Source organism: Candidatus Tumulicola sp. (genome assembly GCA_035601835.1).
In the GTDB taxonomy this organism is placed as follows: domain Bacteria; phylum Vulcanimicrobiota; class Vulcanimicrobiia; order Eremiobacterales; family Eremiobacteraceae; genus DATNNM01.
This window is the reverse complement of the sequence record DATNNM010000012.1, coordinates 1-197,500: the sequence shown is the minus strand read 5'-3', so window position 1 is coordinate 197,500 and position 197,500 is coordinate 1. Positions and strand designations below refer to the sequence as shown.

The following is a 197,500-nucleotide window of genomic DNA, read 5'->3' as shown; positions in this document are numbered from 1 at the left end:
GAAGAAATGGCGCTTGTCGAGGCGCGCGAATCTCACCGGTTGAGCGGCGCGCACGATCTCGACCACCGAGCCGGGCGGCACTTCGGTTTCGAGCTTGCCGTCCGCGAACAGATTCGCGCCGCGCGAGTCGGCGGGCAGGCTGATGCGGATCGTCTCCTGCGCCGACACCACGAGCGGACGTGAGAACAACGTGTGCGGGGAGATCGGGGCGATGCCGAAGGCGTCAAGTCCAGGCGCCATGATCGGGCCGCCGGCTGACAAGAAATATGCAGTCGAGCCGGTCGGGCTCGCGACGACGATGCCGTCCGCGGGGATGTCCGCAACCTGCTCGCCGCCGATGTTGATGCTGAACGTGACGATGTTGCCACGCTGCCTGCGATCGAGGTAGATATCGTTGACCGCGAAGTAGCACTCCTTTTTGCCCACCAGACTGGCTTCAAGCGCAGTGCGATTTTCGGTGTCGACGCCGTCCTTGAGCAGTCCACGGATCACGCCGTCGAAGTTCTCGCGCCCGACTTCGGTCAGAAAACCTACGCGTCCGAAGTCCACGCCGACCACGGGGATGCCAAGCGGCGCGGCCAGATGCGCGGCGCGAAGGAGCGTGCCGTCGCCGCCCATGGAGACGAGCAAGTCGCCGGGTGAGGGGAACGTCTTTGCGCCCGCGCCGTTGAGGTTGAGCTTGGCGGCCTGCTCCTCGCCGAGCACCAGCTTCACGCCGGCTTCGCGCACGATAGTAGCGACGCTCTTCGCGGCTGCGATGGCGTCTTGACGCTCCGTGTCGACATACAGCGCGAGGTTCGAGATGGTGATCTTGCCGCCGTCGCTCATATGCTAGAGCGCTTCGTTAGCCTTTTTCACGGCACCCGCCACGTCGAGCTTTGGGACCTCCGAGCTCGCTTCGCTCGCTCGGAACACTACATCCGATTTGAGCGCGGCGTTCGGTTTGAAGCGCGCTCCAAGGAGGAACTCAATGTTGCCGGCGGGGCCTTTTATCGGCGAGTGGGTGAGCTTCTCAGCCAGAATGCCGGCTTCCGCGAAGGCGCTGATGACGGACTCGATCGCCTCGCGTCGCCCCTCGTCGTCGCGCACGACGCCGCCGCGCTTCACCCATTGCCTGCCAGCCTCGAACTGCGGCTTGACGAGCACGATGAGCCGGCCTTCGTCAGCGAGCACGCCGGCGAAAGCCGGCGCGAGTTTGGCTAGCGAGATGAACGAAACATCCGCGCACACGAACGCGAAGGGCGCCCCGAGCTCGACCGGGTCTGCGTTGCGAAAATTGCAGCGCTCGATGACTCTCACGCTCGGGTCGTTGCGCAGCGACCACGCCAACTGGCCGTATCCGACGTCGACCGCCGTGACCGACGCGGCGCCGCGTTGGAGCAGGCAGTCGGTGAAACCGCCGGTCGAAGCGCCGACGTCAAGACAACGCAGGCCCGCGGGGGACCAGTCGAACTCGTCGAGCGCCCGCTCCAATTTCAGGCCGCCGCGACCGACGTATTTCGCATCCTCGATTACTTCAATGAGCGCCTTTTCCGCCACCAGCGCGCCGGCCTTCGATGCCGGGGTGCCGTCCACGCGCACGCGTCCTTCAATGATGAGGGCCTGCGCGTGGGAGCGCGATGCGCCGAGCTGTTCGGCAACAGCCACATCCAGTCGGCGGGCGTTGGGAGTCAATCGTGCGTTTCTTCTTCTTCGTCTTCGTCGATTTCGGCGGCGGCGGCTTCGGCGTCGTCGCTGCCGCTCAAGACTTCTTTGACGTGCACTTCTGCCTCGGCGAGCAACGCGCGACAACGTTTTGCGAGCGCCGTGCCTTCCTTGAAGAGCGCGATCGATTGAGCGAGCGGCAAATCGCCCTCGTCGAGCTTTTCTACGATCTGCTCGAGCCGGGCTAACGCGGTCTCGAAGGAGGGCCCTTCGCCTCGCGCAGGCGCTCGAGACCCTACATCATGAGAGGTCGTCTTGGTCATGCTTTTCCTTTTTCGCCGTTACGGTCGCGTCCAACTTTCCGCGTTTCAACATGATCGCAAGCGGGTCGCCGACCTTCGTTCGAGCGGCATCGGTGACGACGCCGTGCTGCTTGTCGAACACGATCGCGTATCCACGCTGCAGCGCGCTGCTCGGAGAAAGCGCCTCAAGCGTCGAGGCGCAAGCTTCGACGCTCGCGCGGCCCTCCCGCAAGCGCGCCTCGATCGCGCGACGCAGGCGGCGCTGCGCTTCCAAAGCCCGCCGGCTCATTTCGGCGAGGCGTCGTCGCGGGTCGCCGCGCTGCAGTGCGCGCACGAGACCGTCGAGGGCCTGCGCGGAATCCATCGAGCGGCGCACGAGCAGCCGCCGAAGACTTCGTGCTAGCTCGGCGAGCCGCGTCAACAGCGCGTTGCGCTCTGCGGCGACGAGGACGGCGGCGGCGGTGGGCGTCGCCGCGCGCACGTCCGCGACGAGGTCAGCGATGGTGATGTCGCTTTCGTGTCCGACGGCGCTGATCACCGGCCGGGCGCAGGCCGCTATCGCCCGCGCGACGACCTCCGTGTTGAACGCCCACAGATCTTCCAGCGAGCCGCCGCCGCGCGTCACCACCACTGCATCGACGTTTAGGCGGCCGGCACGGCGCACGGCGCGCGCGATCTCGGGCGCGGCCAGTTCGCCCTGCACCGGCGCATGGACGAGCAAAATCGAAACGTGAGCCCCGCGCGCGCGGGCCGTCTCGATGAAGTCCTGCAGCGCGTCAGCGTTGCGGCTGGTCACCACCGCCACCCGCTGTATAAATGAAGGAAGCCGTCGCTTGCGGGTCTCGTCGAACAGGCCTTCATCGCGCAGCTTGACCTTGAGCTGCTCCAGGCGGCGGTACAGTGCGCCCAGCCCGACTGGAAGGATGGACCCCACGACCACCTGATACTCGCTGCGTTTGGGATACGTGCGGACCTCGCCGAAGATCTCGACCGCAGCGCCTTCGTTCAACAAAGAGCGCACGTCGAGCTGCTCGGCGGTCTCGCGCCACACCAAACACTCGATGACGGCGTTGGCATCTTTCAACCGGAAATAGACATGCCCGCTCTCGCTGAACGAGATGCGCGAGGCTTCACCGACGACCCGCACCGCAAACGGAAAACGATCGCGCAGCGCATTCGCGATCGCCCGCGAAAGCTCGCTGACCGTTAGCGCCGGCGCGTCAGGGCGAAGGTGAAGGCTGAGCAACAGGCTGATCCGTAGCGGACTGATCCGTAGCGGGCGTCAATCCCGGCGAGGCCGAGGGCGAAGGTTTCGGCGCCGTGCAATAGGCGAGCGGCTCGGTGCCGGGCAAGAACCACTCGGTTCTGCCGCCGGCGCCGGCTGGCGCGCGGAAATTGCCGCCACCGCAGACGCGGACTTTTGCGACGTCGGGCGGCACCTCGAAGTCTTGCGGCTTCACACCGGCGAGCGCGGCTTTCATGAAACGCGCCCAGGTGCGCGCGGGAACATTACCGCCATACGACTCGTACATGCGCGTGTAGTCGTCATTCCCCACCCAAACGGCCGCCGTCAACTGGGGCACGAACCCGATGAACCACGCGTCGCGAAAGCTCGACGTCGTCCCGGTCTTGCCGGCCGCCGGACGCCCGATGATCGCGTTGGGGTAGCCCGTGCCCTCCTCGATCACGCTTTGCATGAGCGTCGTCATGATGTATGCCGCGCCCGAGGACAAAGCGACGTGGCGTTGCGGGAAACGATTGTCCAGGACGGTGGAGCCGAAGCGGTCGGTGACGTAGCGGATGGCGACCGGCGGCGTGTAGACGCCGCCGTTGGCGATCGTGGAGAAACCAGAGGCCATGTCGAGCGGCGAGACCACGGCGGTGCCCAGCGCCAGCGACAGATCGGCTTCTAGGTCCTCCGTGATTCCCATGCGGTGCGCGTAGTCCACAACATTGGAGATGCCGATGTCGTTGGCGAGCTTCACCGCCACGATGTTGCGCGACAACGCGAATGCTGTGCGCAGATTGATGGACCCGAGGTAGCGATGATCGTCATCCAGCGGACTGTAGTCTGAGCCGTCGCCGGCCGCATAGGTGACCGGCGCGTCTTGGTAGATCGTGGAGACGGGTGTGCCGCGGTCAACGGCGGTCGAGTAGACGTAGCCTTTAAAGGAAGAGCCGGGTTGGCGGCGCGCCTGCCACGCGCGATTGAACTGATTTTTCTGCGAGAACCCGATGCCGCCGATCATGGCCAGGATCTCGCCGCTGCGCGGATCCTCCGCCACCAGCGCCCCCTCATGCATGCCGTAGCCTTCGCTGCGGCCCTGCTCGACCAGTTGGGTCACCGCATCTTGACCGATCTTCTGCAGCTTCGGATTGAGCGTGGTATACACGGTGAGCCCGCCGCGCAGCACTTGATCGGTGCCGAACTGCTTGTAGAGTTGGTCCACGACGTACGTCGTGAAGTACGGATAGCGATACGCATCGACGCCGGTCGGCGCCGACCCGATGAAGCGCAGTTTTTGCGCGGCCGCTTCGTCGGCTTGCGCCTGCGTGATCTCGCCGAGCGATACCATGCGATCCAGCACGCGCTGCTGACGCTCCTTGGCGGCTGTGAGATTCTCGTATGGCGAGTAAAGCGACGGCGCCGCGACGATGCCGGAGAGCATCGCGGCTTCGGGCAGCGTGAGTTTGGAAGCGTCCTTGCCGAAGTAGGCATGACTCGCGGCTTGCACGCCGTAGGCGCCCGCGCCGAAGTAGATCAGATTGAGATAGCGCTCGAGGATTTCATCCTTGGTGTAATAGCGCTCGAGCTCGATGGCGAGCAGCGCTTCCTGGGCCTTGCGCGCGATCGTCTGGCGCTGATTCAAGAACAGCGTGCGCGCGAGCTGCTGCGTGATGGTGCTGGCGCCCTGCGTCAACTGTTCGTGCCGGAAATCCGCAACGGCCGCCCGGATGACGCCGCGCATGTCGACGCCACGGTGCTCGTAGAAGCGCTCGTCTTCGCTGGCGACCATCGCTTGTTTCATGACCGGCGCGATCTCCGTGATCGGCACGTAGACGCGATTCTTATCGTAGAGCCGGGCCAGCAGCGTGCCGTCGCGCGCGAGGATGCGTGTGGTGGTGGTGGAGGGTGCGACGTCTGCTAAGCGGTCGATGTTGGGCAGGTTCTGACCGTATGCCGAGACCAGCCCGACCACTGTGCCGACGCCGGCGAGAATGCCGACTAAGAGCACGAGCGTCAGGACCAGAAGGATGGTGCGCAGTCGCGCTTGGTTTCTGCGCTTCATGATTTAGGCGTCTTCGCGAGCGCGTCGAGCACGCCGTTCACGAACTCGCCGCTGCGCTCGGTGGACAGACGGTGTGCGAGCTCGACCGCGTGGTTGATGATGGCCGTCGTCTGCATGTCGGCGCGGTAGCACAGCTCGTATGCGGCAAGCAGCATGATGAGCTTGTCCACGCCTGACACTCGCTCAAGCGTCCAGCGCTTCAGCAACGGTTCGATGCGCGCCTCGAGCTCGCTTCGGTGCTCGAGCGTGCCGCGGACCAGCGATTCCACGAGATCCCAGTCGGTGGGCTTCGGCGCGTCGACGCGTTGGTCGACGGCCGGGTATACCGGTTCGTAGGGATCTTCGCGCGCGGCCTCATCGCCCCGCCCAAAGACACCGACCCCGCTGCGCGCCTGCTCGAGCGCTTCCTCGAGCGGCGCCTTGCCGATGACCGCGGCGTACAGTATCTCAAGCGCGATGCGATGTTCGCGACGTTCGAGCGCCATGAGAGGCCTACACGCCGACGGGCGCGGGTTGCAGCAGTTCCTCGCGCAGCCAGGTCACGTAGGTCTTGCCCGCGATGAACGTCGGCGCGGCGAGGATGCGCTGATGCAGCCCGACGGTGGTCGCCACGCCGTTGATCTCCGTTTCGGTCAGCGCGCGCCGCATGCGCGCCAGCGCGCCCTCTCGATCGCGATCGAATGCGATGATCTTCGCCAGCAACGAGTCGTAGAACGGCGGCACCTCAGCGCCTGAGTACAGGTCTGTGTCCACGCGGATGCCCGGTCCGCCGGGCATCTCGACCAGACCGAGCTTGCCGGAAGCGGGCCGGAATTTGTTGTCCACGTCTTCTGCGTTGATGCGGCACTCGATCGCGTGAGCGCGCGGCACGAGATCCTCTTGCCGCAGCGTGAGCCGCTCGCCCGAGGCGATACGGATCTGCCATTGCACCAGGTCGATGCCATAGACCACCTCGGTGATCGGATGCTCGACCTGGATGCGCGTGTTCATCTCCATGAAGTAGAAGCCGCCGTCTTCCGCGACGAGGAACTCGAGCGTGCCGGCGTTGGCGTAATCCGCGGCGCGCGATGCCTTGACCGCAGCGGCGCACAGCTCAGCGCGCACGCTGGGATCGAGATTGGGCGCGAGCGCTTCTTCGAGCAGTTTTTGATGGCCGGGTTTTTGCATGGAGCAATCGCGCTCGCCGACGTGCACGACGTGCCCGAATTCATCGGCCAGTACTTGCACTTCGATGTGGCGTGGGCGCAGCAGGAGCTTTTCGATGTACACGCGGCCATCGCCGAACGCGGCTTGCGCCTCGCCGCTCGCTGCGGCGACGCCGGCCGACAGATCGGCCTCACGCCCGACGATGCGCATGCCCTTGCCGCCACCGCCTGCGGTCGCCTTGATGAGCACGGGGTAGCCCGCCTCTGCGCAAAAGCGCGTTGCGTCTTTATCGGAATCGATGATGCCGGAGCCGGGAATGACGGGTACCCCCGCCTCGTGCATGCGGCGCTTCGCCGATGCCTTGTCGCCCATGAGCGCGATCGCGGATGCGGCCGGTCCGATGAACTTGAAGCCGTGCGACGTGCAGATCTCCGCGAAGTTCGCGTTCTCGGCGAGGAAGCCGTAGCCGGGATGGATCGCATCGGCGCCGGCCACCTCGGCCGCGCTGATGATGTTCGGGATGTTGAGGTAGGAGCGCGACGCCTGGGCCGGACCGATGCAGTACGCCTCGTCAGCCAGACGGGTGTGCAGCGAGTCGCGATCCGCTTCCGAAAAGACGGCGACGGTCTTGCAGCCGAGTTCCTTGCACGCGCGAATGACGCGCAGTGCGATCTCTCCTCGGTTGGCGATCAGGACTTTGTCGAACACCATGGCTCCGTTACGGAAACCGGGGTATGAGCCCCCGGCACTACAAACGCGGCGGCTCGAGGAGTTCCGGTGGCTCTTCCGCGCGCGCCGGCTCGGGCGCCTTCGGTGCTTGCTTCTCGGCGCGATCGACGACGAATAGCGCCTCGCCGAAGTCCACCGCTTGGCCCTCTTCCGCGACTTGCGCTATGAACGTGCATGGTCCGCCGCTGCGTACCGGATGCTTCAGCTTGAGCGCCTCGACGCTGCCGAGAACGCGATCGCCTTCAAGGCGCTCGCCTTCGGCCGGAAGATCCGTCGCTGACGAGAAGATGCCGACGACCTCGGCGCTGATGACGTCGTACGGGCGGCCGGATTCGTCGCTCGTTAAGTGGAGCTTTGGCGCACGATGCGGCATTTTGACGGTTGGGCTGTGCGGACGCGCGGCCGTCACACCATCTGCGCTCTTGACCAAACGGATAGTGCCTTCGGGCGTGCTGACCCGAAGCTCCATCAGCGGCGTGGCGGCGAAGGCGCGCGAGATCGGGGCCACCCGCTCGCTGATGAAACGCGGGAGCGAAGCGGCCATGGAGCCGTTGCCGTCTTTGGGAGTCTCTGACACTCTTCTCTATTTCGCCGCAGCGGTTCAAGCGCCCTTGATGGTCAACGGCTGCGGGTCAGTTCGACTTCGGGCGTGGCCCCGTCCAGCAGGCGCGGCTTGCGCACGCGAATCGTCGCCTCGCTGATGCGCTCGTCTGCGAGAATCTCGCTCAGGCACGCCGCAGCAAGCGCCTCGAGCAATGTGAACGAGCGCTGCGTGACGATCGCCTCGCAGTGGTGAAAAATGCGGTCGTAATCCACCGTGTCATTGAGGTCATCCGATTTTGCCGCCGGTTCGCAATCGATGTGGAGCTCGACATCGACGTCGATGGGCTGCTGGCGCTCTCGTTCGCCCGGAGCTGCGCCGTGCTTGCCCCAAAAGCGCATCCCGCTGATGCGAATGCGATCCCGGGCGTGTGTCATACGCGCGCCGCGCGCAGCGAACCGCGGCAAATCGCGTCAGCGACGTCGACGACGCCGCGCATCGCGGCAACGTCGTGGACGCGTACGATATCGGCGCCGCTTGCGATGGCCAGCGCGACGGAGGCCGCCGTTCCGAAGACGCGTTGATCGACGGGCAAGCCGGTGATCTTGCCGATGAACGATTTGCGCGAGGTGCCGACGAGCAGCGGGTGATGCAGCCGCGCTACGAACTCGAGTAGGCGGCCTAGTATCTCGATATTGTGCTCCGCCGTCTTGCCGAAACCGATGCCCGGGTCGACGATGATCCGCTCCGCCTTGCATCCGGCGGCGATAGCATCTCCTGCGTCGCGTTCGAGTGACTCGATCACCTCGGCGACGACGTCGCCCTCGTACTCCGCCTTCGCGCGGTTGTGCATGATGATGAGCGGTGCAGCCGTCGCAGCGGCGATGCCGATGATCCCCGGCATCGCGCCCCACACGCAATTAAGCATGTCCGCGCCGGCCTCGAGCGCGGCGCCAGCCACGCTCGGTTTGAAAGTGTCGATCGAGATCGGCAGGTCCGTCGTCGCGCGCACGCCCTTGATGACCGGAATCACGCGTGCCCGTTCGATCGATTCCGAAACCGGTGAGTACCCCGGTCGCGTGGATTCGCCGCCGATGTCGATGATGTCGCAGCCCGCTTGCGCGAAGGCGCGCGCCTGCTCCACGGCACGATCCACGTCGTCGCCGGTGCCGTCTCCCGAGAATGAGTCGGGCGTCGCGTTGATGACGCCCATGATATACGTGCGCGAGCCCCACGCGAAGGTGCTCCCGCGCACGTCCAGCGGCGCGAGTGGAGCGTCTCGTTTAAACGCGGGCACGATCGTGCGCTCCGGAATTATCGAGAAACCACTCGCGCAACCGGGCGACGAGGAACGTCGACCCGGTGACGACGACCAGGTCGTGGGTGGTTGCCATGCGTCGCGCCAGCGCCAGCGCCTCGATCGGGTCCTCTACGGCACGCGCGACTTGTCCGCGCTGCTCTGCCATGTTGACGAGGGTGCGCGGCGGAAGCGGCTGACGGTGCGAAACATCGAACGCCGTGAAGATGAAGTGGGCCGGGAGTTCGGACCACGCATCGAGCATGTGCGCCGCGTCTTTGCCCTCGGCGATCGCGACCACGAAGACGAGGCGTCGGCCTGAGAAATGGCGGCGCAGCCCGTCGCGCAGTGCGGCGGCCTTCTCGGCGTTGTGCGCGACGTCGAAAAGCAGCGAGGGGCTGGACGGATAGAATTCCATCCGGCCGGGCAGCGCCAATTCCGCGAGACCGCGTTCCACGGCCGCGGCCTCGAATGGGAATCGGCTCTCGATTTGTTCACATGCGAGAATGGCCGTCGCGGTGTTGGTCAACTGGAACTCGCCCATGACCGGCAACGCGATGTCGTACTCTCGGCGCGCTGTGCGGACCGCGAACGCCTCCGAGTACGCCGCGCCTGTGCGCGGTTCGATGCGCGCCGCTTCCCGCACCAGCAAGAGCGGCGCTGCGCGCTCAACGGCGACGGCGCGAATCACGCGCAAAGCGTCCGGATGGTCGGCCGCGGTGATGACAGGCGTGGCGCTCTTGATAATGCCGGCCTTGTCGGTGGCGATCGCCTCGATCGTGTCTCCCAGCACGTCCGCGTGATCCATCCCCACGTTGGTCAAGACCGAGACGAGCGGCGAGATCACGTTGGTACCATCCAGGGTGCCGCCGAGGCCGACTTCGATCACGGCGATGTCGACCCGCTCCTCGGCGAAATACTTGAATGCGAGCGCGACGAGCACTTCGAAATACGACGGGCGGCCGAACTCGGTGAGCTCCATGTGCTCGATGGCGGGCAGCATGCTCTCCAGGATTTGCGCGAATCGATCTTCGCTGATAGCGATGCCGTCGATACGCGCGCGCTCGGTTTCGGAGCGAAGGTGCGGCTTGGTGTGCAAGCCGACTTTGTAGCCGGCGGCGGTGAGGATGGCCGCGCACATGGATGCGGTCGAGCCTTTGCCCGCGGTGCCGCCGACGTGAATCGATGGCCCCCACCGCTCGGGGTTGCCGATGAGGCCGAGGAACGCGCGCATGCGATCGAGCCGGCCTGGGTGGCGGCGCGACACACTTTCGTTCGCAGAGGTCTGCAGTATCCGTTGTGCGATGGCGAAGTTCACGGTGCCGTCACCTAACTTGGCGCGTGTTCGGTTAGTTCGCCGCGGAGCAGCGCGAGCGCGTGCGGTATCACGTCCACAATCACGGCTAGCGTTTCGCGAGTGCCCTTTGGACTTCCCGGCAAGTTGACGATGAGGGTAGCGCGCCGTACAGCTGCGACCGCGCGTGACAACATCGCGGTGCGCACGTGCCCAAGACTCGCCGCGCGCATCGCTTCGGCCAAACCGGGGACTTCGTAATCCGCGACGGCAAGCGTTGCTTGTGGCGTGTTGTCGCGCGGACCTAGGCCGGTGCCGCCGCTCGTGAGCACGCAATCGACATCGGACTTATCGCAGAGATCGATCAAAAGCGCTTCGATGCCCGGGCGATCGTCGGCGAGGATGCGTTCAGCGACGACGTCGCTGCCCGCGGGAAGGCCCGCTCGCATGATCGCCAGACAATCGTCTTGACGCTCGCCGCGCGCCGCTTTATCTGAGAGCACGACCAACGCGAAACGCCAAGGCCGGCCGGCCGCGCGCGCGTTCACGAGCGCTTGTACCGTCCGCTGCGTCCGCCGCTCTTCTCGAGCAGGCGCACGTTTTCAATCGTGATGCTTCGATCTATCGCCTTGCACATGTCGTACAGCGTCAGCGCTGCGACAGCCGCACCGGTGAGCGCCTCCATTTCGACGCCGGTCGGGCCGTTGCACGTCGCCGTGCATCTCACGCTGACCGAATCGTCGCGGTTCATCGTGCACGCGACATCGACGTGGGTGAGGGCGAGTGGATGGCAAAGCGGGATCAGGTCAGCCGTCTTTTTCGCCGCGGCGATGCCGGCGATCTGAGCAGTCGTGAGCGCGTCACCCTTTTTCGACGTACCGCGACGCAACGCGCGCATCGCTCCCGGTGTCATGCGCACGACCGCCTCGGCGACCGCCGTGCGCGCGGTCGCCGGCTTAGCGCCGACGTCCACCATGCGCACCGAGCCGTCGGGGCGGACGTGGCTCAAACGCCGGCGCGATTTCATCGAAGACTAGTTCGCGCGTGCCGAACTAAAGTCCGGCATACCACATCGCGTGCTAGTGTTGCACGACCAAACCGACGTCGTCGTCCTGTGCCGCACGAGCGGCATCGAGCACCTTCAAGATCAGGTTGTAGTCCGTTTTCGAATCGCCCAGCAGCGCGATGTGACGACAATAGCCTTGTCGCTTGTGATCATCGTGGAACCGAACCGTTGAAGCGATCTCCGGGTACAGCGCGGCAAGCGCGATCCGGCGCCCTTCGATCCAGACGCTCCCGTTCGCGTGGACAGAGATGTCGATCTGATGCCGGCAAAGTGGCGGCGGACCGTGACCAGCGGGGCTCGTCATTTGTTTCTGGAATCCCGGCGGCGTCGCAAGCGCCGCCAGGATCATGAAGATGACGAGCAAGACCAGCAGTACGTCGGTGAACGGCGTGATGTTGATCTCGGCGAGGATGGGCAGTTCAGCTGATGTCAGCGGCTTCATCGCATCAATCCCCCATTTGGAAAGTATAGACGATGCGATACGTCTGCGTAGCCGGCTTGCCGTTGACCATCGGCGCTGTGTAGGTGCTCTTGCGAGCCGCTTCCAGTGCCGCTTGATCCAACGCGCCGCAGCCCGCCGGCTGCTCGACGCGCGCATCGAGCACGCGACCATCGGGACCAAGCGTCACGAGCACGATCACGACGCCTTGGATACCGCTTTCCTTGCAGAAATCGGGGTACGCCGGTGAGACTTTGTTGAGGAACATCGCGTCCTTGTACGTGCCGTCGTCCGCCGAACTTCCCGGCGTCGCCGGCGCCGGCGCCGGCGTTCCAATCGATGGGCCGGGTGACGCATCGGTCGGGGTCGCCGGCGCAGGCGTACCCGTGTCGTCCTGCCGTTTAGGCGGGATCACGGGAGTCGTCACAACAGGCCGGGGCTGTTGTCGCTGATGTTGCGGCTGCTGCCGCTGCGGTGGTGGGGTCGGCGTTAGTACGGGGCTGGGTGTAGGCGCCGGAGTCGGCGTTGCCGGACGCGGTTCGATGATAATCGTTTGCATCGGCTCTGGAGTCGGGGTGGGAAAACGAATTCCAGCCCCTAAGCCGCCCAGCGCGAAATGGGTGAGCGCGGAAACGCCTATGAAGGCCACAGAAAACAGCGCGATCGTCTTACGTTCGCGCTTGATGAAACTCGAATTGGACTCGGATCGCCCTGGTGCATGCGGAGCCTGGGCCATGACGGCCTCCTGACTCCCGCCCGACCTTCATTATAAGCGAGCAAGCTGGGAATCGCAAGAGGCGCCAGCTCAGGCCCCGTGGTGGGCGCGGAGCAGGAACACCCCGATCATGGCCAGGCCGAAAACCCAGCAATAGACCGCAAACGGTGTCAGGCGATGCTGGTCCACGAAGCGCATGAAGAAGCGGATGGCGATCAGCCCCGACACGAAGGCGACGATGAAACCGATGGCGATGCTCTGCGTCGGTTCAGCGGCGGCCGCGCCGGGCGTGTGATGCACGATCTTGCGCAGCTCGAAAATCGTCGCGCCGAGAATGGCCGGGCCTGCCAGCAGGAACGAAAAACGAGCCGCTTGTTCGCGGGTCAGACCCGCGAGCATGCCCGCGGCGATCGAAAAACCGGAGCGCGAGCCGCCCGGCACTAAGCCTGCGACCTGGCTGACCCCCACCCAAAACGCGCGCCAAAACGGCAGGCGCTCGGCCACGCCCGATCCTTGGGGCAAGCGCTCTACCGCGAACAACACCAGTCCGGTCACCAGCAGGCATACCGCCGCGAAGAGCGGTTTGCCGAACAGCGGCTCCAGGCGCTTTTCCAAGAGCCAGCCGAGAATCGCAAGCGGGATGCTGCCCGTGACGATGAGCAGCGCCAGGCGTTGGTACGGGTGCGCGAATCGCTGCACGAATCCGGTGAAGAATCCGACCACGAGTTGCCAGAAATCGCGCGCGAAATAGACCAAGACCGCCAAGAACGTTCCGAAGTGCAGCATCACGACGAATGGCAAACTCGGCGGCGTCCAGCCGAGCAGCGCGGAGATCAACAGCGTATGCGCGGCACTGCTGATCGGGAACAGCTCCGCGACGCCTTGGATAAGCCCTAGCGCGATCGCCTGAACGATCGACATCGGTTCCCCCGCTTCCGAGCTTCGCTCGGAACGCTACATTTTAGTCGCCGAGAGTGAACCGGTACTCGATGAGATAGTCGCGCGTCTCCGAGGGCGGTTTGTACGAGCTGTCGCGAGCCGCCCTCATCGCCGCGTTGTCCAGCAGCGCGTTCCCCGAGCTTTGATGGATCTTCACCGAGAGAACCCCTCCGCTCGGCGAAATCGTGACCTCGACGATTGCCGTGCCTTGGATGCCCTGCTCCTTCGCGATCTCCGGATAATCCGGAATCACGCGGTGAAGCAGCTCTGCATCCGTGATGTTGGTGGGTCCCTTCGGCGCAGACGTCGGCGCGAATGTCGGCGCGGTGGTGGCGACGCCTAGCGGGATACCGTTCTCGCTGCCCTTCGGCGGCGGCGTGTACGAGATCTCAGCTGGTCCGGTGCCACCCTGGCTCTTCGTCTTGACGACGTTGAGCTTGAGTTTCGGCGGCGGCGGCGTGTTTTTCAACGGCGGCGGCGTCGGGGTCGGTGGCGGGGTCGGCGTGGCTTTCGGCGTCGGCGTCGGCGACGGCGGCGGCTTGATCAGCGTCTGCACCACGACTTTTTGCGGCGGTGGCGTCGCCTCTTCTTTGAACTTCGGGAAAAAGCGCTCGCTCACCGCTCCAAAGAAGAAGTGCATGACGGCTGACAAGATGATGAAACCAATCGTGAGATAGACCAGTGAGTACCATTCGCGCTTCGTGAAGAGCGCGGGCGTAGTGCGTCCCGGACGCGGAACTATAGGTGTCGTGGACACTTACAAACGTCCTTTCTGCCCGCCACGACTATGGAGAAGAACCTGATGTGTCGCTAGAGCCCGCCTGCCCCGGGAATCTGTTCGCAAGACCGAACTGGTTGAAGCCGGCATTCTTGGCGGCATCCATCACGGTGAGCACCGTTCCGTAATGCGCCGTCGGAGCGGCTTTGATGATGATGTCGGTCTGCGTCTGGTTGAACTGGATGAAGTAGTCCTTGAATTTTTGGTATATGTCCGCCGGTTGGATGTAGTCGGCGCCCACTTGGATCGTGTCCTTGTTGTCCTTCGGATCGTGGCCGATGATCACGACGATCGGCGAGTTGGTGACCTTGAGCTTGTTATTGACCAACGGCACCGGCGGCGGTTTCAACAGGGACGTCAAGATCATGAAAATGATGAGCAGGACCAGCAGCACGTCGCAGAACGGCGTGATGTTGATGGTCGACATCACATCTTCTTCGGGGTTCGATCCCACCATTGACATAGTGCTATTCTCTCCAGTTACTGCGTGACGAAACCGACGTCGTCGTCGCCCGCCTGGCGTGCAGCGTCGAGAATCTTGATAATGGTGTTATAGCTAGCCGCCGCATCGGCGATCAGCGAGATATGGGTCAGGAAGCCTTGCGCTGCGTGCGCCTTGTGAAAAGCCACCGCATCGGACATCGCGGGGTAGAGGTTGGAGATCGGGACCACCTTCCCATCGATGAAGATTCGGTTGGTCGCGTTGACCTCCACGGTGATCTGATGCTTCAACTGGCTTTGCTGGATCTTCTGCGGCTGGTCGTTCTTCTTCGGCAGCTCTTTTTGGAAACCGGGTGGTGCTGCGAGCGCCGCGAGAATCATGAAGATGATGAGCAAGACCAGCAGCACGTCGCAAAACGGCGTGATGTTGATCTCCGCCATCACCTCAGTTTCTTGCGCTGCTTGTGTCAGACCCATGATGTTCTCGCCTCTTCCTCGCGTAGGTTACGACTTGGCGCACCCGAGCTTCCCTCGGAGCGTCGTCTCCGGGGGTATGAGGCCCCGGCGCTACAGACGGACGTTTACGATCCTGTCGGAGGTCCCGATGGCCTTGGCGCCGGTGACGGTGCGCCCCCGCGCCCCGCGGATCGCGGCGTGTACAGCTCGGTCGGAATGGGCGACCCTGTGTTGTGGAAGTGCAGCATTTCGGCAAGCTTGTTCGCTGCGACGATCATCTCCTGATTGTACGACTTGATGCGCGACTTGAAGTAGTTGAAGAAGATCACGGCGATGACCGCGACCGCCAGGCCCGCGGCGGTCGTCAGCAAGGCCAAGGAAACACCCGCCGCCACGACGGCTGGCGTCGAGTTGCCTTTGAGCGCGATGTCGTTGAACGCCCGGATGATGCCGAGCACGGTTCCGAACAGGCCGACGAAGGGCGCGATGACCGCCACCGTGCCGATGATCGACAGATTAGCCTCCAGTGCGTTCAACTGCTCGAGCAACCCGATCGATAGGGCGTCGGAGATATCTGCGCGGCTCTTCTCGTGCCGATACAACCCGAATTGCAAAATCTTGGGCAACATGCCGCGGTGTCGATCGCACACGGAGATGGCGCCATTCATGTCGTCACGCGCGACTCGCTCACCGATCTCCCTGAGCAAAGACGTCGGATCCGAATGCTGCCTTGAGAAAAAGAACAGCCGCTCGAACACGATGCCCAACGAGACGATGGACAGGAGCAGCAGCACGTACATCGTGACGCCGCCGGTGTTGAGGAAGTCGAAGAAGGCCTGAAATAACTGCATGGTGTGGGATACCCCTTATGGCCAATTATTCTGGGATTGTACCCTCGGTGCGCTGCGGGAACGCATAAAACGCAGAAGGCGGGCGCAGGACGCCCGGCCGTCGTCGCCGTGTTCGATTACACGGCTTCGGCGGCCGTTCCTACCGATGAAATGGGGGGTCCGTCGGCCCTGCAAACAAGCGGTCGAACGAGTGTGTGCTCAGACACATCTACATGTTTTGACCGCCGGCTTGATTAGTTCTCTCGCTGCGGCCGGGGTCGTAACCTGAAATGTTCTGACCATTAAGTTCCTTAAATCGATCATTCACGGCGCGCATGCCGTCTTGGTTGTTCTGCGCCTTGAAAAGATCGAAGGCTTTATGAAAAGCCAGGTTCGCCTGGTCCTTTTTGTTCTGCCGGGCGAGCGCGACGCCTTGATCGTACCATCCGTTCGCGAAGTTTTGGTCGGCGTTCACCGCCGCGGTCGCGTATTTCAGCGCTGGGGAGACGTAGTCGAGCCGGCTGGCCGGCTGATTCAGCAGCACGGTGGCAATCGTCGCGTTAAAAGCGGCCGTGCTCTTGGGATCGGCGGCGATGGCTTGCTGCAGCGACGCGTCGGCCCCCGCGAAGTCGCCCTGCGCGGCGGCGATTTGGGCGGAGCCGAGCAGTGCGGTGGCGTTCCTTGGGTCTATTGCGAGGGCTTTGGCGTAGGCCGCTTTGGCAAGGTCGAGCTGCCGCTTCGCCACGTAGATATCGCCGAGATCGGCTTGGATATTCGCATTCTTGGGCTGCAGTTGCGCCAACTGCGACAGCGGGGTTATGGCCGCGTCCAACTTGCCCTTGCGGATGTAGTATGAGGCTAGGGCCTGATAGGGGTCAGGGCTGGCGGGTGCGACTCGTTCGGCCTCGTTGATCGCGGCGATGCCGTCGCTTTCTTGCCCGAGGTCGAGTTCCGTCAAGCCGATGTCGGTGAGGATGCGCGCGGTGATGTTGGCGACTTTCTTGTCGTCCATGGCTTGCGCGGTCTTGAATGTCGCCAGTGCTGTTTTGCTGTCGCCGGAACCCTGCTGTGCTTCACCCAGCTCTATCTTGTATTGGATCTCTTTAGGATCTAGGCTGCTCGCCTTTTGCGCGTAAGGCGTGGCGCCTTTGAAGTCGCGGACTTGAAGCAGCGTGTAGGCGTACCGCCCGTAGGCTGCGGGCGCGGTGTTGGCGGACTCGACCTTGGGATCGAGCGCGAGCGCCTTATCGAAGGCTTCGGCCGAGGGCTTGAACTTGGCGTCGGCCTTGTTGGTAACGCCGTCGTTGTAGTAGGCGACAGCCAAGCGGCTCCACATCTTCGCGTTGTTCGGCGATAGCTGGACGCCCTTATTGAACACATCCTCGGCTTCCGCGAACTTCTTGGTGTTGATGAGGATCGTGCCGTAGGCGAGCCGCGTCGCGGTGTCGCCGGGGTTCGCCGCGAGTTTCTTGCCCAGGTCGCCCGTGCTGCCTTCGTTGAGCGCGACGCCTTGCAGCGTGAACTTGTAGGTGAGATCGTAGAACGCTACGATCGCCCTGCCGTTGCTCTTCGCGGGAACGTACGTCGATTTCTTGAGAGCGGCGACGACGGCATCGTCTAGATCTTTGTGTCCGGACGATTTGAAGACGGCCACGGTCTTCGGCTTGCCATCCAGGGTTACGAGCACCTTGGCGCGTACTTCGCCGATCTCGTTCGCGGTGCGCGCCTGATCCGGGTATTCCGGCAGGACCTGATTCTTGAATTTGGGAGCGACGTACGAGTCGGCGCGCGCGGGGGCACTGCCGGCGTACGTCACGATGCTTGCGGCGACTGCGACGAGCGCGGCCGCGATGCTCCGATGCAGGTATTGCATGGGTCTCCTTCGCGTTACTTGTGGATGATTAATAGCGATGGGTGGCGGCCGTTTTTCTCCGGGCAGGTTGCAGAATCCGCCGTCTTGCACCGGCTCCAGCCGCAAAAAGTTGGGCGAGTTGGCGCTCGTGCCTGCCGTTCAGAGCCTTGGCGAGCATATCCACCCGGCGCTTCAGCGCCAGCAATGCCCTCCGCACGTTTCCGCGGTTGCCGAGGAGACTGGCCTTCCATACTAAGAACGGCGAATCGGCGAGCCGCGTTGCGCCTCGGAGGCCCGGCCCGGCGAGTTTTCCCGCCGCCGGTCCGCCGGCATCGCGCCATGCGAGCGCAAGAGCGGTCGAGGCGAGCTGAGGCAGGGCGCTGGTGACGGATACGATGCGATCGTGCTCCGCCGGCGGAACCCACACGGGCTTGGCGCCGAGACGGCGCACAAAGCGCTCGGCTGCCCTTCGTGCGCTTGCGCGCTCCGGCTGAGCTGGAGCGTACAACGCAAAAGGCATGCCTTGAAAAAGATCGGCACGCGCCGCGCCCGGACCGCTGCGCTCGTTGCCTGCGAGGGGGTGGCCGGCGACGAAGTATGCGTTGCGCGCGCGAGCTGTGGTATGCCGGACTTTAGTCCGGCTTTGTCGGCGCAGCGCTCGCTCCGCTTCGCGCACGACCGGCACTTTGAGCCCGCCGACGTCGATGACCAGCGCGCTGGAGCGCGCCATCCTGAGAACGCGCGGCAGCATTTTCAGGATTTCGGGAAGGGGCGCGGCGAGCACGACTACGGCAGCATCGCGCACTGCGTCTTCAAGACTGGCGGCGATGCGTGTGATCGCTCCTCGCCGTTTTGCCTCGCGTGCGTTTGCACGTTTCCGGTCCCATCCGACGATAGCGCTTGATTTTCGGCGCAACGCAAGGCCGAGAGAAGCCCCGATCAGTCCGGTGCCGATGATGGCAATGCTTTGCCGGTTCACGCGAGGGCGGCTGCGTCCGATGCCAGCGGCCGGCCCACGGCGCGCGCGATCGGCCTGAGTCCCTCCATCAGCGCAGCGAAGTTGTCAAACGTCAGCGACTCGAATCCATCCTTGAGCGCCTCGGATGGGTTGGGATGGACTTCGATGATCAATCCGTCAGCCCCGGCGGCCAGCCCGGCGCGTGCCATCGGCGCGACGAGATCCCATTTGCCGGTGGCGTGGCTCGGGTCCACGATGATGGGCAAGTGCGTGAGCTGCTTCACCAGCGGCACGGCGCTCAGGTCAAGCGTATTGCGCGTCGCCGTTTCAAAGGTGCGGATGCCGCGTTCGCACAGGATCACGTCGTGATTGCCGCCGGCATAGATATACTCCGCGGCGAGCAGCCACTCTTCGATGGTCGCCGACAGACCGCGCTTGAGCATGATCGGCTTGCGCGCTTTGGCGACTTCCTTCAATAGATTGAAGTTCTGCATGTTGCGCGCGCCGATCTGGAGGATATCCGCGTATTCCTCCACCTGTGGCACGTCGCGTGGATCCATGACCTCGGTGATCACGGGTAGTCCGGTCCGCTCGCGCGCTGCCGCGAGGATCTCTAGACCCTCCTTGCCCATGCCTTGGAATGAATACGGCGACGTGCTGGGCTTGTAGGCGCCACCGCGCAACAGCGTCGCGCCGCACTTCTTCACCCACGCCGCGGTTTCGAGCATCATATCGCGACCTTCAACGGTGCACGGCCCGGCCATCACATGCACGGCTGTGCCGCCGATCTCGACACCGCCCTTGAGCCGGATGATCGTGTCGCCGGGCGCGCCTTCTCGGCTGACCAGTTTGAAGGACTTGCTGACCGGCATGACCCGCTCGACCTGCGGCAGGCTGGCCAGTTGCGCGGCGAGCATGTCCTTGTTCTCGCGCACGCCGAGCACGCCGATGATGAGCCGCTCCGCGCCCTTGGAGACGTTGACGCCGTATCCCATCGCGGTGACTTTGTCGACGACCGCCTGGGTCTGCTCTGGGGTGGCTCCCTGCTTGATGACGATGATCAAATAATTATCCCTTTAGAACGTCGTGCCGGCGGTCTGCGGATCGTCCTCGCCTGAAAGATCGGGCCGCAATACGGTAGCACCGTCAAGATAGACGTGTTTGATGTCGGCTTGGCTTGCCTCTGTGTTGAGCAGGATCAAAACCCGGATGCAGGCTCTTAGTCTTCCCGGCACGTCCACTTCTCGGCCGCATAACAGCGGCACTTTGGTCCAGCCGAGCTGTCGCGCAGCGGCCGCGGGAAACTCGTGATGGAGATCGGCAGTGGTGGTGAAGAACACCGCGGCGATGTCCGCGGGTTCAACGCGGTTGGCACCGACCATGGCCACGAGCAGCTTTTCAGTAGCCGAAACGATGTCTTTGGGCGTGCTGTCGGGCGCGGTGATCGCGCCGCGGATGCCTCGGACGGTCATCAGCCCCGGTTCCGGTGCGCCGTGAGCAGCGCCTGCAGGGCCTGAATTTCTGCTGAATCAAGCGCGCGATGATCGCCTGCGCGAAGCCGGCCAAGACGCACCGGCCCGTAGCGCGTGCGCTTCAACGCGGTGACGCGCAGGCCGGCTTGCGCGCACGCTCGACGGATCTCGCGATTCTTGCCGCTGCGCAACGTCATGGAAAAACAAAACGTGCCGTTCGGATTGCCGCGCACTTTGCGCGCACCGAGTTTCTCGACCGCGGCGGCACCGGGTTCGCCGCCCACTTCCACTTCATACTCGCGCTCGACCGCGAACTTCGGATGCATCAAGACGCGCGCGAGTTCGCCGTCGGACGTGCACAGCAGCAAGCCCGTGGTCGCTGCATCGAGGCGTCCGATCGGGAAGAGACGCCGCCCCGGCGGCATGAGTGAGGCGACCGACGGGCGTCCCCGTTCGTCGCGCATCGTGGTGACGACGCCGGCGGGTTTGTGCAGCGCGATCGTGACGTGCGTCTCCGCGGTGGCGACGACGCGTTTGCCGTGCAGCCTGATGTCGTCGGCGGCGGGGTCCACGTCTGCTCCAAGCGACGCGCGCTTGCCGTTCACCGACACGGCACCGGCTCTTATAAAAACGTCGGCGCCGCGCCGAGACGCGACGCCGACATCGGCCAGGTATTTGTTGAGTCGCAAGTCCTACGTGTTTTTAGCGGTCGCTGTCTCCGGCGATGGACATGGCTTCCTTGGTGACCGACTTCAGGAACTCTTCGTTGCTGTCGGTGCGCCGGAAGCGCTCGAGGATCAACTCGGTCATCTCCTGCGTGCCGAGCACGGCCGTGGCGCGGCGCAGCATCACGATCTTGCGCAGCTCGATCTCGCTGAGCAGCAGTTCTTCGTGACGCGTGCCGGAACGCTTGATGTCGACCGCCGGGAATATGCGGCTGTCGGCAAGCTTGCGCACCAGGTTGATCTCCATGTTGCCGGTGCCTTTGAACTCTTCGAAAATGACGTCGTCCATCTTCGAGCCCGTCTCGATCAGCGCCGTGGCGATGATCGTCAGACTGCCGCCGTTCTCGATATTGCGCGCTGCGCCGAAGAAGCGCTTGGGTTTGTGCAGCGCGCTCGTGTCGAGGCCGCCCGAGAGCGTTCGCCCGGTCGTCGGCATGACTTGGTTCCAGGCGCGCGCGAGGCGCGTGATGGAGTCGAGCAAGATGACGACGTCGTGACCGAGTTCCACGAGTCGCTTGCAGCGCTCAAGGGTGAGCTCGGCGACCGCCGTGTGGTTGTCCGGGTGCTCGTCAAAGGTCGACGAGACGACTTCGCCCTCGATCGAGCGGCGCATATCGGTGACTTCTTCGGGGCGCTCGTCGACGAGCAGCGCGAAGAGATCCACTTCCGGATGATTGGCTGCGATGGCGTTGGCGATCTTCTTCAACATCGTGGTCTTGCCGGCTTTGGGCGGCGACACGATGAGACCGCGCTGGCCCTTGCCGATCGGACAAAGCAGATCGAAAACGCGGCCGCTCATCTCGAGCGACGAGGTCTCCATTTTTAGGCGCTGGTCGGGATAGACCGGGACGAGTTTGTCGAATACCGCGCGGCCGCGGATCGCCTCCGGGTCTTGGCCGTTGACCGCTTCTACTTTGAGGATGCCGTGATACTTCTCGTTGTCTTTGGGATCGCGGATCAGCCCCGCGATTTGATCGCCGGTGCGCAGTTCGAAGCGCCGGACCTGCGATTGCGAGATGTAGACATCGTGCGGGCCGGGCCGCATGTTCTCACGCCGCAGAAAACCATAACCCTCGGGCAATATCTCGAGCACACCGGTCGCAAAGTTCAGACCGGCGGCTTTTGCTTGCGCTTCGAGGATCGGGAAAACAAGATCTTGTTTCTTGATGCGTTGCAGGTCGGGGATTTCAAGCGTTTTTGCGAGCTCGATGAGTTCGGTGCGCGTTTTTTCTTCCAGCTCTTTGATGTTCAGGATGTTCATGACCGTGCCGTCTTTGGTCTCGTACGTCTTCGGCTGCGGCGGTTCGATGCGTTCTTGATACGGGCGCATCTGATACACGCGTTGCCCGGCGCGATCCGGCCGCCCGCGATCGTATCTTCCGCCGCGCTCGGACCGCTCGGGGCGGTCGTAGCGTTCGGACCGTTCGCCTCGATCCGGGCGTTCTGGGCGCTCACCGCGCTCCATACGTTCGCCGCGTTCCGGGCGATCCGCGCGCTCTATGCTGCGGTCCACGCGATCCGGGCGCTCCGCGCGTTCTCCCCGATCCGCTCGGTCTACGCGCTCGGGGCGCTCCGCGCGCTCGGGCCGCTCGACGCGAGCCGGACGCTCCACATCGACGTCGATTTCCATCGGTCGAGGGACGCGGTTGCGGGTTCGGTATGTGGGAGGTCTGGGCGGAGCTTCCGAGGATTCTTCTAAAGGTGATTGAGGATCGTTTTCTTCTTCCACGCTGATCTTACCGCCTCAACAGGACAGAATTGAAGTGAGGTCGCGGCGCAGAGTTGCGCGGCGACGCGTTTTTACGAACTACCATTGCTTGGTATCATGACGAAATACAGTAACGTCTTTTCGACGGTGCGGGTGTTACGTTGAGTGGGATGTATGGAACGCGATAAGCCGCGCCTACTTCAGTTTCGCACGGCGCTCACGTTTACAAACTATAGCATAGGCGCTTGCGAACGTCAATGATGAAGGGGTTACGGAGCGGGTGTTTTGGATACGCTACGGCTGCCTGCATCGTAGAAGCGCAGCGGCCAGTCCTGTGCGACCGATAGACCAACGCGCTTGGCCGCTTTGACGATTGGGCGTTGCTTCGATGCAGCGATGATACGCATCTCTCCGGAGCGCAGGTCCTTGCCGTCGCAGCGCCGATCGATGGAAAAAGCGCGGCACAGATTGCCGGGGCCGCTTGCAAGTCTATGGTCTGGCACGCCCGCGAGGCGGCGGCGGCGCATTGCCGCAACGCCGGCAATCGGTTCTACCGCGCGGATGAGGACCGCGGCGCCGGTGCCCGGGCGTTCCGTGGTCACGTTGAGGCAATAGTGGCTACCATATATGAAGTAGACATAGGCGCGGCCCGGATCGCCGAACATGACCGCGTTGCGTTTGGTGCGACCGCGGTAGGCGTGGCATGAGGGGTCGACCAGCGGCAGATACGCTTCGGTCTCCACGATTCGACCGCGCACCAGGGTGCCCGCATCGGGCTCGCCGCGCGGAATGCGGCGCTCGAGCGTCGCTCCGATGAGTCGCCGCGCTACATCTATAGTGTGGCCTTTGAAAAGAGCTGCGGTCGTCTTCCGGGCACGTTTGTTTGGGGCTTGACCGGGTGCCATCGTTGCGTGATGATGGGAGAACATGCGCTGGTTGTCCTCTCGCGGCTACACGCTGGTCGAAGTCCTCGTCGCGATGATGGTTTTGCTCGTCCTTATCTTCGCCGTGGGCGACGCGATCGCGCATGCCGTCCGCATGGAGTCGGTAGACGCCGGTCGTGCTGCCGGTGTGCGTTCGTTTTCCGAGTTGACCGCGCGCTTATCGGAAGAAGCGCGCAGTTCGACGGCCGTATTCCTACCGAGTGTGGACGTGCTCGGCGGATCGAACGACGCCGAGAGTGGTGGGGCGCACGAAATCGATTTCTACCGCCGGCTCTCCGCGGGCGGTGACGCCTACGTCGCCTACTGTTTCGACAGCCACGCCGGAACGGTAACGCGTTACGAGTATTCGCGCGCCGCGGGCGTGCCGGCCATCGTTCACGCCGACGTCGTGGCCTCAGGCATTGCCGCTCTTGCCGCTCAGCGCACTACGACCAGCGGTCTCGCGGACGTGGTCGGCGGCGGGAGCGTTTCACGGGTTTCTGTCATGTACGGCGCGCAGGATGTGATCGGGGGCAACGACATCGTGTCGGTGTCGCTGCGAAGCCAAGCTATCGGCGGTGCACCCGGTCGCAGTATCACGCTGCACCTTGCGCCGCGCATCGCGCCGACGTCGTTGGCGGTACTCGTACCCGCTCAGCCGCTGCCGCCGCCGCCGGTCGGCGTGCGGACCATCCCGTTCGTCATCAACATAATACACGGATCGCTTATTCATCCGCCGCATGGGCCCTGGCATTTCGCCGATCCGGGAGTTCAGCTTCCGGATGGGGGCGCAAGTACTATTCATTTTGGCTCAGTGGCGGGTGTAGCGCAATGGATAGGACCTGGCGAAGAGTTGGATTGGCTTGCCCTCGCAAGCGATTTCGCAACGCTTTCAAGCGGAACGTACACATACGCAAACGGCTCCGGCGGGCAGGTCACCGTTGCCATCTCCTGTGGGCAAACTGAATGTCCCAGATTCGTCCCTCTGCCCGTTTCCGGCTCATCACCGCCCCCTTTGGGAAGCATCGCTTTTGACGATGCTCCCTGACCCCACCCCCATCGTGCCCTCGCAGGAATGACCCTCCCCTAAAAGAACCCTCATCCTGTCGAACTCCAGCACTGGGGCGCATTACCTCGGTCTGCGCTCGCTGTTTTCGGTCTGAAGTTTCGACTCGCGCGCTGAGCGCCCGGGCGCCAACACCAATAAGAACCGGGTGCAGGAGGATTATCGCATGCCCAAGTCGCTCATCAGGGCGCTTTCGGTGGCAGCTTTTGTGTTCGCCTTCGTTTTTGGTCAGGCAACAGGGACTCTGGCCAGCACAAACCTCGGCGGTCTCTCAGGCACGGTCACCAATACCAGCGGTCAGCCAGTCGCAGATGTCAGCGTCACCGCGGTGTCGCCGTCGTCCACGGCCAAAGCAACGACCGGGTCCAACGGCTTCTACGCGATGGCGGGTTTGGCACCGGATACGTATGTGCTGACGTTCTCCAAATCCGGATACGTCACGCAGCCGATCCCCGGCGTCACGGTCACGCAAGATCAGACGGTCACGGTCAACGCCAGACTCCAAACCCAATTGACCACGATCGGCAAGGTCACGGTCCGCGGCCAAACCTCTCTTGTGCAGCCGTCGGACACCGCGGACAAATACACGGTCACGCCGCAGAACATCATGAACATCACCGGTACTCCGCAGAACATCTCGGAAACGGCGGTGCTCAACTCCCTTCCCGGCATCACCACCGACAACGCCGGGTACCCGATTATCCGCGGCGGCGCCGAGAATGATGAGGGCTATCAGCTCGAGGGCATCGACGCCACCGAGCCGGTAACCGGCCAGTTCATCAACAGCCTGTCGCTGGCGGGCGTATCGCGCCTTGTCGTGTCGACCGGCGGTTACGACGTGAGCGCGGGCAACACCAACTCCGGTGTGGTGAACGAAGTGATCCGGCGCGGCGCGTACCCCGGCTCGGGCTTGACCACGGCGCTTGTCAACGCGCCGAACTTCGATCACCGCTTTGCGTTTGAATACGGCAACGGGTCTGCCGATCAGCGCTTCAGCTACTACTACGCTTTCAGCGGCCTGCGCCAATACCGCGTGGCGGGCGATACCCGCACGTTTTTGCCGCGTACGGTCGGCGGCGTGGGCGATGCGGCTGGCAACGAAAACGTCCTCAACCTCTTCTATCGTTGGGGCAAAGACAACCGCAACGAGATCCAATACCTCGGTGAGAACGGTGCCAATCTGTTCGACGAGAACTACAACGAACTGCAATACGGCGGCACGGCGACCGCGATTTGCCAGTCACCGCTTGTGCCGTGGTACACCCCTGGACCGCTGGCGGGCGGCACCCGGCCGGCTTGTCTCCCGTATGCATCTAACAATACGGCAGTCCAAATCAACCTGGACTTCCTGATCAGCGCGGGCGTCCTCGGCGTGAACGCGCCGCTCGGCAGCGGGGCTTTCTTGCCGAACTTCCCGGGCCAAACGTCAGTGGTCCAGCCCACTGGTGGTGTCGGGGGAGGGTTCCAGAACATTGAGAACATCGGCTGGCCTGACAACGAGAACAACCAGCATTTCATCCAGAAGATCGCCTACAAGCGGCAGTTCAACTCGTCGAGCTTCGGTCAACTGCGCTTGTTCCGGACCAACATCTACGACCACTTCTTGCTGCCGTGGGACGGCGGCGCGTTCGGCGACTTCGTCCAGCAGGTCGAGGCCAACAACCTCGGCATCGGCGCCGACTTCCAGACGCAACTGTCGAGCCACCACGAATTGGCGCTCGGCGCCGAGACGATATACTCGACGACGCATTCGGTGTTCGGCAACATCTCGTTCGCGCCGGTAGTCGAGCCGCTTCTGGTGAGGGGCTGCGTCTTGTCGGCCCTCTTCGGAGTACCGCAGGGAACGACGGCGATAGCCCTCGCGCCCGGACTTCTGACTGGGCAATGCTACATCGGTCCTTTCAATGCCGCCCTAAATAACTTGGTCGGCGCTGGTTTGCCGACCGGCGGCCCCAATGCCCCGCTCTCGGTGTTCCCGACGACGGTAGCAATGGTCAACGACCCGGTGCATCGCAGCGACCTCTACCTCCGCGACCGCTGGACCCCGAGCGACAAGTTCACGATCGTCGCGGGCGTGCGCTGGGATCAAGAGATTCTGGAGATCCCGAAGGACGCGGCTGCGCAGTCGACGGGCTACGTGGTCGATAACTCCGGTAACGTGGTCGAGATTCCGGGCTTGCCCATCGGCAACGACGTCACGCGGCCGTCGCAGGTCAGTCCGCGGCTCGCGATTACGTACCAACTGAACGCCAGAAACGTGTTCCGCGCTTCTGCCGGCACGAACATCGAATTCACGCCGGAAGCCAACATCGAGAACAAGTACCAGATCGATCCGGCTGCGTTCGCGTGCACGATAGCGAGCGGCTGCTACCTGCCGCTGCCCGGCTTCGGCACGACCAACAGCATCGGCAACCTCGGCCGTCAGATCATCGTCGATCTCAACGCCAACAACTTCGCCCAATACACACCGGTGAAACCACAGCGTGCGTTCAACGCCGATTTCTCGGTTGAGCACGATTTCGGCGGAGGCCTGGAAATGAGAATCACGCCGTACTACCGTCGTGGAACCGACTATGTGGTCGCGAACACGCCGGTCGTCGGCACGCTGCTCGACGGCACGCCGATCTTCGGCGCGCCGCGCGAAGAGAACGCCGGTGAGAACCGCAACTTCGGCGTGGAGTTCTCGCTCATCAAGAACGTGCCGTACGGTTTCTCGGGCTTCCTCAACGCCACGTACGACAACACGCTCGCCAACTACAACAGCGACTTCTTCCCGTCGGTGAACAATGCGGCGCTCGCGCTGCATCACTTCTTCCACGTCTCGTATCTGGCGCCGATCACGGCGACCGGCGGCCTTACGTACTACGATCGCCGGGGCATGTACGCGACGCTGGAACTCCCGTATGAGTCGGGCTATCGCTACGGCGTGGGCAAGAAGACGTTCGTCTTCGCGAACTGCAGCGACGTAGCCGGGTGCACCGGCGTTCCGACGTCGCTCGTTCCCGTCGAGGTGCTGAACACGGATCTCGCGTCCACGTCGCTTGGTCAAAACTCCAACACCAGCGCCTACTACTTCACCGACCCGGCGAACCCGGGCACCATCTTGCACCCGAACATCACCGGCAGTCGTGGCACGCCTGACGGAGACGATCCCGGCACGCTGCGCGGACCGCAGCGCCTGTTCGTCAACCTGACGCTTGCTCACGAAGTCGGCAATGGGCCCAACAAGATGACGGTCGGCGTGCGTGGCTCCAACCTCCTCGGCAACTACACCAATGGCGTGGTGGCGGGCAACTCGCGCTATCGCAACAATGGTCTTGGCGGCTTCAGCGGCACCTCCGGCACCAACGCCGTGAACCCGCTACAGCAACCGCTACAATTCCCGCGCAGCCCGCTTCCGTTCGAGAACGAAGCAACCGGGCCGGCGCGCCTGTTTACGTTCTTCGTCAGCAGCAAGTTCTAAAGAAGACGTAGACGAGCCATGACTGGGGCGGCGGCCGGTCAAACCAGCCGCCGCCCCGGGATTGTCGGCCCAGATCAAGAGCTAAGAAAGGATAATCTCGAAATGCACAGACTCAAGGCAGGACTCGTTGGACTGCTTTGCCTGGTAGGCGTCGCGGGTTGCACGACAAATAACAGCATCGCTCCCACCATATTCAGCACCAACGCGACTCTCCAACTCTCCGTGGGGACGGTGGCCGATTACGGCAATCCCGCGATTCTTGCGAGCCGGATAAACCATTTAAGCACAGCGGGTCCTCTCGCGTTCGTCAACGCAGTTTCAACCTTTAGGAATCAATTCGGAAACTCGGCGTATTTGGTGCCGGGGACGGCCACTCTAACGCTGCCTAGTACGGCAGTCTCAACCGTTGGTAGCCTTTTCGAATACGGCCAGGCGGCGGGGAACAATGGCATCTACGGAGTTGCGCCGGCGTTCAATCCGATCGGAGGCTGTCCTGCCGCCCCCAACTCGTGCGTGCCCACGGGGTACATCTACCAGTCAAGTCCGCGGGCGACGTTCGGTGCAATCCCGATCGCCGGAGGGACGTATACCCTAGCCACCAGCGTGTCGGTGAACGGTGGCACGATCCCGTACAGCGCCAGCGCCACCTTACCGGCGCTTGCTGGCATCCTCGCGAATCCATGCACGGGCCTGGCTTTTGTCAGCGACGGTTTGGGGGGCGGCACGTTCACGCTGACGCCTGCCGCACCGCCGGCCGGCGTTACGGAACGGGTTGTGATCGTGACGGTCGGCACGTCGAATCAAACGACCGTGAGGGCTGTGGTATTGGCCAGCGGCAGCACAGGCGTTGTTCCAGACGTCAGCAGCTCGTGGGGGGCAAACACGATTGCCGCAGGCACGAACCACGCGTTTTGCATGGGCGCGGATTTTCCGTGGATCGAGGACGGGCAGCCCAACAATACAGCGGCAGCGCCGACCCTCACCAACGGCATCAACGGCACCAGCAACTTCTCCGTGAGCGCATATTTCACGATCGTAGAATAACCCGCCCTATGGACCAACATGCACGGGCGGCAGCGATGCCGCCCTTCTTTTTTGCTCGGATGCCGGACCAAGGTCCGGCATACCACATTGGGCGAACCGGCCCCGTCTATGTTCGAACCCAACGACCGGCTGACGCGCGCACTGCGGTTCGTTCTGCTCGTCCTGGCCATCATCGCGCTCGCAGCGGTCGTATGGATGGTCGTCAGCAAGATCCTGCTCGTCGCGATAGTGCTGATCGGGGCGGGCTTCTTCGCCTACCTCATCTATCCGGTCATCGCTTGGCTTGAGCGGCGGCGTTGGCCGCGCTGGCTCGCCATCACGACGGTCTACCTTCTGCTCGCGCTGCTGTTGACGGGCGTCGGCGCCTTCGCCGGCCCGAGGGTCACCGTGCAAGGGCGCACGTTCATTCACGACTTTCCTACCCTCGTCAGCCAACTGCGTGACGGCATCGTGAGCGCCAACAATAGTCTGCTCTCTGCCGCGCCTGAAGAGACGCGCCAGACCATTGCCAACCTATTCGATCAACTCGTGTCGGACTTGCAAGCCTATGCCGGCACCGCGGCGGGACAAGCGCTGCGCATCGCGCTCAACGTCGTGTCGGTCATCACCGGCCTGATCATCGTGCCCATTCTGGCGTTCTACATCTTGTTGGATCTCGATCGGCTGCGGGATGGCACGATCGCGCTATTTCCGGCACGCTATCGCGAGCATATCCTGGGCGTGCTGCATGACATCGATGCAGTGCTCGGGGGTTTCATTCGAGGCCAAGTCATCGTGGCGGCCGTCGTGGCAACGCTCGCGACCGTCATCTTGCTCGCCTTCCATATCAAGTACGCCTTGCTCATCGGCGTGTTCGTCGGCGTCATGGACGTCATTCCGTACGTGGGCGCCATCGCGGGAGCGATTCCCGCTGTGATACTAGCCATCTTCGAGCACGGTGCCGTTTGGGGCGTGCTCGTCGCGCTCGCGTTTTTCGCGATGTACGAACTCGAGGGCCACTTCATCGCGCCGTTCATCGTTGGGCAACGGGTCGGCCTGCCGCCGCTGATGGTGATCGTCGCGATCCTCATCGGCGCCGAAGTCGGCGGCATCCTCGGGATGTTCGTGTCAGTGCCGCTGGCCGGCATCATCCGCGTGTTGTGGAATCGCTTCGCGCACCCGCAGGTCGTGGTGGAGACGAGCGGATTGATCGCGGCGCCGCTCAAGGAACCCGAGCCGCTCGTGGTCGTGGAAGACTAAGAAAAAACCGGGGCTAAAGCCCCGGCACTACAAATCCGAGCTTCGCTCGGAACGCTACATCTAATAAGGTTTACATCGCGAGGGGGGCGGCGAGGCTGTCCGTCTTGGCGCGCAGCGCCGCGAGCCGTTCCGGTCTTTCCAGCACGACCTTTGCGCTTGCGAACTCGTTGAGTTTGCAGCCGAGCAGGATGTACGCTAGCGTGAGCTCACGGTGCGGCTGCGTTTTTTGTTCGAGTTCCGCGACCAGTTGCGCGTCGTCGACGTGAACCGCTAACCGGCGGATGCCAAGACTTCGCAGCCGATCCAGCGCAGCGATCAAACCAGCGTAGATGTAGTCTCTTCCTTGTTGCGACGGCTGCTCTCTCACGGAGAAGGGGATGAAGTGCTCTCCCGTGCCGTCCCCCGCGCGGTCGAGCAGCGCCACCGCGGCTATGCCGCGGCCCGCTCCGCAACGGACCACGGCGATGTAGGCTTGGCAGTCGCTGCGCGCGCCGGCGGGGGCCGATCTGCGGCCCGTTTGGGGGGTCATTTGGGGGAGGAGCGTTGGGGCCATCATCGTGGTTCAATTTTAATCGAACGAGTGTTCGATTGTCAAACCCAAAGCCGGACGTAAAGTCCGGCATACCACATTACATCTCGGCTGGTTTGTCTTTCGGGACGGCGGCGTCTATGGGGTCGAAAAGGGCCTCGAAGTCGGCCATTTCGGCCGTTCCCGCTTTGTTCGCCATGACCGCCTCGTACACGGCGACCACTCGCCCGGCGTTTGCTTTAGCATCGAATGCGGCAGCAGCGGTCAGCGCGTGGGCGGAGGCCACGGCCCTTTTCTCCGGATCCGTCAGCAGGCCGAGCAGCCCGTTGGCCATCGCCTCGGGATCTTCGACCAACTCTCCAGCGATATTCGCCCCAAAGACATCGCGCGTTTGCGGCGTGTCCACGGCGATCACGGGCACGCCGGCTGCAAAGGCTTCGGCGAGGACCAGCCCCTGGGTCTCGGTGATCGAGGGGAACGCAAACGCGTCGGCTGCAGCGTAGAATCCAGGCAGCTCCGCGTTGGGTACGCTGCCCGCGAAAATGACCGATCCCGCAAGTCCGTCCGTGCGCGTTTGGGCCTTCAGGGCTTCCGCCAACGGGCCTGAGCCAACGAGCAGCAGGCGCGCCTCTGGGAGCGCCTGCCGCAAGCGCGCGAAGGCCGACAGCGCGAAGGGGATGTTCTTCTCCTGGGCCATGCGCGAGACCAACAGCACCAGCGGCGCGTCCACCGGGATGCCGAAGCGCTGCCGAACGGACTTTGCCTCGACCGCTCCCGCACCGCGGAACAACTCGATGTTGATCCCCGTGGGAATCACGGAAATCGGGGCCACTACGCCTCGTTCCCGGAGTTGGGCCGCCACCGCCCGGGTGGGCACGATGACGGCATCGGCGGCGTTAGCATAAGTCCGGGTCAGCTCTCGGGTTAGTTGCGCGGTGAGCCGCCGCCCGAGCGGCGAGTAGTGCGCGTAGCTTTCCAACAATGTGTGATACGTGAAAACCAGCGGCACGCGAAAGCGACGTCGCGCATAATACGAGGCCATCCATCCCGTGATGAAAAGCGAATGACTGTGAATGACATCGCACTGGCTCAGAAAACGGATCTTGTTGCGCCGCGCGACCAGCGGTAACGTCAATCGATATTCCGTGCGCGCGGGCAGCGGCAACGACGGCATGAAAAAGACGCGGCCTGTCGTCTCCGCGCCATTCGGAATGCGCGGCGCGAAAGTATAGGCCTCGTGACCGAGCGCACGCAGCTCTTCGCCGAGCGATTCGACGGAGGTGACCACGCCGTTGACGATCGGGCGGTACACTTCGGTGAAGATGCCGATTTTCATGATTAGCTTGAGCTTCTCGTACTCCGGAACGATGCGGGCGCTCGCGTTCCTGTGACTGAACCACGAATCCTTCAGCGGGACCGTTGGGTCCGCACAGCGGGAATCCCTTGTGACACGGGCATTTGCCGTGATATAATTCGCGTGTTGCAAGGGCAGTTTGTCGCCCCCGCCATTTTGGCGCGATACAAGCCTTCACTCCGGCATCTCGAACATCGCTCGTCGCTGAAGGCCCTACTTCAACCACCGGCTTCGGACGTATACGATCTGACCGTTGGCCCCATATGAGGACCTTCTATTGACGCGCTACCCTGAAATTCGAATCGCGTTTGTCACTTTACTCATCGTCGCCTATTCAGCGACGAGCTCCGCAGCTTCTGTTCCGCTTCACTCGCACTGGATGTCGCCACGCAACGACGGCGCATTGGCATATTCGGTCACGATGACGTTAACCGATCAACCGATCGAAGCGGAAGCACGGCTGCGCGCCTCCGTTGCGACCGCGCAAGACCTGCTCACCAAACCCAAATTCGATGATCTGCACGGCACCACCACGATGGTCAGACCGGTGCGCATCTTGAGCCAGTTCCGCACGCATCGCGAAAAGTTCAACCTTGCCTCCGAGGTCCGCTTTAGCCCTAACCTAGCTCCCGGCCAGCGGAAACTCGTGCGCAGGGGCGTGCCGGGGCTCAAAGTGGTCACCGAACGGGTGACCACCTGGGATCGGGTCGTCGTCGACCGCCAGGTCGCTCACGCCACCTTGCTTCGTAAGGCCAAAGCCGGGCTGGTCATCGAGGGCGCCCCGCAGACCTACGAGCAACTGGCCGCCTCCTCCAAGTTCCGGAGGCTGCTAGGCGTTTTCACGATGGTCGCCACGGCGTATACGCCCTGGACTGCTACCGCGTACCCGACGGGCCGCACCGCGACCGGCATCGCCGCGGGTTACGGGATTGTCGCGGTGGATCCGCGCGTCATCCCGCTCGGATCGCACGTGTTCGTGCCGGGCTACGGCCTGGCGATCGCGGCTGATACGGGCGGTGCGATCATCGGCAACCGGATCGACCTCTGCATGGAGTCGGTCAGGGATGCGATCGTGTTCGGACGCCGCGCCGTGAAGGTCTACCTCGTAGAGCAGTAGGCCAGGCGCTTCCGGCGAAGGGCGACGGTATATGACCGGCGACCCTTCTTTTTTTTCGCCAAAACGTCTGCTCGCCGAACGAGGCTTGAGCCCGCGCAAACGGCTCGGGCAGAACTTCCTTATCGATCAGCGCTTTGCCGGGCGTATCGCGGGCGTGCTGCCGGCAGGCTCGTACGTCGTCGAGATCGGCGGCGGCACGGGCGCATTGACCGCCGCGCTCCTTGCCGGCGCGCGCGGTGTGGACGTCTTGGAGGTCGATCGAGGCTTGGCGGCGATCTTGCGAGAGCGCTTCGCCGATGCGCCGAAGGTGCGCGTCTTCGAAGAGGACGCGTTGGAGTTCGACCTTGCCGGCGCCCTGTCGCGCGAAGCAGCGCCGCGCGCGGTGTGCGGCAATCTGCCCTATTACATCACCACGCCGCTGCTCGAGCGCATCGTCGGCTGCTCGGACGTGTGGGAGACGGCCGTGGTGATGGTGCAGCGCGAATATGGCCGCCGCTTGAGCGCCGCGCCGGGCACATCGGACTACAGCAGCCTAACCGTCTTCGTGAACTACCACTGCCGGGTCGAGCACCTCTTCGACGCCGGAGCGGGTGGTTTTTATCCGCCGCCCGCCGTGGCGTCGTCGGTCGTGCGGCTCACGCCCAAGCGCGATCGCGATGCAGGCGTGCGAGATCCTGCGCTCGTGCTTTGGCTTTCGCGCGCCGCGTTTGCGCAGCGTCGAAAGACCCTCGTCAACAGCGTGCTGTCGAGCTTGGCAGCTCAAAAGGTCGACCCGAACGCTCCGCTCGGACGAGGCGACCTCGAAAACGCGGTGCGCTCGATCGGAAAAGATGCGAACATCCGCGGCGAGCGTTTCGCGCTCGACGACTTCATCAAGCTTGCCAACGCGTTGCATGCGCAGGGCTTTCGCGTCCCGCGCCAAATCTAGGACCTCTTGGAAAACGTAACCCTTAGCGAAGAGCCGATCATCATTCCCCCGGCCGGCGAACCGCCGGCCTTCACTGCGCACTGGGGCGGCTGGCGGGTGTTCGGCATCTTCGTCTTGTGCGCGGTCGTGTTCGTCATCGGGCAATTCGTCGTCGCGCTGCTCGTCATCAAGAACAGCCCGTACCTCACGAAGATGCTTTTCCACGTTCGCCTGGGGAGCCCGGCCGAGCAGCTCGCGTTCTACAAGGCGCTGCTCACGGCTCCCGTGATCTTCTGGACCGAGTTCGTCAGCGACGCGGGACTCGTCGGCTGTCTATTGCTGGTCGGCAAGTTCGCATTAGATATCACGCCGCGGGCGCTCGGCTTGCGGGTGCCGCAGCTCGGCGCCGTGGGCATCGGAGTCCTTGGCGGGCTGGCATGCCTGGTGCTGGGTGAGGCGATGGGCCTGATACAAAGCAGGCTCTTGGGCGAGCATCCGCAGGTGACCGCGGTCATCCTCGCCTCCCACCGTGGTGCGATGTCGTTTGCGCTCGACCTGCTCGCAGTCTCCGTCATCGCCCCGATCGCGGAAGAGATCTTCTTTCGAGGCTTCCTGTTCACGGCGTTCCTGCAGCGTCTGCCGCTGTCGCTCTCGGCGATCTTGAGCGGCGTCATCTTCGGCTTAGGCCACGGCGATCTGTGGAATGCGTTGCCGCTCGCCGCCATCGGCGTGGTGCTCGCGTATGTCTATCGCAGAACCGGGAACCTATGGTCCAACGTCATCGCGCACTCGATGAACAACGGCATCACGTTGGCGCTCGCCTTCGCGTTTCCGGAGCTTGTGAAGCACTAGGATCGGATCAGCCTAAGGTCCGGCGTGCCAAATCCCGTTGGTCCTGCCCAGCATGAACGCGATGTAGGCGACGTACAAGATGCCGCAGAGCGCGAACGGCGGCGCCTCCAAGCGTCTGCGCACCAGCGTCCATACGAGCACGAGCACGACCGCCGCCCCCGCCCCAGCTGCCGCAGCGTAGGCGCCGAACTCGAGCCGCCACGGGCTTGCGAGCATGGCGATCGCCGATGCGGTCGATGTCTGGAACATCATCGCGCCGATGACATTGCCCACCGCCAAGTCGTCCTTGCGCAGGCGCATCCAGATAGCGACGTTGAGGACCTCGGGAAGCTCGGTGGCGATCGGGCTCAAGAACAGCGAAACCAGCAGCGGCGAAAACTGCAGGTCTGCGGCGGCCGCGGCGACCGATGTGACAAACCAGCGCGAGGCGAGCGCGGTGAGGGTCAGCGCGACGAGCAGTTGCAGCGCGACGAGGATCAGCGGCGGCCTTGCAGCGCGCGGTGCGAAGCGCAAACGCGGCGGCTGCTCGTCGCTTTCTTGCCCGCGCACGCGCATGTGATACGCGATGTAGATCGCGTAGGCCGCCAACGCCGCGATCGACGCCGACACGCGCACCGCGAAAGTGGGTGCAAAGGAAGCGCCGATGACGAGCGCAAAAGTCAGACCGAATAGCAGCAGTCCGAAGGTCGTCACGTTGAGCCTGACGTGGAGCGCGCCGCGCTGGCGGCTCCGCGCGATGGCGATGACGCCGATGAGGCAGAACACGAACGTCGCCAGCATGAAGGGGGCGCCGATAACTGCGCCGATGCCGATCGCTTGGCTCGCGGGGTCGCGCAGCACGATGAGAGCTACGAATGCCACCATGGTCTCGGGCAGAGACGAGCCGATGGCCGCGACGATCGCACCGGCGGCGCTGCGCGTGAGACCGAAGATCTTTCCGATCCATTCGACCGCGTTGGTGAACGCGTCGCTTGCAAGGGCGACCAGCACCAACGCGCCGAGAACGCTCAGGGCGATCTGCACGGCGAGTCCGTTTGTCCTCTGCATGGGCGGCGACCTTTAGATGCCGTACCGCATCCTTCACATCGCCGACGTCCACCTCGATATGGCGTTCGCCGGGCTTGACGCGGGTCTCGCGAATCGGCGCCGCGCGCAATTGCAGGACGCGTTCGAACGAACGCTTGCCCTGGCGCGCGAGCGCAAAGTCGACGCGCTGTGCATCGCCGGCGATCTTTACGAGGACGGCCGCTCGGGCTTGGACCGCGCCGCGTATTTGCGCCGCTCCTTTCTGGACCTCGCGCCCCTCAGAGTCTTCGTCAGCCCGGGCAACCACGATCCCTTCACCCCGGCCTCGCTCTACCGCTACATGGACGTGCCGGACAACGTCACGATTTTCGCCGAGCGGCGCATGCGCGCCGTCGAACTCGCAGACGGTCTGACGTTGTGGGGCTGCGGCCACGAATACGCGCTCGATCGCGAGCCCATCCTCAAGGGCTTCGCGTGCGAAGGCGACGGCATGCACCTGCTGCTCTTCCACGGCTCCGACAGCGCGCACATGCCGCCCGACAAGGAGTGCATCGCGCCCTTCACCGACGCCGACCTGCAGCGCTCCGGCGCAGCCCACGCCATGGTCGGGCACTTCCATTCGCAATTGAGCCGCGGGCGTTACGCGTATCCGGGTTCGCCGGAGCCGCACACGTTCGCTCAGGCAGGCCGTCACACCGCGTCGTTGGTGACGATCGAAAATCGCAGGGTGGGCGTCGATTTTATCGACGTCAATCGGACCCGCTATGTCACGCTGGATTTCGATCTCACGGGCATGAGCGATCGCGCGGCGGTCTCAACCGTCCTGCGCTCGGAGATCGCCGCCGCGGTGGACAAACCCGGCGAGGTGTTCTGCCGCGTGCGCTTGGTCGGCGCCGCGGCACCGACGCTTGAGGCCTCCTCGGCGGAACTCGCCGAGGAGCTGTCGCCCGCGTTTCCGGGACTGGAGATCGTCGAAGCGTTCGCCTCGTTCGACCTCGCCGCGATCCAGAGCGAGGGTCACACCGTCCGCGCTGAGTTCGTGCGCGCGCTGCTCAAACGGCGCGAAGCGGCGAGCGATGCGGAGCGCCTGCAGCTCGACCGCGCGCTGCATTACGGGTTGCTCGCGTTCGCCGAGAAACCGCTCCAAATATGAGGCTCGTCGAGCTGCAAGTCAAGGCATTCGGTAGACTGGCGGGGCTCAACGTCCTCTTCGGGCGCGGCCTGACCGTGATCGCGGGGCCGAACGAATCCGGGAAGACGACGCTGGTCGAATGTATCGTGCGCTTGTTGTTCGGGTACCCGTCGGCGCGCTACAACGACGACCGCAAACGCTTCGCGCCGTGGAAGGGGGGACCGCACGAAGCGACGTTGATTTACGCGCTGGACGACGGCCGCATGTTGGAGACGTGGCGCGACTTCGCGAAGAGCGAAGTCCCCACCAATACCTGCGATCATCAGACCAAACGGCCGTTGCGCGAATACTCCGGCACGCGCGAGACCTCGCCGGGATCTTCGCTCTTCAAGCTGTCGCTCGCCGCCTTCGAATCGGCGGCCGTGATCCGGGCGGCCGAGTTCGCCGAGAAGACCGACGACGATGCGCGCAAAGCGCATAAGCTGCTCGCCGAGCGCATCGCCGCGCTCGTCGGCGCGGCCGGAGACTCGAGCGCCGCGGCGACGATCGAGGCGCTCAAGCAATTCCTCACCTCGATAGGCGGCGCGCCCAACGCGACCAAGTCGCTCCTGACCGGTGCCCGCGCACGCTTGCAAACGGCGCGCGCGGCCCTCGACGAGTACCAGGCGGCGTCCGAAGTCGCGCGAGCGAATATCGAACGCCGTTCCAAACTCCAAGCCGATCTTGTCACGCTATCCGAGCGGCGCGCCGCGTTGGCGCGCGCCAAGAATGTGGCGGAGCTCGCCGGCGTACGCGCGCAGCTCCGAAGCGTCGATGCGGCGCAGCAAGACTTGACGCGAGTGGAGGCAGGCCGGGCGTCCAGCGGCGCGCCGGCGCCCGTCCTTCTCGCCCGCGCGCGCGATGTCGACGACGCCATCGCCGGATGGCGCTCGGCGCGGGAGAGCGAGGAACTCGCTGTCAAAGCCGCCGGTGAAAAGGAGAGCGAGCGGGAAGCGGCGCGCCAGGCCCTTGATGCCTGCGAGGCCGCGATCAAGGATGCGGATAGCCGGGCCGCGCAGTTGACCGCCGCGGTGACCCGGCTGGCTCCGCGCGCGGGATCGGCAGAAATCGACGCGGACACGCTCGATCGCCTCGAGCGGCAATTCGAGGACGTCGATCGCCTGGAAAGCGAAGCGCGGCGCAAAGAGACCGCCTACGCCATCTCGCGCCACCGCCCGAGCCAGGGGCCGCTGGCGGCGCTGATCGTGACCATCATTTCGATGTTCGGACTGATCCTTGGGCTGCTCATGCGCGTACCGATGGTCGCCTATGGCGCCGGCTTCGGGCTCGTCGCCGGCATCGCGCTCTTCGCGGTGTGGGCCGTCGCTGCGCGCCGCGGAGCCGGGAGTGCCGAACTGCTCGAGCGCGCCTCAGAGGATGCGCGCGCAGTGGCCGACCAGTGGGCCAAGGCTCACGCCGCCGAGTGTCGCGCGGTAGGCAGCGACGACATCACCGCCGTGCGCGCCGCGCGCATGGCGCAGCTCGAACGCGAACGCATCCGCGCGCAACTCGCCGCGGCGCAGAACCAAGCGGAGCAGGCTCGCGCTCGTGCAGAAACGCTGAACAAGCGCTTTGCTGATTTCTCGCACTTCGACCAGCAAGCGGTCACCGCGCGCCAAGTGCGCGAGGAGCGCGAGCGCGCCTTGGCGGGCATGCTTGACGCCGTCGGGGTTTCCGGGGCCACCTTGGAGGATCGGGTTCAAGCATTCCGAGACCTGCGGCAAAAAGGCGATGGCGCGGTGCAGGTCGCCCAAGATATGGGGGGCGCGCAAGTCAAATTGGTGACCGCCTTGGCTGGATCCACGCCCGATGCTTTGCGCCGCCGAGAGGCAGAGCTGCAGGCAGCGCTCGATGGCGCGGCGGGAGCCGATGGCAGCGCGCCTGATCTCGCGGCATCAAGTCTTGCGGCGCTTTCGACCGAACTCCAAAAACTGGAAGAGCAGTCTCACGAAGCCGACAAGGAGCTCGAGGGAGTCAACGGCGAGTTGCGCGATTTCGAGCGGCGTTACCCCGGCGGCGGCGCGGCGCTGGAAGAGCATGTCGCCCTGAGCCAGGCCCGCGAGACCTATTTGGAAGCGGCGAAGTCCGCGGCGACCACGGCGCGTGATGGGATAGAAGCCGCCAAGGTCGCCGTGCACAGCGATTTTGCGCCGGTGCTCGGCGCCGCAGTCGGCGCTGCCGCGACGGCGATCACGGGCGGACGATATTCGGAGGCGGGCGTAGATCCCGATGACTTCACGGTGCGCGTGCGCCCGCCGGAAGGCAGCTCGTGGGTGGAAGCAAGCCTGCTGTCGAGCGGAACGCGCGAGCAGCTGTACTTGGCGCTGCGCGCCGCGATCGCGCAGGCCTTGGGCTCGGGCGAACGAGTGCCGCTGCTGCTCGACGACGCCCTCGCGCACGCCGACGAGACGAGGCAGCGTAGCGCTATACGCCACCTTGCAGCCCTTGCGGCTCAGGGTCAACAGATCATCGTCTTGACGCAACGCGAAGGGCTTGTCGAAGCGGCGCGCGATCTTTCGGGCGTCACGGTCGTCACGCTTGACGGTCCGCCGGCCTGAGCAAACCACTGCGGCTCGGCGTCGACGCGCTCAACGTTCTGCACGATCGACGCGGCATCGGCCGCTACGCGCGGGCCCTGCTGCGGGATTGGCTGACGCGGCGGCGCGAGAGCGTTGACATCGTGCTTCTGGTTCCGCATCTTTTCCCCGGTTTGTTGCGCACGCGCCTGACCGAGGAGGTCGGCGCCGAGGGTTTTTCGGTGGCGCGACGCGCGAGCGCCGCGCGACTCGGTCTGGACCTTGTGTGGTATCCGTGGAACGGCATGACGTGGATCGCGCCGGGCCGCCGCGTCGCGACCGTGCACGACGTTTGGCCTTTCGCGTCGCCTTCGGCCGACCCGCGCATTCGCCGCAACGAGCAGGCGCCGTTTTTGCAGACGGCTGCCAACGCCGACCGCATCGTCGCCGATTCGGCATTCACCAAATCTGAGATCATCAGGTTGTTGTCAGTCGATGCCGGCAAGATCGATGTGGTCCACTTGGGAGTCGACGTCGACTTGGCGAGCGCGGTGGCACCGGCCAGCCCGCCTCCTGGACTCAAGCGCTACGCGCTGTTCGTCGGCGAAGCTGAGCCGCGCAAAGACCTTGCGACGCTGCTCTCAGCGATGGCGCAGTTGCCGGATGATGTGCGGCACGCGACCGGGCTCGTCGTCGCCGGCAGGGCGACGCCTGACGCTCAGGCGCGCAGTTTCAGCGTGACGTACGAGGGCGAAGTCGGCGATGAGCGGCTTGGGGCTTTGTATGCGGGCGCCGCCGCATTCGTTTTTCCATCGACGTACGAGGGCTTCGGCTTGCCGGTGCTCGAGGCCATGGCGTTCGGCGCTCCGGTGATCGCTTCGAACGCGGCAAGCGTGCCCGAAGCGGGCGGCGACGCGGCTCTCTATTTCCGGGCCGGCGATTCGTCGGCACTGGCGCGTGCCATCGCGGAAGTGCTCAGCGACGAGCGCCTAGCCGCAACCTTGCGCGCAGCGGGCAAACAGCGCGCCGCGCATATGACGTCGCGCCGCACGGCCGATCAAACGTTGGAGATTTTTCAGAAGATGATTTCCCGGGGCTAAAGCCCCGGCGCTACACTTCGTCTTCGGGAACAACCGCGGCGGGTTGGAAGAGCGACGCCCGAGCCGGTGTGAGGACCTGCGCGACGAGCGCGCCGCCGAGCAGACCGCCCACGTGCGCCTGCCACGATATGTACGGATTGATGAAACCATTGGCCAGCGTCAGGAGAATAGGAAAGCCGGCCGCGCGCAAGAGCGGGCCGCGCATGGCCGGCAGCTTGAAACCGAGCACCACCATCGCACCGAAAACACCCATGATCGCCCCCGACGCGCCGATGGCCGGCGCCGGGCTGAGGACCGTCACGGCGAGGTTGCCCGCGATCAATCCGGCGACATAGATGAGCGCGTAACGCGGGCTGCCGTACGCGAACTCGACGAACGTTCCTGCTTGGAACAGCGCGAGCATATTGAACAAGATGTGCGGCACGCTTGCGTGCAAGAACCCGCCGGTGATCAGCAGCCACCACTCGCCGCCTTTGACGAGAGCCGGCGTGACCGCCCCGGCGTTCGTGAGCGCGCCGCCCTGCAGGTAATCGATGGCGAACACGATCACGCAGATGGCGATGACCGCCATCGTGACGGGAACGTTTTGCGGTCTCACGCGAGCGCGCTGCGCAATGCCGCGACGAACAGCGGGATCATGATCTCGTGATGGCCGGTGAACATATAGCCGCGCCCCGAGCCGCCGAGATGCGGCCGCGTCACGACGTTGGTACGCGTCCGGTAATGCCGGATGAAGTCGAAGTCGGCCGTCACGAAATCACCGCGCGCGCCGAGGTTGCGCGCGATGGACAAAGCCTTCAGGAACACCTCGGGCATCATCACCGCCGAACCGAGGTTGAGGTACGCGCCGCCGTCGGCGACGGCCGCGACCACCTCGGTGAAAAGACGAAAATCCAACAGCGAGGCAGCGCCTAACGCGGCGCCGTCGGCCTTCGGGTGCATGTGGATGATGTCGGTGCCGATCGCGACGTGGACGGTGACCGGCACATCGAGCGCCGCGCCTTGCGCCAAGATAGAGTCGCGCGCGTAGGGCGCATTCGCTTTGAGCAGCGCGTCGCCGAGCGCGCGGCCGAGACCGACCTTCGGGCCTGTGTCCGCGATCGCTCTCAAAATGAAGTCGGCGGTCTCGCCCGACATCCCAAACGAACCGTCGCGCAGCGATGCGTCCACATCTTCTGACGTCTTGCCGGCGATCGCCAGCTCGACGTCATGGATGCATACCGAGCCATTGCAGCCGACTGCGCTCGCGATGCCGGAGCGCATGAGGTCCACCAGCACCGGACCCAGGCCGGTCTTGACGACGTGCCCGCCGATGCCCAGCGCGATCGTCTTTCCCGCACGGTGCGCTTTCGCCACGTACGCCACCAGCTCGCGCAGCTCGCTGACCGCGAGCACGTCGGGCAGGCCGCGCCAAAAGTCGTCGAAGCTCATGCCGGCGCGCGGCGGCACCGCGAGCGACTCCAGCGACACCTTCGATGGGCGCCTGGCGAGGTCGGTCAAGCGGAGTTTGTTGAGATCGAGCCGCGGGAAACGTTTGGTCAACTATAGATACCCTTCGATGAGCTCCCGCAAGCGTTCGCGGAAACGTTGCGGCGAATACGCTTGGGCGTGCGCGACGAGGCGCCTGCGATCAAAAGCATTCGGATCAAACGATCGCAGCTTTTCAGCGAGAGCTTCCGCCGTCGCTTCGTGGAAAAACGATCCGGTCTCGCCTTCCACGATTGTTTCGAGCGACCCTCCGGCTGCGAACGCGATCGCGGGGCGGCCGGACGCCGCCGCTTCCAACGCGACGAGACCGAAATCTTCGACGCCGGGCACGAGCACCGCCCGGGCGCGGGCGTACAGCGCTCGCCGCTGCGCGTCGTCGACGCGCCCCGCAAAGCGCACGGTCGGGCCTGCTAGGCGGCGCAGGCGCGACTCGTCAGGTCCGCTGCCGACGACGACGAGGCGCACGCCGATCGCGTTGCACGCTTCGATCGCGAGCGCGACGCGCTTGTACGGCAAAAGGCGCGCCACCACGAGATAGTAGTCGTCGATCTCATCGGACGGCGCGAAGCCGTCGACGTCCACCGGACACGGCACGATATCGCAGTCGCGATTGTAGCACGCTCGGATCCGCGCCGCCACGTTTGCGGAGTTCGCGATCATGCGCGTAGGACGTTGGGCAGCGAGGTAATCCCAACGCCGCAAGCCCGGCAGCACGGCGTGCAGCAGGGGCCGCAGCGGCGCGGGCGTGAGCTCGTTCGCATATTCCTCCGGATACCACAAGAAGCGCGTCGGCGTGTTGACGTATGACACGTGCAGGGCATCGCTGCGGGTCAGAACGCCTTTTGCGAATGACGTCGTCGAAGAAACGACAAGATCGTACGCATGAAGGTCGAGTGACTCGAATGCCCGTGGATACAGCGGCAACAGCGCGCGAAACGCTCGGGAGCCTCCGGGTATGCGTTGCAGCCAAGTCGTGCGGATGTCGATGCCGTCAAAGGCGGAGCCGACGGCCTTGCGATCCCACAAGGACGTGTAGATCGGCGCATCGGGATAGAGCGGGTGCATTTCGGCAAGCACGCGTTCGGCGCCGCCGAGCTGTGTCAGATAATCGTGGACGAACGCGGTGCGCACCGCCGTTTTAGTCGCGCTAGCGGTTTTCGGCCACCGGCAGGACCACGGCGACGGTTTCCCGCGCGAGATACTGCTTCGCGACCCGCTTGACGTCCGCTGCGCTCACCGCCGCGATGCGCGCGGGCAATTCGGACTCGAAGGAGAGGCCGTCGGGCGACATCGCCGAGCGTCCGAGCAGCCAGGTCGCATCGGACAAGGTCGAGTCAGACATGAGATAGTCGCCGATCGCCAAGCGCTTGGCGCGCAAGAGCAGATCTGCGGGAAGGTTCGCGCCGCGCAACCGCGCGACGCCGGCCTCCATCTCGCTCATCGCTTGCGTGATGGTAGCGCTGTCGCCGTTCAGGAAGATCACGAATGTGCCCGGACGCGCTTCGTATTGATAGAATGTGCCGACGAAAGCGTCCATCGCGGCGCCCGCAGACCCGAATGACAACGCGTGGATGTCACCGCCGCGCCCGAGCAGCGCTTCGATGACCAGCATCGCCGGAAAATCTTTCGAGAACTGCGAGGGCGCGCCGTAGCCGAGCGCCAGCCACGTCGACTCGACGTTACGATGCGAGATCACCTGGGATTGGCGCGTCACGGCTGCGGGCTGGGGAGCCGGCGCGCCGGCGCCTGCCGGCCAGGCGGAGAACGCCGAACCGATGGCGGCGACGTTATTGTCGGAAACGGCTCCGAGGATCGCGACCACCGTTCCGTTGCCGTGCCGATACCTCTCGGCGAAACGCTGCACGTCTGCGGCGGCCATGCGCGAAAGGGTGGAAGCGCGACCGCCGTCCGGAAACGCGAAGCCCGTTCCGAGGTAGCGCACTTGTCGAACCATGCCATAAGCCACTTGCACAGGGCTCTTCGCGGTCTCGGAAACCTGATCCACCAACTCGGCGCGCGCCATCGGGATTTGAGCCGGGTCCGGATTGGCGATAGCGCTCGCGAGATCGCGCACGAGGCGGGGCAGATCGGCCGCGCGGCTTTCGATATAGAATCGCGTGGACTCGGGATCGACGGTGTAGGTCGCCGATCCACCCGCGTTCGCTGCGAGATCGGTCAGCGACGCGCCCCTCTCGACGGGCGTTCGCAGCACGACCGACGCGGTCAACGCGGCGATGCCGGCCAGACCCGCGGGCTGCTGCATGAGGCCCGCCGGCACGAAGACCTGCGCCCCCGCGATCGGCGAGTCCGCAAGCGGCGCCGAAACGATCACGACGCCGTTCGGCAACGCGTTACGCGCGGCGGCAGGGAACGACGCGTTTGTATCCGGCTGCGGAGCAGCGCCGACCAGCAGTAACGCAGCGAAAAGGATCGAGCAGTGGCGCAGCTTCATCGAATGCTGCCTCCGCGCGTCAGCACGCGTTGCGGCGGCATGTCGCCGGTAGTCGTCTGACTTGTCGGCCGAGGCGCGACGGTCACGGTCGCAGGCGCGCCGGCGAGATAGGTCTTGGCGGTTCGAAAGATAAGGTCGGGCGTGAGCGCGGCGGCGCGTTTGAAATAATCGCCCGAAAGCGCGGGGTCGATGGCGCTCGGCGTGTACGCCGGCGCACCTTGCGCGAAATACCAGCCATAGTTGTCCGCCAACTCTTGCGGCGTTTGCGCGTCGCGAAGCGTGTGCGTGCGGAACGCATCGAGCGCGCGCGCGAACTCCGCTCCCGGCAAGGGGCCGTCGAGGAGCGGCTTCATCGCCGCTCGCATCGCGTCAGCCGTGAGCTGCACCGGCAGCTTGTCCGCGGAGGCGCTCATGTAGAACACGCCGGCTCCCCGGAGCGTGATGAATTGGCCGGAGAATTCGATGGCTGGATTCGAGGTGTGCAGCGCCTTGGCCACGAGCCCGTAGCTCGGCCGAGTCAGGTAGTCCGAAATGAAATCCATTGCGGTCGATGCGCGCTCGTCGTCGACCGCCGGCCCTACCCAGCCGAGCGCCACACCGGCCGTATCGGCGAAGCCGTTCATCGTCGGCTGGGCCGGTGGCGAGGTCTGCGCCGAGGCTGGGAATGCGGGTACCGATCCCGCCGGTGGAGCCGCCGAAGCGATCCTGCGCAGGAATGCCTGCTCGTCGACGCTGCCGACCGCGACCACGATGGCATTCCCCGGCTGATAGGCTTGGCCCGCAAAGGTCTGCACGTCGGCCCCCGTCATCGCCTTCAGGCTCGAAGACGTGCCGAAAGGCGATGCGTGAAACGGCCCGTTCACGAAAAGCGTGTTGAACACCGCATCGCGCAGCAGCAACGCCGGATTGCCAGACGCCAGCAATTGTTGCTCTGCCATGCGCAGCTTTGCATCGCGGAAGCCGGCCGCGTCAACGGTCGGATGGAAGACGCGGGCGACGAGCGCATCGGCGAGGCGATCGGCCGCGTAGGCCGGCGCGACGATCGCGATCTCCGTCGAGCCGGGAAAAATCGAGACGCTGATCTGCCCGCCCTCGAGCCGCACGAGGTCGCGCAGAGATGCTCCGGCGACTTTGGTGCTTGCGATGCTCAGACCGGTGAGCCGCGCTATGCCCGGCTTCGCGCCGTCGTAGCCGTTGGACGGACAGATGATCCACGCTTCGAGCGCCACGGTGGGAGAAGCGGTCGCATGACGAGCGGCGACGGTGAGGCCGTCGCTAAGCTGCGTCTCGTTCGGGGCGAGCGGCAACGCGAGTGCCGAGGATGACAACGTCGCCGCGAGCAGCGCGGCGACAGGGGCAAGCAAAAGGGATTTTAACATAGGCGGACTGACTGATTTCGCCCGAGATGTAGCAGCGGACCTTGTAGAAGGCCCGTTGCTCACGTTAATCTCAGAATCAGGCGGGTTCTGGTGGAGGGAAGGGCAGCGCACCCGGCTTGACGCGGGTCTTTTCTTCCTTCGGCGCCTGCGAGGCCGCCGCGGCGGCTTCGGGCGCGACCGGTTCGGGCGTCTTGCGCGCGACCAGCTGCGGCGCATCGGACAGCAGACGGTCGACGTCTTCGCCTTCAACCGTCTCGCGTTCGAGCAACGCCTCTGCGAGGCGGTGCAGCTTATCGATGTTCGTCTCGAGCAAGTGGTACGAATTCGCGTAGCACGTGTCGATGATCAGGCGCACCTCGATATCGATCTGGCTCGCCACTTCTTCGGAGTAGTTGCGCTCCTCCATGATGTCGCGGCCCAAGAAGACCTGCTCGTGCTTCTTGCCGAGCGCCATGGGACCGAGCTTGTCGCTCATCCCCCACTCCATCACCATCTTGCGCGCCAAGGTGGTAGCCCGCTGGAGATCGTCGTATGCGCCGGTCGTCGACTCGTGGAAGATGAGTTCTTCCGCCGCGCGCGCACCCAACATCACCATGATGCGATCGATGATCTCGGCCTTGATCATCAAGTAGCGGTCTTCGGTGGGCAACTGCATCGTGATGCCAAGCGACATGCCGCGCGGAATGATTGTGACTTTGTGCAGCGGATCGGCGTGGGGCAGCAACTTGGCCACCAGCGCATGGCCGCTCTCGTGATACGCGACCATCTCTTTTTCGCGCGAGCTCATGATCCGGCTCTTGCGCTCCGGTCCGGCCACGACGCGATCGATCGCCTCTTCGCAATCTTTCATATCGATCTGCGTCTTGTTCTGGCGCGCTGCCAACAGCGCGGCTTCGTTCAGCAGATTCTCGAGATCCGCGCCGGAGAATCCGGGCGTACGGCGGGCAAGCGTTTCCAACTTGACATCGGGCGCGAGCGGCTTGTTGCGCGAGTGCACGCCGAGGATCTGAGCCCGTCCGACCACATCCGCACGATCCACGACGACCTGGCGGTCGAAACGGCCGGGCCGCAGCAGCGCCGGATCGAGCACGTCCGGCCGGTTCGTGGCAGCGATGAGAATGACGCCGGTGTTGACATCGAATCCGTCCATCTCCACCAGCAACTGATTGAGCGTCTGCTCGCGCTCGTCGTGGCCGCCGCCAAGGCCTGCGCCGCGCTGCCGGCCGACGGCATCGATCTCGTCGATGAACACGATGCACGGCGCGCTCTTCTTGGCCTGATCGAACAGGTCGCGAACGCGCGACGCGCCCACGCCCACGAACATCTCGACGAAGTCCGAACCGGAGATCGAGAAGAACGGCACGCCGGCTTCGCCTGCGATCGCGCGCGCGAGCAGCGTCTTGCCGCTGCCCGGCGGGCCGAGCAGGAGCAGGCCTTTCGGGATGCGCGCGCCGAGGTTCTGGAACTTCTTCGGATACTTGAGGAACTCGACGACTTCTGCGAGTTCTTGCTTGGCCTCGTCAACGCCGGCGACGTCGGCGAACGTGACCTTGGGGCGGTTCTCGGTGAGCAGCTTGGCGCGGCTGCGTCCGAACGACAGCGCCTGGCTGCCGCCTGACTGCGCTTGGCGCATGAGCACCATGAAGATGATGATGACGAAGATGACGGGCAAGATATTGAGCAGGATCATCCAGGTCGGCCACGCGTTGGCCTGGCTGCCGTCGCCGCTCACCTTGATGTTCTTCTTGAGCAGCAGATCGGTGAGCTCCGTGGCCGAACCGGCCGGAAGCTGCACGGTCTCCACCGCATCACCGGTCATCTTGACGCGCGCCTCGTTGTTCGCGCCGATGACGACGTCGTGGATCGACTCAGGCGAGCGCTGGATCTGCTGGATGAAGGTCGTGTAGTCGACCGCCTTGGGGCTTTGGTTGGGCTTGAAGTAGGCAATGGCGAGGGCGACCAGCACCGCCAGTCCTACCCAGATGAGCACGTTTCGGATGAATTTGGCCATTTGCTTACTTATACGCTTCTACGAGGTCGAAAGTTTACATATATATGGAAGATTGCGATAGCGTTCTTGGTAGTCCAAACCGTACCCTACCAGGAAGGCGTCGGGTGCGACCAATCCCACATAATCGACGCGGACGTCGACCTTGCGGTGAAAGGGCTTGTTCACGAGCGCACAGGCGCGCAGGCTGCGGACGTCGCGGCTCTTGAGGTTGCCGAGCAGGTATTCAAGCGTCAAGCCTTCGTCCACGATGTCCTCGACGATGATCACGTTCTGATCGGCGGGGTTGCGATCGAGGTCCTTGAGCAGGCGCACGTCGCCTGCTCCCTCGCGTCCGGTGCCATACGAACTGACCACCATGAAATCGACCGATACCGGGTAGTCGGCGAGCGCCCGCATGAGGTCGGCGCTGAAGAGCACGGCGCCTTTGAGGATGCCCACGAGGAGAATCGGTTCGCCCTTGTAGTCGGTGCGGATCTGTTCGGCCATGCGCGCGATGGCGCGCTGGATATCGTCGGCGGTGAAGACGACTTGGCCTAGTTCTCCGTCACGCGTCAGGGCTTGTTTCATTCCTTACTATTATCGGCGTTCAACGCGACCGAGAGGACCTTTCCCCCTGCGCGCGCCGTGTAGGGCTCCATGGGGCGCATCCCCAGCACCGCGACGATCGTGTCCCCTTTACAGAGCAACGGTACGGCGCCGCGCCGCGGATTGGGAACGCCGGCCTTGGCCAAGAAGCGCGCGAGCGGCACGGGCCGGCTGCGCCCGGCGGGAACGACTTTGTCGCCTACGCGAGGTAGCCTGACGTGCAGCTTGGTGCCCGGCGGAAACTGCTTGGCGTCCAGCGCCAGCGCACCCTTGCGCGCCGGACCGTGGGTTAGGCTCAACGTTCCCCACGGCGTTTTGTTCGTACTTCGCGCGCTTGGCACGAGCAGTTCGTGCGCTGCCGGCCTTGCGACATGCGCGCTGGAGTCGACCATCATTCGGCCGGCGGAGAGCACGATGCTCGTCGCGCCTGCGTGGAACCTGCCGCCGCGCCGTTCGAGGATCGCGCGCGCGACGGCGTCGCAGTGACTGAAATGAAAATCGCGAGCGTTGCCTTGGACTTCGCGGACGGCGTGGCGGATCACGCGGCGCAGCATCGCTCTCGGAAGCGCGCGCAGTTTGGCGACCGACAGTTCAGACCCGCCGTTCGCGCGGCAGACGTGCCATGCTTGCGCGGTGAGATCTTGGAGCAGCACCTGATCTTCGCGCAGCAGCGCGGCGCCGCGGGCGATGGCGCCCGACGTGCCGGGCGCGACCATTTCGAGTTCGCGCAGCAGGGCGCGCACGCTGTTGCGTCGCAGGCGAAGATCGGCGTTGGTGGCGTCCAAAGCGTGCGGAATGTTCCGACTCGCAAGCACCGCTTCGAGCTGCTCCTTCGACGCCCACAGCAGGGGCCGGACCAGATCCACTCCGCGGCCAAGCCGCCGGCGCGGACGCATGGCGGCAACGCCGTCGATCCCAGCGCCGCGCGTCAACGCCAGTAATGTCGATTCGACCAGGTCGTCGCGCTGGTGCCCGGTGATCACGAAACGCGCGCCGACCTCACGCGCCACGCGCAGGAGCGTCTCGTAGCGGAATTCGCGCGCGCGCGCTTCCACCGACGTGCTCGACGCGGCGTGCCGAGGAGAGTTCGGACCCGCACCGGGCTGGAGCCGCTCTACAAGAACTCGGGCATCGCTGGCGCGGGCTTGCGCGCGCACCGCTGCGATGTCGCGTTTGATGTCGGCGGGCGGCCGCAGCCCATGATCCAGGTAGCAGGCGAAGAGCTGCGCGTTGGCCCGAGCGTGCCGGATCAGCAGCAGCGTCGCGCCGCTGTCCGAGCCTCCGGAGCACGCTACGAGGAGGCGGGGTTCGTCTTCAGGCACGCCCAGCAGATCGCAGGCTTGCGCGGCGCGCGCGGCCACGGCCACGAGCGCGTCACGATCCGCGACGCGCGAAGCGCGCGACTTCGCGCTCCGCTTCTCGCTGTTTGATCGTCTCGCGCTTGTCATATTGTCGTTTGCCACGTCCCAGTCCAAGTTCGACCTTGGCGCGCCCGCGCTTGAAGTAGGCGCGCAGCGGCACGAGCGTCAGGCCCTTTTCCTGCAACGTGCCCACCAGCCGCTGGATCTCGCGGCCGTGCAACAGGAGCTTCCGATCGCGCCGCGGCTCGTGCTGCGAAAAGAACGTTCCCTGTCCGTAGGCCGGAATCTGCACGTTGACGAGCCAAGCCTCGCGCCCCCGAACCCGAACGAAGCCATCCGTCAACGAGCAGCCGTTGACGCGCAGGCTCTTGACTTCGGTGCCGGTCAGCACGAGCCCGGCCTCGAGCTTGTCGGTGATGTGGTAGTCGTGGAAGGCTTTCCGGTTGCTGCTGATCTGCTTGACGCCGTCCCCCGCCGCGCCGGACGCTCGCTTCATTGCGAGATGAAGCGCGAGCTGCCTTCGGCGTACAGCGTGCCGTCTTCTCCGGACAGCCTGGCAACGGCATCGAGCATCTTCCCGCGCCGGCCAACGATCTTCCCTTCGAGCACGAGCGGCGCGCCGATCGGGACCGCTTTGCGAAAGCGCACTTCAAGCCGCGCGGTCACCGCGCGCACGCCCGCTGCGATCGCCGCGTGCGCCATCGCTTCGTCCAAGAGTGTGGCCACCACGCCGCCGTGGAGCATGTCGGACCAGCCGGAGAAATTCGGATTTGGCACCACGCGGCAGCGCGCGACGTCCGGCTCGTAGTCGAAATGCATCTGCAGCCCCGTTTGGTTGTCCGGACCGCACGCGAAGCAGCGCCGATCATCTTGCAGCGTGTCCGCTGCGGTCATTTGATGTCGCCGCGTTTGATCTTGTCCAGCTGCGCCTTCGAGTAATCCGGCGCTTCGCCGTAGACGATCGCTTCGGCGAAGGCCTGTTTGGCGTCGGCGATCTTGTGGATCTTGAGATATACCTGACCGAGCAGCGGCAGCCCGAATTGCCCGGCTTCACCGACGTGGCCCTTGTCGAGATCGATCGCGGTCTTCAGATACTTAATGGCCGCGTCGTACTGACCGAGATCGTCCATGATCGAGCCGAGGTGATAGAAGGCATCGGGATAGTTCGGCATCAGGTTCGGCACATCGATCAGATACGCGAGCGCGCGATTGGGGTTTTTGAGGTCCACTTGATAGATGCTCGAAAGATATTCGCGCGCGAGCAGATCTTTAGGCGCGCGATCGAGCGCCGCGAGGAATTCGGCTTTGGCGCGGTTGGTCGAGTTCTCCCCGAGCCGGTAGATGCCGAGTCCGACGTGCGCTGCGGCGAGGTTGGGATCGCTCGCGATCGCAGCGGCCAGCGCGTCGCGGGCGTCGGGTCCGCGCGCGGTGATGAACTGGCTCATGAACAAATAGGTATAGCCCAGGCGCGTCTGTGCCAGCGCGTCCTTGGGATGTTTGGCGGCGTCTTCTTCTTCTTGGTTGGCCAGCTGCGTCAAGGCGTCTGCGCCGATGTTCCGCACCGCGGCGTTCATGAACGACAGCGCGAATGAGTCCGCCGGCGCGATGGCAAGCGCCGCGTTGAACTCGATCTGAGCTTTGACAAAGCTCTTGGTGTAAAACGCGCTGAGGCCGTCATTGACGTGCGTCAAAAACGAGCGATCGGTGTAGGGATCGGACGTCGCAGCTTGGGCGCGCCCGGCGGCCGGCCCACACAGCAGGGCGAGCGCGGCGAGAACAAAGGCAACACGATACGCTCTCATTAGATCCTTTCGGGTTCGTTCGGTCTTGGAGCCGAGTGCGGCTAAGCGCCCAGTGCGAGCCGTTCGCCAAGCTGTCTCGGCAAACGGGCGCGCAGGATGCGCTCCTGGACGCCCTTGATGTCGTATTGGACACGACGGATCTCAACTGCGCGCGCGCCGTCGTCATAAAAGGCGAACGACGCTTGCGGGTTGCGATCGCGGGGCTGGCCGACGCTGCCCACGTTGATGATATAACGGTATTCGGGAAGCACTTCGATTCGCCCGCCGTGCGCCAATTTTTGTTGGAACGTCCCGCCTGCCGCGTCCTGGTAGTACACTTCCGCCACGTGGCTGTGACCCACGAAGGTCAATGGCCTCGACACCGACTCGAAGGCCAGCTTAGCGTCGCGCACGTCCATGATGTAGTCGAAGGCCTGAGCCGGCGATCCGTGGACGATGTCAAACCCGTCGAACTGGCGCTCTCTTGGAAGCTGGGACAGGTAGTGCCGGTTCTCCGCCGTCAGCTCGCCCTGGGTCCAGACCAGCGCCTCTCTGGCGACGCTGTTGAAGAAATTCGCGCCGGAACCCGACACCGCCGCCTCATCGTGATTTCCGGAAATGGCCAGGCACTCGCGCGCGCGCAAGAGATCGCAGCACTCGTTGGGATTGGGCCCATAGCCGACGATGTCGCCGAGGCACAGCAGCCTATCGATGCCGATTTCGTCGAGCTCCTGGATCACCGCCTTGAGCGCTTCGTGATTCGAGTGCACATCGGAGACGATGCCGTAGCGCATGCCCGTCAGACCCTGCTGATCCCGCCGCTGCGGGAGAACGGCATGGCGTCGACCCACGCGCCGCTTTCGATTCGACCCTCGCCCTGCGCCACCGCGACAAGCGCATCGGCCATGCCCAGGATGTGCATCTGCGCCGACGTGCCGAACAGCGGCGTGGCCAGCAGACCGTCGGCTGCCTGCGTCAAGCTCACCGGAACGCGTCGCTCGACTTTCGGGTCGCGAGCGATCGGCTCGGCAAGGCGCGCGCGGACGGGCAATGTGCTGTCGTGTTTGTCGAACATGCGCAACAAAACCGGTTTGCCCAAGGTCTCGAGCATGACGAGCGCGGACACCGGGTTGCCCGGCAGCCCGATGACGGGCTTCTCGCCGATCAGCGCCAGCAGCGTCGGGCGGCCGGGCTTGGCCCGAACTCCGTGTACGATGACGCCGGGCTCGCCTGCTTCGCCCACGACCTCCGGCGTGTAATCCCGGTCGCCGACGCTCGAACCACCCGAGATGACGACCGCGTCGGACGTCGCGAGCGCGTCGACCAAGCCTCGCGCGAGCGCCTCGCGTGCGTCGGCTACTCGCGGGTGCAAGCGCACCTCGAAGCCCATCGCTTGCAGCGCAGCGCTCAAGCAATGGCTGTTGATGTCGCGGATCTCTCCCGGGGCTAGTGCGAAGTCGCCGGGCGGAACGAGCTCGTCGCCGCTGACCAGAAGCGAGACAACCGGTTTCGCGTAGACGCTGACGTGCGCGATGCCGGCGCCTGCGAGCATGCCGACCGCGGCCGGGCTTATCGCCGTAGCGCGTCCCAACAAGATCTGCCCGCGCTTGACGTCGCTGCCGCGCGCGACGATTTGCGCAGCGGCGTCGCTGCCGTCGAGGATCTCGACATAGCTCCCGCTCTCACGCGTGTCCTCGAGCATGACGATGCCGGTCGCGCCGTCCGGCAATGCGCCGCCGGTCGGCACGCGCAGCGCCTGACCGGGGCGCAGCGCTTGCGACGGGGCTTTGCCCATGAGCACTTCACCCGCGATCGCGAGTTTCACCGGGCTCTGTGCGGTCGCAGATGCCACCTCTGAGGCGATCACGGCGAAGCCGTCGAGCGGGGAGCGGTCAAAAGGCGGCACATCTTCCGCCGCGGCGACGTCTTCCGCGAGAATCCTGCCTTCGGCGAGCGCGAGAGCCACCGATTCGGCCTGGGCGACGCGGATCGGGTATCGATCCATGGCCGCAAGCGCCTCCGCAACGGAGACGCGCCGCAACGTGGGATGAGAGACTCTCGTGGGTGACCTCCTTGCAGAACGGGGCGTTTGGGGCCGATAACCCATATATTCAGGGAATTGAGCCGCCGCGACCTTTTCGTCGCTGCGTGCGGGAGAACGTGACGAATGCCGTTTCCGACCATCGAAGAGCTACTCACGCAATTGTCGGCCCAAGAGGCGTCCGACTTGCACTTAGTGTCGGGCAGCCCGCCGACGATCCGCATACACGGCATCTTGCACAAGATGGGCACGGATATCCTCAAACCCCCGGATACCGAGGCGCTCATCCGCCCGATCCTGAACGACGATCAGTTCAAGGTCTTGCAACAGCGTCGCGAACTTGACTTCGCGCTCGCGATCAAAGGCTTCTCGCGATTCCGCGTCAACGCGTGTTACCAGCGCGATTCGCTCAGCGCGACGTTCCGCGCCATTCCGTCGCGCCCGCCGCGGCTCGAAGAGATGGGCTTTCCGAAAATCGTCGCCGATATCACCCTCAAGCCGCGCGGCCTCGTGCTCGTGACCGGGCCGACCGGTTCGGGCAAGACGACGACGCTGGCGTCCATGATCGACTACATCAATCGCAATCGGGCGGTCCGCATCGTCACCATCGAGGATCCGATCGAGTACCTGCATCACAACGACCAGGCCGTGATCAGCCAGCGCGAGGTGGGCCGCGATACGTTGGCCATCAGCACCGCGTTGCGCTCCACGCTGAGGCAAGACCCCGACGTGATCCTCGTCGGCGAGATGCGCGATTTGGAGACCATTCAGCTCGCGATTTCCGCCGCCGAAACCGGCCATTTGGTGTTCGCAACCCTGCATGTCACGTCGGCCGCGGAGTGCGTCAACCGCATCATCGACGTATTTCCGACGGACCAACAGGAGCAAGTGCGCGTGCAGCTCTCGGCGACGATCGAGGCCGTCTTCACGCAATGTCTCATTACGCGTGCCGACGGGCCCGGCCGCGCGTGTGCGATGGAAGTCTTGCTCGGCACGCCGGCCGTGCGCAACATGATCCGCGAGAACAAACCTTCGCAGATGGCCACCGCCATTCAGACCGGAACGGCTCTGGGTATGCAATCGCTCGAGAAGAACCTCGCACAGCTTATCGCCGCCGGAACGGTCACGTACGACGCCGCCGTTGAACACACGTCGCATCCGGGCGAGTTGCAGCGCATCGTCGGCGAGGCGGGCAGCGGCAAACCGAAATTCGCGACGGCCTAGAATAACAGGACCTTTCGGTCCTGACCCGCAAACTCGCGGCGTGCTCGACAAGAACCTCATCCGCGAGCAGCCGGACCGCGTGCGGCGCTCGCTCGCGCGTCGCCAGCTTCCCACAGACGTCGTCGACGAATCCCTCGCTTTCGACGCGCAATGGCGCGCCGTGGTCACGGCGATCGACACGGCCAAAGCCGAGCGCAACCAGCTCTCCGCGCAGTTCGCGAAAGCTAAGGACCAAGGCGGCGACGTCCTTGCGAAGCTGCGCGAGCGATCCAACGCGCTCGGCGAACGCATCAAGCGCCAGGAACAAGAAGCGGCGGCTACTGAAGGGCGGCTCGACGCGCTGCTCGCGCAGATCCCCAATCTTCTCGCCGACGACGTGCCTGACGGCGCAGACGCAGGCGCGAACGTCGAGATCAGGCGCGGCGGCACGATCCCGACGTTCGACTTCGAACCCAAGCCGCACTGGGAGATCGGCGAGCGCCTGGGCATCATCGATTTCGAGCGCGGCGTGCGGATCGCGCGAAGCCGTTTTGTGGTGCTCAAGGGTGCGGGCGCGAGGCTGAGCCGAGCGCTCGCCAACTTCTTCCTCGAGCGCAACGTCGCCGCGGGCTTCGTCGAGATCAATCCGCCGCTGCTCGTCAACCGGGAAACGGTCGAAGCGACCGGCCACTTGAGCAAGTTCTCCGACGCGATGTTCTCGCTCGAGGACGGCTCGTTGTTCTTGTCGCCTACTTCCGAGGTGCAACTCGTCAACCTGCACCGCGGGGAGATCCTCGAGGCAAGCGATCTTCCGTTGCGCTACACCGCGTACACCCCATGTTTCCGGCAAGAAGCCGGTGCCGCGGGCAAGGACACGCGCGGCCTGATCCGCATGCATCAGTTCGAAAAGGTGGAGTTGGTCAGCCTCTGCGCTCCCGAGGACAGCCCGGCGCGGCACGAACAAATCGTGCGCCAAGCCGAAAGCCTGCTGCAAGCGCTGGAACTGCCGTATCGGATCGTCGTGCTGTGCTCCGGCGACACGGGATTCGCGTCGAACAAGACCTACGATCTGGAAGTCTGGCTGCCCGGACACGACGCATATCGCGAGATATGTTCGTGCTCCAATTGCGGAGATTTTCAGGCGCGCCGTGCCGGCATTCGTTTTCGTCCGCAGCCTCGCGCCAAACCCGAGTTCGTGCACACCCTCAACGGCACGTCGCTGGCGTTGGGACGGACGCTGGTCGCGATCCTCGAAAACAATCAGGAAGCCGACGGCGCCGTGCGCGTGCCGACCGTGCTCCGGCCGTATCTGGACGGCATGGAACGAATCGCCGCGGCGGGCTAAAAGGAAACTTTTTCGAAGCAGGCAAATTTATCGCGCCTCGCCGGCATTTTTTCGTTGTCGGCGGCTTTATGATGGGGGGGCAAACTCGTGAAGTCTTCGACAGGAATGTTCGTCGCGTGCGTTGCGGGCGCACTGGTCATCGCAACCGCAGCGTTCACGACCGGTTACAGCACGGCCGCGCAGGCCGCGAAGGCGTACCCGAACGTAGGCTGGACTATCCATATCGACGCGCAGCGTCATTTCCCGGGAAACAAACAGGTCTATGCGCATCATTTTTGCCGTGGGGTCCGGGGCGGCTGGACTGAGTGCCAACTGTACGAGAGCGACGATGCCAACGCGCGCATGGTCGGCGCTGAATTCATCGTCAGCCCGGCGATCTACAAGACGTTCTCCAAAGCCGAGCAAGCCAGCTGGCACTGGCACAAGGTCGAACTTCCGAAGGTCAACGGCAAGATGCCGGATATGACGAAAGCGGAGGCGGCCAAGGTGGTCAAGCAGATCACCGACACCTACGGGAAGGTGATCCTCTTCTACGATCCGACCAAGCAAGACGTGCCGACCGGAAGCCCGCTGATCTCGATCGTCAACTAGTTGCCGAAAAGCGCGCTCTCGCGAGCGCGCTTTTTCTTTTTTGTAGCAACGGATCTTTAGATCCGTTCTCATGCCCGCGCCGGCTCTGCCTCTTTCATGCCGCTCTTGAGCATCGCGCGAAGCTCGGGGGTGTCTTTGTGACCATGGGTCGACACCGCGTGCTCGGTGGCGGCTCTGAGCACTTCGGCTTCAGTGCCTTCTATCTTCAGACTGCAATTGGACTCGCTCGGATGTTCGCGACAATCGATGACCTTACGTCCCATGACTTGCCTCCTTCAAGGGAAACGGAACGACACGCATTATGGAAGCGTTCGCCCGTCCCCTGTCGTAGCTAGCGCTCGTGAGAGTGGCGATGCTGGCGCCGATCTCGTGGCGCGTACCGCCCCGGGAATACGGCCCATGGGAGCTCGTGGTCTGGCTGCTCACCGAAGGCTTGGTGGATCGCGGCGTGGACGTGACGCTGTTCGCGACCGGCGATTCCGACACGCGCGCGAAGCTCGAGGCGGTGGTTCCGCGCGGCTATTCGGAAGATCCGTCGCTCGTGCCCAAGGTGTGGGAATGTCTGCACATCGCCAACCTGTTCGAGCGCGCGCACGAGTTCGACCTGATCCACAACCACTTCGACTACTTGCCGCTCTCGTACAGCAGGCTCGTGCGCACGCCGGTGCTGACCACGATCCATGGATTCTCGTCGCCGCGCATCCTGCCGGTCTACGAGCGCTACAACGGGCATGCGTTCTACGTCGCGATCAGCGACGCGGATCGCAGCGAGCGCCTGGACTACGTCGCCACGATCCATCATGGCATCGCGCTCGAACAATTCACGCTGCGCCGCGAGCGCGGCAGCTATCTGCTCTTCTTCGGGCGCATCCATCCGGACAAGGGGGCTGCGGAAGCGATCGAAGTCGCCCGTCGTTTCGGGATGCCGCTTCTCATGGCGGGCATCGTGCACGATCGGGACTATTACGAGCGCGAGGTCACGCCGCACGTGGATGGCGTGCGGGTGCGCTTTCTCGGGCCCGCCGACGCGCAGCGGCGTGACGAACTGCTCGGCGGAGCGTATGCGCTGCTGCACCTCGTCAACTTCGACGAACCGTTCGGCCTGTCGATGATCGAAGCGATGGCGTGCGGCACGCCGGTCATCGCGCGCGGACGCGGTTCCGTGCCCGAGATCGTGCGCCACGGCGAGACCGGTTTCATCGTGGACGACGTGGAAGGCGCGCTCGCAGCGCTTCCGCTGATCGAGCGTCTCGACCGCGCGGCGCTGCGGCGCTACGTCGAGGAACGGTTCAGCCGCGAGCAGATGGTGGACAAATATTTGGCGGCATATGCCGAGGTTCTGCGCCGGCACGCGCTCGCCGGCGGCCGCCGACCTTGAAATTTCGGCTCGGCGTCAATTACTGGCCCGCGAGCAGCGCCATGTACTGGTGGCGGCGCTTCGATCGCGCCGAAGTCGTGCGGGATTTCGCGCGCATCCGCGCGGCGGGCTTCGATAACGTCCGCATCTTCTTGCTGTGGGAAGACTTTCAGCCGCAGGCGGGGCTCGCTTCGCCCGCAGCTTTGGAATCGCTCTTGACGGTAGCCGACGCCGCATCGGCCGAAGGCCTATCGCTGGTTCCGACGCTGTTCACCGGTCACATGAGCGGGGCCAATTGGCTGCCGGCGTGGGCGATCGAGCCGGGCAGCCCGGCCGGACGCTTTCGCATCGTGTCAGGCGGGCGCGTCGTGGACGGAAAGCCCAGAAGCTGGTTCGACGATGCCGGCGTCGTCGAAGCGCAAGTGCTTCTTGCGCGCGAGGTCGCCGCCTCGTTGCGCGCGCATCCCGCGCTATGGGCGTACGATCTCGGCAACGAGAACTCAAACTGCTCGATCCCCGCGACGCGCGAATCAGGCATCGCGTGGCTCGAGGCGGTCTCGGGAGCGATCCGTGCGGCGGACCCCGTTCATCCGATCACCATCGGCTTGCACATGGAGGATCTCGAGGAAAATCGCCGGCTAGGGCCTGCCGAGGCTGCCCAAGCATGCGATTTCCTGTGCATGCACGGCTATCCCATCTATGCGAGCTGGGCAAGCGGAGCGACCGATGCGCTGTTGCTGCCGTTCCTGACGCTCATCACGGGCTGGCTCGGGCGCCAGGAAGTGCTTTTCGAAGAGTTCGGCGCACCGACCGAGGGCCCAGGCACACCACATGCTGCGGTACCGCTGTTGAGCGAGCGGGCGGCCGCGCGCTACACCCGCGAGGCGCTCAAACAACTCCGCCGCTTCGGATCGACCGGCGCCGTGGTGTGGTGTTACGCCGACTACGATCGCAGTCTGTGGACCGTGCCTCCGCTCGACGAAGTCGCGCACGAGCGTTCCTTCGGGCTGTGGCGCAGCGACGGCTCCGAAAAGCCCGCGCTGCGTTCGATCGGCGACGCGCGCGATTGGACGCGCGTGCAGACCACCATCGATCTCTCGTGGATCGACATCCCACGCGAGGAGTTCTACGACGCCCCGCTCGCCAATCTCAAGCGGCTCTACGGCCGCTTTCGCGAGCGCTATCGCCGGATGTAGATCTCGCCGCCGCTCTCCCGGAACTCCGTGGCTTTGTCTTTCATGCCTTGTTCGATTTCGAGCTGCGCCGCATAGTCGCGGACGTCCTGGGTGATGCGCATCGAGCAGAAATGCGGCCCGCACATCGAGCAGAAGTGCGCCACCTTCGCGCCCTCTGCCGGCAGCGTTTCATCATGGAACTCGCGCGCCGTCGGCGGATCGAGCGAGAGCGCGAACTGATCTTCCCAACGGAACTCGAAGCGCGCCTTTGAAAGCGCGTCATCCCAAGCGCGGGCGCCGGCGTGTCCTTTGGCCATGTCGGCCGCGTGCGCCGCGATCTTGTACGCGATGACGCCGTCCTTGACGTCTTTCTTGTTGGGCAGCCCGAGATGTTCTTTGGGCGTCACGTAGCACAGCAAGGCGGTGCCGTACCATCCGATCATCGCGGCGCCGATCGCGCTCGTGATGTGATCGTAGCCGGGCGCGATGTCGGTCACAAGCGGCCCGAGGGTATAGAACGGCGCCTCGCGACACGCGGCGAGCTGGCGGTCCACGTTCTCCTTGATCATGTGCATCGGGATGTGGCCGGGCCCTTCGATCATCACCTGGACGTCGTGCTTCCATGCGAGGTCGGTGAGCTCGCCTAACGCTTCAAGCTCGGCGAATTGCGCTTCGTCATTGGCGTCTGCGGTGCAACCGGGTCGCAACCCGTCGCCGAGCGAGAATGCGACGTCATACGCCTTCATGATCTCGCAGATCTCTTCGAAATGCGTGTACAAGAAGTTCTCTTGATGGTGCCTCAGACACCACTGCGCCAGAATCGCTCCGCCGCGCGACACGATGCCGGTCACGCGCTTGGCGGTGAGCGGTACGTAGCGCAACAGCACGCCCGCGTGGATCGTGAAATAGTCCACGCCCTGCTCGGCCTGTTCGATCAACGTGTCGCGATAGATCTCCCACGTGAGATCCTCGACCTTGCCGCGCACCTTCTCGACGGCCTGATAGATCGGTACCGTGCCGATCGGCACCGGCGAATTGCGCAAGATCCACTCGCGCGTCTCGTGGATGTTCTTGCCGGTGGAAAGGTCCATCACCGTGTCGGCGCCCCAGCGCGTCGCCCAGGTCATCTTCTCGACTTCTTCCTCGATCGACGAACCGATCGCCGAATTGCCGATGTTCGCGTTGATCTTCACGAGGAAGTTCCGCCCGACGATCATCGGCTCCGACTCAGGATGGTTGATGTTCGAGGGGATGATGGCGCGCCCGAGCGCCACTTCGTCGCGCACGAATGCTGCCGGTACGCCCTCGCGCACGGCGACGAATTCCATCTCGCGCGTGATCTCGCCACGACGCGCGTAGTGCATCTGGGTGACGTTGTGGCCCGCCTTGGCGCGCAGCGGACGGCGCGAGTGTCCAAAGCGGATGGCGTCCAGGGAAGGCTCGGCCTCGCGCGCCTGCCGGTAGGCTGACGTGGAGCGCTCGAGTTCCTCCACGTCGCCCCGCGCGCGGATCCACGCCTCCCGGGTGCGCGGCAAACCCGCTCTGACGTCGACGTCCATCCCCGGGTCGCTGTGCAACCCACTCGTATCGTACACGCGGAAGTCGTCACCGTCGGTGAGATGGATTTGCCGGAACGGCACGCGGATGCCGCCCGGACCGTCCACGTAGATCTTGTGGCTGTTCGCTTGGGCGTGCGGTTTGAAGGTCGTGCTCATCTGCTTCCTCCCTGCGCTGGCATGATCCAGATCAGGTTCGAACGGTCGGCGGGGTCTTGCGACGTACCCGCCCTCTCAGTCCGCTTGCGCGGACTCCCGTGACGGTGGTAACTTTCGCCGCGCCCGGCGTGATGCCTGGCCCTCTTTTGGGTACATTAATGGTGGAATAAAAGCCATGAAAAAATCGGCATTTGTGCTCACGCTCGTTCTCATGGGTCTCGGAATCACCGGCGCCTTGGCGGCTCCAGTTCGCGACGGCTCGGCCTCGCGCGCGCACCTCGGCAACGCCTCCGTCAGCGGGCGCATCGCCGTCCAGTATGTCGCGGTGCCGCAATGGCTGCCGTCGGCTTCTTCGCCCGCCCCGCTGCGCTGCAACGATATCATCGTTTCCGCGAGCCTCTCGAGCGGCCGTTCATTTTCGACCCACGCGGTCGGCGACATCAGCTCGGGCAGTTGCGAGTATCGCGTGGGCGTCAACGTTCCGGCCGGCTCCGCTGAACGCGCGTTGATGGATTGGGCCGTGCCCGTGGACAAGGGCAAGGCGATCAAGTCGTCGCCCATCGTGCTCGACGTCCTTGCTGGTCAGACGCAGCGCATCGATTTCGGCGCGCTCGTCGGCCTGTGCGCCCACCCCAACCGCATGTAACCGAAGGCTCGCGCCTTATCTACGCGCCGCCGCAGCTATGCTGCGTCGCGGGCAGATAGTACGCCGCGTGCAGCCGGTAGTCGTAGACGCGATAGACTTTGCCGCGATCGTCGCCGGGCGGGCAATTCTTAGGAACGCTGTAGAGGCAGGTCTGCACCTTGTCGCCTTCGCGTTCGCGCATCGCGACCGGATTGCCGGGCTGATAATCGACCGCGCTCACGCCGTTGGCAAAGCGCAAGGCCACGCCGCTGTCGTACTGCGGTTGGCCGCCCGACTCGAGGCGCGTCGTCGCCAGCGTGACGGTCGTGTTCTGACAGTGCGGCTTGCTCGAGGGCCACGGCTTGGCGGGAGCCTCAAACGCGGGCGGGTCGGCCATGGCCAGGGCCGGTAGGAGCGCGGCAAGGCCAAAAGCGAGGGCTTGCATCTTCATGGCGGCTTGAGAGTTGCGCGAGCGAAGGGCGCGACCCTACCGCGCCGAAGCAAAACGAACAAGCATGCGCATCCCTTCACCCATGCCCCCCAAAGACACGCGCGGCCGCGGGCTGCGCGACCTTCGCATTTCCGTCACCGACCGCTGCAATTTCCGGTGCACCTATTGCATGCCGAAAGAGGTCTTCGGACGCGAGTTCCACTTCCTGCCCCTGCAGCAGCTGCTCTCGTTTGAGGAGATCACTCGCCTGGCGCGGATATTCATCTCGCTGGGCGTGGAAAAGATCCGGCTCACGGGAGGCGAGCCGTTGCTGCGCCGCGAGATCGAAAAACTCGTCGCCATGCTCGCGCCGCTTCCCGGACTGCGCGATCTCACCCTCACCACCAACGGCTCGCTGCTCGCGTCCAAAGCGCGCGCGCTCAAGGATGCAGGACTTCATCGGGTCACGGTCAGCCTGGACTCGCTCGATGATTCCGTCTTTCGCGCGATGAACGACGTTGATTTTCCGGTCGACCGCGTGCTCGGGGGGATACAAGCCGCGATCGACGTCGGCCTGGCGCCCATCAAGATCAATGTCGTCATCAAGCGCGGCGTCAACGAACACGGCGTGCGCGATATGGCGCGTCACTTCCGCGGCACGCCGTGCGTTTTGCGTTTCATCGAATACATGGATGTCGGAACGACGAACGGCTGGCGTTTGGATGACGTGGTTCCGGCGACCGAGATCGTCCGGACGATCGACAAAGAGTTCCCGCTCGAGCCGCTGCCAGCGAACTACCGCGGCGAGGTCGCCAACCGTTTCCGCTACCGCGACGGGCAAGGCGAGATCGGCGTCATCGCCTCCGTGACGCAGCCTTTTTGCGGAGATTGTACGCGCGCGCGGCTCTCCTCAGAAGGGCTGCTCTACACCTGTCTGTTCGCTTCGCTCGGACACGACCTGCGCGCGCCGCTGCGCGCGGGTAAGTCCGACGACGAGATCGCCGCGCAGCTCGGCGCCATCTGGGGCGCCCGCGATGACCGCTACTCGGAGATGAGAACGACGCAGACCTCGGACCTGCCGAAGGTCGAGATGTCGCACATCGGCGGGTAGCGGACGACGAAATAGCTGTGTCATGAGCACACTCGCCGATAAGACCTGCATCCCGTGCAAAGGCGGCGTGCCGCCGCTCGACGCCGGCGCCGTGGCCTTCCTCATGGATCAGTTGGGCGGCGGCTGGGAAGCGGTCGGCGACCGCAAACTGCGAAATGAATACGCCTTCAAGAACTTTGCGGACGCGCTCGCGTTTGTGGTGCGGGTCGGGGCAATGGCGGAAGAGCAAGGCCATCACCCGGACATCTACCTCGCGTGGGGCAAAGTCCGCATCGAGGTGTGGACCCACAAGATCGACGGACTGACCGAGAGCGATTTCGTGTTCGCGGCGAAGTGCGACGCGCTTTTCCGGAGCTAAAGCTCCGGCACTACTTCACGGACTTGACGTCGGCCACGCTCACCGGTTTCGCGCCGTTGAGCGAGCGGATGTAGGTGACGACCGCCGCCACCTCCGCCGGCGTGAGGCTGCCCTTCCAAGCCGGCATCGCGCCGTTGTACGTCTGTCCATTCACCACGATCTTGCCGTTCATGCCGTCGAGCACGGTGTGGATGACCGCCTTCGGGGAGCCGGCAACGTATTTGTTGCCCTTGAGCGGCGGGAACGCTCCGGGCAGACCTGCGCCGCCGGCCGCGTGACAGCTCGCGCACTTGGCGTCGTAAATCGCCTTGCCGTCGGGCACATTCGCTGCCACGGTAGCGCCGCCGCTCGGCGCCGGCGTCGGGGGCGGTGCGCCAAGGCCGGCGACCGGGGTGAGGCCCGCGGGACTTGCTTTGCGCTCCGCATTGATCGCGTTCGCTGCGAATGCGCTTAGGCCGACGATCGCGACGATCGTGAGCGCGGTGACGCCCATCATGAAGGGACGCTTGGCGATCGCCCGGCTTGGATTGCGGTCGATCCACGGCAACAAGAAGAGTACGAGCGAGAACACGCCGGGCAGGACCACGGTGGCGACCAGCGTGAGCACTCCCGCCGGCGCAATGCGCAAGATGCCGTAGAGCGAGTAGAAATACCACGCCGGCGCCGGAATGAAGCCGCCGTAGTTCGGATCGGCTTTGGGAAGCAGCGGCGTCGGCATATAGACGGCGAGCGCCACGACAACGAGGAACGCGATAAATGCGACGAGGGTGTCCATGAAGATCTGTTCGGGGTAGAAACGCCCGACCGTCTTCGGCTTCTCGTCCGCCGCCGGCCCAGCCGGACCGTTATGACGGAAGATGAACAGGTGAAGTCCGACGAGCCCGATGAGCAGCGCGGGCGTCAACCAGACGTGGATGCCGAAGAACCGGCTGACCGTGAGCGTGCCGAGCGTGGAGCCATCGTTGAGAAAACTCGCGATTTGCGGGCCGATGATGGGCACGGTGGCGGCGATGTTGATACCGACTTGGGTGGCGTAGTAAGCGTTGAGGTCCCACGGCAACAAATAGCCCGTGAAACCAAGGACGAGCGTGAAGAAGAACAGGGTCACTCCGACCGCCCATTGGATCTCGCGCGGACGTTTGTACGCGCCGAAGACCAGCGCTTGCAGCAGGTGCACCGTGACCAAGATGATCATCGCCGAGGCGCCCCAATCGTGCAGGCTGATCATGAACTGGCCGAACGTGACGTGCTCGTAGATGAATTTGGTCGACTCCCACGCGGTGAGGGCGGACGGCGAATAGTAAAACGTGAGGAAGATGCCGCTCACGATCTGCATGGTGAGCAAGATGAGCGTCACGCTACCGAAGACGTACCAGTAGCTGGCCCCGCCCGGGATGTCTTCGGTCAGGAACTCCTTGAGCGCCGAGACGATGCCGGTGCGTTGTTCAATCCATGAAATCATGTTTCGGCGTCCCCTTATGAGTACGAGACGATCATTCGATACGGCACGTTGGCGAAATACTTCACCCACTCGACCTCGGCGATGCCGCTCTGTTCGCGAAACGGCACCGGGTCGAGCCCGCGCGGCGCCGGGCCGATGAACGAACCGTCGGGCTTCTTCATGTGCACGCCGAATTTGCTGAATTGCGAGCCGTGGCATGGACACAAGAAGGCCTTGAGGCCGTCATCCCAATCGAACTTGCACTGGAGGTGAGGACAGACGGAACTGAACATCACGAAGCCCATCGTGCCGACGGGAAACGTCACGTCGCCGAGCGACTTCGGATCGAAGAGATCCGGCCGCTGCTCGCGGAATTGGCTTTCCTCGGCGGCGTTCATGTGGACGCCCCAGACGTAGTAGCTGTTGTCGCTCACCAAGTATCCGTCGATGACGTTCTTTTTGGTGAACGTGATCTTGACCGGTTTGTCGATGCTGGCCTTGAGCGCCGCGAATTCTGTGGCGGACAGCGACGACCAGCCTTTGTTCGCGCTGAGCAACTCGGGCTTGGGCCATAACGTGGCCGCGAGCGGAACCACCAAACCAAGTCCGACCACGCCGCCCAAAACAACGGTCGCCTGGGCCATAAAGCGTGTCCGGCTGATCTCGTCTGGTGTGTCAGGCTGCGGCGGGGTCTTCGGTGCGGGGTCGGCGTGGGACTCTGACGACACTGTCTTTACCTCCAGGTCGCGCTTGCACTGGAGCGGAGCTTTTGACTTCAGGCCCGTTGGGCCTTCGTCGGCACCCGGCCGCCAGCGATTTTTGTCGCGATTGTAGGCGCGCGCGGCGGTCCGGCGGAATCGCCTGGCGTGGACGAGCGTCGAATCAAGAACCTGGTCAAGGCCCAGTTCGGCGCCGCCGCGCAGGCCTACGTCACCAGTGCCGGTCACGCGGAGGGCGACGATCTGCGGCGCTTGGTCGAGTTGGCGCGGCTCACCGGCGTCGAGCGCGTGCTTGATGTTGCGACCGGTGGGGGACACACGGCCCTGGCCTTCGCGCCTCACGTGCGCGAAGTCGTGGCCAGCGATCTGACGCCCGAAATGCTCGCAGCCGCGGAAACGTTCGCTCAATCCAAAGGGGCTTCCAATATCCGCTTCCGGCAGGCCGAGGCGGAGCGTTTGCCTTTTGAAGACGCTGCTTTCGATGTCGTCGTCACCCGCATCGCACCCCATCACTTCGCCGACCCCGAGCGTTTTGTCGCCGAAGCGGCGCGCGTGCTGCGGCCGGGCGGCTTGTTCTTGCTCGACGACAACATGACGCCGGAGGATGCGGAGCTCGACGCGTTCATGAACCGCTTCGAGCAGTGGCGCGATCCGAGCCACGTGCGGGCGTACACGCAGACAGAATGGATCCGCATGATCGAGCACGCCGGACTTGCGATCGAGCTGGTGGACCCGCTGTACCCCAAGCGCTACGAGTTCGATGCGTGGACGGCGCGCATGCGCATGCCCGAACCGGAACGCCGCGCGCTCGAACGCTGGCTCTTAGCAGCACCGGCGCGCTGCAAGGAGTTCTTTCAATTGAAGGTGCAGGACGAGAGCGTCAAATCTATCGCCGGTTATTTCGGCATCATCGAGGGGCGCAAACAGGTGTCAAAGGAGCAACCATGATGTTGTATTTTGCGCTCGTCTTGCTGTTGGCAAGCCCAACGCCGGCCGCGACGGCCAATCCCAATGCAGCCATACAAAAAGCCATAGACGCCGGTAATGACCAGTACATCGCGGCGTGGGAGCGCGGCGATGCCGACGCATACGCGGCGCTGTTCGCCGAAGACGGCGACATCGTGAGAGGGAACGGCGCCATCGTCCACGGCCGCGCCGCCGTGCACGACTATCAGAAGAAAGTCTTCTCGCAGCTGGGCATGACCAAGGGCACGATCACGACCACCGATCTCGTCGTTGACGGCGACACCGCCTACGAGATCGGCAAGTACCAGTTCACCTTCAAGCCCGCGAAAGGAGCCGCCGAAACCGACCTAGGCCGCTATCTCACGATCTGGGGACGCCAGTCCGACGGCTCTTGGAAGATCAAGATGGACTCCGGTCTGACCACGAGCTGTGCGTGAGCCCGGTGGACCCTAGCGTGTACTGCCAGCGCTGCGGCGCGCCGCTTCCCGCGGGCGAGCAGTTCTGCTCCAAGTGCGGAGCAGCCGTGCCGGTCTCAAGGGAGACGCCGGGCGAACCGCCGGTGTTGGCGATCCCGCCGGAAAAAGGCGGCACGTCCAAGTGGGTCTTCGTCCTCATCGGATGCCTCGTCTTGCTCTTCGCCATCCCCGTGATACTTATCGTAGCGGCCATCGTCATACCGAACTTCTCGCGCGCCCGAGAACAGGCTCAACTCGCTCAGGACGAAGTCAATATGAGAAACATTGCGACCGCGCTCGAGACGTACGGCGTCGACAATGGACGCTATCCGGCGACGCTTCGGGAACTCGTTCCGAAATATCTACCGCCGCCGCTGCCCGCCGTGCCCGGCACGAAGGCGGCCTACGTCTACCATCACCCCTCGGCCGATAAACGGCTCGGCAGCTACGACATCGAGGACGACGGCTCGCTAGGTCGATCGATGCTTGGACGTTTGCCGAACGGACCTGGCGGAGCGCCGTGCGGCGAGGAGTGCAAATACGTCGTGTATGGCCAGAGCGCCGGACTCATCGGCAAGCCTTAGCGAAACGTGGTAAGCCGGGCTTTAGTCCGGCGCTTGCATCCTTGAGAGATAGTGGCGGTCGAAGGCGTGCAATAAGCCTTCCTGGTTCGCGTATGGCCCGGGGACGTATGCGCGCGACGAAACGCCCAGCTGCGAGAGTTCGCACACGCGCCAATCCTGCCGGTTGGTGAGATCCCAAAACTCAACGGCGTCGCTGGGATCGAAATCTGCTCGTCGTATCTCCGATGGATCGAACAGCCACTCGCACGCGATGGTTGTCTGAGCGACGTTCACGGGCCGCACGATGTGCGCCATGACATAGTCCGGGTGCAAGCTCAACAGCAGCGAGGGGAAGATCGCATAGAAATACACGCGATTGAGGTCGTCGCCCCCGACTTCGCCTACCGCGCGGCGCGCCGTCGCTCCGCTCGTCGTCAGCGTGCCGCCCGGGCGTCGAAAGGTCATGTAACCCCCGAGGAACGCGCCTTCCATCAGATCGTTGCGGCCGCTGTCCGAAGGCGTGAGTTTCTCGAGGGCCGGATGGATCAGCGGGCAGTGATAGCACTCGGAATAGTTCTGGAAGACCAGTTTCCAATTCGCCGCGACCTCGTACTCGATCCGCCGCGCCGCGCGCAGCTCACCGATGTGCCAGCGCGCGAATCGCTGCGCGACCGGCGCGAAGGCCTGCGAGAAGGGCTCCTCCTTTTGCGCCAGGTTGAGGAAGAGAAAGCCGTTCCAGGCCGCCAGCGCGGCTTGGTGGAGCGGATACTCGGTCTGATCGAAGCCGGCCACGTCGGCCATATTGCGCGCTGCCGACAATCGTCCATCGAGCGCATAGGTCCACGCGTGATACGGGCACTGGATCGAGCCGGTCAGCGTGCCGCGCTCGTCGCTGCACAGGCGCGTGCCACGATGCCGGCATACGTTGAAAAAGGCGCGCACCTGCTGGTCGTTGCCGCGGACGACGATGAGACTTTCGCCGGCGACGTCGGCAAGAAAGAAATCTCCGGGTTGCTCGACGTGCTCTTCGCGTCCGACGCAGACCCACTCCGAGGCGAAGACGCGTTCGCGCTCTTGCGCGAAGATCGCGCCATCGGCGAAACAACGCCCGGGCAGCCCGTGCGCGCGCGCCGGAACCGAGGCTTTTGCGAACGCCGTCTCGCGCACGGGGATGTGCCCTCCTTTTCCGCGTCTGGCGGAAATCGTTGCCTTTGCACCAAACCAAGACCTTCGACTTCGAAAACGTGGAGGGGTGGCTGAGCGGTTGAAGGCGGCGGTCTTGAAAACCGTTGGGGTGAAAGCCCTCGTGGGTTCGAATCCCACTCCCTCCTCGCGCGCATAGCTCGTGCCGCGCTTGCATGTGATCGCACGCGGCATGGTCCAAGGCGTTTTCTTTCGGGTCAGCGCCGCCGAAAAGGCAGGCGATCTAGGACTCACCGGCTGGGTGCGCAATCGGCCTGATGGCGGCGTCGAAGTGCTCGCCGAGGGACGCGCTCAAGAACTCGAGTCGTTCAAGCGCTGGTGCGCCGAAGGCCCGCCCGGCGCGGTCGTGCGAAAGCTTGAAGAGTTCTCGGAAGAGGCGACCGGCGAATTCGCCTCGTTTCGCATCATAGGGTAGTGATCGTGCGCGTTCACGTCGGCACGTGCGGCTTCTCGTACAAGGATTGGATCGGTCCGTTCTATCCGCACGGCATGAAATCGCCAGACATGCTTGAGTTCTACGCCGAGCACTTCGATGCGGTCGAGATCGACAGCACCTACTACGCCGTTCCCAAGCCGCAGCTGTTTACGAACATGGCGGCGCGCACGCCGCCCGCTTTCCGTTTCACGGTCAAAGCGCCCGGCAGCATCACGCATGTCCCCGCCGACAGCGAGCCGCCTGCCGACGATGTGCGGCTCTTCCGCGAGGCGCTCAGCCCGCTGCTCGCCTCCAAGAAACTGGGCGCCGTGCTCGCGCAATTCCCGCACGCGTTCCGTCCGAATGCCGACGCGTATCGCCGTCTGGAGCAGGTGCGCGAATGGTGGCCCGACCTTTCGCTCGTCGCCGAATTCAGGCATCGCGAGTGGCAGCAAAGCGACGCGGTGAAACGGCTCCGGGAACTCGACGTCGGGTGGTGCAACGTCGACGAGCCGGCATTCAAAACGCTGCTGCGGCCGAGCGCCGACGTGACCTCGAGCATCGGGTATGTGCGCTTTCACGGCCGCAACTACGACAAGTGGTGGAAGCAAGAGCGCGCTTCGCACGAGCGCTACTCGTACCTTTACGGCGACGAGGAGCTGCAAGCGTGGGCGCCGCGCATCGCAGACGTCGCGCAGGAAGCCGAAGAGACGTTCGTCTTCTTCAACAACCACCATCTGGGCCGCGCCGCGCAAAACGCGACCGAGATGAGCGCGATCCTCCGGCCGCTCATGGGTCCGCCGTTAGTGCCGAAACCGCGGCCTGAGCAGCCGCGGTTGTTGTAGATGACCGGGGCTAAAGCCCCGGCACTACATTCGAGTAATGGCCGCGAGGTCGGATTTGCGGTCGATGTCGGTAAAGGCGCGGGCATCAAGTGCTTCGACTAGGACGAGCCGGGCTGACTGCGTCTTGATGTAAGCCTTCGCTCCGCGATCCCCGCGCAGCGCGCGCAGTTTGGCGAAATCTCGGTGCACGAACAGCGCGGGCGTGCCCCACACGCGCCCCGCGCGCAGCGCCACGATGGCGCTCGGCCGTGCGATGTGGGCCGCGATGAGCGCGTCCACGTCGCGCGGACTCACGAACGGCTGGTCAGCCACGAGGATGACGCACGCCTCGTCTGCTGCGTGCAGGCGCAAACCGCAGCGTATGGACGACGCGATGCCGTCGCTCCAGCGCCGGTTCTCCACAACCGCGCAACGCCGCGTCTCGAGGCCTTCGCGAACTACCCCCGAGTGCGCGCCGAGCACCAGCGTGCAGGTCAGCGCACGCGATGCGCACGCAGCATCGATCGCATGCTGGGCGAGCGGTATGCCGCGAACGTTTGCAAGCAGTTTTGAATGCTTGCCGTCGAAGCGCGTGGACGCGCCGGCCGCCAGCACGACGCAGCCCACGCGCGGTATCAGCGCAAGCGCCATCGCATCGTCCTGTCGCCGAGTTGCGAGGCTGCGACCAGCGCGCCGAGCTCGACGTGCGCTAACGCTTGGCCAAGACGCTTCAATGCCGGAACTTCAGGACCGGCGTCGACTTTGTTCACGAGGACGGCGAAACGCGCGCTCTCGTCAACGTCTTTGCATTTCGACTCGTAGGCCCGCACGATGGTCGCGATGTGCTCGACCTCCATAGGCGCGCCAGGCGCGGCGCCGGTCAACTCGGCGATGCGCTCCGCCCGGTGCAGATGCTCGTCATCGATGATCGCGCCGACCGCGTCGAGCCCGACGACGACGATCATGAGCGTGGTCGTGGAAGCGAGGACCGGTTCGTGCGCTGCCGGGGCTTTGAACGGCTTCATGCGCGCGCCGTCGGCCTCGTTGATCACGTAGCTCGCGCCGCAACGGAAAAAGAGCTCGTCGGCGATCTCCGGTGCGATGCCTTCCAGCCGCCCCTCGCGTGCTCCGCTCCCGACCGCCACCAGTCGCGCGTGCTGCAAAGCGGAACCGACGGCCTCTTTGAGCGTGTGGTCCGGCACGGCTTTGCCGTAGGCCACGAACGCCACATCCGGCGGACGAGCTCCCGCTTTCGTCGTCGAGGTCACGATGGTGGGCGCTGTCGTAGAAAGCTCGCGCGCGAGCGACCACAAGGTCGTGGTCTTGCCGCCGCCGCCGACCAGCGCGATGTGCTCGCTCGACCCGAGATCGAATGCCTCGCGCCAGCTCGCGCATTCACGCACGCGGTGCGAGCACCTCGAGCATCGACCGATGGATCTTTCCGTTGCTCGCCACGATCTGGCGCGCGTCGAGCGCGGACGGACCGCCCCGATAGTCGGTGGCCACGCCGCCGGCTTCCGTGAGGATCACGGTGCCTGCCGCCACATCCCACGCCTGCAAGTCGGCTTCCCAAAACCCATCGAAGCGCCCGCAAGCGACGAAGCATAGATCCAGCGCGGCTGAGCCATCCCGGCGGATCGCTTGGCTGCGGCGCATGAACTCCGCGAAGGGGGCGAGGTTCGAAGACACTTCGTTGTCGCGCTGCGGCGGAAATCCAGTCACCAGCAGAGCGTCTTTGAGATCGTCTTCGTCCGAAACGCGGATCGGACGGCCGTTGCACTCCGCCCCGCCGCCGCGCAGCGCGCGGAACATCTCGCCCGAAACCGGATTGTACACGACGCCGGCGCGCAGTTCGCCATCGTACTCGTATGCGATCGAAACGCCGAAGAGCGGATATGCGTGCGCGTAGTTCGTGGTGCCGTCGAGGGGATCGACGATCCACCGGCCGCGCGATGGGCTGCCGCTTTCGCCTGCTTCTTCTCCTAAGATGCGGTCGTCCGGAAACGTCTGAGCGATGACGTTCCGAATGATGGCCTCGCTCTCCGTGTCGGCTTCGGTGACGAGATTGCTGCGCAGCCCTTTAGAACGTACGGCGATGTGCGTGCCCAGCTTCGAACGCAGCAGCTCGCCGGCGCCGCGCGCGGCGTGCTCGGCCACGGCGAGCACTCGAGCGAACTCCATAGGTCCGCGTTCGAGCCCGAAAAGGACTGCTCCCTTGACGCACGCTCGAAAGGAGGGAAACGGAGTCCGTGAGGTTATTTCTCTTATGCACATGGTACTTACAGAGCGCGAACTCCTCAAGGTGCAGCAAGCGAATCCGGCCTGCCGCGTCGAGTTGCGCGACGGCCGGATAATAATCATGAGCCCTTCGGGAGCCTTGTCCGAAGTCATCGCCGTCATGCTCGCTAGCAGATTGAACGCCTGGGTGCACCCGAAAAGGCTTGGCTATATCCTTGGTTCAAACGGCGGGTTCAGGCTGCCGAATGGAGACATCATCGCTCCCGATGTCTCCTTCGTCACGCGAGACCGGTTGCCGACGCTTCCCGCGGGCTTCGCGGACGCGGTTCCCAATCTCGCGGTCGAAGTCAAATCGCCATCCGACCGGATACGCGAGCTCGAGGAAAAACTCGGGCTGCTTCGAGAGCTAGGCGCGCAGATCACCTGGCTCATCGATCCGGACCAGCGCACCGTCGCGGTGCACGAGCTTGGTCACGCACAGCTTCTAAAGGACGGAGATACGCTGCACCTGACGGCGCTGCTGCCTGGTTGGAGCATGCACGTTCAAGATCTTTGGCCGGACTAGATGAACTCTAGCCGCTCATTGCTCGCGGAGCAATCCATCAACTGACCAAGGGCGCGGGTCTTGTGGGTTGACGCATCCCGACACCTCCCCTTACAATGGCCTTAAAGAGGCATTATGGTGGAACTGCACGAGGCGTACGTCAGCGAACTGATCGGCCGCCCGGTCAAACTGTGGACCGAGGGCTCGAGCATGCCTATCGGCAAGGTGCACGACGTCGTCGTGGACGGCCGCGAGGAATTCCCGCCGGTGACCGGGCTGTACATCAAGTGCCGCGACGGCGGCATGCGTTTCGCTCAGTTCTCCTCGGTGCGCGCCATCACGGACAAAGAGGTGATCCTCAATGCTCCGCCGCGCGACGCCGAGCACAAGGTGGCGGCTGACGACGAGCTGCTGCTCAACCGCGAACTCCTCGATAAGCAGATCGTCGACGTCGACGGGCGCAAGGTCGTCCGTGTGAACGACGTCAAGTTGGCGCCGGCCGGCGACCAGTTGCGCATCATCGCCGCCGACATCGGCGCGTCCGGCTTGTTGCGCCGGCTCGGACTGAGCGGCTTCAGCAAGCATTTGCTGGAGCGTTCGACCCGCCTCGGTGTTCCGAGATCGCTTATCTCCTGGGATTCCGTGCAGCCGCTTTCGCGCGTCGGACCCACCGACTCGGTCCGCTTGCGCGTACCCAGCGACAAGATCGAGCGCATCCATCCCGTCGACATGGCGGCCATCATCGAGGAACTCAACGCGTCCGACCAGGCGTCGCTGGTGAGCTCGCTCGACGAAGAGACCGCCGCCGACGCGTTCGAGCAGCTCGACGTCAACACGCAACTCTCCATCCTTGAAGATCTGAAACCGGAGCGCGCGGCGGACATCATCGAGAACATGAGCAGCGATGACGCGGCCGACCTGTTGGCCGAGGTCGAACCCGACAAGCAGCGCCAGCTCCTCAATCTCATGGAGCCGGATGAGGCCAAAGACGTGCGCGAGCTGCTCGCGCACGACGAAGCGACCGCCGGCGGCATTATGACGACCGAGTTCCTCTCAGTACCGCCGGGGCTGACGGTCGGGGAGACCTTCGAACACATCCGCAAGGCCGCGCCGGACGCGGAGCTGGTGTATTACGTGTACGTGCTGGACCAGTCCGAGCATCTTCTGGGCGTCTTGTCGCTGCGCGACTTGGTCGGCAGCGATCCCTCGCAGCCCACCGACAAACTCATCCAAGAGCATGTCGTGAGCGTGCCGCTGAGCGCGTCGCGTGAGGAAGTCGCCGCCGTCATCGCGCGTTATGACTTCGTCGCCGTGCCTGTCGTCGACGACGAGGGCCACATGCACGGCATCGTCACAGTAGACGATGCGCTCGACGTCGTGCTGCCGGAAAGGCTGCGTAAGATGCTGCCGCGCGTCGGCAAGTCGCGCTCGGGTAACCGACATGCGCACGCGGGCCAGCCGGCGCGCTAGCAAGCTTTAGCCGCCGAGCGACGGAAAAAGCAGTTGCACGGTCGAGACCACGGTGAGTCCGCCCACGATGATCACCGTGCCCCACGCGATGATATTGAACAGGAGCCCGTTGGTGTACGCGCCCATCAGCGTCCGGTTGTTGATCAGCAGCAACATGATAAGCAGAACCACCGGCAGCAGCGCGCCGTTGAGCACCTGCGACCAGAAGATGATGCCAAGCAGGGGCGCCCCTGGCAGCAGCACGACTCCCGCGCCGATCGCGAGCAGCGCGCCGTACAAGCCATAGAAGAACGGGGCCTCGCGGAAACGCTTGTCGACACCTGACACGAAGCCAAAGGCCTCGCAGACGTAGTACGCGGTCGAGAGCGGGATGATCGACGCAGCGAAGACAGCGGCGTTGAGCAGACCGATCGCGAAGAGCAGCGAGGCGAACTTGCCGGCAAGCGGGGCCAGCGCCGCGGCGAGCGCCCCCGCGTCGGTCACGGTGATCTGCGCGCTCGCGCCGGCATGTTGATTGTGGACGTAGATCGTCGCCGCAGAGGCCACGATGACGAAGAACGCGATGATGTCGGTAAAGGTAGAGCCGGTGACGACGTCGATGCGCGAGTACTTGTAATCCTGGATCTTGATGCCTTTCTCGACGATCGCCGACTGGATGTAGAACTGCATCCACGGTGAGATCGTCGTGCCGATGACGGCGATCGCCATCAGCAGATAGGCCTTGGTCGGCGTGAAGTGCGGGAAGATGAACTGGTGCATCACATCGCCCCAGTCCGGCTTGATGATGAAGCCGCTGATGACGTACGAGAGATACACGAAGCAAAACAGGAAGAATATCTTCTCGACGAGCTGGTAGTTGCCGCGCGTCACCACGGTGAACACGAAGACGGCTACGAGCGGCACGAGCACGTACGCCGAGAGCCAGGGCACCGAGTGCTGGAATATGGGCGAGACCGCGGCCACGCCCGCGAATTCCGACGCCGTGTTTCCGAGATTGCCGAGCACGAACACCAACAGCACCCAGAAGGTGACCTTGACGCCGAAGTTCTCGCGGATGAGATCGGCGAGCCCCTTGCCGGTGACCGCGCCCATGCGCGCGCACATCTCTTGGACGACGATGAGCGCGACCGTCACTGGGATGAGGATCCACAGCAGCGTATAGCCGAACTGCGCGCCGGCGAGCGAGTATGTGGTGATGCCGCCGACGTCGTTATCGGCGTTGGCGGTGATGATGCCCGGTCCGATCACCGACAAGAACATAGCGACAGAGCGCCAGATGCTCGGCCGGCGTGCGGACGTCGTTTGCGGTTGTTGCGCTATCGCCATATAATAAAAGACCGCCGGCGCTTTTCGCACTCAACGGTCATGAAATCGCGACTGTGGCCCGTGGCCGGCAGCGTCCTCATGCGTTGAGTTTTGGCACGACACGCCATAAAGCCCGAAAACTTAGCCGTCTTAGATATCGCCTTATTTCGGCGATGCCTGGTCACCCATTGGGGTCTCTCGACCTTTCCGGGTAGCGGCCTTTCTGCGTGTCGACGCCTCACCTAACGAGGCCTGTTCTCGACGATTTTACATCGGCGTCGGCGACCGCGTCAACCCTTGCCTCAGCGGCGCCGCTGCAAGGGATTGACGGGCAGGTATGGCAATGGTGTTCGCTCATCACAGCGATCCTCCACATCGGTTGACGAACATGACCGCGGACGAACTTGCCGAGCTTTCCGAGAAGGCTGCGCGCGTCATTGCCGGCGGCGGCGGTCTGAAGGCGCTCGCCCAACTGCTTGCCGATGCCGCGCAGGGCGCGGTCTTGGTGGAGGACGAGCAGTGGCGGCATCTCGCGCTCGCCGAGCGGCGCGGCGGCGTGGGCAAAGTGCCGCCGACGTTTGCGACGCACTTCAAGGCGGGTGGACGCAGCAATGGCGTCGTGCGCGTTTCGCTGTCGCCCACCCTGCACGCGGCGTGCGCCGCGATGCCCGTGCCGGGTGACGGAGAAAGCCCGCCGGGCTACGTCACCCTTTTCACCCGCGCGAAGTCCGGCCAGCCCTTAGCCGCGGCGCTGCGTATCATAGCGAGCGCGGCCAGCGTCGAGTGCCTCCGGCGCGGCGCCGGGCGCTCGCATGTGCGGCGCGCTTTCTGGGAGAGCTATCTTTCCAGTGCCTTCGCCGATGCGGCTTCGCTGCGAGATGAAGCAAGCGCAGCCGGCGTCGTCTTGCCTACGGCGTTTTTGGGAGCGGTGTTCGACGTCGAAGGCGCGCTGCCGAACGTGGCGCGCGAGGCGGTGGCTCAGGCGCTGGCGCCGACCGAAGCGGTATGCCCGCCGGTGGCCATGCCCGCCGGCCAGGTGCTCGCGCTGATCCCGGTCCGGCATGTCGCGGACGTCGCGCGCGCCCGCCAGGCGGCGACCAACGCGGTGCGCGACGTCCCCGCGCAGGCGGCGGCGCGCTCGATGACCTGCGGCATCGGCGCGTTTCATGCGGATATCCTGGAGGGACCGGCTTCCGTCGAAGAGGCGCGGCACAGCTTGAGTCTGGGCCGCCGCCTGCACGGCCGCGGCTCGGTGACGCTGTATGCCGATCTTGGCGTCTACGCGTTACTGCACGCGGGCGCGGAGCGCGAAGCCTTCGTGCGCTTCGCGGAATCGCAGATCGCTCCGCTCGACGGCTACGATCGCAAGCACAAGACCGATCTGCTCAAGACGCTGCGCTTGTACTTCGACATCGGCGAAAACGTCAAGGAGGCGGCCGAGCGGCTCTCGGTGCACCGGCATACCATCTTCTATCGCCTGAATCAGATCTCGCAGATCCTCAAAGTGGATTTGCGCTTGCCGCGCGATCAGCTGTCGTTGCGCACAGCCCTGGCGATCTGGCAGATGGAGCACGACGAGGAATGACTAAGCGCGAACTCGCGCGGCGCGCGCGCGAACTCGGCGTCCGCTTCGTACGCTTGCAGTTCTCCGACATCCATGGCATCACCAAGAACGTCGCGATCCCGCTGACCGAACTCGAATCTGCGCTCGACGGCCGGGTCGTGTTCGACGGCTCGTGCATCGAAGGCTTCGTGCGCCATGAAGAAGCGGACATGTGCTTGACGCCCGACCCGGCGACGTTTGCGGTCTTCTCCGAAGTCGCCGGAGCGCCGCTGGAAGCGCGCCTCATGTGCGACGTGTGCAACCCGGATGGCACGCCGTTTGAAGGCTGCACGCGCAGCGCGCTGCGCCGCGTCGTCGACGAAGCCACCACGCTGGGCTTCAGCGTCCACGCCGGCGCCGAGCTTGAATTCTTCCTGTTCGAACAATCCCCGACGGGCGGAGCGACCACCGCGACGAGCGATCGCGGTTCGTATTTCGATCTCGGTCCGATCGATCGGGGCGACGTCGCGCGGCGCGACGTCAGCTTGGCGCTTGAGGACATGGGCATCCGCGTGGACGCGACGCATCATGAGGTCTCGCACGGACAGCACGAGATCGACTTGGCCTTCACCGATCCGCTCGCGTTGGCCGATGCGATCGCGACGGCGCGCGTGGTCGTGAAAACGGTGGCTGCCCGGCATGGACTGCATGCGACGTTCATGCCCAAGCCGCTCCCGAACCAAGACGGTAGCGGCCTGCACCTGGCGCACTACTTCCAGCGAGACGGGCGCAACGCGTTTCACGACGACAGCGATCCCTTGCGCTTGTCGGAGACCGGGCTGGGATTCGTCGGCGGCTTGCTCGCGCACGCGCGCGGCTTTACCGCGGTCACAAACCCGACCGTCAACTCGTATAAGCGCCTCGTGCCTGGTTACGATGCGCCGTCCTTCGTGCAGTGGTCGCAGCGCGCCAAGAGTTCGCTCGTCCGCGTGCCCGAAGAGCGCGGCGGCGTGCGCGTCGAGCTGCGCTCGCCTGATCCGTCCTGCAATCCTTACCTTGCGCTCGCGTGCATCCTCAAGGCCGGCTTGGACGGCGTACGGCGCAAACTCGTGCCCGGCGATCCGATCGAGCTCAACGTGGCCCAGCTCTCCGACGACGAACGCGCCAATCTGGGCGTCGAGCAATTGCCAGCGTCGCTGCAAGAAGCCGTATTCGCGCTCGATGGCGATGCGGTCGTGCGCGCCGCGCTTGGCGATCACAGCTACCATCGCTTTCGCGAGGCCAAGTTGGCCGAATGGGAAGAGTACCGGACGCGCGTGCACCCGTGGGAGCTGGATCAGTACCTCTCGTTGTGAAAGCCGGACACGCCGGCTTAGTGCACCGTTCAGGCGCCGCCGAATCCGACGACGACCGCACCATCCGGGTTGACGATCGTCGGCACGCGCAGACCGCCGGACAGTTTGCGCATCTCTTCACGAGCGACGCGATCGGCTTGGACGTCGATCTGCGTGAACGGGACGCTACGCGCCCGAAAATCCTCCATCGCTGCCGCGCAATATGGGCAGCCGGGCTTAGTATAGATGATGGTTTGGGGCATCGGGTCCCTGTCCTTCGTAGAGGGTGGCGTCGCGCGACAACCGTAACCGCGCGCATGAAAGTCATTTCAACGCCATCCGCCCCGCAACCCGTCGCCGCATATTCCCAAGGCATCGTCGCGAACGGTTTTGTCTACACCGCCGGGCAGGTCGGCCTCGATGTCGCGTCGGGTTTGCTCGTCGACGGCATCGAAGCACAGGCCGAGCGCGCCCTGACGAGCGTCAAGAACATCATCGAGGCCGCAGGGCTGTCGGTGGCCGACATCGTCAAGGTCACGATCTTCGTGACCGACCTCTCGAAGTTCGCTCTCGTCAACGCGGTCTACGCGCGCTTTGTCGGAGATCATCGGCCGGCTCGATCGACCGTTGGTGTGGCCGCGCTGCCGCTCGGAGCGATGATCGAAGTCGAGGCGATCGCCGCGCAGCCTAGTGCTTGATCTGGTCCTCGACCTGGGCTAGGAGCTCGCGCGCGTTACTGTCGTTCGGGTTCTCGGCCAGCGCGACGCGGAATTGTTCGGCCGCCAGCGCGAACTTGCGCTGTCGCTGATACGTGAATCCCAGCGCGTAGTGCAGCTGTTCGTTGCGCGGCTGCACGGCCAGTCCCTTGATGAACGCCGCTTCGGCGAGATTGAAAAGGTTGTGGCGGAGATAGAGCCCGCCCAGGTTGTAATAGACGTTGCGGTCGCGTGGGTCCAGACCGATGCAGCGCTGGTAACTTTCGACGGCTTGCGTGAACTGGCCGAGGAATTCGTATACCACTCCGAGGTTCTCGTAGGCGAGCGCGTAGTCGGACGCAAGGCTGATCGCGTGGGTGATCTTCTCGTCGGCGCTCGAGTAGTCGTTGAGATTGATCAGCTCGACGCCCCAATTCATCCAGGCGAGAGGAAATGCCGGATCCACGGCGATCGCCTTCTTGTACTGCTCGATCGCGTCGTTGTAGCGGCCGGTCTTGCCGTACACGACGCCAAGTTCGTTGAGCGCATACGTGAAGCGCGGGCTGCGGTCGAGCGCTATTTGCAGTTGCGCGATCGCCGCGTCGTATTTCTTCCCGGCCTCATAGATGACGGCCAGATTGTAGTGGCTGCTCGTCTCGTAAGGCTGGCGCGCTTCTTCTGCCTGATACTGGCCTTCAAGTTCGCCGAGCCGGCCGGCGTCCGTGTACTGCTGCACCAAGTTCGCAAAGCCTTCAGCCGAGGGTAAGGTACGGCGGAATGCGCCGACCGCGTCGTCGAAGCGGTCTTCTGCCGCATAGACGCCGCCAAGCCGGTTGAGCACATCCTTGTTTCCAGGATCCGAGGCGAGCACTGCGTTGTATGCAGCTTCCGCCGCTTTGTAGTGCTCCAGCCGATACTCGACGTCGCCGAGCAGCTTCTGGACCGCCAAGTTCTTCGGCTCGAGCGCAAGGGCGCGGTGAAGCTTCTCGGCGGCCGCATCGTTATGGCCGGCGGCGGCATCGATTTGCGCCTGCGCGAGCAGTTGGGAGGCGCTGAGATCCGGCGCAATGGGCGCCGGAGCGGTGCCCCGCGGGGCGTTTGCGGCGGGCGAATCCGCCGAAGCGGGCGCACCGAAGAGCAGCGCGATGCTCGCCGCGAGCGCGATGAAAATTAACTGAAAGAAACTCGTTGAGCGCATAGCTTACCCGCTTCCCGAAAGATTCAGCGCAAAGAATTATACTCCCGCAAGCCGGATGGGTGCAATAACATCGCGCACGAGGGGTGGCGCGGTTCGGTGCAAAACGGAGTGGAAATAGGAGGCGCAGCGCCATGCGTGCACTCAGTGCCGGTCTTGTCGCGGCCACAGCCGCGGTTCTCTTAGCGGGTTGTCCGAACCCGAACGCCATCGGTGTGCAGCACTATGGCTCGGTCGCAGCGCATTGCACGCTCGCCACCGGCCAGCCGGTCGCCGGCGCCTTGGTCGCCGTCAACAGCACGCAGACGTGCACGTCCGGCTCCGACGGCTCGTGCCAGATCGACATGGTGCCCGTCGGTCTCAACGTGGTGACGGCGCACGCACCGGGGCTTGACGCCAACCCCGTCAACGTGCAAGTGACCGAGGGGAACGTCTCGTCTGCATCGCTCACGATGAAGCCGTCCAACGGGTGAAGTTGAGACTTTTTGCCTGAGCTTCCCGAACTCGAGCTGCTTCGCGCGACGCTCTCCAAGCATGCGGTCGGCAGCACGATTCTCTCGGTGGTGCTCGATCCGAAGCGAGCCTTCATCATCCGCTATCCGCCTTCGGACTTCGCGCGCGACCTCGCCGGGCGGAAGATCCGAGCGATCGAGCGCCGCGGCAAATCTCTCGTCTTTTCGTTCGAAGGTCGTGAGGACCAGCTCATCATCAATCCGATGCTAGGCGGCCGCTTCGCCGTGTGCAGCCGCGCCGCGCCCGCGCTGCCTTCGACGTGCTTCGTCCTGCAGCTGTCCAAAGCGCTGGACATCCGCTTTCTCGACTCGACCCTGATGGCGCGCATCTACCTGACCGATCGGCCGCAAATCGATGTGCCGGCGTTTGCGGAGCTCGGCCCCGATGCGCTCGATCCGGCGCTGACGTTTGAGGTGTTCGAAGGACGCTTACGCAGGCATCGCGGCGAGTTGAAGAACGTCCTGCGCAATCAAGTCTTCGTCGCCGGCATCGGCAATGCGTATTCGGACGAGATCCTTTGGGCAGCTAAGCTGCGGCCGCTGCGGCGCGCCTCGACGCTGAAGCCTGGAGAGCGCAAAGCTTTGTACGATGCGATGCGAAGCGTGCTCAAGCACGCCGTCGACGTCACCGCGCGACAGTACGAGCGCGGCGATCATCCGCTGCACAAACAAGAACGCGGTTTCCTGAACGTGCACGGCAAGGGCAAAAAGGTTTGCCCGCGATGCGGGCACCGGATCTCGGTCGTGCACCCCGGCGGAGAAGCGACGTACTGGTGTAGGGGCTGTCAGATGTAGTGCCGGGGCTTTAGCACCGGAAAACCGGAGGTCGCTATTACTTTTGTCTTGAACCGCGAGCGCATGCACAAAGCCTATCGTTTGCTCGCTGTCCTTATCCTCACAGGCTGCAGCAGCGCTGCCGCCCCCGGTTCTGGTGGCGGCGGTGGCAACCCGCTTCCCATCCCGAGCGCAATTTTCTACGTCAACTTGGGGACGACGACAGCGAACAACTCGGTCGCCGCCTTTTCGACCGCTCCGGTCGCTGGAGGCGGCACGCCGAGCGCACTCACCGGTTCGCCGTACAACACCACGGGCTCGAGCAGCGTGGGTTCGCCGTTCGGCATCGCCTTCAAGCCGGGCCGCGGCTTTCTCTACGCGGTGAACGACACCGGCACGGTGAGCGCGTTTACGGTCAACGCCGACGGCACGCTGGCGACGCTTGGTTCGGCGGTGAGCACCGGTGGAACAGGCGCATCGGGGATCGCGCTCAATCCTGCCGGCACATTTGCGGCGGCAGCGAATTCGGTGAACAACACGGTGCAGATGTTCTCCGTCGCCGTCAACGGCACGCTGGCGGCGGTCGGCAGCCCCGTCGGAACGGGCGGCCTCAACGCCCCGGCCGCGGTCGCGTTTAGTCAAGACGGCGCCCACTTGTACGTGAGCAACAACGGCGGATCCGGGGGCGTCTCCGGATTCAACGTGTCCATCCTCGGCGCGCTCACGGCGATCAGCGGTTCACCCTTTGCCTCGGGCGGAGCGGTCACGCAGGGCATCGTCGTTTCGCCGAACGGCTCGACCGTCTACGCGGCCGATCAAGACACCAGCAAGATCGCAGCGCTGGCCATCGCCGGCGATGGCTCGCTCAGTTCACAAGGTACGGTTTCAACCGCTACCGCTCCGATCGGCATCGCGCTCAACGCCGCCGGAACGATCCTCTACGTTGCGGCCGCGGCCTCGAACGCGGTGGATGTCTTCACGGTGAGCGGTTCGTCGATGTCACATTTGGCCGGACCCTACGCGACGCAGTCCACCAAGACGGCGATGGTCTCGCTCGACGGATCCGGCAAGCTGTTGGTGGCGCTCGACGAGCTTTCGTTCGGGGCGACGCTGTTCGCCGTCAGACCTGACGGCACGCTCAACGGAGCGCCGGCGCCTTCGTACAGCATCGGGACGAACAGCGGGCATCCGGCAGCAGTCTTAGCGCGCTGACGCGTTATCCGCGTTATCCGCGTTATCCGCACTATCCACAGCCCTACCTGTGGCCAACGCCGCGCGCGCGCGTCTAGACCAACGTCGAAAAGCGCGCCCATCAAGAATGTTGTACAGGCTCCCGGGGCTAAAAGCCTCAGGCCTACAATACGTTGCGTTCAGTGCGCATTCACAAAGGAGGGTGATCGTGGCAAAAGGCCGGCGGGCAAGCTCGAGCGCCGTCGATTTCATCAAACTGCATGGCGCGAAAATCGTGGATTTCAAATTCATCGACATACCCGGCATGTGGCAGCACACGTCGGTTCCGGCCGACGTGGTCGACGACGACACGTTCGTCCACGGCATCGGATTTGACGGCTCCAGCATTCGGGGCTTCCAGGAGATCCAAGAAAGCGACATGGTGCTGCTGCCCGACCCAGGCTCAGCCAGGGTCGATTCATTTTGCTCGATCCCAACTGTCTCGTTCGTATGTGACGTCTACGACCCGCGCGAGCAGGCGCTGTACGGCCGTGACCCGCGCGGCGTCGCCAAGCGCGCCGAAGCCTATCTCAAGAAAACCGGCGTCGGCGATGTCGCCTATTTCGGGCCGGAACTCGAGTTCTACATCTTCGATCATGTCAGCTTTGACATCCAGCCATACATGACGGGCTACGCGCTTGACTCCGAAGAAGCGCATTGGAACTCCGGCGCCGACGAATCGCCGAATCTTGGCTACACGCTGCGTCCGAAGGAGGGCTATTTCCCGGTGCCGCCTTCCGACAAGCACATGGATATCCGCTCGGAGATGGTGCTCGGGCTCAAAGATTGGGGTGTGCCGGTCGAGATGCACCACCACGAAGTCGCTACCGGCGGCCAGAGCGAGATCGACATCCGCTACAACTCGCTCGTGCAACAGTGCGACAACGTCATGATCTACAAATATGTGACGCGCAACGTGGCGCGCCGGCACGGCAAGACCGTGACGTTCATGCCGAAACCGCTCTTCGGCGACAACGGTTCGGGCATGCACGTGCACCAAAGCGTGTGGAAAGCCGGCAAGAACCTGTTCTATGATGAAAAGGGCTACGCCGAGCTCTCGAAACTCGGCCATTACTACATCGGCGGGCTGCTGACCCACATCGACGCGCTGCTCGCATTTTGCGCGCCGACCACCAACTCGTACAAGCGCCTCGTGCCGCATTACGAAGCGCCGGTGAACGTCGCGTACTCGAAGGGCAACCGCTCGGCGGCGGTGCGCATCCCGATCTTCTTCAAAGGACCGCGCTTCTCGAAATCCAAGCGCATCGAATTCCGGCCTCCCGACCCGGCGGCCAATCCATATCTCGCGTTCGCGGCGATGTTGATGGCCGGTCTCGACGGCATCAAGAAGAAAATCGACCCGACCAAGGCCGGCTTCGGCCCGCTCGACAAGAACATCTACGAACTGCCCGCGAGCGAGGCGCGGCGCATCAAGTCCGTGCCGGGAAGCCTCGACGCCACGCTTGCCGCGCTCGAGAAGGATCACGCGTTCCTGCTCGACGGAGGCGTGTTCAGCGAAGACCTCGTCGAGACATGGATCGACTACAAGCGCAACCGCGAGCTCCAAGAGGTGCGCATCCGTCCGCATCCCTACGAGTTCTACCTGTACTACGACCTGTGATGACCGGCGGGACCTGAAAAGGTCCCGCTCCACATTCACAAAAACCCCTTTGCATGATGGATAAGCCCCAGAAACCCTGGTTGCTCGGGCTGATGCTGCTCGCCGTCATCGTCGCGATCGTCTGGCTCCACTATTACGCCGTCTCGAACGGCGTTCATTGAACCTTTCCATCTTCAAATCGTACGACATCCGCGGCATCTATCCGACGGAGTTGGATGACGAGACCGCCGAGCGCATAGGCCGGGCGTTCGTGCAGCATCTCGGCGCCCCCGCAGTAGCCGTCGGACGCGACATGCGCCCGTCATCGCGACCGCTGTTCGAGGCCTTCGCTCGCGGCGCGACCGCTCAGGGCGCGGACGTCATCGACCTCGGTTTGACGTCCACCGACGAGCTCTACTTCTCGGTCGGCAAGTTCGCGTACCCGGGTGGGGCCATGATCACGGCGTCGCACAACCCGAAGGATTACAACGGGTTCAAGTTGTGCCGCGAGCAGGCGATCGCGCTCTCGGGCGACACCGGCGTCTTCGCGATCCGCGACCTCGCGGCTCGGGGTGGGTTCTCAACACCGCGAACAACCGGACGGATCATCGCCCGCAATCCATTGCCGGAGTTCGTCCAGCACTGCCTCTCATTCATCGACGTCACAAGCCTGCGCCCGCTGACCATCGCCATCGACGCCGGTAACGGCATGGCCGGACTTATCGTGCCGGCGATCTTCCGGCACCTTCCGTGCAAGGTCATCCCGCTCTACTTCGAGTTGGACGGCTCGTTCCCGAACCACCCGGCCAGCCCGATCGAAGCGGAGAACATGGCCGACGTGCAGCGCGCAGTGCGCGAGCACAAGGCCGACCTCGGCGTGGCGTTCGACGGCGACGCGGACCGCATGTTCATCACCGACGAGCGCGGCGAGCTGGTCGGCGGCGACATGGTCACCGCGCTCGTGGCCAAGATGCTGTTGCGCAAGCATCCGGGAGCGAAGATCCTCTACAACCTCATCTCCTCGCGCAGCGTGCCCGAAGTCATCAAAGGCGAAGGCGGCATTCCCGTGCGAACGCGCGTCGGGCACTCGCACATCAAAGCCATCATGCGCGAAGAAAACGCTGTGTTCGGCGGAGAGCACTCCGGGCATTTCTATTTCCGCGACAACTACTATGCAGATTCCGGGCTGATCGCACTGCTGGTGGTGCTCGAACTCGTATCGCGTGAAGGCAAGCCTGTGAGCGAACTGCTCCGTCCGCTCGACACGCGCTTCCGATCGGGCGAGATCAACACCCACGTCGACGATATCCCCGCGAAGCTCGCCCTGCTCGAGTCGCACTATTCGAGTGCCAGCGAAATCGATCACCTGGACGGGGTGACCGTGAACTACCCTACGTGGTGGTACAACGTCCGGCCGAGCAATACGGAGCCGCTGCTGCGGCTCAACGTCGAGGCGGACACGCGTGAGGAGTTGGAGGCGAAGCGCGAAGAAGTGCTCGCTCTGATCCGCTCTTGAAAGAAGCCAGCGGACTGGCGCGCTACCGCGCGCTGTTCGCGCACCGCGCCGTCACGCTGCTCGTGACGGCGCAGTTGTTCACGCGCTTGGGCGATCAGTTCGTGATGATCGGGCTGCTTTGGGAGGCGCTCGAATTGACCCATCGGGCCTCGAGCGCCGGTCTCGTGTTGATGGCGTACACGTCAGGCGGACTGGGCTTCGGGCTTTTCTCCGGTTCGCTGTTGGATCGATTTCCACGCAAACTCTTGATGTTGTCGGACAACGCGCTGCGCTGCGCCGTGCTCGCCGGGATGGCGGTGGCGGCATGGCGTCATGCGCTGACGATCGATTGGCTGATCGTGCTCGCCGTTCTCTCCTCGGCGGCCGCCGCGATCACGATGGTCGGGGTGCGCGCCTACCTCCCGACGATGTTGCCGGAAGGCTTGATCGTCACGGCGTTTGCAGTCGATTCGGCCCAGTTCCAGATCGCGAGCATCGTGGGCCCGGCGCTGGCCGGTCTCGTCACGGCGCGGTATGGCGCCGCCGTGTCACTGAGCGTGGCAGCCGGCTTGTTCGCATGCTTCGTCGCGCTCGCAGCGTTCATCCCGAGCAAGTCGCTCGACACGGGCGTTCCGCCTCAGGCGAGGCCGGTGTCGGCGAATGAGGAACTGCGCGGCGCGCGCTACATCCTCACCCACCCGGTGCTGCGCCCCATGACCATGCTGCTGACCGTCGGCAACTTCTTCTTCGGCGTGTTCATCGTAGGCTTGGCGTTCCTGAGCAAAGATGTTTTTGGCAACGCGGCGCAGGGCCAGGGCATCATGTTGGCCGCGATCGCCGCGGGCGCGCTGCTGGCCAGTCTCGTGATGGGATCGGTGCGCTGGCCCTGGCCGCGCGGCCTTTCGTTCATCGTCGCCAACGTGCTTCTCGGCGCGTTCGTGTTGTTCGTCGGACTCGCACCCTCCCTCGCGATCGCCTGCGTGCTGTTGGCCTGCTTAGGAGCGGTCGATGCCGCGCTCTTCATCTGGATGTCGGAGATCCGCCAGCGCACGCCCCCGCCCGGTTTGGTCGCGCGCGTCGTCGGCGCCAGCATGCTGCTCAACGTCGTGAGCGTACCGTTCGCTCAAGGGGCCGCAGGATTCGCAGTGACGCCGCTCGGCGTGAGGCCGATGCTCGAGCTGTCGGGCGGCCTGCTTTTCTTATATTCCTTGTTCTTCTTCGGCAACGCGGCGCTCCGCAAGGAGCCGTAGAGGGCCGGTTCCACGCCATGGGAGAATTGCCGACTTCTTGTGGGCGGCAAGACGATAGGTCACGCGCTTCTGGCGATTGGCGACGGGACTTCACACCAGGGCTCGATCCGCATCGAGAACGGCCGCATCGCGCGCCTCGACGATGGGCCCCATCATCTCGATTTCGAACTGCCTCTCGGCAGCACGGTGACCCCGGGCCTGATCGACTTGCACGTCAACGGCGCGGGCACGCATTGGTTCAACAAAGAGCCGCTCGAATCGCTGAAGTCGCTCTCCACGATGGCGCCGATGCACGGAGTCACGGCTTACCTGCCGACGCTCATGTCGGGGCCATGGGAGCAGATGCTGCGCGCCGCTGCCGAGATATCGCGCTGCGTCGACATGCCCGTCGCCGGCGCGCGCTCCCTCGGCGTGCATTTCGAAGGACCCTTCTTGAACCCCGAATACCGGCGCTTTCACGCCGCCGAGCATCTGTTGCCCCCGACCCCCGCTCGGGTTGAGGCGCTCTTGGAGACCTGGACCGCGGGTCGTTGCCGCGTGACCATGGCGCCGGAGATCGACGGCGCGCCGCGCGCGGCAGCCGAATTGGCCCGTCGCGGTGTCGTGCTGGCCGCAGGTCACACTGCGGGCACCTACGCCATCGGGCTTGCGGCCATCGAGCAAGGCTTTCAGATCTTGACTCACGCGTTCAACGCGATGCCGCCGATCCAGCATCGCGGGTCATCGATCCTCGTGGCGTATCTGCTCGATCCCGCCGCGTATTGCGAGGTCATCGCGGACGGCGTCCACGTCTCACCGGAGCACCTCGCGCTGCTGTATCGCTTGAAGGGCGTGAATCTGGTCCTGACGTCGGATGCGATGCCGCTCGTCGAAGGTCTCGTCGATGAAGGCGGGGTCGTGCGGACGATCGACGGCGTGATCGCAGGCAGCCGCTTGAGCCAGGATGCCGGCGTACGCAATCTGATGGCCGCCACCGGCATCACGCTCGCCGAAGCTGTCGTCTGCGCCACGTGGGCGCCCGCGCGGGCGATCGGCGTCGACGGCGAACTCGGTTCGTTGCGCGAGGGCCTACGCGCGGATCTCGCCATATGGGATCGGCGCAATCACATCTCCCACGTCTTCGTAGGCGGCGAGTTGGTGTATGCCAACGACTAGATCGCGCGGATTTCTCCCACTACCGTTCCCGCGTAGTTCTTGACTTTGGGGCGCCGATGGTTTCGAAGCGCGGCGGCCATGCGTTGGTCGAGCGCTCCGATGTTCGTCAACTTGTCGACGACGAACGGCGACACAGCCCGATAGTTGCCGTCCGCGACCTTCAGGCACAGGCCCAGGCCTTTTTCGAGAGCGCTCGAAGCATGATAACCTTCCGCTCCGCCCTTGCACAAGACCGCTCCAGCGGCCGCCTTCATGAGATCGGTGTCGAAGCGACCCGTTCCGGCCACATATTGAGGATGGGCCAGCATCGCATTGCGCACGCGCGCGACGGCGGCGCTCCAGCGCGACCCGAATCGGTTGGGATCCGAAAAGCGAGCGAAGCACACCGCGGCCGCTCGCAGCGGTACGGCGATCACCGGGATGCCGCAGCCGTCGGTCCCGATGATCAGCGAAGCGCGTTCGACGCCGAGCAGCTCCGCGCAGCCGTTGAGGATCTCGACCTGCGCCGCATGCTCGGGATTGGTGTAACCCGCCGGGTCGACGCCGCGGTGTACGGCGAGCGCCATGATGGCGGCGTGTTTACCCGAACAGTTGTTGTGGATGCGCTGCGGCTGGAGCCCTTCTGCGACGAGCGCTTTCGCGCTGGGCTCGTGGATCGGCGGGTGCGGCCCGCATTCCAGCGCGCTTTCGTCAACGCCGATCTTGCGGAGGATGCTGCGCACCGCTTGGATGTGGTAGGGCTCGCCGCTATGCGAGCCCGCGGCCACGGCCAGTTCCTCATCGCTGAGCCCGAATCGCTCGGCCGCGCCGCTTTGCACCACGACCGCGCAGATCAGCGGCTTCGCGGATGAGCGCAGGAATGCCGGGCCGGTGATATCGCCGACCGACTCTTGCACCGTTCCGTCCGGCGTCGCGACCGCGAAGCGCACGAAGTGCTCGCTTTCCACGATTCCGCCTCTGGTCACGACCACGGCCGGTCGGCTGCCGGCATCAAAAGGCGTCGCGTTGACTTCATTGGACGCATGCATCGCGAGGCTAGTTCGGTTGGCGAAGCTAAAGGTCCGTTGCTACGAGTAAAGGGAATATCAAAAATATGTCGTCGTTGCAGTCTGGCACGCCCCCCGCTACGTCTGCGGCCGGCGCAGCCGCGAGCCTGCGCCCTTTGTCCATCGGCGAACTCTTCGACCGCGCATTCAACCTGTATTTCCGCCACGTGCTCACCTTCGCGGCGATCCTGCTGGTGATGGTCATCCCCTTCGCGCTGATCCAGTATTTCATGTATAAGGATACTTTGGGCGCATCCATGGACGTGATCCAGGCCGTCGCGCAGCATCCCGGCAACCCGCCGGACCTTTCCAAGCTGCAGGCGGCGCAAGACAACCCGCTTGTCTACGTCCTGCTCCCGTTCTACTATCTCTTCGCATTTTTCGCCGTGCCGCTAGCCAATGCGGCCGTCGTATCGGGGGTTTCGCGCGCGTATCTGGGTCTGCCGGTACGCTTCGCCGACTGCTATCGGCACGCGTTCAGCCGCTGGGGCTGGGTGCTGCTGTTGGTGCTCCTGTGGGGAGCCATCATCTTCTTGCTCGTCTTCACCATGGTCTTCGCGATCGTTTTGATCGCCGTCGCTCTCGGCGCTTTGGCTGCGCTCATCAAGACGCCGGGTGAAGTGATCGCGGCGATCGTCGGCATCGGCATGTTCCTGGCGTTTCTCGCCTTGATGGTGATGCTCTACATGGCGTTTGCGTCTTCGTTCATCGCGACGGTCTTGGAGAAAGTCGATCCCTTGCGCGGCTTCGTGCTCGGCATCACCCGCATCTTCGGCGGCAAACAGTTCTGGCGTTCCTTTTGGGTGGCATGCGCGCTGCTCGTCATCGGTCTTGCGTTCGCGCTTGTCGCCGCAGGGGCCGGCGGTCTGGCTTCGTACGCGACGAAGGCGCCGCTGCTGTACCTGCTCATCGCGAACATCGCGCAGATCTTCTTCACCGCATTCGCGTTCACGGTCGTCGCGCTGTACTACTACGACATCCGCATCCGCCGCGAGGGCTTCGACCTCCAACTGCTCGCGGATCAGCTCCCCGCCGCACGCTCAAGCACGCCTCCCACCGCGACATGACCCGGCACGTCGTCGTCGCGGGTGCCTGCGCAGCAGCCGTGTCGCTTTTGTGCGCTCCATGCGATGCTCGGAACACCGCAACGGCCGGCGCGCAGTACGCCGCGGCGCTCAACCGTGCCGCCGATGCACTCGAAGCGGCTGCCAAGGGACAAGCTCATGACGCGGTCGTGGCCGATCTTCACGTACCGCCGGCGCCGCTGCCGGGCCCGCCGCGATTCTCCCCGTCGCTCGACGATTGGCTCCAGGCGGGGTTGCGTCAGGCTCGCGGGGAGTTCAAGGCGAAGACGCGCAGTCTCGAACTGCGCGACTTGGCGAAAACGCTGCGTGGGATCGGCGCGGAAACCGCGCAGTCGCAGAACGCGGCGCAGCCCAAACTCGACGCGGCGAAGACCGCTGCTGCCATCCTTGCGGACCCGGCGTATCACATAGCGGAGTCCGGCACCGCCGCAAAACCGCAAAGGACCTTATGGGACCGTTTTGTGGAATGGCTAGCCGGTCTCGTCGACAAGATCTTCGGCGGACTTTATAACGTTGCGGCAGGCTCGCCGCTCTTCGGCAAAGTGCTCGCCGTCGTCTTGCTCGTGACCTTCATCGGCCTGCTCGGCCTCATGAGTTACCGGTTAGCACGAGCGTTCTTGGCTCGGCGCCGCCGCGCCGTCGCTCTGGACGTCGGCGAAGCGTTGGAGCCACTGCCCGATTCTTCGAGCCTGTACGGTTTGGCGCGCGTCGCCGCCCGAAACCGCCAGTACGGAAAAGCCGTCGCGCTCGTCTTTCGCGCGAGCCTGATGCTCCTGGATAGAGCCGGACGCGTTCCGTACGATCCCGCGCGCACCGCGGGCGAATATCGCGCAGAGGTCCGGCGCAGGCTCGCGCCGGCCGCCGCGCCGTTCGACAGGCTGGCCAAGACCTTCACGCTGGCCACCTACGCCGAGGTCCCGGTGTCGGACGATGATTGGTCGCAAGCGGAGGACGCATTCAATCGGTTCGAGCCGTTGGCGGAACGCCGATGATGCGCGGCCGCCAATTCCCCTTCCTCGAGTTGGCGATCGTGGTGACGGCGCTCGTCCTTCTCGTGCTGGTCACGTATCTCAACTATCGCCGCCAACAGGCGGCGGCGCCGCGCTTTGACACATTTTCGACCTACGACGCGCACCGCGGCGGCTATCGCGCCTGGTACGAGCTGCTGAAGCGAGAAGGCATTCGCGAGGAGCGCTTCGAGTTGCGCCCGGTGTTCTTGGACGAATCAGTCCGCACGCTCGTCCTCGCCTACAACTTGGAAGAGCAACTGCTGCGCGCGGCATCGGGAAAAGGCACTGCAGGTCAGCTCACCGCTGCCGATCTCGATGCGCTCGTGCGCTGGGTCAAAGCCGGCGGCCGGCTGATCTGGATAACGGACGGCACTGAGGGAGTCGATTTGGGGGTGCCGCCGTTCGATGAGTCCAGCCCGCAGCGCGACGACGCCGTTGCGGTGGCGGTGTCGCGCCTCACCGCAGGCGTGGACAGCATTTCCGGCTCGGGCCGCGGGCGCGTGCCATTCAAACACTCTCAGGCGTTCGCACCGCTCATCGCCGACGACGTCGGCGCGGTCGTCTTGGAGTATCCGCTTGGGAAAGGCAGCGTGGTCGTCGTCACCGATCAAACGCTGTTCAACAACGCCAACCTGGCCAAAGCCGGCAACGCGCGTTTGGCGTTCAACATCGCCGCAGTCGGCGGGCGCGCGCGCGGTGTAGTGGCATTCGACGAGCACGTGCATGGATTTTTGTCCGGCGATTCGTGGTGGACGATCTTGCCGGTGCCGATGCGCGTTGGAGCGAGCGTGGTCGCCGTCGCGCTGTTGCTGCTCGTGCTGGGCACCGCGTTTCGCTTTGGCCCCACCGCCCGGCTGCCGCAAGACACCGAGCGGACCTCAGCCGAGTACCTGAGCTCAATGGCGACCCTGTTCGCGCGTGGCCACGCGGCGCGCAAGGCGGTGCGGGACCTGGTCGACATCAGCGTGCGCGACGTAGCGGGTGCGCTCGGCTTGCCGGAGAAAACGGACGCAAGCGTCGTCGCGGCCCGTCTACGGACGAGCGAAAATGGCGCGGCCAACGCCGACGCGATCATGGAATTGGACCGGATGCGCGGCTACCTTGCGCCGACCCCAAGAGAACTCGTGCGCGCGGCGCACCTCTGCGCTACGTTACGAAAGGAATACTCGCGGTATGGCCGCTTCGGCTTCGGTCGTCGCGGAGCGCCTGCAAGGCGGTCTGCGTAAAGTCATCGTCGGACAGGAACAAGCGATCTTCGCGTTGCAGCTCGCGCTGCTCGCCCAGGGCCACGCGCTGATCGAAGGGGTGCCGGGCACTGCCAAGACGCTGATCGTCCGCGTGCTCGCGATCCTGCTGGGCGCGGATTTCCGGCGCATCCAGTTCACTCCGGATCTCATGCCTTCCGACGTCGTCGGCACCACCGTGTTCAATCCCAAGACCGGCGAGTTCTTCACGCGCCGCGGCCCGATCTTCACCAATCTGCTCCTTGCCGACGAGATCAATAGGACGCCGCCGAAAACGCAGTCGGCGTTGCTCGAAGCCATGGAAGAGCGCCAGGTGACGATCGACGGCGTCACGACGCCGCTGCCCGCGCTCTTCATGGTGTGCGCGACGCAGAACCCCATCGAGTACGAAGGGACTTATCCGCTGCCGGAAGCCCAGCTCGATCGCTTCCTCGTGAAAGCGCACACGGGCTATCCCGCGACGCCTGATGAATTGGCGCTGTTAGAGCGAGTCGCCGCCGGTTTCGACGCGCGCAAGCTCGAGCGCGAGGGCCTTGCGGCGGTCGTCACCGAGGCCGAAGTGGAGGCCGCTCGTCAGGACGTGCGCGCGGTGCACGTCTCGGCCGGCTTGCAACGATACGTCTACGACATCGTCGCGCAGACGCGCAGCGCTTCCGATGTGAGCCTCGGGGCGAGTCCGCGCGCGGGCATTCATTTGCTCGTCGCCGCGCAAGCGGCGGCAGGCATGGACGGCCGCGATTTCGCGACGCCCGACGACGTCAAGAGCGTCGCGCCGTTGGTGCTCCCGCACCGCATTCTCGTGAAACCCGAGGCCGAAGTCGAGGGTCTTCTGCCCGATGACGTCGTCAAGCGTGTGCTGGACACGGTCGCTGTGCCGAAAGAAGCTTCGCCGGCATGATCCAGGCGCGAAAACCGCGCCGTTTCGATCCGGCTTTTCCGTGGATCACGCCGCGCTTCGCCGGCTGGCTCATCGTCGTCGCGTTGGTGATCTCGCTTGGCGCGTTGTGGCAGCCTTTGGTGTGGCTGGGTTTAACCGGGGGAATCGCGCTCGCAGGCTTTGTGCTGGCCGATCTCGCCGCAGGCCCGCGCAGGCGCGAGGTCGTCATCGAGCGCGAGCCCCTCGGCCACCTCGCCCTGCGAACGCCCTCTTCCTTTACGTACTCGATCGAGAACCGTTCCCAAGTTCCGATCCGCTACGGCATCGTGGACACGCCGATCGACCTGGTGCAGATGCCCGAGGAGCCTGTGCTGGGAACGGTCGGTCCGAATCGGCGCCAAGTCGAGCGCCTTTCCGTCACGCCGCTCGAACGCGGCAGTGCGCCGCTCGGCGACCTCTACGTCACGGCGGAAAACCCCATCGGCATGATCCAGCGACGTTGGCGCGTGCAGTCGAACGTCGAAGCGCGCGTGTATCCCGACCTCTCCGCGGTAGAGCGCTACGGCGCGCTCGCTCGCCGGGGCCGCTTGGTCGAAGCCGGCTTCCGGAAATTGCGCTTGCGCGGCGGCGGCGGCGAGTTCGATAGTCTGCGCGAATGGCTGCCCGACGACGAGTTCCGGATGATCGATTGGAAGGCGACGGCGCGCCGCAACAAGCTGATGGTCGCTCAATTCGACATCGAGCGCAGCCAAACGGTGATGCTCGTGCTCGACGCCGGCCGCCTGATGACCCCGCGCATCGGCGCGCAGCGCAAGTTCGACTACGCGGTCACGGCCGCGCTGTCGGTGGCCTTCATCGCCTCGCTTGCCGACGACAAGGTCGGGCTGATGGCTTTTGCCGGCACTGTGCGCGAACACGTGGCGCCTCGCTCCGGCGACCGGCACGTCGCGGGCCTCGTGCAACGCATGTACGACCTGCAGCCGCGCTTCGAGGAGTCCGATTACGCCGGCGCGTTCGCATACTTGAGGCAGCGTCAGCCCAAGCGCAGCCTCGTCGTCTTCTTCACCGACATGTTCGATCCGGTGGCCTCTGCGACCGTGCTTGCCAACGTCGCAGTCCTGTCGCCGCGGCATCTGGTCATCTGCGTGCTCATGAATGACGAGGCGATCGAAACTGCGCTCTCACTCGACCCGGCCGATCCCGAGGCGGCGTATCGCGCGAGCGTGGCCGCGGTGCTGCAGGCCGAGCGGCGCAAGGCCGTCGCCATGCTCATGAAGCGGGGCATCGGGGTGATCGACGTGCCGGCGCGAGATCTGACCGTGTCGCTGATCAACGCTTACATCGACGTCAAGGGCCGCAATCTGATCTAGGCCTGGGCTAAAGCCCCGGCACTACACATTTGATTTTTTATCAATACCAACGAATCCGAAGTAATAGAAGAGCGCCAGCGCGGTGAGCGCCCCCATGCTAAGGCGCAGCTCAGGCGAAAAGCGCTGCGGCGAGAAAAATCCTTCGATCAGCCCGGCGACGAGCAGCATGCAGCACACGCCTAGGAACAGCACGCCCGCGCGGCGCGCGTTGCGCACGAGGGCGTCCGCCCGCCGCAGCCTTCCGGGATTGAAGAACGCCGCGGCCAGCAGCAGCCCCCCGCCGCCTGCGAGTTGGATAGCGGTGAGCTCGATGACGCCATGCGGGGCGATCGTCGCCCAAAAATCGTAGCCGAAGCCCGCGTTGGTGTACATCGCGCCCTCTCCCCCGACCACCAGGCCGTTGCCCAGGATGGCGTAGAGGGTCAGCAGGCCGAGCGTGATGCCGCCGAACGCGGCGATGATCGACACCTTGATGTTGTTGGTCATGATCAGCGCCGAAACGGTCGCCGAATAGCCTCGATCGAATGCGAAGTTGCTGTCGTGCAGGCTCTTGTGGATCGGCTGCACCATGCTTGGGCCGAGCACGACATAGGCGTTGGTCGGTTTGGCGATGATGAGCGTGTACGCGATGACCGCTGCGAGCACGAACAGCGCCGCGCAGCTGAGGATGTACCAGCGCGAGCGCCGCACCTCGTTCGGAAAATCGCGCTTGAGAAAGCCGGCGACGCGGTCCCACCCGCCTTCGACGCTCCCGCCGTAGACATAACCATGGGCGCGTGCCGTCAGGCGATGGAGATAAGCGCGCAGACTCGGATCGAACTGCCGGCCCTCCGAAAACGCCAGATCAGACGTCACCCAACGGTAGAGACGACCGAGTTCCTCGATCTCCTCGGGCGCCAGCGCGCGCAAGCCGCGCCGCTCGGCGACGGCGAGCAATTGCTCGAGCCGCTGCCAACCTTGGCGCCGCCGTTCGACGAAAACCGCTTGCCGCATGCGGGCGATTTCCATCTTTCGCGCGAATGAGCCTACCGTCATGGAGCGAACGGTCACCGTCCGTACGCCGGAGAGCATCGCCTTTTACTATGAATTGGCGGGGCTTGGAAGCCGCTGCCTCGCGATCTTCGTTGACGGGGTGATCCAAGGGGTCGCAACGGTTCTCTTGTTCGTCTTGTTCAGCGTCGCTGCGGATCGAGCGAGTCAGCTCGCGAACGCGCTGCGCCTGGACGGCAAACAATTCGAAGCGCTCGTCGTGGCGTTCCTGATCCTCGTGCTGTTCTGGATCTGGTTCGGCTACTTCATCGTCTTCGAAGCTCGTTGGCACGGTCAGACGCCCGGCAAGAGGCTGCTGGGCATCCGGGTCGTGCGCGACGGCGGCTACCCTTTGGATTTCATGGGCTCGCTCTTGCGCAACATGATCCGCATCGTCGAAGCGGTGTTCGGCTTCTATCTCATGTCCGCGATCAGCGCGGTGCTGTCGTCGCAGAACAAACGCTTGGGCGATTATGCCGCCGGCACGATCGTCGTCCGCGACGTAGCCTTCGAAGTTCCCGATCCCAAGAAATGGCTCGAGGGCGATGGCGCAGCGGCAGCCGGACCGGCGTTGGTGAGCGCCATCGCGCTCAGCGATGAGGAGTGGGCCTTGGTCGATCGCTATATCGATCGGCGCACCTCGTTGCCGCCTGCGGCTGCGATCGCGACCGCGGCGCGCATCGCAACAGCATTGCGCCCGAAGTTGAGCGCCGAAGCGAACGGACTTTCCGCCGACGAATTGCTGATGCGCTTGGCCGCCTCGCGGCGGAGGTAACAACGGAAGCAGGACCTAAAGGTCCTGCTGCACATCTGGGGTGCTCCTCCGCATAGAAGGGGTCGAATGTTCGTCTATCTTCTCGCGTTTGCGTTGGCCGCCGCGGCGCCAAGCCCTACGCCTTCGCCCGTCGCCACGCCCTCCTACAAACCGGTCACCTGGCAGGGCGTCACCCTCGGTGAGAATCTCGATCGCGTGCGCGCGCGCCTTGGCCGCCCGATCTTCATCCGCAAGATCATCTTGGGCGAGAGCTTGGTCGAATACCCCTTGCGGGGCACCGACGCCACCATGCTGCTGACGGGATTGGAAGGACGCGTCTCCGAGATCCGCCTCGAGGCACCCGCGCCGAAGCAGATGCTCGTGTCGGTCTCGGATCCGTTCGGCGTGAGCCTCGGCGACAGCGTCTACCACCTGCTCGCCGCCCGCGGAAACCCGAATCGATACTACGACGACGGCGAAGGCGAAGGCACGAGCTACTACGGCGAAACGTCAGCCGTGCGCTGGGTATACACGATCCGCGACAACATCGTCTATGCGATCAGCGTGCAAGCGCCAAAACCGCCGCCGCCGGTCGTCATCGGACCGCGTGGCACCCTTGTGCTGCAAGGCACCCCCAAGCCGAAGGCGACGCCGATCGTTCTGCACGGCACGCCGAAGCCTTACGCGAGCGCCGGACCGCTTGCGACGACTGCGCCGCCGCCGGTCACGCCGACACCCTCGCATATCGTGCTCGCGTCCACGCCATCTCCGGTTCCGATGGGAACGGCCGCAGCGGCCACGACCTCGCCTGGCGGCAGCGTCTCGCCGCCCGCCGCGGCGCTCGAGTCGCTCGACGGCAAATCCGTGCAGACCGCTATTTTGGTGAAAGCACCCGATCAATCGACCGGCTTCATCTACATCTATCGCTACGTCGAGAGCTTGCCGTGCGGCGACGGCAGCGCGGATTGGCGTGTGATCGATCAGTCTATCTTGTTCGAGAACCGCCGCAACTACGCGAAGGTCGTCGGCGAATGTCCGACCACGCACGAACGCCGCACGTGGTATTTCGACATCACGCTGTGGTTCACGCGCGGGGATATCCGGTAGCGACGTCTTCGAGGGCACGGCGCGCGAAGACCCGCACCATGCGTTTGCGATACGGGATGGTGGCGCTCGTGTTGTCGAGCGGCTTGCCGGCGGCGAACGCGGCGTCTGCCGCGGCTTCCAGCGCTTCTTTCTCCAACGTGCTGCCGATCAGGCACTGCGCGACGGCGGGCACCGCCACGGGCTTCGACGCCACCGCATTGATGACCATACGCGCGTCGCGGCACACGCCGGCATCATCGAGCCGCACCACCAGCGCGACGCCAAGGATCGGAAAGTCGAACGAGTTGCGCAGCCGCAGCTTGCGATAAGCGCTCCGCGTATGGGGAGCCGGAGGCGGCACGGTCACGCCGGTGACGATCTCGCCTGGCTGCTTCGCCCACGCGTTGATGCCGTCGTTCACGTAGAAGTCCGCGATCGACACTTCCCGCTCGCCGTCGGGACCGCACAACGTCACCATGCCTGCGAAGGCTTGCAGCACCGGCGCGGTGTCGGATGAGTTGACGGCCAAGCACAGGCGGCTGCTCGTCGCGACGCGGCAGATATCGCCGTCTTTTTTCATGCAATAGCCGAGCGCTTTGCGCCAATCGAGGTTCTGATTGTAATAGTTGCAGCGGGTGTCCACGCACACGTTGCCGCCGATCGTTCCCATGTTCCGCAATTGCGGTGTCGAGATCAGCGCGGCTGCTTGCGCGAGCGCTGGATAGTACTTCCTGACCACGGCGCTCTCGGCGATGTCGGTGAGGGTGGCGAGCGCCCCCAGCGTCAGGCCGGTGACTTCGTTGTAGCGGATGAATCTCAACTCGTTGATCGGGCGCAGTCCGACCAGCACCTTGGGGGTGAACAGCCGCTGCTTCATGTTGGCGTACAGGTCAGTGCCGCCCGAGACGGGGAGGGCGTCCGGCCCGTACTGCGCGAGCAGGGACACCGCCGCGGCGACGCTCGAGGCGGGCTCGTAGCGAAATGGCGGGAGGCGCAACATCGTCGCACGCCTTCTCGCCGCGCGCGAGGAACTCATCCGGCAGGCGCACACCGGCCATGACCGAAGCATTGCCGCACGTCAGGAGAGGGTTCATGAACCTACGGTTATCCATTCCGTCAGCGTCCGCGTTTGCAGGGGCGGCCTTGGCTGCTGCGCTTGTCATCGCTGCGGGTTGCGCGAAGAAAAGCGAGGTCGCAAGCAACGCAACGCCCGCGGCCAGCGTCGCGCCGGCGAGCACGAGTCAAGCTTTTCCAGGCCCTGAGTCTTCAGGGTCGCCGGTCGGGGAGGTCGCGTCGCCCGAACCGGCGGCCAGCGCCTCCGCGCAAGCAACGGCGCAATCGACCGAAGGCGCTTACGTGACCGGCTCCGACAAGACCGGCCTGCCCATGTATCCCGGCGCGAAGCAAGACACGAGCATCAGCGGCGCCGACAACAGCGGAGCGGCGACCGTGATGGTCACGACGGACTCCTTCGACAAGGTGTACGCCTGGTATCAAAGCCAGATCCCCGCGGACTGGCAGCGCGCGAAAATGGACACTGCTGACGGCTCGGTTGCGACATTCCAACTGGAACAGGGCTCGACCACCAAGAGCGTCATGGTGGCGGGCACCAAAGACAAGACGACGATCACGCTGGCATCGTCGACCAAGTAACGAGCAAGCGACTAGCTTGCCCGTCCGCCTCTAGGGGGAGGGCGATCATGGCCAAGCCGTTCACGGACTATCTGGTCAAGCTGCACAAAGACGATGCGGAACTCGCGCGGTTCAAAAAGGATCCCGATGCGTGCGTCGCTTCGGCGGGGTTGACCAAGGCGCAGGGAGATGCGCTCAAGAGCAAAGACCAGGCGCACATCCAAGCCGCGCTCAATGTCGAGCACGGCTCGACGGTGCAATTCGGTCACATCGAGCTCACTCTCAAAGCGTTGATCGATAGACTCAAGTAAGTGCCAGGCTCGCTGACCTGCGTCGGCGTCGGCATCCAGTTCGGCGCCCATGCCTCCATGGGCGCGCGCCGCTCCATCGCCGCGGCCGACAAGGTCCTCCACCTCGCGGGAGATCAGGCAACCGCAGCATGGATCGACGAGCTCAACCCCGCAGCAGAATCGCTGCACGGGCTCTATGCGCTGGACAAACCCCGCATCGATATCTACAACGAGATGGTGGAACGCATCATGAACTTCGTGCGGGCGGGCATGGACGTTTGCGTCGTGACGTACGGTCACCCCGGCATCTTCGCGTATCCGACTCACGAAGCCATGCGCCTCGCCCGGGGCGAGGGCTTTCCTGCCACGATGCTGCCGGCGATTTCCGCGATTGACTGTCTCTACGCCGATCTCGGGATCGATCCGGGCACGAACGGCTGTCAGTGCTACGAAGCCACCGACTTTCTGGCGCGACGGCGCGTCTTCGATCCGTGCACGGCACTCGTCTTGCTCCAAATCGGGTTGACCGGTGATTTCACGCATCAAGACGTCTACGCACTCAAAGGCTATCAGGTGTTGCTCGAGGTGCTCGAGGCGACGTATGGACCCGACCACGAAATCGTGATCTATGAAGCAGCGCGGTTTCCGGTATGCGACGCCGTTATCCAACGCCTTCCGCTGTCAAAAGCGTCCCGGGCCCGCATTCTGGCCACGTCCACCATGTTCGTTCCGCCCAAAGGCCCCGCGCCGCTTGACGACGCGATGCTAGAACGCTTGGGTCTGAGCGCGGAGTCGCGGGCCCAAAAGTAGGCCACCGATGCGAGTCGAAGTGCCATGGTGATGAGTGCCAGGCCGGTGTACTGCGGGCGCTTTGTCGACCGGCGCGAACAGCTCGAGCTGCTCCTCGAGCGGTGCAAGGCGGCGCTGTCGGGGCAAGGCTCCCTCGTGCTTGTAGGGGGCGACGCGGGGTCCGGCAAGAGCCGGCTGATCGCGGAGTTCGGCGCCAGAGCCAAGACGCTTGACGCGCGCTTTGCTGAAAGCGACTGTTACGATTACGTACGCTCGCCGTTTGCCCCGTTCGTTTCCCTCGTGCGTGCTTTACACGCCGAGGACCCGAGCGTCATCCCCTCGATCGAGGATTCCGATGCGGCGCTTGCCGGACTGACGCCCGAACTCGTCAAGAAATCCGAAGCGGCACAGCGCGATGAGCTGAGACAGTTCGATGCGCTGACGGAAGTCTTTCGCCGCTTCGCCGCCAGGAAAGCGACCGTTGTCGTGCTCGGCGACCTTCAGTGGGGCGACGACGCGACCTTGCGATTCCTTCAACACCTGGTTCGCGCCATCGCAGCCTCGCCGCTGCTGGTGGTCGGCACGTACCGCCAAGACGAGTTGTCGCGCGGGCATCCGCTTCGGCATGTGCTCGCGCGGCTCTCGCGCCTCCCGTACATATGGCAGATCAAACTCGAACCACTGAGCGATCCCGACATGCAGATGTTCATCTTCCATGCGCTCGAGGGCCATGCGCCGTTGCCGACGGCGACGGTGGACGCGATCCGCTCGAGGTCGGAAGGCAATCCGCTCTTCGCGGAAGAGCTGCTCAAGAGCGCGCTCGATAGTCGCGGCGCCAAGCAGATCGAGCTTCCGCCGACGCTGCGCGAGGCGGCGCTTGAACGTTTGGCGCATTTCGACGCATCGGAGCGATCGATACTCTCGTGCGCCGCCGCCATCGGACGAGAATTCGGGGCCGAGTTCTTGGCGAAGACGCTCGACCTGACGCTGGAGAGCGTGACCCCGACGTTGCGCAAGGCGCTGGACTTGCAGTTGGTCGTCGAAAAAGCGGATGGCGCCATCCACTATGGATTTCGGCACGCACTCATCCGCGATGCCGTCTACGACGAGCTCTTGGCGGCAGAGGCGCGACCGCTGCATCGGCGCATCGCGACGGCGCTCGAAGATGCGGGCGCTGCCGACGACCGTATCGCGGAATTGGCATATCACTGGTGGCAAGCGCGCGATCCCGAGAAATCGGCGCAGTCGAACGAGCGCGCCGGTGACCGCGCGTTCTCGCTCTATGCCTATCACGACAGCGTGGCCAACTACGAGCGGGCGCTCGAATCCGAGGCGCTTGACGGCGCATCGCGCGCGAGGCTGTACCGCAAGCTCGCGCGAGCGCTAAAACGATGCGGTTTCGGCGATCGAGCCCGAGCGGCCCTCGAGTCCGCGCTTGATTACTATGAATCCGTCGGCGACCAGCAGGAGGTCGCAAGCGCCTGCCTCAGCTTGGCGCGGCTATGCGACGCGCTCGCGGATTTCGCGGGCCATCGTGCGATGACGTTGCGCGCCTTGAGCGTCGCCGAGAGCCTGCCTTCCAAGCATTCGCTTTTCAGCGCCCACGTCGAAATGGCGCGATACTACATCGGCTCTCACTGGTCGGGCCAGAAGGCTCTCGAGCATCTGGCCAAGGCGGAAGAGCTCAAGGAAGCCGCAGGCCCCAGAGCGTTGTTCCGCTTCTTCGAATATCGCTCGGCGCTGCATGCGCAGCTTGGGCGGCCTTCCGACGCGCTCGACGACGTGACGCACGCGGCCGGCATCAGCGAGCACGCCGGAGACCTTCAAGGCACGATCCGGTGTTGGGCCAACTTCGGGATCAGCATGGCACAGACCGGCGAGCGACGGCTTGCGGTCGAGGCCTTCGAACGCGCGCTCGAAACGGCCCGCGTGAAACAATTCCGCGGCCTCACCGCGAGTTGGAGCGTGGTGGAATTCGCCTATGCCTGCGTGATGCACGGCGAGCTGGAAAGAGGCCGCGAGCTCATCGAGCAAGCGCTCTCCGCCAACATCGACATGGCGAGCTTTCGCCTCCGCCTCGCGGCGGCAGGCGTCCTCTTGGGGCTGCTCCTCGATGACGCCGATCTCGTCCAGCGCTGCGCCGGCGCCGATCTCGTCGCCTTCGCGCTGCGCTCGAGCGGGGCGTACTCCATCGCGTGCGTGGCCACATTCGTCGAGCACGAGATGGCTGCCGGGCGCGACGATGCCGCCCGAAAACTATTGCACGAAGCCATTGAAGCGCTCCGCACGCTCGAGGTCTTGCCCGCGCCGGGTGACGCGGATCTCCTCTTCCTCTCGGTCGCCAAATACGGCGACCTTGCGGACATACCGCGAGCCAGGGAGTTTCTCCGAAAATCGTCGGAAATCACCGCGGCTCGCTCGGTGCCGGCCTTTATCGCGCTCTTCGAGGCTTTTGCTTCCACGCGCATCCACAAGGAGGGTGCGCAGATAGAGGCGCTCGAGGCCGCGGAGCTATTCCGCGAATTGCGCTGGCCGTATCATGAAGCGCAGGCGCTCGAACTCGCCGATCGCCTGCCGGAAGCGCTCGACATCTACCGCCACATAGGAGATCTGCACGACGCGCGGCGCCTTGAGACGGTGCTTGCGCCGGTCAACCGGCGTGGGCGCGCGCCCAATGCGCTGACCTCACGCGAACTCGAGATCTCAAAACTCATCGCCGGCGGCAAGTCGAACCGAGCGGTCGCGCAAGCGTTGGTCATCAGCGAGCGGACGGTCGAGAGTCACGTTTCTTCGATCCTGAGCAAATTGCAGCTCGTTTCGCGCAGCGAGTTGGTCGCGAAAATGAAAGTACTGGACTCCTAAAGAGCTTTGCCGAAGCGGCGAACTTCTGCTTCGAGGTCGAGCGGCCTCGTCGGCGCGCTTTTCTCGTGGTCGCCCCACTGCTCGCGCGGCACGAGCCACATGACCTCGAACTCGTTGCCGTCCGGATCTTTGCCATACAGCGATTTGGTCGCGCCATGGTCGCTTGCGCCTTCAAGCGCGCCGAGCTTGGTCAGCACATCGCGCACGGAGAGCAGATCTTCGATGTACGGCACCTCCCACGCGATGTGGAAGAGGCCGACGGCGCTGGGCGGCGGCTCGGTCGCGCGCGGCCCAAGCTCCAGAAACCCGAGATCGTGATGGTTGGCCGACCCCGCGGCCCGCATGAACGCCATTTGGCCTCCGGCGCGCGCGATCTCTTCGAGGCCGAAGACGTCGCGATAGAATTTGACCGAACGGTCAAGACTGCGGACTTTGAGGACCGCGTGATTGATCTTCTTCACCGCAACTGTTCCCACGATGCTCCTTTAGGCTTCAGGCGCGGGCGGGCGTCGGGACCTTTCGCAACTTGAGCGTGGCGCCCGTCGAAGCGTCCAGCGCCTTGAGCACTTTCTCCGGCGTGATCGGCGTTGAATAGATGCGCGCCTTGATGGCGTCAGCCACCGCGTTAGCGATCGCGGGGATCACCGGGTTGAGCGGCCCCTGGCCCGCTTCTTTGGCGCCGAACGGCCCCTCTTTGTCGTCGGTTTCGATGATGAGCGCTTCGATCGGCGGCGTGTCGAGGCTGGTCGGCGTTTTGTAGTCGAGCAGATTGGGGATCTTGTGCTCGCCGGCGCGGAAAGGCCACTCCTCGTAGAGCGCTTCGCCCAGTCCCATGTACACGCCGCCCTCGATCTGCCCTTCGACCGAATCGGGGTTGAGCGCGCGTCCGACGTCGTGAGCCAGCGTGAGCTTCTCCACCTTGATCTCGCCGGTGTCGAGATCGACGTCGACTTCCGCCACGCACACGCTATACGAGTACGCAGGCGACGGCCCGACGCCTGAGCCCTTGTATTCCGCTGCCAAGCGGGGCGGCGCGTACGAACCGACGCCGACGATCGTGCCGAACTTCGCCTCGGCGGCCTGCGCGGCGTCGATGAAGGTCAGCTGCTTTGCCGGATCGTCGATGTCGAAGGCGCGACGGTTCGCCAGCGCGATCCGTTCGACCGGGATTCCAAGTTTCTCGGCGGCAGCCTCGGCGATCTGCTTGCGCGCCGCTTCGCACGCTTGGCGCGCTGCGTTGCCCGCCATGAACGTCACGCGACTTGAATACGAGCCCAGATCGACGGGCGTGAGATCGGTGTCGCCGTAGCACACGCGCACGTCCATGATATCGACGCCCAGCGTCTCCGCGACGATCGAACCCAGCATGTGCGTCGAGCCTTGTCCGCATTCGCTTGTGCCGGCCAGAATGGTCACGCCGCCGCCGCGATCAACTTTGACGATCGCAGCCGACTGCGGCATGGCGTTCCAGTACACCGGCAAGCCGGCGCCGCACAGGTACGAACTCGCGGCCAGGCCGATGCCCTTGCCTGAAGGCAACCTGCCTCGTTTCTGCTTGAACCCCGTGCGCTCCACCGCCGCGTCGATGCACTGTTTGAGGCCGCACGAGGTCACGCGCAGTCCGTTGACGGTGGTGGTGTAAGGATCGACCGCGATGCGCTTGCGATACTCGGCCGGATCCAGCTTGAGCGCCGCGGCGATCTTGTCGAGTTGCGCTTCGAGCGCGAAGCGCGGCTGCGTAGTACCATGCCCGCGCTTGGGTCCGCACGGCGGCTTGTTCGTGAACACCCGGCAGCCGTCGAATTTGTACGCGGGGATCTTGTACGTGACCGTCGTCAAGGCCCCGGTGTAGTACGTGGTCGCCACGCCGTACGACCCATACCCTCCGCCGTCGAGCCAGGACTGGAGATGGATCGCGGTGATCGTGCCGTCCTTGCGCACGCCGGTCTTGAGCTTGAACTTCACCGGATGCCGGCCGCGATGCGCATAGAAGACTTCTTGGCGCGTCAGCGCGATCTTGACCGGCCGGCCCGTCTTCATCGCCAGGTAGCCGGCGGCGAGCTCATGCGCGAACGGCTCGGTCTTGCCGCCGAAACCGCCGCCGACCGGCGGCGCGATCACCCGCACGTGACTGCCGGGGAGTTGCAACACCGCCGCCGCGATGCGGTGGAGGTAGTGCGGCGTTTGCGTGGAGCACCAGAACGTCAGCTTGCCGTCGGCGCCGTACTGCGCCACGACAGCGTGCTGCTCGATCGGCGCGTGCGTGTTGCCCTCGAAGAAATATTCGTCCTCAAAGATATGGTCTGCTTGCGCGAAGCCGCCTTCGACGTCTCCGAATTCGAGATGCACTTCTTTGTGCACGTTGTTCGTGCGCCGCGGATTGGGATGGATCTGCGGCAGGTCGTCGCGCAGCCCTTGCTCGATCGACATGATCGCGGGCAATGGCTCGTACTCGACGTCGATGAGTTCGAGCGCCTCTTCCGCGGTGAGCTCGTCGTCGGCCACCACGCAGGCGATCGGATCGCCGACGTAACGCACGCGGTCGGTCGCCATGACCGTTTCGTCCGGGCTGGAGGGCAAGATGCCGTAGCGCACCGGCAGGTCCTGTCCGGTCGCGACGGCGACCACGCCAGGCAGCTTGAGCGCTTTGCTCGCATCGACGCGCGTGATGCGCGCGTGCGCGTGCACGCTGCGCAGCATTTTCCCGTAGAGCATCTGCGGCAGGAAGATGTCGTCCGCGAATTTGTCCTCGCCCGTCACGCGCGCGTACGCATCGAGTTTGGGAAGCGCTTTGCCGACGACGTGAAAACCCTCGGGTTTATCTTTGGGCCTCTGCGGAGCTCGAGCGACGATGCTCGACGTCTCGCTGGCGGGCGTGATGGCCCGCGCGTCGCCGTCGGGATTGGTCGCGGTGGAAACGGCGCGCACGTCGTCGTTCATCGCATCCTGCCCGCGGCCAATGCGATGGCCTCGACGATCTTGGTGTAACCGGTGCAGCGGCACAGATTGCCGGAGATGGCTTGGCGGATCTCGTCGTCGGTCAGGTCTTGCTTTTTCTCCACGAGCGCAGCGCCCGCCATGAGAAAGCCGGGCGTGCAGTAGCCGCACTGCGCCGCGCCGCACTCGACGAACGCCTGCTGGATCGGATGCAGCGTGCCGTTATGCGCGAGCCCCTCGACCGTGCGGATCTCGTGGCCCTCGCTTTCAACGGCGAGGGCTAGGCACGATAGAATCGGCTCCTCGTCGATCAACACACAGCATGCGCCGCAGTGCCCCATCTCGCAGCCGTGCTTGGTGCCGGTCAGCCCGACGTCTTCGCGCAGCACTTCGAGCAGCGTCTTGTTTGGGTTGAACGCGCACTCGATCGCCTCGCCGTTGATGCGAAGCCGCTTGAGCACTTTTGCAGGAGCTACCGTCACCTGTTCTCCCCCGTTCGCTCAGCCGAACGACCGTTCAGCCGGCTGAGAACATTATAGCCGCGCCCTATGGCGCGGGCAAGAGCAGTTGATAGCGCGTACCTATGGATATGGAAGGATCACCGAGTTCCGGGCTGGTGCAGTACCGGCCGCGCCTCCGCACGCTCCCGCAATACACCATTTCTGAAACCGAGCTGGCGAGCGGCGCCAGCCTTGGCAACGCTTCGGTCTGGGTCAACACGAAGGGCAACGGCGCGATCGAGCGCGTGTTTTGTCTCGCGCTCGGCGAGACGTTGGTCGGCGACATATCGCTGCGCTATGCCTCTACCGGCAACACGCTGAACCCACCGCCTTCGCGCGCGCACGACACATCGGACACCCCATTCGTGGGCCTGCGGCACGATACGCCCGGCAAGTTCGACATCCACCCCGCGTACCAGCGCCGTCGCTACTCGCTCGCCGGCGCGGTCAGCGTTTCTGAAACGACGTTCGTATCGCTCGGCCGCGGCTTAAAAGCCGAGGTGGACCGGCCGGTCGTCTACCAGGTGGTCGAGTTGTTCAATCGCGGACGCATGCCGTACGAGCTGCGCATCACCGGTTTTGCCCGCTTGCGCGGCACGCTCGCCGCCGACGTCGAGGCTCGTTTCGTTCCCGAGCTGAGCGCGCTCGTAGCGCGAAACCGCAGCCGTCCCGATGCGGTCCGCATCTTCGGCCTCTCCGCGCCGCCGGCGCGCTACGCGACGACTTTCGATTTCGGGGCGGTCTACGATCCGTCGCACGCGCATCCGCTCTCGAACTCGACCGAAGCGAGCGGCGACGTTCTGGCTGCGCTGCAACTCGACACGATGGTCGGCCCGCGCGAGCGGTTCCGCATCTGCTTCATCACGGGCGTGTACGCGCGAAACGAGCTCGAGGCGATTGAAGAGCACAAACGAGCGCTGGACTTCTCGGACGCTTTCGAACAGACCATCAAATACGTCGAGAGCCTGCTCCAAACCGCGCGCGTTCTCACGCCCGACCCCGTCATCAATCAAGGCGCGCTGTGGAGCAAGGTGAACATGCGGCGCGTGATGGCTGCGTATCCTCAAGGACGCGCTTTCACCAACGAGCCGGGCGTGTCGTCGAACGTGGTCATCCGGGATGGCGCATGGTTCGTCTACGGCTGCGATCACTTCATGCCGGGCTTTTCGCGGGCGCTGCTGGGCAAATTCGTCGCACAGCAATATCCGGATGGCAAGCTGCCCGAATTCTACAACGCCATCGACGGACTGCGCGAGGACGACGGCCTGAACATCAACGACGACACGCCGCTCTTCGTGCTCGCCGTCAACCATCACTATCGCGCGACCGGCGATGAGGCATGGCTGGGCCGCACGTATCCGGCGGTGGCGAAGGCGGCGCGCTATATCATGTCGCAGCGCGACGAGCGCGGCCTGATCTTCTGCAAGGCGCGCGATCCGCGCGGCAACGTGTGGGCGATCGCGAGCTGGCGCAACGTGATCCCCTTGTACAGCATCAACGGCGCGGTGACCGAAATCAACGCGGAGTGCGTGGCAGCGCTGCGCGCCGCCGGCCATCTCGCTCAAGAGGCGAAGCGGCCGAAGGGCGAGTGCGACGAATTCGCAGCGGCGGCGCTCGGCATCCGCGACGCCATGAATCGGCACTTGTTGAACCCGGAGAACGGATTGTACTACCTCAACATCGACGTGGATGGCAACGTGCATACGGACGTCACCGGCGACCAGGTCTTCCCGGTGATGCTGCGGGTGTGCGACGAGGAGACGGGCTTCCGCATCATCAGCCGCCTGAACTTCCCGGATTTTTGGACGTCCGCCGGTCTGCGCACCGCGTCGCGCTACGATCCGATGTACGACCCCTCGGCCTACGCCGGACTCCTCGGGGGCGTCTGGCCGGGCCTGACCTGGTGGTATGCGTTTGCAGCGGCGCGTTACCACCCTGAGTTCATGGTGCGCGCTTTGCGCAGCTCGTTCGAGCACTATGGCGCAAATCCGAAAGTGAACAATACCGTCCCCGGTCAGTTCAGCGAATGGTTCGACGGTGAAAGCTTGGTCAATCGCGGCATGCGCTTGAGCCCGTGGGAGCCGCCGCGCTTTCTATGGGCTGCCATCGAGGGCGTGTGCGGCCTCATGCTCTCGCCCGGCAAAGCGTCCGTGAATCCGTTGGTCCCGGCGACGTGGAAGTGGGTCGCGCTGCGACGCCTCCCGTATCACGGCGCCAAGCTTTCGTATTTTGCGGTGCGTCAAGCCGGGCGCTTCCATGTCTACGCCACCGCGGAGGTCGAGACGGAGCATCTCGCGGAGACGTATGAGGAAGACGTTTCGGGTCGGGTCACGGCTTTTTCTGAAAGCGCCGCCGTCATCGCGTTCCGGCGCCGCGGTGGCATCGCGATCCTCGTGGGCAACGTCGGCTCGCAGACTTCCGCCGTGCCGCTGAACATCAGTCGGATCGTCGAGACAGACGCCACGTACGAGCCTCGCATCTACGACAGCGAACGCGACGGGTGGGAAAAGGGCGCACCGGCCAGCGGCGAGAGCCTGCGCTCGCTCGCGGTCACAATCGAAACGCACGGCTATCGGCTCATCGAACTGCACCGCAAGACGTAGCAGGAAGATGTAGTGCCGGGGCTTTAGCCCCGGTTCGGTCTGAACGTCAGCGCGACGCCGTTCATGCAGTAGCGCAGACCCGTGGGCTTCGGTCCATCGTCGAAGACGTGGCCAAGGTGTCCGAGGCAGCGGCGGCAGTGCACTTCGGTTCGCACTTCGAAGAGGCTGTTGTCCGTCGTGGTCGCGACCGCGTTGGGCAGCGGCGCCCAGAAGCTCGGCCAGCCGGTGCCGCTGTCGAATTTCGTCTTGGACGAGAACAACGGCAGGTCGCAGCCGGCGCATGAATACAACCCCGACCTCTTCTCGTGATCCAGCGGGCTGGAAAACGCCCACTCGGTCCCTTGCTTTCGGAGGACGACGAACTGCGCGGGCGTCAAGCGCTTGCGCCACTGATCCTCCGAGAGGGTGCGGTAGTCAAGCGCGTCGCTCGGCCTCGGCGTCGCAAGCGAAACGCCCGCACTTCCGATCGCGGAGAGCAGCGCGGCGGCACCGCGGATGAGAAAGGCTTCTCGCTTCATCGATCCTTGCTTCATCACCATTCCTTAACAGAGTACGTTTTGGGGAGCGCGTTGGTTCAGCCTGTGACCCACGGCACAAGAAATCGGGGGTGCGCGCGGCGAATCCGGCCGTGTGAGCGATCGGCCCGTTTCGCGCGGTCTCTGCGACCCAGGCGCAGGGCATCTATACCTAAGGAAGGGAACGAGGGTGCTGAGACGCCCGCTGGAAAGCGGGCTTTATTTAGTGGGGCGTTCGGTGGCCTTGGGGACGAATGCAGAAACCACATCCGCTTAACGGTTACCAAAGGACGCGGCACGAGGGTCGCTACGATAGACCTGCGGGCTTCGGCGTGTCCATCGTCCTCCACACCTTTCTCGTCCTGTTCTTCATCGTATCAATCATGAGTTTCATCTACGGCGGCGGCCCGACCGAGCAGGCGCCGAGCACGTACTCGCTGATCATCCAGACGCTGGTCCGCACGCCGCCGCCGGTCAAGCCGGTGCCGGCGCCGCCGATACCCGCGCCTGCCGTTCCCGTGACGCCGCATCGCGTCGTGCGTCCGGTCGTCACACCGCCACCCGCGACGCCGGCTCCGACGCCGCGTCCAGAGCGTCCGCGTGTCATCGCAAGAGTGCTGACCCCGACGAAACACGAACTGGCGCGGAAAAGCCGGTTGGCCACGCCGCAGCCGACGCCTTCGACCTTCAAGACCTTCAAAGAAACGGAGCACGTCGCGCGCGTCTCGCCGCCGCCGACCGTGCAACCGACACTGCCGCCGTCGCCGTCGCCGCAGCCCACCCAAACGCTGCGGCCGTCACCTCAGCCCAGCGCCACGGTCGTCGCCGTCGTCACCGCGCCCCCCACCGTGCAGCCCTCGCCAAGCCTTAAGCCGACCGTGCAGCCAACGCTGCCGCCCTCTCCCGAGCCGACGGAGAAGCCGACGACCGCGCCGACCCTGAAGCCGATGCCGGTGGTCTCGCCCACGCAAGTGCCGACGCCCAAAGCCACGCCCCGGCCTGCTCCGCCAACGGTGGCGCCGACGCCGAGCATCATTCCCAGCGTTGCGCCCGCGACCGCGCAGCCGACTGCCAAACCAACCTCAGCGCCGACTGTGGCGGCGACAACGGCGCCCGCGGCGCCGACGGCCGTGGTCGCAAGAGCCACCATCGGACCATCACCGCATCCCCTGGCATCCGCGTCGAACACCAATGCACCCGCAACCGCCAAGCCGGTCGCTCAAAAGACCCCAGGACCTTCATCGACCAGTGTCGCGGCAAACGCGAACCCGCATCCGTCGGCAGGACCATCGGCCGGGCCATCGCCGGGACCCAGCGCGGCGCCGACTTCGGGGCCGACCAAAGGTCCTGGTAAGCAACCATCCGGATCGCCGGCGCCGTCGTCGAAAGGCACATCCGCGCCGCGGCCAACGAGCACGACGGTTGTGCATGCTCCTATAGGCGGTACGCCTGCGCCCGGGCTCGACATCGACGCGCTGAATCGCCGTCTCAACGCCGACCTCGCATTGCAAAAGGTCACCAAGATGCGAGGCATCGAGGGCGATACCGACGCGTTCTACCGCGCGATGGACCAGAAGAGAGTCGCGCTCATGGCGGAGGAGCACAAGCCGCCGCCGGAACTTGCGGGATTGCTCAAGAACGGGCGGCTGTACCAGGCCAAAGATGGCTCGTACTACGTGATCGTCCGCGCGCTGCAGTTCTTAGGTTTCGGCATGTGCGTGGGCGTCACCGTCGGACCGCGTACGGTGGCGAACATCCCACTGCAGGTGCCGAGCAAGATCAACTGGGTCGTGACGCCCTGCCCGAAGGACTACAAGGCTCCGACCGGCAGCGCGATGTCGCAGCCCAACATCACGGTCCAAACCACGAAGTAATAATTTCCGGGGCTAAAGCCCCGGCACTACATGTTTGTGGCATAGCGCGCTACCGCGGTCGCTGAACTTGCCGCCGGCGACCGGCACGAAACGCCAATCATACCCGTTCGCGTGCAGAGCGAGTTCCAAAACTCCGAACGTCGAAGCATCGCGCACTTCGCTATTCGGTTCGGTTTTGTAGAAGACGCTGTGGCTTCTGCCCCCGGTTCCGGCCACGATCTCCCGGATGCCGCGGACCGGATCGCCTGCGCCGGCCGGCGTTTGCGGCGAAAAGCGCTCGTAGTCATGATCGTGGCCGTTCAAGACGAGATCTGCGCGCGCCGCGTATAGATCGCTCCACAACGCTTGATACGTCTTGTCGCTGTGATGGGTTCCGGACGAGAAGCGCGGCTGATGCCAATACGCCAACGTGCACGCAGCGCCTCGGTGGACGTGCAGGTCTGCAGCAAGCCAGCGTTCTTGCGGCGATCCCGATCCGCACCCGCCTACCGCCCAGCAGTTCCCGTTGAGCGAGATCAGATGCCACGTCCCGAGGTCGAAGCTGTAATATCCGGCGCGTGGGTCTCCCGCGGATCGACCGAAGTATGCGAAGTAGCCTCGAGCGCCCCGCGTGTAGTATTCGTGATTGCCGGGACTCGGGTGCGTGATCGCCTTGAGCCGGCCCCACAGCTTGTCGTACGAGTTGTCGAACTGCGCGAGCGTGCCGTCCTGATACTGTTCGTCCCCGAGCGCCAAGAAAGCGCGATACGGCTGCGCGCGGGCAAGCGCGTAGGTGTCCGCTTCGTGACAGCCGCCCAACCACTTTTCGAAGTCGAAGCCGCCTTTGGAACGGTCGCAAGCGAGGTCGCCGGCGGCGATGATCAACGTAGTCGACGCGAGAAGCGCCGCGATCACTTCTTCGGTTTGAACGAGAGGGCAGCTGAGTTCATGCAGAAGCGCTGGCCTGTCGGCTTCGGTCCATCATCGAAGACGTGCCCCAGGTGCGAGCCGCACGCTTTGCAACGCACTTCGGTCCGAACCATGCCCAGACCGGCGTCCTCGATCAGCTCGACGGCTTCCCGGTTGACCGGCTCCCAGAAACTCGGCCAGCCTGTGCCAGAATCAAATTTTGTGTCCGAGCCGAAGAGCGTGGCTCCGCACGCCGCGCACGCGTAGCTGCCTGATTCTTTGTTGTGCAGCAGGGCGCCGCTGAACGGCCGCTCGGTGCCGGCGCGGCGCAGCACTTCATACTGCTCGGGCGTGAGATCGCGACGCCACTCCGCGTCGCTTTTTTCGACTTTGCTCATGTCTGCGCGGTTCGACGCAGGATGCGCTTTTCCCCGACCGAATTGGCTGGCTATGAAACGACAAAGCATATCCGCGCTCTTGTTCGCGTTCGCGCTCGTGTGCGCGAGCCTCGGCACCGCGTCCGCTGCGGTAACGCCGAAACCCACCACCGCGCCGGCAACTGCCGCAGAGCAGAGCTTCGTCGCGCGGGTCACGGCCGATCTGCAAAAGCGATTCGGTTCGCAGCGCGCCGCATCGGCGGCGGGCTACTACCGCTTCACCGATGAAGACGACACGGGGGCCATCAGTTGGGTCAACACCAAGTATTGGAAGAGCGACCCGCAGCATCCAAGTCAGCTCTGGTACGATGCCAAAGGACGCTTGATCGGCGTCGACCTCTCTGTTCCCAAGAGTGATTCAGCGACGGCTCCGAATCTATGGGGCATCTCGCCGTCACGCTGGATCACGTTTAGGAAGCACGTCCATTTCGGCGTGAAGAACGCATCGGGCCTGACCTACGGCGGGGTCGGGCCGCTGAAAATAAGCAAGGCCGGAGGCAACCCTGACCGTCCGACCGCAAACGATGTCGTCAAACTCCACCGCGCCAAGAGCACCGGCGATGTCGCCTTTGTGTTTGTGTTCCCGGCCATTTGGGATCTGCAATTCTGGCTCGTGCCCAATCCGAACGGTCCCTTCGCGGAACGCAACCCGAACGTGATTCCAAGCAAAGCACCCAAGTCGGCGATGTAGTGTTCGGGCGAGCTCAGGCGAGCGCTGAGCCGTAGTGCTGCGAACCGCCCTGCTGGGGGCTGCCGACAACCGCTCGCTGCGGCGCTTCATGTACCGCCATGGGATGAATCTCGGTGCGCGGCGCTTCGTCGCGGGCGAAACACTCGATGAATTCGTGGGCGTGGCCCGCGCGGTGAACGGCCGTGGGTTTTCAGTCGCGGCCGGCCTGCTCGGCGAGAGCGTGGGCGACAGGTCTGAAGCTGTTGCCGCCTCGCTCGAGTACCGCGCGATTCTAAATCGCATGGCGGCCGAGCGTCTGCGTGCGAACATCGCGCTCAAACTCACGCACCTCGGGCTTGTCATCGATCAGGATCTCGCGCGCGACAACCTGAGGTCCGTAGTCGAACATGCCGCCACGCACGGCAATTCCGTGCGCGTGGATATGGAGCAATCGGCATACACGGATGCGACGCTTTCGATGTACCGCGCGCTGCGCGAGGCCGGGCACGCGAATGTGGGGACGGTGCTGCAATCGTATCTGTATCGCTCGGAGGACGACCTGCGCGCCTTGCTGCCGCTGCAGCCGAACCTGCGGCTGGTCAAGGGCGCCTACCTCGAGCCGGGAAGCATCGCGTATCCGCGCAAGGCCGACGTGGACCGAGCGCTCGTGCGCCTCATCGAGGCATCGCTGTTGGGCGGCGGCTTCACCGCCGTAGCGACGCACGATCGCGCCATCATCGAACATGCGGTGGCGTTCATCGAGCGGCATGCGATTCCGCGGCAGCGATTTGAGTTCCAGATGCTGTATGGCGTCCGGCCGTCGCTGCAGTCGGAGCTGCTCGAGCGCGGCTTTTCGGTACGACTGGCGATCCCGTTCGGTTCGCAATGGTTCCCGTACTTGATGCGGCGTCTGGCGGAGCGCCCGGCCAACCTCTTCTTCTTCTTGGGTTCGTTGTGGCGGAACTGAAAGCGCCGGCGCGGAGGCAGCGACTATCCGGCGTCATGGCAGCGGTGTTGACGCCGATGGACGATGACGGTGCCGCAAACGCAGGCCTGCTGGCCGAACATTGCCGCCGGCTCATCGAGGCCGGCTGCAGCGGCATCGTGCTGCTGGGCACGACCGGCGAAGCGAACTCGTTCACACTCGCGGAGCGGCAAGCGCTGCTCGAAGCGGTGCTTGAGGCCGGCCTAGCTGCCGACGCGTTCATCGTCGGCACCGGCTGCTGCGCGATCGAAGACAGCGCGATGCTCACGCGGCACGCGCTCTCCCTGGGCGTTTCGCGCGCGCTCATGCTCCCGCCGTTCTACTACAAGGGGGTCAGCGACGCGGGTGTGTTCGCCGCTTACGCCAGGGTGTTCGAGCGCGTGAATGACGAGCGGCTGCGCGCCTATATCTATCGCATCCCGCAGATGACCGGCGTCGACGTCGGGATCGATCTGGTCGAGGCGCTCCACGCCGCGTATCCCTCCATCGTCGCCGGCATCAAGGACAGCAGCGGCAAGTGGGAAGACACCGAAGCGCTTTGCCGGAGATTGGGCTCTGCGATCGATGTCTTCGTCGGCAACGAGACGCTGCTCGTGCGCGCACTCGCCGCCGGCGCCGCCGGCTGCGTGACGGCGACCGCGAATGTCAATGCGCGCGCGATCGTCGAACTTTTCCTTACGCGTGAACGCGGCGACGCGGCGACGCTGGAACGCAGCGTCGCGGCTGCGCGCGCCACGTTCGAAGCATTTGGCTTGATCCCGGCGCTCAAAGCGTCAGTCGCACAGACGACCGGCGTGCGATCGTGGCGCAACGTCCGCCCGCCGTTGCTTGCGCTCACCGACGCGCAGGAACGCGACCTTTTCAAGCGGCTAGGGGCGACAGACTCGAGTCCGGCCTTCCCGGCGCCGATTAAGAGATAGCATGACATCATCATCCGTTTATTCCCGTGTGATCGCCGCCGCGGCGGTCGCCGCAACACTAGCCGGTGCCGCTCAGAGCGCGCGCGCTGCCGACATCGGCACAAATCTTCCCAGCCCCCTGGCGCGCATCGAGGCCGGCACGCTGCACGTCGACAAATATGGCAGCGGCACACCGGCCGTCATCTTGGTGCCCGGTTTGACCTGCGGACCGTGGGTTTGGGAAAGCGCCATCAACGCGCTCGCCGCATCGCACACCGTGTATGCTGTGACCCTACCCGGCTTCGACGGTTTGCCGCCCGCAACGCCCCCACTGCTCGATGCAGCCGACGCCGGGCTGCTGCAGCTCATCACCAAGGAGCACCTCGACAGGCCCGTCCTGATCGGCCACAGCCTCGGCGGTTTTCTCGCGCTGCGTTTCGCAGAGGAGCATTCCGATCTGCTGCGCGGTGCGGTCACCGTGGACGGCTGGCCGGTTTTCCCGACCTACGTCAACATGACGGCTGAGCAGCGCAAAGCCGCAGCGCGTCTCACCGCAGGCCAGGTCCGCGATTACAAAGATTTCTTCGCCATGGGCCAGCAGCGCGCGCTCATGGGGCTGATCACCGATCCGCAAAAAGTCTCGCAAGTCGCCAGCCTTGCAGCCAAGAGCGATCCCGACGCCACCGCGCAATATCTCGAGGAAATGCTGCAGGCTGACCTACGGCCCGCGCTGGGAACCATCAAAGTCCCGGTCCTGGCGCTCGCGCCGGTTCCGGACAAGGTGCCGGCGGATTGGCCCGACTACGCCAAAGCCATGACCCCGGACCAGCTGACCCAAGCGATCGTGCAGTTCGATGGAAGTCTGATGGGCGGCGCCACGAGCGTGACCGTCAAACCGATCGCGAACGCGCGGCATTTCGCGATGATCGATCAGCCCGAAGCGGTCAACAAAGCGCTGACCGATTTCCTCGCCGGATTGAAATAAGATTCAGGCGCGCTTCAGGGCGATGCGAATGGCCCGTGCCGCGAACACCTCGGTCATAGCCTTGCGATAGTCGCCGGACGCGAACGTGTCGCCGCGAACCTCGACGCCGGAGGCCATTCCAGAACACGCCCGGCGCCCCGCCTCTGCATCGTCGGCCTTGCCGCCGATCAGAGCTTTCTCCGCCGCAGTCGCGCGAAATGCGATGTCGCCGACGCCGGTCACCGCGAGCCGCGATGCGGCGATCGCGCCGCTCTTCAGCGTGAGGCTCACGGCGACGCCCACCACCGCATAGTGCGAAGCAGGACTGTGGAACTTCGCGTACGCTGAGTTCGGCGCATCAGCGAAGGATATCGCGGTGAGGATATCGCCGTCTCCCAACGCGGTCTCGAACGTGCCGACGAAGAACTTGTCCGCGGGTATCTCGCGTTTGCCCTTTTGACCTTCGACGTGCAGGCGCGCATCGAGGGCCAGCATGACCGCCGGATAGTCGGCGGACGGATCGGCGTGCGCACATGCGCCGCCGATCGTGCCGCGATTGCGCACCTGCGGATCACCCAGCTGATTTGCGGCATCCCACAAGGCCGGCGCGCGCTTCTCCAGTTCTTTCGACGCGGCCAGCGCGGCGTGCGTGGTGAGGGCGCCGATGGTGAAGCGGCCGCCTTCGTGTTTGATGCCGGCAAGCTCGCGCAAGCGCCCGATATCGATGAGCACGCTCGGCCGCGCCAAGCGCAGTTTCATCATCGGCACCAAGCTGTGGCCGCCGGCCAGCAGTTTGGCGTCGGCGCCGTGTTTGTGGAGCAGGGCGATCGCCTCCGCGACGCTCGCCGCGCGCGCGTATTCGAAAGATGCGGGCATCATGGTTTTCCGTCTCCCGTGCGTTGCATCGCCTTCCAGACCTTTTCGGGCTTGAGCGGCATGTCGAGGTGTTTGACGCCGAAGGGCGCGAGGGCGTCGATCACCGCGTTGGCGACCGCCGGCGTCGAGCCGATCGTGCCTGCTTCGCCGATGCCCTTGACGCCCAGCGGGTTGACGTCCGTCGGCGTCACCGTGCGCGCGAGCTCGAAATCGATCATCTGCTCCGCGTGCGGCACGGCGTAGTTCATGAACGTGCCGGTCAGCAACTGACCGTCCTCGTCATAAACCGCTTCCTCGAAGAGCGCTTGGCCGATGCCCTGCGCGATGCCGCCGTGCAGTTGGCCGTCGACGATCATCGGGTTGATGACCTTGCCGCAGTCGTCCACGGCGAAATACTTCACCAGTTTGACGTCGCCCGTTTCCTTGTCGACCTCGACGACGCATATGTGCGCGCCGAACGGATACACGAAGTTGGCGGGCTCGAACCGGCGCGTGGCGTCGAGGAACGGCTCCACTCCGGGCGGCAGCTTGTCGGCGCGGAACGCCGCGAAGGCGACTTCCCCGATCGTCATGCTGCGCGAATCGTCGCCGCGCACCCACATCTTGCCTTCGCGCCACTCGACGTCGGCCGGATTGGCCTCCCAGGCGTGCGCCGCGAAGAGCTTGGCCTTCTCCTGGATGCTGTCGATGGCCAGCCACAGCGCCGCGCCGCCGACCGCAGTGCCGCGCGAGCCGAAGATGCCCACGCCGTACTGCACCCGATCGGTGTCGCCGTGCACGACGTTGACGCTCTCGATCGGCACGCCGAGCCTATCTCCCACGATCTGCGCGAACGTCGTCTCTTCGCCCTGACCGTGCGGCGACGTGCCGGTCATCACGGTGACGCTGCCGGTCGGTTCGACGCGTATCGTCGCGCTCTCCCAACCCGGCGCGGGCAACGCCATGGATGGGCCGAAGCCGCAGACCTCCACGTAGGTCGACACCCCGATGCCGAGATAGCGGCCTTGCTCGCGCAGGCTCTTCTGCTGAGCGCGCAACCCCTTGTAATCGGAAAGCTCGAGCACTTTGTCGAGCGTCTTCGGGTAGTCGCCGGTATCGTAGGTGAGGCCGGTCGCGGTCGTATACGGAAAAGCGCTGGATGGGATGAAATTCTTCCGCCGCACTTCTGCGGGATCGAGTTTGAGCTCGCGCGCCAGCAGATCCATGGCGCGCTCCAAAAGGAAGGTCGCCTCCGGGCGGCCGGCGCCGCGGTATGCGTCGGTCGACATCGTGTTCGTGAAGACCGCCTGAAGGTCGTATGCGATGTTCTTGATCGCATAAGGTCCGGAGAGCATAAGCACGGTGAGCGTCGGGATGGCCGGCGTCAGGACCTGATGATACGCGCCCATGTTCGCGAGGATCTTGACGCGCAGCCCGAGCACCGTGCCGTCTTTTTTCGCCGCGACTTCCACGAATTGGATCTGATCGCGGCCGTGCGTTGTCTGATGATGGTTTTCGGTGCGCGTCTCGACGTACTTCACGGGCTTGCCGAGCGCGCGGGATAGCCAGCAAACTATCGCTTCGTCCGCGTACACGTTGAGCTTCGAGCCGAAGCCGCCGCCGACTTCCGGCGCGATCACGCGCATTTTCGTCTCCGGCACACTGAGCGTCAAGGCCAGCTGCGTCCGCAAGATGTGCGGTATCTGCGTCGATGACCACAGCGTCATCGTGCCCATGCCGCGGTCCCAGCTGCCTATGCAAGCGCGCGGTTCTATGGCTGAGGGCAACAGGCGCTGATTGACGATGCGCTCCTTCACCACCACGTCGGCTGCCTTGAATGCGCCGTCCACGTCACCCGACACGAAGGGCATGCTGAACGCGATGTTGGTCTTCACGTGATCGTGGACGTACGGCGCGCCGGCGGCAGCTTTTTCGAGGTCAACGACCACCGGGAGGGGCGTATAGCTCACCTTCACGAGCTCCGCAGCGTCGCGCGCGACGTAAGGATCGGTTGCGACGACCACGGCCACCCCTTCACCAAGGCAATTCACTTCGTCGGTCGTCAGCGGAAAGTGGTCCGGCGACACCAAGCCCTCGATTTGCGGCGCGACCGGGAGCCCCGGCGCCATGCCTTTGCCTTGCATGTCTTTGGCGGTGAAGACGCCGGCGACGCCGGGATGCTTTTTGGCGGCAGCCGTGTCGATGTTGCCGATCTTGGCGTGCGCGTACGGGCTGCGCACGAATGCCGCGTGCAGCATGCCGACCAGTTTGACGTCGTCGACATATGTGGCGCGGCCGGTGATGAGCCGCGGGTCCTCGCGGCGCTTGATGCGAGCGCCGACCATCGTTGTGAATGCCATCAGCGTCTCGCTCCCACCGGCTCGCGCTCGGCCGGCGTTGCCTTCGTGCCGCTTCGCATGGCTTTGGCCGCGGCGCGAACTGACTTCACGATGTTCTCATAACCGGTGCAGCGGCAGAGGTTGCCCTCCAGCCCCGCTCGGATCTCATCGTCGCTGGGATCTGGGTTGCGCTGCAGCAGATCCACCGCGCTGACGATCATGCCGGTCGTGCAGTAGCCGCACTGCAAGCCGTGTTCGGCCCAGAAGGCTTCCTGCATCGGGTGCAGCGCTTCGTCGCTGCCGAGGCCTTCAATCGTCATGACGCTGGCGCCGTCGGCTTGCACCGCCAACACCGTGCAGCTCTTCACGGATTTGCCGTCGAGCATCACCGTGCACGCGCCGCAGCTGGATGTGTCGCAGCCGATGTGCGTGCCGGTGAGTCCCAATTTTTCTCGCAACAGATGCGCGAGCAACAAGCGCGGCTCGACGTCGAGCTCGTGCGCGACGCCGTTGACCGACAATCGAATGGCAAGCATGGGAGGTAGCCCTCCAGGATGTGCGAGGATACTCGTCTTCGGGGACGGGTGACTACCCTACGCGCGCACCTTTTCCTGCGCCCGCCGGCGCTAGTACGCCGGGCGGCGGCGCAGCCATGCGACCAGCCACCAGAAGAGCGCGATCGGCACTGCCCAGTACGGCGCGAACGCCACGACGCGCAGGACGCCGGCGCCGATGCGCAGCGCCAGCTCTTTCGAATCGCGCAGCGCGGTCTGCCATGCCTCGCCCAGCTGCGTGCCGGCGCCGGGGCCGACGAGGGCGGCTGGGATCTCGTCCTCGAGACTGATCGAAAGCGCTGAGTAGGCGACGCGGTGCTGCATGGATTTGAGCTGCGCGTCGAGCTGCTCGATCTCATCGCGCGTCGACGAGATCTGGTTCTGCACGTCGAGCAGGTCGGCGACCTTGCCTTGCCGGTCCATGATGCGCAGCAGGTCTTCCTCGGTATGGCGCAAGTTCTTGAGCCGCGCCTGCGAGTCCACGATTTGGTTGGTGACGTCCTCGGCCGCCACCGAGCGCGTCTGCACGCCGCCGAGTTTCGCGATGGTGTCCATCGTCTGCGTGAAGCGGTCTTGCGGCACGCTGAGCCTGAGCGTTGCGATGTGCCGCTCGCCGGGCTGTGAGGGCGTGGTGTCATCGAGCGCCAGCACGTCCCCGAATTGCGCCTGAGCGATCTCCTGCAAGCGGGCGATCGTCTTTTCGACGTCGGGCACGAGCAGGCTCATGCTTCCCGTGCGGATGATCTGCGGCCGTTCGAATGGAGGCTTATTGACGGCGCTCGTCGTGGACTTCTCTCTTGTGACTTGATCGGCTTCCATCACAGATCTCGGGGCGGCGACGCCGCCACTGGCGCGGTCTGCCGGAGCGGGGACCTTAAGGGCCTCTACCGGGATCAGCTGCGGCGGAGGCAATGCCCTCTGCCCGCTGGGCGCGCTCGTGAAGCGCACGAGCGTGCCGCCCGCGATGAGGAACAGCGCCAACGACGTGACGAGCACCGCTGCTTTTGCGCCGGTGGAGAGGCCGCTCCACCATTGCGAGCCGGCCTTTTGCGTCTCGCGCATGCGCTCGATCTCTTCGACGTTCGCAAGCGTGCGATTGAGCAAGAACTGCGACGGACCCGGAGCATGCGCTTCTACGTCGAGCATCGTCTTCTGCAGCGCCTTGAGCGTCTCGAGGTCCGATGCGCACAGCTCGCAGGTCTCGATCTCTTTTTCAACCGCCTCGGCTTGAGCCGGCGCGAGCGTGCCGTTGACGTACCACGGCAGCAATTCGGCGATTTTGGCGTGATTCATGATATCTCTCTCCGGAAACCCCGCCGCTCGAGCACTTGGCGCAGTTGCTGTTTTGCGTAGAACATGCGCGATTTGACAGTGTTGATGGGGCAGCCGACGATCTGCGCGATCTCGGCCTGCGAGCAGCCGTTGTTGAACGCCAGGTCGAGGACGCCGCGGTGCTCTGCCGACAGAGCGTCGAGCGCCGCGGCCACCTCGCGCCGCTCGCTCTCGTCGATCGCCGCCGCCTCGGGACCTGGCCGAGGGTCGGGCGCGCCGGCGACGGCGTGCAGTTCGGTGACCTGCGGTTGCCTGCGCCGCAGAACGTCGATGCCTTTGTTGTGAGCGATGCCGAAGATCCAGGTTGAGGGCTTCGCGTGCCCGCGATAGCGCGAGGCGTTCTTCCACACCTCGATCATGACGTCGCCGGTCAGTTCTTCAGCCAATTCCGGTGAACGGACGATGCCCAGCAGGTAGCGGTAGAGCTTGCGCTCGTACGCGCGGTACAGCTGCTCGAACGCGCCGCGATCGCGCTTTGCGATCTGGCGTATCCACTGCGCCTCGACCTGTGGGCTGGATGCCTGTTGTGTCTGCATCTCGTCCGTCCGTTGCGGTGAGGTTGAGCGGCGCGGCGGGCGGGCTGGTGGTGTCGCGTCGCTCTGCCCGTGTGTCGTGCAAAGGGCCTAGAAGGTTCATCGGACGGACGAAGGCTTAGGGGAGCAGTTCGTAGGCCGGCAGCGTCAGGAACTCCGTGAAGTCGTCGCTCAGGGCCACGCGTTCGAACACCTTGCGGGCGGCCGGCGCGATGCTGGCTTTTCCAGTTTCTTCTTCTATACTGCGTTCGACGTCAGCGCGGGTACGCCGGCCATGACGCACCCATTGCCACAGTTGCGAGCGCGAGATCTCCGCCGTCGCGACGTCTTCCATCAAATTGTTGATGCCGGCCGCGCCGATGCCGCGCAGCCATGAGTCGAGGTACTGCAGTCCGACGCTCACGTTGGTGCGCACGCCGGCATCCGTCACCGCGCCGCCCTGGATCGCGACGTCGAGCAGTTGCCGCGCGCTCACGTGCACGTCGTCGCGCTGGCGCTCGAGCTGATTCGGACGCGGCCCGAGAACGCGGTCGAATTCCTCGCGCGCGATGGGCACGAGGTCCGGATGCGCCACCCACGTGCCGTCGAAGCCGTCGTTGGCCTCGCGGATCTTGTCCTCGCGCACGCGCGCGATGGCCGCTTCGTTCACCTTCGCATCGCGCCGGCTCGGGATGAACGCCGCCATGCCGCCGATGGCGTGCACGCCGCGCCGGTGGCACGTCTTGACCAGCAGCTCGGTATACGCGCGCATGAACGGCACGGTCATCGCGATCTGAGCCCGGTCCGGCAGCACGAACTCCGCCCGGTTGCGGAACTTCTTGATGATGCTGAACATATAGTCCCAGCGGCCGGCATTCAATCCGGCGCTGTGATCGCGCAGCTCGTAGAGGATCTCATCCATTTCAAAGGCCGCGAGGATCGTCTCGATGAGCACGGTGGCGCGAATCGTGCCGCGAGGCATGCCTAAAGCGTCTTGCGCGAAATTGAAGACGTCGTTCCAGAGGCGCGCCTCGAGGTGACTCTCGAGCTTGGGCAGATAGAAATAGGGACCGCTGCCCCTTTCGATCGAGCGCTTGCCATTGTGGAACATATAGAGTCCGAAGTCGAAGAGGCTGCCCGACATCGGCTTGCCCTCGATAAGCGCATGCTTTTCGGGGAGGTGCCAGCCGCGCGGGCGGATGACCAGCGTAGCCGGATGGTCGCCGAGTTTGTAATGTTTGTCGGGCGTCTTGAGTTCGATGCGGCGCTCGTACGCGTCGATCAAGTTCACGTGGCCAGCGATCAGGTTCTCCCACGTGGGCGTGTTGGCGTCTTCGAAATCGGCCAGGAAGACCTGCGCGCCTGAGTTGAGCGCGTTGATCATCATCTTGCGCTCCACCGGACCTGTGATCTCCACGCGACGGTTGGTCAAGTCGCGCGGCGCGGCCTTGCCCCGCCATGTGTCGGCTCGAACGGCTTTCGTCGACGTCAGAAAATCGGGCAGCGCGCCCGCATCGAACTCGCGCTGGCGCTGCGCGCGCTGATCGAGCAGTTCGCGGCGGCGCGGTTCGAATTCAGAAGAAAGCCGGAGGAGAAAGTCGAGCGCTTGCGGCGTCAGGATATCCGCGGCGCCGTCGACGCGGGGAGCCTGGATTTCGGCGCCTTGGATGCGCCCTTGTCCTGGCATCACGAAGCCCTCCTCAGATGGTGAGAGGAGGGCCACTTGGCATGGGCCCTACGGAGTACCTCGCGCCGCGTTCTAGGCGGCTGTCGAACCTCTTTCCTCGGCCGCTGCGGTCAGTCTAGGGCGACGTCCCGCCACAGCCCAGCCGACGACCAGCAGCCCAAAGACGGTGAACGATGCGAGCAATTCCATGGCCCTATTCTACCGGTCGCGCTACGGTCGCGATATGTGCAGATGGCGAATGCTCGCACGCCGCCATGCCACACTTGTCGGCCGCTCACTCGTCTCCAGCTCTGGGCCGAGCAAACGAGGGGCTTCCGTACCGGTACGATAAACGGCCAGAGGACACGCACATGGATGTGACGCTGGTGCTCTTTGCACTTCTGCTCGCACTCGTTCTTCCGATCGGGGCGATTCTCGGCATCATCGCGTTCGCTCGAGTCGCGCGGCTCGAAAAGGAAATTCGGTCGTTGGCGACCGGGGCTAAGGCCCCGGCGCCGCAAGCACAAGCGCCGACGATTCCCGTGGTTCAAGCACCGGCGGTACGGACGCAGGCGCCCCAGGCGCCGCCCGTGCAACCGCCTATAACACAGCCCAAGGCCGACATCGAAACGGTCATCGGTTCGGCATGGCTCAATCGCGTCGGCATCGTCGTGCTGCTCTTCGCCGCCGCGTTCTTCCTCAAGTTCGCCTTCGACAACAATTGGATCGGTCCGATTGGGCGCGTCGTCATCGGTCTGATCGCGGGTGCCGGCCTGCTATTATGGAGCGAATGGCTCTTCGTAAAACGCTGGACATATTTCTCTGAGGGCATCGCTGCGCTGGCGGTCGGCGTCATCTATCTTTCGCTATATGCAGGCTTCCAATTCTATCACTTTCTCACTCCCTTCGCCGCTTTTGCCGGCATGGCAGCGACGACGGCGACGGTGTTGGCGATCTCACTCGGCCGCGATTCTCAGCGCCTTGCGCTTCTCGCGCTCGCGGCTGGTTTCATCACGCCGCTGCTGATCAACACCGGAGCAGACCCGCTGGTTCCACTTTTCACCTATCTGGCGATCCTCAATGCGGGCCTCCTCACCGTGGCGCGCATCCGCGATTGGCGCAACCTGCCGGCGGCGTTCTTCTTCACCATCGCCTACGCGGTCGCGTGGTGGTTGCACTACTTCGAGCCGTCGAAACTCGCGCTGACCTTCATTTTCGCCACGATCTTTTTCGGCGAGTTCTCCGTGTTGCCGCTCTTGCGCTCCCGCCGCGACGGTGCGATGCGCTCCGACCATGTCATCATGGCGCTGCTGAACGCCGGGTGGTATACGGTAGCGTTGCAGCTCATGTTCTCGGCCGCGGCCGACCCTGCGCGGAATTGGATCCTCGATCTGAACGATACCCGTCGCTGGCTGCTCACCCTCGCTGTATTGGCCCTTGGCGGCGGACACCTCGTCGCCGCGCAGCTGGTCCAACGGCGAACCGGTGACAACCCCTCGCTCGCGCGAGTCATCTACGGCAGCATCGCGTTGACCCTCGTCACCGCAGCCATTCCCATACGTCTGCACGGCGAGTGGCTGGTCGTCGGGTGGTCCGTCGAAGCGGCAGCTCTTGTCTGGGCGGGCTTCACGACGCAGACGCGTCTGCTGCGGGGGTTCGGACTCGTGCTGGCGGCGATCGTAGCCGGGTATCTCGCCTTCGCAACGCCGGATGGCGGTGTGCTGTTCTTCAACGCGCGCTTCGGCGCGTTTGCGGCCTTCGTCGCCGCGTTGTGGGTTTCGATATGGCAATCGGCGCGCAACCGCGTTGCGCTATCGCAGGGCGAACGCACGCTATTCGCCATCCTCGAGGTCGCGGCGAATGTCTACGGTATCGTGGCGTTAACGCTCGAGGGCTGGGATTGGGGCAAACAATTCGGCTCGGTCGCCGGCACGGAGACTCCCGTGTCGCAGCTGTCTGTTTCCGTCGTCTGGGCGGTCTACGCGACGGTCCTGATCGTCCTCGGTGTATGGCGCAACTCGGCGCTCATGCGCTGGCAGGCGCTCATCGTGTTCGGAGTGGTCATCCTCAAGATCTTCCTCGTCGACCTGACCGCTCTCGCGCTCGGCTTCCGCATCGCCGCGTTCTTCGTCGTCGGCGCGCTGTTGCTGGGCGTGTCGTTCCTCTACCAGCGCCGCCGCGCGCTTGGAGCCTCAAAACCATGATTGCATCGATCGCACTCGCCGCGCTTCTGCTTCAGGGCCCCGGCGCATCCGCCGAATCGATGACCGCGCTCCCTGATCAGTGGAAGTACTGGCTCTATTCCGCGCCGATTGAGGTAGGCGTCATAACGCTGCGCCGCATGGTACGCGTCACCGTGCCCATGACGGCTTTTCGCCGCTCGCAAGCAGGCCTTCCGGATCTTCGCATCATCGACGACACGGGGCGTGAGATCCCGTATGTGATCGACATCGAACGCGGCAGTCAGGTCGGCGGGTTGCGCGAGGCGCCGCAGAGCGAGTATGGGTTCGTGCGCGGCTCTTACACGCAAGTCGTTGCGGATACTGGCGAGGGGCGCAAGGAACTTATAGACACCCTCAGGATCGACTCGTCGAACGCGAATTATTTCAGCTGGGTCGAGATCGCCGCCAGCGACGACGAGACCTCCTGGCGCGTCATCAGGGAGCAAGCGCCTATCTTCAAATTCCGGCGCGACGCGCTCGCCGGCACGCAAACCGTGTCGTTTCCGGCGACGCGCGCCCGTTGGCTCCGAGTGCGGGTGCTCGAACCCGATGCGGCATTCCCCATCGATGACATCTTGGTGGGCTACCGGCAGGTAAGACCAGCAGAGCTTGCGCCGTGGCCGCTTGCCTTCAAAGAGAACCCGAAGGAGGACACGCAGCAGACCTGGCTCGAGGCCGACGCCGGCGCCCCGCGGCTGCCCGGCGCAGTGGTCGAGATCGACGCTCAACAGGTGGAATACCACCGCCCGGTGCGGATCAGCGTCAGCGATGACGCAGGCACGTTTACGGAGATCGGCGAGGGCGTGATCGCGAGTGGAGCTTCAACGCAGACGGCACGCCGTATCGAGTTTCAAGAAGGAGGCGGGCGGTATTGGCGCATCACCGTCTTCAATCACAACGACCCGCCCGTCACCGGACTTTCTGCGACGCTGCTCGCCTCACCGCGTCACGTTTCGTTCCGGCAGGAACCTGGCCGCACGTACCGGCTGCTCTACGGCGACAACCGGGCGACGGCGCCGCAATACGACGTCGCTGACCTGACGACGGCCGCGGAGCGCTCCGCCGCGCCGACGGTCAACCTCGGCGCTGAGCAGACCAACGCCGCGTATGTCGATCCGGCTCCGTGGACCGAACAGCATCCGGTCATCCTTTGGATCGCGCTGGCAATCGCGGTATTAGTGATGGGCGGCCTGGCGATCCGGACACTACGCCGCTAGCCCGGCCGGACTAAAGTCCGGCATACCACATTTACAGGTTGTAGGCGACTTCTGCGTGCTGTGAGACGTCAAGGCCGCGCTCTTCCTCGCCCTGCGACACGCGCAGCGGCACGAACATGTTGATGCCCTTCAGGATCACCCAAGTCATCCCGGCGCAATACACCCAGGAAACCACGACCGCCAGCGCTTGGACGGCCAACTGCTTCGGGTTGCTATAGAAGAGGCCGTTGGCGCCGGCCGCATTCACCGCGATCGTCGCGAACAGACCGGTTGCCAGCGCGCCCCACGTGCCGCCGATCCCGTGCACGGCCCAAACGTCAAGCGAATCGTCGACGCGGCGCATCCGCTCGCGCAGCACGACCGCCCCGTAGCACACGATGCCCGCGCCAAAGCCGATGAGGATGGCGCCCATGGGCGTCACGAAGCCGCACGCCGGCGTGATGGCGACGAGTCCCGCCACGCCGCCTGCCGCCGCACCGATGACGCTCGGATGACCCTTGTGCCACCAGCTCACCGTGACCCAGGTCAAGGCTCCCATCGCCGCCCCAAGGTTGGTCGCGACAAACGCGTTTGCCGCGAGCCCGCCCGCAGACAGCGCCGAGCCCGCGTTGAACCCGAACCAGCCGAACCACAGCAGCACGGCTCCGAGCACGACCATGGTGGTGTCGTGCGGCTCGGTCGAACGAGTGGGCAAGAAGCCGAGCCGGCGGCCCAACATCAGCGCAGCGATCAACGCCGACACGCCTGAGCTGATGTGCACCACGGTGCCGCCGGCGAAATCGAGCGTGCCCAATTTGTTGAGCCAACCGCCTTGGCCCCAAACCCAATGCGCCAGCGGATCGTACACTAGCGTCGCCCATAACAGCGTGAACAGCACGAATGCCTTGAAATGTTTGCGCTCGGCGAAGCCGCCGGTGATAAGCGCTGGCGTGATGGCGGCGAACATCATCTGGAAGGCTGCGAAAGCGAGATGCGGCACCGTGGGCGCGTAGGATGAAGGCGTGACCCCCACGCCTTGGAGGCCGAGCCACTGGAGGCCGCCGATGATGCCGTGGAAGCGGCCCAAGAAATTCGCATCCGGGCCGAAGGCGAGCGTGTAGCCCCACAGCGCCCATTGCACGCTGATCAAGCACAGGATGAAGAGACTGTGCATCAGCGTGGCGAGCACGTTCTTCTTGCGGACGAGCCCCCCATAAAAGAAGCCGACCGCGGGAGTCATCAGCATGACGAGCGCGGTCGACGCGAGCACCCAGGCGGTGTCGCCTGCATCAATCTTGAGCAACGGCGCGGCCCTCCATTTTCGCAACAGTGTACGACATGGTTGCGGCTCGCGCTATCGACGTTTGGCCAACAAAAACGCCGGACCTAAGTCCGGCGTCTTCACTCCCGGGGCTAAAGCCCCGGCACTACATTACTTGGAGACGCTGGCCAGCGTGATCGTCGTCTTGCCGCCCTGCGCGGTGATGGTGACGACCTGCTGGTTCTTCCCGGCCGTGCCGATCTGGAAGGTCGCCATTTCGTTGCCGGCGACGGTCATGTGCGCCTTCTCGGAGCCCTTGGGCATCTTGCCCTGGTACCATGCGTACACTTTGGCGAACGAATCGGCGGTCGTCATGACCTTGCCCGAGGCCTGGCCCATGGCGCCGTTGGCCGACGTTCCGGCCGCGGCTTCGGTCGCGCCGGGATAGGACGGCAAGCCGGTCTTCTCTGTTGTGGACGACATCGCGCCGCCTGCGGGCGCTGTGGTGGCGGCGGCCTCGGTTGCCGTCGAAGTGGTGGTGCTGGTGTCGCTCGACTTCGAGCAGGCCGTCAGGGTCGCCGCAACGACCACGGCAAGCAAAAGGACAGATATGCGCATTGCACTCTCCATAAAGTAAAGTGGTGAGACCCCTCGGGTTCTCGCTGCCCGACCGGGGACCTGCCGCGCTTGGACCGCTGCGGCTCCACAGGAGGGTCCCGCGAATCCCGCGCACTTGGTCGCCATGCGACACTCTGGCGTCCGTCCCACGGTCCTCGTCGCGGAACCTCTCGCGGCGGAAGGTGTGGCCGTCCTCCAAGAAGGCGGCGCGGACGTTCGCGAGGCCTATGACCAGCCGCGCCAAGCGCTCATCGAACTGCTGCGCGATGCCCAAGGGCTGATCGTGCGCAGCAAGACCGCGGTCGACGCGGAGCTGCTCGCCGCGGCTCCCCAGTTGCGCGTGGTGGGCCGAGCCGGGGTCGGAGTCGATGCGATCGACGTCGCCGCCGCGACGCGTCACGGCATCGTCGTGCTCAGCACGCCCGACGCCAGCACGCTCGCCACAGCGGAGCACACCTTCGCGATGTTGCTGGCGCTGTGCCGCCACCTCAGCGCCGGTCATCAGCGCGTCCTGTCGGGCGCTTGGAGCGCGAAGGGACTTGCGGGCAGCGAACTCGCGGGAAAGACGTTGGGCATTATCGGACTCGGCCGCATCGGCTCGGCCGTGGCCGTCCGCGCGCGTGCGTTCGGCATGACCGTGCTCGCGCACGACGCGTTTGTCAGCCAGGCGCGCGCCGAATCATTGGGCGCGCGCTTGGTCGCGTTCGATGAGCTGCTCAGCGCCGCGGACGTTGTGACGTTGCACGCGCCGCTCACACCGCAGACGCAAGCGATGATGGACGCGCGAGCGTTTGGGCTCATGAAGCCGGGAGCACGATTGGTCAATTGCGCGCGCGGCGGGCTCGTCGACCACGAGGCGCTGCTTGCAGCTTTGGAAGCCGGCCGCCTGGCGGGCGCCGCAGTCGACGTCGTCGACATCGAGCCGCCGCCGCCCGGTCATCCTGTATGGAAGCTGCTTCATCACGATCGCGTGCTTGCGACGCCGCACTTGGGCGGCTCGACGCGCGAAGCGCAAGCGCGCATCGCAACGGATCTTTGCCGCGATGTCGTCGCGGTGCTTCGCGGCAAACCGCCCTCATCTGCCGTGAATGCGCCGTTCGTCGCCGCTCCGGAACTGCGCCCTTTCGTCGAACTCAGCTACGTGCTTGGCCGCGCGTATCCACAGTTGGCGCAGGAGTCTGCGTTGCCGCCGTTCGCGCTGTTCATGGAAGGCGAACTCGGCGCGCACGACACGGCGCCGTTCGTCGCCGCGTTTTTGGTCGGGCTGTTGCAGAACATCACCGATCGCCGCATCTCGACGGTCAACGCGTTCGACGTCGCGCGCGAGATGGGTCTGTCGATCGAAGCTTTGCCGGCGCCGTGCGAGCGAGGTTTTGCTCGCGCCGTCTTCGTTCGCGGCGGTCGAACGGCGCTTGCCGGCACGGTGGTTCACGGCGAACAGTTGCGCCTCATCGAGATCGACGGCTACGAGCTTGACGTCGCCCTGGCAGGTCATCTTCTTCTGACGCACCACGGCGACGTGCCCGGCGTCGTCGGCAAGGTCGGCACGATCCTCGGTGAAGCCGGCATCAACATCTCGAACATGAGCGTCGCGCGGCGCGAACAGACCGGCCAGGCCCTGATGATACTGGGCGTGGATCGTGCGGCGCCCGCCGACGTGCTCACGCGACTTCGCGACGTCGCCCAGCTGCACAGCGTGCGCGCGATCGAGCTTTGAGCCGGCCCTTCGCGTTGCTGCTCGTGCGCCACGGCGAGTCGACGTGGAACGCCGAGGGCCGTTATCAAGGCAGGCGCGACTCTGCCTTATCGGATTTAGGAGTACTGCAGGCGCAGGCGCTGGCGGCTGCCCTCGCGACAAAGGAGCGGCCGCGCGCGATCGCGTCGAGCCCACTGTCGCGCGCCCGTCAAACGGCTCAATTCGCGGCGCAGGCCTGCGGCTTGAGCCTTGCGATCGATGCGCGGCTGGTCGAGATCGACCACGGCGCGTGGGAAGGCGAACTTGCCTCCGACGTGGCGCGGCGCTGGCCCGAGATGTTGCGCGATTGGAAAGCGCGGCCCGAAAGCGTGACGTTCCCGGGCGGGGAGAGCCTGAAGGACGTCCTGGAGCGCTGGCAGTCTTTCCGCTCCGACCTGGCGCGCTTTGAGTCGCCGCTCGTGGTGGTGACGCACGACGTCATCGTGCGCCTGGCGGCGCTTGAGGCGGCCGGCAAGGGTGTCGCGGGGTTTTTCGAGGACCGCAGCGACAACTGCGCCATCACCGAGATCCACTATGAGGGGCAACAGACGCGGCTGGTCAGGCGCAACGATACGACGCATTTAGGGCCGTTGCTGGCTGACGTCGCGAAGCAGGCGCTCTAAGAGCCCGGCAAACTATTAATTTCTTAATTGACAACTGGGGCCGACCCGGTGTATGATACCGCCAACTATTAATTCCTTAGTAGGTGTAGTGCCGGGGTTTTAACCCCGGAAAACGAGGCGTTCTTGGCGCGCAAACGATCTCCAACACTTACGGAGGCGGAACTCCGTCTCATGGAAGTGCTGTGGGAGAAACGGTCGGCCACCGTCGGCGAAGTCATGGCCGGGCTGCCCGGGGAAACTGCGCTCGCGTATAGTACCGTGCTGACGACGCTGCGCATCCTCGAGCAAAAGGGCTTCGTCGCTCATTTAGAATCCGGGCGCGCCTACGTGTACCACCCGTTGGTGGAACGCGAGGAGGCTCAAGCCAGCGCAACAGAGCTGCTGGTGAGCCGCTTTTTCAACAACTCGCCCGGGCTGCTCGCATTGCGCCTGCTCGAGCGTGAGAATCTCGACCAAGAAGAGCTGCAGCGGCTCAAACGCATGATCGAGCACAGCGAGGACGACAAAGCATGAGCCTTCCGCTGACCCACCTTTTTGAAGCGTTCGCGCGCGACGGCATGGGGGCCATGCTGAACGCGCTTTGGCAAGGCGTGGTCCTGGCAACAGCGGTCTGGTGCGTCATGCGGCTCGTTCCGCGCACCAGCGCGGGAGTGCGCTATACGGTATGGTGCGCCACCCTTGCGGCAATGCTGACCTTGCCGCTTCTTGCGCTTCGCTCCGCCGGTCTTTGCTGCTTCGGCTACCTCCAGAGTTTGCCGCCGCTCACGCTGCCCGAGAGCTGGGCCCGCGCGCTCTTCGCAACGTGGTATGTCATCGCGACGCTCTTGATCGCCCGGCTGATATGGAATTACGTCCGCTTGCAGCAGATCAAGGCCAGCGCGACCCCGCTGCCGGCGCTTGAGCAGCATCGGGTCCGGCGCTGGCTTCGCGCGAGCGGCGGACACCGGACGGCCCGTCTGTGCAGCTCCGAGCAGATCCCCATGCCGGTCGCGATCGGACTGCGCGATCCCATCATCGTCATCCCTCGCTATCTCCTCGATCACCTCAGCGACCTCGAGTTGGATCAAGTCGGGCTGCACGAGCTGGCCCACCTGCAGCGTTGGGACGACGTCACGAATGTCGCTCAAAAAATCGCAGAGGCGCTTTGCTTTTTCAATCCGGTGGTGCATTGGGTCGGACGGCAACTGGCGCTCGAGCGCGAGATCGCGTGCGACGATGCGGTGGTCGCCGCCACCGGCAAGCCCGTCACCTATGCGGCATGTCTGACCAGGTTGGCCGAGTCCGCCACGCTGCTGCAGCACGGGCTGCCGGCGCTGGGCGCGCTCGCCCCTCGCAAGCAGCTCGCGATCCGCGTCGAGCGGCTGCTCGACCGCGATCGCCGCTCTCTTCCCGCCTTCTCGCGTTTCCTCGGCGCTACCGCGGCTGCGGCGATCGCAGCGGCGATCTTCGTCGCCGCGCAACTCACCCCGGTGGTCGCAGTGCCTGCGACGCCTGACGTCTCCGGCGCGACCAGAACCGCCGAGACGGCCGCCTCCAGCCGGTTGGCCGCGGCGAGCACGAGTGGAACGGCCGCCAGCTCCTTCGTGATGGTCGCATCGTTGCCGAACGAACAACAGCCCCACTCTCCCGATGCGATCGCATTCAAGGTGGTGGGCTTCCGGTGGTCGCCGGTCCAGAAAACGCTGGGGCGCATGCATTTCATCATCCACATGACAAGGCACGCTCTCGTTAGCGTTGCGCGCGTCGCCGCGCGCAATGTATGGGTCGATGCTCGAGTCATCAGCGCTCGCCCGGCGCCGGCAGCCGGAGTTCGCGCGGCTCCCGAGATCGTGGCCATGGTGCGAGCGCCGAAAGTCGTGGAGACCGACGCCGTTAGCGTTCCCATGACGACGCCCGCCACCGCCGCCTGGGCAAGCGCAAGCTCCGATCTCGCCGTCGCGACGAGCGATGCGCTCGCGCAAGAGCTGCGCGCTTCGAACTCGCTCGCGGACCGGGCGCGCATCGTTCGAGAACTTGCAGACCGCTATGACGACGCCGCCGCCCGCGATGCCTTGGTGAGCGCGCTCGCCGGCGATTCCAGCGTGCGCATCCGAGTTCAAGCCGCTCACGTGCTGGCAGACAGGGCGGAAGAGGCTTACGCGAAAGCCGCGCTCGCAAGCGCTCTGCGCGCGAGCAACATCGCGACCATCCAAGCGATCGCGCTCGATGCGCTCCAGCCATATCTCGACGAAGCCGCGATTCGCGCTGCCGTCGTCGAAGCGCTCCGATCGGAAAACGTGAAGATCCGCCGAGCCGCGGCTCAGACGCTCGCGCCGTATGCGGATGAGGATGCAGCCGTGAAGCGTGCCCTTGAAGAGGCGTCGCGCGCATGCGCACAGGCGGCCAAGGCCACAAAGGCCTCGGCGGCCGAGCTCACGGAGGCTCGCAGAGCGCTTGAGGACGTGCGTAAGGCTATGGAGCAGCAGGGGATGCAGCCGCACAAGAAGCTCGACGCGCCCAGCGACTAGCGCAGTTCGCGTAGCAACGGACCTTTAGGTCCGTTCGCGGCGGATCACGTTTTCGGTTCGATTTTGACGGACTTCATCTGGTCGCCGACGGCGATCTTCTTGACGGCATCCATGCCCTGCGTGACCTGCCCGAAAACGGTATACTGCCGATCGAGATGGGGCGCAGCGTCGAGGCAGATGTAGAACTGCGAACCGGCCGAGTTCGGAGACGAAGAGCGCGCCATGCCTAACGTCCCTTGCAGGTGCTTGCGCGTATTGAATTCCTCGCGCAACGTGTAACCAGGCCCACCGCGGCCTGTTCCTTCCGGATCGCCGGTCTGCGCCACGAAGTTCGGCTCGACGCGGTGGAATTTCAGGCCGTCGTAGAAGCCCGCGCGCGCGAGCTTGATGAACGCGGCGACGTGCGTCGGGGCGTCGTCGGGAAAGAATTCGAGCACGACGTCGCCCTTATTCGTCTGGACGCGCGCGCGCAGGTTTTTGGCTTCGGCGGCAAGTGTCTTGACCTCGTCGGCGGTGGGCGGCTGCGGCATATGTCCTCCTAAATTACCGGGGCTAAAGCCTCAGGCCTACACGATGGGTTAGCAGGACCTCAAGGTCCTGCTCCACATAGAGCTATGATCATGCTTGGCGGAGCTCCGATGTTCTACGGCTACGGCATAGGCGGGCCGTCGTCAAAGCCGACAAAGCCGGTCGACCTGCGGCGCATCCTGCGCTACTTCGCCCCGTACTGGCGCCAAGAAGCGCTGGTGCTCGCCTGCATCCTCGTGGTGGCGGCCGCTTACCAGTTCCCCCCGCTGTTCGCCAAATGGATCATCGACGTCGCGATCAAGAATCATGACCTGCACGCGTTGCTCCTCAACGTCGGCGGCATGGTCGGCGTCGCCCTCGTCGGGGTAGCCATCGGCGCCTGGCAGGGCTACTTGAACGCTGCGGTCGGCGAAGGCATCATGCGCGACATGCGCGACGCGCTCGTCCAGCATTTGCATCGCATGCCGCTCTCGTTCTTCACGTCGACCAAGACCGGCGAGATCATGAACCGCGTATCGAGCGACGTCGACTCCATCGATAACGTGGTCACTGGAACGCTGGTGAGCATCGTGACAAACGTCTTCACGATCCTGACCACGATCGTGGCCATCGTTTGGCTCGATTGGCGCCTCGCGCTGCTGTCCATGATCGTCATCCCGTTCATGGTGCTGCCGCTGTGGCCGGTCGGGCGCGCGATGTACGAGCAGCGCAAGAAGACGCGCGAGCAGCGCGACCGCATCTACGGTCTCATCCAAGAGACGCTGTCGCTCTCCGGCATCACGCTCGTCAAGTCGTTCGTGCGCGAGCGCTACGAGGCCGAGCGTTTCCACACCGCGGGCACCGATCTCATGAACATGGAGATACGGCTAGCGCTCGTCGGGCGCTGGTTCATCGCGGTCGTCGGCGCGCTCGTGATCATCGGCCCGGCGATCATCTGGTTCGGCGGCGGCTGGTTGGCCATTCGCAACGCGCTCGAAGTCGGCACGATCGTCGCGTTCGTCGCTTATCTGGGCCGGCTGTACGGCCCGGCCGCGTCGCTGATCGGCATCCAAGTGAGCATCGTCAGCGCGCTCGCAGTCTTCGAGCGCATCTTCGACTATCTCGATATGCCGCCGGAGGCGCCGCAGCGCACCGATGCGGTCGAGCTACGCGAGACGCGCGGTGAGATCGCATTCGAAAACGTCCGCTTCCGCTACGTCGCGGATCGCTTTGCGCTGGACGGCGTGAGTTTCAAGGCGAAGTCGGGGCAGTTGGTCGCTTTCGTCGGCCCGAGCGGCGCCGGCAAGACGACGATCATGCAGCTCGTGCCTCGTTTCTACGACCCGCAAGAAGGGCGCGTGACGCTCGATGCTTTCGATCTGCGCGACATCAGCCTCGAGTCGCTGCGCCGGCACATCGGCATCGTCACCCAAGAGACGTACCTCTTCCACACGACGATCGCCGAGAATCTGCGCTACGGCAAGACCGATGCCACGGAGGCCGAGTTGATCGCGGCTTGCAAAGCGGCGAACATCTACGATTTCATCGACGGGTTACCCGAGCGCTTCGAGACGCTCGTGGGCGAGCGGGGCCTCAAGCTGTCGGGGGGCGAGCGTCAGCGGGTCGCGATCGCGCGCGTGCTGCTCAAGGATCCGCGCATCCTGATCCTTGACGAAGCGACGAGTTCGCTTGACTCCACGTCTGAACGGCTGATCCAGGCCGCGCTCGAGCCCTTGATGCGCGGCCGCACGAGCTTGGTGATCGCGCACCGGCTCTCTACGGTGCTGCGGGCCGACGTCATCCATGCCGTCGCTGCGGGGAGGATCGTCGAATCGGGCACGCACGCCGACTTGTTGGCGCGAGGCGGGCTCTACGCGCAACTGTATCGCGCGCAGTTCCAAGAGTCAGCCCAACTTCGCGTTGGGGTCGCTTTGGAATAGTCCGAACGAATTGCCCTCGGTATCCAGGCAATACGCGACATAGCCGACGGTCGGGATCGGCATCTTCGGCTCGACGACTTTGCCGCCGGCAGCCGTCACTTTCTTCGATGCCTCATCGACGCTATCGACGCTGATCGAATTTCTCGTGCTGGAACCGGGCTTTTGCCGCTTCGAGAGGCCGCCGTCGATGCCGGGTCCCTCGCCGGTTTCAACGACCCAGTAGGGCAGTTCGCCGCCTCCCCACTTGTTGAATTTCCAGCCGAAGACGCCCTCATAGAACTTGATCGCCCGCTCGGGGTTGTCTGCGGGCAGTTCGAAATGCACGGGACGAGGCATGTTCGTTATCTCCATTCAGCCTGTGATTGCCGGTACTAAAGGGGCTTTTGCAGGGCGTTTCGTTCTTCGGCCCAGCAGCGCCGGCCCTCCTAAGAGGCCCAAAAGGCTTGATTAAGAGAGCACAATGATGCTATGATTTATGTAGTTTTGGATAGTTGGTAGGGCTTGGCCCAGACGTCGATTAGGAATCCACAAGACCTCCTCTTCGCGATCGTCAGAAACCCATCACCGAAACGATATCACTGACGAGTGTGCCGTTAGAACACTGACGGCGCGCGAAGGGAGTTTCTAAGACTCGTGTATACCGATCAACTCATCACCTGCGTCGACTGCGGCAATCAATTCACGTTTACCGCCGGCGAACAGGAATTCTACGACCAAAAAGGTTTCCAGAACAAACCGAGCCGTTGTCCGGACTGCCGGCAAGCCCGCAAGGCGAGCCGCAGCGGCGGCGGCGGCGGCGGGGGCGGCGGCGGCGGCGATCGTCGCTACAACAGCGGCCCGCGCGAGATGTTCAAGGCGACCTGCAGCGCTTGCGGAGGCGTAGCGGAAGTTCCGTTCCAGCCCCGCGGCGACAAGCCCGTGTACTGCCGCGACTGCTTCCAAAAGCAGCGCTCAGCGTACTAGGCCGACAACACGAAAGACCCGGCGTTCGCGCCGGGTCTTTTCTATTGGGACGAGGAGTTCGAAGAGCACGCAGCCAAACGCGGCAGCCCTTACGCTTCCCCAAGACTGAGACGTGGCATGAAGAAGCTTTTCGTTCTCGTTCTGTCGTTGAGCCTTTTCTGCGTTGCTTGCGCTCACAAAACGACGCCGCCCAATGGGCCGGGGCCCGGAAGCCCGCAGGCGTTGATCGTCGGCAAGTGGGAGTTGAGCGGGTCTGATGGTCAAATCACGAACGAGTATACCGCCGATGGGACCTTCATTATCTCGGCGGCCGGTGCAAACACAAACGGCACGTACAAGTGGCTTGACGACTCGACCGTTGAGACCGTCGTAAACGGGAAAAGCAACACGTCGAAAGTCACCATTTCCCAGGATCAACTCACCGAGACTTCCGGAGCCGACGTATTCAAGTTCACCCGAGCGGGAGCGGCTCCGCAAGCGGCCGCAACCACAGCCGCGCAAGCGTTGATCGTGGGCACGTGGGCGTCCATGGCCGGGTCCCAGAAGATCACGACCCAATACAACAATGACGGGACCTTGGTCACCACGCTTGGTGCTCAAATCAACCACGGCTCGTATCGCTGGCTCGACGACAGCACTATCCAGCTGAACGGAAAGTCGCAGGCGAAGATCGCCATCTCCGGAGATGAGCTCACGATGACGATCGGCAGCGAGGTCTCGACGTTCAAACGAGAGACAGCGGCTTCCCAGGGGAACGCTGCGACTGCCACCCCGGCCGGCGCCGCCTCCATAACGGAGGCTGTCCTCGCCAGTGGATCGACGCCCTTGACCCACGCGCCAATCAATGTCACGCAAACATTCCCCACCACGCAGGGAGCCATCTACGCCATCGTCACGGTCTCGAATCCGCCGAACGGCACTGCGCTAAAAGGCGTACTTACGGCGGTGGATACCAACGGCTCCTCGCCGGCGAACACGAAAGTCGGTGAAGTCGACGTCAACACTTCTGAGGGAACGCAAAACGTCGCATTCCACTGGACCTATCCCAACTTGCCCGCGGGCAAGTACAAGATCGACGTCTATCTCAACGGAACTGTTGATAAAACACTGAACTTCGCACTGGCAAAGGACGCACCGGCGCCGCCGACGGCGCCGCCCGTGTCGTTCGGCAAGTGCACGCGCCCGGCGTCCGATGAGAAGCCTCCGGGATTCGCCATGAGCGTGACGATGGCAGAGCGAGCGGACGCTCAAGGAAAACCCGTCAATCCAGGCAGGACCTTTCAGCCAAATGCGTCACAGATCAGCGCCGTGCTGAGTGTGGAAAACGTTCCGGCCAGCAGTCAAATCAGCGTGCGCTGGATGGGCACGGACCTTGGCGGCGTGGAGGCCTGCAACACGCAAATCGTCAGGACTTATGAGGTGACGGTGGGCGCCGGCTCAAGCACTCCGAGTTTTAACATCACGCCGCCTCCCGGCACGACTTGGCCTGAGGGGCTGTATCGCGCGGAGATCTCCGTGAACGGCGTTTTGGCCTCAAGCACGGACTTCGCCGTGTGCAGCGGACAATGCAAATTCGCGCTGCCTTGGAGCTAGCGGGAGGCAGGCCCCGGCGTCGGATGTAGCGGCAACAAGAGCGGCGCCCGCGGGCTCTGGTTGAAGTCGAATTCGCTCAGCAGATTGCCCAGCTGCGCTGCGTTCTCGCGCACGTCTGGGCGCGCATCGGGTCTGCCATCGGTCTTGGGGTCGATGCGCGCGGCGTTGAGGAAATCATCCTCGATGAACTTCACGTAGGCGTCGAAGCTCAGAGTCTGATGGTCTACGTAGCCTTTTTTCGCATAGGGACTGATCAGTATGCCCGGAACGCGCAGGCCGTAGCCGTTCTGATCGACCACCGGCGGCGCGACGTGGTCGTAGAAACCGCCCCAATCGTCCCAGGCGAGGAAGATCGCGGTGCTGTTCCAATCCGGCCCCGCCATGACCGCATTGATGACGCTGGTGACGTATGCTTGACCGGTGCTTACGAGCGCCGGCGGGTGTTCCGACAGCGCCCCGTTGGGCACCACCCACGATACCGCCGGCAGCTTGCCGGTTTTCGCCGCGGCATAGAAGTTTGATACGTCCTGGATGTTGCCGAGCTCGCCGTCGGCCTTCACCGTGTCGAACCACGGCAGCGGGTTCCAGATCTCGGGCACCTTCTTGTTCTGCCCCGTGGGCGCGCAGAACATCTGATCGTCGGCACAATCCGGCTGCGTGCCCTCCGAAAGATAGTAGCCCCAACTGACGTGGTTCTTGTGCAAGAGATACGTGAGGTCGGTCCAGGCATAGACGGGGTCTTGAGCACCGCGTAACCGCACGCGCGCGTTGCCGCCGAGCCGTTGCGGGTTCTGCAGCTCGTTGACGCAGCTCATCGGATCGTGCGAGCCGCAGCGCGCCGACCAGCCCGAAACCATGAAGAGATGCGCGGGCAAACTCCACGACGCATTGGGCTCGAATATGCGGTCCTGCAGCACGAAAGTCTGCGCATACGCCCAGTAGTTCGGAATGTCGCGCGCGTCTTTGTAGCCCATAACATCCGGGCGGTCACCGCCGCCGCAGCGCGGATCAAATGCTTGGCAGCGCCGCCGGCCGCCTCGCTGCTGCTCGGCGATGAAGCCATCCATCTTGCCGGCGTCGATGTCGGCCACGGCGCTCGGCGCTCCGTGTGGACCGCCTCCGTTGACATCGTTTCCATCGTGATAGGGTTGCACGCAGCTGCCGCTAGCTGGATCGTGGACGCAAACCGCAAAATTGCCGTCCGCCCTCCGCGGCAGCCCGTCGCCGCCCGGGTACGTGCCGAAGTATTCGTCGTACGAGCGGTTCTCTTGCATGATGATGACGACGTGTTTGATCTTGTGTATGTCACCAGGAGCGGCCGCAGCTGCATTCCCGCCTGCTCCTTGATGGCCGAACACGATGCCCGCGAACAGGGCGCCAGCCAGGTAGATGAGGGCCAGGGCCGACTTCCACCGGGCGAGAGCGTAGTTGAGCTGAACGACCAGCATGAGCATGTCCCCTTTTTTGTACTACGAAACGGCCGGGGCAGTGTGAGACAGCGGTGAGAAGGTCGTGATTATTTGCGGAAGATGAACCGTTCGACGGCCAGCATGCTCGGGTCGTCCGGCTGGGCAGCCATGGCCGCGAGGATTCCCCAGTGATCGCGACCCTCCGGTTGGAGGTAGTCCACCTGGTCGCCGGCCGCCCGAAGCTGCTCCGCGAGTTCGCGCGAGATGGCTTCGGGCGCCATGTCATCGGCTCGTCCGTGGATGACCAAGCACGGCGGCTCCTTGCCGAGCAAACGCGGTCCAATGTCGAAGCGGGACCACGTTTCCCGATCGGGCCCGAACGCAGGCTCATAGATGCCCTGATACTGTTGCTGCAAGTCTTGCACATCGCGGCTTGGGTTGATGCCGACGGCGCCGATCGCGACGATCCCCGCAACAGGCGCGCGCGGCAACAAGCCCGAGAGCAACGCGAAGAGCACGAGCTGCGCGCCGGCGGAATGTCCGATGAGAAAGACGCGCGCACCGTCGTAGCCGGCGGTATCTGCGCGTGCGACGAGCCACTGCACGGCTGCCCCAACAGCGCCTGCCTGCTCCTCCGCGCTCACAAGGGGCGCCAACGGATAGTTGACGATCGCCACAGCGATGCCGCGCTTGGCAAAGGCCGCGCCCAGTGGGGCGTAGTCGCGCTTGTCGCCCGATACCCACGCGCCGCCATGCACGAACACGGCAAGCGGCTCGCCGCGACGGCCTGTCGGGAGGTAGAGGTCAAGCGCTTCTGAGGTCCGCGCCGTCCCGTAAGCGAAGGTCGTGACGCTCATTTCGGGCGGCGGCGTAGCGGGTCCGAGCACGGCCGCCCAACTTTCGCGCCAGGCGGGCAATTCTCCGTACTGAGACGCGCCAATTCTCCGTGTAAACCCCGATTCGAGCGACCCCCTCCGGCGAGTACCATGAACGAGTCGGGGTGCTCGACTGCACCCAAGCGCCCTGACCCACACATCCGGGCTTGCCCGGAAAGCTACATGCCTGGGAGGGCCACGTCCATGAGTGAGAAGCCGAACAACTACGCCGAGGATCTTGACGACGAGACCAACGACCTGCTCGACAACCGTTCGACGCTCGTCCGCATCCGCAGGGGTCCGGACACAGCGATCTTCGGTGGCTGGGGACCCAAGATCTAAGCAGACCACAGACGCAAGCCGGGGCTAAAGCCCCGGCACTACATTAGAACTAATCGGAGGAAGAATCAGATGTGGAATCAACCGCAAGCGATCACCGTCACGGAGTTTTCAGAGCCATTCGACGTCCAATCGTGCTCGCGCATGCGCAGCGCATTCCGAGATCACGTGCGCGACGGCAAGTACGTCCATATCGTTGATCTGCGGCAGCTCGAGACCACGGACGCGCTCGTTCTCAAAGCGATCATCATCGCGTTGCGCATCGTTCGAGAGGCCGGCGGGCAGCTGTGCGTGGTCGTCGACAATCCGAACATCCGGCGCGCGTTGAGCCTGACCGCGCTGGACCGGGTGTTCCCTGTGCACGCGAACCTTGACGAGGCGTATTCGGCGCTGGATTACACCCTGTGCTTCGCAAAGCGCGCTTAGTGTGACCTACTTAGGCCACTTCGGGGGGCGCTTTTCGAGGAACGCGCTGATGCCCTCATGCGCGTCGGGGCCGGCGGCGTTCTGCGACATCACTTCTTTCGTGTACTCGTACGCGTCATGTTGCGGCATGTCGACCTGCTTGTAGAAGGCGCGCTTGCCGATGCCGACCACCACCGGGCTCGATGCCGCGATCTTGTCGGCCAGCGCGCGGGTCGCTGCCGTCAAGTCGCCGGGCGTCACGACCTCATTGATGAGTCCGGCCACGAGCGCTTCGCGCGCCGGGACCTGTTCGCCGGTCAGCAGCATCTGCATCGCCTTCTTGCGGCCGACCGCCCGGCTGAGCGCCACCATCGGCGTCGAGCAGAACAAACCGATCTTGACGCCCGGGGTGGCAAACCACGCGATGTCGGCGGCTATCGCCAGATCACACGTGGCGGCTAGCTGGCAGCCTGCGGCGGTGGCAGGGCCTTGGATGCACGCGATCACCGGCTGCGGGATCGCTTGCACCGTCTCCATCAGCACTTCGCACGCATCGAATATCGTCCGGTAGTTGGCGATGTCGCGATTCACCAGCTCGGAGAGATCGTGGCCGGCGGAGAACACCGGACCGTTCGCGGCGAGCACCACGACTTGCACCGCGCGTTGCGCGCCGACCTGCCGCAGCGCGGCGGTCAAGGAACGCATCATCTCCAGCGACAACGCATTGCGTTTCTCCGGACGGTTCAACGTGATGGTCGCAATCGCGCCGTCGACTTGGACGAGCACGTGCGGCGTGGATTTGACTTCGGTCGCCATGGCGGTTAGTTGATCCTCTTCTCGCGGCCGGCCCATTCCTTCTCGCGCAACTTGAATTTCTGGACCTTGCCCGTCGACGTCTTCGGCAGCGGTCCGAACTCTACCGCCTTGGGCGCCTTGAAGTGCGCGATCTTCTCGCGCACGAAGTCGATGATCTCTTTTTCGGTCGCGCTGGCGCCGCTCTTCAGCGTGACGAACGCCTTCGGCACCTCGCCCCATTTGTCGTCCGGAATCCCGACCACCGCGGCTTCGAGAACCGCGGGGTGGGCATAGACGGCGCGCTCGACCTCGATGGTGGAGATATTCTCACCGCCGCTGATGATGATGTCTTTGGCGCGGTCGCGCAGCTCGATGTAACCGTCCGGATGCATCACTCCCAGGTCGCCGCTGTGGAACCAGCCGCCGCGAAACGCTTTTTCGGTAGCGGCCGGATCGTTGAAGTAGCCCTTCATCACGTTGTTGCCGCGCATGACGACCTCGCCCATCGTGGCGGCGTCGGCGGGAACGTCGCGCATCTCATCGTCCACCACGCGCAGCTCCGGCGCGTGGATGTAGCCGACCCCCTGGCGTGACTTCATGCGCGCGCGCTCCTCGGCGGGTTTGTCATTCCACTCGGCGCGCCACTCGCTGACGGTGTGAGGCCCGTACGTCTCCGTGAGGCCGTAGGCGTGCGTGAGCACGGCGCCCATGGATTCGATGCGCGAGATGACGGTCGGCGGAGGCGGCGCTCCAGCGGTGACGATGCGGATGAGCCGCGGGAATCGGTAATCCGGCGTCGCCTCGGCCGCCAGCGCGACGATCACGGTCGGCGCGGCGCACATGTGCGTGACCTTCTCTTCTACGATGAGTTTGAAGGCGAGTTTGGGGTCGACTTTCGGCAAAGCCACGTGGCGCGCACCGGTCGCGGTCACTCCCCATGTGTAGCACCAACCGTTGCAGTGGAACATCGGCAGCGTCCAGAGGTAGATGCTGTCGCCGGTGAGGCCGGCCTGATAGACCTCTCCGAGCGCGTTGAGATATGCGCCGCGATGCGTGTAGAGAACGCCCTTGGGGCGACCGGTCGTGCCGCTCGTATAGTTGATGCTGATCGGCTGTTCTTCGTCGTCGATGCCGAGGTTGAACGGTTCGGGGCTGCCGCGTTGGATGAATTCCTCGTACGTCGGCCCCTTCAAACCGGGATCGCTCGGCGGCGCGCCGGTCCAGATCAGGTTTTCGATCTTGGTGTCCTTGATGCCGTGAGCGAGCAGATCCGCGAAATCGGGATGGATGATGATCGCCTTGGCGCCGGAGTGCTGCAGGATATAGGTGATCTCGTCTGCGCTCAGGCGGATATTGATGGCGACGAGGATCGCGCCGACCTGCGGCACACCGAAATGCGCCTCGAGCACCTCGTCGGAGTTCGGCGCCAGCACAGCGACGCGATCGCCGCTGCGGATGCCGGCGCCGCGCAGAGCGCTGGCGAGCCGGTAGATGCGCTCGCCGAACTGCGCGTAGGTGTAGCGGCGGTCTCCGTCGACCACCGCGACTCTATCCGGAAAAACGTGCAGGCTGCGCTCGAGGAACGAAAGCGGCGAGAGCAGCGAGCGGTTCACGGGCAAGGCCGACCACTGGTCGCGCGACCAAAGCTTTTGGAATGTGGTCTTGTCGAGTTCCAGCATCGCTTCCAAAGCCTCCTATTCCGGGGGTCCGTAGGCATGGCGCGAACTAAAGTGCCAACGCAACGGCGCCGCGACCAGCCGCCCGCCGACGGGGCTGGGCACGCCGCCCTTGATCTCGACCGGCACCGCTTCCCACGATGTGATCGCGTCGCCTCGCAGATGGATCTGCAAGACCGCGCTGCGCGTTTTCAGGCCCGGGGTGGTGTCGAAGACGAAGTTCCCCAGCGTGTAGGCGATGAGTCCGCCGTGGTACGACTCGATCGGTCCGAGCACGTGCGGGTGCGCTCCGATGACCAAAAGGGCTCCGGCATCGATCGCCGCGTGCGCTTCAAGGACGTGCTCCTTGGAAGGTCGTCCGACAAATTCGTCGCCCCAGTGCTCGAAGACGATCACCACGTCGGCCTGGCTGCGCGCCAGTTTGATCGATTCCGTTAACGTCTTCAGATACGGCCTGTCGATCTCACCGGTGATCGTGCTGCGCCCGGCCGCGATGCCGGGGCTTTTGGCGGAGGCGGCATACCCGATCGGAATCACATCGGAAAAAGAGAGCAAGGCGAACCTCAGCCCGCGCCGCTCGAAGTAGGCCGGCTGCCATGCCTCCGCGGAATTCTCACCTGCGCCGGCGGTCCCAATGCCCGCATCGCGAAGCGCGGACAGCGTGTCGCGCATCGCGACTGGGCCGAAGTCCATCATGTGGTTGTTGGCCAGCGACATCGCCGCAAAACCGGCGTTCGCGATCCCGGTGGCCGCCTCTGGAGGCCCGCGCAACAGAAACTCTTTGCGCGCTTTCAGCGCCGCCTTGCTCTTCGCTTTGGTCGGTTTACCCCGGTACGACAGGGGGCATTCGAGATTGCCGATGACGGCGTCAGCGGCTGCGAAGATCGGGTGCATCAAGGCGAATGGGGCGTCCGGACCCGGCTTGTTCACAAGCGCTGCGACGCCCCAGCCCGGCATCACATCGCCGACTGCATCGAGCGTGACCTCAGGGGCGGCATTGCGCGTGACCGCCGGCATGGTCTGCACGCCTGCACTCGCTTTTAGGCGCGCCTGAGCGTGCGATGGCGGCATCACCGCCGTCATGACGAGGGCGAGCACGAGTGCTAGTCTGTACAAGGTCGTAGAGATTACAATAAGGAGCCCTTATCGTCCTGGCCCAGCAGATACTTCCGCATGAAGTAGATGGGCGGGTCGCCGTGCGACAGCAACTCATCGTGGAACTTCGCCAGACTGTAATCTGCGCCCAGCTTCGTTTTGTAGTCGTCGCGCAGTTTGAGAAGCATCAGCTTGCCGAGCGTGTAGTAGCCGTAGAGCGGATCCATCGTGCCGCGTACCGCCTCGCGAAATGCCGGCTCCTGCGGCTGATACGAATTGTCCATGAAGAATTTGGTGGCCTGTTCCACCGTCATGCCCTGCGTGTGCTCCTTGATGCCGACCACGTAGCGGCAGTCGCGCCACAACGCCCCAGATAGTTGTGCGAGCCGGTAGCGCGGGTCGCCGCCGCCAAGCCCTTCGTCGACCATCATCTGCTCGTCGTAATGCGCCCAGCCTTCGCCGAACGCCGGGTTCCACTCTATTTTGCGGATCAGGCTCAGATCGTGCTCTTTGTTGAACAGATAGTTGACGTAGTGGCCGGGATATGCTTCGTGGGCCGACACGATCAGCAGCCAGTAAGGGGTATAGAATCTCAAATGCTGCTCGGCCTTGTCCGCAGGCCACTTCGGATCTGCGAGCGTCACGTTGTAGTAGGCTTCGGTGGCAACCGTCTCGAGCGGGCCCGGCGAATTCATGGACGCAAAGGTCGTCTGGGCTGCGAACTGCGGCGTCTTGATGACTTTGGCGATCGGCGCGTCGGGCAGATCGATGATGTGCTTGGCCTTGATGAAGCTGACCAGCTGCGCGAGCTGCGCTTGCGCGACGGAGAGCAGCTGCGCGTTGGTCGGGTGGTTCTTTTGGATGTCGGCGAGCACTTGCCCGGGCGTCTTTTTGGGATCGATCCGTTTGGCCGTGGCGATGAAGTCGGCTTTATCCCGCGCCAGGCGCGCTTCGCCGATCGCGAGCAGTTTATCGAGCGGAATATCCTCGATGTTCTGCAGCTGTTCCAGCCGGCGGTATGTCGCGGCGCCGATGGCGTACGGAGCGTGAGCCTTGGGCGCGACCCTTGTATGGATGAAGCTCGCATAGCTCTTGAAGGCAGCCATCACTGCGGCGTTGACGGCCTTGAAACGCGCTTGGGAGGCGGCGTCTCCTACTCCAACAAACGCCCTCGGCACGTCGGTCGAAAAGAAATCGACCGAGCCTTGCGCGTCCAGTTCCGCGACTTTCGCGACGATCGCCGGCACTAGTGTGGGCACGATGTTCTTTTCGGCCTGCTGCAACAGCCCCGGAAGCTGCGCCTCGCGGTCGATCGCAAGCGTGAGACGCTTGGAAGCCGGAGCGAAAGCGCGCGAAATGATCGCGTACACGCCGCCGGCTCCGATGCCGGTGTAGTACCCGGGATCGCTTTGCCAGGTGGCGCGTTCCTCGAGTTGATACAAGTTGCCGCGTATGGACGCGTCGAGCGACTTTTGATCCACCTGCCCGTCAAATGACAGCGTCGCCGCGTCGATCGCGGCAAGCGCGTTGAGCGTGGCGTGCAGGTGGGCGATCTCGGCCTTGATGGCTACCGGCGTCACCGGATCCAAACGATCGTCGTAGTCGTGGACGCCGGTACCCGTCGCCCCGGTCGGCGAGAATAGCCATTCGGCGCGATAGTAGTCTTTCGCCAGCGCGGTCAAGGCGGCGTCACCGGCGGGCGCTGCGGGCAGCGACGCCGCGGGAACAGCGGCTTGCATGACGACCAGGGCCAACGCGAAAGATAAAAAGCGAAAGTTAGACACGGACTCCTCCTTGCTGTTTGCGCCCTGCTTCGATCATGTGTGCCGCGGCGGCCAGCACCTGTTCGCGCGAGACATCGAGATGGGTCACGGCGCGGAACCGGCCGCCGCCGAGACTGTTGACCGCAACGCCGGCAGCGCGCCATGCGGCCAAGAGCGCATCGGGGTCGGACCCGGCGCTCTTGAGGCTGAACGAGATGATATTCGTCTGCACGCTTGAGAGGTCGACGTCGAATAGGCCGCTCCCCAAGAGCTCGCCGGCGAAGGCTTTGGCGTTGTCGTGGTCGTCCTGCAAGCGCCGCGGACCGTCGCGCAGCGCGATGAGCGCGGCCGCGGCGATCACGCCTGCTTGACGCATCCCGCCGCCGACCATCTTGCGCACCTTGCGAGCGCGCTCGACGAAGTCTCGCCGGCCCGCTACTGCGGAGCCGATCGGGGCCCCGAGACCTTTCGAGAAACAGATGCTCACCGAGTCGGCTTCGGCCGCAAGCGCCAAGGCCGGCACCTGCAGTGCCACGGCCGCGTTGAAGAGCCGGGCGCCGTCGAGGTGCATGGCGACGTCGTGCGCGTGCGCGACGTCAGCGACCGCGCGCGTCTGCTCGACGGTCAGCACGCGGCCGCCGCCGCGATTGTGCGTGTTCTCAAAACATACGAGCCGGGTGACGGGGAAATGGATGTTTTTCCGGTCACGAATGGCGCGTTCGACGTCGGCCGGATCGATGGCCCCGTCGCGGTTCGGCACGGTGCGCACCTGCACGCCGCCGAGCGCCGACACGCCGGCGACTTCATAGTAGAACATGTGCGCTTCGTCGCCGATGATGACTTCGTCGCCTCGCTGGCAATGCGCAAGCGCCGAGATCAGGTTCCCCATCGTGCCGCTCGGGACGAAGACCGCGGCTTCTTTGCCGAGCGCGGAGGCGGTCTCGGCTTCGAGTTCGAGAACCGTGGGATCCTCGCCGTAGACGTCGTCGCCCACGCGCGCCGCCGCCATCGCCTTGCGCATAGCGTCGGACGGTTTGGTGACGGTATCGCTTCGAAGGTCGATCACGTGCGCACCGGCGCTAGTTCGTCCATTGCCAGGAGTTCCAAAAAGTCGTGACCGCCGGAGCGGGCTTGTAAGCCTTGAGGGACGTGCTTATCACGTCGTTGCGATCTTGCCACCACAAGAACACGACCGGCATGTCCTCGGCGAGCAGCTCTTGGATGCGCGTGTATGCGGCCTTGCGCGTGGCATTGTCATAATGGGTCAGCGCGATGCGCTCTTGTTCTTCGATGCGCGGATCGCAGATGAACGAGTGGTTGTACTCGCCGCGCTGGTCGCAGCCCCACAGCGCATCGTCGTCGGGGTCTACGCCGCCGATCCAGCCCTCGAAGGCCACGTCGAACTTGCCGTTGGAAAGGACTCCGCCCGCCGCCTTCGCCGCGTAGATGACGGCGTGCGCTATCGGCTTGAGCGCGAGATCCACGCCGACACGGCGCAACTCGTTCTGCAGGATCGCCCCGATGCGTTCACCGTCGCTCGCCTCGGCGTCGTAGGCATAGACGACTGACAGCCGTTTACCGTTCTTGACTCGAATGCCGTCCTGACCAGGCGTCCAACCCGCTGCTGTCAGTGCGGTTGACGCACTGGCGGGATCGTAGCGCGGCACGGCCACGTTCGGATCGTACGTGTAGAGATAGGGCGGCTGGGGGCCTACCGCGGGCTGGCCGGCGCCGTGCAGAATCGTGCGGATGATGTATTGTTTGTCGATCGCCCCGGCAAGCGCCCTACGCACGTGCACGTCGTCGAGCGGCGGATGCGTGGTGTTGAACGTGATGTAATAGAACTCGTTGAACAGCGTGTGCAGCATGCGCGTGTTCGGCACCGTTGCCAGTTCGGGCAGTTGATTCACCTGCGGATCGCTGTACAGGTCGGCCTCGCCGGTCCGCATCATGATGACTCGCGTGTTGGAGTTGGGCACGACCAAGTACTCGACGCGCTTGAGCTTCGGCGGCCCGCGCCAGTAGTGCGGATTGGCGATCAGGGTGAGGCCGACCGATTGCTCCCACTTGACGGCGATGAACGGCCCGGTGCCGACCGGCTTGAGATTGTACGCCGCATGGTTGATGTTCGGCAGACCCTTGAGCAGGTGCTCCGGCAGCACGCAATACGGAGTGAGGCTCGGTGCGAAGAACATCGCGGCTGCCGGCGCGTACGGCCGTTTCAGGCGCACCTTCACCGTGTACGGATCGGGCGCCGTCATGTCGGCGATCTGGTCGAACCCGGTGCGGCTCACCACGTTGTTGGCCGGATTCATCACGACGTGCCATGAGAAGATGACGTCGCGCGCGTCGAAGGGCGCGCCGTCGTGCCACAGCACGCCCTTGCGCAGGTGGTAGGTGATGGTGAGTCCGTCCGCGCTGATGCCGCCGTTGTCTTTGGTCGGAACGACCGTGGCGAGATCGGGCTCGAGGTTGCCTTTGTCGTTGACGAGGAAGAGCCAGCCGCCCCAGAACATCGCGGCGTCGCTCGACGCCGCGCTGGACGACAGCTCGGGAACGAGCGAATCGATGGTGCCCGCGCCGACGATGCGCACGACGCCCGGGATGCTGCCGGCCTGCTGCTGACGCTGGGCGCCTGTCTCTACCTTAGAACATGCAGCTAGCACCAGCACCGCCGCCACCAGCACGGCGCCGGAAATCTTCAAATCGAATACTCCCATGGGTTCCAGAAGGTCGTCACCGCGTGCGCCGGCTTGTAGCCTTTGAAATCGGAGTTCGCCGCGTCCAGGCGGCTCACGTACCAGATCACGATCATCGGTTCTTGGTCGGCTAGGATGTCCTGGATCTTGTCGTATGCGGCCTTGCGCTTCACCGGGTCATACTCGGTGAGCGCGATCTTCTCTTGCGCATCCAACTCCGGATCGCAGATCTGATACGTGTTCTGACCGTTCGGCGGGAACTGGTCGCACATCCACAGGGTCGAGTTGTCGGGATCGACGCCGTTGACCCACGAGTAATTGCCGACCTCGAACTTATCCCGCTGCAAGATGCCGCCCGCGCCGTAACTCGCGAACAGCTGCGGCGGGATGTAGTTCTTGACCGTGAGGTCCACGCCGACTTTCTTCCATTGGTTCTGGACGAGCAATTCGATTTTCTCGGCGTCTTTGCGCCCGGTCGAGCCCGTGATCGAGATCGTGAGCCTCTTGCCGTTTTTGGAGCGATAGCCGTCCGAGCCCATGGTCCAGCCTGCCTGATCCAGCAGTTTGCCGGCCATAGCGACGTCGTACGGGTACTGCTTCACGTGAGCGTTGTGGGCCCATAAGAACGCGGGCTGATCGCTATCCCCCTTCACGTAGAGATCGTGCGATACGTCGTGGATCAGCTCTTGCGTGTCGGTCGCATAGGCCAGCGCTTGGCGCACGCGCTTGTCCGACAAGGCCGGTACTTTCGTGTTGAACCCGAGCTGACCATATTGCGTAAACGGGGTCTTGTACAGTTGCACGCCCTGGATCTGCTGGAGTTCGGGATAGTGCGCGGCGGACGCGTTGTATTGGAAGTCGATCTCGTGCGTCTTCATTTGCGTCAGCAGCGTGTTCTCATCCGGAATGATATGGTAATCGATTTCCTTGAGCTTGGGCGCGCCCCGCCAGTAATGCGGGTTGGCGACGAACTTGATGAGACTGCCCTTCTCGTAACTCACGATTTGGAACGGACCGGTGCCGATCGGCTTGTTGTTGTAGTCGGCATGGTTGATGTTCGGCAGTTGACCGAGCAGGTGTTTCGGAAGGATCGGAAACGGCGTGCCGGACATAGTGAAGAACGACGCGACGAACGGCGCCCACTTCTGCTTGATGTGCACGACGATCGTGTGGTCGTCTTTCTTGTCGATGCCGGTGATGAGGTCGTAGCCGACGCGGCTGCTTACGTTGTTGTCCTTGTTCATGATGGCTTGATAGGTGAAGATCACGTCATCCGCGGTGAAGGGCTTGCCATCTTGCCACAAGACGCCTTTGCGCAGATGGTACGTGAAGGACAGTCCATCCGCGCTAATGCCGCCGTTTTTCAACGTCGGCTCTTCGGTGGCGAGTTCGCCGATGAACTTGCCGTCATCGGTCCAGTTCAGCAGATACCCCGCCCAGAACATCGAGAGGTCCACTTCAACCTGCTGGTTGCCGATCACCGGGTTCAGATTGTCCGGCTCGGCGTTGTTGGCCCAGCGCAGAACGCCGTGGATGGTCCACGAGTTGCCGCCGGCGCCGCCGGTTTCGGTGCTGACCTTCGTGCACGCAGCCAGTGAGGCGACGGTAAGACATGCTACCACGAGCGATGCGATCGGACGTTTCATGCGTGCAAACTCTCCTGCCCTATCTAAGGTACGATGGGACTCCGCTTGGAACTTAAGACCCCAGAGTTCATGCCCGCGACGCTCAACCCTCCGGCGAAGCGTGCGTGCTCGACCTTCATGCAGCGATCGACGACCACGTCGAGTCCGGCGTCGTCCGCGATCCTGATGGCCTCCTGGTTGATGACGCCATATTGAAACCATATCGCTTTGGCGCCGACGCTGACCGCGTCGCGCGCGACTTGCGGCGTGTGCTCGGGCTTGCGGAACACGTCCACGATGTCGGGTGGTCCGTTTTCTTCCGCGTATTGGGCCAGCGACGCATAGCTTTTGAGGCCGTCGACCTCCTTGTATGCCGGGTTCACGGGCCGTACGTCGAAGCCGTGCGTTCGCAGGTAGCGGAAGACGAAATAACTCGGGCGCGTGGGGTTGGCGCTCGCGCCGACCATGGCGACCTTCTTGCTGCGCGCTTGCAAGTCGCGCCGCTGGGACGGCGTGGTGAGGATCACGACAGCGCGCCGGCGAGCGCCGCGCCGCTCTTCGCGGCCTGCAGGCCTCGTTCGAGATCCCAGATCAGATCGTCGACGTCCTCGAGCCCCACGGAAAGCCGGACCATGTCCGGGGTGATGCCCGCCGCGGCCATTTCTTCATCGGTGAGTTGCTGGTGCGTCGTGGAGGCCGGGTGGATGACGAGACTCTTGGCATCGCCGACGTTGGCGAGATGACTCCATATCTCGAGCGCCTCGATGAAGCGCACGGCGGCCTCTCGCCCGCCACGCACGCCGAACGTGAAGATCGACCCGGCGCCCTTGGGCAGATATTTCTGCGCAAGAGTTCGCTGCGGGCTGGAAGGCAGGCCGGCGTACTTGACCCATGCGACGGCATCGTGATTCTCGAGATAGCGCGCGACCTGTTCGGCGTTCTCGACGTGCGCCTTCATCCTGACGGCTAGCGTCTCGAGTCCGAGGATCAGCAGCCATGCGTTCATCGGCGACATGCTCGCGCCGACGTCGCGCAGCACTTCAAGGCGCGCCCGGCACAGGAATGCGAACTCGCCGAACGTCTCCGTGAAATTCATGCCGTGATACGCGGGGCTTGGAGCGCTGACCAGCGGGTGGCGCTCAGCCCACCGGAACTTGCCGGATTCGACGATGACGCCGCCGATGAGCGTGCCGTTGCCGCTTAGATACTTCGTGGCGGAATGCAGAACGATATCCGCGCCGTGCTCGATGGGCCGGCATAGGTACGGAGAGGCGAAAGTATTGTCGACGATGAGCGGCACGCCCGCGCGATGCGCGACATCTGCCAAAGCCGAAATATCGGCCACGTTGCCGAGCGGGTTGCCGATCACCTCGACGAACATCGCTTTCGTATTCGGACGGATCGCGGCCGCCATGGCTTCCGGCGCGCCGTTGGGCACGAAGGTGACGTCGATGCCCAAGCGTTTGAACGTGACCGTGAATTGCGTGATTGTGCCGCCGTACAGATTGGCCGAAGCGACGAGATGGTCGCCAGCCTGCGCAAGCGTCAAAACGGTGATGAGCTGGGCCGCTTGTCCGGAAGCGGTCGCGACGGCGCCCAGGCCGCCTTCAAGGCTGGCGATCTTCTCTTCAAAGGCGGCGACCGTTGGGTTGGAAATGCGGCTGTAGATCGTGCCGTAGCTGCGCAGCGAGAACAGCTCGCGAGCGTGTTCGGCGGAGTCGAAGACGAAGCTCGAGCTCATGTAGAGCGGTGCCGCGCGCGCGCCGGTGGCGGGGTCGGGCGGCGTTCCCGCGTGGAGCGCCCGGGTCGAGAAACCAAACGAACGATCTTGGGTCATGGCGGCTTTTGGATTCGAAGCGCCGTCCGTCATCCGTAGCCAGGGAGCTTTAGCTCCGTGATGTGCGGCGGCGCTTCGCCCTTTCATCTGGAGCCGACGGTCAGGCTTGAACTGACGACCTGCGGTTTACGAAACCGCTGCTCTACCGCTGAGCTACGTCGGCGTTAATTGCTGCGAGCTTTATCTTGTAAGCCTTTGGGCGTTTGGCCCTGTCTTTAATCTTGCTCGATCTTGACTCCGTGGTCACGAAACGGTCACGGACGACCGCAAAAGGGGCTCGAAATGCCATTTTCTCAACGGCCTTACTACGCGCCTGCAAGAGCTTGCTGGAGCGCCTGAGCCGCCGTGTCTTCAGCCGATGGCAATTGGTGGCCGTATACCCGCATGAGCATGGCTGTGTCGTGCCCTAGCCGCAAGACCACCGAACGAGTTTAGCAAGGCGCATCCCGAATTTTCCCCTGGTGATTGGATCAGAAGTATTCCGCTAGGTCGCATCGGCGCCCCCGAGGACATCGCTGAGGCCGTCGCGCTGCTCGTGTCGGATCGCGGGAAGTTCATAGGCGGCGTGATTTACCGTGTCGAGGTGGAATGACGGGGCCTTACGAATGTGCAGAAAGCTCGCATCACCCGCGCGTACAAGCCGCGACTTGATGCGTTACGAAGAGGTACGGACGTGAAAGTACAACTTGGCGCGGTCTGGCATTTCAGCCTTGCCGTCAGAGACCCGGAGAAGAGCGCGCAGTTTTGGACCAAGAACTTCGATCTGCATGAAATGTTCCGGTCCGATGAGGCCATCGCGCTGACGAACGACGCAATTATCATCGGGTTCTTCAAAGGCACACCACATCCGGACACGATTGACCACATGTCGTTTCACCTCGACAGTATGCGCGCGCTACACGAAGCGCTCGAGATGCTGAAGAAAAACGGCGTAGAACTGGAAGATCCCGGCAACGAGATCGGCCCCACAGCGCCGGGCTCGCCGCATATGGGCCTGTGGTTTCACGATCCGGACGGGTATCGCTGGGAGCTCTCGGTTCAGAACGGTGCCCGCGAGCGCTAACCGCGCAGCGCTAACGAGGCGATATGCCACTAAAATGATACCTGCTCACAATTCCTCCTTATGCTAAACGCCACCTCGGGTCACAACCGCCAGAAAGAAGCCTAGCGCAAGAGCAACAAACTGTGGGCGCATCGTAAGCCCCCTTACCCCAAAGAACACGTTAGAGTTCGGCCCTTCCTCAGGCATCCCCGTCATAGGGGTTTGGGGCGGCCCGTTGACCAGCTAGCCGGACCACGACTTCCCGAGCGTTTTCCGAGGCTGCCCCTTACCCAATAAGCCGTTAGGCTTGCTCGGGTGCATATGGAATTATTCTGGAAAAAATCTCGAAATTGCGCGCCGAGGGATCAAATTCCGAAAATGGACCACCTTGGGGCCGACCGGGGTTTTTTGCGTGTGGTCACGCCGCGGTCACGGAACCATGCGGCAGCATCCAAACCCAAGCAACCCTACGCGGTGGTGCGACGAGAAAAAAGGAACGTGCCATAACTTGACGACACGCCTTTCTAGAATTACGAAACCGCTGCTCTACCGCTGAGCTACGTCGGCGAGAAGTGTCATTTTCTCCGGCGGCCCTCCTACGCGCCTGCTGTGCTCGGCGCGAGGTGGGCCGTGGCGCCGAAACAAACTCCCCAGACTCAAGCCCAGGCCGGCCCCTTTTGTGGGTTGGCTGACACGTTGCCGGAGGTTGCCATGTCGCTCGAAATCATCAATACCTTTGGGACCGTTACAACGGTTGTCATCGTGGCCGCCACCGCGATCGCCGCGCTGGTGCAACTACGCCACCTGCGCGCGGGAAATCAAATCACTGCGCTGCTCGCCATTCAAAACGAATTGGATAGTCCGGATTTTCGTGAGGCGGAGCTGATGCTTCGCCACGATCTCCCGCATGCGCTCGAAGATCCAGCGTTTTGCGCTTACTGCGTGGCAGAAGCCAAGAGGGAACGTCCGACGAGCGATCAAGATCACGTCCGTATCCGGCAAGCGTCGGTTCTCATCGCCAACACGTACGAGAATCTCGGCGCACTCGTCAAGAATGGGATCTTCGACCGAGCCCTCTTTCTCGATATCTACGGCTGGGTGGTTCTCAACAATTGGGATCTCCTCGATGGCTTTATCGCGATCACTCGCGCGACCACCGGAAATGAAACCATTTTCGAGAACTTCGAATACATCGCGGCGATCTCGCGCCGCTACCTCGATGAGCGCCCGGTCACGTACCCGCCCGGCATACCGCGGCTCGAGCTTCATCTCCCCCGAGCCGCGGCCAAACTCGTGACTTAGGCGCGCCGACCGGTCAATGCCCGCGCGAGGAACAACAGGATGACGGCTCCGACGAAAGCCACGATAATGCTCGGGATGTTGATCCCTGTCGCGCCCACGTGACCGAAGTAATTCCAGATCCAACCGCCGAGGATCGCGCCGAGGACCCCGATGATGAGGTCGCCGAGGATGCCGCCCGGCCCTTCACCGCGGATGACGAACTTCGCAAGCCACCCGGCGATGATGCCAACGACTATCCATGAGATGAAGCCCATACCCATAAGTCACCCCAATCATGTTGTGTGCGTACCTACCAGCAATGTACCCGTCTAGCGCTTAGACTACACCCTGGCCGGTGGGCTCTGGCACGCGCCGCCGAAAGATCATTTCGAACGCCGCGAAGACAAGTGGCGCGGCGACAAGTGCGGCGGGAAGCCACGGAACCGAAAAGCACGGGTCGAGCGCGAACGCGGCGAGCGGATACAGCACGCAAAAGACGGGTAATGCCGACCGCTGATAGATGGCGTACGGAAGACCCATGGTCAGATACCAGGGGTAGAGGTTTATGGTAAGCGCGGGCATCGCCCACGCGGCTGCGACGAACTTGCGCGCGGCGACGAGCGCCGCGATCAGCGCGATGACCGCGAAGGCAAGCGCGAGCCCGTGCGGCACGACTCGCTCTGGATTGAACGCGCGCGCGGCGTAAACGGCTTGCACGCCAAGGCCGCCGACGTAAGGCAGGCCCCCGACGAGCACCGAGACGGTGACGGCGGTGATGATCACGGACGCAGTCAGGGCTAAACGCTGCGCGAGCGTTCCCTTTGCCGCAAAGCAGATCGCGCATACGAAGGCGTAGGGCAATTTGATTAGGCCTGCCGCGATGGCCAGGGCAGCCGCCACGAGCTGCGAGCGAGCGGAGAACGCTCCGAGCGTCAAGGCGAGCGCGAGCATGTCATTGTGCCCGTCGGCGATGAGTTCGAAGATGAAATATGGGTTGCACGCCAAAAGCGCGATCGTCGCAGGTTCGACTTTGAGCCTGCGCAGCAACACGATCACCGCAACAAGGCCCGCTGCGTTGATGAAGCGCAGCAGCAGCAGTGACCCGAACAACGAAAGTTTGGCGCCGCCGACGATGTAATGATCGAGGGCGATGAAGAGCGGCCCGTATGGCGAAGGCCACGGCGGGCTGCCCCAATAGTCGTTGACGAGCCCAAAATTGCCAGGTAGCCGCTGCGCGGTCGGATGGTAGGCGCCCCAGCCCAGCAGCGCATCCGATACGTAAGCGTAGATGTCCCCGCTCGTGACCACGGGCGCGAAGACCGCCATTGCCACGAGCGCGGCGCACCCCGCGACCATCAAACCCCGTTGGGCACCACTCCCAGAGAGCAGGATGCGATGAAGAAGATACAGGGCCGCACACTGCGCGATGACGATCGCGAGCAGTGACAGGCTGACAGCCTGCCGAATGTCGGGGACGAACGGACCGCGGTCAGTGACGATCGGTATCGGCAGCCGGTAGAACCAGGCCGAGTTCACTTGCTGATGGTAGGCGGCCCAACGCAGCAACGCGAGTTGCAACGCGAACAGAGCGACGAGCGCGACCATGACCACGAGTGCGGCGGCGCGCGGCTGTTTGGCGACCAATCCGCTGCGCGGGCCCGGGGGAAGAAGGCCCGTTTTTGGGCGCACCACTTCCCATAGGGCGAACAACAGCACGCTGGTGAAATACGCGATCACAAGTCACGCAACGTTTGGTGTGGATGCGCTCACGTCCTAGATTGCTCGCGGGCTTTGCCTCGCTCGCCGTCGCTTTTTTTCTCATAATCCGCCCATTGCCGGCACCAGCCGCGGTCGGCGACGTCGCGTGGCCGACCTACGGCTTCGATTACGCCAACACGCGCCATGTATCGCGTACCGGCATCGATCCCAAGCACGTGCGCAGCTTGAGAATCGCCTGGGAATTTCGAGCAAGCGCGCGCGGCTCGATGGAGTCGTCGCCCATCGTCGTCGGCGAGATGCTGTATGTGACCACGGGCGATGACGACAGCACGTACGCGTTGGATGCCGCCAGCGGTGTGCCGCGCTGGGAGTACACGCCCCGATTGAGCGCCGTCGCGCAGTGCTGCGGCCGCGTCAACCGAGGAGTCGCGGTCGACGACCGGCACGTCTATCTCGCGACGCTTGACGCGCGGCTCATCGCGCTCGATCGCCGCACCGGAGAACTGCGTTGGGAGGTGCAGGTCGGGGATCCGCTGGCCGGCTACAGCGAGACCATGGCGCCGCTGGTATGGGGCGGGATGGTTTTCGTGGGCAGTTCGGGCGCCGAGTTCGGGGTACGCGGCTGTTTCACCGCGTATCGCGCTTCGGACGGCGCGCAGCTTTGGCGCTGGTGGTCGGTGGCACCCGACTGGGAAGGTTCGTACGTCGCGGCCGTCCATGGCGTGCCTCTGAACCGCGACGTGGCGCTCGAACGTGCCGCTGCGCCGGCGTTTCGCGAGGCGTGGCAGCATGGCGGCGGCACCGTGTGGATGACGCCGGCGCTCGACCCGAGGCGTGGCACGATCTACCTGTCCACGGGAAATCCATCGCCGAACTACAGCGGTCTCACACGGCCTGGGGACAACCTGTTTACGGATTCGATCGTGGCGCTGAACGCTCGCACCGGCGCGATGCGTTGGTATTATCAAGAGACGCCGCACGACGTCTGGGATTATGACGCCGGGAGCCCACCGTTTCTTTTGGATGTGCTCGATCGCAGCGGCCGGCGGGTGCCCGCCGTGGCTGAGGCCGGCAAAACAGGCTGGCTGTATGTGCTCAACCGCGATACCGGCGCGCTGATCCGCGTGTCGCAAAATTTTGTGCCCCAGCGCCATCTCTACAAGTCGCCGTACGCGCAATCCTCAATCATGGAGCCCGGCGCCCTGGGAGGCGCCATAGGACCGGTCTCCTACGACCCGGTCCTCTCGCGCGCGTTCGTCGCAGCGATCGACATGCCGAGCACGCACTCCCCGACCACACCGCAGCCGTGGCGCCCAGCGGTGCTGTGGCCCGCCGGCGACTCGGAGGAGCTGCGCTATGCGCTCTTCTCCGTCAGCGCACTGGATGTGAATACGGGCCGGATCGCGTGGCGACGCTACCTGTCGAGCGGCAAGGGCGGACCCTACTCCAAGAGCTTCATGGGCGGCTCACTGTCCGCCGGCGGAATCGTCTTCGTCCCCGATCCCAATGGCGTGCTGTACGCGTTTGATGCGCGCAGTGGAAGGCAACTGTGGCGGCAGGTCATCGCCGAAACGGACGAAGGCTGGGCGGCAAACCACCGAAGCGCCCGGCAATGGCTCCAAGACGCGTTCATGAGCGTCCATCACGCGCTCTTCGGCCAGCCGGAGCTGCCGAAGGTCAGCGCTCGCCTCGACGGCCCGCCGGTCCTGTATCGGCTGCGAGGACGCGAATACCTCGCGCTGTCCGCAGATGTGTACTCGCGCGACGGCTCGGATCACGATCTTCTCGTCGTGTTCGCGCTGCCGCGTTAGTATTCGGTGTGTTCTAGATCTAAGTCTGAGAACGCGGTGAACCGCTTGTCGAAGCGCAGTTTGATGGCACCCGTCGGACCATTGCGCTGTTTTGCGATGATGATCTCGGCGATGTTCTCGTTCTCCGGCGTCGGGTCGTTGTAATACTCATCGCGGTAGATGAACGCCACGACGTCCGCCTCCTGCTCGATGCCGCCCGATTCGCGCAGGTCCGAAAGCAGCGGGCGCTTGTCGTTGCGCGTCTCGGGTGAGCGGTTGAGCTGCGCGAGCGCGATGACCGGCACCTTCAGCTCTTTGGCGAGCGTCTTGAGGCCGCGGCAGATGTCGTCGATGATCTCCACGCGATTGTTCGCCTTGAGATTGCTCGACTGCAGCAATTGCAAGTAGTCGATGATGATGACATCGAGGCCGTACTTGGCGTGCAGCCGCCGCGCGCGCGAGCGCAGCTCGCTGACGCGCAGCGCCGCGGCATCGTCGACATGGATCGCAAGATCGGCCAACTCGCCCATCGCGGCCGATATCTTGCCCCAGTCATCATCTTTGATGCTGCCGGTGCGCAGCCGTTGTGCGTCGATGCGCGCCTCGGCGGAGAGCAACCGCTGCACCAACTGGTTGCTGCTCATCTCGAGCGAGAACACGGCGACGGACTTGCCGGCGCTCTTGGCGGCGTGCACCGCGATGTTCAAGGACAGCGACGTCTTGCCCATCGAGGGACGAGCGGCGATGATGATGAGTTCGCCCGGCTGGAAGCCGGCGGTGAATTCATCCAGCTTCCTAAAGCCTGAAGGAACGCCGGTGACCTGGCCCTGCTGATGATAGAGTTTGTTGATCTGCTCGAATGCCGGTTTGAGCAGATCCTTCACCATCGTGAACCCGCCAGAGTGGCGATGGCCGATCTGGAAGATCATCTGCTCGCATTGATCGAGCGTCTGTTCCACGTTGTCGCTGGGCTCGAAGCCCATGCCGGTGATGCGCCCGCCGGCCAATATCAGCGAGCGCAGGATCGCCTTTTCCGCGACCACCTTCGCGTAGTACTCTGCGGACGCGGTCGTCGGGACGGCGTTCAACAGTTGCGTCAAGAACTCGAGGCCGCCGACGTCGTCCAGCAGCTTGCGGCGGCGCAGCTCTTCTGCCACCGACACCTTATCGACCGGCTCGCCGCGATCGTACAACGCGTTGATGATATCGAAAAGCGTGCCGTGATGCGGGGCATAGAAATCGGCCTTGCCGACGATCTCGGAGACGACCGGCACCAATTCCCGGTCCACCATGAGCGAACCGAGCACCGCTTGCTCTGCATCGAGGTTCTGCGGAGGAAGTCGATCGATGGAAAGGAGCGCCATAATATTTTTGATATTCTCGCGCCCGTGCGGCGCGCCTCTAGCGGAAAGAAGCGACTCTCGGCCGCTTCTACTATATCTTGTGGTTATTCGCGCAATTCACAACAATCATTCGCGCAATTCGCATAATTCACAACCCATCAAGCTTCCGGCTCCACCGTCACCGTGACCCGCGCGATCACGCCCTGCGTCAGCTTGACCTCGCAGGTGTGCTGGCCGGCGGTCTTGATCGGCTCGTCGAGATCGATGATGTGGCGATCCAGCGAGACGCCGAACGCCGCCTCGATCGCCTCGGCGATCTGGGCGTTGGTGACCGCTCCGAACAGCTTGCCGCTCTCGCCGCCTTTGGCTTTGATGACGACGGGCCGGCTTTCCAGCTTGGCGGCGACTTCGCGCGCGTCCGCGAGCGTCTTCTCGTCGCGTTTTGTCTGCGAGGCCTTGCGTGACGCCGCTTGGGCGAGGTTGCCCTTGGTGGCTTCTTCCGCCAGGCCGTGCGGGAGCAGGTAGTTGCGGCCGTAGCCGGCGGCCACGTCGGCGACGGTCCCCGCCTTGCCGACGCCCTTGACGTCTTGCTTGAGGATGATCTTCACCCTCGTCACTCCGCCGCGAAGGAGATGAGCGCCATGACGCGGGCGCGCTTGATGGCCGTGGTGAGCGCGCGTTGATGCTTCGCGCAGGTCCCGGAGATGCGCCGCGGCACGATCTTGCCGCGCTCCGAGACGAATTTCCGGATCCGCATCATATCTTTATAGTCGATGTTCGTGACCTTGTCGACGCAGAACGAGCAGACTTTGCGCTTCGGCTTGCGATCGAGCCCCTCGCGCTTCTTGGGCTTTAGCCTTTTTGGTCTTGGCGGCATGATTAGAACGGAACCTCTTCTTCTGCTTCCGCGTCGTACTTGTATTCAGGCAGAGCGCTGCCTGGGGCGGCGGCGGGCTTTTGCTGCGAACCCGCGTCCGCGCTTGCGCCTCCGGGTCTCGCGTCGAGCATCTGGAAATCGTCGGCTTGGACCTCGACCGCCGTTCGACGATTGTTCTCTTTGTCGGTGTACTCGCGGATGTGGCAGCGACCGGAGATCAGCACCAGCCGGCCCTTCTGCAGGAACTCGGCGGCGCGCTCACCGCGCTCGCGCCAGACGCTGACGCCGAAGAAATCGGTCTGCTTTTCTCCGCCGTCGCGGCCGCGCGTGCGGTCGACGGCGATGCGAAACGACGCCACAGGAACGCCTTGCTGCGTTTGACGCAGCTCCGGATCGGCGACCAGCCGTCCGACCAGGACGATGTGATTATATGAACCGGCCACGGTATTGCTCCTACTCCGGGGCTAAAGCCCCGGCACTACATACAAATCAGATTTAGGGTTTGACCAGCAGCGCGCGCAATACGTCATCGTGCAGGCGGAGTTGGCGGACGACCTCTTTGGCCGCATCCGCCGCTCCTGAGAACCTCATCGACACGTAGTAGCCTTCGCGCTGGCGCTTGATCTCGTAGGCCAGCCGTCTCTTGCCCATCTGCTCGACGGCGATCGACTCGGCGCCGTTGTTCTTAGCGACGTCGGAGAAATGCGTCGACACCTCGACGACCTTCGGTTCTTCGAGGCCCGGGCTCAAGATATAGGTTATCTCATACTGCGGCACTATAACGTGCGCTGCCTCCCTATGGGCTGGCGGCTTGCCCTGACGCGCGTTTTGAACGCACCGGGCGAGCAGGAAGGATACTTGCTTCTCTTTTGTAGCCACGGAGCTTCAGCTCCGTGCCGGCAAGCCCGCGTATCATATCACACGTTCGGGCGGACTGACAAGGCCGCGAGCGACGTGATCAGCTGATGCGGGATCGTGCCGGCGCGCTGCGCGACCTCGTCAAGGCGTACGCCGTCCATGTCCCCTACGACGATCGCCTCGTCTCCGGCGTTCACGGCCACGCCGAATGGGACTTTGAGCATGGTGAAATTCATGCCGATGGCGCCGACGATGTTGCATCGCTCTCCGCCCAGGATCGCCAACCCGCCGACCGACAGCGCTCTTGGCAGCCCGTCGGCGTAGCCGAGCCGCAATGTCGCAATCGCCTCGCCCGCTTGGGCGACAGCCGTACCCCCGTAACCCAATGCGGTGGGACGGTCAAAGCGTTTCACATACATGACCGGCGCTCGCAACGTCAGCGCGGTTTTCAGCGCTAACTGCGGATGGGTGCGGCCAAGAGACGAACCATACAGGCCGACGCCGATGCGCACCGCAGCGCCGCCCGCCCCCCACAACGCGGGTCCGGTGCTGGCGAGGTGCGTGATCGGAACTTTCAGGCCGGATACCCGCAACGCAGAAACGGCGGCATCGAATGCGGATTCTTGCGCCGGCATGGAGTCTTGGCCTGCGATGTGCGTCCACGCGCCCTCCCACGTCACGCCCTTCAAGCCTTGCACGCCCGAAGCGAACTGTGCGATTTTTGCCGCTGGTACGCCGCTCCAGCCGGTGCCGGTCTCGATCGCGACATGCGCGAGGGCCGGCTTTCCGCGGGTGTCACCGATGCGCGACAACTCGTGCGCGCCCCGTTCATCCTCGATCGTCGCGACGACGTTCAGCCGAGCGGCGGTCTCGAGTTCTTCGAGCGGCGTCGCCCACACGTGCACGATAGGCGCGGAGATGCCGGCGTCGCAAAGGCGTACCGCTTCCTGCATATCCACGACGCACAAGCGATGAGCGCCGGCCTCGAGGCAAGCACGCGCCACCGGAATAAGCCCGAGACCATAGGCGTTCGATTTGACGACCGCCCAAAGTTCGCGCTCGGCTAGATAGCTGAGCCAGGCTCGGACGTTGTGTCGTACCGCGTCCAGCTTCAGCTCGAGCTGCGGCCCCCTCATGCGTCATCGCAGGTTCGGCGTCCGAGCGCCGAAAACATGGCCTGCATGAGGCGTACGTCGTTCCTCCAGCGAGCGTTTGCCATGCTGGCAGGCACGAACGTCATTCCGGGCTGGATGCGGGAGCCGGGCGGCACGGTGCCCGCGTACGGCTCGCCTTCTTCATTCGAGAGCGCGGTAGCCCGCTCGCCCGCTGACGCGCGGAACATCGCGCTGTCGCCGCTCGCCGCCCAACGCGGCATCATAACGGCGAGCGGCCTCTGCTTCGTGCGCTGCCACGCCGGAATTCCGGCCATCGATCCATCCCAGCACCGTCTGCTCATCCATGGTCTGGTCAAAAGCCCGCTGGTGCTCACGATGGGCGACCTCGCGCGTTTGCCTGCGGTCGCGCGCATCCACTTTTTGGAGTGTTCGGGCAACACCGGGTCCGAATGGCGCGGCCCGGCGGCCGAAACCGTCCAGCAGTCTCACGGGTTAGCCAGCTGTTGTGAGTGGACCGGCGTCCGGCTGCGCGACCTCCTCGAGCTGGTCGGCGTGAGCCCCAGCGCACGCTGGTTTCTCGCGGAAGGCGCCGACGCCGCGGCGTTCGACCGCTCAATCCCGATCGCAAAGGCCTATGACGACGCGCTTCTCGCATATGGACAAAACGGGGAGATGCTGCGGCCGGAACAAGGCTATCCGCTGCGCCTGATCGTGCCCGGCTACGAGGGCAGCGCGAACGTCAAATGGCTTCGGCGCATCAAGTTGCTCGCGCAGCCCGTGTATTCGCGCGAGGAGACGGCGCGCTATACCGACCTCATGCCGAACGGCAGCGCGCGCGCTTTCACGCTGATCATGGAAGCTAAGTCGGTCATCGTAAGCCCGTCGGGAGGTCAGCACGTGAGTTCCGGGCGCAATCAGGTGGTTGGCTTCGCATGGAGCGGCCGCGGCAAGATCGCGCACGTCGACGTCTCCCTCGACGGCGGGTCGAGCTGGCGTCGAGCGGCGCTCGACACGCCCGTGCTTCCTAAAGCATTTTCGCGCTTTACCGTGGCCTTTGACTGGAACGGCCAGGATATGGCGTTGCTGAGCCGTGCCACGGACGAAACCGGATACGTCCAACCAACCCTTGCCCAACTCGTTCGCGTGCGAGGCGTCAACTCAGGCTACCACAACAATGCGATCCATGGCTGGCGCGTCTCCACCACCGGCGCGGTCAGCAGATTATGAGGCGCGCCGCGCTGGTCTTGTTGTGGGCAGGGGTGTTCGCCATCGCAATGGTTTGGATCGCGTGCACGCACACGAGCTCGGCGGCGCAAATCGGCCAGGTCCCCAGCGCCGACGAGATCGACGCGTGGAACATCGACGTCTCGCCTAACGGCGACGGGCTACCCGCGGGCTCAGGCACTGCTTCAGCTGGCGAAGGCATTTTCGCCGCGAAGTGCGCGGCCTGTCACGGCACTGCCGGCAACACCGATCTCGCGGGAGGCATCGGTTCGCTGCGAGGCCCAAATCCGGTGCGAAGCGTGGGCAACTATTGGCCCTACGCGACGACGCTCTTCGACTATATCCGGCGGGCCATGCCGGCCGACAAGCCGCAGACGCTTAGCGCCGGCGAGATCTATTCGCTCAGCGCGTATGTCTTATGGATGAACGGCATCGTGTCGAGGGACCAGGTCTTGGATCGCTCTTCGCTGCCCCGCGTCGCGATGCCGAACCGCAAAGGGTTTCTCGAGCATGACCCGCGGCCGGATGTGCCCTAAGTCGAGAACGATCCCACCGAAGCCGGCGTGCACGAGTTGCCATTTTGAACCAACTCGACGTTCCAGGTGCGTCCAGCGGTCATCGGAGAGATCGACGATTGGTAGTAGAAGTCCGACGCGTACGGATGAGGCCCCGAAGGGTCGGGCACGAGGTTGAGCGTTCCGCTGGTCATCTGATTGTTGAAATTGTCGACCAGCGTGAATTGCCACTGGGCGTACGTGCTGTAGAGCGTGTTGCTATTGCCGTTTGCGACGATCGTGATCTGGCCGATGTTCGACGACACGCCGCCTTGATTCGGGGCCGGGTTCGCAAGCTGCACCTGCGTCCCCGGATTGCAGGCCAACAGACCTCCGAAGATCCCGCCGGGGAGGCCGACGCCGGTGCAGCTCGTCGAAGCGAGCAAGCATACTCCGGCCGCGACGAGCGACGCTATTCTCTTCATGTATCATATCGTATCGCCGCAACCTTACGCGCGCCTGGGAAAGAGCTTACGAGCGCCTGGGAAACGCCCTAGAACTGTTTCTTGCTGTCCAATAGGATCGTGACTGGGCCTTCATTGACCAAGCTCACGCGCATTTGCGCGCCGAAGGTGCCGGTCTCCACCTTCACGCCTTCGCGGCGCATCAGCGCGACCACGCGTTCGAATAACGGCTGAGCGGTTTCTCCGGGCGCGGCGTCGACAAATGAAGGCCTGCGGCCTTTGCGCACGTCACCGTGCAGCGTGAACTGCGAGACCGCAAGCACCGCGCCGCCCACCTCGGCGAGCGAAAGGTTCATCGCGCCCGCGTCATCGTTGAAAATGCGCAGGCCGGCGATCTTGGAAGCGATCGTCGCCGCGTCTTCTTCGGTATCATCCCGCCCCACACCGATGAGCGCCAGGAACCCGCGCTCGATGCTGCCGACCGCGGCGCCGTCAACTTCGACGCTTGCGCTGCTGACGCGCTGGACGACCGCACGCAATGTCGTGCTGGTTCTAGCGGTCGCCGGCGTGCGCTTCGCGCTTGGTCACGCGGTAAGCAGAGCGCACCTCGCGCACGCGCCCGATCTTGCGAAGCAACTGGCTCAAGTGGTCGAGATCGCGGATCTCGAGGCTGCAGGAGATCGTCGCGGTGCCGTCTTTTTTGGTGCGCGCGGTGACCGACGTCGCGTTGGTCTTGTGCTCGGACAAGACGCCCATGATGTCCTGGAGCAAGCCCGGCCGGTCGCTGGCCTCCACCTCGACGTCAACCAGGTGCGCATCGGTCGGCGAGACGTCCCAAGCGACTTCGATCAGCCGATCGGGCTGAGAGCCGAGTTGGGCGGCGTTCGGGCACTCGACGCGGTGCACCGAAACGCCCTTGCCCTGCGTGATGAAGCCGAGGATCGCGTCGCCGGGCACCGGACGGCAGCAGCGCGCGAAGCTGACGAGCACGTCGCCGATGCCGCGCACTTTGACGCCCGAGGTCGCGCGCCGTGTCGGTTTGCGTACGCCGACCGTCTGCCGGTCGATCGGCAACGGCACGATCTTCTGGCGCTTGGCTTCTTCGCGCGCCCGCGCGATGATTGAGCCCATGGACGCGTCGCCGAAGCCGATCGCGGCGTACATGTCATCCAAGCTCCCGTAGTTGAGCCGCGCCGCGCAGGCGCTCAAGAATTGCGCGCTTGCGATTTGTGAAAGCTGATTGCGCGTGAGTTCGCGGTCGAGGGTCTCGCGGCCGGAAGCGATGTTCTCGTCACGCCGATTCTTACGGAACCATTGCTTGATCTTATGCTTGGCGCTTGACGTCTTGCAGACCGAAAGCCAATCCAGCGACGGGCCCGGGCTGCTCTTGCTGACGAGCGCCTCGCAGATGTCGCCGTTTTGCAAGGCGTATTCGAGCTGTACGATGCGGCCGTTGACCTTCGCTCCGACGCAGCGGTGTCCGACGCCGGTGTGCACGTGATACGCGAAGTCGATCGGCGTGGCGCCGGCCGGGAAGCCCATGACGTCGCCCTTGGGCGTGAACACGAACACTTGGCTGGCGAACAAGTCCACCTTGAGGCGCTCGATGAACTCGCGGCTGTCGTGCATCTCTTCTTGCCACTCAAGCAACGAGCGCAGCCACGAGAGCTTCTCGTCGAAGTCGTCCGGACGTCCGCCTTCCTTATACCTCCAGTGCGCGGCGATGCCGTACTCGCTGGAGCGGTGCATGTCCCACGTACGGATCTGGATCTCGATCGGGTCGCCGCCGGGACCGATGACCGTGGTATGGATCGATTGGTAGCCGTTGGTCTTCGGCATCGCGATATAGTCTTTGAAGCGTCCGGGCAGCGGCGTCCAGATGCTGTGCACCACGCCGACGGCGCCGTAACAGTCCTTGACCGAATCCACGATGATGCGGATGGCCGTGAGGTCGTAGATCTCCGAAAATTCCTTGCCGGATTGGAGCTTCTGGTAGATGGAGTAGAAATGTTTGGGCCGACCGGACACATCCGCCTTGAGGGTCATGGTGTCGAAGCGGCTGCGCACGTCGGCGATGACGTTCTTGACCGAACGCTCGCGGTCGGCGCGCCGCTTGGCCACGCGATCGGCGATATCTTGGTACGCGGTGGGATCGAGATACCTAAGACTCAGGTCCTCAAGATCCCACTTCATCCGATAGATGCCGAGGCGGTGGGCGAGCGGCGCGTAGATCTCCAGCGTCTCCTCCGCGATCGTCTTCTGCTTGGCCGGCGTGAGGCTGCCGAGCGTTCGCAAGTTGTGAAGCCGGTCGGCGAGCTTGATGATGATGACGCGGATGTCGCGCGCCATCGCCAAGAACATCTTGCGAAGGTTCTCGACTTTGACGTCTTCTTTCGTCTGATACGGGATCTTGGTCAGCTTGGTGAGCGCATCGACCAGGCCCGCGATCTCCATGCCAAAGCGCTTCTCGATCTCTTCGAGCGGAACGGTCGTGTCTTCGACGACGTCGTGGAGCAGGCTCGCGGCGATCGACGCCGGGTCCATCTCGTAGTCGGCGAGGATCGAAGCGACGGCCAGCGGGTGGGTGATGAAACTGTCGCCGCTGGCGCGCGTCTGGCTGCCGTGCGCGGCTTCGGCAAAGGCGTAAACGCCCTCGAGCCAGCTCTCGTCCAGGCCGGGGTAATACTTCTTTACTTGCTGCGTCAGCTCGCGGATTGTGCTCGCCATGGGATGCTTCTATTGTACTTATGGGCGGCGCGGGACGCAAGCGGGGGGCTGCTAGTAGCGGATGAAGCTCTTGACGTCCACGCCCTTGAGCTTATCCCGCCCGTGCAGGGCGGTGAGCTCGATCAGGAACGCAAAACCGACGATCGTGGCGCCCAATTTTTCGACCATCTGGCGCACCGCCGAGGCGGTCCCCCCGGTCGCCAACAGATCGTCGATGACGAGTACGCGCTGGCCTTTGGTCAGCGCATCGTTGTGCATCTCGAGCGTGTTCGTGCCGTACTCCAGGGCGTAGTCCACGCTGATCTTCTCGTACGGCAGTTTGCCCGGCTTGCGCACGGGCACGAACCCCGCGCCGAGGCGATACGCAACCGGGGCGCCGAGCATGTAGCCGCGCGCCTCGATGGCCACGACGAAGTCGACCTTCTTGTCGCGATATTCATCGGTGAGAAGATCGATCACGCCTTTGAAGCCTTGCGCATCTTGCAGCACCGGCGTGATGTCGCGGAAGAGAATGCCGGGGATCGGGAAATCCGGAATGGATCGGATGCGCGCCTCAAGATCGGCGACGTTCATGCTGCGGCAGGTTCGGGGCACGCGGCGGAAATCATTTCGCCGCTTCGCGACGATGCAGGAGGCTCTTGGCGACTGCGACCGTAACGTTCTCGCATGCGGGTCGCGCGGCTTTTCGGAATCGACATCTATGTAGATGTCAGTTGGCTTTTTATTTTCGCGCTCGTCGCTTGGTCATTGAGCGCGGACATGGGACCGCTGCATCCCGCCAACTTGCCGCCCGCCGAGCGCATCGCGCTCGGGGTGGGGACCGCGCTGCTCTTCTTCGCCAGCGTGCTGGTGCACGAACTTGCGCACTCGGTCCTCGCCCGCGCGCGTGGTTTGGAGGTGTCGCGGATTACGCTGTTCATCTTCGGTGGCGTTTCAGCGTTGGGCAGTGAATTCGACAGCGCCTCGGGCGAGGGTTGGATCGCCTTGGTCGGCCCGCTGGCGAGCATTGCGATCGCGCTGGTCTTCTTCGTGCTCGCGCAGCTGCTCGGCGTGCAGACCTCACTCGGGGTTGCCGCCGGCTACCTCGCCTATGCGAACACCATTCTCGGCATCTTCAATCTGCTGCCGGCGTATCCGCTGGACGGCGGCAAGGTGCTCCACTCGTTGATCTGGCGAAAAACCGGCAGCCGCTTGCGTGCGACGCGCATCGCCGCCGGCATCGGCCGCAGCATCGCGATCCTTTTGATCGCGTTCGGTCTGCTCGAAACATTCGTGATCGGGCTGATCGGTGGTTTGTGGATGGCGCTCATCGGTTGGTTTCTGTTCCAGGCGGGATCGGCCGAAGCGTATCAAACGGAATTGGCTTCGAGTTTGCGCGGGCGTACCGCACTCGATGTCGCCACAGCGCCGCCTCCGGCGCTTCCAGCCGACACGCCGATGCAGACCGCCCTCGAACTGCTGCTCAAGACCGGGCAGCGGGCTACTGCCGTCGCAGACGGAGCGCGTCTGCTTGGCATCGTCACGCTCACGGATCTAGCCCGTTCGAACGCCCAGGCGCCGCTTTCGGCGGTGATGACGCCGATGGCGAAAGTGAAGAGCGCCGCCCCTGAAACCGATGCGCTCGACACGCTGAAGCTGCTCGCCGAAACGGGCTTCCATCAGATCCCGGTTGTGGACGGCACCGGCGCGCTGCGCGGGTTCGTCACGCGCGAGGGGCTGCTGCAGCGCGTAGCGCTAGCACCAGGGGCGTAAACGCGAGAGCGCTAGTGCAGCCGGCCGATCGTGAAGACGTACCAGGCTTGCGCTTTCCATCCGGGCGTTGAGTTCGCAGCCAGCACGGCTTCGGCGTTGAGGATGAGCGCGTTGGTGAACTTCGGGCTTACATGCCTGAACGCGATGATCGAGAAATCGACGTTGCCGGTGTGCCCGATCGTCCCCATGCCGTCGTCCGTGAGTTCGTTGCGCGCCGATACGACTGCGGCCGCGTGGAAAACGGTGAACGGCTCGAAGATCTCCTCGGTCAGGCCGTGGCTCGACGCTGCGGGCGCTCCCGCCGCGGGATTGTTGTCGTAGTTGTGCTGATAGATGAGGATAGCACCGGGCAGGTTGTGCGTCGAGTCGAGTTGCACCCATCCCGCGGTCGAATTGTAACGGTCGAGCGTGCCGTCCGAGATCGTGAACACGCCGCTGCCACCATAGAGCCCGACCTCGACCGGCCTGTCGGGACGCGCGTACACCGCTCGCCATTGGAGCGTCTTGTCGGTGTCTAGGGTACCCCACTTGGTGGCGGTGTCGAGGTTGCCGCTCGGGCCTAAGTAGGCGAGCGATCCCGTGAACCAGCTCTTGACGTAATCGAACTTGGCGCCCCAGCGATTGTTGGCCAGCGGATATGCGTGCTCGCCGACCGTCATCCCCGGCGTTGCGAAGCCTGACAAATCGAAGAACTGACTGTAGAACGACGGCGCCGGCGCTTCGAGCTTGCCGACGGTCAGGTGACCGTCACGGTGGAACAGCTTGTTGTAGGTCAGCCACAGCGTGTCCGTGCCGCCCGGTTGATCGGACTGCCAGACCCATTGGTGGAAGTGGAAGGTGAAGTCGGTGCCGATGAAGCCGGCGCCGTGCAGCGCGAAGTTGCCAAACTGCACCTTGTGCGGCAAGTTTGCATCCATCGTATCGTAGAACGCCGTTTCTCCGAGCCAGATCGGGATCGCCCGGTGGATCGTGGCAGCGTCCAGCGACGAGTAGTTGCTGCGCTGGACGTAGCGGCCGTAGGCATTGAGCGCCGGCGCGACCGAGTGGCAGACCTCGCAGTTCATGTCGTAGGTCTGCGCGAAATTAGGCATGGCTTGCGAGGGCCGCATGGATTCCGCGATTGACGCCACGACGAGAATCGCGGCGACTACGAGAATCGTGAGGCGGACCTGCCCGTTCATTTTGCTATTTCACCACGATCGTGATGACCATATCCCCATGGCCTGGACCACACGGAATGGCGCAGTGGATCTTGTACGTCCCGGGGGTCTTGGGCGTGAAGGTGACGTCGACGAACTTGCCCGGCGCGATGGCGGTCTTCGGGATGCCGAGCTCGTCGGATTGGATGCCGTGCACCCCGGACGTCGCCGTCACGTGCAGGGTCACGGGCTGACCTGCTTCGACCGTGATGGTGTTGGGCGTGAACTTCCAGTTGGCGGCCGATATGTCGATCGGCGGGTGCGCCGCTGCGGGCGCGCTGGCGCCCATTATGAAGCCGATGGCGGCAAGGAAGAGAGTGCCGCAGAATAAAGCGCGTTGGATAAACATTGCGAGGACCTCCGTGACCCTATTATCTCACTTCTTGGGGTGGCGGATTGAGAAGGAGCGGTGAAGACTGCTACAAAAAGCGCAGCCAGATCGGCAAGGAATAACTTGTGAATCAAAAGGATCCTCTCCTTCCAGCCACGCGGACGTTCATTACGTTCTTGGGCGTGGCGTTTGTCATCGGCTGGCTGCTGTTGTTCTGGCTCGCTCGCAGCAGGTTCTAGCCGATGCACATCCACCGGCTCGAGCGCATCTGGATCGGCCTTAGCATCGGCACGCTGGTGGTTTTCTTGGGCCTCCTCAGTGCCGCCGCCATCAGCCAGGGACTCATCCCGCCTTCGCACCTGCAGCCGATCGACCCGACCAAGGTCTCCAGCACGCCGCCGTTCGACAATCCGAGCCTGCGCAAGCTGCCGGACGGCTCGTACGAAGCGTACATCATCGCCCGGATCTTCTCGTTCACCCCCTCGACTATGAAAGTGCCGCGCGGCGCGAAGGTGACATTCTATAGCACGAGCCCGGACGTCGTCCATGGATTCTTCATCGCGAATACGGATGTGAACATGCTGGTGGTCCCCGGTTGGGTTAGCACCGCTTCGCACACGTTTGACCAGCCCGGCACCTATCTGCTGATGTGCAACGAGTATTGCGGCTCGGGTCATCACTACATGTACGGCACGATCGAGGTTCACTAGGATGGCGGCGGCGTCTCAGATCGAGCGCGAAAACCGGCTTGGGCTCGCGCACATCTACACCGCGACCGCGGCGCTCGCGCTGGGCGCGGTTTTTGGCTTGCTGCAGGGCTGGTCGAGAGCGCACTGGTTCGCGGCGCCCCACGCGTTCGACTACTATCGCATGCTCACGATGCACGGGGTGCTGATGGCGCTCGTCTTCACCACGTTCTTCATCGCCGGGCTTGCGACGATCGCGGTGTATCGGACGATGCCGCGCCAGCGCTCGCTTTTCTTAGGCTGGACCGGGTTCTGGGTGATGCTGGCCGGCACGGTGGCCGTGGCGGCGATGATCCTGAGCGGCAACGCGACGGTGTTGTACACCTTCTATGCGCCGCTCAAGGCGCACCCGCTCTTCTACATCGGCGCAACCGTGCTCGTCATCGGCACTTGGATCGTGCTTGCCGACATCGTCGAGAACGCCGTCTGGTTCAAGCGCAACAATCCGACACAGAAGCTGCCGCTGCCGGCTCACGCCGCGGTCTGCACCTTCGTCATGTGGTTCATCGCGACGATGGGCGTGGCCGCTGAGATGCTGGTGTACCTCATCCCGTGGTCGCTTGGCTGGAGACCGACCGTCGACGTCATGATGACGCGCATGCTGTTCTGGTACTTCGGCCACCCGCTCGTGTACTTCTGGATCATGGGCGCGTATCTGATCTGGTACAACCTCGTGCCGACCCGCTACGGCGGCACGGTCTTCAGCGATGCCATCACCCGGGTCGTGTTCATCATGCTCATCCTGTTGTCGACGCCCGTCGGCTTGCACCACGAATTCGTTGAACCGGCGATCTCGGCCGGCTGGAAATGGGTGCACACGATGACCACCTACGGCGTCGTGGTGCCATCCGTCATCACCGCGTTCGCGATCTTCGCGTCGTTCGAAATCGCCGCGCGTCGCCGCGGCCAGAGCGGCTTCATCGGCGTGATCCGCTCGCTGCCCTGGAGCGACCCGGTGTTCGCCGGGCCCGCCTTCGGCATGCTGCTGTTCATTCTCGGTGGTTTCGGCGGCCTCGTGAATGCATCGTACGCCATGGACGCGATGGTGCACAACACCATGTGGATCGTCGGGCACTTCCACGTGACCGTGGGCGGCCCGGTGGCGCTGACGTTTGTCGGCGCGGCGTACTATTTCGTGCCCAAGCTCACCGGACGCAAGCTGTGGGCTCCCAAGCTCGCGTTGGCGCAGGAGTGGGCGTGGTTCGTGGGCATGCTCGTGATGTCGATCAGCATGCATATCGGTGGCCTGCTCGGCTCGCCGCGCCGAACGGACGACGTCTCCTACCTGGGCGCGACCGCTGCCAACGCGTGGGCGCCGGAGATGACGTGGGCGGCCGTTGGCGGCACCATCCTATTCTTGAGCATCATTCTGTTCACCATCGTCGCCGTCGGCACACGTTTCGCCAACGAAAAGGGCGATACCGACATCAAATTCGCCGACGTCGATCCGCAAGCAGTCGCGACGCCGGTGATCCTTGACCGGGTGGGCATGTGGGGGGCGATCGCGTTCGCCCTAGCCCTGATAGCCTACATCGGCCCGGTCATGGAGCTCATCGGCTTGCACGGCTATGGCGCGCGCGGCATGAGGACCTGGTAGCGGCGTGCGGCCAAAACCTTTTCGGCCGCAACGTCACACTAGTCCGGCGATTCGGACGGCTCCGGTGTGGCCGGCGTCTCCGAAGGCTCCGGCGACTCGGGTGCCTCCGATGGCTCTCCCGACTCTGCCGGCTCCGGCGTTTCGGACGGCTCCGGCGAGGCCGGCGTCTCCGAAGGTTCCGGTGACTCCGTGTTTTCGGTGACGTTTTCGTCGACGACGACTTCATCGCCAGCATCGTCCTGAAGTTTTACGACGGCCGTGCCGGCTGACAGCGGCATCACGGAAAACGTGTTGGATGACATCGCAGCGACCGCAATCGACCCGTTGTTACCGCTGGCCGAGACGTGCGTCGCCGGGGCTGTCATGGTCGCGGTGAGCGTCGAGCCCAGAGCGAACCCGGACGGCGTCAATCCCTGGCACGACACGTTCACCGAAAGCCGGCCAGAGGCCCACGTCTTGCTGGTGCAGCTCAACTTGAGCGTCGCGCTCGGCCTGCTCACGATTGCGCCACCGCCGCTGCATCCGGCGATAACCGCGCCGGTCGTCAACAGCGCGAAGGCTGAACGAAACGAAATAGTCATATTGGTTCCCCCAAGGACACGCGCGGAGCGTGGCACGCGTTCTTCGGGTTGCGTTCGCGGACGAACCTGCCGTGCGCCGGTTGACCAGCCTCACACTTACCATGTGCGCAATGCGGAAACCTGAAAAATCGGAAGGGCGCGACGCCTTCCTGGACTAGACCTGTGCTCGTGCGGAGGGGATAGTGGGCGCACCGTCCTTCCGGGAGGTTCACAGTCCGTGGAAACGATCGCAACTACGTCCGCTCCGCTTCATCCCGTTGTCTTCGGCGTCTATCGCGACGGCGACAACAACCTCGACGCCGTTCAAGAGCGCAACGTGACGGACTTCATCCAGGCCACGGGTGCGAACGCTGCGCTCAAAGTGGTCGCCGAAGACACGACGTCGCTGGCCCGAAAGCCGTTCACGAGCAGCGACCTTCGCACCGAATCTTCGATCATCCAGGGCGGCGCGCAGCACGTGGTCAAAGTCGAGCCCGCGCTCGATATGTCCAGCCGCGCGACGCTCGCGGCCTTTGTCTCGCGAACGCTCGAAGAGCGCGCCGCCGACCCGAAATTCCGAAACGCCGACGTTTGGCTCGACCTGGTGGACCACGGTGCCGGTGACGGCGGTGGGCTGCAAGCCGACTCCGCCGGCGGCAACTGCATGACGATGGAGGACATCGCCGGCGCCATCGCAGACGGCAGGGCGCGGTTTCAAAAAGCGCACCCCGGCGGGAATGCCACGATCACGGGCGTGCTCGCCAACCAATGTTTGATGGCGACTTTGGGCTTCGCCGACGCGCTCTCGCGCAACGGCGTTCGTTTCCTCGCGGCAAGTCCGGAAACGATGTTGGCGCCAGGCGCACCGTCCGCCAAGATCGCTGACGCGCTCACTCACGGCGGCGATTGGGCCGCTAACGTCGTGCAATCGACGATGCAGGCGCGCTACGGGGCAGACGGCTATCATCCCGCGGCGGCGTTCGACGTGTTCGATCTGGATCCGGCGAAGATGCGTGCCGTTCGCTCGAGCGTGCGCGGCTTCAACGATTCGGTCGTCCGTCTGCGCCAATCCGACGCCGCGGGCGACCTGGTGCATGACGTCCGCAGCGATATTCGCGGCGTGCCCGGGATGGCTCGGTTCGATCATACGGCGGACATGATCTATCATTCCGATCGTCCTGCCGAGGCGGTCTACGATCGAATCGCGGCGGACGACCGGCTGCCGGCGTATGTCCGCAACTCAGCCGCGAGCGCCTCGCAGGCAGCGCGCGCACTCGTTCTAGCGCATGAAGAATACGGTATGTTCCTCCCGTTTCATGCGTCGTACGCGGATGCGGCGGGGCCAACCGAGCACTTGCCCCTCAATCGGACCCAGTACGATCCCTGGGCCGGGAACGGCATCACCGAAACCCACAACGGATTCTTCGACGCGGTCCACGGACCTGAATTCGCCCGCGCCATCGGTGCCTACAACGCGCGCGATGACGCCGCCGGTGCCGTCATGTAAGCCTTGCGGCGGTATCTTGCGGTGAGATATAATGAAGCGGGCGCTTCCAGCAAGACTCCGGGGGACCCACTCGTGCGCTTCACCTCAACGCTCCTCGCTCTTACACTTCTCACCTTCTTACCGGCTCCTGCGCGCACGGCGAACAGCGTGCCCGCGTTGCCGGTGCCGGACGGCGCCGCGGTCATCCTCAATACAGGCTCCGCCGAACTTTCCGGCTATCGCATCGTCATCGCGCCGACCGGCAAGGCTGAATCGATCGACGGCGCGGGCCGCAGCAAAGGGCAAGTACGTCAGGATCTAGCGGATGCTCTTTTTCGTGACTTAACGGCCGCGGGCGCGCTATCCAAACTCGATGCCGCCGCCTGTGCCGCTGCTGCGACCACGCCGAAGACCGTTTTGACTTGGCACGGCGAACAATCGCCTGACTTGACCTGCGCAAGTTCCGGCAGCGCGCTGCTCAACGACGTGCAGGCGATCGCGCGCGCTCTCTACGTCTCCACCTATCGCAGCAAACCGATGTCCGTCTTCGTGCCGCAAGGCTCGGTTGGAGGCGGATCGCAAGAAGTGGTGCCCGTCGCAACGGCCGCCCCCGCGCCGCCGCCGGCGAGCGGTGGTTACGGCGGCTACGGCGGCCACATGTAAACGGAAGGATCTGTAGCCACGGACCGATCTCTCATGTAGCCACGGACCTTTAGGTCCGTGCCCGAGCGACGCCCTAGCGTCACGCTGTGGGCTTCGTCTCCTGTACGGCACGAGCAAAGCCGCTGCGGCGAGCGCACGGACCTAAAGCTCCGTGGCTACGTAAGAAGTTGGCTACTTCAGGTTAGACGGGCTCGCGGCGGATGCCGAACAGCGTTCGGCGTAAACGCTCGACGACGCGCGCACCGCAAGCGCGCTCGTAATACTCGACCGGCCCGACAGCGGGGATGAGGGCTTGGGCGAAACCCAGGTCGCGCAGCGACGCGAGGGCGCGACGCGCGAGCACCCTTCCGATTCCTTTGCCACGAAGCCGCTGGTCGACGCCCATCGGTCCGAAAAGACCGACCTCTCGCTTGTCGAGCCATCCGCGCAACCACCACCAGCGGTATTTCCGCTGCTCGTACGTCGCGAATCCAACCGTCGAGCCTGCGCGATCTTTGGCGAACCAGTTCCAGCCGGCAGCGGCCTCCTTGGGCCACCGGCCATCAAACGTGCGCTCGATCCAGCGGTGTTCTTCCTCGCTCGTTCCGTTGGCGTGCGCCAGCGTAAGACCCGCAGCCGCGAGGAGCTCTTCTTCCCCGGGCGTCGCGAGCGGAGCGGTCCGGAGGTCGACGAGCATGTTGACCAGCAAGCGGCGCTATTCTTCCGGCTCGAGGTGGATCAGCACGTGTGAGCGCGGCAAGACCCTTTTGATGTCGGCTACGATGAGATCCGAGGTGTCGTGCGCCACTTTGAGCGGCGTGCCACCGGGCATCTGCAAATGGAAATCGATGAACTCGCCCGCGCCCGAGCGGCGCGTGCGCAATTTGTGATAGCTCGCGAACGTCTCCCGGTGGCCCTCGATGATGTCGCGAATGCGATCCTCCTGCTCCGGCGGCAGGCGCTGATCCGTGAGGTCGCCCAGCGCATGGGTGGTGAGATCGTACGCGGACTTGACGATGATGCCGGCCACGACGAGCGAGACGATCGGGTCCAAAATGCTCAGACCCGTGAAGCGGATAGCGAGCAAGGAGAATCCCACGCCGGCCGCGGTCCACACGTCTACGCGCAGGTCGGTGGCCTGCGCGTGCAGCGCGGGCGACTGCTCGCGATGCGCCACCCTATCCAGACGCATGGACACGAGCACGTTGACGACGGCGGAGAACAGCATCACGCCGATGCCGAGATCGAGGTGCGCGAGGCTCGCCCCATGACGAAGCCGCGAGAGCGCCTCCACCACGATGATCGCCGCGATGCCCACGATGAACAGCGCCTGCAGGGCCGCACCGAGGTTCTCAAATTTTCCATGGCCGTAGTGGTGATCGTGGTCCGCCGGCTGCGTCGCCACGCGCACCGAGAAGGATTGCACGATGGTCGTGAACAGATCAGAGCCCGAGTGCACGGCCTCCGAGAGGACGCTCACGGACCCGGAGATCCACCATACCGCAAGCTTGAGCACCACGAGCAGGCTGTTGGAGAACAGCGGCAAGCGAAGCGCGCGCAGGCGCGCGCCACCCGTGCGCGCCAGCGCCTGAGCGCTATTTTTCGTCTGCGTCTGCGGCTGGTTCGGAGGCGAGGTCGTCATCGTTCCCATCAGTCAACACGCCGACCGCTCCCGGCTCACCGGTTCCAGGCGCCGCTTCATCCGGACGCCTTCTGCGGTAGCGCGGCGGCGGAGCGGCGGTCCGCTTCTGCTTGGGTTGGATCTTGCGCATCGGCTGCACGCCCGCCTGACTGCCCGTAGCCGGCGACGTGCTCGTCTGTTCTCTGGCCACAACAGCGGCTCGATCGGTCGCGCGCTTGCGCGCCTCGAAGTTCTTCCACATGACCAACAGCGGGCTGGCGATGAAGATGGAAGAGTATGCGCCGCTGGTCACGCCGACCAGCAGTGCGAAGGCGAAATTCTTGAGCGTATCGCCGCCGAAGATCAGCAGCGCGACGAGCACGATAATCACGGTGGCAAGCGTGTTCACCGAGCGCGTCATGGTCTGCAGCAACGATGTGTTGACCATCTGGTCGTAGGGCACGTCGGGCATGATGCGCGTGTTCTCGCGGATGCGGTCGAAGATGACGATCGAGTCCATCACCGAATAGCCGATGACGGTCAAGAGCGCAGCGAGGAACGCGTCATCCGCCTTGCGATTGGCGATCGCGTAGATGCCGACCATCACGAACACGTCGTGGATCAGCGCGATGTCGGCGATGATCCCATAGCGCAGCTGGTTGCCGAAGCGGAATGCGATGTACAGCAGCTGCAGCACGAGCGCGATGATCAGCGCCCACAGCGACCTCGACAGGTATTCCTTGGAAAGAGAAGCGCCGACCGACGTGATCTGGCTTTGCCCGCGATCGACCTTGAGTCCGGCCCGATCGAGTGCGTCGAACACCGGACCGGGATCGGGGATCGACGTCTGCACCGAGACGATCGCTCGGTCGTTGGGCGCGCTGTCGCCGGTCTTGAACGCGAGCTGGACGCTCTCTTCGCCGCGTTGCATCGGCGCCAGGGCTTCGCGCAGCTGCTTGTCACCTGCGACTTGCGCGGCGGTGGCCCCGGCCTTGTCGACGACCGCCACGCTGACGAGCGCCTGGCGCACCGCGGCCTCGCTCACGCTCTGGTTGAACTTGATGTCGATGTTCGAACCGCCCGTGAACGACAGCCCGAGCGGCAAGCCGTGATGCACGAACAGCGCGATGATGCCGGCGGCGATCACCGCGAGCGAACCGGCGAACCAGAAGTTGCGCTGGCCGATGATGTTCCACTTGAGGTTGCGGAAGAACATAATCGCCGCCCCTATGCGCCGTACGCGGCGGGCGACACCGCGATGTCGTTATCCACGACCACGTCGGCGAAGGCGCGCGTGATCGTCACCGCGGTGAGCAGCGAGAAGACCGTTCCCACGAGCAGCGTGACCGCGAAGCCCTTCACCGTGCCCGTTCCAAGCCAGGCGAGGACGGCCGCGCCGACGATGGTCGTGACGTGCGAGTCGAAGACCGTAGCGAACGCCCGCCTAAAACCAACGCTGACCGCCGCGCGCGTCGTCCTGCCCGCCCACAGCTCTTCTTTGAGCCGCTCGAAGATCAGCACGTTGGCGTCCACAGCCATGCCGATCGAGAGCACGAAGCCGGCGACTCCCGGGAGCGTCAGCACGACGCCGATGCCGGTCACATAGGCCAGCATCAGGAAGCAATACACGACCAGCGCGACGTCGGCCAGGAAGCCCGGCACGCGGTAGAACGCCAGCATGAACAGCAGTACGATGCCCAGGCCGGCCAGCGACGCGATGAGCGATTTCTCCAGGTCGATGCGTCCCAGCGTCGGACCGACGTTCTCGGTCTCGATGATGGTGAGCGGCACTTTGAGCGCGCCGGCGTTCAATTCGGTTGAGAGCGTGATCGCGTCGTCTTGCGTGAAGTTGCCGGTGATCTGCCCTTGCGCGCCGATGGCCGACTGGATGATGGGCCCGGAGACGAATTTCTTGTCGAGGAAGATCGGCAGCGGTTTGCCGACGTTCTTGCTCGTCCACTCGTAGAATTTCTTGGCGCCGGGGCCGTCAAGGGTGAAATCCACCACGTAGCCGTTGCCGGCCTGATTGGGACCGACGGTCGCGCTCTTCATGTCGGTGCCCGTGATGATCGGCGGTCCCGAATCCTTGTACGCCTGTTCGGCCGCGTACTTCTTGTCGTTGTACGCGCGGGTGTTCTGCTCGGCTGAGAGCGGCCGCATCTCGAGCACCGCCGCCTCGCGGATTAGGCGGATCGCTTCTTCGGTCTTCTGCAAGCCCGGCATCTCGATGTTGATGCGATCCGGCGGGATCTTCTGAAACGTGATTTCGCTCGTGCCCAGCGTGTTGAGCCGATTTTGGAGCACGCTTTGCTCTTCATCTAAGATGTCGGACGTGATCTTCGGCACCACGTCGTTGGGCTGAAGTTGGACCAGCGTCCGCAGCCCGCCCTGGAGGTCCAGACCCAGCTTGACCTTCTGCTTTATCGGCGTGAATGTGTAGTAGCAGCCGACGCACAGCAGCAGGATGACCGCGATCTTGATGGGGTGCTTCCAGCGGAACCACATGTTCTACAAAAGGACCTTTCGGGACGTATGAAAACGGCCCGGACGGGATTCGCCGCCGGCCCTCGCAACCCTGGAAAAAGCCCTGAGCTTTAGCGCAGCGTGGTGCCGTTGACGATGACGCTGAAGTCGCAGCCGAGAAAGCGCGCCGCCGCGTCGCTCATGGCGAAGCGCTGGTTGAAAAGAGCGTTGATGTCCTCGCGCGTGCCGATCGCTTCGTCGACCGACAGGCGCAGCGCGATCATCTTTTCCGCGCCGTCCACATCGAGCTCCGCCTTGGTCACCGCGAAGTTCACCTTGTCGTGGATGTCGAAGGCTTGCGGATCGCGCGTCCGGACGCGCGAGCGATGGACGTCCGCCTTGTCGGCGAGGATCAGCGCCGCGCTGTGCGCGCTGACCGGAACGCCGAGTTCCGTCTCGTCGTGATTGCCGATGGCAGCCATGACTTCGGCTGCGTCCATCGTTGACACGCCGCGCGCTACCAGCAGTTGATACGCGAGCAATGCGCCCGCAGCGGCGTGCGTGTTGCGGCCGGCGGCGTTGCCGATGTCGTGAAGCAAGCCGGAAACGGCGGCGAGATCGCAGGCATGTTCGTCGTGGCCAAGCTCTCTGAGCACGCGCGCCGCCGTGACGGCGACGAGCGTGACATGCCGTCGGCCGTGGTCGGTATAGCCGAGCGCAGCCGCCACGTTGTCCGCCTTCTCAATGAGGGCCAGGACGTCGGGGTCGTGTCGGAGCGTTTCGAACAGCGAAGGGTGGATCGGTATTGCGGGTTGTTGCATCTGTTTGTGGTTAACGTGGTTCGATGGCGACCGTTTCCTTTACTTCGATGGTATACCCAGGCGCGACCTCGGCCAGTCCTAAAATGGAGGCGTCAAGCGACGCCGATTCGACGAAGCGCGCGAGCGGCAGCCTGAGGGGCTGGGTGCAAACGAAGACCGCTCGACCGTTCCAGCGTTCGACGCAACTTCGCATTGAATCGTGAAGCTTCCGAGCATGAGCCGCGTCCAAGCCGAGGAGTGGTCCGCGGTCGGTCTGTACGATCGAGTCTGAGAGGTTGCTTTCCGCTTCCGCGGTGAGCGCCGCCACGGCAATGACATCGGCGGGTCCGGCGAGCCATGCGCATATCGCAGGAGCGAGGCGGCGTCGCGCGGCCTCGCCGATCGACGACGCATCTTTGCTGTGCTCGGATTCGTCGGCTAGCGTCTCGAGCACGACGACGAGGTCGCGAATCGAGACACCCTCGCGCACGAGATGCTGCAGAACCCGCTGCACCAGACCAAGACCGGCGAGTTCGGGAACAACGCCTTTGACCGCAGCCGGATGCGTGCGCCGCACGTGATCGAGCAGCAGTTGCACTTCCTGTCGTCCGAGGAGCGCCGAAGCATGAGCGCGCGCGACGGCGCCCAGTTTGCTCGTCAACACAGCGATTGGATCGACGATCGTGGCGTGCGACTCAGCTTCCTGTTGCCGAGCCTCATCCGGAGGCAGCCAGCGCGACGCCGCGCCGGTGACCGGATCGAGCGTCGCCTCGCCTGGGAGCTGAGAGAGGGCGGCAGGCGATGCGAGCGCGAGCGCGCGATCGGGATACATCTGACCGTGAGCCACCACGCGATCGCGCACCCGAATCGCAAAACCGCGCGATGGAAGGCGCAAGTCGTCGCGCACGTGCACGCCCGGCAGCACGATGCCCAGTTCGAGCGCCAGCGCGCGGCGCAGGTTCCCGATTCTTTGCAGGAGCGCGGTCCCTGCCGGCTCGTCTAAGAGCGGCAGCAGCGCTTCGCCGACGTCGATCCCTAACTGCTCGACGCCGAGCAGCGCGACGGCGCTCTCCGGCTTACCCGCCTCGACCCGACGGCGACGAGAGTCGGCGGCGAGTTCCTCGCGGCGCCGCTTTTCGCGCGCGCGCCCGGCCGCCGCTCCCGCAATCACTCCGGCCGCTCCCAGCGCGCCGAACGCCATGTGAGGCAAGCCGGGCACCAGCGCGAGACCGAGCATCGTGGCGCCGACCAGCCTCAGGGCGGCGGGGTAGCGTAAGATCTGCCGCGCGAGATCGTCACTCACGCTGTCCCCCGATGAGGCGCGCGTGACCATGACACCCATCGCCGTGGAGAGCAAGAACGCGGGCAGGGTCGTCGCCAACGCGTTCCCGATCGAGAGCAACGTGTAGGTTTGCGCCGCTGCACTGAGATCGAGATGCTTGGCGAGCACTCCGATACCGATGCCGGCAACGATGTTGATCACGACGATGATCAAAGCGGCGATCGCGTCGCCACGGACGAATTTCCCAGCGCCGTCCATGGCGCCGTAAAAGTCGGCCTCCATTTGAATCGCTCGGCGGCGGGCTCGCGCAGCGCTCGCGTCCACGATGCCCGCGTGCAGGTCCGCGTCGATGGCCATTTGTTTGCCGGGCATGGCATCCAACGTGAACCTCGCGGCGACCTCGGCCACGCGCTGCGCGCCATTGGTGACGACGACCAGCTGTACCACGATGAGAATGCAGAACAGGAGCAAGCCCACGACGACATTGCCGCGCATGACGAAGTCGCCAAACGCAGGGATGACCGTGCCGACGCCACCGGCTTGATCGCCTTGCGTGAGGATCAAGCGTGTTGCCGAAACGTCCAAGCTCAAGCGGAATAGCGTCGCTACGAGCAGCAGCGTCGGAAAGGCCGCGAGATCAAGCGGATCGGGCACCATGAGCGCAAGCACGAGCACGGCAGCCGCACCCATGACATCGAGCGCGAGCAGCGCGTCAAGAAGCGCGGGCGGTAGCGGCACGACGAGCATTGCGATTATCGACAGCACCACCACCGCCAACGCAACACCGCTTGAGGTTTGGGGTTCTTTCATGCGTCCGTCTCGGCGCCCGCGAGCGAGCCGCGCGTGCGCACGATCCAGATGAAGATCGCAGCGACGGCGGCGTAGCACTCTTCAGGGATCGGCGCACCGTGCTCCGCGCGAGCGTATAAGGTGCGCGCTAAATCCGGTGATTCAACGATTGGAACGGCGTACCGTTCGGCGGCAGCGCGAACAGCGTGCGCGGCGAGATCGGCGCCCCGAGAGACGACGATCGGGACGTCGATCCCCGGTGGCGCGTAGCGCAAGGCGATGGCGAGGTGCGTGGGATTCGTGACCACCGCGGTGGCGCGGCGGACCGCCGATATGTCGACGGCGCGAACGCGCGTAGCGAGCGACCTTCGGCGAGATTTGACTTCCGGCCGCCCCTCAGCCTCAGCGCGTTCGTCTCGCAACTCGCGCATCGACATCTTGAGATTCGCCGCGAAGCGGCGCCGCTGGATGACGACGTCGGCTAGCGCGACGATTCCGAGCGAAATCGCGGCTCGCTGCCAGCTCGTCTTGAGCGCTTCTCCCAACGCCGCCGCGCTCTCCGGGAACGGTGCGCCGAGCATCGCTGCCCCGATCAGCGACGCCACACACGGTTCCGCCGCCCAGCCTAGCGCGGCGATGCACACGGCTATCATGATGACCTGCATGGGTGCGCCGCGTGGGAGCAGTTGCGCGACACCGGCAGACCAGGCGAGACGTCTCCACGTCGGTCGGAGCGCTCCTGGGCTATACCCTAGCGCCCCGCATGCCGCCGCTATCATGGTGGCTGCGAGCCAGCTCGCGAGTGCGGCGAGGCCTGCGACTATCCAAAGATCGCGCAGAGACCAGGCGACGTGCAGCGCCGCGAAGAGAGCAGCGACATCGTGGTCGCGCGACGCCACCGCAGCGGCGCCGACCGTCCGGCGAAACATGAAGACCCATGTGCGCATGCCTGCCGGGACCGCGGCAAAGGGCAGCGCTGTCGCAGAAACCGTAAATGCGGCGACAGCGAGTGCGCTGTACGGATTTTGCCCCTGGGCGCGAGCACGCGCGAGTTTTTTTGGCGTCGCCGCTTCGGTGCGTTCTTGCGCCTCGTTCACGGAAAAAGGGCGCGCGTCGCGCCCACGCTGCGGCCGGCGATGCCGATGAGCTCCGGGAAGAAGACCCGTATTCCCACCAGCACGCCGGCAATGGCCAGCAGACTTCCCATTGCGGAGGCGAGCAGCATGCCGTTTGATCGCGGCGCGACCCGAGCGATCGCCGCACACACGATCGCCGATATCGTCTGAGCGAAGATAGCCGGCGCTGCAAGCCCAAGTGCGGCGCGGAAGCCGGCATCGACGACTTCGCTCATCGAACTTGTGGTTGGCGCGGGCCCAGCCGACGCGCGCACCGCTTCCACGAAAACACTGATGAGCTGGGTCGCTGCGCCGCCGCTGAACATCGCGACGGCGTAGCCGAGCGCGTATATCGACCCGAATGGCCCAAGACTGGAGCCGAAAAGCCTTGCTCCTCCGGTCGGAGGCGAGGCAAGTGCGGCGTCGATCGTTGCGCCGGCGGCCGAAGCTGCATTGGCGACGAGCGCCGCGCACAAGCCGCAAGCCGCTCCGGTGAACACCAGAGGGGGCGTTTGGCGCAGGAAAGTGTCAAGCCATGCCGTGCTTTGCGCGGCAGACGGATGCGCATCTGCCACGAGCGGCGCTAGCGTCAGCGCGAGTGCGGTTCGGATCAGCGACGGCACAGCTCCCTTGACGACCAGCGGCGTCGTCGCCGCGAAAGCCGCGCAGCCGCAGAAGGCGGCGGCCAGGTCAGCGCCGACAGGGCCTCCCGACGGGCTCAGTGCCCCACCATTTTGGGCAGCGCCGCAAGCGCGTTCACCATCAAGCGCACGAGCAGCGAAAGCCCGGTCGCGCCACCTAGCGAGAGCACCGCGGCGATGGCTATGAGCTTGGGCAAGAACGACACATTTTGATCTTGCACTTGGACGACCGTCTGAAGCACGCCGATCACGATACCGACGAGCGCCACGACAGCGACGAGCGGCACCGCCAACAAAAGCGCGACCTCGAGCGCCGTCACGAAAAGGCGCACTGCGGTTTCCTCCATTGCGTGCCTCTCTTAAGCCCTTATCGAAAAGACGCCACCAACGAACCGCACACGAGCGTCCAGCCGTCCGCTACGACAAAAAGCAACAACTTGAGCGGCAGCGCGATCGAAGCGGGCGAGACCATGAACATCCCAAGCGACATCATCACCGCGGCGACGACGACGTCGATCACGGCGAAGGGCAGCGCGAGCGCGAAGCCCATCGCAAAGGCCGTGCGCAGTTCGCTTATCATGAAGGCCGGCGCAACGATTCGAAAGGGCGCCTCGGCGGTGCCAGCGATGCGGACTCGCGCCATGCGAGCAAAAGCTGCGACGTCGGATGCTCGAGTTTGCCGAACCATGAATGATCGGAGCGGCTCGGTGCCCCGTTCGAGCGCCTGAGCGGTGCTCGCCCGGTGCGCTAAATACGGTTGCACCGCGGCGTGGTCAATCGCTGCGATCGTCGGCGACATCACCGCGCCGCTCAGCAACAGCGAGAGCGCGATGATAACCGCGTTCGGGGGTAGAGCCGAGGAGCCAAGTGCCGACCGTAGCAAACCGAGCACGACCACAATCCGGGTGAACGATGTGACGGAAACCGCCAAGAGTGGAACGAGGCCCAAGCCGAAAAACATCACGAGCAGCTCGACGGGCGAGCCACGACCAGACGATCCCGCCACGTGGAGGACGTCGTTCATGCTATCGGGTTGTCGGTTCGCGGACGATCGAAGATTTCGGCGATCTCGACTGCGAGCGAACCGTCCTCAAGCTCTACGATGTCACCACCCGCCAGAGCGGTCCCATTGACAAGCACGTGCACGGGCGCATTGGCACGAGCGCTAAGCGGCACGATGGCGCCGGGCGCGAAATCCATGACCTCACCGATCGTGCATCGCGCCGATCCAAGCAGAACGGTGATCGCAACTTCAATGTCGGCTATAACCAAGGATTGCCGAGTCGATTGGGCCCGTTCTTCCGGCGCGTGCACCTCCGCCGAGGGGACGTCACCATTGCGTACAGAGGTGCTCATGGGGAGTTCGCCAGACGGACCGCGCGTTTTCCATCGCACATGCCGAGTTCGCCTGTGGCCACGAGCATGCGATCTACCTTCAACTGGGCTTTCGATCGCCCGGAAGCCCCGACTGGGATGACGCAACCGGGGCACCACTCTTGCATGCTGCGAAGCGCGAAGGTCATGGGTGCGAGTTCAACGCGAAGGTCGATTGGCACAGCGCGTATCTGCAGGGGCTGCGGCGGCGGCGTTGGTGGCGCGAGCGCCGCTGCTGCAAACAATTGAATCGTCGAGCGGCCGGGCCGCGCGCCCACGACATCTATGCCGCAGCGCCACATGCCCCTGGCCGGCGGGCGCTCCTGATGCTCTTCAGTCATCTTTTGATTCGAGGCGCCCAGCAGACACGACAGCGATTCGGAGACAATCGTGCGCTCGACGGAAGTGAGCGTGGGCGCGCCGGGGCCTCCCAGAACGAACTCGAGCAACGAGCGCTGCGATCGAGCGTCGAGCACGCACCAGATCAGCTTCTCTTCAACGAGGAAACGCCAGACCCGGTCACCGGCCGCTTCCTGTTCGACGTAACCCTCGAGCGTTGCCGGGTGGTAGGTCGTTCGCAGTTCGCAGCGGGCTATGTCTCGCACTCGAGCGTCAACGCCTTCGGCCAGCGATAGCAGAACTTCGGGAGCGTCGTCCTTGATCGACGATGGCCGGTGACGACCAGGTCTACACCATCCCGGTGTACGCACTCGACGCCGGCTCACTTCACGAGACCGAGCGCCGTCTTCACGCATTGATCATTGGCTCCGGCCATGGCGGCTGCAAGCTCACCCCTTCTGCGCAGCATCCACAATCGAGCGAGGTCGCCTTGGAGATCAATGCTAGGGGCGGCCAGCGCGTGCGGCCGTAGCGTCCCTCCATTTAGCGTGCCCGGTCGGATGAAGAGCGGCGCTCCAGCTGCGCGTGTATAGTGAAGAGTTTCGTCCGCGGCGAGCGCTAGACGTTCGGGCGCCGGAAAGATCGCCAGCGCCAGCCGGCCGAGAGGAATGAACTCTCGTGAGCGAGCGCGCGACTTCGGATCATTCTTGTTCACTTCGCCGCTCCAAGCGCCGTTCTCGTCGATCCGATAATTCTCAAAGCGGCGCGAGGTGACGGCGCCGAAGGTGACGGCGAGCGGCCGCAAGTCTCCCTCGTCTCCTTGGTCGGCTGAGAAGCCCAACACCGATCGCCCGTTGTCGTCAAGCAGCCGCCCGTGGTCGTCGACGTGAAACTTCCCGAGTCGGGTATACGCACGGGCCCCTGCTTCCTGGAGCACAAAGAGGCCCGGCCCCTCAATGGCGACTGACAAAGGCGACGCGCTCGGTATATACGTTTCAGCGGTTCCGGTCGGTTGTGCTACGAGCACGCCGGCACGGTCGGGCGCGTGGCCTATGGCGCCCGGACTTGCGGCTCGGCGAGCATCCGACATTATCGTCTTGACCTCGGCCCCTAAATCGCTCATCGCGTTTCTCGCGCGCTCCGGGGACGCACTTCCGCGATCGCCGCCTGCACGCTGCCGGCGTTCACGAGGCCATGCACGACTCTGTCGCCGCACCTCAGCGTGAAGCGCATGGGCGCAGCGCTGCGTCGCGCGGCCCGGTCTTGTGGTCGGCGATCGGGATTAGCGAGCCGAATCGTCGGGCGCGTTTCGCTTTGCGTCGTCCGGAGCGGACGAGCGGCTCTACTCCGCCCGGTGTGGATCGCGCTTTCAGGCCGCGCAGTCAGACTTGCCGATGCGAACTGCTTCGCCGCTGGGAGTGGTTGCGGCCCTGTCTGCTCGACCCGCTGTGCTTCGGCTACGGCGCGCTTGAACGCACTGACGCGAGAGCGCAATCCGTATGCCGAGCGTTCAGCCAGCGAAAACGAGCCATCGGATCGGTAGGCTCCTTCAAAGAGAAAGCTGCGGTCTGCAAATCCGGATTGCAGGGCGTTTGCACGTGACTCCTGCTGGTACATTGCGGACCATGCTAGGCGCGGTCGGTTTCGGCAATATGAACGCAGGGCGTCCGAGAGGAGTTAGCCTACATGTTATGATACTTGTGGTAGGTCTGCGGAGGGCACTGCCATGAAGAGATCTATTGCTCTATTGTCTTTAGCGGCATTTTCGTTGCTTGTCGCGTTTTTCGTCGCAGCACTTGTCGCATGCACTAGTGGGGGCGGAATTGCCTTTGCTCCTCCGACTCCTTTCCCCGCTCCGACGCTTGCCGCTGAGTATAACACCACGACAGCACTAAGCCATCCGCGCGGCATCGTCGCCGGCCCCGACGGCAATCTCTGGTTTGACGAAATTGGTGTCAGCAAGATCGGCAGGATCACGACGGGCGGGACCATCACCGAGTTTGACACTACGACCGCAGCCAGCGGTCCGCACGACATCGCCGCCGGTCCCGACGGCAATCTCTGGTTTACCGAACTTAGTGTCAGCAAGATCGGTAAGATCACGACCAGCGGGAGCGTCACCGAGTATAACACTACCACGGCAAGCGCCCGTCCGGCAGGCATCGCCAAGGGTCCCGACGGCAATCTCTGGTTTACCGAAAATCTTGTCAGCAAGATCGGTAAGATCACGACCGGCGGGAGCGTCACCGAGTATAACACGACGACAGCAAGCGCCGGTCCGCACGGCATCGTCGCCGGTCTCGACGGCAATCTCTGGTTTTGCGAAGAACAGGCCAGCAAGATCGGTAAGATCACGACCAGCGGGAGCGTCACCGAGTATAACACGACGACAGCAAACAGCTCACCGGGCTTCATCGCCGTCGGACCCGACGGCAATCTCTGGTTTACCGAAGAAGTTGCCAGCAAGATCGGTAAGATCACGACCGGCGGGACCGTCACCGAGTATGACACTCTGACAGCAAGCGCCGGCCCGCACGACATCGTCGCCGGTCCCGACGGCAATCTCTGGTTTACCGAAGCTAATGTCGACAAGATCGGCAGGATCACGACCGGCGGGACCGTCACCGAGTATAACAGCGCTACGACAACAAACAGCCTTCCGACAGCCATCGCCGTCGGTATCGACGGCAATCTCTGGTTTACCGAAGGTAGAGGCGACAAGGTCGGTAAGTTTTTGCCCTGAGCCGCGGCGCCGAGTTGGCAGTTAGATGACCCGGACTTCGCCGGCTTTGAATGTGGCGTGTAACCTCTGGCCCAACTCGATGTGCAGGTCGGCGACGGCTTGAGCGGTGACGCGCGCGACGATGGGCGGCACTGCGGCGATGTGAACGAGGAGCGCGCCGCGATCGGCGAGGATGCGCTCTACCGGACCGTTGATGTGATTGCGCGCCGAGGTCAGCGGAGCTTCCCTCGAAAGCGTCACAGCGTCCGGATCGACCAGGATAGCAACAGGCCCGGACCACTCGCCGCGCACCACGAAGTCCACTGAACCAACGCGTACCGCGCTGGTGCCGTCGGCGGCTGGCCTCGCCGTGCCGCGGTACAGATTCGTTCCGGCGAATGAGGCGACGTACTCGCTGGCGGGGCGTTCGCGAAGATCGGCGAGCGTGCCGCGCTGCACCGCCTTGCCGTTCTCGATGACGACGAATCGTTCTGCGAAGACCATCGCCTCGGCCGGCTCGTGGGTCACAAGGACCGTCGCTGCACCCGTCTCCGTTATCGCCCGGCGCAGCGCTTCGCGTACTATCGGGCGAAGGCGCACGTCGAGCGCTGCAAGCGGCTCGTCGAGCAGCAACACGGCGGGGTGCAGGGCGACCGCTCGCGCCAGCGCCACGCGCTGTTCCTCGCCGCCCGAGAGGCTCGACGTTCGACGCTCGGCCAGATGGCCCGCTCCGACCACGTCAAGCGCGCGCTTCGCTTCGCGGTGTGCTTCGGTCGCGCTCAGGCCGGCGGCGAGCGGACCGAACGCGGCGTTGTCCAGTGCCGACATGTGCGCGAAGAGCGCGTAGCGCTGGAAAACCATGGCGACGTCGCGTCGCTGCGCCGGCACGAAGGCGTGACGTTCGGTATCCAACCACGTCGCGCTGCCCGCGCGAATGGAGCCGCGCTGGGGTCGCTCCAACCCCGCGAGGCAGCGCAACGCGGTGGTCTTGCCCGCGCCGCTCTCTCCGACAATGGCGATGGTTTCGCCGCGCTCGACGTCGAGCGCAAATTCGAGGTCCCAATCCCCGCGGCGCAGGGTGACGTCGGCGGTTAGGAACGGACTTGAGGAGTCAGCAGGAGCTAAAGCTCCTGCTCCACTGGGTCCTGCTCTATTGGTCATGTCGGGAGGGTGCGGGCGGAGAGAAGCCGCGCCGCGAGGAGTACGATGAACGACACCGCGAGAAGCGCGATGGCGATGGCGATGGCGGTCTCGATGCTCGATTGGCCTTCGGTGTAGACCGCGATCGGCATAGTCTGCGTGACGCCGGGCAGGCTGCCCGCAAAGGTGATGGTCGCGCCGAATTCGCCCAGTGCGCGCGCCCATGCAAGCGCGAGCCCGGCGCCCAACGCGGGCAGTGCAGGCGGGAGCGCCACGCGCAGCAGTGCGTATGCGGTCGATGCGCGCAGCGTAGCCGCTGCGTCGAGCACGTCGGGATCGACCCGCTCGAGCGCGTTCTTCGCCGTCACGATGTACAGCGGCGCGGCGACGAACACTTGCGCCAGCACTACTGCTGCGCCGGTAAAAGGAAGCTCGATGCCGGCCATGCGCAGCGCATGGCCGAGCAGACCCATGCGCCCGAACGCCAGCAGCAGCGCGAGGCCTGCCACCACCGGCGGCAGCACAATCGGCAGCGTGACGATCGTGTCGAGCACGGCCCGGCCGCGAAACGGACGGCTCAGCAGCGCCGCGACGGGCGTGCCGAACACGGCGATGATGAGCGCGGCCGCGGCAGTTGTTTCGAGCGACACCCAAAGCGCCTGTTGGACGATCGGGTTGTGGAATTGAGCGAGGATCGCCGCCGGCGATGCGTGCGTGAAGAGCGCGGCCAGCGCCACCACGATCGTCGCCATGAAGACAGCGGCCAACGCGAAGGAAAGCCAGTTCAGCAGTCCGTCGCGCGCTCCGGCGCGCCGGCGCGCGCCGCTAAGGCTTGCGGAAGCCAAGTTGTTCGAGCGCCGACTGGCCGACCGGGGATGTCACGAACAACACGAACTCTCGCGCGAGCTGCGCGTTGGCGCTGCCTTTCACGATGGCCATCGGGTAGATGACCGGGTCCTGATCCTCATCCGGAATCGGGAAGTTGCGAAAATGGACGCCGGACGCCATCACGACGTCGGTCGCGTAGACGATGCCGGCGTCGGCTTCACCCAGATTGATCTTCGTGACCACCGACTCAACGTTTTGCTCCTGCGTCACCACGTTGCGCATCACTTGCGCCGCGTAGTTCGGCCAAAAGCGCTGGTCCGCGCTCATGCGTTGGAGCACGATCCGCGTGTACCGCCCGCAGGGCACTTGCTCGGCGCAGATCGCGAGCTTCAGGCCATCGTGCGTGAGATCGCGCAGGCTGTGGATGTCGATATCGAACTGCATGATCGCCACGAGCGAGTTGCCGGCGAAATTGACCGGCGGCTCGACGAGACCGGCCGAAACGGCCTTGTCCATGATGCGCTTGTCGGCGCTTGCGAAAACGTCGGCCGGCGCGCCGTTGGCGATCTGCGTCTCGAGGATCTGACTGCCGTCGAAACTGAGGCGCACGCTGACCCCCGGGTGCTCCGCTTCGAAGCGCTGCCCGATCTGCGTGAACGCGTTGTGCAGCGAAGCCGCCGCGAAGACGGTGAGCGTGATGCTTGCGAGAAAGCCCATCGCAGAGATTTCGCGTGGAGGGCGGGACAGTGCTTGTGCACGGCGCACAATCCGGGGCTAAAGCCCCCGCACTACATTCGGAGCGGTATATTGGGGGTCCGGTTTATTGGGGGTTGTAGTGGACTTCGTCCGTGCGCAGCTGCGCCTCGATCTCCGGCGTCTGCAGCGATACCGGCTCGCAGCGATACATGCGCGCGACGACGTCCGAAGGGTTCTTGAAGTCGGTCGGGTCGTGTTTTTGGATGGCGTAAACCACGGCCATGCCCTTGACCACGCGCCCGAAGGTGGAGAAGGCCTCGTCGAGATGCAGCTGCGGGGATTGCGTGATGTAGTACTGGCTGCCGGCGGAATCGAAGATCGGCGTGTTCTTGACGTTATCGTAGTCCAGCCCGAGCGCAAGCATGCCGGTCAGTTGCTCGACCGGATTCACTTCGTCCGGCACGTTGAAACCGGGCCCGCTGGGCAGATTGGCCTTGCCGTTGCTCGGGTCGCCGCCTTGGATGACGAAATCCCAAATCACGCGGTTGATCGTCGTGCCGTTGTAAAAACCTTTATCGACCAAGTTCAGGAACGCGTCGACATGATACGGCGCGACGTCCGGGAACAGCTCGACCACGATCACGCCTTTGTTCGCGACGATCGCCACTTGCGGATGATCGCCGATCGGCGCGCCGGACGGCAGCGCCTTCGGTTCGGTCTGATCGTCGCGCGGAACCGGCGGCTGCGTGAGGTTCACGGGCGTCGGATCCTTCATCGCGTCAAGCGCGTTGCGCACCTCGACGCGGACGCGCCACGAGGGATCGTTGGCCAGCAGGCGCACCGACACCGCGAAGGTACGGTCCTTCACCTTGGCGATCGCCTTGAGCGCCATGAGCCGCACCAGTTCCTGGTTGTCCGTGAGCATGTAGCGCAGCACGCTGCCCGAGGTCGTGGCATAGCTGCGATAGATCGCCCACGCCAGGCGCCATTTGGTCTCCGGATTGCGTTCGCCGCTGATCACCGAGGCCAGCGTCTTGGCGATGGCCGTCTTGCGCGCGATGGTGATCTCAGGTTTGCCGGTCAGACCGGCCAGCCCCAAGCCGATGGCCGCCTTTCCGCGCATGTATGCGTCGCGCGAGTACAGCAATTGCGTCAAGACGTCCACGGCGGCGTCGCCGCCGATGCGTCCGAGCGCGTCGGCCGCCGGGCCCGCGACTGCGGGAGGCGCGTGCAGCGCGGCCGCGTGCAGCGCATCCAGGGCGTTCGGCGATGCGATGACCCCCAATCCGAACGCCGCCGCTGCGCGAACCGATTCGGGGTACGCTCCGCCGAGCACGGCGATGAGCAGCGGCACGCCGGCCGGGTTGTGCAGCCTGCCAATCGCGATGGCGGCACGCGCTTGGACGGCGGCATCAGACGACTGCAGATACGGCTTGAGCGCGCTCGGCTGCGTCTTGCGATTGCGTTCGAGGTTTCCGATGATGCCGAACGGGGAGTCATTTGGCGCGCTGGGGGTCGGCGCCGATACGGTGGGCGCAGCGGTCGGATGCGCCATCCCCGAGGCCATCGGCGTCGGCTGCGGCGCCGTCGTGGCGCTGCCGGTGGCGAGGGCCGAGCCCGCAAGGACGGGCAGCGCGCAGACCGCAGCGATGACCAGTAGCGTCAAAAGCGTCGCTAAGCGGGAAGCCATGCGCCCAGGCTACGCCGCGTCGCTCCCCGTCGCCTTCGAGCGCCCGTTTAGTCAAGAGACCGACGGGGTACAGCCATTAATGTTATGGCTCTTTCCAGCATCAAACCAAATGGCGGCATGAGTGTTCGCGAGGCCGGCCGCAAGGGCGGCCAAATGGTGAAGGAACGCTACGGACCGGAGTTCTACGAGCGCATCGGCCGCAAGGGCGGCCAGGCCACCAAGAACAGCCACGGGCACGAGTTCTACGAGAACATCGGCAAGCTCGGTGGCCGCAAGGGCGGCGAGTCGACGCGCGCGCGGTACGGGCCGGAATTCTACGCGACGATCGGACAGATCGGCGGACAAAAAGTCCGCAAACTCATCGAGGCCGGCAAGAACAACCTAGAAGAAGAGTAATACGTTGTGGAACAGGACCTTTTAGGTCCTGTTCTCGCTTATTCCGTCTGCCAGTAATCCTTGAGCGCTTTGCCGCGGCTTGGGTGGCGCAGTTTGCGCAGCGCCTTGGCTTCGATTTGCCGGATGCGCTCGCGCGTCACGGCGAATGACTGGCCGACCTCCTCGAGCGTGTGTTCGGAGCCGTCATCGAGGCCGAAACGCATCTTGATGACTTTTTCCTCGCGCGGCGTCAGCGTTTTCAGGACGGACGAAGTCTGTTCTTTTAAATTCAGGTTGATGACCGCGTCAGAAGGCGAGACCACGGCCTTGTCCTCGATAAAATCGCCGAGATGCGAATCTTCTTCTTCGCCGATCGGCGTCTCCAGGGAAATCGGTTCCTGCGCGATTTTCAGAATCTTGCGCACCTTCGCCACGGGAATATCCATGCGCTTGGCGATTTCCTCGGAGGTCGGTTCGCGGCCGAGTTCCTGGACAAGCTGGCGGCTGGTGCGGATCAGCTTGTTGATCGTCTCGATCATGTGCACGGGGATGCGGATGGTGCGCGCCTGGTCGGCGATGGCGCGGGTGATAGCCTGGCGGATCCACCACGTGGCATAGGTGGAGAACTTGTAGCCGCGGCGCCACTCGAATTTGTCCACGGCCTTCATCAGGCCGATGTTGCCTTCCTGAATCAAGTCCAAAAATTGCAATCCTCGATTGGTGTATTTTTTGGCGATGGAAACGACGAGGCGGAGGTTGGCCTCGATCAATTCTTTTTTGGCTTGCTCGGCTTCGGCTTCTCCCCGAAGTATCACCTGAAGCATGCGCTTCAAGTCGGTAAGGCCTGTTTCGCTGGTAACTTCGATTTCGCGCAGCTCGGTGCGGCGCGTGCGCAGTTCCTTGCGCGCTTCGGCGGCGTGGTCGCCTTTGGAGGCATCGGCGCGGCGCTCGAGCTTGCCGGCCTCGCGCTCCAGAGACTGCAGCCGCTCGACGGTGTGGCGGATTTTGTCGATGAGCCGCTTCTTCTCGAACAGGTGGAACTCGATCGAGCGCGCCAGTTGCGACATCTCGATGCGCAAGCGGGAAACGTGATACTTCGCGCGCAGGTAGGGGCGCTTCTTCGACTTCGTCATGCGCTCGAGCTTGGTGGCTTCCCTCAGACACTCGTTGTACAGTTTCGCGATCTTGTCGAGAACCTTGAGCGTTTTCTTGGTCTTGTTTTCGATCTTCTCTTCGGTCAGCTCTTCGTCGTCGAACTGGACGATTTCCTTGATCGAACGGGTGCCCTTGCGGAGGTCGTCTCCGATCGTCAGCAATTCTTTCAGGATGATCGGGGAGCGCGTAATCGTTTTGAGGACGAGCAGTTGCCCGCGCTCGATGCGCTTGGCGATGGCCACCTCGCCCTCGCGCGTCAACAGCGGCACGGTGCCCATTTCGCGCAGGTACATGCGAACCGGGTCGTTCGTCTTTTCGAGCATTCCCGGAGTGAGGTCGAGTTCGCTCGAGTCTTCCGCGACGGGGAGTTCGTCCTTGGATTCGATTTCAGGGGCTTCGGCTACGGTGGGATCGGCGGTCGCGCGGGCGGCTTTTGCCGCGGCAAGATCTTCGTAAATATCGATTCCGTATTTCTCAAAAGTGGAAAGAAGGTCGTCAATCTCCTCCGAGGAATGCACTTCGGCGGGCAGAATGTCATTTACTTCGTCATAGAGCAGGTACCCGCGCTCCTTGCCCATGGCAATGAGCTGCCGTACCTGGTCGTATTTCTCTTCAATAGCCAGCGCCAAAGGAGTCCTCCAAAAAGAATGCGAGAAGCAGCCCTTACACCGACGCAGAAATGCAAAACAGGCCCTGGATCAAGTATCGGCAAAATCCGCAACGACCGAAACTCAAGTTTCGTAACTCGTGCTCAAATTGACTCCGCATGCGCACCGGTGAGGTGATTCTTTGCCTCGTAAGCGATGGTTCCGACCCCCCGGCACCCCGATTTTGCAAGGGTGCTTTCCACACGCATTTAGATGCAAAGTGCTATTCGTGCGTTACGACGCCGCCGTGCCTAAACCGGATCAAGTTATCTGCTGGCGGGCAAATGCGTCAACTATTTTGTTTTGTGGGTATTAATCAATACAACCAAGACAAACGACTGGAGAGCCTTCTGTAGCGCAGGTTCAGCCTGTGGGTTTTTCTTCTCTCCCGAAAAGCCAAACGCCGTAGGCTGAAGGCTTGCGCTA

General features: G+C 64.1%; 195 protein-coding genes, 2 tRNA genes and 2 riboswitches (1 of these 199 cut by a window edge). Of the genes, 78 read left to right on the top strand and 119 right to left on the bottom strand.

What is annotated here, in order from left to right; genetic code table 11:
- From VN934_08675 to rho, 26 genes are all read right to left on the bottom strand, one after another.
- A protein-coding gene (locus VN934_08675; protein ID HXM18878.1) for an NAD(+)/NADH kinase crosses the window boundary here: on the bottom strand, positions 1-828 show its 5' portion. Its footprint begins 66 nt before the window's first position; only the first 828 of its 894 coding nucleotides appear in the window; it begins with the start codon at positions 826-828; the stop codon falls past the left edge of the window.
- A gap of 3 nt (positions 829-831) precedes the next feature.
- Positions 832-1,674, bottom strand: coding sequence for a TlyA family RNA methyltransferase (locus tag VN934_08670; protein ID HXM18877.1), 843 nt, complete (start codon positions 1,672-1,674; stop codon positions 832-834).
- The gene (gene xseB / locus VN934_08665; GenBank protein ID HXM18876.1) at positions 1,671-1,967 is read right to left on the bottom strand and encodes an exodeoxyribonuclease VII small subunit; all 297 of its coding nucleotides are present in this window, start codon (positions 1,965-1,967) and stop codon (positions 1,671-1,673) included. Before xseB ends, VN934_08670 begins: the two co-directional genes overlap by 4 nt.
- Positions 1,945-3,192 carry an exodeoxyribonuclease VII large subunit gene (gene xseA / locus VN934_08660; GenBank protein ID HXM18875.1) on the bottom strand — a complete coding sequence of 416 codons (1,248 nt, stop codon included), beginning with the start codon at positions 3,190-3,192 and terminating at the stop codon, positions 1,945-1,947. Before xseA ends, xseB begins: the two co-directional genes overlap by 23 nt.
- Positions 3,167-5,236 carry a PBP1A family penicillin-binding protein gene (locus tag VN934_08655; GenBank protein ID HXM18874.1) on the bottom strand — a complete coding sequence of 690 codons (2,070 nt, stop codon included), beginning with the start codon at positions 5,234-5,236 and terminating at the stop codon, positions 3,167-3,169. The genes xseA and VN934_08655 overlap by 26 nt, the downstream gene beginning before the upstream one ends.
- Positions 5,233-5,721, bottom strand: coding sequence for a transcription antitermination factor NusB (gene nusB / locus VN934_08650; GenBank protein ID HXM18873.1), 489 nt, complete (start codon positions 5,719-5,721; stop codon positions 5,233-5,235). The genes VN934_08655 and nusB overlap by 4 nt, the downstream gene beginning before the upstream one ends.
- 7 nt (positions 5,722-5,728) lie before the next feature.
- Positions 5,729-7,093, bottom strand: coding sequence for an acetyl-CoA carboxylase biotin carboxylase subunit (gene accC / locus VN934_08645; protein HXM18872.1), 1,365 nt, complete (start codon positions 7,091-7,093; stop codon positions 5,729-5,731).
- A gap of 37 nt (positions 7,094-7,130) precedes the next feature.
- Positions 7,131-7,688, bottom strand: a complete 558-nt coding sequence (locus VN934_08640) for a hypothetical protein (protein HXM18871.1) — start codon at positions 7,686-7,688, stop codon at positions 7,131-7,133.
- A gap of 41 nt (positions 7,689-7,729) precedes the next feature.
- Positions 7,730-8,089 (bottom strand): dihydroneopterin aldolase, encoded by a 360-nt coding sequence (gene folB / locus VN934_08635; protein HXM18870.1) that lies wholly within the window; start codon positions 8,087-8,089, stop codon positions 7,730-7,732.
- Positions 8,086-8,949 carry a dihydropteroate synthase gene (folP, locus tag VN934_08630; protein ID HXM18869.1) on the bottom strand — a complete coding sequence of 288 codons (864 nt, stop codon included), beginning with the start codon at positions 8,947-8,949 and terminating at the stop codon, positions 8,086-8,088. The genes folB and folP overlap by 4 nt, the downstream gene beginning before the upstream one ends.
- On the bottom strand, positions 8,936-10,267 hold the full coding sequence (locus VN934_08625; protein ID HXM18868.1) for a folylpolyglutamate synthase/dihydrofolate synthase family protein: 1,332 nt from the start codon (positions 10,265-10,267) through the stop codon (positions 8,936-8,938). The genes folP and VN934_08625 overlap by 14 nt, the downstream gene beginning before the upstream one ends.
- 11 nt (positions 10,268-10,278) lie before the next feature.
- Positions 10,279-10,791 (bottom strand): MogA/MoaB family molybdenum cofactor biosynthesis protein, encoded by a 513-nt coding sequence (locus VN934_08620; protein HXM18867.1) that lies wholly within the window; start codon positions 10,789-10,791, stop codon positions 10,279-10,281.
- Positions 10,788-11,270, bottom strand: a complete 483-nt coding sequence (moaC, locus tag VN934_08615) for a cyclic pyranopterin monophosphate synthase MoaC (GenBank protein HXM18866.1) — start codon at positions 11,268-11,270, stop codon at positions 10,788-10,790. The genes VN934_08620 and moaC overlap by 4 nt, the downstream gene beginning before the upstream one ends.
- A gap of 52 nt (positions 11,271-11,322) precedes the next feature.
- On the bottom strand, positions 11,323-11,751 hold the full coding sequence (locus tag VN934_08610; protein ID HXM18865.1) for a biopolymer transporter ExbD: 429 nt from the start codon (positions 11,749-11,751) through the stop codon (positions 11,323-11,325).
- 4 nt (positions 11,752-11,755) lie between these two features.
- Positions 11,756-12,163: an energy transducer TonB gene (locus VN934_08605; GenBank protein ID HXM18864.1), complete on the bottom strand. Its 408-nt coding sequence runs from the start codon at positions 12,161-12,163 to the stop codon at positions 11,756-11,758.
- Positions 12,164-12,553: 390 nt separating this feature from the next.
- A complete protein-coding gene (locus tag VN934_08600) occupies positions 12,554-13,384 on the bottom strand; it encodes an undecaprenyl-diphosphate phosphatase (protein HXM18863.1) in 831 nt (276 codons plus the stop codon).
- Between the two features lie 40 nt (positions 13,385-13,424).
- On the bottom strand, positions 13,425-14,159 hold the full coding sequence (locus VN934_08595; GenBank protein HXM18862.1) for a TonB family protein: 735 nt from the start codon (positions 14,157-14,159) through the stop codon (positions 13,425-13,427).
- A gap of 28 nt (positions 14,160-14,187) precedes the next feature.
- A complete protein-coding gene (locus VN934_08590) occupies positions 14,188-14,607 on the bottom strand; it encodes a biopolymer transporter ExbD (GenBank protein HXM18861.1) in 420 nt (139 codons plus the stop codon).
- 53 nt (positions 14,608-14,660) lie between these two features.
- A complete protein-coding gene (locus VN934_08585; protein HXM18860.1) occupies positions 14,661-15,098 on the bottom strand; it encodes a biopolymer transporter ExbD in 438 nt (145 codons plus the stop codon).
- Between the two features lie 104 nt (positions 15,099-15,202).
- Entirely contained in the window at positions 15,203-15,928 is a 726-nt protein-coding gene (locus tag VN934_08580) for a MotA/TolQ/ExbB proton channel family protein (GenBank protein HXM18859.1), read from the bottom strand.
- Between the two features lie 208 nt (positions 15,929-16,136).
- Positions 16,137-17,780: a TonB family protein gene (locus tag VN934_08575; GenBank protein ID HXM18858.1), complete on the bottom strand. Its 1,644-nt coding sequence runs from the start codon at positions 17,778-17,780 to the stop codon at positions 16,137-16,139.
- A gap of 28 nt (positions 17,781-17,808) precedes the next feature.
- Entirely contained in the window at positions 17,809-18,738 is a 930-nt protein-coding gene (locus VN934_08570; protein HXM18857.1) for a prephenate dehydrogenase/arogenate dehydrogenase family protein, read from the bottom strand.
- The gene (gene aroF, locus VN934_08565; protein ID HXM18856.1) at positions 18,735-19,781 is read right to left on the bottom strand and encodes a 3-deoxy-7-phosphoheptulonate synthase; all 1,047 of its coding nucleotides are present in this window, start codon (positions 19,779-19,781) and stop codon (positions 18,735-18,737) included. The genes VN934_08570 and aroF overlap by 4 nt, the downstream gene beginning before the upstream one ends.
- Before the next feature lie 12 nt (positions 19,782-19,793).
- Complete coding sequence (aroH, locus tag VN934_08560; protein ID HXM18855.1) at positions 19,794-20,189, bottom strand: chorismate mutase; 396 nt, start codon at positions 20,187-20,189, stop codon at positions 19,794-19,796.
- Entirely contained in the window at positions 20,189-20,878 is a 690-nt protein-coding gene (locus tag VN934_08555; protein HXM18854.1) for a pseudouridine synthase, read from the bottom strand. The genes aroH and VN934_08555 overlap by 1 nt, the downstream gene beginning before the upstream one ends.
- 13 nt (positions 20,879-20,891) lie before the next feature.
- Positions 20,892-22,244, bottom strand: a complete 1,353-nt coding sequence (rho, locus tag VN934_08550) for a transcription termination factor Rho (protein HXM18853.1) — start codon at positions 22,242-22,244, stop codon at positions 20,892-20,894.
- A 12-nt stretch (positions 22,245-22,256) separates the two neighbouring features.
- On the opposite strand from rho, the gene VN934_08545 reads away from it, so the two are divergent.
- Complete coding sequence (locus VN934_08545; GenBank protein HXM18852.1) at positions 22,257-22,613, top strand: hypothetical protein; 357 nt, start codon at positions 22,257-22,259, stop codon at positions 22,611-22,613.
- Between the two features lie 278 nt (positions 22,614-22,891).
- On the opposite strand, the gene VN934_08540 is transcribed toward VN934_08545, so the two are convergent.
- On the bottom strand, positions 22,892-23,551 hold the full coding sequence (locus VN934_08540; GenBank protein HXM18851.1) for a DNA-3-methyladenine glycosylase: 660 nt from the start codon (positions 23,549-23,551) through the stop codon (positions 22,892-22,894).
- Between VN934_08540 and VN934_08535 the strand changes: the two genes are divergently transcribed.
- The 4 genes from VN934_08535 (at position 23,550) to VN934_08520 (ending at position 30,357) form a co-directional block, all read left to right on the top strand.
- The gene (locus VN934_08535) at positions 23,550-24,593 is read left to right on the top strand and encodes a prepilin-type N-terminal cleavage/methylation domain-containing protein (GenBank protein HXM18850.1); all 1,044 of its coding nucleotides are present in this window, start codon (positions 23,550-23,552) and stop codon (positions 24,591-24,593) included. The two genes, VN934_08540 and VN934_08535, sit on opposite strands and share 2 nt — an antisense overlap.
- A 184-nt stretch (positions 24,594-24,777) precedes the next feature.
- Positions 24,778-28,074 (top strand): TonB-dependent receptor, encoded by a 3,297-nt coding sequence (locus VN934_08530; protein HXM18849.1) that lies wholly within the window; start codon positions 24,778-24,780, stop codon positions 28,072-28,074.
- Between the two features lie 102 nt (positions 28,075-28,176).
- Entirely contained in the window at positions 28,177-29,118 is a 942-nt protein-coding gene (locus tag VN934_08525; protein ID HXM18848.1) for a hypothetical protein, read from the top strand.
- Positions 29,119-29,226: 108 nt separating this feature from the next.
- A complete protein-coding gene (locus tag VN934_08520; protein ID HXM18847.1) occupies positions 29,227-30,357 on the top strand; it encodes an AI-2E family transporter in 1,131 nt (376 codons plus the stop codon).
- A 70-nt stretch (positions 30,358-30,427) separates the two neighbouring features.
- Here the strand turns inward: VN934_08520 and VN934_08515 are convergent, their stop codons facing one another.
- Positions 30,428-30,886, bottom strand: a complete 459-nt coding sequence (locus VN934_08515) for a reverse transcriptase-like protein (protein HXM18846.1) — start codon at positions 30,884-30,886, stop codon at positions 30,428-30,430.
- 100 nt (positions 30,887-30,986) lie between these two features.
- Entirely contained in the window at positions 30,987-32,222 is a 1,236-nt protein-coding gene (locus VN934_08510; GenBank protein HXM18845.1) for a glycosyltransferase, read from the bottom strand.
- A 397-nt stretch (positions 32,223-32,619) separates the two neighbouring features.
- Here VN934_08510 and VN934_08505 point away from each other — a divergent pair, with 397 nt between their 5' ends.
- Genes VN934_08505 through VN934_08495 form a run of 3 tightly spaced genes read left to right on the top strand, consistent with a single transcriptional unit; the run spans position 32,620 to position 35,116 of the window.
- A complete protein-coding gene (locus VN934_08505; GenBank protein ID HXM18844.1) occupies positions 32,620-33,357 on the top strand; it encodes a 3D domain-containing protein in 738 nt (245 codons plus the stop codon).
- A 31-nt stretch (positions 33,358-33,388) separates the two neighbouring features.
- Entirely contained in the window at positions 33,389-34,285 is an 897-nt protein-coding gene (gene rsmA, locus VN934_08500; protein ID HXM18843.1) for a 16S rRNA (adenine(1518)-N(6)/adenine(1519)-N(6))-dimethyltransferase RsmA, read from the top strand.
- 6 nt (positions 34,286-34,291) lie between these two features.
- Entirely contained in the window at positions 34,292-35,116 is an 825-nt protein-coding gene (locus VN934_08495; GenBank protein ID HXM18842.1) for a CPBP family intramembrane glutamic endopeptidase, read from the top strand.
- A gap of 12 nt (positions 35,117-35,128) precedes the next feature.
- Here VN934_08495 and VN934_08490 read toward each other — a convergent pair whose 3' ends face one another.
- On the bottom strand, positions 35,129-36,163 hold the full coding sequence (locus VN934_08490) for a hypothetical protein (GenBank protein HXM18841.1): 1,035 nt from the start codon (positions 36,161-36,163) through the stop codon (positions 35,129-35,131).
- A gap of 16 nt (positions 36,164-36,179) precedes the next feature.
- Between VN934_08490 and VN934_08485 the strand changes: the two genes are divergently transcribed.
- From VN934_08485 to VN934_08475, 3 genes are all read left to right on the top strand, one after another.
- Positions 36,180-37,295 carry a DNA repair exonuclease gene (locus tag VN934_08485; GenBank protein HXM18840.1) on the top strand — a complete coding sequence of 372 codons (1,116 nt, stop codon included), beginning with the start codon at positions 36,180-36,182 and terminating at the stop codon, positions 37,293-37,295.
- Positions 37,292-39,871, top strand: a complete 2,580-nt coding sequence (locus tag VN934_08480; protein ID HXM18839.1) for an AAA family ATPase — start codon at positions 37,292-37,294, stop codon at positions 39,869-39,871. The genes VN934_08485 and VN934_08480 overlap by 4 nt, the downstream gene beginning before the upstream one ends.
- Before the next feature lie 122 nt (positions 39,872-39,993).
- On the top strand, positions 39,994-40,929 hold the full coding sequence (locus VN934_08475; GenBank protein ID HXM18838.1) for a glycosyltransferase family 1 protein: 936 nt from the start codon (positions 39,994-39,996) through the stop codon (positions 40,927-40,929).
- 10 nt (positions 40,930-40,939) lie between these two features.
- Here the strand turns inward: VN934_08475 and VN934_08470 are convergent, their stop codons facing one another.
- The 13 genes from VN934_08470 to glp all read right to left on the bottom strand — a co-directional run bounded on the left by VN934_08470 (position 40,940) and on the right by glp (position 54,027).
- Entirely contained in the window at positions 40,940-41,527 is a 588-nt protein-coding gene (locus tag VN934_08470) for a rhomboid family intramembrane serine protease (protein ID HXM18837.1), read from the bottom strand.
- Positions 41,524-42,471 carry a hypothetical protein gene (locus VN934_08465; GenBank protein HXM18836.1) on the bottom strand — a complete coding sequence of 316 codons (948 nt, stop codon included), beginning with the start codon at positions 42,469-42,471 and terminating at the stop codon, positions 41,524-41,526. Before VN934_08465 ends, VN934_08470 begins: the two co-directional genes overlap by 4 nt.
- Positions 42,472-43,548, bottom strand: coding sequence for a glycosyltransferase (locus VN934_08460; protein HXM18835.1), 1,077 nt, complete (start codon positions 43,546-43,548; stop codon positions 42,472-42,474).
- A gap of 16 nt (positions 43,549-43,564) precedes the next feature.
- Entirely contained in the window at positions 43,565-44,869 is a 1,305-nt protein-coding gene (locus VN934_08455) for a pitrilysin family protein (protein HXM18834.1), read from the bottom strand.
- On the bottom strand, positions 44,866-46,248 hold the full coding sequence (locus tag VN934_08450; GenBank protein ID HXM18833.1) for an insulinase family protein: 1,383 nt from the start codon (positions 46,246-46,248) through the stop codon (positions 44,866-44,868). The genes VN934_08455 and VN934_08450 overlap by 4 nt, the downstream gene beginning before the upstream one ends.
- Before the next feature lie 76 nt (positions 46,249-46,324).
- On the bottom strand, positions 46,325-48,259 hold the full coding sequence (gene ftsH / locus VN934_08445; GenBank protein ID HXM18832.1) for an ATP-dependent zinc metalloprotease FtsH: 1,935 nt from the start codon (positions 48,257-48,259) through the stop codon (positions 46,325-46,327).
- Positions 48,260-48,277: 18 nt separating this feature from the next.
- On the bottom strand, positions 48,278-48,826 hold the full coding sequence (hpt, locus tag VN934_08440) for a hypoxanthine phosphoribosyltransferase (GenBank protein ID HXM18831.1): 549 nt from the start codon (positions 48,824-48,826) through the stop codon (positions 48,278-48,280).
- Positions 48,823-50,211, bottom strand: a complete 1,389-nt coding sequence (tilS, locus tag VN934_08435; GenBank protein ID HXM18830.1) for a tRNA lysidine(34) synthetase TilS — start codon at positions 50,209-50,211, stop codon at positions 48,823-48,825. Before tilS ends, hpt begins: the two co-directional genes overlap by 4 nt.
- 7 nt (positions 50,212-50,218) lie before the next feature.
- Positions 50,219-50,701 carry an SsrA-binding protein SmpB gene (gene smpB, locus VN934_08430; GenBank protein HXM18829.1) on the bottom strand — a complete coding sequence of 161 codons (483 nt, stop codon included), beginning with the start codon at positions 50,699-50,701 and terminating at the stop codon, positions 50,219-50,221.
- The gene (locus VN934_08425; protein HXM18828.1) at positions 50,698-51,099 is read right to left on the bottom strand and encodes a PaaI family thioesterase; all 402 of its coding nucleotides are present in this window, start codon (positions 51,097-51,099) and stop codon (positions 50,698-50,700) included. The genes smpB and VN934_08425 overlap by 4 nt, the downstream gene beginning before the upstream one ends.
- The gene (locus tag VN934_08420; protein ID HXM18827.1) at positions 51,096-52,007 is read right to left on the bottom strand and encodes a tetratricopeptide repeat protein; all 912 of its coding nucleotides are present in this window, start codon (positions 52,005-52,007) and stop codon (positions 51,096-51,098) included. Before VN934_08420 ends, VN934_08425 begins: the two co-directional genes overlap by 4 nt.
- Positions 52,008-52,048: 41 nt before the next feature.
- Positions 52,049-52,837, bottom strand: coding sequence for a metallophosphoesterase family protein (locus tag VN934_08415; protein ID HXM18826.1), 789 nt, complete (start codon positions 52,835-52,837; stop codon positions 52,049-52,051).
- Positions 52,786-54,027: a gephyrin-like molybdotransferase Glp gene (gene glp, locus VN934_08410; protein HXM18825.1), complete on the bottom strand. Its 1,242-nt coding sequence runs from the start codon at positions 54,025-54,027 to the stop codon at positions 52,786-52,788. Before glp ends, VN934_08415 begins: the two co-directional genes overlap by 52 nt.
- Before the next feature lie 126 nt (positions 54,028-54,153).
- Between glp and VN934_08405 the strand changes: the two genes are divergently transcribed.
- The 3 genes from VN934_08405 to VN934_08395 all read left to right on the top strand — a co-directional run bounded on the left by VN934_08405 (position 54,154) and on the right by VN934_08395 (position 57,166).
- A complete protein-coding gene (locus VN934_08405; GenBank protein HXM18824.1) occupies positions 54,154-55,251 on the top strand; it encodes a type IV pilus twitching motility protein PilT in 1,098 nt (365 codons plus the stop codon).
- Positions 55,252-55,291: 40 nt separating this feature from the next.
- A complete protein-coding gene (serS, locus tag VN934_08400) occupies positions 55,292-56,575 on the top strand; it encodes a serine--tRNA ligase (GenBank protein HXM18823.1) in 1,284 nt (427 codons plus the stop codon).
- An 87-nt stretch (positions 56,576-56,662) separates the two neighbouring features.
- Entirely contained in the window at positions 56,663-57,166 is a 504-nt protein-coding gene (locus VN934_08395; GenBank protein ID HXM18822.1) for a DUF1264 domain-containing protein, read from the top strand.
- 68 nt (positions 57,167-57,234) lie between these two features.
- Here VN934_08395 and VN934_08390 read toward each other — a convergent pair whose 3' ends face one another.
- Positions 57,235-57,429, bottom strand: coding sequence for a DUF1059 domain-containing protein (locus tag VN934_08390; GenBank protein ID HXM18821.1), 195 nt, complete (start codon positions 57,427-57,429; stop codon positions 57,235-57,237).
- Positions 57,430-57,518: 89 nt separating this feature from the next.
- Between VN934_08390 and VN934_08385 the strand changes: the two genes are divergently transcribed.
- On the top strand, positions 57,519-58,544 hold the full coding sequence (locus VN934_08385) for a glycosyltransferase family 4 protein (protein ID HXM18820.1): 1,026 nt from the start codon (positions 57,519-57,521) through the stop codon (positions 58,542-58,544).
- Positions 58,541-59,719 carry a hypothetical protein gene (locus VN934_08380; protein HXM18819.1) on the top strand — a complete coding sequence of 393 codons (1,179 nt, stop codon included), beginning with the start codon at positions 58,541-58,543 and terminating at the stop codon, positions 59,717-59,719. The genes VN934_08385 and VN934_08380 overlap by 4 nt, the downstream gene beginning before the upstream one ends.
- Here VN934_08380 and thiC read toward each other — a convergent pair.
- On the bottom strand, positions 59,704-61,413 hold the full coding sequence (thiC, locus tag VN934_08375) for a phosphomethylpyrimidine synthase ThiC (GenBank protein ID HXM18818.1): 1,710 nt from the start codon (positions 61,411-61,413) through the stop codon (positions 59,704-59,706). The two genes, VN934_08380 and thiC, sit on opposite strands and share 16 nt — an antisense overlap.
- Positions 61,404-61,523: riboswitch (TPP riboswitch) on the bottom strand. Its footprint overlaps the gene before it by 10 nt.
- A 65-nt stretch (positions 61,524-61,588) precedes the next feature.
- On the opposite strand from thiC, the gene VN934_08370 reads away from it, so the two are divergent.
- Complete coding sequence (locus VN934_08370; protein ID HXM18817.1) at positions 61,589-62,059, top strand: hypothetical protein; 471 nt, start codon at positions 61,589-61,591, stop codon at positions 62,057-62,059.
- Between the two features lie 19 nt (positions 62,060-62,078).
- Here VN934_08370 and VN934_08365 read toward each other — a convergent pair whose 3' ends face one another.
- Entirely contained in the window at positions 62,079-62,489 is a 411-nt protein-coding gene (locus tag VN934_08365; protein ID HXM18816.1) for a hypothetical protein, read from the bottom strand.
- 82 nt (positions 62,490-62,571) lie between these two features.
- Here VN934_08365 and moaA point away from each other — a divergent pair, with 82 nt between their 5' ends.
- On the top strand, positions 62,572-63,579 hold the full coding sequence (moaA, locus tag VN934_08360; protein HXM18815.1) for a GTP 3',8-cyclase MoaA: 1,008 nt from the start codon (positions 62,572-62,574) through the stop codon (positions 63,577-63,579).
- A gap of 22 nt (positions 63,580-63,601) precedes the next feature.
- Positions 63,602-63,937: a 4a-hydroxytetrahydrobiopterin dehydratase gene (locus tag VN934_08355; GenBank protein HXM18814.1), complete on the top strand. Its 336-nt coding sequence runs from the start codon at positions 63,602-63,604 to the stop codon at positions 63,935-63,937.
- A 10-nt stretch (positions 63,938-63,947) separates the two neighbouring features.
- Here VN934_08355 and VN934_08350 read toward each other — a convergent pair whose 3' ends face one another.
- Together VN934_08350 and VN934_08345 are read right to left on the bottom strand one after the other, a co-directional pair.
- A complete protein-coding gene (locus tag VN934_08350) occupies positions 63,948-65,399 on the bottom strand; it encodes a cytochrome b N-terminal domain-containing protein (GenBank protein HXM18813.1) in 1,452 nt (483 codons plus the stop codon).
- 14 nt (positions 65,400-65,413) lie between these two features.
- On the bottom strand, positions 65,414-66,106 hold the full coding sequence (locus tag VN934_08345) for a Rieske 2Fe-2S domain-containing protein (protein ID HXM18812.1): 693 nt from the start codon (positions 66,104-66,106) through the stop codon (positions 65,414-65,416).
- A gap of 138 nt (positions 66,107-66,244) precedes the next feature.
- Between VN934_08345 and VN934_08340 the strand changes: the two genes are divergently transcribed.
- From VN934_08340 to VN934_08330, 3 genes are read left to right on the top strand one after another with little or no spacing between them, the layout of a single operon-like run.
- Entirely contained in the window at positions 66,245-67,045 is an 801-nt protein-coding gene (locus VN934_08340; GenBank protein ID HXM18811.1) for a class I SAM-dependent methyltransferase, read from the top strand.
- The gene (locus VN934_08335) at positions 67,042-67,500 is read left to right on the top strand and encodes a nuclear transport factor 2 family protein (protein HXM18810.1); all 459 of its coding nucleotides are present in this window, start codon (positions 67,042-67,044) and stop codon (positions 67,498-67,500) included. Before VN934_08340 ends, VN934_08335 begins: the two co-directional genes overlap by 4 nt.
- Positions 67,497-68,102: a zinc-ribbon domain-containing protein gene (locus VN934_08330; GenBank protein HXM18809.1), complete on the top strand. Its 606-nt coding sequence runs from the start codon at positions 67,497-67,499 to the stop codon at positions 68,100-68,102. The genes VN934_08335 and VN934_08330 overlap by 4 nt, the downstream gene beginning before the upstream one ends.
- A 21-nt stretch (positions 68,103-68,123) precedes the next feature.
- Here VN934_08330 and VN934_08325 read toward each other — a convergent pair whose 3' ends face one another.
- Entirely contained in the window at positions 68,124-69,248 is a 1,125-nt protein-coding gene (locus tag VN934_08325; GenBank protein ID HXM18808.1) for an aromatic ring-hydroxylating dioxygenase subunit alpha, read from the bottom strand.
- Between the two features lie 79 nt (positions 69,249-69,327).
- Here VN934_08325 and VN934_08320 point away from each other — a divergent pair.
- From VN934_08320 to VN934_08310, 3 genes are all read left to right on the top strand, one after another.
- Positions 69,328-69,412: transfer RNA gene (locus VN934_08320), tRNA-Ser, on the top strand.
- A 14-nt stretch (positions 69,413-69,426) separates the two neighbouring features.
- On the top strand, positions 69,427-69,699 hold the full coding sequence (locus VN934_08315; protein ID HXM18807.1) for an acylphosphatase: 273 nt from the start codon (positions 69,427-69,429) through the stop codon (positions 69,697-69,699).
- 5 nt (positions 69,700-69,704) lie between these two features.
- Entirely contained in the window at positions 69,705-70,544 is an 840-nt protein-coding gene (locus VN934_08310; GenBank protein ID HXM18806.1) for a DUF72 domain-containing protein, read from the top strand.
- A 24-nt stretch (positions 70,545-70,568) separates the two neighbouring features.
- Here the strand turns inward: VN934_08310 and VN934_08305 are convergent, their stop codons facing one another.
- Genes VN934_08305 through VN934_08295 form a run of 3 tightly spaced genes read right to left on the bottom strand, consistent with a single transcriptional unit; the run spans position 70,569 to position 72,704 of the window.
- Positions 70,569-71,174, bottom strand: a complete 606-nt coding sequence (locus VN934_08305) for a nucleotidyltransferase family protein (protein ID HXM18805.1) — start codon at positions 71,172-71,174, stop codon at positions 70,569-70,571.
- Complete coding sequence (gene yqeC, locus VN934_08300; protein ID HXM18804.1) at positions 71,159-71,926, bottom strand: selenium cofactor biosynthesis protein YqeC; 768 nt, start codon at positions 71,924-71,926, stop codon at positions 71,159-71,161. The genes VN934_08305 and yqeC overlap by 16 nt, the downstream gene beginning before the upstream one ends.
- The gene (locus VN934_08295; GenBank protein HXM18803.1) at positions 71,919-72,704 is read right to left on the bottom strand and encodes an inositol monophosphatase family protein; all 786 of its coding nucleotides are present in this window, start codon (positions 72,702-72,704) and stop codon (positions 71,919-71,921) included. Before VN934_08295 ends, yqeC begins: the two co-directional genes overlap by 8 nt.
- Positions 72,705-72,789: 85 nt before the next feature.
- Between VN934_08295 and VN934_08290 the strand changes: the two genes are divergently transcribed.
- Entirely contained in the window at positions 72,790-73,326 is a 537-nt protein-coding gene (locus tag VN934_08290) for a Uma2 family endonuclease (protein ID HXM18802.1), read from the top strand.
- A 114-nt stretch (positions 73,327-73,440) separates the two neighbouring features.
- Positions 73,441-74,775 carry a CBS domain-containing protein gene (locus VN934_08285; protein HXM18801.1) on the top strand — a complete coding sequence of 445 codons (1,335 nt, stop codon included), beginning with the start codon at positions 73,441-73,443 and terminating at the stop codon, positions 74,773-74,775.
- Positions 74,776-74,781: 6 nt separating this feature from the next.
- Here the strand turns inward: VN934_08285 and VN934_08280 are convergent, their stop codons facing one another.
- On the bottom strand, positions 74,782-76,101 hold the full coding sequence (locus VN934_08280) for an Nramp family divalent metal transporter (protein ID HXM18800.1): 1,320 nt from the start codon (positions 76,099-76,101) through the stop codon (positions 74,782-74,784).
- Positions 76,102-76,169: 68 nt separating this feature from the next.
- Positions 76,170-76,337: riboswitch (M-box (ykoK) riboswitch) on the bottom strand.
- 131 nt (positions 76,338-76,468) lie between these two features.
- On the opposite strand from VN934_08280, the gene VN934_08275 reads away from it, so the two are divergent.
- Together VN934_08275 and glnA (VN934_08270) are read left to right on the top strand one after the other, a co-directional pair.
- Complete coding sequence (locus VN934_08275) at positions 76,469-77,665, top strand: helix-turn-helix domain-containing protein (GenBank protein ID HXM18799.1); 1,197 nt, start codon at positions 76,469-76,471, stop codon at positions 77,663-77,665.
- Positions 77,662-78,978 (top strand): type I glutamate--ammonia ligase, encoded by a 1,317-nt coding sequence (gene glnA, locus VN934_08270; protein ID HXM18798.1) that lies wholly within the window; start codon positions 77,662-77,664, stop codon positions 78,976-78,978. Before VN934_08275 ends, glnA (VN934_08270) begins: the two co-directional genes overlap by 4 nt.
- A gap of 29 nt (positions 78,979-79,007) precedes the next feature.
- On the opposite strand, the gene VN934_08265 is transcribed toward glnA (VN934_08270), so the two are convergent.
- Positions 79,008-79,220: a glutaredoxin family protein gene (locus VN934_08265; GenBank protein ID HXM18797.1), complete on the bottom strand. Its 213-nt coding sequence runs from the start codon at positions 79,218-79,220 to the stop codon at positions 79,008-79,010.
- A 54-nt stretch (positions 79,221-79,274) separates the two neighbouring features.
- On the opposite strand from VN934_08265, the gene VN934_08260 reads away from it, so the two are divergent.
- A complete protein-coding gene (locus tag VN934_08260) occupies positions 79,275-79,655 on the top strand; it encodes a Rid family detoxifying hydrolase (GenBank protein ID HXM18796.1) in 381 nt (126 codons plus the stop codon).
- On the opposite strand, the gene VN934_08255 is transcribed toward VN934_08260, so the two are convergent.
- Complete coding sequence (locus VN934_08255) at positions 79,645-80,850, bottom strand: tetratricopeptide repeat protein (protein ID HXM18795.1); 1,206 nt, start codon at positions 80,848-80,850, stop codon at positions 79,645-79,647. The two genes, VN934_08260 and VN934_08255, sit on opposite strands and share 11 nt — an antisense overlap.
- Before the next feature lie 131 nt (positions 80,851-80,981).
- Here VN934_08255 and VN934_08250 point away from each other — a divergent pair, with 131 nt between their 5' ends.
- The 7 genes from VN934_08250 to VN934_08220 all read left to right on the top strand — a co-directional run bounded on the left by VN934_08250 (position 80,982) and on the right by VN934_08220 (position 88,863).
- On the top strand, positions 80,982-81,320 hold the full coding sequence (locus VN934_08250; protein ID HXM18794.1) for a carboxypeptidase-like regulatory domain-containing protein: 339 nt from the start codon (positions 80,982-80,984) through the stop codon (positions 81,318-81,320).
- Positions 81,321-81,332: 12 nt separating this feature from the next.
- Positions 81,333-82,154: a DNA-formamidopyrimidine glycosylase family protein gene (locus VN934_08245; protein ID HXM18793.1), complete on the top strand. Its 822-nt coding sequence runs from the start codon at positions 81,333-81,335 to the stop codon at positions 82,152-82,154.
- A gap of 63 nt (positions 82,155-82,217) precedes the next feature.
- A complete protein-coding gene (locus VN934_08240) occupies positions 82,218-83,345 on the top strand; it encodes a beta-propeller fold lactonase family protein (protein ID HXM18792.1) in 1,128 nt (375 codons plus the stop codon).
- Positions 83,346-83,532: 187 nt separating this feature from the next.
- On the top strand, positions 83,533-84,984 hold the full coding sequence (gene glnA, locus VN934_08235; GenBank protein ID HXM18791.1) for a type I glutamate--ammonia ligase: 1,452 nt from the start codon (positions 83,533-83,535) through the stop codon (positions 84,982-84,984).
- Between the two features lie 157 nt (positions 84,985-85,141).
- Positions 85,142-86,479 (top strand): hypothetical protein, encoded by a 1,338-nt coding sequence (locus VN934_08230; GenBank protein ID HXM18790.1) that lies wholly within the window; start codon positions 85,142-85,144, stop codon positions 86,477-86,479.
- Positions 86,476-87,708, top strand: a complete 1,233-nt coding sequence (locus VN934_08225; GenBank protein ID HXM18789.1) for an MFS transporter — start codon at positions 86,476-86,478, stop codon at positions 87,706-87,708. Before VN934_08230 ends, VN934_08225 begins: the two co-directional genes overlap by 4 nt.
- A 39-nt stretch (positions 87,709-87,747) precedes the next feature.
- Complete coding sequence (locus VN934_08220; protein ID HXM18788.1) at positions 87,748-88,863, top strand: amidohydrolase family protein; 1,116 nt, start codon at positions 87,748-87,750, stop codon at positions 88,861-88,863.
- Here VN934_08220 and VN934_08215 read toward each other — a convergent pair.
- On the bottom strand, positions 88,860-89,891 hold the full coding sequence (locus tag VN934_08215; protein ID HXM18787.1) for an asparaginase: 1,032 nt from the start codon (positions 89,889-89,891) through the stop codon (positions 88,860-88,862). The two genes, VN934_08220 and VN934_08215, sit on opposite strands and share 4 nt — an antisense overlap.
- A 65-nt stretch (positions 89,892-89,956) precedes the next feature.
- Between VN934_08215 and VN934_08210 the strand changes: the two genes are divergently transcribed.
- From VN934_08210 to VN934_08190, 5 genes are read left to right on the top strand one after another with little or no spacing between them, the layout of a single operon-like run.
- Positions 89,957-90,976, top strand: coding sequence for a hypothetical protein (locus VN934_08210; protein ID HXM18786.1), 1,020 nt, complete (start codon positions 89,957-89,959; stop codon positions 90,974-90,976).
- Positions 90,973-91,986 (top strand): DUF4129 domain-containing protein, encoded by a 1,014-nt coding sequence (locus tag VN934_08205; protein ID HXM18785.1) that lies wholly within the window; start codon positions 90,973-90,975, stop codon positions 91,984-91,986. The genes VN934_08210 and VN934_08205 overlap by 4 nt, the downstream gene beginning before the upstream one ends.
- Positions 91,983-93,230 (top strand): DUF4350 domain-containing protein, encoded by a 1,248-nt coding sequence (locus tag VN934_08200; protein HXM18784.1) that lies wholly within the window; start codon positions 91,983-91,985, stop codon positions 93,228-93,230. Before VN934_08205 ends, VN934_08200 begins: the two co-directional genes overlap by 4 nt.
- Positions 93,178-94,146 carry a MoxR family ATPase gene (locus VN934_08195; GenBank protein ID HXM18783.1) on the top strand — a complete coding sequence of 323 codons (969 nt, stop codon included), beginning with the start codon at positions 93,178-93,180 and terminating at the stop codon, positions 94,144-94,146. Before VN934_08200 ends, VN934_08195 begins: the two co-directional genes overlap by 53 nt.
- The gene (locus VN934_08190) at positions 94,143-95,495 is read left to right on the top strand and encodes a DUF58 domain-containing protein (protein ID HXM18782.1); all 1,353 of its coding nucleotides are present in this window, start codon (positions 94,143-94,145) and stop codon (positions 95,493-95,495) included. The genes VN934_08195 and VN934_08190 overlap by 4 nt, the downstream gene beginning before the upstream one ends.
- A gap of 21 nt (positions 95,496-95,516) precedes the next feature.
- Here the strand turns inward: VN934_08190 and VN934_08185 are convergent, their stop codons facing one another.
- Positions 95,517-96,488, bottom strand: coding sequence for a stage II sporulation protein M (locus VN934_08185; protein ID HXM18781.1), 972 nt, complete (start codon positions 96,486-96,488; stop codon positions 95,517-95,519).
- Between the two features lie 40 nt (positions 96,489-96,528).
- Between VN934_08185 and VN934_08180 the strand changes: the two genes are divergently transcribed.
- Complete coding sequence (locus VN934_08180; GenBank protein ID HXM18780.1) at positions 96,529-97,299, top strand: RDD family protein; 771 nt, start codon at positions 96,529-96,531, stop codon at positions 97,297-97,299.
- A gap of 66 nt (positions 97,300-97,365) precedes the next feature.
- Positions 97,366-98,385, top strand: a complete 1,020-nt coding sequence (locus tag VN934_08175) for a hypothetical protein (GenBank protein HXM18779.1) — start codon at positions 97,366-97,368, stop codon at positions 98,383-98,385.
- Here the strand turns inward: VN934_08175 and VN934_08170 are convergent.
- Positions 98,363-99,364, bottom strand: coding sequence for a xanthine dehydrogenase family protein subunit M (locus tag VN934_08170; protein ID HXM18778.1), 1,002 nt, complete (start codon positions 99,362-99,364; stop codon positions 98,363-98,365). The two genes, VN934_08175 and VN934_08170, sit on opposite strands and share 23 nt — an antisense overlap.
- 92 nt (positions 99,365-99,456) lie before the next feature.
- On the opposite strand from VN934_08170, the gene VN934_08165 reads away from it, so the two are divergent.
- The 4 genes from VN934_08165 to VN934_08150 are packed head-to-tail and all read left to right on the top strand — an operon-like array spanning position 99,457 to position 103,937.
- Entirely contained in the window at positions 99,457-100,017 is a 561-nt protein-coding gene (locus tag VN934_08165; GenBank protein HXM18777.1) for a hypothetical protein, read from the top strand.
- A gap of 47 nt (positions 100,018-100,064) precedes the next feature.
- Positions 100,065-100,307 (top strand): hypothetical protein, encoded by a 243-nt coding sequence (locus VN934_08160; protein HXM18776.1) that lies wholly within the window; start codon positions 100,065-100,067, stop codon positions 100,305-100,307.
- Positions 100,308-101,096: an SAM-dependent methyltransferase gene (locus VN934_08155; GenBank protein ID HXM18775.1), complete on the top strand. Its 789-nt coding sequence runs from the start codon at positions 100,308-100,310 to the stop codon at positions 101,094-101,096. It begins immediately after the preceding gene.
- 30 nt (positions 101,097-101,126) lie between these two features.
- Entirely contained in the window at positions 101,127-103,937 is a 2,811-nt protein-coding gene (locus tag VN934_08150; GenBank protein HXM18774.1) for an AAA family ATPase, read from the top strand.
- On the opposite strand, the gene VN934_08145 is transcribed toward VN934_08150, so the two are convergent.
- Genes VN934_08145 through VN934_08135 form a run of 3 tightly spaced genes read right to left on the bottom strand, consistent with a single transcriptional unit; the run spans position 103,934 to position 107,356 of the window.
- Positions 103,934-104,413, bottom strand: coding sequence for a VOC family protein (locus VN934_08145; protein ID HXM18773.1), 480 nt, complete (start codon positions 104,411-104,413; stop codon positions 103,934-103,936). The genes VN934_08150 and VN934_08145 overlap by 4 nt on opposite strands.
- 16 nt (positions 104,414-104,429) lie before the next feature.
- Positions 104,430-106,877, bottom strand: a complete 2,448-nt coding sequence (locus VN934_08140) for a molybdopterin cofactor-binding domain-containing protein (GenBank protein HXM18772.1) — start codon at positions 106,875-106,877, stop codon at positions 104,430-104,432.
- Positions 106,874-107,356 (bottom strand): (2Fe-2S)-binding protein, encoded by a 483-nt coding sequence (locus VN934_08135; GenBank protein ID HXM18771.1) that lies wholly within the window; start codon positions 107,354-107,356, stop codon positions 106,874-106,876. Before VN934_08135 ends, VN934_08140 begins: the two co-directional genes overlap by 4 nt.
- Positions 107,357-107,463: 107 nt before the next feature.
- Between VN934_08135 and VN934_08130 the strand changes: the two genes are divergently transcribed.
- Positions 107,464-109,977: an amylo-alpha-1,6-glucosidase gene (locus tag VN934_08130; protein ID HXM18770.1), complete on the top strand. Its 2,514-nt coding sequence runs from the start codon at positions 107,464-107,466 to the stop codon at positions 109,975-109,977.
- 23 nt (positions 109,978-110,000) lie between these two features.
- Here the strand turns inward: VN934_08130 and msrB (VN934_08125) are convergent, their stop codons facing one another.
- Positions 110,001-110,510, bottom strand: coding sequence for a peptide-methionine (R)-S-oxide reductase MsrB (msrB, locus tag VN934_08125; protein ID HXM18769.1), 510 nt, complete (start codon positions 110,508-110,510; stop codon positions 110,001-110,003).
- A 314-nt stretch (positions 110,511-110,824) separates the two neighbouring features.
- Here msrB (VN934_08125) and VN934_08120 point away from each other — a divergent pair, with 314 nt between their 5' ends.
- On the top strand, positions 110,825-112,366 hold the full coding sequence (locus VN934_08120; protein ID HXM18768.1) for a hypothetical protein: 1,542 nt from the start codon (positions 110,825-110,827) through the stop codon (positions 112,364-112,366).
- A 12-nt stretch (positions 112,367-112,378) separates the two neighbouring features.
- On the opposite strand, the gene VN934_08115 is transcribed toward VN934_08120, so the two are convergent.
- Both VN934_08115 and msrB (VN934_08110) read right to left on the bottom strand, forming a co-directional pair.
- Positions 112,379-113,260, bottom strand: a complete 882-nt coding sequence (locus tag VN934_08115; protein HXM18767.1) for a metallophosphoesterase — start codon at positions 113,258-113,260, stop codon at positions 112,379-112,381.
- Positions 113,257-113,652, bottom strand: coding sequence for a peptide-methionine (R)-S-oxide reductase MsrB (gene msrB, locus VN934_08110; GenBank protein HXM18766.1), 396 nt, complete (start codon positions 113,650-113,652; stop codon positions 113,257-113,259). Before msrB (VN934_08110) ends, VN934_08115 begins: the two co-directional genes overlap by 4 nt.
- A 52-nt stretch (positions 113,653-113,704) precedes the next feature.
- Here msrB (VN934_08110) and VN934_08105 point away from each other — a divergent pair, with 52 nt between their 5' ends.
- Genes VN934_08105 through VN934_08090 form a run of 4 tightly spaced genes read left to right on the top strand, consistent with a single transcriptional unit; the run spans position 113,705 to position 117,230 of the window.
- Positions 113,705-114,382 carry a hypothetical protein gene (locus tag VN934_08105; protein HXM18765.1) on the top strand — a complete coding sequence of 226 codons (678 nt, stop codon included), beginning with the start codon at positions 113,705-113,707 and terminating at the stop codon, positions 114,380-114,382.
- A gap of 34 nt (positions 114,383-114,416) precedes the next feature.
- Positions 114,417-115,328: a proline dehydrogenase family protein gene (locus VN934_08100; protein HXM18764.1), complete on the top strand. Its 912-nt coding sequence runs from the start codon at positions 114,417-114,419 to the stop codon at positions 115,326-115,328.
- Complete coding sequence (locus VN934_08095) at positions 115,316-116,266, top strand: dihydrodipicolinate synthase family protein (protein HXM18763.1); 951 nt, start codon at positions 115,316-115,318, stop codon at positions 116,264-116,266. Before VN934_08100 ends, VN934_08095 begins: the two co-directional genes overlap by 13 nt.
- 1 nt (position 116,267) lies before the next feature.
- Complete coding sequence (locus VN934_08090; protein ID HXM18762.1) at positions 116,268-117,230, top strand: alpha/beta hydrolase; 963 nt, start codon at positions 116,268-116,270, stop codon at positions 117,228-117,230.
- Between the two features lie 3 nt (positions 117,231-117,233).
- Here the strand turns inward: VN934_08090 and VN934_08085 are convergent, their stop codons facing one another.
- The 6 genes from VN934_08085 to aceB form a co-directional block, all read right to left on the bottom strand.
- On the bottom strand, positions 117,234-118,088 hold the full coding sequence (locus VN934_08085) for a xanthine dehydrogenase family protein subunit M (protein HXM18761.1): 855 nt from the start codon (positions 118,086-118,088) through the stop codon (positions 117,234-117,236).
- The gene (locus VN934_08080) at positions 118,085-120,424 is read right to left on the bottom strand and encodes a molybdopterin cofactor-binding domain-containing protein (protein ID HXM18760.1); all 2,340 of its coding nucleotides are present in this window, start codon (positions 120,422-120,424) and stop codon (positions 118,085-118,087) included. The genes VN934_08085 and VN934_08080 overlap by 4 nt, the downstream gene beginning before the upstream one ends.
- Positions 120,424-120,939, bottom strand: a complete 516-nt coding sequence (locus VN934_08075; GenBank protein ID HXM18759.1) for a (2Fe-2S)-binding protein — start codon at positions 120,937-120,939, stop codon at positions 120,424-120,426. Before VN934_08075 ends, VN934_08080 begins: the two co-directional genes overlap by 1 nt.
- Positions 120,940-121,029: 90 nt before the next feature.
- Positions 121,030-122,250 carry a DUF4349 domain-containing protein gene (locus tag VN934_08070; protein ID HXM18758.1) on the bottom strand — a complete coding sequence of 407 codons (1,221 nt, stop codon included), beginning with the start codon at positions 122,248-122,250 and terminating at the stop codon, positions 121,030-121,032.
- Positions 122,247-122,825 (bottom strand): sigma-70 family RNA polymerase sigma factor, encoded by a 579-nt coding sequence (locus VN934_08065; protein HXM18757.1) that lies wholly within the window; start codon positions 122,823-122,825, stop codon positions 122,247-122,249. The genes VN934_08070 and VN934_08065 overlap by 4 nt, the downstream gene beginning before the upstream one ends.
- Positions 122,826-122,940: 115 nt before the next feature.
- Complete coding sequence (aceB, locus tag VN934_08060; protein ID HXM18756.1) at positions 122,941-124,488, bottom strand: malate synthase A; 1,548 nt, start codon at positions 124,486-124,488, stop codon at positions 122,941-122,943.
- A 365-nt stretch (positions 124,489-124,853) separates the two neighbouring features.
- Between aceB and VN934_08055 the strand changes: the two genes are divergently transcribed.
- The gene (locus VN934_08055; GenBank protein HXM18755.1) at positions 124,854-126,671 is read left to right on the top strand and encodes a DUF2339 domain-containing protein; all 1,818 of its coding nucleotides are present in this window, start codon (positions 124,854-124,856) and stop codon (positions 126,669-126,671) included.
- Entirely contained in the window at positions 126,668-127,906 is a 1,239-nt protein-coding gene (locus VN934_08050; GenBank protein HXM18754.1) for a DUF3999 family protein, read from the top strand. Before VN934_08055 ends, VN934_08050 begins: the two co-directional genes overlap by 4 nt.
- Positions 127,907-127,937: 31 nt before the next feature.
- On the opposite strand, the gene VN934_08045 is transcribed toward VN934_08050, so the two are convergent.
- On the bottom strand, positions 127,938-129,188 hold the full coding sequence (locus VN934_08045; GenBank protein ID HXM18753.1) for an ammonium transporter: 1,251 nt from the start codon (positions 129,186-129,188) through the stop codon (positions 127,938-127,940).
- A gap of 129 nt (positions 129,189-129,317) precedes the next feature.
- Entirely contained in the window at positions 129,318-129,629 is a 312-nt protein-coding gene (locus VN934_08040; protein ID HXM18752.1) for a hypothetical protein, read from the bottom strand.
- Here VN934_08040 and VN934_08035 point away from each other — a divergent pair.
- From VN934_08035 to VN934_08015, 5 genes are all read left to right on the top strand, one after another.
- Positions 129,619-129,783 carry a hypothetical protein gene (locus tag VN934_08035; protein ID HXM18751.1) on the top strand — a complete coding sequence of 55 codons (165 nt, stop codon included), beginning with the start codon at positions 129,619-129,621 and terminating at the stop codon, positions 129,781-129,783. The genes VN934_08040 and VN934_08035 overlap by 11 nt on opposite strands.
- A gap of 105 nt (positions 129,784-129,888) precedes the next feature.
- The gene (gene serA / locus VN934_08030; GenBank protein ID HXM18750.1) at positions 129,889-131,481 is read left to right on the top strand and encodes a phosphoglycerate dehydrogenase; all 1,593 of its coding nucleotides are present in this window, start codon (positions 129,889-129,891) and stop codon (positions 131,479-131,481) included.
- Entirely contained in the window at positions 131,478-132,122 is a 645-nt protein-coding gene (locus VN934_08025; GenBank protein HXM18749.1) for a histidine phosphatase family protein, read from the top strand. The genes serA and VN934_08025 overlap by 4 nt, the downstream gene beginning before the upstream one ends.
- Positions 132,123-132,245: 123 nt before the next feature.
- Positions 132,246-132,635, top strand: a complete 390-nt coding sequence (locus tag VN934_08020) for a BlaI/MecI/CopY family transcriptional regulator (protein ID HXM18748.1) — start codon at positions 132,246-132,248, stop codon at positions 132,633-132,635.
- Entirely contained in the window at positions 132,632-134,629 is a 1,998-nt protein-coding gene (locus VN934_08015) for a M56 family metallopeptidase (protein HXM18747.1), read from the top strand. Before VN934_08020 ends, VN934_08015 begins: the two co-directional genes overlap by 4 nt.
- A 44-nt stretch (positions 134,630-134,673) precedes the next feature.
- Here VN934_08015 and VN934_08010 read toward each other — a convergent pair whose 3' ends face one another.
- On the bottom strand, positions 134,674-135,159 hold the full coding sequence (locus VN934_08010; protein HXM18746.1) for a peptidylprolyl isomerase: 486 nt from the start codon (positions 135,157-135,159) through the stop codon (positions 134,674-134,676).
- Positions 135,160-135,249: 90 nt separating this feature from the next.
- Between VN934_08010 and VN934_08005 the strand changes: the two genes are divergently transcribed.
- Positions 135,250-137,076 (top strand): ABC transporter ATP-binding protein, encoded by a 1,827-nt coding sequence (locus tag VN934_08005; GenBank protein HXM18745.1) that lies wholly within the window; start codon positions 135,250-135,252, stop codon positions 137,074-137,076.
- Here the strand turns inward: VN934_08005 and VN934_08000 are convergent.
- Entirely contained in the window at positions 137,041-137,412 is a 372-nt protein-coding gene (locus tag VN934_08000; GenBank protein HXM18744.1) for a VOC family protein, read from the bottom strand. The two genes, VN934_08005 and VN934_08000, sit on opposite strands and share 36 nt — an antisense overlap.
- Before the next feature lie 297 nt (positions 137,413-137,709).
- On the opposite strand from VN934_08000, the gene VN934_07995 reads away from it, so the two are divergent.
- Together VN934_07995 and VN934_07990 are read left to right on the top strand one after the other, a co-directional pair.
- Positions 137,710-138,039 (top strand): zinc-ribbon domain containing protein, encoded by a 330-nt coding sequence (locus VN934_07995; protein ID HXM18743.1) that lies wholly within the window; start codon positions 137,710-137,712, stop codon positions 138,037-138,039.
- 117 nt (positions 138,040-138,156) lie between these two features.
- Positions 138,157-139,632, top strand: coding sequence for a hypothetical protein (locus tag VN934_07990; protein HXM18742.1), 1,476 nt, complete (start codon positions 138,157-138,159; stop codon positions 139,630-139,632).
- On the opposite strand, the gene VN934_07985 is transcribed toward VN934_07990, so the two are convergent.
- Both VN934_07985 and VN934_07980 read right to left on the bottom strand, forming a co-directional pair.
- The gene (locus VN934_07985; GenBank protein HXM18741.1) at positions 139,629-141,086 is read right to left on the bottom strand and encodes an alkaline phosphatase family protein; all 1,458 of its coding nucleotides are present in this window, start codon (positions 141,084-141,086) and stop codon (positions 139,629-139,631) included. The genes VN934_07990 and VN934_07985 overlap by 4 nt on opposite strands.
- A 62-nt stretch (positions 141,087-141,148) precedes the next feature.
- On the bottom strand, positions 141,149-141,928 hold the full coding sequence (locus VN934_07980; protein HXM18740.1) for an alpha/beta hydrolase: 780 nt from the start codon (positions 141,926-141,928) through the stop codon (positions 141,149-141,151).
- A 192-nt stretch (positions 141,929-142,120) separates the two neighbouring features.
- On the opposite strand from VN934_07980, the gene VN934_07975 reads away from it, so the two are divergent.
- Entirely contained in the window at positions 142,121-142,258 is a 138-nt protein-coding gene (locus VN934_07975) for a hypothetical protein (protein HXM18739.1), read from the top strand.
- A gap of 69 nt (positions 142,259-142,327) precedes the next feature.
- On the top strand, positions 142,328-142,681 hold the full coding sequence (locus tag VN934_07970) for an STAS domain-containing protein (GenBank protein ID HXM18738.1): 354 nt from the start codon (positions 142,328-142,330) through the stop codon (positions 142,679-142,681).
- Positions 142,682-142,687: 6 nt separating this feature from the next.
- On the opposite strand, the gene VN934_07965 is transcribed toward VN934_07970, so the two are convergent.
- The 10 genes from VN934_07965 to VN934_07920 all read right to left on the bottom strand — a co-directional run bounded on the left by VN934_07965 (position 142,688) and on the right by VN934_07920 (position 154,313).
- Positions 142,688-143,476: an enoyl-CoA hydratase gene (locus tag VN934_07965; GenBank protein ID HXM18737.1), complete on the bottom strand. Its 789-nt coding sequence runs from the start codon at positions 143,474-143,476 to the stop codon at positions 142,688-142,690.
- A gap of 5 nt (positions 143,477-143,481) precedes the next feature.
- On the bottom strand, positions 143,482-145,134 hold the full coding sequence (locus VN934_07960; GenBank protein HXM18736.1) for an acyl--CoA ligase family protein: 1,653 nt from the start codon (positions 145,132-145,134) through the stop codon (positions 143,482-143,484).
- Between the two features lie 15 nt (positions 145,135-145,149).
- Positions 145,150-146,229, bottom strand: a complete 1,080-nt coding sequence (locus VN934_07955; GenBank protein ID HXM18735.1) for a CapA family protein — start codon at positions 146,227-146,229, stop codon at positions 145,150-145,152.
- Positions 146,230-146,258: 29 nt separating this feature from the next.
- Positions 146,259-148,010, bottom strand: coding sequence for a DUF885 domain-containing protein (locus VN934_07950; protein ID HXM18734.1), 1,752 nt, complete (start codon positions 148,008-148,010; stop codon positions 146,259-146,261).
- Positions 148,003-149,055 carry a low-specificity L-threonine aldolase gene (gene ltaE, locus VN934_07945; protein HXM18733.1) on the bottom strand — a complete coding sequence of 351 codons (1,053 nt, stop codon included), beginning with the start codon at positions 149,053-149,055 and terminating at the stop codon, positions 148,003-148,005. Before ltaE ends, VN934_07950 begins: the two co-directional genes overlap by 8 nt.
- Positions 149,056-149,068: 13 nt before the next feature.
- Entirely contained in the window at positions 149,069-150,694 is a 1,626-nt protein-coding gene (locus VN934_07940) for a peptide ABC transporter substrate-binding protein (GenBank protein ID HXM18732.1), read from the bottom strand.
- Positions 150,691-152,334, bottom strand: coding sequence for a peptide ABC transporter substrate-binding protein (locus VN934_07935; GenBank protein ID HXM18731.1), 1,644 nt, complete (start codon positions 152,332-152,334; stop codon positions 150,691-150,693). Before VN934_07935 ends, VN934_07940 begins: the two co-directional genes overlap by 4 nt.
- Before the next feature lie 23 nt (positions 152,335-152,357).
- A complete protein-coding gene (locus tag VN934_07930) occupies positions 152,358-152,840 on the bottom strand; it encodes a CoA-binding protein (protein HXM18730.1) in 483 nt (160 codons plus the stop codon).
- On the bottom strand, positions 152,837-154,150 hold the full coding sequence (locus VN934_07925) for an O-acetylhomoserine aminocarboxypropyltransferase/cysteine synthase family protein (protein ID HXM18729.1): 1,314 nt from the start codon (positions 154,148-154,150) through the stop codon (positions 152,837-152,839). The genes VN934_07930 and VN934_07925 overlap by 4 nt, the downstream gene beginning before the upstream one ends.
- An 88-nt stretch (positions 154,151-154,238) precedes the next feature.
- Positions 154,239-154,313: transfer RNA gene (locus VN934_07920), tRNA-Thr, on the bottom strand.
- A gap of 444 nt (positions 154,314-154,757) precedes the next feature.
- On the opposite strand from VN934_07920, the gene VN934_07915 reads away from it, so the two are divergent.
- Both VN934_07915 and VN934_07910 read left to right on the top strand, forming a co-directional pair.
- On the top strand, positions 154,758-155,213 hold the full coding sequence (locus tag VN934_07915) for a VOC family protein (GenBank protein ID HXM18728.1): 456 nt from the start codon (positions 154,758-154,760) through the stop codon (positions 155,211-155,213).
- A gap of 690 nt (positions 155,214-155,903) precedes the next feature.
- Positions 155,904-156,494: a DUF4760 domain-containing protein gene (locus tag VN934_07910; GenBank protein HXM18727.1), complete on the top strand. Its 591-nt coding sequence runs from the start codon at positions 155,904-155,906 to the stop codon at positions 156,492-156,494.
- On the opposite strand, the gene VN934_07905 is transcribed toward VN934_07910, so the two are convergent.
- Both VN934_07905 and VN934_07900 read right to left on the bottom strand, forming a co-directional pair.
- Positions 156,491-156,754, bottom strand: a complete 264-nt coding sequence (locus tag VN934_07905; GenBank protein HXM18726.1) for a GlsB/YeaQ/YmgE family stress response membrane protein — start codon at positions 156,752-156,754, stop codon at positions 156,491-156,493. The two genes, VN934_07910 and VN934_07905, sit on opposite strands and share 4 nt — an antisense overlap.
- A gap of 55 nt (positions 156,755-156,809) precedes the next feature.
- Entirely contained in the window at positions 156,810-158,210 is a 1,401-nt protein-coding gene (locus VN934_07900; GenBank protein HXM18725.1) for a hypothetical protein, read from the bottom strand.
- A 23-nt stretch (positions 158,211-158,233) separates the two neighbouring features.
- Here VN934_07900 and VN934_07895 point away from each other — a divergent pair, with 23 nt between their 5' ends.
- The gene (locus VN934_07895) at positions 158,234-160,003 is read left to right on the top strand and encodes a PQQ-binding-like beta-propeller repeat protein (GenBank protein HXM18724.1); all 1,770 of its coding nucleotides are present in this window, start codon (positions 158,234-158,236) and stop codon (positions 160,001-160,003) included.
- On the opposite strand, the gene dnaB is transcribed toward VN934_07895, so the two are convergent.
- From dnaB to alr, 6 genes are all read right to left on the bottom strand, one after another.
- Positions 160,000-161,346 (bottom strand): replicative DNA helicase, encoded by a 1,347-nt coding sequence (gene dnaB, locus VN934_07890; GenBank protein ID HXM18723.1) that lies wholly within the window; start codon positions 161,344-161,346, stop codon positions 160,000-160,002. The genes VN934_07895 and dnaB overlap by 4 nt on opposite strands.
- A 137-nt stretch (positions 161,347-161,483) precedes the next feature.
- On the bottom strand, positions 161,484-161,933 hold the full coding sequence (rplI, locus tag VN934_07885) for a 50S ribosomal protein L9 (GenBank protein ID HXM18722.1): 450 nt from the start codon (positions 161,931-161,933) through the stop codon (positions 161,484-161,486).
- 5 nt (positions 161,934-161,938) lie between these two features.
- Positions 161,939-162,202 carry a 30S ribosomal protein S18 gene (gene rpsR / locus VN934_07880; protein ID HXM18721.1) on the bottom strand — a complete coding sequence of 88 codons (264 nt, stop codon included), beginning with the start codon at positions 162,200-162,202 and terminating at the stop codon, positions 161,939-161,941.
- Between the two features lie 2 nt (positions 162,203-162,204).
- Positions 162,205-162,645: a single-stranded DNA-binding protein gene (locus VN934_07875; protein ID HXM18720.1), complete on the bottom strand. Its 441-nt coding sequence runs from the start codon at positions 162,643-162,645 to the stop codon at positions 162,205-162,207.
- Positions 162,646-162,697: 52 nt separating this feature from the next.
- Positions 162,698-162,979, bottom strand: coding sequence for a 30S ribosomal protein S6 (gene rpsF / locus VN934_07870; GenBank protein HXM18719.1), 282 nt, complete (start codon positions 162,977-162,979; stop codon positions 162,698-162,700).
- Between the two features lie 140 nt (positions 162,980-163,119).
- Entirely contained in the window at positions 163,120-164,196 is a 1,077-nt protein-coding gene (alr, locus tag VN934_07865; protein HXM18718.1) for an alanine racemase, read from the bottom strand.
- Positions 164,197-164,241: 45 nt separating this feature from the next.
- Between alr and soxC the strand changes: the two genes are divergently transcribed.
- Together soxC and VN934_07855 are read left to right on the top strand one after the other, a co-directional pair.
- Positions 164,242-165,402 (top strand): sulfite dehydrogenase, encoded by a 1,161-nt coding sequence (soxC, locus tag VN934_07860; GenBank protein HXM18717.1) that lies wholly within the window; start codon positions 164,242-164,244, stop codon positions 165,400-165,402.
- Positions 165,399-165,935, top strand: a complete 537-nt coding sequence (locus VN934_07855; protein ID HXM18716.1) for a cytochrome c — start codon at positions 165,399-165,401, stop codon at positions 165,933-165,935. The genes soxC and VN934_07855 overlap by 4 nt, the downstream gene beginning before the upstream one ends.
- Here the strand turns inward: VN934_07855 and VN934_07850 are convergent.
- The 4 genes from VN934_07850 to VN934_07835 all read right to left on the bottom strand — a co-directional run bounded on the left by VN934_07850 (position 165,932) and on the right by VN934_07835 (position 169,657).
- Entirely contained in the window at positions 165,932-166,378 is a 447-nt protein-coding gene (locus tag VN934_07850; GenBank protein HXM18715.1) for a hypothetical protein, read from the bottom strand. The genes VN934_07855 and VN934_07850 overlap by 4 nt on opposite strands.
- Before the next feature lie 68 nt (positions 166,379-166,446).
- The gene (gene dtd / locus VN934_07845) at positions 166,447-166,896 is read right to left on the bottom strand and encodes a D-aminoacyl-tRNA deacylase (GenBank protein HXM18714.1); all 450 of its coding nucleotides are present in this window, start codon (positions 166,894-166,896) and stop codon (positions 166,447-166,449) included.
- 13 nt (positions 166,897-166,909) lie between these two features.
- Entirely contained in the window at positions 166,910-169,084 is a 2,175-nt protein-coding gene (locus VN934_07840; GenBank protein HXM18713.1) for a bifunctional (p)ppGpp synthetase/guanosine-3',5'-bis(diphosphate) 3'-pyrophosphohydrolase, read from the bottom strand.
- Positions 169,085-169,135: 51 nt separating this feature from the next.
- Entirely contained in the window at positions 169,136-169,657 is a 522-nt protein-coding gene (locus tag VN934_07835; protein HXM18712.1) for an adenine phosphoribosyltransferase, read from the bottom strand.
- 93 nt (positions 169,658-169,750) lie between these two features.
- Between VN934_07835 and VN934_07830 the strand changes: the two genes are divergently transcribed.
- The gene (locus VN934_07830; protein HXM18711.1) at positions 169,751-170,836 is read left to right on the top strand and encodes a site-2 protease family protein; all 1,086 of its coding nucleotides are present in this window, start codon (positions 169,751-169,753) and stop codon (positions 170,834-170,836) included.
- Between the two features lie 11 nt (positions 170,837-170,847).
- Here VN934_07830 and VN934_07825 read toward each other — a convergent pair whose 3' ends face one another.
- Entirely contained in the window at positions 170,848-172,017 is a 1,170-nt protein-coding gene (locus VN934_07825; protein HXM18710.1) for a hypothetical protein, read from the bottom strand.
- A gap of 4 nt (positions 172,018-172,021) precedes the next feature.
- Positions 172,022-172,384 carry a cupredoxin domain-containing protein gene (locus tag VN934_07820; protein ID HXM18709.1) on the bottom strand — a complete coding sequence of 121 codons (363 nt, stop codon included), beginning with the start codon at positions 172,382-172,384 and terminating at the stop codon, positions 172,022-172,024.
- Positions 172,385-172,608: 224 nt separating this feature from the next.
- Between VN934_07820 and VN934_07815 the strand changes: the two genes are divergently transcribed.
- Both VN934_07815 and VN934_07810 read left to right on the top strand, forming a co-directional pair.
- Positions 172,609-173,076: a cytochrome c oxidase subunit II gene (locus tag VN934_07815; GenBank protein HXM18708.1), complete on the top strand. Its 468-nt coding sequence runs from the start codon at positions 172,609-172,611 to the stop codon at positions 173,074-173,076.
- A 1-nt stretch (position 173,077) separates the two neighbouring features.
- Complete coding sequence (locus VN934_07810; GenBank protein ID HXM18707.1) at positions 173,078-174,709, top strand: cbb3-type cytochrome c oxidase subunit I; 1,632 nt, start codon at positions 173,078-173,080, stop codon at positions 174,707-174,709.
- Positions 174,710-174,747: 38 nt separating this feature from the next.
- Here VN934_07810 and VN934_07805 read toward each other — a convergent pair whose 3' ends face one another.
- On the bottom strand, positions 174,748-175,290 hold the full coding sequence (locus VN934_07805) for a hypothetical protein (protein ID HXM18706.1): 543 nt from the start codon (positions 175,288-175,290) through the stop codon (positions 174,748-174,750).
- A 217-nt stretch (positions 175,291-175,507) separates the two neighbouring features.
- Between VN934_07805 and VN934_07800 the strand changes: the two genes are divergently transcribed.
- Positions 175,508-176,776, top strand: coding sequence for a hypothetical protein (locus VN934_07800; protein HXM18705.1), 1,269 nt, complete (start codon positions 175,508-175,510; stop codon positions 176,774-176,776).
- A 21-nt stretch (positions 176,777-176,797) separates the two neighbouring features.
- Entirely contained in the window at positions 176,798-177,418 is a 621-nt protein-coding gene (locus tag VN934_07795) for a hypothetical protein (protein ID HXM18704.1), read from the top strand.
- A 181-nt stretch (positions 177,419-177,599) separates the two neighbouring features.
- On the opposite strand, the gene VN934_07790 is transcribed toward VN934_07795, so the two are convergent.
- The 13 genes from VN934_07790 to VN934_07730 form a co-directional block, all read right to left on the bottom strand.
- Complete coding sequence (locus tag VN934_07790; protein ID HXM18703.1) at positions 177,600-178,106, bottom strand: GNAT family N-acetyltransferase; 507 nt, start codon at positions 178,104-178,106, stop codon at positions 177,600-177,602.
- Between the two features lie 6 nt (positions 178,107-178,112).
- Positions 178,113-179,039, bottom strand: coding sequence for a cation diffusion facilitator family transporter (locus VN934_07785; protein HXM18702.1), 927 nt, complete (start codon positions 179,037-179,039; stop codon positions 178,113-178,115).
- Complete coding sequence (gene secF / locus VN934_07780; GenBank protein ID HXM18701.1) at positions 178,993-180,234, bottom strand: protein translocase subunit SecF; 1,242 nt, start codon at positions 180,232-180,234, stop codon at positions 178,993-178,995. The genes VN934_07785 and secF overlap by 47 nt, the downstream gene beginning before the upstream one ends.
- A gap of 11 nt (positions 180,235-180,245) precedes the next feature.
- Positions 180,246-181,523, bottom strand: coding sequence for a protein translocase subunit SecD (secD, locus tag VN934_07775; protein ID HXM18700.1), 1,278 nt, complete (start codon positions 181,521-181,523; stop codon positions 180,246-180,248).
- A gap of 89 nt (positions 181,524-181,612) precedes the next feature.
- Complete coding sequence (locus VN934_07770) at positions 181,613-182,302, bottom strand: HD domain-containing protein (protein HXM18699.1); 690 nt, start codon at positions 182,300-182,302, stop codon at positions 181,613-181,615.
- Positions 182,303-182,312: 10 nt separating this feature from the next.
- Positions 182,313-184,373: a flagellar biosynthesis protein FlhA gene (locus tag VN934_07765; GenBank protein ID HXM18698.1), complete on the bottom strand. Its 2,061-nt coding sequence runs from the start codon at positions 184,371-184,373 to the stop codon at positions 182,313-182,315.
- Positions 184,370-185,449, bottom strand: coding sequence for an EscU/YscU/HrcU family type III secretion system export apparatus switch protein (locus VN934_07760; GenBank protein ID HXM18697.1), 1,080 nt, complete (start codon positions 185,447-185,449; stop codon positions 184,370-184,372). The genes VN934_07765 and VN934_07760 overlap by 4 nt, the downstream gene beginning before the upstream one ends.
- Positions 185,446-186,156 (bottom strand): flagellar biosynthetic protein FliR, encoded by a 711-nt coding sequence (locus VN934_07755; GenBank protein ID HXM18696.1) that lies wholly within the window; start codon positions 186,154-186,156, stop codon positions 185,446-185,448. The genes VN934_07760 and VN934_07755 overlap by 4 nt, the downstream gene beginning before the upstream one ends.
- Positions 186,157-186,185: 29 nt before the next feature.
- Positions 186,186-186,455 carry a flagellar biosynthetic protein FliQ gene (locus tag VN934_07750; protein ID HXM18695.1) on the bottom strand — a complete coding sequence of 90 codons (270 nt, stop codon included), beginning with the start codon at positions 186,453-186,455 and terminating at the stop codon, positions 186,186-186,188.
- Positions 186,456-186,475: 20 nt separating this feature from the next.
- Positions 186,476-187,132, bottom strand: coding sequence for a flagellar type III secretion system pore protein FliP (locus VN934_07745; GenBank protein HXM18694.1), 657 nt, complete (start codon positions 187,130-187,132; stop codon positions 186,476-186,478).
- Entirely contained in the window at positions 187,129-187,464 is a 336-nt protein-coding gene (locus VN934_07740; GenBank protein HXM18693.1) for a FliM/FliN family flagellar motor switch protein, read from the bottom strand. The genes VN934_07745 and VN934_07740 overlap by 4 nt, the downstream gene beginning before the upstream one ends.
- Positions 187,461-188,087 (bottom strand): FliM/FliN family flagellar motor C-terminal domain-containing protein, encoded by a 627-nt coding sequence (locus tag VN934_07735; GenBank protein ID HXM18692.1) that lies wholly within the window; start codon positions 188,085-188,087, stop codon positions 187,461-187,463. The genes VN934_07740 and VN934_07735 overlap by 4 nt, the downstream gene beginning before the upstream one ends.
- Before the next feature lie 116 nt (positions 188,088-188,203).
- Positions 188,204-188,944 carry a hypothetical protein gene (locus tag VN934_07730; protein HXM18691.1) on the bottom strand — a complete coding sequence of 247 codons (741 nt, stop codon included), beginning with the start codon at positions 188,942-188,944 and terminating at the stop codon, positions 188,204-188,206.
- Positions 188,945-189,547: 603 nt separating this feature from the next.
- Here VN934_07730 and VN934_07725 point away from each other — a divergent pair.
- Positions 189,548-190,564 (top strand): hypothetical protein, encoded by a 1,017-nt coding sequence (locus VN934_07725; GenBank protein ID HXM18690.1) that lies wholly within the window; start codon positions 189,548-189,550, stop codon positions 190,562-190,564.
- Positions 190,565-190,585: 21 nt separating this feature from the next.
- On the opposite strand, the gene VN934_07720 is transcribed toward VN934_07725, so the two are convergent.
- From VN934_07720 to VN934_07705, 4 genes are all read right to left on the bottom strand, one after another.
- Positions 190,586-191,704, bottom strand: coding sequence for an ABC transporter ATP-binding protein (locus VN934_07720; protein ID HXM18689.1), 1,119 nt, complete (start codon positions 191,702-191,704; stop codon positions 190,586-190,588).
- Entirely contained in the window at positions 191,701-192,528 is an 828-nt protein-coding gene (locus VN934_07715) for an ABC transporter permease (GenBank protein HXM18688.1), read from the bottom strand. The genes VN934_07720 and VN934_07715 overlap by 4 nt, the downstream gene beginning before the upstream one ends.
- Positions 192,509-193,228 (bottom strand): molybdate ABC transporter substrate-binding protein, encoded by a 720-nt coding sequence (gene modA / locus VN934_07710; GenBank protein ID HXM18687.1) that lies wholly within the window; start codon positions 193,226-193,228, stop codon positions 192,509-192,511. The genes VN934_07715 and modA overlap by 20 nt, the downstream gene beginning before the upstream one ends.
- Positions 193,229-193,331: 103 nt before the next feature.
- Entirely contained in the window at positions 193,332-194,897 is a 1,566-nt protein-coding gene (locus VN934_07705; GenBank protein ID HXM18686.1) for a peptidylprolyl isomerase, read from the bottom strand.
- 117 nt (positions 194,898-195,014) lie between these two features.
- On the opposite strand from VN934_07705, the gene VN934_07700 reads away from it, so the two are divergent.
- Positions 195,015-195,293 (top strand): KGG domain-containing protein, encoded by a 279-nt coding sequence (locus VN934_07700; protein HXM18685.1) that lies wholly within the window; start codon positions 195,015-195,017, stop codon positions 195,291-195,293.
- Between the two features lie 38 nt (positions 195,294-195,331).
- On the opposite strand, the gene rpoD is transcribed toward VN934_07700, so the two are convergent.
- Complete coding sequence (gene rpoD / locus VN934_07695) at positions 195,332-197,056, bottom strand: RNA polymerase sigma factor RpoD (protein HXM18684.1); 1,725 nt, start codon at positions 197,054-197,056, stop codon at positions 195,332-195,334.
- Between the last annotated feature and the right edge of the window lie 444 nt (positions 197,057-197,500).

What these genes read in the sequence shown, in the direction of transcription:
- nusB (HXM18873.1), bottom strand. Translation starts at nt 5,721, where the DNA reads ATGGCGCTCGAACGTCGCGAACATCGCATCGCGCTTGAGATACTGTAC.
- VN934_08185 (HXM18781.1), bottom strand. Translation starts at nt 96,488, where the DNA reads ATGCGGCAAGCGGTTTTCGTCGAACGGCGGCGCCAAGGTTGGCAGCGG.
- VN934_08585 (HXM18860.1), bottom strand. Translation starts at nt 15,098, where the DNA reads ATGGGTCTGACACAAGCAGCGCAAGAAACTGAGGTGATGGCGGAGATC.
- VN934_08160 (HXM18776.1), top strand. Translation starts at nt 100,065, where the DNA reads ATGGCCAAGCCGTTCACGGACTATCTGGTCAAGCTGCACAAAGACGAT.
- msrB (HXM18769.1), bottom strand. Translation starts at nt 110,510, where the DNA reads ATGAAGCAAGGATCGATGAAGCGAGAAGCCTTTCTCATCCGCGGTGCC.
- VN934_08530 (HXM18849.1), top strand. Translation starts at nt 24,778, where the DNA reads ATGCCCAAGTCGCTCATCAGGGCGCTTTCGGTGGCAGCTTTTGTGTTC.
- VN934_08150 (HXM18774.1), top strand. Translation starts at nt 101,127, where the DNA reads ATGAGTGCCAGGCCGGTGTACTGCGGGCGCTTTGTCGACCGGCGCGAA.
- VN934_07975 (HXM18739.1), top strand. Translation starts at nt 142,121, where the DNA reads ATGAGTGAGAAGCCGAACAACTACGCCGAGGATCTTGACGACGAGACC.
- msrB (HXM18766.1), bottom strand. Translation starts at nt 113,652, where the DNA reads ATGAGCAAAGTCGAAAAAAGCGACGCGGAGTGGCGTCGCGATCTCACG.
- VN934_08005 (HXM18745.1), top strand. Translation starts at nt 135,250, where the DNA reads ATGCTTGGCGGAGCTCCGATGTTCTACGGCTACGGCATAGGCGGGCCG.
- VN934_08540 (HXM18851.1), bottom strand. Translation starts at nt 23,551, where the DNA reads ATGTTCTCCCATCATCACGCAACGATGGCACCCGGTCAAGCCCCAAAC.
- VN934_08510 (HXM18845.1), bottom strand. Translation starts at nt 32,222, where the DNA reads ATGAAAATCGGCATCTTCACCGAAGTGTACCGCCCGATCGTCAACGGC.
- VN934_08335 (HXM18810.1), top strand. Translation starts at nt 67,042, where the DNA reads ATGATGTTGTATTTTGCGCTCGTCTTGCTGTTGGCAAGCCCAACGCCG.
- VN934_08065 (HXM18757.1), bottom strand. Translation starts at nt 122,825, where the DNA reads ATGCAGACACAACAGGCATCCAGCCCACAGGTCGAGGCGCAGTGGATA.
- VN934_07785 (HXM18702.1), bottom strand. Translation starts at nt 179,039, where the DNA reads ATGACGACCTCGCCTCCGAACCAGCCGCAGACGCAGACGAAAAATAGC.
- VN934_08010 (HXM18746.1), bottom strand. Translation starts at nt 135,159, where the DNA reads ATGCCGCAGCCGCCCACCGCCGACGAGGTCAAGACACTTGCCGCCGAA.
- VN934_07935 (HXM18731.1), bottom strand. Translation starts at nt 152,334, where the DNA reads ATGAAACGTCCGATCGCATCGCTCGTGGTAGCATGTCTTACCGTCGCC.
- VN934_08450 (HXM18833.1), bottom strand. Translation starts at nt 46,248, where the DNA reads ATGTTAAAATCCCTTTTGCTTGCCCCTGTCGCCGCGCTGCTCGCGGCG.
- VN934_07905 (HXM18726.1), bottom strand. Translation starts at nt 156,754, where the DNA reads ATGGGTATGGGCTTCATCTCATGGATAGTCGTTGGCATCATCGCCGGG.
- VN934_07990 (HXM18742.1), top strand. Translation starts at nt 138,157, where the DNA reads ATGAAGAAGCTTTTCGTTCTCGTTCTGTCGTTGAGCCTTTTCTGCGTT.
- soxC (HXM18717.1), top strand. Translation starts at nt 164,242, where the DNA reads ATGAGGCGTACGTCGTTCCTCCAGCGAGCGTTTGCCATGCTGGCAGGC.
- dnaB (HXM18723.1), bottom strand. Translation starts at nt 161,346, where the DNA reads ATGGCGCTCCTTTCCATCGATCGACTTCCTCCGCAGAACCTCGATGCA.
- VN934_08180 (HXM18780.1), top strand. Translation starts at nt 96,529, where the DNA reads ATGGAGCGAACGGTCACCGTCCGTACGCCGGAGAGCATCGCCTTTTAC.
- VN934_07770 (HXM18699.1), bottom strand. Translation starts at nt 182,302, where the DNA reads ATGCAACAACCCGCAATACCGATCCACCCTTCGCTGTTCGAAACGCTC.
- xseB (HXM18876.1), bottom strand. Translation starts at nt 1,967, where the DNA reads ATGACCAAGACGACCTCTCATGATGTAGGGTCTCGAGCGCCTGCGCGA.
- VN934_07745 (HXM18694.1), bottom strand. Translation starts at nt 187,132, where the DNA reads ATGAACGACGTCCTCCACGTGGCGGGATCGTCTGGTCGTGGCTCGCCC.
- VN934_08015 (HXM18747.1), top strand. Translation starts at nt 132,632, where the DNA reads ATGAGCCTTCCGCTGACCCACCTTTTTGAAGCGTTCGCGCGCGACGGC.
- VN934_07730 (HXM18691.1), bottom strand. Translation starts at nt 188,944, where the DNA reads ATGAGCGATTTAGGGGCCGAGGTCAAGACGATAATGTCGGATGCTCGC.
- VN934_07725 (HXM18690.1), top strand. Translation starts at nt 189,548, where the DNA reads ATGAAGAGATCTATTGCTCTATTGTCTTTAGCGGCATTTTCGTTGCTT.
- VN934_07960 (HXM18736.1), bottom strand. Translation starts at nt 145,134, where the DNA reads ATGCTGGAACTCGACAAGACCACATTCCAAAAGCTTTGGTCGCGCGAC.
- VN934_08490 (HXM18841.1), bottom strand. Translation starts at nt 36,163, where the DNA reads ATGCAGAGGACAAACGGACTCGCCGTGCAGATCGCCCTGAGCGTTCTC.
- hpt (HXM18831.1), bottom strand. Translation starts at nt 48,826, where the DNA reads ATGAAACAAGCCCTGACGCGTGACGGAGAACTAGGCCAAGTCGTCTTC.
- VN934_08480 (HXM18839.1), top strand. Translation starts at nt 37,292, where the DNA reads ATGAGGCTCGTCGAGCTGCAAGTCAAGGCATTCGGTAGACTGGCGGGG.
- secF (HXM18701.1), bottom strand. Translation starts at nt 180,234, where the DNA reads ATGTTCTTCCGCAACCTCAAGTGGAACATCATCGGCCAGCGCAACTTC.
- VN934_07895 (HXM18724.1), top strand. Translation starts at nt 158,234, where the DNA reads ATGCGCTCACGTCCTAGATTGCTCGCGGGCTTTGCCTCGCTCGCCGTC.
- VN934_07825 (HXM18710.1), bottom strand. Translation starts at nt 172,017, where the DNA reads ATGAACGGGCAGGTCCGCCTCACGATTCTCGTAGTCGCCGCGATTCTC.
- VN934_07720 (HXM18689.1), bottom strand. Translation starts at nt 191,704, where the DNA reads ATGACCAATAGAGCAGGACCCAGTGGAGCAGGAGCTTTAGCTCCTGCT.
- VN934_08240 (HXM18792.1), top strand. Translation starts at nt 82,218, where the DNA reads ATGCACAAAGCCTATCGTTTGCTCGCTGTCCTTATCCTCACAGGCTGC.
- VN934_08580 (HXM18859.1), bottom strand. Translation starts at nt 15,928, where the DNA reads ATGCAGTTATTTCAGGCCTTCTTCGACTTCCTCAACACCGGCGGCGTC.
- ftsH (HXM18832.1), bottom strand. Translation starts at nt 48,259, where the DNA reads ATGGCCAAATTCATCCGAAACGTGCTCATCTGGGTAGGACTGGCGGTG.
- moaC (HXM18866.1), bottom strand. Translation starts at nt 11,270, where the DNA reads ATGAAATCGCGCCGGCGTTTGAGCCACGTCCGCCCCGACGGCTCGGTG.
- VN934_08290 (HXM18802.1), top strand. Translation starts at nt 72,790, where the DNA reads ATGCACATGGTACTTACAGAGCGCGAACTCCTCAAGGTGCAGCAAGCG.
- VN934_07700 (HXM18685.1), top strand. Translation starts at nt 195,015, where the DNA reads ATGAGTGTTCGCGAGGCCGGCCGCAAGGGCGGCCAAATGGTGAAGGAA.
- VN934_08655 (HXM18874.1), bottom strand. Translation starts at nt 5,236, where the DNA reads ATGAAGCGCAGAAACCAAGCGCGACTGCGCACCATCCTTCTGGTCCTG.
- VN934_07970 (HXM18738.1), top strand. Translation starts at nt 142,328, where the DNA reads ATGTGGAATCAACCGCAAGCGATCACCGTCACGGAGTTTTCAGAGCCA.
- VN934_08365 (HXM18816.1), bottom strand. Translation starts at nt 62,489, where the DNA reads ATGAAGATGCAAGCCCTCGCTTTTGGCCTTGCCGCGCTCCTACCGGCC.
- VN934_08305 (HXM18805.1), bottom strand. Translation starts at nt 71,174, where the DNA reads ATGGCGCTTGCGCTGATACCGCGCGTGGGCTGCGTCGTGCTGGCGGCC.
- VN934_08520 (HXM18847.1), top strand. Translation starts at nt 29,227, where the DNA reads ATGTTCGAACCCAACGACCGGCTGACGCGCGCACTGCGGTTCGTTCTG.
- secD (HXM18700.1), bottom strand. Translation starts at nt 181,523, where the DNA reads ATGTGGTTCCGCTGGAAGCACCCCATCAAGATCGCGGTCATCCTGCTG.
- VN934_07810 (HXM18707.1), top strand. Translation starts at nt 173,078, where the DNA reads ATGGCGGCGGCGTCTCAGATCGAGCGCGAAAACCGGCTTGGGCTCGCG.
- VN934_08075 (HXM18759.1), bottom strand. Translation starts at nt 120,939, where the DNA reads ATGCTTGCCATTCGATTGTCGGTCAACGGCGTCGCGCACGAGCTCGAC.
- VN934_07820 (HXM18709.1), bottom strand. Translation starts at nt 172,384, where the DNA reads ATGTTTATCCAACGCGCTTTATTCTGCGGCACTCTCTTCCTTGCCGCC.
- VN934_07750 (HXM18695.1), bottom strand. Translation starts at nt 186,455, where the DNA reads ATGGAGGAAACCGCAGTGCGCCTTTTCGTGACGGCGCTCGAGGTCGCG.
- VN934_07815 (HXM18708.1), top strand. Translation starts at nt 172,609, where the DNA reads ATGCACATCCACCGGCTCGAGCGCATCTGGATCGGCCTTAGCATCGGC.
- VN934_08525 (HXM18848.1), top strand. Translation starts at nt 28,177, where the DNA reads ATGCACAGACTCAAGGCAGGACTCGTTGGACTGCTTTGCCTGGTAGGC.
- VN934_08200 (HXM18784.1), top strand. Translation starts at nt 91,983, where the DNA reads ATGATGCGCGGCCGCCAATTCCCCTTCCTCGAGTTGGCGATCGTGGTG.
- VN934_08210 (HXM18786.1), top strand. Translation starts at nt 89,957, where the DNA reads ATGTCGTCGTTGCAGTCTGGCACGCCCCCCGCTACGTCTGCGGCCGGC.
- VN934_08535 (HXM18850.1), top strand. Translation starts at nt 23,550, where the DNA reads ATGCGCTGGTTGTCCTCTCGCGGCTACACGCTGGTCGAAGTCCTCGTC.
- VN934_08085 (HXM18761.1), bottom strand. Translation starts at nt 118,088, where the DNA reads ATGATGCCCGCATCTTTCGAATACGCGCGCGCGGCGAGCGTCGCGGAG.
- VN934_08050 (HXM18754.1), top strand. Translation starts at nt 126,668, where the DNA reads ATGATTGCATCGATCGCACTCGCCGCGCTTCTGCTTCAGGGCCCCGGC.
- VN934_08485 (HXM18840.1), top strand. Translation starts at nt 36,180, where the DNA reads ATGCCGTACCGCATCCTTCACATCGCCGACGTCCACCTCGATATGGCG.
- folB (HXM18870.1), bottom strand. Translation starts at nt 8,089, where the DNA reads ATGACACACGCCCGGGATCGCATTCGCATCAGCGGGATGCGCTTTTGG.
- VN934_08080 (HXM18760.1), bottom strand. Translation starts at nt 120,424, where the DNA reads ATGGCATTCACAACGATGGTCGGCGCTCGCATCAAGCGCCGCGAGGAC.
- VN934_08000 (HXM18744.1), bottom strand. Translation starts at nt 137,412, where the DNA reads ATGCCTCGTCCCGTGCATTTCGAACTGCCCGCAGACAACCCCGAGCGG.
- VN934_08130 (HXM18770.1), top strand. Translation starts at nt 107,464, where the DNA reads ATGGAAGGATCACCGAGTTCCGGGCTGGTGCAGTACCGGCCGCGCCTC.
- thiC (HXM18818.1), bottom strand. Translation starts at nt 61,413, where the DNA reads ATGAGCACGACCTTCAAACCGCACGCCCAAGCGAACAGCCACAAGATC.
- VN934_08040 (HXM18752.1), bottom strand. Translation starts at nt 129,629, where the DNA reads ATGTCGTCCACAACAGAGAAGACCGGCTTGCCGTCCTATCCCGGCGCG.
- VN934_07740 (HXM18693.1), bottom strand. Translation starts at nt 187,464, where the DNA reads ATGAGCACCTCTGTACGCAATGGTGACGTCCCCTCGGCGGAGGTGCAC.
- VN934_08515 (HXM18846.1), bottom strand. Translation starts at nt 30,886, where the DNA reads ATGACCCCCCAAACGGGCCGCAGATCGGCCCCCGCCGGCGCGCGCAGC.
- VN934_08385 (HXM18820.1), top strand. Translation starts at nt 57,519, where the DNA reads ATGCTGGCGCCGATCTCGTGGCGCGTACCGCCCCGGGAATACGGCCCA.
- VN934_07830 (HXM18711.1), top strand. Translation starts at nt 169,751, where the DNA reads ATGCGGGTCGCGCGGCTTTTCGGAATCGACATCTATGTAGATGTCAGT.
- VN934_07910 (HXM18727.1), top strand. Translation starts at nt 155,904, where the DNA reads ATGTCGCTCGAAATCATCAATACCTTTGGGACCGTTACAACGGTTGTC.
- alr (HXM18718.1), bottom strand. Translation starts at nt 164,196, where the DNA reads ATGAGGGGGCCGCAGCTCGAGCTGAAGCTGGACGCGGTACGACACAAC.
- rsmA (HXM18843.1), top strand. Translation starts at nt 33,389, where the DNA reads ATGACCGGCGACCCTTCTTTTTTTTCGCCAAAACGTCTGCTCGCCGAA.
- VN934_07965 (HXM18737.1), bottom strand. Translation starts at nt 143,476, where the DNA reads ATGGCGACCGAAGTCAAATCCACGCCGCACGTGCTCGTCCAAGTCGAC.
- VN934_08090 (HXM18762.1), top strand. Translation starts at nt 116,268, where the DNA reads ATGACATCATCATCCGTTTATTCCCGTGTGATCGCCGCCGCGGCGGTC.
- VN934_07805 (HXM18706.1), bottom strand. Translation starts at nt 175,290, where the DNA reads ATGACTATTTCGTTTCGTTCAGCCTTCGCGCTGTTGACGACCGGCGCG.
- VN934_08260 (HXM18796.1), top strand. Translation starts at nt 79,275, where the DNA reads ATGAAAGTCATTTCAACGCCATCCGCCCCGCAACCCGTCGCCGCATAT.
- VN934_08405 (HXM18824.1), top strand. Translation starts at nt 54,154, where the DNA reads ATGCCGTTTCCGACCATCGAAGAGCTACTCACGCAATTGTCGGCCCAA.
- VN934_08275 (HXM18799.1), top strand. Translation starts at nt 76,469, where the DNA reads ATGACCGCGGACGAACTTGCCGAGCTTTCCGAGAAGGCTGCGCGCGTC.
- VN934_08390 (HXM18821.1), bottom strand. Translation starts at nt 57,429, where the DNA reads ATGGGACGTAAGGTCATCGATTGTCGCGAACATCCGAGCGAGTCCAAT.
- VN934_08175 (HXM18779.1), top strand. Translation starts at nt 97,366, where the DNA reads ATGTTCGTCTATCTTCTCGCGTTTGCGTTGGCCGCCGCGGCGCCAAGC.
- VN934_08140 (HXM18772.1), bottom strand. Translation starts at nt 106,877, where the DNA reads ATGAACGACGACGTGCGCGCCGTTTCCACCGCGACCAATCCCGACGGC.
- VN934_08105 (HXM18765.1), top strand. Translation starts at nt 113,705, where the DNA reads ATGAAACGACAAAGCATATCCGCGCTCTTGTTCGCGTTCGCGCTCGTG.
- VN934_08455 (HXM18834.1), bottom strand. Translation starts at nt 44,869, where the DNA reads ATGAAGCTGCGCCACTGCTCGATCCTTTTCGCTGCGTTACTGCTGGTC.
- VN934_07850 (HXM18715.1), bottom strand. Translation starts at nt 166,378, where the DNA reads ATGAAGAGAATAGCGTCGCTCGTCGCGGCCGGAGTATGCTTGCTCGCT.
- VN934_07765 (HXM18698.1), bottom strand. Translation starts at nt 184,373, where the DNA reads ATGAAAGAACCCCAAACCTCAAGCGGTGTTGCGTTGGCGGTGGTGGTG.
- VN934_07855 (HXM18716.1), top strand. Translation starts at nt 165,399, where the DNA reads ATGAGGCGCGCCGCGCTGGTCTTGTTGTGGGCAGGGGTGTTCGCCATC.
- VN934_08295 (HXM18803.1), bottom strand. Translation starts at nt 72,704, where the DNA reads ATGGAGTTCGCTCGAGTGCTCGCCGTGGCCGAGCACGCCGCGCGCGGC.
- VN934_08355 (HXM18814.1), top strand. Translation starts at nt 63,602, where the DNA reads ATGAGCACACTCGCCGATAAGACCTGCATCCCGTGCAAAGGCGGCGTG.
- serA (HXM18750.1), top strand. Translation starts at nt 129,889, where the DNA reads ATGCGACACTCTGGCGTCCGTCCCACGGTCCTCGTCGCGGAACCTCTC.
- VN934_08170 (HXM18778.1), bottom strand. Translation starts at nt 99,364, where the DNA reads ATGTTGCGCCTCCCGCCATTTCGCTACGAGCCCGCCTCGAGCGTCGCC.
- VN934_08575 (HXM18858.1), bottom strand. Translation starts at nt 17,780, where the DNA reads ATGCAATACCTGCATCGGAGCATCGCGGCCGCGCTCGTCGCAGTCGCC.
- VN934_08215 (HXM18787.1), bottom strand. Translation starts at nt 89,891, where the DNA reads ATGCATGCGTCCAATGAAGTCAACGCGACGCCTTTTGATGCCGGCAGC.
- moaA (HXM18815.1), top strand. Translation starts at nt 62,572, where the DNA reads ATGCCCCCCAAAGACACGCGCGGCCGCGGGCTGCGCGACCTTCGCATT.
- VN934_07925 (HXM18729.1), bottom strand. Translation starts at nt 154,150, where the DNA reads ATGACCCAAGATCGTTCGTTTGGTTTCTCGACCCGGGCGCTCCACGCG.
- VN934_08590 (HXM18861.1), bottom strand. Translation starts at nt 14,607, where the DNA reads ATGTCGACCATCAACATCACGCCGTTCTGCGACGTGCTGCTGGTCCTG.
- VN934_08610 (HXM18865.1), bottom strand. Translation starts at nt 11,751, where the DNA reads ATGAAGCCGCTGACATCAGCTGAACTGCCCATCCTCGCCGAGATCAAC.
- VN934_08350 (HXM18813.1), bottom strand. Translation starts at nt 65,399, where the DNA reads ATGATTTCATGGATTGAACAACGCACCGGCATCGTCTCGGCGCTCAAG.
- VN934_08205 (HXM18785.1), top strand. Translation starts at nt 90,973, where the DNA reads ATGACCCGGCACGTCGTCGTCGCGGGTGCCTGCGCAGCAGCCGTGTCG.
- VN934_07705 (HXM18686.1), bottom strand. Translation starts at nt 194,897, where the DNA reads ATGGCTTCCCGCTTAGCGACGCTTTTGACGCTACTGGTCATCGCTGCG.
- VN934_08370 (HXM18817.1), top strand. Translation starts at nt 61,589, where the DNA reads ATGAAAAAATCGGCATTTGTGCTCACGCTCGTTCTCATGGGTCTCGGA.
- accC (HXM18872.1), bottom strand. Translation starts at nt 7,093, where the DNA reads ATGGTGTTCGACAAAGTCCTGATCGCCAACCGAGGAGAGATCGCACTG.
- VN934_08250 (HXM18794.1), top strand. Translation starts at nt 80,982, where the DNA reads ATGCGTGCACTCAGTGCCGGTCTTGTCGCGGCCACAGCCGCGGTTCTC.
- rpsR (HXM18721.1), bottom strand. Translation starts at nt 162,202, where the DNA reads ATGCCGCCAAGACCAAAAAGGCTAAAGCCCAAGAAGCGCGAGGGGCTC.
- VN934_07840 (HXM18713.1), bottom strand. Translation starts at nt 169,084, where the DNA reads ATGGCGAGCACAATCCGCGAGCTGACGCAGCAAGTAAAGAAGTATTAC.
- VN934_08505 (HXM18844.1), top strand. Translation starts at nt 32,620, where the DNA reads ATGTCGCCACGCAACGACGGCGCATTGGCATATTCGGTCACGATGACG.
- rho (HXM18853.1), bottom strand. Translation starts at nt 22,244, where the DNA reads ATGCGCCCGTATCAAGAACGCATCGAACCGCCGCAGCCGAAGACGTAC.
- VN934_07835 (HXM18712.1), bottom strand. Translation starts at nt 169,657, where the DNA reads ATGAACGTCGCCGATCTTGAGGCGCGCATCCGATCCATTCCGGATTTC.
- VN934_08285 (HXM18801.1), top strand. Translation starts at nt 73,441, where the DNA reads ATGGTGGAACTGCACGAGGCGTACGTCAGCGAACTGATCGGCCGCCCG.
- glnA (HXM18798.1), top strand. Translation starts at nt 77,662, where the DNA reads ATGACTAAGCGCGAACTCGCGCGGCGCGCGCGCGAACTCGGCGTCCGC.
- VN934_08280 (HXM18800.1), bottom strand. Translation starts at nt 76,101, where the DNA reads ATGGCGATAGCGCAACAACCGCAAACGACGTCCGCACGCCGGCCGAGC.
- aroH (HXM18855.1), bottom strand. Translation starts at nt 20,189, where the DNA reads ATGACCGTCCGAGGCATCCGCGGCGCGATCACCGCGCCCGACAGCACG.
- VN934_08165 (HXM18777.1), top strand. Translation starts at nt 99,457, where the DNA reads ATGAACCTACGGTTATCCATTCCGTCAGCGTCCGCGTTTGCAGGGGCG.
- VN934_08190 (HXM18782.1), top strand. Translation starts at nt 94,143, where the DNA reads ATGATCCAGGCGCGAAAACCGCGCCGTTTCGATCCGGCTTTTCCGTGG.
- smpB (HXM18829.1), bottom strand. Translation starts at nt 50,701, where the DNA reads ATGAAGCGAGCGTCCGGCGCGGCGGGGGACGGCGTCAAGCAGATCAGC.
- VN934_08195 (HXM18783.1), top strand. Translation starts at nt 93,178, where the DNA reads ATGGCCGCTTCGGCTTCGGTCGTCGCGGAGCGCCTGCAAGGCGGTCTG.
- VN934_07985 (HXM18741.1), bottom strand. Translation starts at nt 141,086, where the DNA reads ATGCTCATGCTGGTCGTTCAGCTCAACTACGCTCTCGCCCGGTGGAAG.
- VN934_08255 (HXM18795.1), bottom strand. Translation starts at nt 80,850, where the DNA reads ATGCGCTCAACGAGTTTCTTTCAGTTAATTTTCATCGCGCTCGCGGCG.
- VN934_08420 (HXM18827.1), bottom strand. Translation starts at nt 52,007, where the DNA reads ATGAGAGCGTATCGTGTTGCCTTTGTTCTCGCCGCGCTCGCCCTGCTG.
- VN934_08425 (HXM18828.1), bottom strand. Translation starts at nt 51,099, where the DNA reads ATGACCGCAGCGGACACGCTGCAAGATGATCGGCGCTGCTTCGCGTGC.
- aceB (HXM18756.1), bottom strand. Translation starts at nt 124,488, where the DNA reads ATGCCAGGACAAGGGCGCATCCAAGGCGCCGAAATCCAGGCTCCCCGC.
- modA (HXM18687.1), bottom strand. Translation starts at nt 193,228, where the DNA reads ATGGGCTTTCTCGCAAGCATCACGCTCACCGTCTTCGCGGCGGCTTCG.
- VN934_08265 (HXM18797.1), bottom strand. Translation starts at nt 79,220, where the DNA reads ATGCCCCAAACCATCATCTATACTAAGCCCGGCTGCCCATATTGCGCG.
- VN934_08070 (HXM18758.1), bottom strand. Translation starts at nt 122,250, where the DNA reads ATGAATCACGCCAAAATCGCCGAATTGCTGCCGTGGTACGTCAACGGC.
- VN934_08600 (HXM18863.1), bottom strand. Translation starts at nt 13,384, where the DNA reads ATGTCGATCGTTCAGGCGATCGCGCTAGGGCTTATCCAAGGCGTCGCG.